Genomic DNA, 218,360 nt, shown 5'->3' on the forward strand with positions numbered 1-218,360 from the left:
ACGGGCCTGCCCGGACGGGTCGGGGCGGATCACCTCGGATCTCTTCTTCGCATACGCGGAGTCATCGGACTTCGGATCCAAAGTCGCGTCAAGCGCCTTCAACGCCGCACCCGCCGGACCGAAACCATCATCCCTGACGACAGCATTCCCTGTCTTTGACTTGACCCGCATGCTACGCCACTGGCCATCTACCGGGATGCCGGCCGCATCAAGCCCCGGCCCGTCCAACGAGTAACCGCGGCCCTTCCTCCCGGTATCCCCGGAGTGGGACGCGACGGGCTCCGACCCGTCCCTGCCATGCACCTGCTGGTTGACCATCAGCCCCCCAAACACCACGGCGAACATCACGACCACCAACACGATCCAGCCCCGGACCGGCAAGAGATCCATCCACCCTCCACGCCGGCCGGCCCTTCTACTCTTCGCCATGACCCGCCCCTGCCCCCGCCTCGGCGAGCCTCGCGATCGTGGACTTCCTGACCGCATCCAGGTCCCTTTTCGTCACCAGGGATCGGGCCGATTCAAGAGCCGCCTCGCACTCCTTCTCCCGTTCGGCCAGGGCACGTTGTGCCTCATCCACCGCCACCAGGGCAGTGATGTATGCGGTCATCGCATCGTCGCGCGCCTCCCGGTCGGCCTTCATGTCGGCCATCACGCCACGCAGTATGTCTCTTTTCTTCATGCTTCGGATCCTTTCGCAATGCACAAGGAAAGAGTCTCACGGATCCGCGCACAAGTAGGGGGACAGGAAGGCCTTGGAAACCCTCCCTGCCGTCCCCCTACTTTGCGGCCGAACCGGAACAGAATGGGACCTGCATCTAGCGCATCTAACCAACAAAAGGAGAACGCATGAACACCATCACCGCCGCCGGCATTACTCCGGACAATGGCATCGGAAAGCTGATCCACAGCCTCGTCTACATGCCCAACTGGCTCCAGGTCACCATCGTCCTCGGTGGCGCCGCCGTGGTCCTCCTCCTCTGGAGACTGGACACCAGGAACCGGATCGATCCCGAAACCGGGGAACCAGGAACGAACGGGACACTCCATATCATCTTCCGAATCCTGATTGTCGTTATCACCCTGATGGTCATTGCCACCCTGCTCGCAGTGCTTGCGGGCACCTTCCTGATCACCGTCAACCGGACCTTCTGAAGGAGGACGCGACATGCAACTCATCATCGCCGAGAAACGCAGCGTAGCACTGGCCATTGCCCAGGCACTCCCCGGCCCGACGACCAGGAGGGACGGGTACATCTCCGCCGGCGGCAAAATCATATCCTGGGCGCAAGGCCACCTGGTCGAACTGGACATGCCCGAACAGTACAAAGGCCGCCCCTGGGCGACAGGTGCATGGCGCATCGAGGACCTGCCCATCGACCCTGGTGATGACTGGCAATGGCATGTCGGCACAGGGAAAGGGGAGGGGCAACAGTACCGTGTCCTTGCCAACCTCGTGCGCAGGAAAGACACCGAACTGATCATCAACGCCTGCGATCCAGACCGGGAAGGCGAAGCCATCTTCCGTAGGATCATCCACAAGGCGGGATGCACGAAGCCCGCCAAACGCCTCTGGGTGGCATCGCTGGACGAGAAAGCCATCACCGGGGCGTTCACGCACATGCATGACGAAAGCTGCTACAACGGGCTCGCAGATGCGGCCGATGCAAGAGCCAAGGCTGACTGGCTGGTGGGCATGAACGCATCACGCGCCTACACGATCTTGTACGGCCGGAGGATGAGCGTCGGCCGCGTGCAGACTCCCACTCTCGCTCTGGTCGCCGACCGGGACCGGCAGATCCGCGACCATGTGGCCAAACCCTACTGGACCGTACAGGTGGACATGGGCACCTACACGCTCAACAGCGAGCGGCTGGATAGCAGGGACAAAGCACAAAACCTGCTAGCCTCCGCCGTGTCCGAAGGATTCGACATCGAGGACGTCGCCCGCACCAGGGAGAGGACGGCCCCGCCCCGACTCTACGACCTGACCGGCCTGCAGAAGGACATGAACAAGACCTCGGGGATGACGGCAGCCGCCACCCTCAAAGCGATGCAAGCCCTCTACGAGGCCCAGCTCGTCACCTATCCACGCACCGACAGCCAGTACATCACCCACGACGATCTGGACAGCTTGCGCAATCTGACGGCCACCGGAAGACTCGTCGAAGGGTTCGTCGACAAACGGCCCGAAACCACGGAACCCGAGCTCGTCGTAAACGACGGCATGGTGCAGGGGCACACAGCCATCCTGCCCACGACCAGACTCGACGCGGCCGCACTCGACCACCTAGACCAGGACCAGAAGCAGGTGGCCGTCAGGATCGTCCGGCGCATGTGGGAGGCCACTGGCGCCCCATACGTGCACGACCACACCGAGGTCAAAGCGCACGCCCGCACGCGGGAGGACATCATTTTCACCGCCACCACGGACACACCGGTCGAGCAGGGCTGGCACGCCATCGACCCCAGCTTGCACCACCGGAACAATAACGAAGGCCGGCAGGAGATCATCCCGGACAACCTGACGGCCGGCATCCACGCGGACACCCCATGGGATCCAAACAACAGCGTCGGCAAGGTCGCGGAGGGCAGGACATCCCCGCCCAAACGATTCACCGAGGCCACCCTCCTGGCAGCCATGGAACATGCCAGCAGATTCGTCGAAGAGGACCACCTCAAGCAGGCCCTCGATGACGACGAAACCCACTCCGGCGGCATAGGAACCCCCGCCACCAGGGCGACCATCATCGAGAAACTGGTCAGCTCAGGCTATATAACCCGGCACGGCAAAACCCTCGAAAGCACACCCGAGGGGCGAATACTCGTGGACGTCGTAGCCAAGGAACTCACCGACGTGAAGACCACGGCAGACTGGGAGGAGACGTTCACCCGCATCGAACGCAGCGAACAGAGCGAGGACGAGTTCATGCGACGGATTCGCACATACGTCGCCCGGATCCCGAACCAGGCTCGCGCCCACCTCGACACCCGCCATGTCAACAGGCACCCAGAATCGGAGACCTACGGCACTTGCCCGCGATGCGGGGCTCCCGTCATCCGGAGGGGCAAAACCTGGATCTGCTCCACCAACCAGCGCGAACGCCGCGCCGACGGCAGCTGGGTGCAGACCAGGGGATGCGGATGGCGGATGTTCACCCTGATAGCAGGCAAGACCCTCACCGACCGCCAGTGCCGCCGACTCTTGAACGGCAGACCCGTCAAAGTCTCAGGACTCAAAAGCAGGAAAGGAACCAAGTTCAGCGCCACCCTGCGCCTCGACAAGGACAGGGGAGTGGCCATGAGCTTTAAATGACCATGCAGGAAACACGCCCCACCGGGTGCAGGAACACCGCACCCTGGGGGCTTGAGAACAGCCCCTACGACCAACAGGAACAGCAATGAACAAGACCCGCACCATGACCATCCACATGCCAGCCGACATCCTTGACCGGACCAGGCGAAGCGCCGCCGCAAACGGCACGACCATGGCCGCATGGGTCCGTGGCCTGGTCGAAGCACAGCTCGGCATAGAACACATCAAGGACCAGGACGGCCGCCTCGCCGACGACGGCCACCCCATCGATACCGGCACCATGCCACGCCAGCCCATCAACTGGAGAGGGCAGGACAAAGCGACCCTGAAGGTCAGGCTCACCCCCGACCAGGGGCGGGCCGTCGACCTGCTGTGCGAACGCTTCGGCCTATCCCGCAGCGCCCTCGTCCGATCACTCGCGGAGGTCCAACCAGAACCATGAGAGTACAAAGGGTACAGAGGGTACAGAGAGCACAAAGAGCACAAAGGGTACAGAAACCAGAGCGGAGCAAGCTAGATGAATCGTATATACGATTCAAGCTTGACCCCACGTCCCGCCCTCCTACAGAGGGCGTGACTGTCTACCCGAGGGCCGAAGGCCAAACAAGCCGGCATAATACGCCGGCCGACCAGGGAAAAGCATCCGGAAAGGGGCGACGATGAGCCAGGGCAGGCACGGCCTGACCAGGAGCGGCGCCGTCCGGACACGCGCCAAGGCGGCCACCCCCAGGACCAGACTCCTGACGATCAGGGTCAACCAGGACGAGCTCGACGAACTCCACCGACAGTCGAAGACCAGCGGGCGCAGCATCGCCAGCATCCTCATGGGTGGCCGGCGAGACCTGGGGCCAGGCCGCCACCGCGAGGAGGGAAACGACGCCGAGGCGTTTGAGCTCGCACGCATCCGTATGGAGATCCACCGCATCGGCGTCAACGTCAACCAAGTAGCCCACCTAGTCAACGCCAGGCTCGAAGCCGACCCAGACCAGGTCGCCGACATGGCGGGCGCCACCAGGCGCATCAAAGAACTGCTCGCCAGGGTCGAAGCCTGGCCGCACAATCCAACACAAGCCGGCTGAGAACAGCCGATACGAAACACGGCCGGCATGAGAGAATCGAACCAGGACGGGAACGGAAGGAAGCACACCCATGAGCGGCCAAAAAACACTGAGCACCAAACAACTCGCCGGGCTGCTGTACTCGATGGGACGCACGTTCGACGGGCTCCAGTCGACCTTCATGGCCACCGAGGAGTTCCTGCGCACGGGCAACCCCAAGGTCGTCAACTCGAAAGCCGACTACAACCTCCTGCTCGATCTCCGGCAGGCCGCGGAGCACACCCTCCATTACGACTACGCACACCACCCGATCGACCTTGAGTACGTGAAGAGCATCAACGCGCAACTGACCAGGACCGCATCCATGGAACCCGGCAAGCTGCGCGACGAGCACACCCCCGTCATGGTCAACACTCCTCTGGGCAGGTACGAGCCCCCCACACCCGACCCGGAAGCCATCTCCACCCTGATCGACAACGCCACCAGGAGAGGGACTGGCGACGACCTGGACGGGGCCGTCCGCCTGTTCGCCGGCCTGGCCAAGATGCAGCCGTTCGGCGACGGCAACAAAAGGACCGCGCTCCTCGCTGCCAACGGCCTGCTGATCGCCGGCGGGAACAGTAACCCGCTCACCGTGCCCACCAGCGACAAGGACCGCACCTGGTTCAACCGGGAGCTGGCCGCCTACTACCTCAACAACGACCAGACCATCATCAGCCACCTGGCCTCATGGAACAGACAGCAGACCGGCCGCGAGGAGGATCACGCCGACACCCTGTTCCAGATTCCCGACCAGGCGCTCGGGAACCACCAGGGCGGCCCCACCCTGTAAGTCCCCCCACCTTCGGCCGGACCGTGCCGAGAATGGTGGGATGATACCGAACATCACCAGGGGCTCCGACCCGGCCGGCCTGCTCAGATACCTCTTCGGCCGGGGACGCTCAAACGAACACAGCGACCAGCACATGGTGTGCGCCAGCCCCGCCATCACCGACTGCTTCGACCTCGACGGGCGGCCGACGACCCCCTTCAGCCGGATCGCGTACGAGCTCGACAAGTGGTACCGCCGCCTGGCACAGGACGGGCAGTCCATGCCGCCAGACATGCGAGGCAGGAGGAACCCCGGCCGCAAAGCCGGCAAGAACCGCATCTGGCACTGCTCGCTGGCCATCAAGGCCGGCCAGGGGATCATGGACGATCAACAGTGGCGCCAACTCGTCGAAGACTACCTGACCAGGATGGGTATACTCGACGACAGCGGAAGCGACGTCAGATGGGTGGCCGTCAGACACGGCCTCAGCAAGAACGGCAACGACCACGTCCACATCGTCGTCGACCTGGCCACATCAACGGGCTGGATCAACCCCTTCCATGACCGCATCCTCGCCCAGGACTCCTGCAGGGCCATGGAACGGGACAGGCCCGAGCTCACCACGCTCCTGGACGACCCAACACGATCCATGACCACATGGGAGTACCGCCAATGGAGACGCTGGGCCACATGGAAAGCCGAACACGACTGGACCGGCGCCGAACCGTTCGACTCGCTCGACGGCAGGACCAGGACCGCCCTCATCAACCAGGTGGCCGTCGACACCATGCCCAGGCTCTCCCTGTCCCGCCTGGTCGAGGCATGCGCCAGGACCTCCCGCAGCGAGGACGAGTTCATACGCCGCGTCAGACGAGAGGGCCTCATGATCGACCCCAGGCTGCGCAAAGGCGTCGGCAAGGGCGGGTTCATGTCGCCGGACCAGGTTGTGGGCTACCGAATCACATGGCGGTCCAGCGACGGATGGAAGGAGACCATCAACGCCCACTCCATGGGCGACGACATGACCCTTAGGCAGCTCCGGCGCGGCTGGCACGGGTCCGGCTTGGCCGCAGTCAGGGAATGGCGCGCATCCATGGAACACAGGAGGCCCGCCATCGACGATGGACGGGAAAAGGATCTCACGGACATCTCGGCCATGGACGTCACCCGCATCCTCGACAGGGCGTTCAGGGTGGCCATGAACGTCAGGGACACCCAGGGCGACGGTCCCGAGTACGAGAAGGCCATGAGCGAAGGGCTCAAGGAGCTGGGCCTGCTGGAACGCGACTATGGCATAGAAAAGGCGCCCATGTCCTTCGGCACGGACGCCCTGGCCGATCCCCGGGAGGAGCCCGGGCTCACACGCTGACGTGCACCCCCCGCCTGCTTCTCGACCGCATGGGCGCCTCGACCGGTTCCGTCAGTCCCTGGGCCTGCGCCGCCCGTCTGGCGGCCGCAACCTCCTGGGCGGGGCTCAGCTCGCCGAACACGTCCCCGCCGGCCCTGACATGCACCGGACCGGAAAGGGTCGACGGGGACGGCTCGTTCCCCATCGCGCCATCTGCCGACACGGCATCGGCATGATCAGACGCCAACACCTGCCCGGCCGTGGACGGATCCCGGTCGTCAGGTGACCCCTGTGGACCATTGGAGGCCGAGGCCGCCGCCACAGGCTCCTCCCTGCCGGGTTCGCGGGCATCCGCAGCATCCACCCCGGCGGGTTCCTGGATGGCTGGCACGCCCCGGCGCAACTGGTCCACCCGCGCATGCGGATCCGAGACCGGGCTCGTGAGCACCGCCTGGGCGAGCCGGTCATTGTCGATCCCATCCCAGGATCCGGTCAGTGTGGTGCTCACGCTGAAGGACTGGCCGTGATGCTCGCGGATGAACCCCTCCGCCTCGGAAGGGTTCACGAAGCTGACGGGCTCGATAACGGCCCCAGCGCGCTGGAACGCCTCCATCGTCGCGTCTAGGCCTTCCGACGGGCCCGTGGCCGTGATGGACACATGGTTGGCCAGCCCGTCCGCGAACTCGCTCACGGGCTGCTCGATGCCCCTCTGGGACCATTGACGCTCGATGAACGTCTTCGCGTCCGCCTTGTCCTTGATGAACCGCACATCGTCCATCTGGTCGGCCACCATCCAGGCCCTGGCCAGGTCGGCCGGCGACAGGCGAGCCGCGTCCTGCTGCACCGACGGGTTGAGGACGGTCGCCCTGAGCACGGAATCGAACCCCCTGTTCAGGGTCGCATGGTTCGACGACTTCCACGCCGCAAGCTGCCTTCTGTCGAAATCAAGCTGACGCGCCCTGGCCATCCTCTCCGAGGTGCGCTCCCTGCGCAGCATGCGCAGATCGCTGTCGATCCTCGTCGACGTCTGCCGCAGGGACTGCGCCACCGCCTGCCATGACTGGACCATGACACGGTCCAACTCATCCTCCTCAGAAGCCATCGGGGCCTCCTTCCTCCGGAACATCCGGTTCCTGCAGGCCCTCCTTGGGGCCGGCGCTCAGCACATGGAGTGTCTCCTGCCGCCATCCGGACGCCGGATGGTCGCACGGCAGAGGTTCACCCTGGACGGTCGTGGACTGTTCCGCGTTCAGGGAGGCCACGATGCCCGAATCCTTGTTCAGGATCAGCGACAGAAGCTGGAATGTCTGGAAATACCAGCCCTCCATGGCCCCGGGCCTGGCCCTGGCCGTCTCGTACCCCCTCCAGATTGAATCCAGGGGGAAGACCAGGGCCGGATAGCGGTACCAGTCCCGCACCCACTCGATGGGCTTCGTAGCGTTCTGGTGGAACGGGAACACGTTGGCCAGAAACTTTTCCACAAACTCCTCCAGATTCGGATAGAACGTGGTCTCCTCGTCGACCGGTTGGCCAAGCATCCCCTCGTCTACGGGTTCCTCCGGCAACGAGTCGGCGTCCATTCCTCCCGTATCCGGAGCGGGCTCACTCCCAAGGGGCTCCCGCCCCCCGTCCATGCCGTCAGGGGGATCCCCCGCAGGGGAGGGGATGCCGTGCCGCTCCATCTGCGCGTCGAGCGACATCTCCAGGAAGCTGATGCCTGCTGCCGCATGGCGACGGTAGATATCAAGCACCTCCCGGTAGTCGAAGTTCTCCCCCTCCGGATCCGGCACGGCATCGACGGCCGGCGAGGTCAGGGGCGCGGCAACAGCACCCTCAGGACCTGGGGGGCCGGCGGTCGACGGCTCCCGGTCCGTGGGCTCCGGCAAGGGTGCCTTATCCTCGATCGCGGACGGATCGCGAGATCTGTACCGCCCCGAAAGCGGGCTGTCATGCGGCAGGGGCTTGAACTGACGTGGCGCTGGCATTGTCCGCGCTCCTTTCGTTTCGTGTCTTCGTTTTCTGCAGGGCCATCCACCTGGCATTCGTAGTCCATGGCCGGGTATCGACGATCTGGGAGCGGCACTGCGAAGCCTGGACCAGGGCACGGCCGACCGGCCATTCCGCCAGCCTCGACACCGTGAGTATGTCATCGGACTGGACGCTGCGCTGCACGCTTCTCTTGCCCCCCGCAGTGTCGCTCAGACTGCTCCTCAACAGTTCGTACCGGCCGATCTGATCGGACAGGTCCTTCAGGAACTTGGTGTCGCTGATGCCGCCCAAATACACCTTGACGTTCGCATTGTCATACAGGGACCTGAAGCTCGTCTCGCCGAACGCACCAGCACCCTGCGACGGGTTCTGCCAGATCGTCATGATCGGTATGCCGGCCGAACCGAAATACGAGTAGATGTCGCTGAGCTCCGGCCACCTGCAGATGTTGGCCGCCTCATCGAGCACGCAGCACAACGGCACCGGCAGGCGCCGGTTGTTGTCCTGGAACTCGCTCTGCGCACGGGTGAACGCCGAGAACGCCACCATAGCCGTCAGTGAGGCGGTCAGCGCCGTCGACGGCCGACCCTGCTGGCTGAGCAGGTAGAGGCTGTCCTCGCTGGTGGCGAAGTCGTACGCATCGAACCTCGGTCGGGTGTCCCCGGGAGGCGCATAGATCCAATCCAGGATCGCGGGGTCCGCCAGGAACGACACCATCCGGGCAAACGACCCATACACGCCTGACCTGGTCTCCGGGGTGAGGCCGATGACCCCGTTGATGCGGTCCGCCACCAAGCCCCAGCCAGCCTGCGAGAGGATGTCGGCCGGCGTGGAGTCACGCTCATTGGAGGCCCATTTGAACACATCAGCCACCGATCGCTCGCCCACGGCCGCAGCGAACAGGCAGTCGGCAAGCTGTTGGGTGGCCGAACCGGTAAAGTAGTCGTTGCCACCGTCCTCAGGCTGTCCGGATGCGTACCGCCAGCACGCCGCGATCCGCTGGGCATCCGACATGTCGGAGATGGACCCGATGATGTCCCACACCCAGGGAGCCTTCTTCAAGCCCGGATCGACGATGTGCTCCGGATCAAACACCCAGCACCGGCCCCTGGGGTGGTCATGCATGCGCACTGGCATCGTCACATCCACGATGTCGCCCTTGTTGGACGTGGCCAGCAGTGGACCAGGCGCGCTCAGGCACGCGGGTATCGCGTAGCACAGGGATTTACCCGTCCTGGGGCCGGCCAGTACGATGGCCATGTCCTCCCAGGACGTCGAGATCGGGTCATGGCTGACATGGTTGACGCCCAGGGGATACCCCGGCGCCATCCGCGACCCGTCATAGCCGCGCACCAGCCGTTCCGCCATCTGACGGGCATGCGGCAGGGAAACCTTCTCGACCGCCTGTCCGAAACCCATCGACTTCGCGTACGCGTCCACCCTCGTGGCCCCCTTGGCGACGACTCGGCCCCGGTCGCCGCCGGGGCCGAACCAGCGCATGGCCAGGCGGATCACCAGCATCAGGGCGGCCGAAAGAACCACCATGACGGCCAACGGCACCAGAACCGCCGCCCCCGCTTCCCACCGGCCGGTGGCCAGGTAGATGATGGCGCCCATAGTAAACTGGTGCCCATCGAACGTGCAGGCCAGGCCCGTCAGAGCCATCAGCACGGCGACCACGCCGAGCAGCGCAAGCTTGGCCTGGCTGGATGTATGAAGCGTCGCCGCAGGATCCTTGATCCGGTTCGTCTCAAGACGTTGTCTCATATGCACCTCCCGTGAAACCGGCTTAAAGCCGATAAAGGGCCCGGATGCCATGAAGGTCTCCGGGCCCACTCGATGCGCCGATGTCTCAGCGTACAAAACCAGCTTGCTGGCCAGCCTGCTGAGGGTTGAAACCGGTTTGCGCCTGAACCCCGTACCCGTCGTATGGATCCTGGTAGCCCTGGTCTGCGGTCTGATGCCGGGTTGCAGTGGCCGCCGCCGTCGAGGCGTACTGGTTCTGCGGGGTCCCGCCCTTCAGGGCTTGCGAGGTTACACGCATGGAATCGAGGCACACGGTGTCGCCTATTATGACGTTGCGCGCCCGGATCTTCCCATCGCGGGTGGTGAACGCCTCAGGCTCGCCCAGGCTGCCCGCCACGCACACCGGATCGCCCTTGTGGAAGTTGGAGGCGTTCACCAGTTCGGCGTCACGGCCGAAGAACTTCACGCTCACCTTCTCAGGGCCCTTGGGCGAATCGGCCCAGGACCCGTCCGGCTGCTGAACTCGGTGGTTCTGGTACACCTGTAGTTCGGCGAACGCCTTCTTTGCCGGCGAATCGGCCGTGGGCTCCCGGGCCGCCATGTATGTCGGGTCCGCTGCGAGATTGCCTCGCATGGTCTGCATCATTGCTGGCATATTGACTCCTTTTCTGGATGGATGCTACTTCTTTCGACTGCACTTTCTATTCAACCCAACAGGTGCGGGCAAGTAGGGGGACGGGCACAGTCCAGTCCGTCTCATCTGGCGAGCGTGCCGGCCCCGTATGACCACGGCAGCTCCATGCTCGAGCGCCCATACCCGGCGGAATCGGATCCGGAGGCGGGCCAGGTTTGCAGATCCTCTGCTGACGGGCCATACGCCGAAGGGTCTTCGTGTAAACGCTCGTTGATGGTCACGAACGGATCCACATCGGGGCTGCCTGATGTCCATCCCAGGCCGTCGCCGGGGAACTGGTGTTCGTCTGTGCCCGCGTCGTACTCGTAGACGACATGGTCGTCCGGCGCCAGGATGCTGTACGTCTGACGGTCCTCCGAGAGGCCGGCCGTCCAGCCTTCGGGCAGGCTGGCGCTCCATCTCGAAACCAGGGCAGCCGCTTCCCGGAGTCCGCTTTTTAGGCTGTCAAGGTTCTCGTTGATGTATTCATGGGCGGCGTCGAAGCAAACCCTGGGTCGCTCGCCATCCGGATCGGCCCGGAAGGCTGCGGATATCGTGGCTTGCTCGACGTACGGCTGCAGATCCTCCTTCAGATCCCCGCTCCTGTCATCAAACCCCTCTTCGGCCATGGTCAGCAGCGCCCGGCTGACGCAGTCTGCGCCCTTCGGGTCCTCGCGCATGAACCTGGCCAGAGCATGTGCCCTGTTTTCGTTTTCCTCCTGCATGATATTTCACTCCTTTGTTGGATAGTTCATCTATTCGTTCAGCTACTCATGCCATTTCTGGTTGGTGTCGTTGAACCCGGAGAGCTCCAGGTCGCACAGCCTCAGGTTGAAGGCGATCCCGGGCAGGCCGCCTATCTTGATGAGGAACTTGCCGCGTCCCTTCCTTGCGGCCTGCGACTGGTAAGACACGGGCGTGGTCCAATCGGAGAGCAGGTCCTCCTCGCGTTGGAAGATCTGAAGCCCTGATTCCTTGCGTAGATACTTGTCGACCTCCGAGCTGGTGAGGGCGCCCAGGATCTTTATGGCGCTGCGCTCCACGAAGCCACGCGCCTTGTTGTTCTGGTCCTCGGTGGCCATGGACAGCAGGTCGGCGAATGTGTGGGTGATCATGATCTGGCCGAACCCCCACTGACGGTTCAGCCTGGTCAGGAGGTCGAACTTGTCGACCATGAGCGGGCTGGAGCGCAGCGCCCGGTGCATCTCGTCCAGGACCATGACATGCACCCTCTTCGGCTCCAAGCCCGCTTCGGCCAGCAGGTCGGCCGCGTTCTTCGCGGCGAAGGCGCTAGACCAGGTGGTGGCAAGAACGGCGGCCACCACCGCGTCCTCAGCGCCGGCAAGGGAATGGATGTCGTAACAGACCGGCCGGGACACGTCGATCGAGTCGCTGGTCTGCTGGCAGAACATGCCCCCGAACTTGCCGTTCGGGTTGGCCAGGCCGTTGAGGGAGGCGATCAGGCTGTGCGTCTCCTTACGATAGATCTCATCATCCTCGGGATCCTCGAAGGTGGCTGCCGACCGCAGCTCGTTCTTCACCGAGCCGGGAGGGTTGGCTATCAGATCCCGCAGATCAGCGATGATCGGGGGCCGCTTGTCGTTCTTGGTCTTCTCGTACAGCACCTTCAGGGCCGTTGACAGCACGTTCGACTCCACGTCGCTGAGCGAACCCCCTGTCGACTGCCGCATGATGCCGATGATCACCTCGATGCCTGAGAGACGCCGGTTGTGGTAGTCCTCCATAAGGTCATCCCGCAGGGTGCCGTTCAGCAGCTTCAGCTTGGAATGCACGTCGCCAGGGTCAAGCAGATTCACCGACCCTTGGTGAGTGCCAAGGGAGATGACCTGGCCATTGAGCAGACGGATCAGCTCCGTGTACTCACCCTTCAGGTCCCCGGGGATGATCGCGCTGACTCCCATCGCCGACATGCCCCACACAAGCCGGCGGACCAGGGTGCTTTTGCCGATGGCGGGTAGGCCGAGCACGAACATGCTCGGCTGAGACACGATGCCGTCCCGGAACCAGGAGATGGGATCACAGCAGACGGCCGCGCCGTTCCCCCGAAGCTGTCCCAGCGGCACCCCCGACACGGGCAGCACCATGTCAGTCGAGAACGGCCAGAACCCTCCCGACACCTGACTGGACACCCCGAAGAACTCATCGACCTGCGGCAGTTTGCCCGCCCACCCTCCGTTGGGCCTGTAATATCCCCGGAAACCTGGCTTGGCGGGCTTCCTCGGCCTCACCGGCCGTGGGATGGCGTGGCCATCCTCCGGATCCATCTCGGACCGTCCCCGTCCGATCCATGGAAGAGTGAACCTCATGACCGTCCCTTTCCTCAGCCCAGACCGAATGCACTGTTGAACTTGTACAGGCTCATGTTGAAACCGAACGGCAGGCTGGCCGCAAATCCCGTGTCCTGGGCCGCGTAGCAGGGCCTCAGGTTGACGTTGGCCGCTCCCGCCGCTCCCTCGACCGCGCGGGTCGCCCGGTCGAGCCGCTCCTGCTCGTCGTCGCCGGCCTCGATCGTCGCCGTCACCAGCATCCCGAAGAACACCAGCACCGACCCCTGTACCGCCTCGAACGCCTGCCGGTCAGTTTTGACCACGTTCGACTCGTTGTCCACGGTCGAGATCTTGTCCTGGCCAGACCGCGCCCGCGCCTTCTTCCGATTGAGCTCGGTGAACTCCTGCGTATCCTTGGGCGGCAGCAAGTGGAAGATCACCGTGACCCTCTTGCGGTCGCAGGCATCCAGCGGCTTGAACAACCTGGCCATCGTGGTCGAAGTGATTGCGCTCCTGGGCGGGTCGCACATCTCCCAGGTGCGGGAAATGCCGGAATCATGCCTGTACCAGTCCCAGCCGGCCTCCGCTGTGGTCGGGCCGGCATCCTCCCAGCACAGCGAGCCCGACGGCCGGCCTTCCTCTGAGTCCTCCTGGGCGGTGCGCTCGACATCCTTCTGCGATGCAGGGTCCATGCACACCCTCGCCATGGCCACCACTTCGTCCATGGTCAGCGCATGTGCTTTCCCGCCGCCCGAGTTCGCTATCCTCTCTTCAAGCTCGGGGATGACCAGGGCGATCATGTACACCGCGTCCTCATCCTCGGCCGCACGGCCCTTCATGTCCTGGAACTTGAAGGACACCGTCAGGGTGACATCGCTGCGGGCCCCGCCGCTCGTGTAAATCGCCATGACCTGGGCCATGGCCCGTGACGCAAGATCGGGCGCATCCTTGACCAGGTGCCGTTTCAGGGTCCTGCGAAACCTGAGCCCCGAATCGGGGGACGTATCCACGGTGGCCGAAAGCTGGGTCACGCCCTGCTGGTTCGCCAGCCATTCCATCAAGGCCGCCCAAGAGGCCACATACCGGTCCTCCACATCGTCATCGATCAGTGCGGCGCCCTGGGAGCTGCAGGCCATCATCAGCGAGTACTCGCCCGTCCTGCCGTGCTTTAGCAATGCGAACGGGTAACCGTACCCGTCTCTGGCCTCGATGATGCTCACGCGCGACAGGATCCCCGGCAGGCTCGTCTCGCCGCCGCTAATCGGGGACAGCATGCCCGAACGGTACAGGTTGCGCCTGGAACGCACCTGGGCCCGGTACGTGTACTTTTCATCGGCCACCTCGGGTTTGGACCGGCCCTCGGCGTCCCGTCTTGAAAGGAAGAAGATCACCCCCAGGCCGACCACGGCGACCCCGAACGAGATGAACGGGTTGAAATTGGCGATAACGACGGCGGCGCCAAGGACGACAATGCCGGCCAACGTCAGCCCCATGCCTATTCCATGGAAACCCTGCTTGATCGGTGACAGGTAGTCTCCGTATGTGGTGTTCGATGCCATCAGAACTCCTTCCTGTTCCTGCGTGCCGAGGATCTACGAGCCCCGTCCGGTCCAGCCGATCCCGGACTGCCCGGGGAGGACGGGCCACCCGTGTCAACGGAACCCGGACCCGGATCAACACCGCCCTGGTGGCCGGACCCGTCCGGCCCCTGGTCGAACGACCCGTCCTGATCGGAACCATGCCCCGCTCCGTCCGGCCCCTTGTAATATGAGCCTCCTTTGCCTGATCCGTCCTGGTGCTGCCCGGCTTCGCCGCCACGGGTCCCGTCCGGACCTTTGCCCCCTCCACGTGTGCCTCCGGGCCCTTTGCCCCCGCTGTTCTCCTTCTTGCCCTGGGACGACCCGTGGGCCGGCGACTTCCCGCCCCTTGAACGGCCACGGCCGCCACCACGACGGCCCAACAGGCCCCCAAGGCCACGGAATGCCCCGCCGCCCATACTCGCCGCGCCGCCGGCGGCCCAGGATGCCATGCCGGCGAAGAGACCACCGCCGCCCATGCTCATCCCCTGAGCGGCAGGGACGATCCAGCGCACAAGCAATGGGAGCATCGCTATCACCCCGATCTGCAGGAACACCGTGATCGTCGCGCTGTCATCCCCCAGGCCGGCAGTGACCATGATGGCCGATCCGGTTGCCATGAACAAAGCCGCCGCAGGCTTGTACGCCAGGAAGGTGGCCAGCCATCCCAGGACCTTCTTGAACGAACTATCGCCGGCCTGGGTGAACGACATGACCGAGAACACTCCCGCCAGGGCCACAAGCACGGGCAGCATGCCGGCACGCAGGTACGTGAACACCTTCATGACCATGCCCATGATCCAGATGAGCAGCACCAGTGCCACGGCGAGGAAACCGTCAAGGCTGAAGAACTGCGACGCATTCAGCGCGTTATGGTTCCAGGCATCGTTCATCATGCTCGACGAGGCCTTCATCAGGCTCGCCGTCCACGAGTCTATGGTGTCCTGGAACACCGTGATCCCGCCCGCCAGCAGGATGTTGCAGGCAAGCCCCTGCATGAAGGCCTTGCCGATTTTGATATAACCCTTTCCGGAGCCGGTCACTGCCGCCGTGATGCCGGACGCCATGACACCGACCACAGCCGCGATGATGATGATCGGGTCCAGTTGTGCCCGGATCCAGTCTGACAGGTAATAGGTGGTGTCACTCCCGGGCGTCCAGGATGGCTCATGCAGGCTGCCGTCGCTCCCGTTCGGCATGAAGAACACAGCGGTGATGGCGCCGGCCGAGGAGGCAGTGAAGGCCCCCAGGAAGATCCATGTCAGCTTATCCATGATCTGAGAATCCTGGTCAGCCCGGTTCGCCTGCTGGGCGAGCCGCACGCCCACGCACATGAGCGAGATGACCGCCACGATCGTGCAGACTCCCAGCAGGATGTTCAGATAGGGTCTTGCCGCGCTGCCCCATTTGTTGTAGTCGACGTGGGTGTTCTTCTTCAGCGTCTCTACGCTGTTGGGGCTCGCCTTCAGAGTGTTCCTGCTGGTGGTCAGCCAGGCGAAGTTCTCCTTGGACTGTTTTTCGTACTCGCTCCACAGTGTTTTCTCCAGCCAGGAGAGCTCTCGTTGCTTCACGCACGAGTTGTCCTGCAGTTTCCAGGTACCCTCCGAAGGCGAGGTCGACTGGCTCGTATGGGAAAGCGCCTGGCATTGCATGACCGGGTTGTCCTTCAGCTCGTCGATGGCGCCTGCCCGATCCAGGGGGATCTTCTGGGGAGGCGCCGCCGGGGAGGCGGTATTGGGGATGAGCTTCCCTTCGTTCATCATCCACTTGATCTGATCCTCCCGGATCAGGCTCCCAAGTCCGTGCGAGGGGATGCGCATGGTGTCGGTCACCTGGGTGTCCGATACGGTCTCGTCCCCGAACTTCAGCTCATTCGAGAAGTCCCCGAAATCCGGTGCGCTGCAACCCGCGATCAAGGGCGTCAACAGCACGCCCAACAGGATCACGGCCTGCAGGCGGAACCGGCCGGCCCGCCCACCACGCCGAAGAACGGACACTGCCGCAGCGACCCTCCGGTCCATGCGATCACCCAAACCCATCTTGACCCTCGTCAGTAGCGAATACGAACCTTGTCGATAATCAGCAAGTGGAGCTGATGTCCATGCCGAGCGCGCTCATCATGGAACCCGCAAAAGCAATGATGAAGACGGCCACGGCCCATCCGTACAGGCTATTGGTGGTCTGGTCTCTGTCGGGCATGCCGTCCCCCTGCTGTTTCATAAAGCTCCGGCCGATGCCCCACATGGCGATCAGTCCCAGAAGCAGCGCGATCGCCTTCACCCATCCCAGGACCTTCGTCATCGGGTCGGCGAACCCGGGCGGCAGGCAGGCCTTGAAATCGGTCAGGAACCCGTCGGCCAGGAACATGTTCGCTCCCAGGCGAGCCGCCCCGGGCATCGAGGAAAGGGCCATAGCGCCTTCCTGCTGAAGATGGATGGCCGCCATGCCCAGCGATGTCGCTGCTGATGTGATGCTCATTGTTGTTCTCCTTCACTTATCTGTTGACTGGTTGGGTTGGTTTGCTGAGGAAGGCAATGCCATCGCCGTCAGGGACGACAAGGCCTTGGACATGTGTAAGTAGGCGCGCGGGAACTTCTCTGGCACCCCGTCGATATCCGTATCCGGGATGAAAGGCAGGGGGAACGACCGCCGCCGCTCCACGACCGAGCAGACGAGACGACGCGACCTGACCAGCACCCTCGGGGTCCTGCGCCGACACGCTGTCACCGCCAAGCCCATCAGCGCCGAGGCTCCGAACCTGCCCTCCCGCCACTCCCTGACCAACGCCTGCAGGGACTCCAGGCCGGGCGACGTGCACATTGAGCACAGGACGATCCTCGACGGGTTTTCGGGATCCACACTGACAGGCAGGGCACGGCCGGCGTCCGCATACTGGTCCGGCGAGGAAGCGTATATCGTCGAACACCCGGCCCCTCCATGTGCGGCGACCAGCCATATGCGATCAGTGGCCGGCGCTTCGAAAGCCGGCAGGAGAGCCGAGGAAGGCTCGGATGTGGGCAAGGCGGCCATTTCATCCATGATGATCCTCACAATCCTGAAATATGCCCGGGCAGGCCGGTATCCGGGCCGGTGGGGGCCGGGACCGACCACCCGTTGCCCCTGGGTGGGTTCTGAGGCTGCGGTACGGGCTGACGCTGCGGCTGTGGTCTTACTGGCGTCTGCGGAGCCGGGACGACCGGCACGCCGGCATTGGGGACAGGGGTCTCCTGGACGGACTGGGAAGCGGCCGCCTCGGCGTTCTGTCGATTCTTGGCATCCATACTCGCCCGGACGGCGTCACTGGCCGCCTGTAAGGCTGTGGTTGCTTCCTTGATCCGGGCCGTATCCGTTGATTTCAGGAGACGCCCGGCACGATCGACGGCCTGCTGCAGGGCGACCCTGGTCGCGTTGTTTGCCACCTGGCCTTCTGAATCCGTGTACAGTCTGCCAGCGGTTGCATGACAGTCCTTCAGGCCGGTTTGCGCGTCGGTCAACCGTTTCTCCTTCCGTGAGGCCTTTACCGCCTTGGCGGCCTTTTCCACCCTTGCTGAAGCCTCGGTAATGTGCCTGGAGGCGCCATCAGCGCGGGCCGCCTCCGATTCCAGAGTCTGCCTGGAATGGGAAGAGGCCCGGCAGGAGACCGGCGGAATGGCCTTCTCCGCGTTCTTCATGGCTGCATTCAGCTCATCGATCGTCTTCGGATCAGCCACGGAGGATGTACTCATGTCCAGGGACTTCACTGATGACATCGCCCTCTGCAGCCGTCGACGGGACGACCTGACCTCCAGCTCGGCGGAATCGCAGGCTGAACGGGCCGAAGCGAACGCATGGGCCGCCCACCACTTCGAGCCCCCGAATCCAGCCAGACACACCAGCAGTACGCAAGCGGCCACGGCCGCGCGTCTGATCAGACCAGCATCCGGACGTCGGACGGAAGAGGGCGCCGGATGCTCCGCTAGTGTCACCTGGGCAGGAGGAAGGACCGGATCGCCCACCGGCTGCACGGACGCGGTCTCCATGGGGATCAGCGGAGCTGCCGAGAAGTCCCATTCCGGACGTTCCGCAGTGGTCGGCCGTGTCTGACTGGCGGCCGGGAGTGACGGAACCGCCGTGGCGTCCTCCCGGACGGCCACGGCCGCCGCCTGGCTCGAGGCATGACCGTCCGAACCCTCCCACCATTGCTGGGAGGGAATCAGCAGCGGTCGTACCCGGTTCATCAGCGCAGACGCCGACCGTTGTCGTCGTTGGGGACAGTCGTTGGATCACTGATGATTCCGGTCCCGTCGCTTTCGGAGTAGTGCTTGTGCCGATCGGGCGTATCCGCCAGAATCGGCGTCAGATGCGCCTCCCGGTTCTCCTTGGCTGCTTCCATCCAGGCGGGGTGCTTGTCATACAAGCAGATGCTCGACATGCGCGTGCCGATGCCGCACAGGCGATCGGCGTTGATTGCGTTCGCCGCATAACCGTTGGTGACCGAAAGGTCGTCGCCCTGCGCCCAGGACACGAAAGCCGCCACCTCGAAAGGCCCGGCCGCGAAATCCGGAGGAAGCAGATAACCCATCGACTCCATAAACACCGGGATGTCCTGCTTGTAGGCGCTCAATGCGTCCTGTGGATCATATGAGGTGTCATTCCAGCATGTCTCGTTCAGCTTCTCGAACAGTGGGATGACCTCTGGGCTGTCATCACTCGTGACGAGCTGGGCCAGACGGCCTGAATCATCCCGAAACATGTCGGGCTCCAGAAAATAGCAGATGATCGAATCCCTCAGCCGGTTATCCAGACTCATCATGCCCAAATCAGCCGCCATCGACAGATCCATCTGATCGGCGCCGTCGATCGGCCACGGGGCCGTCTTCAGCTGCTGAAGGCGGTCGTAGATCCTTTTAGCCGCTTCTACACGGGCCTGTGAAAGGCTCTCGTTGCGCCAGGTGTCGGCGAACTCGCTGACCCGGGCCGCAAAAACGTCGCTAGCCATCCTGAAATACTCCAATCGACATAAGAAAGAAGAATGATGACGACAGACCGGAAGAAAGGGTATTTAGCCAATCTGCCGCCATCTTGGAAAGCCGTGGCCGGTTCAAGGAATAGGACCGGACACGGCCGGATCCATCATTACCGATCCTTTGCAGGACCGGAGTATTGACGATGCAGCCGGCGGCGGGAAGGCAGCCCGCCCGCCACTGCATCCGGATCATCCCCGACAAGGGATGACTGCCCCGCCGGACCGAGAAAACAGAGGCAACCAGAAAAGGCAGAAGGCAGCCTAAGAAATCCGGAGGGGAAGCATTGCAAGGAAGGGGGCGCACCCCTTTGCATGGGTGCGGCTCGTAGACCGTCAGCGGGGCTGCTCGTCACGCGGGTCGTCAGGCTCCGGCGCTCCGGCCTGGGCCATGACCTGCTCGCTGAACGCCAGGGCAGCCTCATGGTTCTCCACATGCCGGCGGCGCATCCACCGCCCGCCCTGGAAGGACACGAAGCCGCCCAGGAGCAGCAGCCCGGCAGCCAGGAGCGCCACGGCGACCTGGGAGCCGGTCACAGGCAGGGCCGGAGGCTTCACGCCGTTCCAGTCGTCCGTGTTGGACTCCACCGTGGTGTCCCCGCACAGGGCCACCCCGTCGACCATGACCGCATCCTTGGGCGTCTCCCGGCCGGGCTTGGCGTCGGGATCCATGGGGTCGAAGGGCTTGTCGTCGCCGGGGACCACGCAGGGCGCCAGCGGCCGGCCGGTGACCTTGGCCCGGTTGGTGTGGTGCTCCGTGACGCCCTTGAGGGTGCCATGCACATCCACATGCTTGCCGGGCTTGAGCTGGTAGTCGGCCCAGCCGTCCGGATACTTCCAGTCCACGACCTGGCCGTCGCCGGCCACGGTCCTGTCCTCCAGCTTCAGGTCCCGGCCCAGGAACACGTAGCCCCGGCCCGTGTCCGGATCGATGCCCGAATCGTTGTAGATGCGAACCGTGATATCGGTGTCGCCGTCCACCGTCAGGGCCTCCTTGGGGTCGTTGCGGTCCCCCTGGGGCAGGCCGCTCCTGGTGTCGAACTTGACGATCCTCAGCCTGGGGGTCATGTCCGGGGTGCGGGTCCACACCACGTTCGAGGGGTTCACCTTGTCGTTGTAGTACTCGGTGAAACGGTTCTCGTGGCGCTTGGTGACGGCCAGACGCTTGCACTGGATGTAGGCGCGCCAGCCGGCCTCACGGTCGCCGGACGCGGACACCAGCGCCAGGTAGGCGGGCGTGGCCTGGATGGTCACCTTGCCCGACTGGTCCTGCTCCAGGGTGAACAGGTCCCCGCCGAACGGCGAGGAGTCCACGCCGGAGCCGGCGATCCGGTCGCCCTTGCCGGCCAGCACCTTCCCGTCCTTGTACAGGTCGCGGGTGGCGTACACGGCCCACTGGCCCGTGTACTGGTCGAACTTGGGGTCCAGCTGGTCCTCGATCAGCCACCGGTCGGCCTGGGCGTATGCCCGGTTGGCCGGCAGAATGCTGCTGTCAAGCTGGTAGAGGAAGAGCCGGTCCTTGTACACGCTCTTGCCGTTCGTGCTCTCCCCGTTGACCTTGACCACCACATCCTTGCTCGGGTTGAGCGGCTTGAGCGGGTTGGACACCTGGTTGGTGTCCTTGCGCAGGTCGTTGATGATCTGCGTGGCCTTGTTCTTCACCACATAGCCGTCCTTGACCTTGATCACCTTGTAGGGCAGCACCAGGTCATAGGTGCGGCCCAGCAGGCCCTGGTCGATGGCGGGCTCGCGCAGCGGGTTGTGGCCCTTGGCGGCGGCGTAGGCGGCCAGGTCGGCAGGCTGCGGGTCGCCCTTGAGGGTCTCCCCGGTCGCCGGCACCCTGGTGTCCACGGTCCTGGCGAACGCGTAGACCACGCCGTCCCTGACCTGGATGTTGAACGCCTTGGTGTAGTCCTTGCCGTCCGAACCCTGCACCTCGATCCGCGAGGGGTCGATGGACAGGTACTCGTCGTCGAAGTCGTCCACCAGGCCCAGCCGCCACACGGCGTACGCCTGGTTGGTCTGCCTGGCGTCCAGGGTGACCCGGTAGTAGCCGGTGTCGCCCAGCAGGAGGGTCTTCCCGTCGATGCTGACGCTCTGGTCCTTGGAGCTGACGTCCTTCTTGAGGGGGTTGAAGTCCGGCGGGGTGTTGAACACCTCATTGCTGGGGGTCAGGCTGTTGTTCAGGGTCAGCATCCACTGGTTGTTGACCTTGTGCCCGGCAGGGGCCTTCCCGTCGACGGTGCCCTCGAACCGCAGCTGGATGCGCGGGTTCCTGCCTGCCCTCCACTGGCCGATAAGCGCCTGGTCGGTGAAGACGACCTGCACCAGGTGATGCCCGTCGTCCCACTTCGTGCTGTACCGGCTCTTGGGGATCACCCGGCCCGTGTTCAGATCCATCAGCTCCAGGGTCTGCTTGTCCACGTTCAGCCACTGGTCGTAGGTGTCGGTGATGATCACCCGCTCGCCCTGGTAGGCCAGCAGGTCAGGCAGCTTGGGCTGGGTGGTCAGCTGGTATTCGACCTTCTGGCCGGGGTAGACGACCTTGCCGTCCACGCTGTCCTGGTCGCCTCCCTGGCTGGCCTCGGACACCACGTCCTTCTTGACCGGCGGCACGTAGCCGCAGATCTTCGGCTGGTTGGAGGCCACGGTCTGCCCGTTGACCTGCTCGGAGCCCTTGTTCGTGAACTGGGGGGCGGAGCCGTCCGGGCTGCAGAAGGTCAGCTCGTCGCCGGGCTTCCTGTTGTGGTCCTTGCGCGCCTGGGCGGCGCCCTTCCCGTTGGCGAAGTTCACCGTGAACGGCACCAGCATGGTCACCTGCAGGCCCTGGCCCATGTTCTTGAGCTTGGCCAGGTAGGCGGGCTTGGCCTTGGCCACGGCCCGGCTGCCCGAAACCGTGATCTCGAACTGGTCGGTCACATCCTTGCCCTTGGCGGCGATGTCGGCGACGCTGGTCTGCCGGTAATGCCCGTCCGCGCCTGGCGCGGCCTGGGCCTCGTACACGCGGATCCGGTCCCTGCCGTCCTGGTCCACCAGATACTCGGCAGCCGACCAGTCGTCCGTCAAAGCGAACGAATTCGGCGCATCGATCAGATGCGGGTCCACAGTGCCGTTGACCACGCCGGCCACCTTGTCCCCGTCCAGGAACACATGCTCGTCGGCGCCGGTCGAATTCGTGCGTGACGGATCCACCACCGCCTGCCACTTGCCGGCCGTCTTGTCCCACAGCACCCAGGACTTGTCCGGGTTCGGCCTCCAGGTCGGGAACTCATGATCCGGGGTCTTCTGGTCCGCCTCCTTCGAGGAGCCCTTCCAATACACCGAGCCCGTATCCTTGATCAGGCTCGTATCCGGATTATGCGGAATCACATCCAGCTCATACTGCCAGTTGTGATTGCTGGGGATATCCCCGCCCTTCCACGTCGCCGTGGCCACATTCCCCGCCGGCGTGCCACCGTTCGGAGTATTGAAATTGAAGGATCCGCTGATGTCCTGGCCGGTGCTGGTGTCCACGACCTTCTGATGGTCGATCACATACCCCTGGCCCTTCGGATCGAACGTATCACGGAAGACGAACTGCTTGCCGCCAACGCCGGTGCCCGAACCGATGATCGTGTGATTGCCCATCGAATCAGCGCTCGTCCCCGGCTGCACCGTCTTGGACGGCGGAGCCGGCGGCACCTCAGCAGGCTTCGGCTCATACTGATTCAAAGCAATAACCACAATACTGGTCGAATCACGAGTGTACTGATCAACAAGCACATCAATCGATACACCGGGCTGATCGGCGAAGAAATCTCCGGTTTTATAGCTTGCCCCATGGTTGCTGTATGTATGCCCAACCACAGTGTCCGCCCAGGCATTCATCCAGTCGTCCTTGGTGTGGTGGACTTCGCCGCTGAATGACTTGTTGGGTCCGGTCATGACGCCAACGCCGGTCACTCGGCATTGGGCCTGGCCGTACTGGTCGGGGTGCGCCTCGTTGAAGCGGTCCACGCAGTTGCCGTTGGCCTCGTTCAAGGCCTTCTGCGCATGGCCCACGCCTTCGGGCTGCATGGACACCCCCATGGCCGAGAAAGCACGATAGATGCTGTTGAAATCGGTCGAGGAGCCGTACGCGCCGTCATTGGCGTCCTTATAGGTCCAGCTCACCTGGGAGGCCACGGCTCCGCCGCCGCCACCGTCCGAACTGCCGGCGCCGCCGCCGGCAAACGCCGGCTCGATGCCGATCATCAGCGTGGCCCCGGCGGCTGCCACGGCCACCGCCCTGGCGGGCCATCCGGATCCCAGACGCAGGAGCCGTCCGGCCCAGCGTCCGATCTTTCCTGGTGTCATCATTGATGTTTCCCTTCCGGTACTATGAAGGGGACGGCCTCATGACCGCCCACAAGTAACGCCAGCGGGATAGGAGACCTACCAAGCAACCGGTCCCGCTGGCAAATTCTTCAATTTTCTAATCAGTCAGCCGATGCCACAAGATCCATCCGGATTGCAGCCATTGCCTCCTGTGGTATTTCCTTTAAGCCTGTCACGCCAATTAGACCCTCCACCTTGGGGTGCGGTCTGAGTCGGAACCCCACCGCCGGCATTGCCTCCGCCGTTACCGCCACCCTGGTTGTATGAGGGCCGGTAGGTAGGCCTGTACCCACCGCCACCCCCATAAGAGGGAGCCGCCTGCTGTTGCGCTGCGTACTGCTGCTGGGCCTGCTGGACCGCCTGCGCTGCGGCCTGCTGGTCGGCCTGGCTCTTGGCCTGCACGGAGGCGTTCACCTGGTCGATGGCCGCCTGCAGGGCGTGCGCCGCATCCTGGTAAGCCTTCGCCTTATTGGACTTGACCTGGCCGGCCTGGCCGATGGCCTTCTGCAGGCCGTCACGGGTGGCGTTGTCGGCCACCTTCCCGTCCGAATCGGTCAGCAGCCTGGATGCCTCGCCCTTCTTCCCGTCCAAAGCCGCCTTCGCATCATCCAGGGCCCTCGCATCCCGGGAAGCCAAAACCGCCTTAGCCGCCTTCGCCACAACAGCGAATCTGCCGTCGATCCGCCGGGCCTTGCCGGTCTCCGCATTCAGATCAGCAGTGGACATGGAGACCTTGCACTGCACAGTCTGCCGTTTGAGGCCCTCAGCGTCCTTCACGCTGCGAGCCATGGCCAGCACGGTCTTCGCATCCTTGACCTGGTCCGCCTTGATGCCGGCCGCCTCGCGGTATTGCGCCATACGGTCCGAGCTGGTCTTCGCCTGCACGGCCTTCGCCGCCTGGGTGCAGGAGTCCAGCGCCGCATCATGCCGGCGGGACTCAAACACGCGCCAGCCCACAAGGCCAGCCACAGCCACGACAACCACCACGACAGCGGCAATCACCGGAACCAGCCACTTCGTGCGGGATTTGTAGTTGCCGTCTGTCGGGTCATGCGGCTCGAATGCGGGAGGCTCCTGCTCAAACACCTCTGGGTCGTCCACTTCCTCGACGCCAGGCTCCTTATTCTCGTTCATAACGCCCTTTCTTCTGCTCATTTGAGTATCACATGTTTCGTCCACAAGGTGGGGGGACAAGCCGTGTATTAATTTCCGCTGCTCTTCGAGTGCTCCTGGATCCATAGGCTGAGCAACTCGGACAGCTTCATGTTTTTCTCCAGGGCCATGATCTTCATGGCCTTGTGCTCCTCTTCGGTCAACTGATATGTGTACCCGTGTTTTTCAGGTCCTGCCTTGACGTTCCGTACCGTAGACGTGAGTTCCTTGGTTTTATGGCCCTCGTGGATTTTCATGCGCTCCTCCTAGGCTGCAGGGGCCGTGAGACCCTTTAACGTTTTCCAGTTTTAATGTTTACCAATTTTAACATTTTCCAGTTTTAACGTTTTTCAGTTACTGTCCTATGGATTCCCGACCAATGAGGTGCTCCATTCCGTCCTCTCCATTCAGGCTTGGATCTGTCGACGGTTGTCGAGCTCGTCTAGCCCCAGGGCAACCTTCTCCGCAGCCTTTCCGCCCTCCCTTATGGCCACTCTCGATATTGGTCTGAATCACAATTGCTGCCCGGTTTTCCGGTTTAAACGGTTTCCGGTTTAAACGGTTTCCAGTCTTTAGAACGCTTCGACCAGTTCCGTTGCGGCTTCCTGGTAGCCACTCATAGTTGGCAGAACATTCGTGCCGGAGGCGCGTAGCGTCGCCTGCAGGTTGGGGATGATAGTGCTGAAACCCATCAGGTCGGCGGCCTTGAGCTTGTCCACGGCGGCCTTCAGGGCGATGGTACCGGGACGGGCCAAGGTCATGAGCACCGTCAGGGGACGGTCGATGCATTTGGCCATCTCGATGAGGTGATCGGTGTCATGGCGTCCGGGGGAGGTGACGAGAATGACCAGATCGGCCGCGTCAATGCCTGCCTGCACGATCTGCATCTGCTCCGGCGGGGTGTCGATAAGCACCCAGGTGTCCGGATCGCTTTTCGCATCGACGTTGCGCATGTTGGCGGGCGTCACCACGAAGGGGAGGGGAGTGCCTGCCCTGCTGGCCGTCTGCGCCCATTCGGTGGCGTCCCCGGACGGGTCCAGGTCCCTCACCTCCACCCTCAGGCCCCTTTTACACAGAGCCAGGCCAGTCATGATAGTGGAGGTGGTCTTGGCCACCCCGCCCTTGTTGTTGGCGAATGTGATCGTCGGCATGATATTCCCTTTCTTCCTTATTGAAGTCCGTCTCAGTCCTCGAAGAGCCCAGGCTGCGACATGCTGCCCTGGCCGTCCCGGCCGGTCTCGCGGTGTCTGTGGAGTGCCCTCTTGCGGCTGGCCATCTTCCTGCTCGTCTCGATCGCGTCAGGGTGAGCCTGGAGCCATTGCATGAAGTTCGACATGAGGGTGCGCCGCTCCTCGTCCGTGAGTAGCCACCTGCTGCGTCCGGCTGTGACCTCGATGCCCTGGCTTTGGGCGAGGTGTGCAACGTAGCGGCGTTCCGTGTCGTTCAGTCCCCCCATGATGCCTACATTCTTCATGCGTTGCACGACCGCCAGGGCCAGGCACTTGTCCTTCAGCGGGCATACCCCGCACAGGGCGCGTGCGGCGGCGTGGAGCCGCCTGTCCCTCGACGCCGACCTGGTGTCGTCGATGCCCCACATGTAGTCCACAAGCGGGGATTGGACCATCGAGCAGGGCGCCGCCTTTGGCCGGCTCCATTCGACCGTCTGCCCGGCTGCTTTGTCGTCGGTCATCAGCCCTGCCTCCTTTCGATGCCGTGGGTCTCTTGGTTGCGGGGATCCTGGCCGCACACCGGGCAGGATCCCGGATCCATGGGCCGGCCCGACATGGAGTCGAACGCTGCGAAATGGTCGCGGATACGCTCTATCCCCTGATCCCCATACACCGGGCGCTTCCTCCCGTCGGCCACGCTCGTGACCATGTGGGGACCATCGGTGGAGCCGGACCGTACCCGTTTGAGCGCGGACGTCCCCTTCGGGTCGCCCTGCATCTGCCGTAGGATGGCCGGCCAGTTCTTCTCCAGTGAGCGAGCTCCGGTCAACACGGTCCGCCAGAACCCGTCCTGTCTGGAACGGAACCCGTCGCTGGCGGGGGCCGTGCACCACTTGACGACCGCGAGCACCGAGTCGACCCCATGCTCCCGGACCAGCCGCGTCGCGGCTTTCGTGTCGCTGGGTCTTGGATTGATCTGGAGTCCCAGGGACATGCGCAGGGCGTCGGTCACACGGGTGGCGTCCCGTTCCACGTCCGGTTCTGGATCCTTCCGGGGGACTCCCTCGTCAGAGGGAGAGGGAGATGGTTTAAGTATTACTGGTTTGTCTGTCACCGGTGACAGGTCAGAATCTGCATGGGTGACAGGTCTGACTTCGGGCGCTGTCTTTTGACCTTTCAAAATGACAGGTCTGGAATCGGCTTCATTTCGGGGTTTTCTCTGACCTGTCATTTTGACAGGTCTAACCTCCAAGAGGCACTCTTCTGCCTCTTCGACCTGCTCAGCCGGCACACCCATATTCAGGTCCCAGACCACCGGACGGAACTGCGGCGGGATGACCTTGCCGTGTGCGTTCCTCATAGCCATGGACTGGTCGCCCCTGGAGATGATGCCCCGGCCCTCCAGCCACGCCAACTGCCGGCGCACCGTCGAATCGGAGATATGCAACTCATCCACCAGGGTCCTTACGCTCGGCCATGTATTACGCCCGTCGACTCCCGCCCTGTCGGCCAGGCTGACCAGGATCAGCCGGGCCGTGGTATTGCCGCCGACCGGAGCCTTCCTCAACGCCCAGGAAGTAGCCTGCCAGCTCATCTGCCATCCTCTCCGTCCGCCACCTGGCCGTCCGTGAGGCTGTGCTGAAGATATCGGCGTAGGTCGGCAATGTCGTACAGGGGAAGCCTCGCCTCCAGGGAAAGGCTGAAATCCATGCTCCCGTCCGAGGGGGCCGAGGCCAGATGCGACAATTCGGTCCTGGTCAGGTCACGGCAGTAGTCAAGGATCCAGCCCGGAGTGGAACGGGAGGGGTGAACGACCCTAGAACGGATACGCGAGGATGTCCCCCCACCCGTATCCGAAAGGTGTGTACCATGAGTATCGCGCGCTGAGAAAAGCGTGGAATTGTTAGAATCGGGCATGTGAAATGCTCCTAATGTCAGGATGTACCCGGGGTCTTGGCAGATTGGCCGGATGCACCAGTGGTCATTTCATCAACGGCTTCCCGTCTATTACAGATAGGAAGCCGTTGCTTATACTGGTTGAAGGTTGTCTGATGTATCGCGGAAGCCGAGGACAAAATCCGCAGAGAGGCCGAAACGCTCGTTCAAGGTGCGAAGATCCTTCGGTTGCCAGCTCACAGTCCCATTCACCTTCTTGCTGACTGAGGAAGAAGAAAGATTCAGGATCCGGCCTAGCGCCCGGTAAGAAATATGCTGATCGGCCAGCCAGCACTTCATGACAGACGATGTTTCGTTCGTTTGTTGAATCATATTCTACAGAATAGCGTTTATTTTGATGAAGCGCAAATTATGCTCTATAATCGTTCAATAAACAACGGGATTGTCGAAGGGATTGATATGAGCGCTGCACAAGAGTCAACGCAAGAGGTATTTGACGCAAAACAGGTTGAAAACGTCATTTCATTTAACGTTAAAATCTTGCTCACCGCTAGAGGTAAGACACAAACCGACCTTGCGAGCTATCTCGGATTGCAGCGCTCGACAATTTCAGTGAAACTGAAAGGAAAGTCGGAATGGTCTGTCCCTGATCTTGTCAATACGGCCAACTACCTCGGAACCACTCCAACAGCTCTTTTAGATGACTCTATGATGAAGACAATGAGCAGAATGGGTACACTTCAAGGTTCGCACAATCAAGGTGGAATCACGGAACCGCGTTATTTCCTTATGCCTGAGCCATCAGGGTGCCCCGGATGCGATTCGAACGCACGACACCTTCTTTAGGAGAGAAGTGCTCTATCCCCTGAGCTACCGGGGCAACGGAAACTACTGTACCACGAAGTGCGACTCGGGCAGGTCGCTGATGTGCAGGCTAGGACCGTGTGCCTCCTGGAGAACATTAGCCTTTTATCCCTGCCCGCCATACGGTCATGGTTTACAATTGCTCAACGGTCAAGCTGACTGTGTATCCCTTGGGAGGAGACCATGGCGAAATTCAGACAGTCCTTCCTGGTGAAGCATGTCTTTGGGTGGACGGCCAGACTGCTGGCGTTGGTCGGCTTGCTGGCCCTAGCGGCGCGTGCCTGCCCGGCATGGCTGTCAGCGATACCCTACCTGCCTGATCTGGCTGCTCTGACGCCTTGGTTCATCCTTTTGGGCCTACTGGCTCTGGTCCTGGCTCTGATGGCTTCGCGATGGTTTACGGCTTTGGTGCTTATCGCCGCCTTGGCCCTGAATGTTTACTGGCAGTATCCTTTCTACCAGCAAGGATCCGAGCTCAATGGGCAAGCTGATCAGCTCATGGCCCTTGAGCATCCCGATCGGTATGACAATGTGGCCCGGGTCATGACGCTGAACGTCTACAAGGGTCAGGCCGATGCTGATCAGATAGTTAAGACCGTCAGCGACAACCGGGTCGAGGTGCTGGCTCTGCAGGAGGTCAGCGAGGATTTTGTGGACCGTCTGCACAAGGCCGGCATCGACCGCTATCTGCCCCACGAGCAGCTTTCCACATCTTCGAAGGAATACGCCAATGGTCTTTGGACGGCTGCGCCAATGCAGTCACCCTCAAAGGACGACGTGGGTTCCCGCTCTTCCATGATGCCGGCGGCCAGCATCGACTTCGGCAGGGGCAGGACCAGTGTCAGATTCGTCTCGGTCCATACCACCTCGCCGCAACCGGGCAGTTGGAATGCCTGGCGACGCAGCGTGTCCGACCTGGGAAAACTGCGGAAGCACGAGCACACGCGGTACGTGCTTTTGGGGGACTTCAACGCCACCTATGATCATGCAGTTTTCCGAGACATGCTGGGGGAGCGGTTCAGTGATGGAGCACGTCAGGCCGGGCATGGCATGAGCATGACCTGGCCAGCCAACCGAGCTCCATTGCCCAGGTTGGTGGCCATCGATCATGTGGTGGTGGATCGGGACATCAGGGCCAATCGGCTGCAGGTCGTACCTATCGCGGGTTCGGATCATGCGGCCCTGCTGGCCACGGTGATGGTGGAGTAGTGGATTTTCAGGCATCCAAGTTGGACTGGGTGCCAGCCTGGGCCCCGGCGCTGGCCTGCTCCTGCTGAGCAGCATCAAGTTTGGCCCGCACTTGGCCCAGCAGCTCCTGGGCCCGCTTGGCCAGAGCCTCGCCGATCTCCCACTGACGCATTGAGGCATCCAGATCCAGGCCGCCGGCCTCCAGCGCCTGAACCGCTTGGATCAGCTGGTCCCGGGCCTGCTCATAGGGCAGTTTGGCGATGGTTTCGCGTTCCTTCTGGCTCAGGGCCGAGGCCAATACCGGCTGTTCCTTGCACTGCTCCTCATCGGTGTCGCTCATTTATGCTCCTCTTCTTATATAGCGCGTTATCAAATTCCTGATGATTATATGTGGCTGACTACGTGGGATCGGTCACTGCCCGCTGACGACCCTGGTCTCGATCCTGCCCTCTTTGACGGTCAAGGTCAGATCCTGATCGGCCTGAACCTGCTGTGGGCTGACGACCACCTTCCCGTCCAGAGTCTGCACGACTGCGTATCCGCGGTCCAGCGTGGACTGGGGAGAGAGGGCGGTCAGCGAGGACTGGAGCTTCTCCACGGTCAGGGAGGCGTCGTCCACGATCCGTCGCAGGGCGATGTCCAGGCGGACCAGCGACTCGTCAACCAGCCGCTGGGGCTTGTCCAGCATGGTCTGCGGCTTGGTCAGGCTGGGGCGGTTGGCGTATCCCTCAATCAGCCGTGTCTCGCCCTCGACCATATTTTGGATGCGCGCGTTTATGCGCATCCTGGCCTCTTGGATGATCCCCTCCTGCTCGACCAGGTCGGGCACCACCCGCTTGGCGGCGTCAGTGGGGGTGGAGGCACGCAGATCTGCGGCCAGGTCAATCAAGGTCCAGTCGTCCTCGTGGCCGATGGCCGAGACGATGGGAGTGACGCAGGCTGCCGTGGCGCGGACCACGGACTCGTCCGAGAAGCCCAGCAGATCCTCGAAGCTGCCGCCGCCCCTGGCCACGATGATCACATCCACAGCCGGATCAGCATCCAGCTTCTGGATGGCTTCGACCACTTCGGGCGGGCACTGGGGGCCCTGGACGTGGGCGTGTACCACGGAGAATTCGATGGTGGGCCAACGCAGGCGGGCGTTGGTGATCACATCCCCCTCGGCTCTGGCCTTGGGCGCGCAGATCAGGCCGATGCGCCGGGGGAATTCGGGCAGGGGAACCTTGTTTTCCGCATCGAAGAGGCCCTCGCCCTTGAGCTTGCGCCTGAGCTGGTCAATCTGCTCTTTCAGGTCACCGGTGCCTACGCGCTTGATCCTGTCGGCCATAAAGCTCAGACGGGTCTGTTTGATCCACAGGTCAGGCCGCCCATGCACTACCACCCGGTCGCCCTGACGAAATTCCCTGGCCTGGGTGGCGAAGGCCCGGAAGCCCATGACGTTGATGGAGATGTCCTCGAAGTTGTCACGCAGGGTCAGATATGCCGAGCCGCTACGGCGGGTGTTGATCTCCACGATCTGACCCTCTACCCAGGCTCCGGGCCAGCGGGCCACGGCATCGTGGTACTTCTGGCTGAGCACGCTGACCGGCCAGGGATCCTCCTCGGTGGTGTCACGTGCCAGGCGGGGCAGCTGATCCAATGGTTTGGGAGCCAGTCCTGACGGTGCTGGGCCAGCCGGCGCACCCATCGACCCGCGCATGTTCGAACCCATGTATGCTCGCACCTGATACCTCCTGACCATCGGTTCCGCCAGTCTGACCAACCTATCTGGCAACGGCCTGTACAGGATGGTATGCGAGCTGGTCGGTGAAGGAAACGTTCTCTCAGGGTCTCTCAATACGGGGACAATTCCCTATTCCCTGTAAGTCCTTCGCAGGCCTACTGACGACTGCTCCTGAGCCGATTTCGCCAAGGGCACAGCGGCTTTTCTTCCATTTGCGGGCAGGCTGTCATTGAGGCGAAAGCGTGGAGGACAAGGGTTGCAACCAACGCCTTGATGCACCTGTCCCAGTCTGTGGCTTGCCTGCATCGGTGGCGGTTCTGCTGGCGGCTGTGTCAAAGGAGACAGTCTTGATTCCCTGATATTGCAAAAGTTATTCACGCTCTGGCGGTAGCATAAATAGGGTAAGCCGGATATGATGTGGTGTCTGCTTTTTGGACCCATCATGCGGCGGTCTCACGGATTGAGGTTGTTTCATGTCTGATGGCGTCGACATAGCGGGTCGATATAAGGGCACAGGACCGCGGGATCTCCTGCGTGTGGGTTTGGACATCGGTTCCACCACAGTCAAGGCCGTGGTCCTTGGCGCAGGTGACAGGCTGGATCAGGCGCTGTTCAGCGACTATCGCCGCCATCATGCCAATGTGCGGCAGTGTGTGGCCGAGCTGGTCACCGACATCAAGCTTTCCCTGTCACGGGTTGGTCTGGCAGGCAATCCCATCAGCCTGGTGATCACCGGTTCGGGCGGGCTGGAACTGGCCAGCCAGCTGCAGGCCGAGTTCGCCCAGGAGGTCATTGCCGAGACCGAGGCCATCAACGCCACCTACCCCGAGGGGGACGTGATCATCGAGCTGGGCGGCGAGGATGCCAAGATCACCTATCTGAAGCCCACGCCGGAGCAGCGGATGAACGGGTCCTGCGCAGGCGGGACCGGAGCCTTCATCGATCAGATGGCCACCCTGCTCAACACCGATGCTTCAGGCCTGAACGATATGGCCGCCAAGTACAAGACCATTTATCCTATCGCCTCGCGCTGCGGGGTCTTTGCCAAGTCCGACCTCCAGCCCCTGATCAACGACGGAGCCGCCAAGGAGGATCTGGCTGCATCCATATTCAATGCCGTGGCCACACAGACTATTTCTGGACTGGCCTGCGGACGTCCCATTCGTGGCAACGTGATCTTTTTGGGCGGGCCCCTCTTCTTCATGAGCGAGCTCAGGGAAGCCTTCAAGCGGATCCTTCAGGACAGGGTCAGCCGTTACATCATCCCTGAGAACGCGCACCTCTATGTGGCCTACGGCGCTGCCATCATGGCTGGCCGCCGCGAGCAGGACGACCAGGACAGCGCTGCGCAGGTCAAGACCGACTATTCGCCAGAGACCGATGTGAACGACCCCTTCGGCCCGGCCTGGGGGCTGGATCAGGCGGAGGTCGACAAGGCACGGTCCGAGAAGGCCTCGAACCTGGACAAGATGGCTCTGCAGGATGCCATGCAGGACGGCCGCACCACCACCTTGGTGGACGGTGAGCATAAGGCTCCCGCGACCGAAACCGCCAAGGATGCCAGCCACAATCAAGACATGAACTTTGACCTGACTTCCTTGGATGGCGTCCTCTCCGCCCTGAAGGGCCTGGAGAACATGCCCTCCACGGCCAGAACGATCCGCCCGCTCTTCCTGAACGAGGAGGAGCGCAGTGAGTTCAACGACCGGCATGGGGCCCAGGTCATCCCCACCGGAGACCTGTCAGGAGCCAAGGGGCCGCACTTCCTGGGCATCGATGCGGGCAGCACCACCATCAAGGCCGTGCTGATCAACGACGACAAGACCATCGTCTGGTCCACCTACGGGGTGCATAAGGACAGCCCGCTGATCGCCGCCGCCAACATCGTCAAGGAGGTCAGGAAGTCCCTGCCGGAGGGGGCCTACATCGCCCGTGCCTGCGCTACCGGCTATGGTGAGGGCCTGGTCAAGGCCGGCCTGCATGTCGACGAGGGCGTGGTCGAGACCATGGCCCACTACAGGGCAGCCGAGGAGATCAGCCCCGGGGTCACCTCGGTCATCGACATCGGCGGGCAGGACATGAAGTACATCGCCGTCAACGACGGGGTCATCGATTCCATCTGCGTCAACGAGGCCTGCTCGGCCGGCTGCGGGTCCTTCCTGCAGACCTTCGCCCAGTCCATGGGCATCAGCATCCAAGAGTTCACCAAGCAGGCGTTGGCTTCCGAAGCCCCGACCGATCTGGGTTCACGCTGCACGGTCTTCATGAACTCCTCGGTCAAGCAGGCTCAGAAGGAGGGCGCCTCCCCGGAGGATATCGCCGCCGGGCTCTGCTACTCGGTGGTCAGGAACGCCCTCTACAAGGTCATCAAGCTGCGCGATGCCAATGCCCTGGGGCCTGTGGTCGTGGTCCAGGGAGGCACCTTCCTCAACGATGCCGTCCTGCGGGCCTTTGAGCTCCTGACCGGTCGCAAGGTGACCAGGCCCAACATTGCCGGTCTGATGGGAGCCTACGGCGCCGCGCTGACGGCCCGCATGCACTGCCCGCAGAATGAAGAGGTCGAGGATCTGACCGCTGTCGGCTCTCACATGGCCGACGGGGTGAAGTCCGTGGGCAGCACGCCCACCACCCCCAATAAGGCTCCGACTTCTACCAAGCCAAAGTCGTCACCGGCCGCCGTCAACAAGATTGCCTCCAAGAACGACCAGGGGTTCAAGGCGACCTTGCCTGACCTGAAGGTGCAGGACGGCCATGTGGTCAGCTCCATTCTGGCAGGGGACGATCTGGACAACCTCTCCATGACCACCACCCACGATGTCTGCAAGCTCTGCCAGAACCACTGCAAGCTGACCATCACCGAATTCGAGGACGGCGGCCGCTACGTGACCGGGAATCGCTGCGAGCGTGGCGGCGATAAGAACAGGAAGCGCTCCGACAGGCCCAACCTCTACGACTTCAAGTACAAGCGGGCCTTCGCCTACCGCCGTCTGACCCCGGACAAGGCCACCAGAGGCGACATCGGCATTCCTCGCGTGCTCAACATGTACGAGGACTACCCCTTCTGGTTCACCCTGCTGACCTCCCTGGGCTTCCGGGTCATGATCTCCGGGCGGTCCAACCATGAGCTCTTCGAGAGCGGGATGGAGTCCATCGCCTCCGAGAACATCTGCTACCCGGCCAAGCTGGTCCACGGGCACATCCACTCCCTGGTCGACAAGGGCATCAAGACCATCTTCTATCCCTGCGTCACCTATGAGCAGGAGCTGGTTCCCGATACGGACAACCATTACAACTGCCCCATCGTGGCCAACTACCCGGTGGTGATCGAGGCCAATATGGCCGAGCTCAAGGAGAACGGCGTCCGTTTCATGCGGCCCTACTTCAACCTGTCCAACAGGGAGAAGATGGTCGAGCGGATCGTCAAGGTCTTCGACTGGGCCAAGGTGAGCGAGGAAGAGGCCAGGACGGCCGTCCAGGAGGCCTACCGTGAGGATGCCCGCTTCAAGGAGGACGTCCGCCAGGAGGGGCTCCGTGCCCTGGCCTACATGCAGGAGTATGGAGTCAAGGGCGTGGTTCTGTCGGGCCGTCCCTACCATGTGGATCCCGAGGTCAACCACGGCATTCCCGAGACCATCTGCTCCCTGGGCATGGCCGTGCTCTCCGAGGACTCCATATGCGAGCTGGACGTGCATAAACTGCCCAAGCTGAGCGACTACATCATCCCGGCGGCGGGGGAGCGGGCCCTGGCCTCCAACAACCCCACGGCCGCCAAGTTCCGCAAGACCGTGCCGAGCTTCGGCGACGACCATCAGAAGATGCCTTTGAGGGTGACCGACCAGTGGGCCTACCATTCCAGGCTCTATTCCGCAGCCAGGTTCGTCTCCGAGTATCCCGACCTGCAGCTGGTTCAGCTGGTCAGTTTTGGGTGCGGCGTGGATGCCATCACCACTGACCAGGTCCAGGAGATTCTGGCTGACAAGGGCGATGTCTACACGCAGCTGAAGATCGACGAGGTCTCCAATCTGGGTGCAGCCAAGATCCGTCTGCGCTCGCTGAAGGCTGCCATGGATGAACGCCATCAGCGGGATATTGCCCAGGAGGAAGCCCCGGCCAAGGATCAGGCGCCTGCCAAGGTCGCGGTCAAGGATGCTGACCCATTGCCTGACCTGGTTCAGGCGGGGGATTCATCCGATTCTCAGGAACCTCAAGGGCTTACCGGACATATCGAAGCAGTGGATGCGAATGCGTCCGACCATCCGAAATCCGATGGGTTCCGGTCCACCAACGCGCAGAAGATCAGCCTATCCCAGCGCAAGGCCGACATTGTGGCTCTGGCACGGTTCGTGGCTCTGCACGACAAGAGTGATCAGGGTCTGATAGGTCTTCACCCTATGGGCATCCGGCCCATTCGGGAGACCATGGCCTCCCGGCAGAAGGAGCAGGAAACTGACAGTAAGTCGGCAGACACTCCCGCCGAGCAGGGCAAAGACGTCCAGGCTGGCGGGGCCGCCGCCAAACCGACCCTGTCCAAGTACGCCACTGAGCATCGCTTCACCAAGGAGATGGGGCACAAATTTACAGTGGTCGCGCCGCAGATGTCGCCTGTGCACTTCTCCCTCTTGGAGGCGGTCTTCTCCAGTGCCGACTACCACTTTGAGCTTCTGAAGCATGCCACGGCCGAAGACATCAACACCGGGGTCAAGTACGTCAACAACGATGCCTGCTTCCCGGCCATCATCGTGGTGGGGCAGCTGGTCAACGCCTTCCTGTCCGGCAGGTTCGACCCGCACAAGTGCGCGGTCATCGTCACCCAGACCGGCGGCATGTGCAGGGCCACCAACTACTATGGCCTTCTGCGCAAGGCCCTGGCTGATGCGGGCTACGGCTACGTGCCGATCATCACGCTGAGCGTGCAGGGGTTCAAGGCCAATCCGGGCCTTCAGGTAACCCCTGCCCTGCTGCACCGCGCGGTCAAGGCCTTCTACCTGGGCGATGCCATGATCGAGTGCCTGCTCAGGGTCCGCCCCTACGAGCAGGAGCCCGGCTCGGCCAACAGGCTCTACAAGCTTTGGGACACGATCTGCAAGGAGACCATCGAACACCACGGGTACTCCAAGACCGCCAAGAAGGTCTACGGTCATGGATATCTGCCTTACCGCACGCTGATGAAGCGGATGATCCGGGCCTTTGACCAGCTGCCCCTGCGCAATATCCCCCGCAAGCCTCGAGTGGGCGTAGTCGGAGAGATCCTGGTCAAGTACCATCCTGATGCCAACAACCACGTGGTCGACCTGATCGAGAGCCAGGGCTGCGAGGCTGTGCTCCCCGGTGTCTGCGACTTCATGGTCAACGGCATCTCCAATGCTGAATGGAACGAGGAGATGCTGGGCACAGGCGGACCAGTAGGCGTCAAGAAGATCGTCCTCAAGGCGGCGGATGCCTACCGTGCCCCCATGATCGCCGGCTTCAAGGCCTCCCATGGGAAGTTCGACATTCCCGCTCATATCACCGACCTGAGGGAGAAGGCCGCATCGGTCACCTCCCTGGGCGTTCAGGCCGGAGAGGGTTGGCTCCTGACCGGCGAGATCATCGAGCTGATCCAGTCCGGCGCCCCCAACATCGTCTGTGCGCAGCCCTTCGCCTGCCTGCCCAACCATGTGACAGGACGCGGCATGTTCGGCAAGATCCGTAGGACCTACCCTGAGGCCAACATCGTCTCCATCGACTACGATCCTGGCGCCTCGGAGGCCAACCAGCTCAACAGGATCAAGCTGATGATCGCCGCCGCCAAGAAGCCGGGCGGCCAGCAAAAGCTCAGCCAGGACCACAGGGCCAACGTCGAACCCCAGGCATCTGGATCGACCGGTCGGGATGCTGGGCAGGCAGCAGCACCCGTCCAGGACGAGGAGAAGGTTCTGGAGAGCCTGTAGCCGCCAGGCCGAGGCCGGTTCCGGGGCTAACCCGCCGGCCTTGGAGCTGCTGAACCACGAAGATCAAGGAAAGAGGGGCTTCCCATGACCAGCCGCGAGGAGATCAAGGCTCTGCTGGACACCGACCAGATCTACATTGCCGATACACCCGAAATGAAGCAGGTCCAGGACGCCCAGCAGGATCTGGTCTTCGAGTTCAACGCCTGCCGTCCCAGCCAGGCGGAGAAAAAGCGGGACCTCTGCAAAGAGATGTTCGGTTCATTCGGCGAAGGCAGCTGGATTGAGGGGCCAGTGCGGGCCAATTGGGCCTGCAACACCTACTGGGGGAGCAAATGTTACGCCAACTTCAACCTGGTTCTGGTCGACGACGGACGCATTGACATAGGCGATCACACCATGTTCGGACCCAACGTCACCATCGTCACCACGGGGCACGCCATTCGCCCCGATATACGCGTATATGGAACGCCCCAGTTCTCGGTTCCGGTCAGCATAGGCAGGAATGTGTGGATCGGAGCAGGCGCCATCGTCATGCCGGGAGTGACCATCGGCGACAACACGGTCATCGGGGCAGGGTCCCTGGTCACCAAGGACATCCCCTCTGATGTGGTCGCCTACGGCCACCCCTGCAAGGCCGTCCGTCCCATCAACGACCACGATTATGAATACTTCTGGAGGGATCGGCGGTATCAGGTGCCTTATGATGCCAGGCCTTTCAGGATGGATCAGGAAGGCTGATTGGTTGCTGCTTCCTTGGATGTCCCTGTCGGCTGGTGTCCGGCAACTGCGGTTTGGCCACTGCAATGCCTGTGCTGATCAGCAATATCCATCCCAGAGTGGTGAGGGAAAAATCAGCGCTTTGAACCGGTCCCATTCCTGGATGTAGTCGATTTTCGGCTCACGCAGCAGCCGCATCTGTATGCCGTCCATGACTTCCAGACTCATCCTCACCTTGTCCTGCATGTCTGTCGCCCACGCAATGCCATCAGGAAGCAGCCAGGGGAATTCAGAATAGCGCTTCCAGACCTCTGCCGGCCTGCGGATGAAATAATCATGCAAGGGGTGGCTGGCCGAAATGGCCTCTGTCTCTAGGACCGTATACAGCTGTGTGAGTTCGGGCTGGTCGGCATTGTGGGCGACCAAATAGTCAAAATAGGCCGGAAGATGCGGATGTTCGGGGTCGGACCCGGGAAGGCCGGTCTGCAGGAATTCCTCTGGCGTGCCATCGGCATCATAGATATCCGTGACCAAGAGGGAGAGCAGGCCTTCCTTGCTGCCCACATAATGGAGGACGCCCGGTTGCGACATCCCTACCATGTCAGCGACGTCTTTGAGCGATATGCCGTTGTACCCATGTTGGCTGATGAGGCGGGCAGCGGCCTGTGTGATTTCCGCGCGTCTCACCTCTGGTGATTTTCTGGTACGGCTCGTCATTTCCTGGTATTGCGGCTCCTTTTCACAGCTCTTGGATGCCTGGATCCTCCCGGTGGTTTGATACTTATGGTACATGGGGGCGTATCGGCAACAGCAAAAGGGGTATGGCTCGCCTAAAGCAGGGTTCCGACTCGTCTGGGAAGAGCAAAAGAAGTCGTGGCGCTCGCGGCCCTGGATGGAGCCGATGACTTGACAGAACCGTTGAATACCTGTTAGGTATATCATTATCTAACGATTAGTAGATATGGCTTTTCCGCCATTGGAAGTGTCAGAGAAGACTAGTTGAAAGATATCGGCACCATGAGCGACTCGACAACCTTGGCATTGGATGATTCGGCACTGCTGCAGGCGCATAAGGCCGTCTCGGAGCCGTCAACCGATCTGGAATGGACTGGCAAAGAAAGCCAGGGCTTCCTAGCAAACCTGGAGCTGCGATCTTTCAGCACCTTCGCCCTGTGAATTGAGTCCTGCGAGTCAAGATTGGAGTTCATCATGTCAGACAAGGCAGTCCGAACCAAGGACCACTCAGCTTCGTCAGGCGGCACGTGTCTGCCGGACAGGCTCATCTTCGGATGCGCCTACTACGACGAATATATGCCCTATGAGCGGGTGGACAAGGACATGTCCATGATGAAGTCCGCCGGCATCACCACCATTCGTATCGCCGAATCCACCTGGAGCACCCTGGAGCCCCAGCCTGGCGTATTCGACTTCAGCCATGTGGATCGGGTGCTGGAAGCGGCTGGACGTTTCGGCATCCAGGTCATCGTGGGCACGCCCACCTATGCGGTCCCCTCCTGGCTGGTCGCCATGCACCCGGATGTTCTGGCGGACACCCCCAAGGGCCATAACCGATATGGCGCCCGCCAGATCATGGACATTGTCAACCCCTCCTACCGGTACTATGGCGAGCGCGTCATCCGCAGGCTGATGAGCCATGTGGCCGACAACCCCCAGGTGATCGGCTACCAGGTCGACAACGAGACCAAGTACTACGACTGCGTATCGCCTGACATGCAGCGGCTCTTCGTCAAGGATCTGCGGCGGCGTTTTGACGATGATCTGGACCGTCTCAATGCGGCCTTCGGCCTGGACTACTGGTCCAACAGGATCGACTCCTGGGAGGACTTTCCCGACCTGACCGGGACCATCAATGCATCCCTGGGGTCGGCCTTCGACCGCTTCCGCCGAAGCCAGGTCAGCCGCTATCTGGCCTGGCAGGCTGACATCGTGCGCGAATATGCCTGCGAGGACCAGTTCGTCACCCACAACTTCGATTTCGATTGGGGTCCGGGCTGGTCATACGGCGTCCAGCCGGCTGTCGATCACTTCGAGGCGGCCGAGTGCCTGGATGTGGCCGGGGTGGACATCTACCATCCCACCGAGGATGACCTGACCGGCAAGGAGATCGCCTTCGGCGGGGACATGACCCGCAGCCTGAAAGGTGGCACCAACTACCTGGTCCTGGAAACCGAGGCCCAGGGGCAGAACGGATGGCTGCCCTACCCGGGCCAGCTGCGGCTGCAGGCATACAGCCATCTGGCCTCGGGGGCTGACGGGGTCATGTACTGGCATTGGCATTCCATCCACAACTCCTTCGAGACCTACTGGAAGGGTCTGCTTTCGCACGACATGGAGCCCAACCCCACCTATGAGGAGGCCGGCCGGTTCGGCAGGCAGGTAGCGCAGAAGGGTGTGGGGGAGCGCCTGATCAACCTCCGAAAGCGCAACAGGGTCGCCATCATGGTGGGCAACGACTCCCTGACCGCCCTGGACTGGTTCTCCCTGGAGACCGGCTTCCCCCGTGAGCAGGGGCAGATCTCCTACAACGATGTGGTCAGACGGGTCTACGATGCCCTCTTCGAGCTCAACATCGAGTGCGATTTCATCAGCGAGGAGGCTGACCAGTCCCAGCTGGGCCGCTATGCCATGGTCGTGGTCCCTGCCCTCTACAGCAGCAATGAGGATACGCTGAAGGCCCTGGCCGACTACGTCCATCAGGGAGGTCACCTGGTGGCCACGCTGCGCTCCTTTGTGGCGGACGAGAACCTCAAGGTCTGGCATGACAAGGCTCCGCACCTGTTGACCGACGTGTTCGGCATCGACTACAACCAGTTCACCCGTCCCGGCAAGGGGCTCACCCTGGATCTACATGGGTCCGACCAGGCCGGACCGACCTGCCAGGGGCTGATTGAGTTGCTGAATTCGCGAACCGGAACCCAGGTCCTAGCCTCCTATGACCACCCGGTCTGGGGGCGATATGCAGCTGTGACCCGTCATGATTACGGCCACGGCAGTGCGGAGTGGATCGGCACCCTGCCCTCGGCCCAGGGCATGCGGCAGCTGCTTTCGGATGCGGCGGATGCGGCTGGCTTGAGCGGTCCTGCCCGGGATCTGGCTGGCCTGGTCACCGTGCGTGAGGGCATCAACGCCCTGGGGGAGCAGGTCGCCTACCTGCTCAATTATTCGTCCAAGGAGGTCAAGCTGGACGCGCCCTACGGGGGGCATCTGCTGGTGGCTGACGGGCAGGCTGATCCAGGGGCTCATGTGGACCAGGGACAGTCCATGACCATCGGACCCTGGGACCTGGCAATCATCGTCCGGTAGACCGTCTCCAGCCTGATCGGCTTCAGACTGACCGGATATGAAGAAAGGAAGGTGCCCAGATGGCATCAAGAAAGTTGACGGAGGACCTGCCCTACCGCAATCCCGACCTAAGCGTGGATGAGCGAGTGGCCGACCTGGTGGGCCGGATGACCCGTGAGGAGAAGGTGGGCCAGATGATGCAGCTTGATGCCCGCTCGGGAGTGGACAAGGAGGTGGTGGATCAGCACGCCGGGTCACTGTTGCATGTCTCTCCGCAGAACATGATCAAGGCTGACAAGGCCGTTCATCGCACCCGTCTGGGCATTCCTCTGCTGATCGGCGATGACTGCATCCACGGCCATTCCTTCTTCCGCGGGGCCACCATTTTTCCCGAGCAGTTGGGCATGGCGGCTTCCTTCGACCCTGAACTGGTTCAGCGGATGGGGCGGGCCACAGCCCAGGAGGTCGCCACAACAGGCGTCCACTGGACCTTCTCCCCGGTGCTCTGCATCGCCAGGGACACCCGCTGGGGCCGGGTGGATGAGACCTTCGGCGAGGACTCCTTCCTGATCGGCGAGATGGCCTCGGCCATGGTGCGCGGCTACCAGGGCGGATCGGCCATGACCGGGACCTTGCCCAAGGATGCTGTGCTGGCCACGGCCAAGCACTTCGCTGGCTATTCCGAGACCCAGGGCGGGCGCGATGCCTCCGAGGCGGACCTTTCGCACCGCAAGCTGCTGTCCTGGTTCCTGCCGCCCTTCGAGCGCCTGGCCAAGGAGGGCGTGGCCACCTTCATGCTGGGCTACGAGTCCATCGACGGGGTCCCGGTCACCATCAACAACTGGCTGCTCAACGAGGTGCTTCGAGGGGAGTGGGGCTACCAGGGCACCCTGATCACCGACTGGGACAACGTGGGTCGGATGGTCTGGGAGCAGAAGGTGCAGCCCGACTACGCCAGGGCCGCTGCAGCCGCCGTCAAGGCCGGCAATGACCTGATCATGACCACGCCCGGCTTCTACCAGGGAGCCTTGGATGCACTGGATGCCGGGCTTCTGCACGAGGAGGACCTTGACCGGGCGGTCAAGCACATCCTGGCCCTGAAATTCCGCATGGGGCTCTTCGAGGATCCGCGTCTGCCCGACCCCGAGGCCCAGAAGGCGGTCATCAACTCACCGGAGCACCAGGAGCTCAACCTCCAGGTGGCCCAGGAGTCGGCAGTCCTTTTGAAGAATGACGGCATCCTGCCCCTGTTCGGCGGGGTGGATGCCGATGGCCGTCCTGGCGATGATTCAGCCCACAGCATCGCCCTGGTGGGTCCACTGATCGACGATGCCCAGAACCAGCTGGGGGACTGGGCCGGCGGCTCGGGCCAGTGCGACTGGATCAAGGATCAGCCGCGGGAGATGATCTCGACAGTGGCCGACGGTCTGCGCCAGGAGCTGCCTGCAAACTGGCGGCTCAACTGCGAACAGGGCGTCGACGTGCTCCGTCTGGTCGACGACCCTGCGGGTCCGCTCTTCCCCGATGGCCAGCCCAGGCCCAAGGTGGCGGCCCCGGCCAGGATCGATCAGGACCGCTTCGACAGGGCCGTAGACCTGGCCAGGCAAAGCGACCTGGTGGTGGCCGTGGTCGGCGACGTGGTCCAGCTGGTGGGCGAGGGCCGTTCGACTGCCACCTTGGAGCTCTATGGTCCTCAGCGCGACTTGCTGGATGCCCTGGCGCAGACGGGCAAGCCCATGGTCATCGTGCTCATGTCCTCCAAGCCGCTGATCCTGCCCCCGTCCGCACAGTCGGCCAGGGCGCTGATCTGGCAGCCCGACCCGGGCATGCAGGGCGGCCGTGCCCTGGCCAGGATTCTCACCGGCAAGGTTGAGCCCACAGGCAGGCTGCCCATCACTTTCCCCAGGCATGCCGGCCAGCTGCCGGTCTACTACAACCAGATCCGAGGCCAGCATGGTGACCGCTATGCCGACCTGACCCAAGAGCCGGCCTTCGCCTTCGGCCAGGGGATGGGCTACACCACCTTTGCCTACGGAAAGCCCCAGATCGATGGACCGGATGCCGTCGGCCCTGAAGACAGGGTCAGGGTGACTGTGGACCTGACCAACACCGGCCAGCGCCCAGGCACCGAGGTGGTGCAGGCCTACATCAGCGACCTGGTGACCTCCGTCAGCTGGGCCGACCGCGAGCTCAAGGCCTTCCAAAGGATTCAGCTGGATCCAGGGCAGACCCGGAAGGTGATTTTTGATCTACCGGTGTCTGAGTGGGCCCTGGTTGATGCCGACTGCAACCGCAGGGTCGAGCCCGGTCAGTTCCAGGTGCTGGTGGGATCCTCCTCGCGCAGGGAAGACCTGCAGGCCGTGACGGTGACCGTGGGCTGAGCCTGAAATCGACCGGGTTGCGGTTGCTTTAGGTTGTGGTTGTTCTGGATTGCCGCCGGTCGACTGACCGATACCTTGTTGTGGAACTCCTCGCGTGTTGGTTGCCCATGGCCCTCGGCCGCTCTTACCATGACAGCATGAGGAAAAGCGTAGGCGCTGGGTATGCGCACCTGTTGACGGTCCCAAATCCTCGGCATGTGGCCAGCCTGGTCGACTACTTCACACGCGGATCCAAACCACGGTCCCAGTGGCGGTTCGGTATTGAGATCGAGCATCTGCCGGTGCGCAATGATGGTTCCGATGCCCCGGTTCCCTATGAGGGAGAGCAGGGCATCGAGGCCCTGCTGTCTGCCTTGGAGCCCTGCTATGACGGCGATGCAGAATACCGGGAGGATGGTCACCTGGTCGGGCTGAGCAGGCCGGGTTGCGTGGTCTCCCTGGAGCCCGGGAGCCAGGTGGAGTGCTCCCTAGGTGTGGTACGTGACAGCCGAGAATTCGAGGATCTCTACCGTCGCTTCCGTGCCGAGGTCGACCCCATCGCCGAGCGACTGGGGTTCCGTCTGGTTGAGTACGGGTACCGTCCGGCTGGGTCCTATGCGGATGTGGGCGTCAATCCCAAGGAACGTTATGCGGTCATGAACACCTACCTGGGTCGCATCGGCCAGTGCGGGCCCATGATGATGCGCAGCACCGCCTCCACCCAGATCAGCATCGACTACCAGGACGAGGATGATGCCATCGCCAAGATCCGTCTGGGCACGGCCATCGGGCCTATTGTGGCCTACTTCTTCCGCAATACTCCGATCTTTGAGGGGAAGCCCAACCGCATGCCCCTGCGACGCCAGCGGATCTGGGATTGGCTCGACACCCAGCGCACAGGCCTGATTCCGGGGCTGTTCGAGGACGGCTTCGGCTGGGAGGACTACGCCGTGGATATGCTCTCCACCCCGCTCATGGTGGCGGATGTCTCCCACACCCCTGAGGTGGACGGGCCGCAGGGTCGGCAGTTCTTCATTGCCTGGCATGAGAACGCCGGGGAGATCTATCCTGACCGCCGGCTCAACGATGCCGAGATAGCGCATATCCTCACCACGCACTTCAACGACGTCCGTTTGAAGAATTACATCGAGCTCAGGCACTGGGATTCCCTGCCCATGAAACGTGCCAGCCGACTTCTGGAGATCGTCGGCGGTATCTTCTACGACTCGGATCGATTCGCCGGACTTGTCGGGCTTTTGGACGGGGTGAGCGAGGAGGACGTGCTCCAGGCCAAGGCCGACCTGCAGGCCCACGGCGGGCAGGCCAGCCCTTATGGGCACTCTCTGGACTTCTGGCGGCAGGCGCTAGGTGCCGAGAACACTCTGGATGATCTGCCGGGCGATCCGCGCCATCCTGAACGCTTCCAGTCCTGACGACTGTTTCGTTATGCGAACGGGCGGGTCAGGTTTCCTGAGGATGGTATAATCTGGTCACCAATGGGCCTTGATCCGTTATCAGCGGGGAGCCCTCGGAAGAACGGGCTCGCTTGCGGCGATCCTCAGTAGAACCGACGGGCGGGCCCGCATAGCCCAGTTCAAGCGGTCCGGCGCAGGTCATTGGCCGGGCAAGCGAGGTGGTACCGCGGTGGGCCCCATAGGTCCCTCGTCCTCGACATGGCGACATGAACGACCAGCGAGGAGCGTGAACGGTGAATCAGACCACTGATACCTCAGATGCGACAAAACGGGATGGCGCAGTCTATCCCAAGGCGGTGGTGGACCCGGCTCTGGCCAAGGTGAAGCCCAATCCCTCCTTCCCCCATATGGAGGAGTCCGTTCTGGACTACTGGGACCATGACGACACCTTCAACAAGTCAGTGGATCGTCGCCCTTCCGGCGATCATGCCGACAATGAGTTCGTCTTCTTCGATGGCCCGCCCTTCGCCAACGGCCTGCCCCACTATGGACACCTGCTGACCGGCTACGTCAAGGATGTCATTCCCCGCTACCAGACCATGAAGGGCCACAAGGTCAAGAGGGTCTTCGGCTGGGACACCCACGGTCTGCCTGCCGAGCTGGAGGCGCAGCGTGAGCTCGGCATCGACAGCGTGGATCAGATCGAGCAGATGGGCATCGAGAAGTTCAACGACGCCTGCCGCGCTTCAGTGCTCAAGTACACCAGCGAGTGGAAGGACTACGTCCACCGTCAGGCCCGCTGGGTGGACTTCGACCACGGATACAAGACCCTTGATGTCTCCTACATGGAGTCGGTCATGTGGGCCTTCAAGACCCTCTACGAGAAGGGCCTGGCCTATGAGGGCTACCGGGTGCTGCCCTACTGCTGGAAGGATCAGACCCCGCTGTCCAACCATGAGCTGCGCATGGATGCCGATGTCTACCAGGACCGCCAGGACACCACCGTCTCCGTGGCCGTCAAGCTCAGGGACGAGGACGCCTATGCCGTCTTCTGGACCACCACCCCCTGGACCGTCCCCACCAATCTGGCCATCGTGGTCGGAACTGATATCGAGTACTCGGAGGTCAGTCCGGTCTCCGGGTCCTTCGCGGGCAAGCGCTTCTACATCGCTACGGCCCGTCTGGGCGATTACGCCAAGCAGCTGGGGGAGGACTACCAGGTGGTCCGCACCCTCAAAGGGTCAGAGATGGAGGGCTGGCGGTACTGGCCGGTCTTCCCCTACTTCGCCGGAGAGCAGGCTGAATCCGAGGGCGGCACCCCCGGCCCCAATGCCTATACCATCTACACGGCCGATTACGTCGACACCGTGGAGGGCACCGGCCTGGTCCACCAGGCTCCCTATGGCGAGGACGATATGAACACCCTGAACGCCAAGGGGATCCGCAGCGTGGACGTGCTCGATGCAGGCGCGGTCTTCACCGAGCAGTGCCCCGACTACCAGGGCCTGCAGGCCTTCGAGGCCAACATGCCCATCGTCCGCAACCTGCGCGCAGGCGACGGCCCCCTGGCACAGATCCCAGCCGAGCACCGGGCCCTCCTCTTCCAAGAGAAGAGCTACGTCCACTCCTACCCGCACTGCTGGCGTTGCGGCACCCCGCTGATCTACAAGCCGGTCTCCAGCTGGTTCGTCTCCGTGACCAAGATCAAGGACCGCCTCCTGGAACTCAACCAGCAGATCAACTGGATCCCCGGAAACGTCAAGGACGGCCAGTTTGGCAAGTGGCTGGCCAATGCCCGTGACTGGTCCATCTCCCGCAACAGGTTCTGGGGCTCGCCCATTCCGGTCTGGGTCTCGGACGATCCCAAGTATCCTCGGGTGGACGTCTACGGGTCCTTGGATGAGCTCAAGAAGGACTTCGGCCGCTACCCGACCGATGACAAGGGGCAGATCAACATGCATCGGCCCTGGATCGACCAGCTGACCAGGCCCAACCCTGACGACCCCACCGGCAAATCCACCATGCACAGGATCACCGATGTGCTGGACTGCTGGTTCGAGTCGGGCTCCATGCCCTTCGCCCAGTTCCACTACCCCTTCGAGAACAAGCAGTACTTCGAGGACAGGGATCCCTGTGATTTTGTGGTCGAGTACATCGGCCAGACCCGCGGCTGGTTCTACACCATGCACATCATGTCCACGGCCCTCTTCGACCGCCCGGCCTTCAAGAACGTGATCTGCCATGGCATCGTCCTGGGCTCCGACGGCCAGAAGATGAGCAAGCACCTGCGCAACTACCCGGATGTGAACGAGGTCTTCGACAAGTACGGATCCGACGCCATGCGCTGGTTCCTGATGAGCTCGTCCATCCTGCGCGGCGGCAACCTGGTCGTCACCGCCGATGGCATCCGCGACACGGTCCGCCAGGTCATGCTGCCGGTCTGGAGCTCCTACTACTTCTACACGCTCTATGCCAACGCGGCTAACAAGGGCGCCGGCTACCAGGCCCAGGCGCTGACGCCGGAGCGTGTGGCCGACCTGCCGGAGATGGACCGCTTCCTGCTGGCACGCACCCGTCGGCTGATCCAATCGGTGCAGAAGGCCCTGGACGACTTCGCCATCTCGGAGGCCTGCGATGCGGTGACCGACTTCATCGATGTGCTGACCAACTGGTACATCCGCAACAACCGCGACCGCTTCTGGGGCGAGGACCACCAGGCCTTCGACACCCTCTACACGGTTCTGGAGGCCTTCGCCCGCCTTCTGGCCCCCCTGGCGCCCATGGAAGCCGAGCAGATCTGGCGGGGCCTGACCGGTGGCGAGTCTGTCCATCTGGCCGACTGGCCCTTCCTGGCCGACGAGGCCACCGGGCAGGAGACCGAACTGGGACAGGTCCTGCGTGACGATCCTGCCCTGGTAGCCGCCATGGAGAAGGTCCGCGAGGTGGTTTCGGCCACCCTGGCCCTGCGCAAGGCCGAGCAGATTCGCGTACGCCAGCCCCTGTCCCTGCTGACCGTGGTGGTTCGTGACCCCGACGCGGCCCGCTCCTACGTGGACGTGCTCAAGTCCGAGCTCAACATCAAGGACGTGGAGTTCTGCACCCTGGACCAGGCCGGCCGGCATGGTCTGCGGATCATCCACGATCTCAAGGTCAATGCCCGTGCGGCCGGACCCCGGCTGGGCAAGCAGGTCCAGTTCGTCATCAAGGCTTCCAAGCAGGGCGACTGGTCCGAGCAGGACGGCCACGTGGTCGTCACCACCCCCGACGGAGCGGTGGCCCTGGAACCCGGCGAATACGAGCTGGACAACCGGATCGAGCAGGAGGATGGCTCCCAGGCCGACCGGTCGGCCTCCGCGGCCCTGCCCACCGGCGGCTTCGTCATTCTCGACACCCAGCTGGACGACGATCTCCTGGCGGAGGGCTATGCCAGGGATCTGATCCGCCAGGTTCAGGATGCTCGGAAGACCGCTGGCCTGGACATCGCTGACCGGATTCGGCTGACCCTGACCCTCCCCAAGGAGGATGCCTCCAAGGCTCAGCAGTTCAGCGACCTGATCGCCCGAGAGACCCTGGCCACCAGTCTGACCGTCAATGCTGGCGATCTGGACCAGCCGCAGGTCGACCTGGTCAAAGCCTGATCATAATTGCATAAAAAGGGCTTCCATCTGATAGGAGATGGAAGCCCTTTTTCAATACGACCTGCCTGGCTAGGTGCTCGTCTGCGCCACGCTTGGCCGTGCGGCTGGCAATATTGCGATGGAGCGCCGGCTGCTGATCAGCCCTTGACCTTGTCGCTGACCTGATCCAGGGTCTGCATATCCTGGTCGCTCAGTTCCAGATGGGCAGCGGCCAGAAGGGCCGGCAGCTGCTCGGGGGTGCGTGCAGAGGCGATGGGGGCTGCGATCCCAGGCCTATGGTTGAGCCAGGCCAGGGCTACGGTGGCCAGCTCGACCCCGTGGGCCTTGGCGATGCCGTCCATGGCAGCGACCACGTCCAGTCCCTCCTGGGTGAAGAAGTCCTTGACCATGCCCTCGCGCTTTTTGCCCTTGAGGTCGTCCATGGTCCGGTACTTGCCCGTCAGGAAGCCCGAAGCCAGCGAGAAGTAAGGGAAGACCGCCAAATCCTCGTCCTTGGCGACCTGCATAAGGCCATTCTCATAGTCCTTGCGGTAGACCAGGTTGTATTGGGGCTCCAGGGCCACCGGCAGGGTCAGGCCCTCCTTGCGTGCAATGCTGAACCATTCACGGATCCGGTCCGGCGTGTAGTTGGACACTCCGATGGCCCGGACCTTGCCCTCCTTGACCAGCTTGTCGAAGGCTGCCGCAGTCTCCTCCAAGGGGGTGGAGCTGTCGTCGAAGTGGGCGTAGTAGAGGTCGATCACATCCAGACCCAGCCTGAGCAGGGAGGCGTCGGCGGCGGCCTCGATGTTCTTGGCTGAAAGACCGGAGTACTGGGGGTGCTGGCTGACCTTGGTAGCCACCAGGACCTTGTTGCGGTTGCCGTTCTTGGCCAGCCAGCGGCCTAGGACGATCTCGGACTCGCCGCCGGAGTGGCCTGGGGCCCAGGCCGAGTAGACGTCGGCTGTATCGATCAGGTTGCCCCCGGCTTGCGTGTAGGCATCCAGGACCTGGTCAGACACAGATTCGTCGCTGGTCCATCCGAAGGTGTTGCCGCCCAGGACCAGGGGGAAGATTTCGGCGTCGATGCCGCGTAGTTTTGCCATATTCATCCTTTCGGGTTGAAGACTTGTTAAACCGAGTCTATTACGGCTTATGCGCCCGAACCGATTATTCAGACGAGTCCATCATGTATGGTGATGAGAGGATAGGCCGGAATGGTGCGGTTCTCAGGTCCGGCCCCAAGGGTTTTAAGCTCGAAGGAGAACACTCATGCATCTGGGCATAGCCATTGTGATCGCCGTGCTGGTCCTGGCGCTGATCATCTTCCTTCTGGGGATTTTCGTGGTGCCCCAGCAGCAGGCGGACGTCATTGAGCGCTTCGGCAAGTACCACCGGGTGGCGCTGGCAGGCATCCACGCCAAGATCCCCCTGGTGGACCGGATAGCCGCCAAGACCAATCTGCGGGTCAACCAGCTGAACGTCAAGCTGGAGACCAAGACCAAGGACAACGTCTTCGTCACCGTGGAGGTCTCCACCCAGTTCCGGGTGGAGGCGGCCAACGTGTCTACGGCCTACTACGAGCTGGTCGACCCGGCGGGCCAGCTGCGCTCCTATATGGAGGACGCCCTCAGGTCGGCCATTCCCGCCCTGAGCCTGGACGACGCCTTCGCCCGCAAGGACGACATCGCCTCCGACGTGCAGCAGACCGTGGGCCAGGAGATGCAGCGCTTCGGGTTCTCGGTCATCAAGACCCTGGTCACGGCTATCGACCCCTCCGCCCAGGTCAAGCAGGCCATGGACTCCATCAACGCGGCTCAGCGTGAGAAGGAGGCCACCAGGGAGCGTGCCGAGGCCCGTCGGATCGAGATCGAGACCCAGGCCAGGGCCGATGCCGAGAAGACCAGGATGCAGGGCGAGGGCCAGGCCAACTACCGACGGGAGATCGCCAACGGCATTGTGGACCAGATCAACAGTCTGAGGGCCGTGGGCATGGATATCGATGCGGTCAACAATGTGGTGCTCTTCAACCAATATCTGGATGTGATGCGCTCGCTGGCCGAGTCCGACAATGCCAAGACCCTGGTTCTGCCTGCGGCGACCCCCGGTGGTTACAACGAGCTCTTCAACCAGATGACCGCAGCGCTGATGACCGCCCAGAGCACCCAGGGCAGTGCGGATCCCCGCCACGGCCGCAGGAGTGCGGGCGCAGAGGGCGGGGCCGGGACGCCGGCTCTGTAAGGCCGTGTCCTAATAAGCAATTTCCGCATGGCAGGTCCTGCGGGGTCGGGTTTCAGCTTTTCAGGAAGTCGGCTATGGCCTCGGCGGCCCGATAGCCCTTGTCGTACATGGCGTTGAGTCCCTTGAGCGACTTGCTCAGCGTGGTCAGTCCGCACAGGCTGTCAGGGGCCAGGATGAGCACCCGACCCTCCTTTTCGGCCTGCTTGGCCAGGGCCACCTCGTCGTTGTAGGTGCGGTAGCGCTCCATCAGGCGCTCGCCGGCCGCCGGATACGTCCTGGCCAGGATCCGGGCCGGCAGGACATCCTTCTTCTGTTCGCGCAGAATATCCCTCTGGCGGGTCAGGACCAGGACGATGCGCTCGTAGCCCTCGTCCATGGCCTTGCGGACCGGGACCGGGTCGGCGATGCCGCCGTCCAGATAGGGCACCCCATCGATCATGTAGGGCTTGTTGGCCACCGGCACGGTGGATGAGGCCTTGAGGATGTCATAGTTGTCCTGGGCCAGGTCGGACTTGTCAAAGTAGACGGTGGATCCGTCAGTGGCCTTGCAGGCGACTACGGTGAACAGGGCCGGATTGGCCTTCAGAGCCTGGTAATCCAGTGGGCATTCCCCGTCATGGGCCGACAGTTTGCCATAGACGTAGTCCAGGTCGACGAAGGTGTGCTTGGTCAGGAAGTTGCTCACGCTCGCGTACTCCTTGCGGGAGGAGTAGACGGTGTAGAAGCGGTAGCAGCGTCTGAGCTGGCCCGACAGGAATGAGGCCAGATTGGCGCTGCCGGCCGAGACCCCGTAGCAGTGATCGAAGGTGATGCCCTGCTCCATGCAGCGGTCGAAGACGCCGGCGCCGAAGATGGACCGGTAGCCGCCGCCTACGTCGATGACGGCTGTTCTTTTGCGTGCCATGGCACCTCGTTTCCTGACAGATATCCGAGCTTGATGACAGCTTATGCGTGAACGTTGGACAAGCCGTTCAGGGGCGGCAGGAGGCCAGCAGCCGCTTGGACAGATCCAGCATGGCCGGTGAGGGATCGGAGTTGGCGATCTCTACTCTGCCGGTGCCGGGGCCCGGGTTGAGAGCATCGGCCTGGGCCAGCAGATCCTTGAGGTGGCGGGCCGTCCCAGGGTTGCCGTCGATCAGCGCCAGGCCTGGCGGGCAGATGCGGGCGATGGACTGGCGGAAGAAGACGAAGTGGGTGCAGCCCAGGACCAGGGCATCCAGGGTCTGCAGGTCATAGGGATCCAAATAACGGTGCAGGGTGGCATCGACCAGGGCCTGGTCATTCAGCCTGTCAGACTCCACAATGGTCACCAGGTCTGGGCAGGGCTGGGTCAGGATGGTGTGCCTGCCGGAGAACCGTGCCATCAGGCGTGAGAACTTGGCCTCCTTCAAGGTCAGCGAGGTGGCCGTGACCAGTACCCGCTGGGGTCGGCCTCCGCCACGTGTGCAAGCCAGCTTCAGGGCCGGCTCCATGCCGATGACCGGGACCGGGTAGCGTCGGCGCATTTCATCCACGCAGACGCTGGTGGCGGTGTTGCAGGCGATGACCATGGCCTTGACGCCCTGGTCCATGAACCGGTCGCCAATGACCTGGCAGCGCTGGGTGATCTGATCCGGCTTCTTGATGCCGTAGGGGGCGTAGGCGGAATCGCCGAAGTAAAGCAGGTTTTCTTGAGGAAGGAGGTTGCGGATGGCTGCGGTGACGCTCAGACCGCCGAGTCCGGAGTCGAAGATCCCGATCGGTGCATCTGATGTCATCTGATCCGCTCCTTTCGCAGCCGAAGAACCACCCTAGCCTGTCGCCGAAGGGCCGTACGCTACAAGCATGAGTATTCCCCGGACTGTTTACAAAATGCAAGCCACCGGCAACGATTTCGTGGTCTACGCCGATCCCCGGGGGGATCTGGAGCCTACGGCCGACCAGGTGCGCTGGCTGTGCGACCGTCATTTCGGGGTCGGAGCCGACGGGGTCATCCGGCTGACCCACCCGGCCGATGTCAGCGACCTGAACCAGGAGCAGGTGGATGCCTGCGACCGTTTCGGCTGCCAGTGGTTCATGGACTACCGCAATGCGGACGGTTCCTTGGCTCAGATGTGCGGCAACGGGACCCGGGCCATCACCCTCTTCGCCCAGAAGCAGGGGTTGACGCCGACTATGGAAGGCGCCTCCTTCCTGCTGGGGACCCGGGCCGGGGTCAAGCGGATCGTCTCGCGCAGTCCGATGAAGTGCGACGGCGATCATGTGTTCAAGGTCAAGGTCGGGGCCTGGCGGATGGGGCCGGTGGGGCAACAGCTGGTCGACGGCGGAGCCCTGGGAGGCTCGGCTCCTGGCACCATGGTGGATATGGGCAATCCTCATGCAGTCGTCCTGACTGCAGTTGCTGCCGAATTGGAGGCCGGTGGACTGCCCGGGACCGTGATCGAACTGCTGGCTAGGACCGACCTGCCCGATCCGGGCGATCTGGACCTGTCGGCCCCGCCGCGGGTCAGGCCCGGGCTGGCTGAGGGGCAGAATGTGGAATTCCTGCGTCTGGATGCCCTGGGTGCCGACAATGGCAGCGGTCGGGCCACCATGAGGGTCTATGAGCGTGGGGTGGGCGAGACCCTGTCCTGCGGTACCGGTCTGTGCGCCAGCGGCGTGCTCTTGCGAGCCCTGACCGGGGTCGACCATTGGACCATCCAGGTGGGCGGGGGCCGTCTGAAGGTGGATGTGGATTCTCAGGATGTGTGGCTGACTGGACCGGCCAGAATGGTCGCCCGTCTGACCCTGGAGCATGTGCCAGACTGCTGATCAGCCGAAGAGGGCGGATCCTTCCACAGCCAGGACGATAGTGGCCAGGGCGACCAGCCAGACCAGGTCGACCATCAGGTCGAAGTGCCGCTGATAGTAGGTCAGCAGCCATCCCGACCTCTTGCGCGGCAGACCCTGCTGGATGACCGTGGCGTGGCTGAAGGCCATGAACTGCAGGCTGGTGGCGAAGGTCATGACCAGGCACCAGGGGCAGAGGGCGTGGATGACGAAGAGCGACTGGGCGAACAGCCAGAGCGCATAGGCCAGGGCGGCAAGCGAGGCCAGCCAGGTCCCTGCCGCCAGCAGCGCAGGCATTTTGATTCGGCACAGACCCACTACGGCCAGCGTCAGGAAGACAGCCTCAGCGACCAGCCCCAGAAAGGCATTGGGGATCGGCAGTGTGCCCAGGCGGATCAGCTCGGCTTGGGGGGACTGGGCCACGGCTGAGCAGGAGACCACCGAGTTGATGTCACAGCTGAGCTGGCCCTGGGGGTGACGCGCCAGTTGCAGGGTTTCCGCTGACAGGACCAGGCTGGCGTAGAGCGCCGCAAACGAGGTCAGGGCGGCGATCAGATAGCTGGAAGGGGCTGACGAGGTCGGTTCGCTCATGGGGTCCATCACCTCAATGGTCGGGAGGGTTCTCTGAGACGGGAACGCGTTCACGAGTTTAGGATGGAGGCATGACGCATGAGGATACTGTCACGGTCTCCGGCTGGGACCTGCACTGCCACACCGTGTTCTCCGACGGCACCGTGACGCCCCGGGGGATGGTCGAGCAGGCGCAGCAGCTGGGACTTGAGGGTCTGGCCATCACCGACCATGACACCAATGCGGGCTGGGATGAGGCCCGTCAGGCGGCCCAGGACCTGGGAATGCCGCTGCTGCCAGGCACCGAAATCACCGCCCAGGATGGCCATGTCTCGGTTCACATGCTGGCCTACCTCTATGATCCTGAGGATCCGGTCATCGCCGGGCTCTTCGCCAAGACCAGGGAGGCCAGGCTGACCAGAACCAGGACCATGGTCGAGCGGATCTCTCGGGATTACCCGATCACCTGGCAGGATGTGCTGGATCAGGTCAAGGAGGGGTCGAGGACCACGGTGGGCCGCCCGCATATCGCCGATGCATTGGTCAAGGCCGGTGTCTATGCCGACCGCAGCCAGGCCTTCGCCGGGGTCTGCTCCTCCGGAAGCGCCTACTACCTGCCAACGCCCTCGCCGACCACCCACCAGGTGCTGGCAGCCGTCAACCATGCAGGCGGCGTCCTGGTCGTAGCCCACCCCGGTGCAGTCAGTCGCAATCCCGTCCTGCTCTCCGACCAGCAAATAGCCGCTCTGGCCAGGGAGGGACTGGGAGGCCTGGAGGTCTGGCATCGGGACAATCCGCCCGAGCAGCGCCGACGGCTGCTGGCCCTGGCACAGCGCTGGGGGCTGCTGGTGACCGGAGGATCGGACTGGCACGGGCAAGGCAAGCCCAATCGCATGGGGGAGAACAGCACCAGTGACGATGTGGTGGCCCGAATCGTGGACAGGGCCCGGGGGAGCCGTCCGGTGGCCTGGAAGGGTTAGCGGATACGAATCGGGGGCGGTCGGACCACAAGGACCCGGCCGCCCCCGTCAGGCGATCACAGCCTCAGTCGGAGGAGCCTCCCAGGACACCGAAGCCGACCGGATGGGTGGTGTCCGAACCGACCACTGCGTAGCCCAGGGACTCCTTAGGAACAATGATGTGCCGGCCCTTGTCGTCCACCAGATCGATGGGCCCGCCCTCGTTCAGGGCCTGGGCGATGTGGGCAGCCACCTCGTCCGCCTTGGCATTGGTGCTGAAGTTGACCGTCCGGGCCACATTTTTGATGCCGAATTCGATATCCATTGCTACCTCCAAGGTTGTTTTCCGTCGCCCAGACCTGCCGGCCCACGGTTCTTCCGGTCTCATTATTCGCTGGCCCGGGTGATTACGCTCTAAGCGTCTCCCTGATGCTCCTCCGGGGAAGAGCCGCTTTCCGGCGGTGATGCCGATGCCTGTCCGTCTGCGGTGAGCGTGGGGGTCTGCTCGGGCAGGGGCTTTCTGGGAATGACGACGGTCTCAGCCTGATCGCTGGCGAGGGTTTGTGCTGACGAGGCATCATGCGGCTGGGAAGCGGTCTCTCCTGCCTCAGTCGAGGACTGGCTGTCTACGGACGCGTCGCTCGTTGCAGCTTTTGGATTCGCCTCGCCATCCGTATCGTCGTCGCTAGTGGCTGGACTGCCGATGCCGCGGAAGTGATCACTCAGGCCTGATTCCTCTTCTTGGGCAACAGGAGCAACAGCTGGTGGCTTGGGTTGATTGTCGCTGCCAAGGTTTGTGCTCTGGGCCTGTCTGATGGGCTTATTCCTGGCTTCGGAATGGTCCATGGCGGTCTGGGTCTGAGCCAGGTCAGCCATTTCTGCCTTGCTGATGGCGATGGTGGCCGAGCTCTCATCCGAGGGTTCAAAGGAGGGTTCCTTAGGTGAGGTTGCCGTATCTGCCGCGGCAAGGCCCTGTTCTGATGCCGGATTCTCGGCATTGTCATCGCCGAGCAGGGTGCCCACGGTAATGGTGGAGGGTGCCCCAGTGGGTGACGAACCGGAAGTCTGCTGCTGACGACGGGCGCGCTGGTTCTGCTCGTGGTCGCCCAACTGCTGGGCCAGACGCTCCACCTGGGCCTTGAATTGGATGATCCGTTCGTTGTCGGCATGATCCAGGGCGGTGATGAAGTCGCCCACCTGCTCCATCTGCAGCCAGAGATTGGCTCGGAGCATGATCAGGTCGTCCAGCCGAGCCCCCATCATCCTGCCATAGGCTGCAATGACTGCGTTGCGGCGGGATCCGTCCAGCTTGGCGAAGATCCAGGCCAGGTCACGGGCAGGATCGTTGACCTGCATGTCCTGCCAACCGTAGACCCCGCTGAGCCCGGAGCCTGCATAGAGCAGGTCGCCGTCGGAAAAGCCTCCGTGCACGGTGCATGTTTCAAAGGACCAGAGTCCGTCGGTCGCCACGATGGATGCCCAGGAATCGGTGATTTCCTTGGGCACGTGGCCGTCCATGCGCAGCCGCTTGATCCATCCCCGCAGTTGGGCCGCGATCTGGGCAGTGGAGAAGGCTGGGTATCCGTGGGTGTTCAGAAAATCAGGGCGCACCCGGTGGATGGCGCCAATGGCTGTGCCTGCGGCGGTGCATTCGTTCAAGGTCAGCAGATGGAGGGGACGGATTCGGCCTGGGCAGTGGGTCATGACGGCAACAGCTGTGGTGCCGGTCGGACTATCGGCCTTCTCGCCGGGCTGGTAGGCCAGGATGTGCTCGACCCTGAAGCCCATGGCCGCCATCTCCTTGGCATCGGCCAGAGCCTGAGCCGCCTTGACCCGAGCGGCCAACCGGCGCTTGCCGGCTTCCGAGCTGGTGGCCCAGACGTCGTAGACGTTGCCGGTCGCGTCCTGGACCACCGCACAGTCCACGCCCTGTGCACGGTCAAGGCTGCTGAGCTGGTCGCAGTCCCGCGCGCCGGTCATGGGCACCTCGGGCATGGCGGCCGACGCCAGGGCGGCCAGGGTCAGCTTCGTTCGTTCACTCACATTCTCAAGGATAATACAAGGACTGTTGTGAATACGGTTGTCCACTCGACCACAGGGGCACGCCGCAGCGGGTTCCGGTACTGGCCTTTGACACAATGGGGGTGTGCATGAGGATGAGGAACGATTGCTGCAGGGCCTGGATCCTGCCCAGCGGCAGGCGGCCACTGTGCTTGACGGGCCTGTGCGGATCGTCGCAGGGGCCGGAGCTGGCAAGACCAGGACCATCACCCGACGGATGGCCTATGCCTGCGCCAGTGGAAGCTGGGAGCCCTCCAGAACCTTGGCAGTGACTTTTTCGGTCCGTGCCGCAGCCGAGATGCGTGATCGTCTGAGCAAGCTTGGCGTGTCGGCCTCCCTGCAGGCGGCGACCTTTCACTCGGCGGCCCTGCGCCAGCTCAGGCGGGTCTGGCCCCAGGTCAGCGAGACCTATCTTCCGGATCTGATCGAGGATGTGGCTCCTCTGGTGTCCTCCGCCTGCCAGCGGGTATGCGGTGAGGAGGCCGACCCGGGCCAGGTCAGGGACCTGACTGCGGAGATCAACTGGGCCAAGGTGGGGCTGATCGCCCCTCAAGACTATGTTCGGGTCTGCGCGGCCAGTCACCGTCTGCCGCCGGCTGGTCTGGAGGCTGAGCGGATGGCCGACCTGTACACGGTCTTCGAGAGCTCCAAGGCCGCCCATAATCAGATGGACTTTAACGATATTCTTCTGCTGGTTTGCCACATTTTGGAAGAGGGCGGCCGGGCTGCTGCTGACATTCGAGACCGCATCGGCTGGCTGACCGTGGACGAGTACCAGGATGTCTCGCCCCTGCAGCATCGGTTGCTCAAGCTCTGGCTCGACGGCAGGCAGAACCTGTGCGTGGTGGGGGACCCGGCCCAGACCATTTACTCCTTTGCGGGGGCCACCTCCTACTACCTGCTGAACTTCCCCCAGGAATTCCCGGGAATCAAGGCCGATCTGGACCTGACCACCGACTACCGGTCCACGGGAAGAGTGGTTCACTACGCTAATGGCATTCTGGCTCGCTCGCCGGTGCGTGACGACTACCTGAAGCTGGCATCAGCCCGCCAGGAGGGCAGCAGGGTCGCGATGACCCGTTACGAGGACGATGGTGAAGAGGCTGGGGCAGTGGCCTCCCGTATATCCTCCATGATCCGGAAGGGGGCCCGCCCCGGCCAGTTTGCAATCCTGACCCGGATCAACGCCCAGCAGACCCTGATCTGCCGTGCCCTGCACGAATGCGGGATCGGCTACCGGGTGCGCACGGAGTCGGGCTGGCAGAACCAGTCGGTCGATCTGAGCAAACATGAGGTGCTGGAGCAGCTGGAGAGCGGCATGGGCCAGGGGAGGGTCACGGTCTCCACCATTCATGCTGCCAAGGGGCTGGAGTTCGCCCATGTCTTCATCGTGGGCTGTGCCGAGGGGCTGATTCCCTTTGGCTCACCGCCCGAGGGGGATGCTCTGGAGGAGGAACGCCGCCTTATGTATGTAGGGGTGACCCGAGCAGAGGACACCCTGCATCTTTCCTATGCGGAGCACAAGGACGGCAGCGCCTTTGCCCGGCGCGCTCCCAGCCGGTTCATTCACCGCTGAGCGCTATCGATTCGGCCCCTCGGAACGCGGGGAGAGGGAGTGCGATTCAAGCTTGGTTGCCGTCCGAATCGCCCTTGTCTGAGTTGTTCTGGTCCGGGTGACCGCTGTCGGGGTCCTTGGGATCGGTGCCGGCGCTTTTCTGATTGCCGGGGGCTTCGTGGTCTGAATGCTCCTGGTCATTTGAAGCGTCGGAATCGGAAGCGTCGGAGTCTGCAGGGGTGGCCAGATCGGCAGAGGAATCCTTGTCTTCGGCATTCAGCAGTTTGTCCAGCTCGGCATCCCAGTCCACCGAGGTGGCGGAAGTGGAGGCCTTCTGCTCGGATTGCCCATCTGCAGAGGTGGATGCTCCGCCCTGGCCGCCTTCGTCCTTGACAGGCAGGGAAGGCAGCAGGTCAGGATGGGACCAGTGGCCGTCACGGCCCTGGACTCCCTCCTCGGCGGTGATGCGCTCCCAGAGGTCGGCGGCCTCGCGCAGCCGCTTGGGGTGAAGATGCAGGCCCAGCAGGGACTCGAAGGTCTGCTCGGCCGGCCCTCCCACGGCGCGCTCGCGTCGGGTCATCTCCCGCAGCTGCTCCAGGTGGGGCAGGTGGGCCATGCCGGCATTCCAGACCACGCAATCCACCCAGCCGTCCACCAGGGCCAGCAGGTCGCCCAGGCTGTGCAGGGCCTCCTTCTGCTCAGGGGTGTCCTCGATGCCGACATTGCTGAGGTTGATGGCGCCGGCGATGGATTCGGGATTGATCTGGTCGGCGTCGCGCAGCTGATCCTCCACCGCGTCCAGGTCGATGGAGACCCCCCGGGCGTACTTGCCGATCAGGGCCTCGAAGCGCGGCATCAGCCAGGGGACGGCGGCGTAGAGCCGGGCGTGGGCGGCCTCCTTGAGGGCCATGTAACGGGTGACCTCGTCCAGATCCAGTTCCAATGATTTGGCGTAGGCCTTGATGTTCTGCGGTATGAGGGCTCCGGCGGGGTTCTTCAGCAACGGGATGCCCTGGTCGAATCCTCCGCGGACCTCCTTGGCCAGCTCGCCGGCGGCCTGCCCCAGCTGCATGGCGAATGAGGTGTTCCCCAGCAGTCTCATCAGCGTGGTCGGATCCTTGAGATTGTCGGGCAGGGGGATGGGCACAGGTCCGGCGAACATCCCCGAAATCTCGCCCTGGTCGAAACCTTGGAAGCGCTGGTTGATGACGGAGGTCAGGGCCTCGCTGACCGCCTGGGCCACAGGCGAGGCGAACTGGACCCAGGCGTCTATGCTGCCCTCGATCCATCCGGCACGGGTCAAGGCTTCGGTCTGGCCTGGGGCGGGGTCGAAGGAGCAGACGGTGTCCAGCCAGAGGTTGGCCTCGCTCATGACCCGGGCCACCCGGTCGCTGTCCTCGGCTGTGACGGCGGTATCGGACTGGTCGGCCCTGGTGCGTCCCAGGGCGATGTTCTTAGCCAGCACAAGGTTGATGGGCCCCCGGTCGGCCTGGGCCTGCATGTCAGCCGGCGTGTTCAGCCCTCCGGCCGTAAAAGCCTGAATCAGAGCCTGAACCTCGGCGGGTTTGGGCAGCTGATCAGCTCCCTGGGCCGCCATCTGCGAGCGGATGGACTCAGGCAGCTGTGAGAACTGACTCCAGGCCAGCTCGCCCTGCACCGGGCCGAAGCACTCGATGAGCCATTGGTGGATTGCATTCTCGTCCATTGCTTTGATTCCAGTCCTCGCCATGGCAGGCCGTCCGCCATCGAGGTCGACGTCTGCCGGGATTATCGTCTTCATCAACCATAATATTGGAGCTATGACACTTCCGCACGGGAAATCGGATCACTGCGCCACAGGCGCACCCGAAAGGCAAATCGGGACGCTTGGCGGGCCCACCCGCAAAATGCTGGTCGGCGGTCTTCTGATCATTCTGGCCCTCCTGGTGCTTTTCCTCCCCTCGCCCTATACCATCGAGACGCCCGGACCCACCCAGGATGTGCTGGGAAGTTCAAAAGGCTCACCGGTCATCAAGGTCAAGGGCGGCCAGGTCCACCATGACAAGGGCCGTCTGCTGATGACCACGGTCAATGCCCGCGGAATCCCCGGTTATCCGGCCTCCAATCTGGATGCCCTGGTGGGCTGGGCCGACCCCAACGCCACGGTGCTTCCCCAGGAGGCCGTGGTGCCTCCCGGGCAGAGTGTGGAGGAGTACAAGCGCCAGGAGCAGGGTGATATGCACGGCTCCCAGAAGGCTGCCTCGGCCCAGGCTCTGGCCTTCCTCAAGGCCCGGGGATATGACGTCTCAGGCCTGCAGTTCAGCATGAGGGTGGCCGACATCGGCGGTCCCTCGGCCGGGCTTATGTACACCCTGGGGGCCATCGACAAGATCACTCCGGAGCAGGAGACCGGCGGCCTGACCATCGCAGGTACCGGCACTATGGACCAGAAGGGACGGGTCGGTGCCATCGGCGGCATCCAGCTGAAGATGCTGGGCGCCAGGCGGGACGGCGCCACCTGGTTCCTGGCCCCGGCGGCTAATTGCCCACAGGTGGCGGGCCATGTGCCACAGGGACTGCGCGACGTGCGGGTATCCACCTTGGACGAGGCCTACAAGGCCCTGGTGGCCATCGGCCATGGCCAGGGGGAGGGGCTGCCCCGCTGCACAGCCGCCGAGGGCAGATAAGACAAGGCCGGTCCAATTGGTGAATTCCGGCAGTCTTGTTATGCTGAAGCCGTGGCTGAGACTACAACCTATACAGCGGAAGAGTTCGGTTTCCATCCCGGCGATATCGTTCAGGAATGGATGTGGGACGACGATGTCGACGACGGGATCCGGACCAGGATCGAGGATCTGACCGGTGAAGAGCTGGTGGACGAGGACTATGACGCAGCCGTGGATGGGGTCATCATCTGGTGGCGGGACGGCGATGCCGAGGACGATTTGGCAGATACCATCATGGATGCCTCGGCCATGGTCAACAAGGGTGCGCCGTTCTGGGTGCTGACTCCTAAACCCGGCAGACTTGGGGCGTCGGCTCCAGGGGTCGTCTCCAATGCGGCCAAGACCGCGGGCATGAACGCCCTGATGCCCACCACCGCCAGCAAGGATTGGAACGCCACCCAGCTGCGGGCTTTCGGCAAGGGCAAGTAAGTTTTTCTGGCTGCAGAAGCGCCAATGAACGAGGTGGTGGACATCAGGATCAACCGATGCCCGCCACCTCGCTGTCTTTCATAAAGGATTCCCCGGAGGAATCCGTCTGCCCAGCGGCCTTTACTGCACGCTCTTCTCAGCAATGGCGGAATCCGCCGTCGTGGCCTTGTTCTGATATTCGGCCAGCAGGGTGCGCGAGCGGATGTCGCAGAGGTTGGCCACCAGGGCCATGATCAAGATGACGAGGCCCACCAGGAAGATCCAATGCAGGCCGTCGAAGACGATGGTGCGGGCCGGGCCCAGCAGACGTGATGGAATGCTCTCTGCCGTGGCCGGGTTGATCATGCTGTTCATCATGTCCTCGGTCAGTCCCTTATGCTGAGGCACCTCGCGGGCGATGACCGTGTTCATGACGATGCCGAAGATGGAGACCATCAGGGTCTGCCCCAGGGAGCGAGCCAGGGTGTTGAAGCTGGTCGAGGCGCCCACATCGCCTGAGGGCACCACGCTCTGGGCGGTGATGGTCGAGGTGGTGATGGTCAGGCCGAAGCCGAAGCCGACCACGGCCGAGATGACCAGGAAGACCCAGTAGGCGGTGGCTTGGGGGACGGCTATGTAGCAGATGCAGGCCGTCAGGATGAAGGCCAGGCCGATGTTGGTGGCCCGGTGCGGCGGGTGGTGCATGGTCAGCGGTCCGGCCACGTAGGCGCCCAAGAGCCAGAGAATGGAGGAGGGGGTGACCACAAAGCCGCCCAGGGAGGGGTTCATTCCCAAAACAGACTGCATCCAGATGGGCATGTAGGTGTCGAAGCCCATCAGGAATCCGGCCACCAGGAGCATGCAGATGTTTTGGATGACAAAGGTTCTGATGCGGAAGAGCCGCAGAGGCAGGATGGGGTCCTCCTGGCGGCCCTCCACATGAAGCAGCAGGGCAAAGGTGACCACGGTGGCTGCAGCCAGGATCAGGGTAATTCGCGTATCGCCCGCCGATCCCAGGCTCTGCAGGCAGAGCATCAGGCAGATCAGGCAGACGCTGAGCAGCCCGATGCCGATGTAGTCGACGCGGGTTTCACGCGCCTTGATATGCTCGCTCAGGAAAATCTGGATCATGATGATGACCAGCAGGCCGATGGGCACGTTGATGGCGAAGACCCAGTGCCAGCTTATCTGCTGGACGATGAAGCCTCCCAGCAGGGGGGCGATGATGGAGGCGATGCCCCAGGCCGAGCCGTTCAGGCCGATCATGCCCGCCCGCTTGTCCAGGGGATAGATGTCGGCCAGGACCGTGTAGGTCAGCGGCTGGATGGCGCCGGCTCCCAGGCCCTGCAGAAAACGGGCGCCGATCAGCTGGGGCATGGACTGGGAGAGGGCGCACAGGGTGGATCCGATCACGAAGACCAGCAGTCCGATGGTCAGCAGCGGCTTGCGGCCGAAGCGGTCCGAAAGCTTGCCGTAGATGGGCGTGGTGACCGCTGTCATGAGCAGATAGATGGAGTAGACCCAGTTCATGATGGACAGCCCATGCAGGTCCCCGATGATGGTGGGCATGGCGGTGGAGACGATGGTCCCCTCGATGGCCGTCATGAAGGTGGCGATGAAGACCGCCACCGTCACCAGGGTGCGGTTGGTCTTTCTGCCGCTGCCTGTATCGACTGTCTGTGACAATCCGAACCCCCTTTTATACGGTGTATATGGTGTGTTTCTCTTCTTTTTGCGGACAAGGCCCGCGAATTCCTAGTGGATTATAGCCGCACCGTGCGGCCTTGTCACCGTGTATTCTGCTAAGGTAGTGTGCTGGTCCCGTGGCTCAGTTGGTTAGAGCGCCACCTTTACACGGTGGATGTCCCCGGTTCGAGTCCGGGCGGGACCACAGGGGTTTTTGGGGGGCGTGCCCGAAGTCGCGTCTTAGCGCTCACGTAGAATCGATGCACGACGATCGTTGGCAAGAAAGGTCAGGAGGTCGATGCCTGATGTCAGCTAAGCCTGATGCCCGTGGAACCGAGGCGACCATCGCGCGCTCGGGCAAGCGCAAGTGGGGGTATGACACCAAGCAGGTGGACGCCTTCCTGGAGCGGGCGCACTCGCTCTATGAGAGCCAGGATCCTGATCTGACCCAGGAGGAGATAGCCAACGCCTCCTTTGACCTGTGCAAGAACGGCTACATCATCACCCAGGTGGATGCAGCCCTCTCCCGACTGGAGAGGGTGATTTCCGACAGGCAGACCAGCTTGGAGATAGCCCGGGTGGGCGTGGATGGTTGGACGACCAGAATGGTCAGTCTGCAATCGGAGCTGACCACTCATGCCGGCAGGCCCTCAGGCAGCGTCTTCAAGCGCGGGGATCCCGGCATGCCCTCATACGACTGCAAGCAGGTGGAGCGGCTGATCGAGCAGGTCCTCAACAAGACTTCTGACCAGCTCAACCTGCAGGAGGGGCGGAAGACGGACTCGGGCAAGTCGAAGAACACCGACATCACGGCTGACCGCGTCTCCAACGTCATCTTCACCCAGCGGCGGGGGCCCAAGGGTTATGACGAGCGCCAGGTGGACTTCTTCCTGGCCAAGGCCGTCGAGCTTCTGGAGCAGCTGGAGTCCTTCGCCAGGGTCAGCGAGAGGGCCAAGAGAGCAAGCGCGAGTTCAACGGCGCCTGCCGCTGTTCCTGCGCAACCGCAGCTTCCTGTGCAGGATTCCTCAGCCTCGGGCGTTCAGCCGCTGATCGGACAGAGTCAGGAACCCGCTTGGAGCATCCCCAATGCTTCCCCTGTTGCGGAGGACCAAAGCACTCAGGACGATTTCGCTCAACTGCATCAGGCGGAACGGGCTATCTTCGATGCTCCCGCTGCCAGCACGCAGACGGTGCCGACGGCCCAGCCCAACAGCTCCCTGGGTGCCCTGGCTTCAGCGGTCAACCAGCGACTGGCTCAGGACGGCGCTGGAGCGGCTGTGGATACCGGTGTTGATACACCTTCAACAGCTTCAGCCCGGTCTGCATCCTCAGTCGACGTCGGCGGCGGAGCGGCCGTTGCTCCTGCAAGTCCGGCTGTCTCCGGTCGGCCTGAATCGGTTATGCCCACCTCTGCGCCAACCAGCTATACTCCTGCAGTCTCCGCTGCAGGCTCGGCTGCACCCGCGCCGGCTGTGCAATCCGTGCCTTTCAACCCGACGGCCTCTCCTTCGCCTTCCCCCGCACCGCAGGCTCCTGAGCCGACGGTATTCCAGCCGACCCCCTCGACACCTGCCGCATCCGCCCCCGCCACAAGACCGGAATCAACGGTGTCCCCCTCGAACGAGGCTGACGCCGAAGACTCTTCTGTGCCAGGATCCACCTCAGTTATCTCTTCGCCTTTCGTCGACGGACCTCTGGGCGCAGGCGGGCCCTTGGGCAGCTACGAGGAGCCGGCACCAGCAGCACCTGAGACCCAGGAGCGTCCTTGGGCCGAAACAGCCGAAAGCAGCACGGATACGCCCGACTGGGCCAAGCCTCGGTACTCACAAAACACGCAGGGGAACAAGCAGGACCAGGATCCGGATTCCTACCTGAACTCCCTGCTCAACCAGGATCTGCCCAAGATGGATCTGGACATCCCTGATATTTCATTCCCGGCCTTCGGCGACGAGGGGGAGCAGGATAAAGGCGGTCGATGAGTCAGTTGGCAGTGATGAGTGAAGGCGTGCAGACCGGTTTGCCGGTCGAGCGTGAACGTACCCTGGCGGATTGGTCGCCCAGGGACGATGCCGACCAATCTCGCAGTCTGGTTATCCTGGGATCCACAGGATCCATCGGTACCCAGGCCTTGGATCTGATCAGTCGTCATAGGGATCGGTTCCAGGTGACTGGATTGGCCGCTGGTGGTGCGCATGTTGAGCTCCTGGCCCGTCAAGCCCGTGATTTTGGCGTGACCCGTCTGGCTCTGGCCGACAGGGCACAGGTTCCGGCCCTGCAGCAGGCGCTCAAGGCCTTGGGATTGGCTGGTATCCAAGTAGAAGCAGGCATGGAGGCGGTCCAGGCTCTGGCCGGCTCCGGAAGTGATCTGGTCCTCAACGGCATCACCGGATCAGTCGGTCTGCGCCCGTCCATTGCGGCCCTGCAGGCCGGATCCCAGCTGGCTCTGGCCAACAAGGAGTCCGTGGTGGCCGGCGGCCATCTGCTCTTTGATGCCGAGATACGGCCGGGTCAGATCAACCCGGTCGACTCCGAGCATTCAGCCATCTGGCAGTCTCTGCGTTCGGGGCAGCATGGAGAGGTGGCCCGTCTGGTGGTCACCGCATCGGGAGGTCCTTTCCGGGGCTGGAGCCGCCAAGCCATGCGCGAGGTCACCCCTGAGCAGGCCCTGAATCATCCGACCTGGTCCATGGGTCCGGTGGTCACCATCAACTCATCCACTATGGTCAACAAGGGGCTGGAGGTCATCGAGGCCAGCCGGCTCTTCCGGATCGAGCCCGAGCGGATCACCGTAGTGGTTCACCCCCAGTCCGTGGTCCACTCCATGGTCCAGTTCCAGGACGGGGCCACCATAAGCCAGGCTTCCCCTCCGGATATGCGTCTGCCCATCGCCCTGGGCCTGTCGGCGCCCGTCCGTCTCGACCATGTGGCTGCGGCCTGCGACTGGTCCAAGTCCAATACCTGGACTTTCGAGCCCCTGGATGATGAGGCCTTCCCGGCGGTCAACCTGGCCAGGCGGGCCCTGGGCAGCTGCGAGCCCATGACCGCGGTCTTCAATGCCGCCAACGAGCAGGCGGTCAGGGCCTTCCTGGATCACCGGCTGCCCTACCTGGGCATCGTCGAAACCATCCGTTCGGTCATGGATGCCATGGAAACGCATCTTCCGGGAACATTCACATCCGTGGAGGTAATGGAGCAAGTCGAGCATGAGGCACGCCAAAGGGCTGATGCTTTGATAGACATGACAGCGTGAGTAGCATTCCCAAGACCGAACAGTCAACATCCTCCCAGGGGTTCCGCAAGACAGGCGAGCAGGCCATCAGCCAGACTCCGCTGCATCCTCGTCGCCGCTCCCGTCGGATCATGGTGGGGCCTGTGCCGGTCGGCGGGGGAGCCCCCATATCGGTGCAGTCCATGACCAACACGGTCACCGCTGACATCAATGCCACCCTGCAGCAGATCGCCGAGCTGGCCGCCGCCGGCTGCGACATCGTACGGGTGGCTGTGCCCAGCCAGGACGATGCCGACGCGCTTCCCATCATTGCCAAGAAGTCGCCCATCCCGGTCATCGCCGACATTCACTTCCAGAGCAAGTACGTCTTCCAGGCCATCGATGCGGGCTGCGCAGCCGTCAGAGTCAACCCGGGCAACATCCGCAAGTTTGACCAGGTCGGCCCCGAGATCTGCAAGGCCGCCACCGATGCAGGCATCTCCCTGCGCATCGGGGTCAATGCCGGCAGCCTTGACAAGGACATTTACGCCCGCTACGGCGGCCCTACTCCTGAGGCCCTGGTCGCCTCGGCTTTGAAAGAGGCCCACATGTTCGAGGACGTGGGCTTCCATGACTTCAAGATCTCCGTCAAGCACCACGATCCCGTCACCACGGTCCAGACCTACAGGCTTCTGGCCTCCAAGGGCGACTGGCCCCTGCACCTGGGCGTGACCGAGGCCGGGCCCTCCTGGCAGGGGACCATCAAGTCCTGTCTGGCCTTCGGCGCGCTTCTGGCCGAGGGCATCGGCGACACCATTCGCGTTTCCCTGTCCGCACCGCCTGTGGAAGAGGTCAAGGTGGGCTGCAAGATCCTGGAGTACCTGGGGCTGCGCCAGCGCCACTTCGACATCATCTCCTGCCCCTCCTGCGGCAGGGCCCAGGTGGACGTGATCGAGCTGGCCAAGGAGGTCACCGAGGGGCTCAAGGACATCACCGCCCCCATCCGGGTGGCCGTCATGGGCTGCATCGTCAACGGACCTGGCGAGGCCAGGGAGGCCGATCTAGGGGTGGCTTCTGGCAACGGCAAGGGCCAGATCATCATCAAGGGCAAGGTGGTGCAGACCGTGCCCGAGGATCAGATTGTCCCCACGCTGCTGGAACGGGCCAAGGAAATCGCCGCCCAGATGGATGCCAAGGCGGCGGCCCAGGGTGAAACCCTGCCGGAGGCAGGGCCCATGGTGGTCCCGGTCACCGGCCGCGCCAGCTGAGGGCGTAAGCGCCATCCCCGCCACCGGCTACAATGGCCGACGTGTCCCAAGAGGTTGAGCGTTCCCTCCCTGCAAGCGGGTGGAGCAGGGTCAGGCGGCTCATGACCAGCCTGCCCGTCTTCATCATTCTCATGGGTCTGCTGGCCTCGGTCTCCCACCTGACCGCCGTCCCCTGGAAATACGAACCAGTGGATCAGAATTTTCCCACGCTGACTCCGGACACCGCGGTCACCTTCGACTGGCCTGCCGGGGTTGACAGGGATGTCGTGGGGCAGTACCAGGTCGAATCCCGTCACCAGGAACTGAGCGTGGAACGGCCAGCCACTGGCGAGCACCAACGCATCCGAATACTGATCCGCGCCCCCAAGGAGGCTTCAGGACATCGGCCAGCCGTAGTCTTCATGCACGGCGCCGGTTACGGCACCTGCGACAACTCCTTCGGGGATGTGGCCCGAACCCTGGCCTCTGCCGGTTTCGTCACCGCCGTGCTGGACAAGCCGGTCTGGTCCACCAATGATGCCGACCGGGACTATCCCGCCTCGGCCAAGGCCTACGAGCGGGTTGCCAATCTGCTGCGCGACCGGGCTGATGTGGATGCATCCAAGGTAGGCATCTATGCCACCAGCGAGAGCACTTGGATCGCCGCCATGCTGCTGACCATGGACCATCGGATCGCCTTCCAGATCCTGTTGAGCCCCATGGTCTATTCGCCCCGGCACGCGATGGGCTTCTTCGTAGCCCAGGATTTCGCCATTGCCGGAGCCAACCAGGGCTACCAGTCGGTGGTCCGTCGGCTCTTCAGCACCGATGCCTCCCTCTTGGGCCTGAATAATCTGGACATCGACCCCACCGACCGCAGCACCTATGCCATTCCCACCCTGCTGGCCTACGGGGCCAAGGATGTCATGACCGCCCAGGTGGAGGGGGTGCAACGCGTGCTCGCCCAGGCCCACGCCTCGGGCAACGAGAACGTCACTGTGCGTTCCTACCCGGTCTCCAACCATGTGCTGCGTTTGGGAGATGAGGCCCGGACCGGCACGCCCCTGGCCGACCACTACCAGCAGGACATGGTCGACTGGGCGGTGGGTCAGGTCCATGGCCTGCATCAGACCAGCCCCAGCGTGGGTGGGGCCACCATCCACCAGTCCATCGCCGTGCCTACTGACCTGCGGGGGCGACGCTCGCTGACCATCTATATGCTGGTCCTGCACCTGCTGACCCTGGTGCTTTTGCTGGCGGCCTTGATTATGGCTTTGGCGGCCGGTCTGATGAAATTATTCCGTCTGCGCCGGCGCAAGGACCCGGTCCTGGGCTTCAGCCATGGCTTCGGCGGCACCTTGGTCACCATCACCGGCACCACCCTGGCTACCCTGGTCCTTTTCGGAGCTGGTCTGGGCCAGGTCATCATGGCCGTGGTACGCCTGGGCTGGGGCGGCGTGCCCGACCAGGCTGGGGTCAGCTACTGGAGCTGGCCGGTCATCCAGGTGGTCTGCGCCCTGGTCATCTGGGCCTGGTCGCGCACCTTCGCCCGTATGGTCGAGGTAGCCTCACTCAGGGGATTGGACCGGCTGCCCGACCAGGTGCGCACAAGCAAGGCCGGCGGCCCCAGTCTGCGCCAGCAGATGCGGAGCATGGATCCCAGGCCGGTTCTGGCCTCCACCCGTTTTGGCGTCGCGCTCTTCATCGTCACCACCCTGGCCATGTTCGGGGTCCTGTTGATCTTCGCTTTCTGGGGCCTGTTCATCTACCAATGAAAGGACGGGGCCGTCGTGGCTATCTATCGTGACGAGGGCCTGGTCCTCAGAACGGTCAAACTGGGCGAGGCAGACCGGATCGTCACCATTCTGACCAGGGGACACGGCAAGGTCAGGGCCGTGGCCAAGGGGGTGCGACGGACCAAGTCCCGCTTCGGCGCGCGGCTGGAGCCATTCATGCGTGACGACCTGCTCATCTCCCGTGGCCGCAACCTGGACATCGTCTCCCAGGCCGTCTGCATAGCCGCCTATGCGGATGCCATATGCGCCGACTATGACCTCTACGCCAACGGGGGCGTCATGCTTGAGACCGCCGACAAGCTGGTGGTGGGCGAGCACGAGCCGGCCCCTGAGCAATACCGTCTGCTGGCCTCCGCCCTGGCCAGTCTGGCTGGTCACCGGCATGGACCCCGTGACATCGGCGCCTCCTACCTGCTGCGGTCCCTGGCGCTGGCTGGCTGGAGGCCCCGGCTGGATTCCTGCATCGTCTGCGGCCGGACCGACCAGCTGACCCACTTTTCGGTGCCTGGCGGCGGGGTGGTCTGCAGCCGGGACAGGCCTACCGACGCCGTGGCAGTGGATTCCGCCACCCTGGCCCGCTTCCGGGCGCTGAGCAGCGGGGACTGGTCCAAGCTGGACGGCAAGGACTCCACCCCCCTCTGCGACGGTCTTGTTGAGAAATGGGGCGAATATTACCTGGAGCGGCCCATCAGGTCTCTGCGGCTATTAGATTCTTGAAGCATGAGCTTTGACCCCGTCGACTACACTTCTCTGGATGTGCCTGCAGCCCCCTTCTCCGACCCCGCGCGTATCCCGCAGTTCCCCAAGGGCTCAGTCCCGCGGCACCTGGGTGTGATCATGGATGGGAATGGCCGCTGGGCCAAGCAGAGGGGCATGGAGCGCACCCAGGGTCACCGGGCTGCCGAGCCGGTGGTCTTCGACACCATAGCCGGGGCCATTGAGGCCGGGGTCCGCTACCTGAGCCTGTACACCTTCTCCACTGAGAATTGGAAGCGCTCGCCGGCCGAGGTCCGCTTTCTGATGGGCTTCTCCCGGGACATCATCCACCGCCGGGTGGCCCAGATGGACGACTGGGGAGTGCGCGTGCGCTGGGCGGGTCGTCGGCCCAGGCTCTGGAAGTCGGTCATCGACGAGCTGGAGGCGGCCATGGAGCGCACCCGCCACAACACCAGGATCGATGTGATCTTCTGCATCAACTACGGAGGCAGGGCTGAGCTGGCCGATGCAGCCACAGACATCGCCCGAGAAGTCGCGGCTGGGCGAATCAAGGGCTCCAAGGTGACTGAAAAGATGATCGCCCAGCACCTCTACAACCCCGACATTCCGGATTGCGACCTGGTCATGCGCACCTCTGGGGAGCAGCGCACCTCCAATTTTCTGCCCTGGCAGGCGGCCTATGCGGAGCTGGATTTCGTCCCTGAGCTCTTCCCGGACTGCGGGCGTGAGGTGCTCTGGCGGGCCATCGACGATTACATCCACCGGGACAGGCGCTTTGGCGGCGTGGAGAATGCCTGAGAAGACAGAACCTCCAATTTTGTGAGGTTACCCATAGTCGTCCAAATTTACACGTCTGAACACCCTCGTAACGCCCATGAAAGGTAGTCTGTGACTTATCACAGCGGAGCAGGCCATGTGTCCGCCGTGGAAATCAGCGCAGCAAACGAAACGAAGGAGTCGACAGGCGTGGACGACAAGCAACGCATCATGCAGATCATCGAGGACAAGTCACAGGAGTTCATCGAGGCAGCCGATCATATTTGGGACACCCCCGAGACCAGGTTTGCCGTCAAGGAGTCGGTCCAGCAGCATTATAAGGTGCTGGAGCAGGAGGGCTTCGAGATCGAGAAGGGCGTGGGCCATATGGACTACGCCTACGTGGCGACCTGGGGTTCGGGCCGTCCGGTGATCGGCATCACCGGCGAATACGATGCCCTGGGAGGGCTCAGCCAGGTGGCCGACCTGGGCGAGCACAAGCCCTTGGTCGAAGGCGGCAACGGGCAAGGCTGCGGCCACAACATCCTGGGCATGGCCGCCGTCGCGGCAGGCGTGGGCATCAAGACCTTCATGCAGGAGAAGGGCCTCAAGGGGACCATCAAGGTCTTCGGCTGCCCGGCTGAGGAGTCGGGTTACGGCAAGGCCTTCATGGCCAGGGACGGGGTCTTCGACGGGCTGGATCTGGCCCTGTCCTGGCATCCCTCGGATGTGACCCAGGCCTGGGGGTCCTCCAGCCTGGCGGTCCTGCAGGCCTACTTCGACTTCACCGGTGTGCCGGCCCACGCGGCTGCGGCTCCCGAGCTAGGCCGGAGCGCCCTGGATGCCGCGGAGCTGATGAATGTGGGCGTGCAGTTCCTGCGCGAGCACATGATCGACGAGGCCCGCGTGCACTACGCCTTCATCGACGCAGGCGGCGAGTCGGCCAACGTGGTGCAGTCCCATGCCCGGCTCTACTACTTCGTGCGCGCCCCCAGGATGGACCAGGCTCAGGATCTGTTCAAGCGTGTGGAGAAGATCGCCCAGGGTGCGGCCCTGATGACCGAGACCCAGGTCAGGGAGGAGTTCGACGCGGCCTGCTACAACTTCATTCCCAACCATCCGCTGACCGAGGCCATAGACAGGAACCTGGACGTCGTCGGCCCCCTGCCCCTGGACCAGCAGGAGCTGGACTACGAGCGCCGCTACACCGATACGGTCCCCGAGGCCGGCAAGCAGAGGGTGCTCAGCCGCACCAAGGAGGCCTTCCCTGATCTGACGGATGAGGAAGTCAGGAGGATGGCCGAGTCCACCATGGCCCTGAAGAAGTATCCGCTGGCCTTCACCGATACCGCATCGGGGTCCACCGACGTCGGCGATGTCAGCTGGCAGACGCCCACCGCCCAGTTCAGCGGCGGCTTCGAGCCCCAGGGAACCTCGGCCCACTCCTGGCAGTGGGCGGCCAACGGCAAGTCCTCGGTGGCCCACAAGGGTCTGCTCGCCGCGGGCAAGACCCTGGCTCTGACCGCCTATGATGCGTTTACCGACCCGGATCTGGTCAAGGCCGCCAAGGAGGACTTTGACAAGACCTTCGCCGGCCAGGAGTACAAGGTCGTCATCCCTGACGATGTGATGCCCCACTGACCCACTGTTCGGCTGCCGCCGGATCTGGTGATCTTCTGCGAATCACTTCGCCCGGCGGCGGCCGTTTTCGACTGAAGGACGACAGACCAATGGCAATCAAGCAATCCTCAAAAACGGCGAGCGGAACGCTGATCTTCTCCCTGATGGCCGGTTACTCGATCGTGTACATGGACAAGAACATGATCTCGACCGCCATCATCCCCATCTCCGAGCAGTTCCACCTGGACTCGGGGCAGACAGGCATCATCATGTCGGCCTTCTTCCTGGGCTACTCGCTCATGCAGATACCCAGCGGCTGGCTGGCCGACCGGCTTGGGGCCAAGCGTGTGCTGATGGCCTCCATGATCATCATCGGTCTGTTCAGCTACTTGTTCGGCCTGGCCAATGGTCTGGCCTTCTTCATCATCGTCCGGTTCTTCGCTGGCATGGGCCACGGCGGCTACCCGCCCTCCTGCTCCAAGTCGATCGCGGAGAACTTCCCCCAGGAGCGGCGTACCTTCGTCCAGTCGCTGATCCTGTCGACCTCGGGCATCGGCGGCATCCTGGCCTTCGTCCTGGGCGCCAACCTGGTCGCCATCAACTGGCATCTGGCCTACGCTGTGCTGGGCACCCTCTACCTGCTGGCCTTTGTCTGCATCCTGATCTTCGTGCCCTCCAAGCCCCGCCAGCCCGAGGCTGACCAGAAGCCCGGAGCCAAGGGGGCAGGGTTCCTCGAGGTTCTGAAGAACAGGAACGTGCTGGTCCTCTTCGTGGCCATGCTGCTGCTGAACATCCTCCTGTACGGCAATATCTCCTGGATGCCCACCTTCATCAAAAACACCTTTGGCCTTACGATTGGCCAGGCCGGCATCCTGCTGGCGGTCAACGCGGTCTTCACGACCATCGCCACCATCTACGCCGGTCAGTTGCTCTCGAAGCTCTTCCTGGGCAGGGAGAAGCTGGCCATCCTGGGCGCCGGGGTGATCAGCGCCGTCCTGGTCGTATGCTTCGTCTTCTCGCGCAACATCTGGCTCTCCCTCCTGCTGCTGATCCTGGTATCCTGCGTCTCCGTGGTGGCCTTCACCGGCATCTTCACATGGCCCCACAAGATCATGGACCCGCACATCATCGGCTCCGCCATCGGCATCATCAACACCGGCGGCACCCTGGGTGGATTCCTGGCCCCCATGATCATCGGCTACCTGGTCAAGGCGGCTGGCGGTTCCTTCGTCGGAGCCTTCCTCTTCATGGGTGCGGCGGCCATTGCCTCCGGGCTGATGGCTCTGCTGGTCAAGGTCGGCAAGTAAAGCCGAAGTCGGATCGGCCGCACCAATGGCTTCCGGTCCCGCAGATCAAAGGCCTGAGACCGAGTCATGACTGGCGGTCTCCGGCAAGGAGTCAGTGCCAAAGGACCGGTACTTCCTCTAGGATTTCCGATTCATCGGTTCTGACCATGGATGCTTGAAGGCGATGCTTGCAAAACAAAAAGGCCCGCCCCCTGAGTAATTCAGGGGGCGGGCCTTTCCTGTGCCGACTAGGACAGTCGGATCAGCGATCCGGCTCTTCCCAGATGGTGTTCAATCTGGCAATGGAGAGGAAGTCGATCAGGGCCTTGCCCTCGCCGGACTCGGCGATCAGGCGGATGCCGCGCGGTCCTTCAGCGGGGAAGGAGTAGGAGGACATGATCTCCAGCCCGTCGTTGACGACAACCTCGATCGAGCCCCGGTCCACGATGATGCGCAGTTTGAGTTTGCCCGAGGACTTGTCGACGGGTGCTGTCCGGTAACCCCGATCCCCGTAGGTGTTGCAGTGGCGGTCCAGCACCACGCGGCCCAGCTGGTCGTCATAGCAGACCAGCGTATGATCGCCTGACTGGGTCCGGTGAATCTCCAGACCGATGCGCTCGGCCTGGGACTTGGCCAGGTCGATTTCCATAGTGATGTCGGCGGTCTGCGCGTCGTCCACCAGATCCTGGCTGCCGTTGACCTCCAGTTCGATGGGACCGAAATCCTTCTGGTCCTGGTCCAGGTTGGAGAACTCGCGTATGGGCAGGCAGCGCAGATGATCACCGGCCAGGGTGACCTCGCGGGGCACGGTGAACTGGCCACACCAGCCATCCTCCTGCATGGGGATGGGTTCGGTGAAGGGGCTCATCCATCCGAAGACCAGCCGGCGGCCGTCAGGGGCCTGGAAGGTCTGCGGGGCATAGAAGTTATGGCCGTCATCCCAGAGGTGGAACTCAGTCTCCTGCTGGAAGTCGCCGCCGGGCTGCCAGCTGCCGATCACGTAGCCGGCGTTGTTGTGGTTGCGGGATTCGAATCCATGAGGTTTCAGGCCCATGGCCGAGTAGCAGATCACCCACTTGTCCTCCAGGGGGAACATGTCGGGGCATTCCAGCATGAAGACCTCGGGGTCGGGGTGCCGGTAGATCACCCGGTCGAAGGTCCAGTGCTCCATGTCATTGGAGGTATACATCCAGATTTCGCCTCGATGGGCTGGGGTGCTGACTCCGAAGACCATGTACCAGAGCTCGCCCATCTTCCACACCTTGGGATCGCGGAAGTGCAGGATCTTGTCGTCGGGGCAGGGGACCACAACACCTTTCTTTTCAAAGTGGATCCCGTCTGAGGAGACGGCCATGCACTGCTCCTGGAGGTTGCCTTCATCTTCGTTGACCCCGTTGCGCCAGCGGTGACCGGTGTAGTAGATGGTCAGGCGGCCGTCGTCGCCCACCACGGCCGATCCGGAGAAGACCCCGTCCTTCTCGACCTCCAGGGTGGGCGCCATGGCCAGGGGCTCGCGCCGCCAGGTGACCAGATCGGCGCTGGATACGTGCCCCCAGTGCATGTTTCCCCACTCGCTCCCATAGGGGTTGAGCTGGAAGTAGGCATGGTAGCGGCCCTTGTAATAGCTCAGGCCGTTGGGGTCGTTGATCCATCCGGCCTTGGAGGCGATGTGGCACAGGGGATACCAGCGGTCATTGCGGGTGGCGAAGAGCCGGTCGATGCTCTTCTGGGCCTTGTCCAGCTGAGCGCTCATGTCGGCGTTTTCCTTGGTTGCTGGCTGGTTCATCATTGAATCCTTTCGGGTTGGATGGGTGCTGATGATGGTTGACGTGGGGCTCAGCCCTGGGTTACGGCGGACTTCTGCGAATCCCTGATGAAGGGATCGCCGTCAACCTGCTGGTCGTCGCGCTTGAGCACGAAGATGCCGTAGATCAGGGCCGCGAGCACCACCAGGGAGATGGTGTAGAAGGTGACCTGGTCGCCGGCCCGGTCGTGGAGGATGCCCAGCGGGGTAGACAGGACCACCTGGCCGACCTGGGAGGCGATCTGGAAGCCCACCATGTAGAGGGTGGCGGACAGCTTGGGGTTGAAGTGCAGGGTGAAGTAGCGGAAGGCCGGCAGGCTGAAGAGCGGGACCTCAATGGAGTGGAAGAGCTTGACGATGGAGACCATGACCGGATCGTGGAAGAAGCCGCACAGGCCGATCCTGGCGAACATGACCGTAGCGCCCAGCAAGAGGGCGTTGCGGACACCTATCTTGCGCATGATGACAGGTACGACGCCCATCATGGCCGACTCCAGGAAGACCTGGAAGGAGTTGAGGATGCCGTAGACCTGGTTGCCCAGCTGCGGCGTGGCGAAGAGGTTGGCGTAGTAAGTGGGGAACATCTGCTGATCGAAGACCGTGTAGAAGGTGTTGGTGAAGATCATGAAGATGATCAGCAGCCAGAGGGCCGGCATACCCAGTACGTGTAGCATATCGCTGAGTGAGGGCTGGGACTTCTCACCGTCAGGGGTCGATTCGCGGCGGATTTCGTCACGCTGCTCGTCCGGGATCCAGAAGGCGTAGACCAGCAGCATGCACAGGCCGAAGGCGGACCCCAGCCAGAAGTTGATCATGGGGTTGATGTTGAAGACGAAGCCGGCGATCAGGGCCACGATGGCATAGCCGAAGGAGCCCCAGGCCCGGGACTGTCCATACTCGAAGCCGAACTTGCGGGAGTAGCGCTCGGTGATGGCCTCGATCAGAGAGCAGCCGGACATGAAGCCGGCAGAGAGGACCACGGCGCCCAGCATGGCGCCCAGCATGATGTTGGAGCGCATGAGCGGAGCATAAATGAATTGGACGAAGGGCCCCACCAGGGCTGCGATGGCAGCGATGAAGATGGCCAGACGGCGCTTGACGCCCAGTTCGTCCTGGATGACCCCGTAGACGAACATAATGATCAGGGTTGCCACGGAATTGATGGAGTAGATGTTGCCCACTTGGGTGTTGGTCATACCAAGTCCCGTTACCAGCCATCGCTGGTAGAAGGACCACCAGACTCCCCAGGCGCAGAAGAAGAAGAATATTCCGGTAGAGGATTCCAAATATGATGGGTTCCTCCACGCCGATAATTTGGCGGCCATGCTGCCCCTCTTTCCTTGTTGTGCACCGCTTCTCCGCAGTGCCTCCAGGTCCGATGCACTTCCTATGTGCAGAGTGGATCCTTGTAGGTATAGTAGGTCGTCAATCGATTTACGTCAAACGATTGACTATTGGTGTGCGTTCCTACGATCACGATGAGCGATTGGCAGGGGATGCTGGCTGATTGGCTATCGGCTATTGGTGATTGGAACCAATCCAGCCAGAATTGGACCTTGGTTCACCATCTTGCGACAGCAAAGGGGGAAGGGTGATTCTGGCTTAGCGACTGGTTGAGGCCGGGGCCGAGGCGGCATCGAGGCGGGTGGAGCCCTTGCGGATCAGGGCGCAATGGATGCGCACCCCGCCAGCCTGATCGAGCGGCGGCAGGACGGCACGGGTTTCAGGCAGAGGCAGGGCAACGCGACGGGGATTGATTTGCGCCAGCAGCCGCCGCACCGCCCAGAAGCCCATCTCGTAGTGGGGCAGTTCGACCGTGGTCAGGGGAGGCGCTGTGGTCTCGGCTACGACCTGATGGTTGTCCACGCCTACCAGATTAAGGTCCTTGCCGATGATCAGATGGCGCGCAGCGGCGGCTTGGTAGAGGTAGAAGGAACGCGAATCATTGAAGCAGAAAACCCCATCGGGATGTTGGTCATCCATCAGGTCGTTTGCCTGATCCATGGCGTCCTGGTTGAACCCGACCAGTCGGGTCAAGGCCTGACTTGTGGGCAAGCCGGCTTCCTTGAGAGCTGTGTGATATCCGCGCATTCTGTCTTCTTGCGCCGGCAGATCCTGTGTGGTGCCCAGGTAGGCTACCCGATGGCAACCTGATTCGATCAGGTGGCGGGTGGCATCGTAGCCGATCAGAAATTCGTCAGGGGCGATGCTGGGACAGCGGTTGACCCGCTCCGAAGCGTTGACGACCACAGCAGGGCAGGAACGCAGAGCCTGTGGCAGGTCAACATCCTGGTCGTACATCTTGGCGAAGAGGAATCCGTCCACCCCATAACGCTTCAGGGCCTGGATCTGCTCGGCCTCCCGAACGCCCCCATCGGTGGAGACAGTGAGAAGCACATAGCCGCGCTCGGCTGCCGCATCCTGCGCGCCCCGAATAATGGCGCCAGCGTAGGGCGTAGTGGCCACCTCTTCGCTGATGAAACCCAGCATGCCGGTCTTGCTGGTGCGCAGCGACCGAGCCATGGGATTGGGCCGATAGCCCAGTGTTTTGGCTGTGCTGCGTACCTTTCGGGCGGTCTCCGACTTGACTCTGCCCTTGTCGGGGGTGGTGAGCACCAGTGAGACTGTGGAGACGGACACGCCTGTGCGTTCGGCGATCTGCTTCATCGTGATCATGGGCACACCTTAACTTGCTCAGGCGATTTCAGCCCGGCTGATCGTCAGTGACAGGGAGCTTTCAGCGGCTTTCCCCGCCCAGGATCCGGTCGATCCGCTCCACCTTCTCGTGGATCTGGTCCCGCTTGCCGGGACGGATGTCCAGCCTGAGGCTGACGCCTGTCCTGTATCCCTGCTCGGCCAGGACCCGTGTGGCCTCTTCCACAACCTCCATGACCCGGTGCAGATCTCCCTCAACGACCGTGCTCATGGCGTTGGTCTGGTTGGGCAGTCCCGAATCCCTGATGACCTTGATGACCTGGGCCACATAGGTGGACAGCTCCTCACCCTGACCAGAGGGTGCAATGGTGATCTCGGCTACGGTGTTCAGGTAAGATGGATCGTTCATGTCGGGCATATCGGGAACCTTCCTTATCGACTGGCGTTCATATGCAGGATGCCCGGTGTCCCCAGCGGTCACCTGCGCGGCCTCTAGTGCCTGCCTTGATGGTAGGCCTCTGCGCTGACAGCAGGTCACCCGCCGAAGGTATGCTGGAGGCCAGTCATCAGGTCGTATGTCCCCAGGAGGGGCTCCCGAGCAGAAGGTGTGATCAGTGGCAGTATCGAAACTGGATGAGGTCATCTCCCTGGCCAAGCGCCGAGGATTCGTCTTTCCCGCAGGGGAGATATACGGCGGGACGCGCTCGGCCTGGGACTATGGCCCCTTGGGCGTGGCCCTCAAGGACAACATCAAGCGTGAGTGGTGGAGGACCATGGTGGTCACCCGCGACGACGTGGTCGGCGTGGATACCTCGGTCATCCTGCCCACGGCGGTCTGGGAGGCCTCGGGTCACGTGTCCGTCTTCAACGACCCCCTGATCGAGTGCCTGAACTGCCACAAGCGGCACCGGGCCGACACTCTGGAGGAGGCCTACGTCGAGAAGCACGGCCATGATCCGGAAAACGGCCTCAAGGACATCCCCTGCCCGGACTGCGGCACCAAGGGCCAGTGGACCGAGCCGCGCGACTTCAACATGATGCTGCAGACCCACCTGGGACCTGTCCAGGACGAGAAGAGCCTGCACTACCTGCGTCCCGAGACCGCCCAGGGCATCTTCGTGGACTTCAAGTCCGTCATGGCCTCCTCCCGCTCCAAGCCTCCCTTCGGCATCGCCAACATGGGCAAGAGCTTCCGCAACGAGATCACACCCGGCAATTTCATCTTCCGCACCCGCGAGTTCGAGCAAATGGAGATGGAGTTCTTCGTCCATCCCGGCACCGACGAGCAGTGGCATCAGTACTGGATCGATGCCAGGACCCGCTGGTACGTGGACCTGGGCGTCAAGCCCGAGAACCTGCGCCACTATGAGCACCCCAAGGAGAAGCTGGCCCACTATTCCAAGCGGACCGTGGACATCGAGTACCGGTTCGGCTTCCAGGGCTCCGAGTGGGGCGAGCTGGAGGGCGTGGCCAACCGCACCGACTACGACCTCAAGGCCCATGCCGAGCACTCGGGCGAGGATCTGAGCTACTTCGACCAGGCCAGCGGGGAACGCTACATCCCCTACGTGATCGAGCCCGCTGCCGGCCTGACGCGCTCGCTGATGGCCTTCCTGGTGGATGCCTATGACGTGGACGAGGCCCCCAACACCAAGGGCGGGGTCGACCGGCGCACCGTGCTGCGCCTGGATCCGAGGCTGGCCCCGGTCAAAGCAGCCGTCCTGCCCCTGTCCAAGAAGCCTGATCTGCAGCGGATCGCCCATGACCTGGCTGCCGACCTGCGCCAGAACGAGTGGATGGTGGACTACGACGAGTCCGGCGCCATCGGCCGTCGCTACCGTCGTCAGGACGAGATCGGTACACCCCTGTGCATCACCGTGGACTTCGACACCTTGGACGACAAGGCGGTCACCATCCGCAACCGAGACTCCATGCAGCAGGATCGGGTGGCCCTGGACCAGGTGGAGGACTATGTGCGCCGGGTCGTCGGCGAGCGGCGGGTGCGCTACCCCATGGGGCCGTCTGACCTGACCGGAGCGCGTGCCGCTGACGGCTACACGGACTTGGCCAGCGAGCCGGGCACGGACGAGAGCGAACCCATCAAGGTGGCCGAGGCCGGTGGCCGGTACTGAGACTGATCGCCCGACCCCGAAGGCTGCCCCTGTGCAGCTGGGCCCGATAACCGTGCCTGTGCCGGTCATGCTTTCGCCCATGGCGGGCGTGACCAACTGGCCCTTCCGCCTGCTCTGTCGCGAGTATGGACCCGACGGACTGTATGTGGGGGAGATGGTGACGGCCCGGGCCCTGGTGGCGCGCAACCCCAAGGCCTTCCGGCTCTGTCGCTTCGCCCCGCAGGAGAAGGTGCGCTCCCTGCAGCTGTACGGGGTGGACCCGCAGATCATGGAACAGGCCACCCGGATGGTGGTTGATGCGGGCTGGGCCGATCATATCGACATGAACTTCGGCTGCCCGGTTCCCAAGGTCACCAGACACGGCGGCGGGTCCGCCCTGCCCTGGAAGACCGACCTCTTCGCTGAACTGGTCCATCGGGTGGTCGCCGTCTGCTCGCCTGCCGGGATCCCCGTCACCGCAAAGATCCGTGTGGGCATCGATCACCAGCACGAGACCTTCCTGGAGGCGGCGCACATCGCCCAGGAGGAGGGATGCGCCGCCGTGACCCTGCACGCCAGAACCACGGCTGAGTACTATGGCGGCCATGCTGACTGGGACCGGATCGCTCAGCTGGTCCAGGCCGTTGATATCCCCGTCTTCGGCAACGGCGACATCTGGACCGCCGAGGATGCCCTGGACATGTTCGCCCAGACCGGCTGCGCAGGCGTGGCCATCGGCCGGGGCTGCCAGGGCCGTCCCTGGCTCTTTGCCGACATAGCGGCGGCCCTGGCTGGCTCCCCGGAACGGCAGGAGCCCACCCTGGGCCAGGTGGGGGCCATCATGGCCCGCCATGCCCGGCTTCTGGCCGAGTTCTACGACGGCGACGAGCGCATGGCCGTCCACGACATGCGCAAGCACGTGGCCTGGTATTTGAAGGGTTTCGCGGTTGGAGGCCAGGTGCGCCGCGACTTCATGGCCTGCGAGAGCCTGGAGGAGCTGGACCGCTGCATCGCCGATCTGGATCAGGACATGCCCTATCCACGAGCCGTGGCCGGCAAGCCCCGTGGCCGGGTCCGCTATGCCAAGAAGGTCCGTCTTCCCTATGGCTGGCTGGATTCGCGGACCACCACCCATCAGGAGCGCGAGACGCTCTTCGGCAACGACCCCATGGATGCCTCCTACTGAAGCCGGAAATATTCCTGTCGCCAACCTGCGCATCCGGGTCTAGAATCAGGGTTTAGAATACGGACAGAACGGCGTGGAGGTTCTCTCGGAAGGCCAGGGCGGTTGGCTCTGTCCTCCCGGACCCTAGGCCCACGGCCGTCAGGGAGGGTCGGAACGCCTGTGGGCAAATGCGTGTTGGCGTATACGACCTGCGCTAGAGTTGAGCGTAACGTGAGTGACGGGAGCATACTGTGAGCGAGATTGCCCAGAATGACAATTTCAACGACAAGACCAACATCAAGGTCGTTGGTGTTGGTGGAGCCGGTGGCAATGCTGTCAATCGCATGATCGCCGAGGGTCTGCAGAATGTCGAGTTTGTTGCCATCAATACCGATGCCAAGGATCTCCTGCGCTCAGAAGCCGATGTAAAGATCTCCCTTTCCGATGCCAACAGCCGCGGCCTGGGGGCCGGAGCCGATCCAGAGAAGGGCGCCAAGGCTGCCCAGGACCATCAGTCCGACATTGAAGAGGTTCTCAAGGGCGCCGACATGGTCTTCGTCACTGCAGGGGAGGGCGGCGGCACAGGCACTGGCGCCAGCCCCTTGGTTGCGCGTGCAGCCCGTCAGCAAGGCGCGCTGACCATCGCCGTAGTCACCCGGCCGTTCACCTTTGAGGGACCCAGGCGCTCCGCTTCCGCCGAATCGGGCATCGAGAACCTGCGCAAGGAGGTCGATGCCCTTATCGTTATCCCCAATGATCGGCTTCTGGACCTCTCGGATCGCACAGTCTCGGTCATGGATGCCTTCAAGACCGCCGACACGGCCCTGCTGGCCGGTGTTCAGGGCATCACTGACCTGATCACCATGAACTCCTACATTCACGTGGACTTCTCCGATGTCACCGCCATCTTGAAGGATGCAGGCACCGCCCTCTTCGGCATCGGCGCAGCCAGGGGCGAGGATCGAGCCACCCAGGCCGCCGAGATCGCCATCTCCTCCCCGCTCCTGGAGGAGAGCATCGAGGGTGCCCACGGGGCCCTGATCAACGTGGCCGGCCCCACCGACCTGAGCATGCAGGAGGCATCTGCCGCCGCCCAGCTGGTTCAGGATGCCATCCATCCCGAGGCGCAGATCATCTGGGGCCTGGCCTTGGACGACGCCTACGGGGACGAGGTGCGGGTCACGGTCATCGCCGCCGGATTCGATCCCACACCAAAGAAGGACGAGACCCCGGCCCCTGCAGTGGACACGACCTCCACGCCGGCAGCAGCCGCCCCGGTCCAGCAGCCCCAGCAGCCGCTGACGACCCCTTCCGCCCAGGCGGAGTCAGATGAGACTTCCGAACACGATGTGGTGCCCCCCGCCTCCGGCGACGACGGCACCTCCGACCCGGGATATCTGGATATCCCTGACTTTCTGCGGTAATCAGGCGAAGGAGCAGGTATGGCAGGATTGATGAAGAACGCAATGTCCTTTTTCGGCATGTCGGACGTCGTAGACGACGATGACGACGACCTGGCCGACGATGACGAGGCCCGCGATGGCTTCGACACCGATCACTCTGTGACTCCCATGGCTCCGCAATCCACGACCAGCAGCCAGGAGGCCGAGTCCACGCCCTTCCAGAGCCGAATCAACCGCATCACCACCATCCATCCCAAGTCCTATGAGGATGCCCAGATGGTCGGCAGGGCCCTGCGGGACGGAGTGCCGGTGGTCCTCAACCTGACTGGCGTGTCCGAGTCGGTGGCCTACAGGATCGTCGACTTCTCGGCAGGCGTGGTCTTCGGGGTACGCGGGTCCATCGAGCGGGTCACTCCCAGGGTCTTTCTGCTCAGTCCTGCGCAGGTCAACATCAAGGTGGAGGAGCCCGAGTCAGGCTCTTCGGCCAAGGGGCTTTTCGCCCAGTGAGCGATGCCCTGGCAGCCGTGTCTGCAGGAGCCTAAAGACGCATGCTTCTTCTTTTTATTCGATATCTGATAGACATCTGCAATGAGACCTACCTGCTGATCCTCTTCGTGCGGATGATTCTGGACTGGGTCCTGGTTCTGTCGCCTCGCTGGTACCCTCGTGGCTTCGTGGCCTCGCTCATTCGGGTCATCTATGCCTTGACTGAGCCGCCCCTGCGCTGGCTGCGCCGGTACATTCCGCCTCTGCCCATGGGCAGGATCCAGCTTGACGTCTCCTTCATGGTGCTCTACGCGGCCCTGATCATCATCCAGGTGCTGTTGGGGTAAGAGCAAGACCGTGGATACGGCAGACTCCGTGCTAGCATGCAGTAAGAGAACACAATCGGGCTGGTTGGCCTGAAGCGAGGTGGAGAAACATATGGCTCTATTGACGCCTAATGACATAAGGGAGCATACCTTCCAGACAGTGCGGTTTAAGGAAGGCTACGACGTCGACGAGGTCGACGACTTCCTGGATCAGGTCACCGATACGGTTGAAGCTCTGGGTAAGCAGGCCATGCAAGGCAACGCCGCTTCCACCCAGTCCCTGGGTACCGATGTGGCCTCGCTGAACTCGAAGATTTCCGACCTGACGGCTCAGGTCGAATCCCTGCAGAAGGAGAACCGGGATCTGAAGCAGGCCCAGGGGTCCGCCGCCCAACAGCCTGCCGTGGATGCCCAGACCAAGCGACTGCTGGCCGAGTCCCAGAGCCAGGTCAAGACCCTGGCCTCCCAGAACGACCAGCTCAAGCGTCAGGTCGAGCAGCTCAACTCCCAAATCGACCAGCTTACCGCCCAGGCCGCCGCGGGCAACAACACCCAGGCGCTGACCAACCAGCTGACGGCCATGCAAAAGGAGCGCGACCAGGCCCGCCAGCAGGTCCAGGCTCTGACCAACCAGCTCAATGCCTCCCAGCAGGGCATGGCCACGGCCCGCCAGCAGGTCACCCAGGCCCAGAAGGCTTCTCAGGAGCAGCAACAGCGCACCGAACAGCTGAACAAGGAGCTGGAGGAGTCCCGCAAGCGCGAGGAGCAGCTGCGTCAGCAGGTCTCCAAGGCCGAGCCCTCCACCGAAACGGGCAGCCTGCAGCGGATCGCGGGCGCTGGCGCCGAGGCCAGCAGCGAACCCGAGAGGGCCACCGCCATGCTCACCCTGGCCATGCAACTGCACGATCAGTACGTCGACAAAGGCAAGGCCAACGCCTCCCAGCTGGTGGCCGAGGGCCACGCCCAGCACGACGACATCGTCAAGAAGGCGGAGGACTACTCCAAGAGGACCCGCGCCGAAGTGGACGAGTATTCCAAGCGCGTGCACTCCGAGGCCGATGGCTACTCACAGCGCGTACGCTCCCAGGCTGACGAGTACTCGGTCAAGACCCGTTCCGATGCCGACGCCTATTCCAAGCGCCAGCACACCCAGGCCGACGAGTACGAGACCCAGGTGCAGACCCGTGCCCAGGAGTACGACAAGAACACCCGCGACAGCGCCGACCGCTATGCCGCCGATGTCAAGAACAAGCTCATGGATCAGTCCAAGGTTCTGGAGGAGAACATCCAGGGTCTCAAGCAGTTCGAGGCGGGCTACCGCAGCAAGCTGACCGAGTTCCTCAACCAGCTCATCAACCAGATCTCGGACACCAGCAATTACCAGTCCATGGAAAAGAAGTCCGAACAGGCCCACTGATTCCATCCGGTAATGACCAAGAACACATACAAGAGACGGCTGCGCGGGCGCGTGGCCGTCTTCGTCGCTCTGGCGGCAGTGGCCATAGCGTTGGATCAGGTGACCAAGGCCTTGGCCTTGGCTCGGCTGGGCAAGGGGGTCAGTGTGGCACTGCCGGGTCCTCTCCATGGTCTGCGACTGGTGCGCAACCCTGGGGCTTCTCTTGGATTGGGATCCGGGAGTACCTGGGTCATATCCCTGATTGCTCTGGCCGCCTGCCTGCTCATCATTGTTCTGGCCCTGCGGACCACCTCCATGGCCTGGACCCTGGCCCTCTCCCTGGCCTTCTCAGGGGCGGCAGGCAATCTGATCGACCGGGTGGCCTATGCATCAGGCTTTCTTGACGGTGCCGTGGTCGACTTTCTGGACTACGGATGGTCGGTGGGCAATGTGGCCGACATCTATCTGACTCTGGCCGGTGTTGCCGTGGTGGCGTTCATTGCCTGCAATGTGCAGTTCAGCGACAGATCCCAACCCAAAGAACATGGGGGAGCAGCCAAGTGACCCGGCTTCTTCCCACGCCGGATGCCCTGGTGGGTCGGCGCCTGGATATGGCCCTGTCCAAGATGCTGGGCCTGTCCAGGGCCAAGGCCAGCGATCTGGTGGCCCAGGGCCATGTGCGGATCATGGGCCGTCGGGTGAACAAGGCCACCACCCTGATGAGCGGCGATCTGATAGAGCTGGACGAACCCGAGCCGGCCACACAGGTGGAGCCGGTGGCTGAGGACATGCCCGTGGTCTACGAGGACGAGGACGTGGTCGTCGTTGACAAGCCGGTTGGGGTGGCGGCACATCCCTCCATAGGCTGGACCGGACCAACTGTTCTGGGCAGCCTCCTGCAGCGGGGCACCCACATCACCTCCATGGGGGCCCAGGGCCGTCAGGGCATCGTCTCCCGCCTGGACGCAGGCACCAGCGGCCTTATGCTGGTCTGCAAGTCCGACCTGGCCTACAAGGAGATGCGCCGGCAGTTCGCTCGGCATGAGGTGGTCAAGATCTACCACGCCCTGGTCCAGGGCAATCTTTCCCAGGACAAGGCCACCATCGAGGCTCCCATCGGCCGGGCCCGGGTCTCGGACTTCCGCTTCACCGTCACCCCCGCAGGCAAGGAGGCCATCACCCACTGGGACGTACTGGAGCGCTTCGGCTCGGCCACCCTGGTCAGCGTCAATCTGGAGACCGGGCGCACCCACCAGATACGCGTGCACTTCTCCTCCATAGGACACCCCCTGGTGGGCGACCACATGTATGGGGCCAACCCCGACCTGGCGGACAGGCTGGGCCTGAAGCGGCAGTGGCTGCACGCCATGCGCTTGGAATTCCGCCATCCCCGCACCAAGATCTGGACCAAGGTGGTCTCCTCCTATCCGGCTGATCTGCGCCGCGCCCTGCAGATCGAACGCCAGAGCGCCACTGGTATACGCAGCTAGCGGACTCCAGCGATTCGGCCAGGGTCCTGGGTAAGTTGGAGATATGTCCTCAACCCGGTCAGACTTCGTTCACCTTCACACCCATACCCACTATTCCACCCTAGACGGGGCCAGCAGGATCCCCGACCTGGTTGCCGAGGTGGGGCGGCTGGGGCAGCCGGCCGTGGCCATCACCGACCACGGCAACATGCACGGGGCCTACGAGCTCTGGCGGACGGCCGTGGATGCCGACATCAAGCCCATCATCGGCATCGAGGCCTACGTGACCCCTGAGACTGCCCGCCAGGACAAGAGCCGGGTCCACTGGGGAACCGACGAGCAGCGTTCCGACGATGTCTCCGGCGGCGGCTTCATCACCCACATGACCCTCTGGGCCAGCGACGACACGGGTCTGGTCAACCTGATCAAGGCCTCCTCGATGGCCAATTTGGAGGGTCTGGTCGGCAAGTGGCCCCGCATGGACAAGGATCTGCTGTCCACCTACCACCAGGGGGTCATCGCCACCACCGGCTGCCCCTCGGGCATCGTCCAGACCAGGCTGAGGCTGGGCCAGTTCGACGAGGCCCTGCGGGCGGCGGGGGAGTTCCAGGACATCTTCGGCAAGGAGAACTACTACGTGGAGCTGATGGACCACGGGCTGGAGATCGAGCATCGCGTGACCAAGGAACTGCTGGAGATCGCCCGTCGTCTGGATGCACCCCTGGTGGCCACCAACGACTCGCACTATGTGCGCAAGGAGGATGCCTCGGCCCAGGATGCCCTGCTCTGCATCAACTCGGGATCCCGGCTGACCGATCCAGGCCGTTTCAAGTTCGACGGCACCGGCTACTACATCCGCTCGGCCCAGGAGATGCGGGAGATCTTCAAGGAGTTCCCCGAAGCCTGCGACAACACCCTGGAGATCGCGGAACGCTGCAACGTCATGTTCGACGATCACGAGGACGGGGCCTTCATGCCCCGCTTCGACTGCCCGGAGGGCTGGGACGAGACCTCCCTCTTCCTGAAGAAGGTGGACGAGGGGTTGAAGAACCGCTACCCGGACGGGGTGCCCGAGGAGGTCTCCCACCAGGCCGACTACGAGTGCGGGGTCATCTGCCAGATGCAGTTCACCGGATACTTCCTGGTGGTGGCCGATTACATCAACTGGGCCAAGCAGCATGGCATCATGGTGGGGCCGGGCCGTGGATCGGCGGCAGGATCCATGGTGGCCTACGCCATGGGCATCACCGAGCTGGATCCGCTCAAGCACGGGCTGATCTTCGAGCGCTTCCTCAACCCCGAGCGCGTCTCCCTGCCCGATATCGACGTGGACTTCGACCCCGAGGGGCGCATGAAGGTCCTGGACTACGTGGGCCGCAAGTACGGCTCCGACAAGGTGGCCCAGTGCGTGACCTACGGCACCATCAAGACCAAGCAGGCCCTGAAGGACTCAGCCAGGATCATGGACTACGAGTACTCGGTGGGCGACCAGGTCACCAAGGCCCTGCCGCCCACGGTCAACGGCAAGGACATGAGCCTCAAGGAGATCTTCGACCCCCAGTCCAAGCGCTACCCGGAGGCCAAGGAGTTCCGCGATCTGTACGAGTCCAACCCGGATGTCAAGCGGATCACCGAGGAGGCCAAGGGCATCGAGGGCATCATCCGCCAGACCGGTGTGCACGCCTGCGCCACCATCATGGCCTCCAACCCCATCACCAATACCTCGCCGCTGATGGAGCGCACCGACGGCACGGTGACCACCACCTTCGAGTACCACACCTGCGAGACCCTGGGGCTGGTCAAGATGGACTTCCTGGGGCTGTCCAACCTGACGGTCATCAGGGACACGGTCGCCAACATCAAGCGCAATGGCAAGGAGCCCATCAGCATCGAGAAGGTCCCCCTGGACGACAAGGAGACCTATCAGCTGCTCTCCCGGGGCGACACCCTGGGCGTCTTCCAGCTCGATGGCGACGGGATGCGATCCCTGCTGCGCATGCTCAAGCCCGACAACTTCAACGACATCTCCGCCCTGATCGCCCTCTACCGGCCAGGGCCCATGGATATGAACTCGCACATCAACTATGCCAAGCGCAAGAACGGGCTGCAGAAGATCGAGCCCATTCATCCGGAGGTGGCCAAGCCCCTGGCGGGCGTGCTTGACGAGACCTACGGTCTGATCGTCTACCAGGAGCAGGTCCAGTCCGCAGCCCGGATTCTGGCCGGTTACTCCCTGGGCCGAGCCGACGTGCTCCGAAGGGCCATGGGCAAGAAAAAGCCCGATGTCCTGGCCAAGGAGCAGGTGCCCTTCTTCCAGGGCATGAAAGAGCACGGCTACTCCCGGGAGGCCGCCCAAGCGGTCTGGGACGTCCTGGTGCCCTTCTCCGGCTACGCCTTCAACAAGGCGCACTCCGCGGCCTACGCCCTGATCGCATACTGGACCGCCTACCTGAAGACCCACTATCCGGTGGAGTTCATGGCCGCTCTGCTGCAGAACGAGAAGACCAACAAGGACAAGACCGCCCTCTACCTGGGTGAGGCCAGAAGGATGGGCATCCGCATCCTGGCGCCTGACATCAACGAGTCCGTGGCCGAGTACTCCGCTGTCGGCGACGTGGTCCGCTTCGGCCTGGGAGCCATACGCAATGTGGGCGACAAGGTGGTGGCGGACATCATCAAGGAACGCCAGGGGCCCCGCGGCAAATATGTCAACTTTATGGACTTCGTCAAGCGGGTGCCCATGGAGGTGCTCAACAAGCGAACCGTGGAATCCCTGATCAAGGGCGGCGCCTTCGACGGCATCGACCCCAACAGAAGAGCACTCTTCCAGATCCATGACGAGGCCGTCGACCAGGTCATGCCCATCAAGCGCAAGCAGGCCGAGGGCCAGTTCGATCTCTTCGCCGACCCCGATGACGATCTGCCCCAGCAGGATGCCTTGGGCGACGCCCAGGTGACCGTGCCTGACATCGACGAGTGGGACAAGTCCACCAAACTCAACTTCGAGCGGCAGATGCTGGGTCTGTACGTGTCCGACCATCCCTTGAGCGGCATGACTTCGGTTCTGGCTGGCATGCGTGACATGTCCATCGCCCAGCTGCTCAACCGGTCCAAGGGCATGGACGGCAAGGCGGTGACCCTGGCTGGGCTGGTCACGGCTGTTGACCGACGGGTCTCCAAGAAGGGCAATCCTTGGGCCATCGTCACCATCGAGGATCTGGAAAGCTCCATCCAGTGCATGTTCTTTGGCAAGATTTACGACGCCCACTCCGACGACCTGGTCCTGGACTCGGTCATCCGGGTGAAGGGTGTGGTCGAGCTGCGGGACGAGGCCACCAACATCCGCGTCACCGATATGGAGGTGCCCGTCCTGGAGTCGGCGGACGAGCGGCCTCTGACCATCACCCTGCCCAGGCAGGCCCTGGATCGGGGGCACATGGAGCGGCTGGCCCGGATACTCAAGTCCCACCCCGGCTACTGCCAGGTTCGTCTGGCGGTCACCGACGACCGGGGCAACGTCCGCCTGCTGACCTTTGGCGACGGATTCCGCACCAGGCACGACACCTCCATGATGGCCGAGATCAAGTCGGTCTTCGGACCCTCCTGCCTGCCGTCGGCCTAGGATGCGCCCGGAACCGTCTCACCATATGGGACGGCGGTGAGTCGCTGGCTTTGGCGACACAAAAGTTCACTACCATCAAAGTATGTCAAAGCTCATGATGAGAACCATGGATCTGCGCGGGAAAACCATGTCCCGCGCCCAACTCCTCGCCGCCATGCCCCGAGCCGATATGGGTACCCGGGAGGCCAGCGCCCAGGTGCGGCCCATACTGGACCAGGTGCGCGAGCATGGGGCTGCGGCCCTGCGCGACCTGGAGGAGAGGTTCGACCATGTGCGTCCCCATGATCTGAGGGTTCCGGCATCGGCCATGCAGGAGGCCTTGGATGGGCTGGATCCCAAGGTCAGGGCGGCAATCGAGGAGTCCGTTAGCCGCATCCGCAAGGTGTGCACCACCCAGGTGCCCAAGCCCATGGCCACCGACCTGGCACCCGGCGCCCGGGTTAGCGAGCGGTGGATCCCGGTTCAACGGGTGGGTCTGTACGTGCCTGGAGGTAAGGCCCTGTACCCCTCATCGGTCATCATGAACGCGGTCCCCGCCCAGATTGCCGGTGTCGATTCCCTGGCTGTGGCCACTCCGCCCGCCTCTGACGATCCCCGCGGTCTGCCAGCGGCCATCATCCTGGCCACCTGCGCCATCCTGGGGGTGGACGAGGTCTATGCCGTGGGCGGCGCCCAGGCCGTGGCCATGTTCGCATATGGGGCCAAGGGGTCCGAGCCCCAGGACGGGGAGATTCTCTGCGATCCGGTTGACAAGATCACCGGCCCGGGCAACATCTTCGTGGCGACAGCCAAGCAGATGGTCTCCGGCATGGTGGGCATCGACGCCGTGGCCGGCCCCACGGAAATCGCTATTCTGGCTGACGGGCAGGCCAACCCCGACTGGGTTGCGGCAGACCTGATCGGCCAGGCCGAGCATGACGAGCTGGCCGGCTCGGTGCTGATCACCGACAGCCAGGATCTGGCCCAGGGTGTTCAGGAGGCTCTGGGGCGCAGGGTGCCTCGGACCGAGCATGCCGACCGGGTGCGCACCTCTCTGGGCGGCAACCAGTCGGGAATCATCCTGACCGACGGGATCGACCAGTCCATCGACGTGGCCAATGCCTATGCAGCCGAGCATCTGGAGGTTCAGACGGCCGATCCTGATGCCGTCATCGACCGGATTCGAAACGCGGGCGCCATCTTCCGCGGTCCATACTCTCCTGTTCCCCTGGGCGACTACATGTCCGGGTCCAACCACGTCCTGCCCACCGGCGGAACCGCCCGGTTCGACGTGGCCCTGGGCGTCCACACCTTCATGAAGCCTGTCGAAGTCATCGAATATGACGAGGAGGGGCTCAAGCCCATCGCGGCCAAGATCAACGATTTCGCGGTAGCCGAGGATCTGCCCGCCCACGGCGAGTGCATCCTGAGCCGGTTCCTGGACGACCCCTATGACAAGGCCGACCTTGAAGCCAACGAAGAGAAGGCCGGTCTGCGGTGAGTGCCATACCAGCCGATCTGCCCCTGCGCACGGACCTGGTAGGGGAGGAGCCCTACGGCGCCCCCCAGCTGGATGTCCCGGTCTGCCTGAACGTCAACGAGAACCCTTACCCCCTGGACCAGGAGGTGGTCGAGGCCATCTGCCAGCGTGTGCGCCAGGTGGCCCCCGGCCTCAATCGCTATCCGGACAGGGAGCATGAGGACCTGCGGCGGGCCCTGGCGGCCTATCTGAAGAGGGAATCAGGGACCTCGCTCCAGCCCGAGCAGATCTGGGCGGCCAACGGGTCCAACGAGATCATGCTCCAGCTCTTCCAGGCCTTCGGCGGACCGGGCAGGACCGCCTTGGGCTGCGATCCGACCTACTCCATGTATCCCGAGTACGCCAGGGACACCTTCACTGACTGGGAACTGGCCCACCGGCTGCCTGATTTCAGCCTGGACATGGATACGACCATCGAACGCATCAAGGCTTTGAGGCCAGCCATGGTGCTGGTGACCAGCCCCAACAATCCCACGGGGACGCCTCTGCCCATGGATCAGCTGACCAGGCTTCTTGAGGCCTGCTCCAAGGTTCCTGTAGCAGGCGCGGATCAGTCCGCCCGACCCATCGTGGTCGTGGACGAGGCCTATATCGAGTTCCGCGACCCGGGCACGCCCTCGGCGGTCAGCCTGATCGGGCAGTACGACCATCTGGCAGTCAGCCGGACCATGTCCAAGGCCTTCGCCTTCGCTGGCGCCAGGGTGGGCTATTTGGCCGCATCCCAGGGAATAGTCGACGCGGTCCGCATCGTCCGAATGCCCTACCACCTGAGTGCCCTGACCCAGGCTGCGGCCCTGGCTGCCCTGGAGCACACGGATCTCCAGCTGGCCCGGGTGGATCAGCTTCGCCAGACCCGTCGGCGGACCGCCCAGTGGCTGGCCGGACAGAAGTTCCATGGCCGGCCCTTGACGGTGGTGCCCTCGGCGTCCAACTTCATCCTCTTCGGCATCTTCCCCGACCGGGACGCCGTCTTCGAAGCCATGAAGGATGAAGGCGTGCTGATCCGGGCCGTGGGTCCCCAGGGCTACCTGAGGGTCTGCATGGGCACGGACGCGGAGATGGATCGATTCCGTCAAACCCTGGTCCATGTTCTCAAGCGGTTCTAGGAGGATGCAGACCAGCCGAACGGCTATGCTGGTGGTCTAGACGCCGTGCAGAAGACACAGTGCGAACTGGAGAGCGCGGCAGAAAGCGGAGGAGCAGCTATGGCAGGCAGAACAGCCACCATCACCCGCCAGACCAGTGAATCCAAGGTGAGCCTGAGTCTGGACCTGGATGGCACCGGAGTGACCGATATCGACACCTCGGTTCCCTTTTATGACCATATGATGACGGCCCTGGGCAGGCATTCCCTGATCGACCTGACCATCAAGGCCAGCGGGGACACCCAGATCGACGTCCATCACACCGTCGAGGACGTGGCCATCGTCTTTGGCGAGGCCCTGGCCCAGGCCCTGGGCGACAAGCGGGGCATCAAGCGCTTCGCCGACGCCACCGTTCCCCTGGACGAGGCCCTGGCACGAGCCGTGGTCGACATTTCCGGCAGGCCCTATGCGGTCTGCACCGGCGAGCCTGAGGGGTTCGAGTATGCCATGATCGGCGGGCACTTCACCGGCTCCCTGGTCAGGCACGTCATGGAGTCCATCGCCCTGCATGCCGGCATCTGCCTGCACCTGACCCTCTTGTCGGGCAGGGATCCGCACCACATCGCCGAGGCTGAGTTCAAGGCCTTGGCTAGGGCTCTGCGCTTCGCCGTGGAGCCTGATCCCAGGGTGAAGGGGATCCCCAGCACCAAGGGGTCGCTATGAGTGCTGATGAACACGACAACAATGACAGCGAGGATCAGGGCTTGCCGGATTCCGTCCACCATCTGAGCGAGGAGGAGGTCGAGCGGGCCCTGGCCAGCTTTGAGGCCGAGTTCAATGAAGGCCAGAATCAGGCGGATCAGTCTGTTGGCCATACCGAATCAGGCGTGGCTGACGAGGCCGGTTTGGATTCCGGGCCCGCTGACGAATCGTCGGTGGAGCCGGATGAGGCTGATGGCGTTGCTGCCGATTTCGATCAAGAGCTGGAAGGCCTGATCGGCAATCGGGCCAAGGCCGCCGTCATGGTGACCCGTCTGGCTTCGGCAGAGCTTTTGGCGGCCTTCTGCCAGATATCCGATATCTCAGCTTGGTGCATCCAGGCCCGTGAGGGTGCCGTGGCCGTCCTGAGAAACCTGGACGGGGACGGACCCGAGGCGGCCATCCGCGATCTGACCACGGTCGTATCCGGGCTCAGCGCCATCCTGGCGGTCAACCGGGCCGACAAACTCGAAGTGACCCTCTGGATCAGCGGGCAGTCGGGGCAGACGCTCGCGCCGCCCATCCTCTTTGCCGCCACCGCCGACTTCGTGGAGGACCTGATGATCGGGACCACCACGGTGGACAGGCTGCGCCAGGATGGGGCCGCCATCTTCGACTCGGGGGAGTACAACCGCGAGAAGGCCATGGGCATCATCGCCTCGCACACCAGGTTCGGAGCCGGCGGATCGACTCGCCAGGGCCGCGTCGAGTAAACGTTCAGGCAAAAGACCTGCTAGGAGGAACATGACCAGGATACAGGTGTTTGACTATGGGTTCGGCAATGTCAGATCCATGGTGCATGCCCTCTCCCAGCTGGGGGTCGATGCGCAAATCAGCGCCGACCCGGACCTGGCCATGAAGGCCGACGGCCTGGTCATCCCCGGCGTGGGGGCCTACGGGGCCTGCATGGCAGGGTTGCGCGCCGTCGGCGGTGACCGCATCATCCTGGATCGCCTGGCCCAAGGGCTGCCGGTCCTGGGGGTCTGCATAGGCCTTCAGATCATGTTCCAGTTCGGGGACGAGGACGGCCGCAGCGAGCCCGGCCTGGGCCTGATCCCCGGTCGGGTGACCAGGCTGGACGCTGACGTGGTGCCCCATATGGGTTGGGACCATGTCCAGGCGCCTCAGGGAACACGACTGTTGGCAGGGGTCCAGGACCAGCGCTTCTACTTCGTCCACTCCTATGCCGCCATGGCGGTGCAGGGGGATGAACGGGCCGGCGTGGCGCAGCCCGATCTGTCCCTACGAGTATCGGCGTTGAATGAACACAGCGACAGTCAGCCAGGGTCAACAGAGGGCGCATTGTTCGGCGAACCGCTGGTTACCTGGGCCACCTATGGGCGCAGCAGATTCGTGGCCGCCTATGAATGCGGTCCCTTGAGCGCCACCCAGTTCCATCCTGAAAAGTCCGGTCAGGCCGGGGCGCGGCTGCTGACCAATTGGGTGCGGACCCTTCCCGGGGCTTCCGGGATCCCCTCCGAGAAAGGTGAATGAGATGCTGACGCTCCTACCCGCTGTCGATGTCCGCGACGGAAAGGCGGTCCGCCTCAGGCAAGGGGTCTCCGGCTCCGAGAAGGTCTACGGCGAGCCTGCCGATGCAGCCAAGGCCTGGGTCGACCAGGGTGCCCAGTGGCTCCACCTGGTGGATCTGGATGCGGCCTTCGGCACAGGAGACAACCGTGACAAGCTGGCCGCCCTGGTCAACCAGCTGGGGGATCGCGTCAAGGTGGAGTTGAGCGGCGGCATCCGTGACGATGCCAGCCTGGAGGCCGCCCTGGATGCAGGTGCCACCCGTGTCAACATCGGCACGGCGGCCCTGGAGGACCCGGAGTGGACCAGCCAGGTCCTGGCTCGCTACGGACAGAAAGTGTGCGTGGGTCTGGACGTGCGCGGACACACCCTGGCCGCCCGGGGCTGGACCAGACAGGGCGGGGACCTTTTCGAGGCCATGGAGCGGCTGGACCGGGACGGGTGCAGCCGGTACGTGGTCACCGACGTGACCCGCGACGGGATGATGACCGGCCCCAACCTGCATCTGCTGGGACAGGTGGCTGACCGGACCCCGGCCAAGGTGACGGCATCGGGCGGCATATCCAGCCTGGATGACCTGAGCCACATCCTGGGTCTGGTGGATCGGGGCGTGGACAGCGCCATTCTGGGCAAGTCCCTCTATGAGGGGGCCTTCACCCTGGGGCAGGCACTGGACCTGGTCTCAAAGCATTGTTAACGCTATAAGCAAGTCTGCGAAATATAGGAATGGGAGCATAAGCTCTATGGATAAGCAAGAGGAGTTCGCGCTGCGCACTGTCGAGGAGCGCGATGTCCGGTTCATTCGCCTCTGGTTCACCGACGTCTTGGGAACCCTGAAGTCGGTGGCCATAGCGCCCACCGAGCTGGAGGTGGCCTTCGAGGAGGGGCTGGGCTTTGACGGCTCGGCCATCGAGGGCATGACCAGGGTCTCCGAGGACGACATGATCGTCAAGCCCGACCCGTCCACCTTCCAGATCCTTCCCTGGAGGGGAGGGCCGCAGGGCACAGCCCGGATCTTCTGCGACGTGCTCACCCCGGACGGCGAGCCCAGCAGCGGGGATCCCCGGCACGTGCTCAAGCGGGCCCTGGCCAAGGCCAAGGAGAAGGGATTCATCTTCTACACCCATCCGGAGATTGAATTCTACCTGTTCGAGAATCAGGAGGACTGGTCCCAGAACCCGACCCCCATCGACGAGGGCGGATACTTCGACCATGTGCCCCGCAGCCCGGGGATGGACTTCCGCCGGGCCTGCGTCAACATGCTGGAGCAGATGGGCATCTCGGTGGAGTACTCCCACCACGAGGCCGGGCCGGGGCAGAACGAAATCGACCTGCGCTATGCCGACGCCCTGACCACCTCCGACAACATCATGACCTTCCGGACCGTGGTCAAGGAGATCTCCCTGGAGCGGGGGATCTACGCCAGCTTCATGCCCAAGCCCTTCACCGACCAGCCTGGATCGGGCATGCACACCCATCTGAGCCTGTTCGAGGGGGACACCAACGCCTTCTACGAGGTAGGCCAGGAGTTCAACATGTCCCAGACGGCCCGGCAGTTCGCCGCCGGCATCCTGGCCCACGCGGCCGAGATCTGCGCGGTGACCGACCAGTATGTCAACTCCTACAAGCGTCTCTGGGGCGGGGCCGAGGCGCCCAGCTACGTCTGCTGGGGGCACAACAACCGGTCCGCCCTCCTGCGCATACCCCAGTACAAGCCCGGCAAGGGCAACTCGGCCAGGATGGAGTTCCGCGGGCTGGATCCGGGGGCCAACCCCTATCTGGCCTATTCGGTGCTGCTGGCTGCCGGCCTGGACGGGATCGAGCAGAAGATGACCCTGTGCGAGCCCACCAGCGATGATGTCTGGGAGCTGACCGACGCCGAGCGGCAGGCCATGGGCATCGAGCCCCTGCCTGACAGTCTGGACGCGGCGCTCAAGGTCATGGAGAAGTCGGACTTCGTGGCCCAGGTGCTTGGCGAGCAGACCTTTGAGTACTTCCTGCGCAACAAGCGTCGGGAGTGGGCCGGATACAGCCGGCAGGTCACCCCCTACGAGCTGGCCTACTACCTGCCCAGGCTTTGAAACCGGGGCTCACTGGTCCGATCGGCCGAACCAGTTGTTGTAGATGATGACGAAGTTGCGGTTGCCGTAGCTCGAGCAGCGGTCGCCTTCGCCGTCGCCTGCCTGCAACGCTGCCTCGTTGGGCTGGTAGGGCGTATAGATGTAGAGCAGGGCGGTGGCGTCGTTCTCGATGTAGACCTTGCCGCTGCCGCAGGAGGCATCGGGGCTGAAGCGCACATCGTTCAGGGCCTTGGTCTGGTAGGCATACTGGTCCCGATGGGCCTGGTAGTAGCGGAATCGGTGGGCGGCCCCGTAGACCTGATTGAAGAATCCGGCATAGCGGGTGTCGCAGTCTGCATCGTCTGGGCAGGAAAGGCCCATGGCCGACTTGAGCTGGACCTGTGTGGGGGATTGGTTGGTGGCCACCAGATGCTGCTCCTTTTGCAGCATGGTCAGAAGGACCTTCTGGCTGATTCCACAGGAGCGGGCGGCACCGTCGATGATCTGAGCCGCGCTCTGCCTCTTGCCGCCCTTGTAGGCATCACACAGACCGTCACCGGGACGGTCGGGGACATCCATCTGCAGGCTGCGCAGGCAGGTGGATCCGCTGCATGAGGCCTCGTGTTTGTTTAAAAAGTCCTGGACATCGTCGGCGTTCATATCGACGGTGTCATGGAAGCGGTGATCGGTGATGATTTTGCCTGGATTGAAAACGTACTCCTGGGACAGCTCCTCCTGGTGGCGGATGACGCGGCCGACCATCAGCCGGTAGGAGACGAAGCGGACGGCCAGGATGCACAGGGCGACCACCAGGACTATGGCCATCAGGGCGGCCCCAAGGGTCTGCGCGCGGCGGAGGGTCATCCGTCCGCGTTTGGTGCTGCCCCTGCGTGATCGTCCCGATGGTTTCGTGCTCATGGCTTTCCTTCCAGCACCTTCCTGATCCGTTGCAGGCTGACAGGGATGGCCGTCCCCAGCTCCTGGGCCCAGATGGAGACAAAGTACTCCTCCATCATCCAACGTCCCCTTCGCGCACGGTCCATGGCCTGGTCTCGTCCGGGACCGGCGGGCAGGGCCTGGGCCGCCTTGGCCGCCTGGTCCACCAGATCCTGGGCGGTCTGCGCCTGCCATGCCCATCGTACGTCACGGTCCTTGTCCCTGCGGGCCTTGTTCAGGCGCATCAGGTCCGCCTTCAGATATGTGCGCAGGCGGGGAAGGGCATAGGGCGGGTCGGCGCCGATGAAGCCCTTGGCCACCAATCCGCCGGCGTGCTGGCGGATCCACTGCAGGACCGAGAGCAGGGGAAGATCGGCGGGGCCAGACACGGCCTTGTCCACCTGGGCCGAGGTCTCCAGAATGGCGACCACATCCTTGGCTAACTGGTAGACGGTGTCCTCGTAGACCTGGCTGACGCCGGCCACAGCCTCCTGCAGGGACCGGTCGTCGGTGATGGCCTCGGTGTGGGGGATCAGGCGCTTGACAGCAGCCATCTGCAGGTCCTCGGCAAGGGCGGAGGTGTCCGGGTAGGGGGCCGAGGCCAGCATCAGGGCCTCCCGGCTCAGCCAGCGCGAGGAGATCCTTTGGGCAGGCAGGTGGAGCTTGCCCAGGGCGGCCTGCCAGAGCAGCTCCTCTCGCGGTTTGGTGGTGGCACCGGACTGGTGAAGCAGGTCGGCGCTCTTGACCACCTGGCCCTGTCGGGCGGCCTTGCTGGCCTGGGAGTCAACCCGGGACCGGGCCGACTGCCGGGCCTGTCCGGCCAGGTCGCGCTGCAGGTCGGTCAGGGACTTGGACCGGCCCAGGACCTTGGGATGGCCGTGGCGCCGTTTCTCCTCCACCTGGAAGGTGGGCCGCAGGTAGTCGGGCAGTCGTTCCAGCCTGTCCTGGGTGAAGACCTCCGGGTGCAGCTGGGCTCCGACCGTGTCTATGGCCGCGGCGGTGAAGGCCTGCTCGAAGTCCGGCCAGCCCTCGGCGGGGATGGCTTCTGCACCGTTTTCGTTCCCGGACGCAGACTGCTGGTCAGCCGATCCGTAGGTGGCCTGCTCTGCCGGGTCAGGATCGGCGCCGGGCAGCAGGGGATAGTGGCCGTCTATCCAGGCGCGGATGGTCCGGGCGGCGTCAGGGGCGGGTACGAACTGGACCCGCAGGGCCTTGGGCAGGGACTTGATGGTGGCTGTGATCAGATCGTCCAGGAGGCCGGGCACGGTCCAGCTGAACTGTCCGGGCGTCAGCTTGTTCAGGCAGTGCAGGGGGATGTGGACCGTGATGCCGTCGTCCGGCTCTCCCGGCTGATAGCGGTAGGTCAGGGGCAGATCCATGGGCCGGCCGTCGGTGCCCAGGGTGTGCCAGTGGTCGGGGTAGTCTCCGGGTCGGTAGGAGGCGGACTGGTCGTTCAGGCGCTCCACCTTGTCAGGGTCGAAGTCCAGCAGGTGGGGGTCCGCATCGTGGTGCCGCCGCCACCAAGAGCCCAGTGCGGCCAGGGAAGTGGCCTCCTGGGGGATGCGCTCCTGGTAGAAGTCGTAGAGGTCCTCCTCGGTGACGGCGCCGGTCGCCTGGCGGGTTCTGCTGGTCCGCTCACCGGCCTCGCTGAGCACCTGCCGGTTGGCCTGGATGAAGCCGTCATGCGGGAAGCGCTCGCGCACGTCGCCCTGGACCAGGCCCTGGCGTATCAGCATGTCCCGGGCCTGGCCGGGGTTGATCCGTGCCCACTGGACGGTCCTGTCGCGCACGATGGGCAGACCGTAGAGCAGGACCTTGGAAGTTGCGACCGCGGCACCACGGGAAGCCGACCAGTGGGGTTCGGCGTAGGTGGTCCTGGTCAGGGACTTGGCAAGGGGTTCGGCCCAGGCCGGATCGATGGCCGCGCAGCAGCGAGCCCAGAGCCGGGAGGTCTCCACCAGCTCGGCGGCCATGATCCAGGGCGGATTGGCCTTGGAGAGCGCAGATCCGGGGAAGATGGCGAAATGCGTGCCGCGCGCCCCCTGGTAGTCGTTCTTGGCCTGCCGGCGCGCCCGTTTCATGGCCTTGGCCCGGGCCGCGCCATGCAGGCCGGCGAAATCGGAGGCCTTGGGCTCGTGGATCACCTGCATGCCCAGGCTGGAGAGCAGGCCGGCCAGCATGGAACGATGGATGCCCTGGTCGTCCCAGGAGCAGATCAGGGCGTGTGCCGCCTGCTGCCCCATAGGCAGGGCCAGCAGAGCCTGGTCCGGACCCTTGACGGGGACGGGGGAGCCTACCTTCATGTGCAGGCCCCGGCACATCTGGGCCAGCTGCCGGTAGAGGTCATGCCACTGCCGCATGCGCAGGAAGGCCATGTACTCCTGCTTGCAGGCCTTGCGCAGGGCCCCGTTGGATGGCTCCTTGTCCTGCGGGAAGAAGCGGTTCCAGATGTTCAGGGCGGTCAGGAAGTCGCTGGAGGGGTCCTCGTAGCGGGCATGGATCCTGTCGGCCTCCTCGCGCTTCTCCTCCGGGCGCTCGCGAGGGTCCTGCAGGGAGAGGAAGGCCACGACCACCAGAACGGCGGCCAGGGTGTCCGGGGTGGCGTCCTGGCCGGCCTGCAGGATCATTCTGCCCAGACGGATGTCGATGGGGATCCTGGCCAGCCGTCGTCCCAGATTGGTCAGCCGGATGAGGCCCTGCCGGCGGGAGATGGCCTGCAGCTCGGTCAGCTCCCGCAGACCGTCGCTGACCGCACGGGTGTCGGGCGGATCGATGAAGCCGAAGTCGGTGACGTCCTCGGCCGTATGGGCCACGCCCACCGAGAGCATGTGCAGGATGACCGAGCCCAGGGAGGTGCGCAGGATCTCCGGGTCGGTGAACTTGGGACGGGCGTCATAGTCATCCTTGGCATACAGACGGATGGCGATGCCGTCGGCCACGCGCCCGCAGCGACCCGCCCGCTGATCGGCTGAAGCCTGGGAGATAGGTTCGATGGGCAGGCGCTGGACCTTGGCCGACTTGGAGTAGCGGCTGATCCTGGCCAGTCCCGGATCCACCACATAGCGAATGCCCGGCACCGTCAGGGAGGTTTCGGCCACGTTGGTGGCGATGACGATGCGCTGATGGCCGTGGCTTTCGAAGACCCGGTGCTGCTCCTTGGCCGACAGGCGGGCGAAGAGGGGGATGATCTCCAGGGCGTCCGGTCGGCGCATGTCGGAGGTCCGAGGGCCGAAGTGCCGTCGCAGAGCGGTCTCGTACTCGCGGATATCGCGTTCTCCGGCGGCGAAGACCAGGATGTCCCTGGGACCGTCCACGTGGGTGGAGTGGATGACCAGCTCGGCGCAGGCCCGGGCCACCGCCTGAGGCATGTCGGGCTCCTCCCTGTCCGGGCCTTCCTTCTCGGAGTCGAACCCGGGGACATGCCGCATCAGGGCAGGGGCCGACCCAGCAGGCTCGTAGAGGGTCTGGACCGGATAGGTGCGGCCGGAGACCTCCAGCACGGGCACCTGGGTGTGCAGGGCCTTGGCGAAGTGGTCGCGGAACTTGACCGAATCAATGGTGGCCGAGGTGATGATCAGCTTCAGATCGGGCCGCTTGGGCAGCAGGGCGGTCAGGTACCCCAGCAGAAAGTCGATGTTCAGGCTGCGCTCGTGGGCCTCGTCGATGATGATGGTGTCGTAGGCCCGCAGCTGCGGATCGCCCTGGATCTGCGCCAGGAGGATGCCGTCGGTGACCACTCGCAGACGGGTGCTTCGGCTGGACTTGTCGGTGAATCGCACCTGGTAGCCGATCTGATCGCCCAGCCTGGTGCCCGTCTCCGAGGCGATGCGCTCGGCCACGGTTCTGGCGGCGATCCTTCTGGGCTGGGTGTGCACAATCTGGCGGCCGTGGTCGCCGCGACCCATTTCCAGGAGGATCTTGGGGATCTGGGTGGTTTTGCCTGAGCCGGTCTGGCCCGAGACGATGACCACCTGGGAGGACTGCACGGCATGGACGATGTCCTCCTTGGCCGCGCTGATGGGCAGCTCGGCAGGATACTCGAACCTCATGCCCGGCCCACCTCGATGATCCGGTAGCCCTTGGACGAGGCATACTTATCCGCCGTCCATCCGGGGCCCAGGGCGTCAGCCAGCCATGGAATCAGGGAGTCGGCGCCCAGGTTGCGCTGAACCACCAGGTAGGCCAGGCCCTGGGGCTTCAGCCTGGGCAGGTAGGTCATCAGCAGGTCGTGCAGGGCCGCCTTGCCCACCCGGATGGGCGGATTGGACCAGATCAGGTCGAAGCGCAGATCGTCCGGCACCTGTTCCGGGGTCAGGGTATGCACCCTGTCAAGGTTCTGGGATCGGGCGTTGCGGGCGGTCAGATCCAGGGCTCGCAGGTTGGTGTCTACAGCGTAGACGTTGGCCTTGGGCGACTGTATGGCCATGTTCAGGGCGATGGGACCCCAGCCGCAGCCCAGGTCCAGAAAATCGCCCTCGGCCGGGGGTTGGGGGACGCGTTTGAGCAGGACCGAAGTGCCCAGGTCAAGCCTGCCTGAAGAGAAGACCCCGTGGGAGACCTCCACCTGGCAGGTGCGGCCGGCCAGCTCCACCTGGATGGTCCGCCGCTGGTCGGGGGAGGCTGGACGGGCTACGAAGTACTGTTCGCCTCCGTCCGTCCCGGTCCTGGAGGATTGCCCCCGGCTGCTGCCATGGTCCCTGTGCGTCATGTCCATCCTGTCCGTCTTTGAAATCTGCCCGTCCCTCGGGCATCCGCTGATGTCTGCTAAGAAGATGATAATAAAGACTGTGTCATGATTCCGCCTACACCGGATTCGTTCCCTAGTCCATAGATCAATGCAGAGGTGCCTTTGACCCAAGAAAAACCGACCCAAGAACATGGTTCAGCAGTTGTCGATGCCCACCAGGACCCGCTCGCCCACAAGTCCGAGGTGCTGACCGGCAGCGAGGGGCAGGTCGGGCAGGACCAGGATCAGGAGTGGCAGGAGCGCAGCCGGCGCAATGCCTTCCGCCATGTCGAGGGACTGGGCGAGCTCCAGGACGTGACCGAGGTGGAGTACCGCAAGGTCCGTCTGGAGCGGGTGGTCCTAGTCGGCGTCTGGTCGGGTTCGCGGACCACGGTCGGTCAGGCCGAGGAGTCCCTGCGCGAACTGGCCGCCCTGGCGCGGACGGCCGGGGCCGAGGTGCTTGACGGGCTGCTCCAGCAGCGGGTCAAGCCGGATCCGGCCACCTACCTGGGTTCGGGCAAGGCACGGGAGCTGGCGGATATCGTAACTGGGCTGGGCGCCGACACCATCATTACCGATGACGACCTTCATCCCTCCCAGCGACGTGCCCTTGAGGATGTCACCAAGGTCAAAGTGGTCGACAGGACAGCCTTGATTCTGGATATATTCGCCCAGCATGCCACCAGCCGCGAGGGCAAGGCCCAGGTGGAGCTGGCCCAATTGGAGTACATGCTGCCCAGGCTGCGCGGCTGGGGCGGATCCCTCTCCCGCCAGGCCGGCGGCCAGGCTGCAGGGCAGGCCGGCGGCATAGGCTCCCGCGGCCCGGGAGAGACCAAGATCGAGACCGACCGTCGGGTCATCAGACGACGGATTTCCCGGCTGAAGCGTCAGATCGCCCAGATGGCCCCCTCGCGCCAGGTCAAGCGTGGGTCGCGTCGGCGTTACCAGCTGCCGGCAGTGGCCGTGGTGGGGTATACCAACGCCGGCAAATCCTCGCTGACCAACCGGCTGACCGGCTCCGAGGAGTTGGTGGAGAACGCCCTCTTCGCCACGCTGGATACGGCCGTCAGGCGCACCAAGACGGCAGACGGCCGGCTCTACGTCTACGTGGACACGGTCGGGTTCGTACGCCGTCTGCCCACCCAGCTGGTCGAGGCCTTCAAATCCACCCTGGAGGAGGTGGGGCAGTCCGATCTGATTCTGCACGTCGTAGACGGCTCCCATCCCGATCCCTTCGGGCAGATCAGGGCTGTGGACGCCGTGCTGGCAGACATCCCCGGCGCTGAGTCCATTCCCCGCCTGCTGGTCTTCAACAAGGCTGATCTGATCGATCAGGATGCCCGGCAGCGTCTCGCCAACCTTGAGCCCGAGGCCTTCCTGGTCTCGGCCAGGCAGGGTCGGGGTCTGGAGCCCCTGCGCAGACGGGTGGAGGAGCTGCTGCCCGCCCCCGCTGTGCATGTCCAGGCTATCCTCCCGTACACCAGCGGCTCCCTGCTGGAGCAGGTGCGGCAGCTGGGACGGGTGGATTCGTTGGAATACCGGGCCGATGGGGTTGCGCTGAGCGCTGATGTGGATGACCGGCTGGCAGCTGCCGTGCTTGACCAGGCCATTGATCCGAAGCCCTTGCAGGCTTCAGCGGGTGACACGCCATCAGCCGGGCTGAGCTCATAAGAGCAGGTGCACGCCAGGTCATCTATGCTGGGTAGACTACGTATGTTGTCAGCGGCAAACCCGTTTCCCGGGTTCCGATAAGAGAGGTCCATAAAACTATGGCGGAATCATCAATCAAGCCAACCAAGCTAGCAATCGTGGGAGCCGGAGCCGTGGGGTCGACTCTGGCCTTTTCGGCGGCCCAGCGCGGTGTGGCTCGGGAGATCGTCCTTGAGGATATCAACGCCCAGCGTGTTGAGGCCGAGGTCCGCGACATGCAGCACGGATCCAGCTTCTACCCCACGGTCACCATCGATGGCTCGGACGATCCGCAGATCTGCGCCGACGCCGACATGGTGGTCATCACGGCCGGAGCCAGGCAGAAGCCGGGACAGACCCGGCTCGACCTGGCCGGCGCCACCATCAACATGATGAAGTCCATCATCCCTCAGATGGTCGAGGTGGCCCCCAACGCCATCTTCCTGCTGATTACCAACCCTGTCGACATCGTCACCAGAGTTTCCCTGGAGCTGTCCGGGCTGCCGGTCAACCAGATGTTCGGTTCGGGCACCAACCTGGACTCCGCCCGACTGCGCTACCTGATCGGCCAGCAGACCGGTGTCAACGTCAAGAACGTGCATGCCTACATCGCCGGCGAGCACGGCGACTCCGAGGTCCCGCTCTGGAGCTCGGCCACCATCGGCGGGGTGCCCATGTGCGACTGGATGGAGCTGCCTGGCCATGAGCCTTTGGACGCGGCCAAGCGCGAGGAGATCCACCAGGAGGTGAAGAACGCCGCCTACCAGATCATCGAGGGCAAGGGGGCGACCAACTTCGCCATCGCCATGTCCGGCGTGGACATCATCGAGTCCATCCTCAACGGCACCGACCGAATCCTGCCGGTCAGCTCTTTGCTGGAGGACTTCCACGGCATATCGGACGTGTGCATGTCGGTGCCCAGCGTGCTCAACCGTGACGGGGTCAACACCCACATCAACACTCCGCTGAGCGACGGCGAACTGGCCGCTCTGAAGCGCTCCGCCGAGACTCTCAAGGAGACTGCCAGCAAGTTCGGCTTCTGAGTATTTCACAGAAAACTCTTGCCTTGCAGCCGCTGGTGGCATACTTTGGTGTCTGACGAATCGGGGTATGCATGAGCGCTCATGAAGGTGGTATCCAGGGCGGCGGATCCGCCCATCGTCGACAGTTGCTGACGACCCTGGCTCTGACGGGCTCGGTCTTTGTAGCCGAGGTCGTCGGCGCCTTGGTCACCCGCAGCCTGGCTCTGTTGGTCGATGCCGGGCACATGATGACCGACATGGCTGTGCTGATCGCCTCCACGGTTACTGCTGTCTTGATGGAGCGCCGCCCAACGAACCGACGGACCTGGGGCTGGTCCCGTTTGGAGGTCATCACGGCGGCTGGCGGTGCTTTGGTTCTGCTGGCAGTGGGCATCTATGCCATCGTGGAGGCTGTCTTGCGGCTCTGGTCGCCCGGTCGGGATCAGGTCCATCAGCAGGGACTGCTGCTCTTCTTCGGACTTTTGGGTCTGGCTGCCAATGTGGGATCGATTCTGGTCTTGGCCTCCGGGCACAAGGACAATTTGAACATGCGTGCCGCTTTTCTCGAGGTGGTTAACGATGCATTGGGTTCGGTGGCGGTCCTGGTTTCAGCCGTGGTTATGATGATCACCGGCTGGGCCGGGTTCGATGCCGTGGCGGGAGCCCTGATCGCTCTGCTGATGATTCCCCGCGCGATCAAACTGCTGGCCAGCAGCGTCTCTGTGCTTCTCGAGGAGACTCCGGCGGACCTCGACATGGCCAAGGTCAGGAAGCACTTGGAGGGCGTGCCTGGCGTACTTGAGGTACATGACCTGCATGCCAACAGTGTTTCCACCGGTCTGCCGCAGCTGACGGCGCATGTGGTAGTGCGTCAGGGCACGACGGCTGTTGAGAGCGAACGCATTCTTACCAGCATGCAACGCTGCCTGCGCGATCATTTCCCTGTCTCGGTCGAACACACGACCTTTCAGATAGAACCCCAGGGCCACCGGGATAGCAGCGGCGAGCATTTGGACATGTAGTCTTCAGACCTTGCGCAGAACGGTAACTACCTTGCCCATGATGACGGCGTGGGTGCCGTCGATGGGGGAGTAGGCCGGGTTGTGGGGAATCAGCCAAACGTGGCCCTCCTCGCGGCGGAAGGTTTTTACCGTGGCTCCATCGTCAAGCAGGGCTGCAACGATATCTCCGTTCTCAGCTTCCTGCTGGCGGCGGACGACGACAAAGTCCCCGTCGCAGATGGCGGCATCGACCATGGAATCCCCATGGACCTCAAGCATGAAGAGCTCCCCGGATCCGGTCAGACGTTCGGGCAGACGCATGACATCGTCCACATGCTGCTCGGCCAGAATAGGCTGGCCGGCAGCAATTCTGCCGACCAGCGGCACGTCGCGCGACTGCATGATGGCCTCGTCGGCCTGTGTATCAGGGAAGGGCATGATCTTGGCGATTCCAGCAGTTGGCTCAGGCTGATCCTGGACCAGCTCTATGGCACGTCCCTTGTTGGCAGTCAGACGGATGTAGCCCAGATCCTGCAAGACCTGAAGCTGGTGCTTGACGGAAGAAGTGCTGCGCAGTCCTGCGTCTCTGCCGATCTCCCTGTAGGAGGGCAGGAATCCGCGCTCTGACAGGTGCCGCTTGATGGCTTCCAAGACCTTGGCCTGGCGATCGGTCAGTTTGGGTCTAGACTCCAGATTCGGACTCTTGGAGGTGGCTGCCTTTTCTTTCGTCGTGTCCTTGGCTGAGGTTGAGCCGGTTTCCTGAGATCCGGCGCTGTTGGCAAGAGTGGACTGGTTGAGGGAGCTCGTGGCCGTGGACCCGGTGAAGGGGATGGTACTCACGATGGGCTCCTTTCCTTGGAAACTGAACTCAGTCTAACCTGCCTGAAGTGAAAAATCAAACAAATGTTCGAATCAGTCTTGCCAAATAACCGTCGCGGTGCCAGAATGAGAACATCTGTTCGATAGAACAAATGTTCGAAAGAGGTGTGCCATGGTTGTCCGTACCTGTGCCGGTTCCCGCATGTCTGCGCCGACGAACCTGTTTTCGGTCTGCCTGGCCTATGTGCGTTCTGTGTTCTCGTCCGTCTTGGCTCGTCTTCGCAGAGTTGTCAATGCCTGTCTGCCTGATCAGGGGTTTGCGGGTGTCGTCGTGCGCAGAATCGCGGTTTTCCTGGCTGTCGGAGCTTTGACCCTGGTTGGGTTCGGATGGATGGCTCGTCCGGCCAGCTCCGCTCCAGGACCACAGGAAGTCGTCACCAGAACAGTTCGTCCGGGCGACAATGTCTGGTCCTATGCGGCCGCAATCACCCCGCAAGGCGAGGATGTCACCAAGAACGTAGACCGCATCATGCGGATCAACAATATGTCCTCACCCAACCTGCGCGTCGGGGACCGAATTCTGATTCCCAGCGACGAGTGAGGCATCGGCTTTAGATCCTGAAGATGCACGACGGGGCCTCAATGACCTGTCGTTTGGATGAAGGCAGTAGCTGAATTCGAGGAGTTTGTCCAGTGTTATACGCTGATAGGCCCGGTATACGTGGGTCTTGAGATTCTTTGGCGCTATGATATTGCATATGCACTGTCCTTTCTGCCAGAATCCCGATACCAAGGTTGTGGATACGCGAATCAGCGACGACGGCCATGCCATCAGACGCCGCCGTGAGTGTCCGCAATGCTCGCGTCGGTTCACCACGGTGGAGACCTCGATCCTCTTGGTCATGAAACGCTCGGGCAATGCCGAGCCCTTCAACCGCGACAAGGTCATTGCTGGCGTGAGGAAGGCCTGCCAAGGCAGGCCCATCGACGAGAATGACCTGAAACTCCTGGGCCAGCAGGTTGAAGAGGATCTGCGCTCACGCGGCCTGGCTCAGGTGGATTCGGAAGAGGTCGGCAGGGCCATCCTGAAGCCTCTCAGGGAGTTGGACGAAGTGGCCTATCTGCGCTTCGCCTCGGTCTACCGCAACTTCAGCAACCTGGAGGACTTCCAGCAGGCCATCGACACCTTGCGCGCCGAAGACCAGTCTGCCGAAGACCAGTCTGCAATTCAGCAGTCCTAGAATTGGCTATTCTGGCATCGGCCATTCTGACAGCAACAGGCCAGCAGCTTTCGTCAGTGTGCGACTGGGCTGGCTTGTGACGAGATCGGACTGTGTTTGGAAGCGAACGGGGGCGCCAGGCACGATGTAGGCCTGGCACCTAGGCACTTCATCCCAGGTCCAGCAGCCTGTGATCCCCGGAAGTCTGGGCGATGACCAGCTCCTGTGTCGGTCGCGTCATGGCCACATAGAGGTCAGCCGCCGCGCTCAGCCTGGAAGGGGCTTCATCCTGAATAGCTCCAGGCTCAACCAGAACCACGGCATCGAACTCCAGGCCCTTGGTGTGACCGGTGGTCGTGACCGTGATCTGGTGCTCCTGAGCCTTGTCCATATGCAGCCGTGAGATTACTTCGGCTTCCAGGGCGCCAGGAACGATAATGGCCAGGCGTCCGGTGCCGTCCTTGCCCAGATGACGTTTTGCCAGCTCGCTTACCAGGTCAGGCAGCTGGTCCAACAGGCTTGCTTGATCCTCTGCCCGCAGGCGGCTGACCGAGCCTTCCACCTCTCGCACGGCCTTGAGCGTTGAAACTTCAAGACCTTCGGAGGCTGCGAAGGAGGAGGCCAGGTTGGATACCTGACGAGGGTTGCGATAGTCGATGGTCAGCTGTCGCAGGTCCCAACCATCCGGTCCGAAAAGCGCATCCATGGTGGAGGCCCAGGACCGGGTGCCGCCCAGGGCTGCGGTCTGGGCCACGTCCCCGACGATGGTGAAGGATCGGGAGGGGCACCGCCGGATCAGCATCCTCCAGTCCATGGCCGTCAGTTCCTGGGCCTCGTCAACCACGATGTGCCCGTAGACCCATTCACGGTCGGCGGCCGCCTGGGTGGCTGCCTGGTTCTCGTCCTGACCGTTGATGGAATCCAACAGCATCTGGGAGGTCACGATCCCTGTGCCGATGCCATTCTGGGCCAAGGTGTCGCTGGCAAACCGCCGTTCCTCATCGCGACGGGCCTTTTCAGCCTGTTCGCGGTCCGCCTGGCGTGGGTCGGGGCCCAGCAGCTCCATGGCCTCGTCCAGGATGGGGATGTCGGATACGGTCAGTTCGGCGCCATCCTGGCGGGTCAGCAGATTAATCTGTTCAGGAGTCAGCCAGGGGGCGAACCGGCGTAGACGGTCCGGCCTGGACCAGAGGTCGTTGACCAGCCAGCGGGGGTTCATGGGCAGCCAGGCCAGGTTGAGAGTCCTCCGCACCTGGTCGTTCAGCCGCAGCAGGGAGGTGACCCGGGCGAGTTCCTCGGCTCCGGGCTGATAGTCCACCCCTTCGGCATAGCGGGCGGTCATGGCGTTCAGGGCCGAGCGCACAAAGGTGTTCCTGGCTTTGTTGTGGGGCTGGTGGCTGCGTCGGGCATCGATCAGGGCCTGTTCCAGGTCGACCGCCAGCATGGGGACGGCCACCCCATCCACCTTGACCGTGGGCAGGGAGGCAGGCACCCGCTCACGTGAGGCGACGGCGTTGGCTACAGCCTCGGCCATGCGGATGTCCCCCTTGAGCCGGGCCACGTGCGGGTCCTCCTGGCGGTCGGTGCTGATGCCGGGGATGAGGTCGCCCATGGTGCGGCTGAGCACTCCTGTCTCGCCCAGGGAGGGCAGAACCTGGTCGATGTAGTGCAGGAAGGCGTTGCTGGGCCCGACGATCAGCACGCCTGAACTCTCCAGTCGACGCCGGTGAGTGTAGAGCAGATAAGCCGCCCGGTGCAGAGCCACGGCCGTCTTGCCGGTGCCCGGTCCGCCCTGGACCACCAGCGGACGGGTCATGGGGGAGCGGATGATCCGGTCCTGTTCAGCCTGGATGGTGGCCACGATGTCGGTCATCTGCCCAGTGCGGCGGCTGGACAGGGATGCCATGAGCGCGCCCTCGCCGGCCAGGGTGCCGCCCTGGGCCGCCTTGTCCACTTCAGGGGCCGACAGGTCCAGAACCTCATCCTCGATGCCGGTGACCTGGCGGAAGTTGAGGGTGATGTGCCTACGCATGACGATGTCGCCGTGATCCGCCGGGGTGGCCTCGTAGAAGGGGCGTGCGGCCTCGGCACGCCAGTCGGTCAGGATTGGCTCGTGATTGCTGTCCAGCAGGCCCAGTCGCCCGATATATCGCCGGCCGCCCTGGGCTGTATCCAGTCGGCCGAAGACCAGCCGGTCCTCTACGGCCCGCAGCTGGGTGAGCCGGTCCTCATACATGTTGGCGAAGGAATCCCGCTCGGTACGCTGCGTGGGGGAACCGTGGGAGCCGGCGGCCCGAACCGCGTCCAGTCTGGTCCTGGCCTGTGCCCGCAGCTCGTCCAGACGGCCGTAGGCCCTGTCCACCGCCGTCTGCTCTTCATGCAGCTGTGAGGAATAGCTCGACATGTGTGTCCGTTCTGTGGAATGTTCAAAATCGGATGATCCAATATACCGCTCGACCTCTACATTTTTTCGGTCCATCTGACCCCTGGCCGCGCCCTCCTTGCCGGGTGGCGAAACGCCGAGGCAAACCCGTCGGTGAGGCGAATGGTTGGATTTGGGCCTGAAGTGGTGTCAAGGTGGTGAGCAATGGGGATAAGTGGGGTAAAGTGGGGAGCACTGCGTAGGGGACGCTACCCGATGGGGCCGTCCCATGGTTACCAAACTGGCATTGGAGGTGGGGCATGGCCGATACATACGACGCAGATGCCGCCTCGCCTTCCCTGCCGCCCATGCTTCTGGGCACCTACACCCCCAAGATGGATTCCAAGGGCCGCCTGGCTCTGCCCGCCAAGTTCCGCGCCCAGCTGGGTCAGGGCCTGGTCATGGCCCGTGGCCAGGAACGTTGCGTCAGCCTGCTGCCCACCGAGGAATTTCGACGGATGGCCGTGCGCATCCAGCACACCTCCATGGGCGACAAGTCGGCCAGGGACTACCTGCGCGTATTTCTCTCCGGCGCCGTCGACCAGGTCCCCGACAAGCAGGGCCGCATCCTGGTTCCGCCCATGCTGCGCTCATATGCACGGCTGACGGGCCCCGTCGTGGTCATCGGCGTGGGCACCCGTGCTGAGATCTGGGATCAGGATTCCTGGACTGCCTACCTGGAGAGCAAGGAGCAGGGCTACGCCGACATTGCCGATGATGTTCTTCCGGCGGTGGATTGCTGATGGAGGCCCTGATGTCAGATCGCAATCCTCCCGACCAGGAGGCCGTGGACAGCGGCAGGGTCCACCGTCCCGTACTGCTGGAACGCTGCCTTGCGCTGGCTCAACCCGCCTTGGAGAACCCGGGGGCCGTGGCTGTGGATTGCACGCTGGGCCTGGCTGGTCACGCCACCGCCTTCCTCAAGTCCTGCCCTGAGGCCCGTCTTATTGGTATAGATAGGGACAGCCAGGCCCTGGATCTGGCCACTGGCCGGATGCGCGACGAGGGTCTGGCCGACCGCTTCACGCCGGTTCACGCCCCCTTTGATCAGCTGGACCAGCAGCTTGATGCCCTGGGCCTGGGGCAAGTGGACCTGGTTTTCATGGATCTGGGATTGTCTTCTCTGCAGATCGACCAGCGCGACAGGGGATTCACCTACCGTCAGGATGCCCCGCTGGACATGCGCATGGATACCAGCCAGGAGCTGACGGCCGCGCAGGTCCTGGCCGAGTACGACCAGGCCCGGCTGGCTGACATCTTCTCCCGGTATGGGGAGGAACGCTATGCAGGACGCATCGCTCGGGCCATCGTCGAGGCCAGGCAGGAGCAGCCGCTGACCACATCGGCCCAGCTGGACCGTCTGGTCGACAGGGCAGTGCCGCGCGGTCACCGTCCGCCGGGCAATCCGGCCAAGAGGGTTTTCCAGGCCCTGCGCATCGAGGTCAACGGGGAGTTGGATCGTTTGAGGCGCACCCTGCCCCAGGCCATGCTGCGGCTGGCTCAGGGGGGCCGTCTGATTGTGGAGTCCTACCATTCTCTGGAAGACCGCATGGTCAAGCGCTTCATGGCGCCAGGGCTGCACGTGGACCTGCCGGCGGGCATGCCGGTGGTGCCCGATCAGGCCCGCCCCTATCTATCGGATCTGACTCATGGGGCCATTAAGGCCGACGCGGCCGAGCGGGAACGCAACCCAAGATCGGCTTCAGTGCGCCTGCGGGCCGTGGAGATGATCGGAGCCATCCCCGAGGAGCGTCGTCATCGGCTTCAGGCCGAGGCCCGTGGTGAGGGCTCGGATGGTCGTCATCGCCGCGTCGGCCATGGTTCGGAATCGAGGCGCCGGTCATGACCATGCCAGCACGTTCAGTCCGTTCCAAGGCGTCTGCGGACAAGGGCCATCCCCGCATTCAGGAGATGCCCACCAGGCCTGAGCTCAGTCTGATCAAGGGCACGGGCAAGCCAGGCAAGGACCGCCATCCCGAACGAGGCCCAGTGGCTGAGGGGGCCAGGCGTCTGATTGGCTGGACGCGCACCCGCGGCAACCCCCTGCTGCGGATCATGGCCTCCGTGGTTTTTCTGGCTGTCTGCATGTTCGGTTCCCTGATGCTGCGCACCCAGATGGTCCAGGACTCCTTCGAAGCTACCCAGATCCAGCATGAGATCAGCAATCTCAACCAGGACGTCCAGGATGACCAGAACAAGCTCGACCAGCTCCAGGCCTCCCTGCCGGACAGGGCCCAGCAGTTGGGCATGCAGCCTCAGCAGGGCCTGAACTCCATCGATCTGCAGGGCTACAAGCCCCCTCAGGATGCCCAGGGCAAGGCGGGGCATCCATGAGCGGCAAGGGAACCAAGCGCTCCTGGCACCTCTCCTTCTGCAAGCGTTCGCTGTCTGTGGGCCTGATCCTGGTCCTGGTGGCCGCCCTGGCCCTGGGCAAGCTGGCCTATATCCAGCTCTTCGACGGAAGGTCCATGGCCCAAGCCGCTGCGGCGGGCCGCACCGTGCCGCATACCATCAAGGCCCAGCGTGGCCGCATCCTGGACGTCAATGGCCGCGTGCTGGCCCAGAGCCTGGAGCGGTACAACATCATCGGTGACCCCGAAGCGGCCGCCTCCTTCATACCTGTCAACTGCACCAAGCGCACAGGCAGCGACTGCCACAGCATCAAAGGCCACCCGGTGGGCGCTGACGGTGCTGCCGGCGTGGCCCGCCTCCTGGCGCCGGCCCTGGGAATGAACGCCATGGAGCTGGGCGGCAAACTCAGCGTCCCCGGACGGTACGTGGTCTTGGCCAAGCGGGTGACTCCCGAGGTCAAGCGCTCCATCGACAAGCTGGGGCTGCAGGGGATCATCACGGCAGAGCTGAGCAGCGAACGCACCTATCCTCATGCGGATCTGATGGGAGCCCTGATCGGGGGCATCGACGACAGCGGCAAGGGCGTGGCCGGGATCGAGCAGATGGAGAATCGGCAGCTGACCGGCTCTGACGGCTACACGGTCTACCAGCAGGGGATGCTTGGCCAGGAGATCCCCGGAACCGTGACCCGTCAGCGCAATCCGGTCAACGGCAAGGATGTGACCCTGACCGTTGATCAGGACGTTCAGTGGTACGTCCGTCAGGCCCTCAAGTCGGGCTGCCAGCGCTTTCATGCCGACTGGGCCCTGGCCGTCGTCCAGGACACCCGCACCAACGAGATCCTGGCCCTGGCCGACACTGACGATTACCAGGCTGGCAGCGACCAGGCCAAGGTCAACTCCTCGCGGGCGGTGGCGGAGACCTTCGAGCCCGGCTCCATCGGCAAGACCATCTCTATCTCCGGCATGCTTCAGGAGCAGGTGCACTCCATGAGCGACCGCTTCACTGTGCCCGACCACATCACCGTGGACAACCAGCAGTACAAGGATGCCTTCGACCATCCAGCCGAGCACTGGACCCTTGCTGGCATTCTGCAGAACTCCTCCAACGTGGGCATGGTCATGGCCGGCGAACACTACCCGGATCAGAAGCGCTACGACTATCTGACCCGCTTTGGCATCGGCCAGGCCTCGTCCCTGGGCCTGCCGGGGGAGTCCAAGGGCCTGCTGACTTCGCCTCAGACCTGGGACCGACGCACGCGCAACACGGTATTGTTCGGCCAGGGCTACGCCACCAACGCCATCCAGCTGACCAACGTCATCGCCACCCTGGCCAATAAGGGGGTCCGGGCCGACCAGACCATCATCCGCGGCCAGGATGCCGTCAACGCCAACCGGGTGAGGGTAGTGGACGAGAAGGTGGCGGCTACGGTCATGAACGGCATGGAGTCGGTGGCTGAAAAGTACCAGAATACAGCCAAGGTGGATGGCTATCGGGTGGCCTCCAAGACCGGCACTGCCGAGGTGGCCGACAGCTCGGGCGGCCTGGGCGGCATCATCAGCGACTGGGTGGGCATCCTGCCTGCTGACGACCCCCATTATGTTGTCACCGTAGTCCTGAAGAATCCCCACAGCAGCGATGGCGTTTTCGGCAGCATCACCGCCGGCCCCATCTTCGCTCAGATCGGTGAATTCCTTATGCAGAAATACCAGGTCCCCACGTCTGGGCCCAGAACCGATGCTATCCCGGTAACATGGTGATACCGGCAGGCATCATGGCGTTCCCGGACGAAGGAGAGATTGCAGCATGAGTGCGCTGAGTGAATCAATCTCCCGACGGTTGACCCTGGGGCAGCTCAAAGGACGCTACGGGCTGACCCTGGTCCCCGATTTCGCTGAACCAGTTACGGTGACCTCACTGGTGGACGACCTGCCCTCAGTGCGGCCCGGCAGTCTGTATGTGCCAGCAGACCAGCAGGTGGACCAGGGCATGATCGAGGAGGCCGAGCGTCGAGGGGCCTACGCAGCCCTGCTGCCGACCTCGGCCCGTCAACAGGTGGGACGAGCCCGCATACCCCTGCTCTTCGGCACCATGCACGCCTGGCAGATGGGCCAGCTGCTGTCCAACGCCGCAGGGGACCCTTCGGGAGCCCTGGCCGTCTTCGCCCTGGTCGGTTCCCAGGTGCAGGAGCAGGTGGATCTCTTGGCCGACTTCCTGCACGTGCTGGGCAATCCCGTCGGCATTCTCAGCTCCAAGGGTTCGTACTCGCTGGACCGGCGACTGGACCTGGAATATCCCCTGAGCATGTTCGATGTGCAACGCAGTCTGTCCATCGCCCTGGAGGACGGGGCGGCCGCCGTGGTCATCTCCGTGGACGAACAGACCCTGGCCAGGGATGCCCTGCAGGCGGTGGATCTGGATGTAGTGGCCCTGGGCGCCCAGGAGGGCTCCACGCGCGATATGCGGCACGTACGACTGATCTCCAGGGCCCGCCGATATGGGTTCAGCCTGGGCGGGCACACCATCGTAGCCCGGCGCAACGAGGAATCCGACGGGCTGGCCCGGCAGTCCCTGCCCGCCGATGCACAGAGCGACGACCTGTCCCTGTGCATCGCCATGACCATGGCCGCCGGCGTCAAACGCAACAACATCAGGAGCGCCCTGCGCGTCTCCCGCGAAATGTCCTGAGAGGTGAGGATGAGTCAGTCTGTAGGGGCCGGGTCCATGCCCATGACCCTGGAAGAGGTCGTCGAATATGTGCACGGTCGGCTGGTTGAAGTCGGTCCTGGTCGTGAACCTGACCGGCGGTCCGAGCGCATGCGGGTGGTGACCGACTCCCGTCAGGCCAAGCCCGATGGACTCTTCGTAGCCATCAAGGGCGAGCACGTGGATGGCCATGACTATGTTCCCGGCTTGGGAGCCAAGGGCTGCCGGGCGGCTTTGGTCGACCATCTCGTTCCGGGCGCTGACCTGCCCCAGATTCTTGTGGACGATACGGTTGACGCCTTGGGGCTGCTGGCCCGGGCCAGCATAGACCGTCGGCGCGCAGCGTCAGAACCCTTTACGGTGATTGGCATCACCGGATCCGTCGGCAAGACCACCACCAAGGATCTGCTGTCCTCTCTGCTGGCACTCCTTGGTCCGGTGGTGGCCCCTGTCGGGTCTTTCAACAACGAGATCGGCCTTCCTCTGACAGCCTTGGAGGTGGGGCCTGACACCCGGTATCTGGTGGCCGAGATGGGTGCCAACCACCTGGGTGAGATCGCCCGGCTGACCACAATGGTTCCCCCGGACATGGCTCTGGTCCTCAAGGTGGGAGTGGCCCACCTGGGCGAATTCGGCTCCGTGGATCGCATCGCCCAGGCCAAGAGCGAGATCGTGCAAGGCCTGGTGCCGGGCGGGACCGCCGTGCTCAACGCAGACGATTCCCGGGTGGCTGCCATGGCTGATCTGGCCTCTGGGCCTGTTCTGCGGTTTGGCATGGCCGCTGAGGACGGCGGTCAGGACCGCAGCCTGGACGGCTCGGCTCGCTACCTTGACAGCGACAGCCTGGACAGGCCGGCCTTCGAGCTGCGTCTGCCTGGCCAGCAACCAGTGCGGTTGCGTCTGGGCATCCCGGGGCGGCACAATGTCATGAACGCCCTGGCTGCCGCCACGGTAGCCCACGCTCTGGGTCTGGACGCAGAACGCATCGCCGATGAGCTGGGTCGACAGCGGCAAATAAGCCCGCATCGGATGGCCCTGTCTTCGGTCCGGCTGCCGGATGCCTCCTTCACGCTGATCGATGATTCCTTCAACGCCAATCCCGACTCCGTGCGGGCTGGTCTGGACGCCCTGGCCGCCTGGAAGGGATGCGATGGCCCGGTCTATCGGATAGCTGTCCTGGGGGTCATGCTTGAGCTGGGCGGCCAAGGGGAGCGGCTGCACCAGGAGATCGGCGCCTACTGCCGTCGGTTGGGCATTGATGCATTGGTCGCGGTGGGCTGCCGGGATCAGCAGATGGACGGGTTGGTTCATGCCCTTGTCCGTGGCGCTGGCGGCCTATCTGGTCGGAGCGAGGAACAGCCTGGGGCCATGCGCGTCCTCTTCGCCCAGGATGCTGACCAGGCCGATCAGATGGTTCGCCGCCTATGCGTCAAGCATCCTGACCGGCAAAATCTTGTCCTGCTCAAGGGCTCGCACATGTCCGGCCTGTCCGGTCTGGCCGACCGGTGGCAGGGCTGAGCCATGAATCTGCTGGCATCCCCACAGCGGGGTAGAACGTTCAAGGACAGAATCCAAGAGTTGGAGTACACACTGTGATTGCCCTCATCATCGGAATCCTGGTCGCCCTGGTGGTGACGCTGGCAGGCACCCCCCTGCTGATACGGCTGGTCCACCGTCTGCACTACGGCCAGTACATCCGCCAGGATGGGCCCAAGTCTCACCTGGTCAAGCGCGGCACCCCGACCATGGGCGGGCTGATCATCAACCTGGCCATCCTGCTGGGTTGGGCAGCCTCGGCGCTCTACCGCTACCTGTCGCGGGGGGAATCCGTGTCCCTGTCGGCCATGCTGGTGCTGTTCGCCATGCTCTCCATGGGCTTCCTGGGCTTCATCGACGACTTCGCCAAGGTGCGCAAGAAGCAGAACCTAGGCCTGTCGGTCAGGGCCAAGTTCATCGGCCAGTTCATACTGGCCACCATCTACGCGGTGCTGGCTCTGAAGCTGCCCACCAAGAACGGCTACCCCAGCGCCCAGGCGGGCATCTCCTTCGTGGAGCAGCCCATCATCGACTTCAGAATGGCAGGCAGCGTCCTGTCCGTGGTGCTGTTCATCATCTGGGTCAATCTGCTGATGACGGCCTGGAGCAATGCGGTCAACCTGACTGACGGCCTTGACGGGCTGGCTTCAGGCTCCTCCATGATCGCCTTCGTGGGTTACACGGTCATCGCCTTCTGGGAAAGCTACCACTTGAAGGGCGGCAGCCATCCCGGCCATGCCTACGCGGTCTCCGACCCCCTGGACCTGGCCATCATCGCCTGCTGCGCGGCCGTGGCCTGCTTCGGCTTCCTCTGGTACAACACCAATCCGGCCTCCATCTTCATGGGAGACACTGGATCCTTGGCCCTGGGCGGGCTCTTCGCAGCCCTGTCCATCGCTACTCATACCGAGCTTCTGGCAGTCATCCTGGGCGGGCTCTTCGTGGGGGAGGCCGCCTCCGACGTCATCCAGGTGGGCTACTTCAAGCTCACCCACAAGCGGGTCTTCAAGATGGCGCCCATCCACCACCACTTCGAGCTGATGGGTTGGCAGGAGTCCAAGGTGGTTGTCCGGTTCTGGATGGTGGACCTGATCTTCGTCCTGCTGGCCCTGGTCTGCTTCTATGCAGACTGGGTGGTCCGCTCCGGGCTGCCCATCTGAGCGCGTCCATTCACGGTACCGGACTTCGGCAGCCGGTATCATGCCAAGCAGATGCCGGAGCTAGCGGAATGAGGTGTTCATGGATATGGACTTGAGCCAGAAGCGTGTACTGGTCGCCGGGCTGGGCATTTCCGGACGGAGCGTGGCCGCAGCCCTGCGAGGCCGGGCGGCCGGGGTGATCACTGTGGACCAGCGCGCCCCGCAGGCCGATCTTCATGACTTCGACCAGGTGGACTGGAGCCAGGTGGACCTGGTCATGGCCTCGCCCGTCTTCAATCCGCGCACCCCATTTATCCTTGAGGCGCAGCGTCGGGGCATCCCTGTGGTCAGCGAAGTGGAGATGGCCTGGATGTTGCGGGTGCCCGCAGCCCGGACCGGCCGGCCAGCCCCCTGGATCGGAATCACCGGCACCAATGGCAAGACATCGACCACCAGGATGGTCGCCGCCATGATGCAGGCCAGCGGGTTCACGGCCCCTGCGGTGGGCAACATCGGCAAGGCCGTCTCCACAGCCGTTCTGGACTCCGACAACGACATGCTCTGCGTAGAGCTGAGCTCCTTCCAGCTGCACTTCACTTTTTCGCCGACCCTGGAGTGCGCGGCCATCACCAATCTGGCCGACGACCACCTGGACTGGCACGGTGGCTTTGAGGCCTATGCGGCCGACAAGGCGCGCATCTACCGGGGCGTGCGCAAGGCCCTGGTCTACAACGCTGACGACTCCCGGGTCTCTGAACTGGCCAGGCAGGCGCAGCCAGCCCCAGGCTGCCGACGTGTGGGCTTCACCCTGGGTCGGCCCGAGCCTGGGCAGTTGGGCGTAGAGGATGGCTGGGTCATAGACCGCAGCAGATTGACCGGTCATGACTTTGAGGAGGGCGTCAGGCTGGTCCGGGTGGTCGACCTGACGGATCTGTGCGAGCCTGACGGCACGGTCTACCCCCATCTGCTGGCTGATGCCCTCTGCGCCCTGGCTCTGGTCCTGGGTGCTGGGGCCAAGGTCGACGCGGCCATCGAAGCCATGCGTGCTTTCACCCCTGGCGACCACAGGATCAGTACGGTGGCCACCCTGGGCCAGGGTTCGCAGGCCATCCGTTTTGTCGACGACTCCAAGGCCACCAACGCCCATGCCGCCGAGGCCTCCCTGGCCAGCTACCATGACGGCCAGGTGGTCTGGCTGGCCGGCGGGTTGGCCAAGGGCGCCCGCTTTGACGATCTGGTCCGGTCCCGCAGGTCCAAGCTGGCTGCAGCCGTGATCATCGGCCGGGATCAGCAGCCCATGGCCCAGGCCATCAAGGACCAGGCGCCCGATCTGCCGGTTACCCTGATCGACCCTGGTGCCGGCGATCAGGTTATGGCCCGGGCCGTCCGTGCAGCCGGCTCCTATGCAAAGCCCGGCCAGGTGGTTCTGCTGGCCCCCGCCTGCGCCTCCATGGATCAGTTCGCCTCCTATGCCGACCGGGGTGACCAGTTTGCCCAGCAGGCCGAACAGTGGGTCCACGAGCATGAAGCGCGACACTGATCCGCACAAGGCTCCCTCCCGCGGGGCTGGCGGCAAGGGGGACTACCGGGGCTGGCGGGCCATTCTCAACCCGCTCTGGTGCTACTACGGCTTTTTGGCCACGGTCGTCGCCACCACGGTTTTCGGCCTGATGATGGTCTTTTCCTCCTCGGCTGTGGATCTGGTGGCCCAGGGCAGCTCTCCCTGGAGCCAGGTTATTCGTCAGAGCATATACGCCGTGGTGGGGCTGTTGCTGGCCCTTTTGGCCGTGAGGATCAGCATCGACCGCTACCGGAGCTGGAGTACCGGGTTTCTGATTGTCAGCCAGGGTATTCAGCTGCTGACGCGTACTCCCCTGGGGCGGTCTGCCAACGGCAATGAGGGCTGGATCTCGGTGGGGGGCATCTCCATGCAGCCGGCCGAGCTGCTCAAACTGGCCCTGTGCCTGTGGCTGCCCCAGGCCCTGATCGAAGCCCAACGGCAGGCTGGCAAGGATTCCGACTTGAAGAGCCAGGCAAAGGCCTATGCCAGGCCGGCCGCCGGCTTTCTAGTCAGTTTCTTGCTGATCATGCTGGGCAAGGATCTGGGAACGGCCATGATCATCGTCATCATCGGCTTCGTGGCCTTCCTGGTCTCGGGCTTCCCCCTGCGCTGGCTGCTCAGCCTGGCAGTCCTGGGGATGGCGGCGGTCATCGGCTTCTCGGTCTATGGCAACAGCAACCGGACCCAGCGGATCATGGCCGCCTATGGCAAGTGCTCGGCGGATGACATTCAGGGTGTCTGCTACCAGTCCATCCACGGACTGTATGCCATGGCCTCGGGGGGCCTGACCGGGGTCGGGCTGGGCAACTCCAGGGAGAAGTGGAACTACCTGCCTGAGGCGCACAATGACTTCATCTTCGCTGTCATCGGCGAGGAGCTGGGCTTTGTAGGGGCGGCCATGCTTATTCTGGTCTTCGTGGTCATGGGCTGGTGCATGCTGAGGATCGCCCTGACCACCAGGAACCGGTATGCGGGCATGGTGCTGATCTGCCTGGATGTATGGCTGGTGGGTCAAGCCCTGGTCAACATCTGCGTGGTTCTGGGCCTGTTGCCGGTCATCGGCCTGCCACTGCCCTTCGTGTCGGCTGGAGGGACCGCCCTGATCTCCTGCCTGGCTTCGGCAGGGGTGGCCCTGCAGATGATTCGGACTCAGCCGGACGTGAAGGCGGCCACGGACGGGTCCTGAGATATGGCATGAATATGGCGGAAAGGAAGCGGATTCAGGGATGACGACAGCGACGAGGACCGAGAACGGGATGCCTGGGGACGACCAGGAGCATGCCGAAAAGGACGCTGGTCCCCATCTGGTGCTGGCCGGCGGGGGGACTGCAGGGCATGTCAACCCCCTGCTCAGCGTGGCTGCGGCCATTAGGGAGCGCTGCCCCCAGGCTGCTGTCAGCGTGATCGGCACCGCGGTCGGGCTGGAGCATGACCTGGTACCAGCCGCCGGCCTTCCCTTGGATTTGATTGAGAAGGTGCCCTTCCCCCGTCGCCCCGGCAAGGCCGCCCTGGGCTTTCCCCGGCGTTGGCGGCATGAGGTGCAGCGAGTCCGAGAATATCTGCAGGTTCGGTCGGCCGACCTGGTGGTCGGCTTTGGTGGCTATGCCTCGGCGCCGGCCTACAGGGCTGCGCGGAACCTGGGCCTGCCCATCGTCGTCCACGAGCAGAACGCCCGGGCAGGCATGGCCAACAAGCTGGGCGCTCACTGGGCTGATTTCGTAGGCACGGCTTATGAGGACACCGGTATCCGAGCCCGGGCCGGCGTGCCTGTGCGCCGCGTGGGTCTTCCCCTGCGGCCGGCCATCGCCCGACTGGCCAAGCGGATGGAGGCTGATCCCTCGGGCGCTCGCCGGGAGTCGGCACGGTCCCTGGGTCTGGATCCCGATAGGCCCATTCTGCTGGTCACCGGGGGATCCCTGGGTGCGCTCAACCTGAATAAGGCGGTGGCTGGCGCGGCCCGGCAACTATTGAATCGAACCCAGGTCATCCATCTGACGGGCCGTGGCAAGGCCGACCAGGTCAGAGACCAGGTGGCGGCTGATCTGGGCGATGCGGCCATCAACGATTTGGACCCGGCCGACCAGGGCCGGGGGGACTACCACATGGCCGAATACTTGGAGCGGATCGATCTGGCCTTCGCCTGCGCCGATCTGGTGGTCTGCAGGGCTGGTGCCGGCTCTGTCAGCGAGCTGGCCGCCCTGGGGGTGCCCGCCGTCTACGTGCCCCTGCCCATCGGCAACGGCGAGCAGCGATTCAACGCCCAGCCAGTCGTTCAGGCCGGGGGAGGGCTCATGGTCGATGATGCGGCGCTGGACGCCAAATGGGTGGCCCAGCACGTCCCTGCTCTTATGGCTGATAAGGATAGGCTGGCTGACATGCGCAGCCGGGCCTGGGGGTACGGGATTCGCGACGCCGCCCAGGTGATGGCTGAGCAGATCCTGACCATGGCCGACCAACACCTTGCCCGCAAGGACTCTGGGAGGGCCTAATCGGGCATAATGGAGGCAGGCGACGGGCGACCGTCCTGAACGGTCCTGAACTGTTGGAGGAGATGCAACTACTGTGCCCAAGCATGAATTGAATACTGTGCCCGGTCGGCAGGACGGCGGCGACCGGTCCCTGCCGGTTCTGGACCCCTGCCTGCCTGCCTTGGCCCAGGACGGAGTGCGCGACCCCAGGGATTTGGGGCCCACCCACTTCATCGGCATCGGCGGGGCCGGGATGAGCGTGCTGGCCGAGATGCTTCACCAGGAGGGGGCGCAGGTCTCGGGCTCCGACCGCGCCGAGGGGGACAAGACCCGCCGCCTGCGTCAGCTGGGAATCCCGGTCGCCATCGGCCAGGATGCCAGCAACGTGGCCGGGGCTCGCACGGTGGTCTGGTCCAGTGCCATCAAGCCTGACAATCCCGAGATTCTGGCAGCTCGCGAGGCCGGCGCCCGGCTGGTCCATCGCAGTGACATTCTGGCCCTGCTTATGGCCTCCAGAATTTCAGTCACCGTGGCTGGCGCCCATGGCAAGACCACAACCAGCGCGCTCTTGGCCCACCTGCTGACCAAGGGCGGCCAAGGGGATCTGGCCGATCCCAGCTACGCCATCGGGGGCAGCCTTCAGAGCGGCCAGGGGCCCATGGACGGGGGGCATGTGGGAGCCGGACGGGTCCTGGTGGCCGAGGCGGACGAGTCCGACGGCAGCTTTGGCAAGTACACTCCCGACATCGCCATCATCACCAACGTGGAGCCCGACCATCTGGACCACTACGGCACGGCTGACGCCTTCCACCAGGCCTTCGTGGAACATGCCCGGCATGCCCGCCGCTTCCTGGTGGTCTGCGGGGACGACCAGGGCGCCCTGGAGGTGCTGCGGCGGCTGCACGGGGACTGCCAGGCCAAGATCATCGTCTATGCTTCGGATCCCCAGCTGAATATGGGCTCCCTGCCCGGGGTCCTCGGCCTGGTTCGCATCGAGTCCGAGTCCGAAAGCAGCGGCAGCGGTCGTGAGCATTGCCGTTTGGCTCTCCCGGCGCAGGTGCTCCAGGCAGCAGGGTTGGATGCCGGCAAGCCGCTCGAATTGCAGGTGAACTTGGCGATTCCCGGCATTCACAATGCCCGCAATGCAGCCGCGGCAATCATCGCCGCCATCCTGTTGGGAATGGCCCCGGATACGGCCGCCGCTTCTGCCGCAGACTTCCGTGGGGCCTCTCGACGCTTCGAGGTCCGTGGAATCCAGCACGGGGTCACCGTAGTGGACGATTACGCCCATCATCCTACGGAGATCGCCGCCCTGCTGACAGCCGCCAGACGGCGTTATCCGGGGCGGACCATCAGGGTGCTCTTCCAGCCTCACCTGTATTCGCGAACGGCCATCTTCGCTGACCGGTTCGCAGATGCTTTGTCCCTGGCGGACGATGTGACCGTAACCGACATCTTCCCCGCCCGTGAGCTGGCCAGCGATTTTCCGGGCGTGGATGCCGGGACCATCCCTGCCGCCGCTCGCAAGGCATCGAACCATGAGTCCCAGGATTCCGGGAAGAGGTCGACCGGAGCTGTCTTCCGGGCCTGCCCGGACATGCATCAGGCAGCTCTGGATCTGGCCGAGCGGGCAGAGCCGGGGGATGTGATCCTGACCGTAGGCGCCGGCGATATCACAGCCATGGGACCGGTCATTCTTGACAGGCTGGCTGAACGGGACGAGCAGTGAAGACCGGCAAGGGTCGCAGCGCCTCCGGCGGAGCCTCTTCCAGAAGCAGGGCCGTTCGGGCTGCCAAGGCCGCACGGACAGCCCGGTCTGCGCGCACCACCAAGCCTTTGGGAGAGGAACCGCAGACCGGCAGAACCGCCAGATCGGGCAGGTCGGCCGCTTCCGATGCTGCGGGATTGGCAGGTCGCCGGTCCAAGGCTGAAAAGACAGGCGGCAGGGGCAGGCGTCTCAAGCGGTCCAAGCGTCTCAAGCGTCGTCCCAATCGTGCCAAGAATGCAGGCGGCTCCAGGACACGTAGCCCAAGGTCGGCCTCTTCATCCTCCCGCTCTCTAGTCAAAGCCAGCAGCGCCTCAGCCTCCAAGTCAGTGACATCCAAGTCTGTAGAATCTCGTTCGACGAGTTCGGCCGGCGGATTCGTCGATGCCCGGACCATACCGCCGGACCGACCCGTCTCAGGCAGGATTGGCACCGATCAGGAGGATCAGGGGCTGGGGATCTTCGTACGGCCCAAGGTTCTGGACTTTCAGGCCCGGGTGCGCGAGAAGAAGAAGGTCAGCCGCAGGCTGGTTCTGATCCGGACAGGTGTCGTCCTCCTGGTCATGGCTCTGATTGCAGGACTGTCATGGCTGCTTTTTCTCTCGCCGGTCTTCCGCCTGCAGACCGACAAGATCGATGTCAGCGGCGGCAATGCCTGGGTGTCCAACGATCGGGTGGCCTCAATCGTGGCTCATCAGGGGGATCGCTCGCTGCTGCTGATTTCCACTAATGGAGTCGAGCAGGAGATCAGCGGCATGGCCGGGGTGACCGATGCCAAGGTCCGCAAGAGTTTTCCGCACGGTCTGGAGGTGACCTTCGATGCCCAGGAGCCCACTGCGGTCTTCAAGGATGCGCAGGACAAACTGACGGCCGTAGACAGACAGGGGAGGGTGCTCAATACTGTGTCCAAGCCGGTGAAGGGAGTGCCGGTCATTCAGGTGTCCACCGTCAATCGTGCCCAGCAGGATCAGGCGGTCAGGCAGACCCTGCGGATACTGTCGACCATGCCCGAGGCCATGCGCCATTCGGTGACCAAGGTGACTGCGGAAACCCAGGACTCCATCACCACCGAGCTGGACCAGGGCAAACATGTCATCATTTGGGGTGACGGCTCCGACCTGAAGCTCAAGCAGGCCGTGGTCGACAAGATCATCAACGATCCGTCCAAGATCGGCGACAAGCATCAGCTTGATGTGTCGGCGCCCCTGCGACCCATCGTTAAATAGTCGCTGAAGGAGTAGCCGTCTTCATCAGCCTGTCGGTGTCCAGCAGGATGGTCACCGGTCCGTCGTTGACCAAATTCACTCGCATGTGGGCGCCGAATTGTCCGACGGCAACTGGCACACCGGTCGCGGCCAGTGCCTGGTTCAGATCCTGCCAGACGCTTTGAGCGTGTTGTGGTTCGCCCGCAGCCATGAAACTGGGTCGATTGCCGCGCCGCAGATCCGCGTAAAGAGTGAACTGGGAGATGGAGAGGATGGATCCGCCGCAGTCCAGGACCGACCGGTTCATCCGGCCTTCCTCGTCGGCGAAGATGCGCATCCGGGTCAGCTTGCGGACGGCATAGTTGACCTGGTCAGCTCCGTCGCCATCCTGGACGGCCACCAGCAGCAAGAGTCCCTTGCCAATGCTTTGGGGCTTAAAATCAGGATCTGGCTGCCCTTGCTCGTCGACCACATCGACCCGGGCATGGCTGACCCGCTGTATGACGATTCTCATGGTTCCAGTCTAAATACTTTAGGCGTTGTTGTAGTGTCGCAGGGAAAAGCTGGACCGGTACCTGGTTGGTGTCAGGTCGGAGAACCGTTTGAAGACTGGCATGAAAGACGCCCACTTCAATGTAGTCGTAGCAGGGCTGGTTCCTGTCAACGGTCCAGTCGATGGCTGTCCCTTCAACTCTTACGATGCCTAGCTTCAGGTCGAAGTCCGCGGTGCCTGTATTGCCAAGGAAATATGACGGGCTGCCTCTTCGACGCAACCCTGATCGGTGTGCACGGAGGATGTCATGAGGAATTACCTACTTACTCCGCTGATGGGCGGATTCTGGTCAGTCATGGTTTCCCTTGGATTGTCTCAGATTCGCTGGCGTTGTTTGGTTGTACAGACGTATCCGTCAACTGACTGCTGCGGTCATGATCCAGTCGGTCTGTAGATCCTCGCCCAAGGTGAAGGTGTGCTCCCCGGTCCGTTTGAAGCCCATGGCTTGGTAGAAACGTTGGGCGGGCTCATTGTGCTCCCATACACCCAGCCAGAATTTGCTCAGGCTCTGGTTTCTGGCACGTTTGAAGGCTCGATTGATCAACAGGGTGCCCAATCCCTGGCGTTTGAAATCCGATAGGACGTATAGCCGCTCGATCTCCATGGATGTGTCGCCGAACTGCCCTGTTTGGGCCTTCCCGGTGTTGAGCTGCATGTAGGCTGCGGGCGTGCCATCCACGCTGGCCAGAAGAAAAACGGATTCAGGTTCGGACAATTGTGACTTGACCAGTTCGGGGGAGAAGGAGTGCCGGAGGTAGTCTTCCATGTTCTCTTGGCTGTTGTCGGCGGCGAAGGTGTCGCGGAAAGTGGTAATGCCCAAGGAACGTATCAGTTCGGCATCATCTGATGTGCATTGCCGTTTTTGCGGTCATGATAGCGATTCCTTTTCCTCATTGATTCTGCTGCTTGGATATATCTGCTTTGATAGGCACTGCTTTCAGTTGATGATCTTGAGTCCGACTACGCAGGCGACCAGGCCGATGATGAGCAGAATGCGGGCGAGTGAAATAGGCTCCGAGCCCGTGGCCATGGCGTATAGGACAGTCAAGGCAGCTCCGATGCCGACCCAGACTGCGTAGGCCGTGCTGGTAGGGATGTTGCGCATGGCAAAGGCCAGACCCATCATGCTGAGAATCAGTCCCACAATAAAAACGATGTCAGGGACGATTTTGGTAAAACCTTGAGACTTGCCCAGGGCGGTGGCCCAGACCGATTCACAGATGCCAGCGAGTATAAGTATGATCCACGAGGACATGGCTCCCTTTCGGCAAGTCTTGTCGCTGTCCGGGTACTTGACCATCGTCCGGGAACCTGCATCAGGTTCTGCGCATCAGAGTAGCACGTGGGCGACTCTGATGGCGGACTAAGAAGGGGAGAGAGCGGTCGACGGTCCATTGCGAGAAGGAATCAGGGTTGATTCAGGGTCGTTTCAGGGGTTTGCCGGATGTTGTCTTTCGCGTCGGTGGGCTATTCATGTAATAGAGGAATGTAGTCGAGTGTACGCACGAGGACGTGGCAGGTGAATGAAACATGACTTGGGCCTTACGTGATTTGAAAGCCAATAATGGCATCTGGGCTGGCGTCTTTATCGTTCTTGTGGTTACTCAAACCCTGCTCTGTGCCATGAGCGTGAGCATGGGTGTCAACAGCTATTACCAGGGTTTGTCGGCCAAGACCAGGGATCCTGCCAAGAGCCTGGCTTCGGTCCTGAGTATGGTCTTTCTCACGGTCATTGTGCTCGGCTGTCTGGTGATCAAACAGACCCTGCAGGCATCGATTCGCCAACGTCGGCAGGGGCTTGCCCTTCTCTCACTGCTGGGAGCCACGCCTAGGCAGATCCTGCTGCTTACACTTTTGCAGGTGATGATTTTGGTTCTACCAGCCTCCCTCGTTGCTGTGGCTCTTTCACCTGCGCTGGCTGGAAGGATCCTCGATTGGTATTCCGCTGGAATGCGAATGCCGGTACATTTCGCTTTTACCTGGCACGGTTTTCCCAGGTCTGCCCTGACTGGTCTTGCAGTGGGATTGGCCACGGCGGTCTTGGCGACCAGCCGAACATTGCGGGATTTGGGGAAGATGACACCCGTCCGGTTGGTGCGCCGTGCTGAGGAGAGCGAATCGATTGACCGGCCCCGACATGGACGCGGTCTTGTATCCCTTTTCCTTGGATTGGCCTTGCTGCTATTGCCATTGCCTGTCTTTGCCTATCTTTCGCGCAGCGGCTCTGGGTCCTTAGAGCCTAAGCAGGTCCAAGCGGTCATAAGTGCCGTTGGAAGTGGACCGCTGTTTGCTATTCTCTTGCTGCTTATTGCCTTGGCACGTTCTGGTGGGCCAGTTATAAGCAGGGTCACTCAACTTTGGACTGCTCTGGTCCCCTCGTCATCTGCTGTCTGGCGGATAACGCGTTCACAGGCTGTGGCCAGGAGTCGAGATACGACATTCGGCTCAACAGTTATAGCTCTGACTGCCTGTATGTTTCTGGTTGGTGGTCTGTTGGCTGCCGGAGGCACCAGTACCATCGCCATGAACAAGGTACCGGGAATAGAGAACGTCACATCGGGGGGAACCCTGGAGTTGCTCTATGGTTTCTGGGCAGCGCTTCTTGTCGCCCTGGTCGGCGTGATTGCGGGGTTCGCCATCGCCGCTCGGGATCGTGACCTAGATTTGGCGCTCCTGTCAATTGCCGGCGCAAACCCGCGGCAGCTGACTGCTATATCCATATTGGACGGCACCATCGTGATGACTACGGGCATTATCATCGCAGCGGGCGGCACCGGACTGGTCGGACTGAGTACAGCTATGGTCTACTGGTCGCTTGTCCATAGTCTGTCCATGGTTTTTCCTCGGCAGTTCTTCCTTGTATGCGGGTTCCCGATCATCGTCGTCGGCTCGCTGGCGACCATGCTGACGGCGCGGCCTGCTTTGCGGCGCTCGCCCATAACCATTCTGCAAGGCGCCGTAGGCGAATGATTGACAATGAACTTTTACTCCTGGACCCGCGAGCGTAATTGAGCGGTCTTGCCAAGCATTGATCTCGGCCATGGCTGTGTGACATATTCATCAACCTGCAGTTCCTTGCTGTATTGACCAGCACTGGTCAATACAGAAAATACATGTTGGCTGCTCGAAGATGGGTATCGCCATTATGGCACGTTAATCTTGAGGAGATCCTACTGGCGATTAACTCTTTAACTGAGAAGTAGATAAACAGTTGGCGGTCAAATTTGTGTATTGAGTACAGTGATTCGTGTCAGTCGGAACAAGGCTCGATTACTCAGACTTTCACTTATGTCACAGTGTTTGGTCATGGCTGCCAGTGGTCATCAAAGTGAGAATCATTCGATTTTTATCGCGCTTGTACACCAGGAGCCAGTCTGCGTCGACATGCAGCTCCTCGTATTTGGACCAGCGTCCTTTCAGCTGGTGATTTCGGTATTTGCGTTTAAGCAGTGCTGAATTGTAGTCAGCCAAGTCGTCGAGCACTTGATCGAGCCTGCTTAAGTCGAAATGCTTCTTCTTGATTTTCTTGACATCACGCAGGAATTTTTGCGTATATGCAAACTCATACATGATGGATGATGTCTTTCATATCCTCTACATCACCCACGTGAGTGACCGGTGAAGCTTGAGCTTCCTCCATTTCCCTGTCAAAATTGGAAAGTTGGGAGCGAAATGGAAGTCCCCCTTCGCGCAAAGACTGAGAAAGAAACATATTTATTGCTGTGCCGAGATCAAGGCCTAGATCTTCGAAAAGCTGTGAGGCCCGACGCTTCATATCCTCACTGGTGCGAATTTGAATTCTCGCTGTCTCTTTCATTGTTTTCACTCGTTTCGATTGCTCTGTTGGTCTTTCTAGTTCCAGAATTATATCATTATTGCTCCGAATGGAGTTGTATTGGAGTTATTTTAACTCCGCGAGTGAAGAAACGAGCATGACTTGAGATTCATGAATAAGGTTTTTGACAATGTGACGCACTAAAAAATGCGGGGAGATGGATTCTTGAACCGTAAAGGCAGTATGAAAAGGGCCGGCCAAGTTGCCTCGGCCAGCCCTTGTTTTGTGGAGCTGCGGGGAATTGAACCCCGGTCCGGTGACCGCACCCTCAGTCTTCTACGTGCGTAGTCTGCTGGCCTTTGTGGCTATCTGTCTGCCCCCACCTGTGTCGCAGACAACTGGTGGCGGGCATAGCCGCAGTAAAAGTCCCCGAACCGCCCTGTGGCGCGGCAGTTCAGGCAAGTCTTCTTAATGACGCTCAGCATCCCCCCGAAGGCGAAGGGGAGTGAACGGAGCAGCTGCTCACTGGTTAATCCTGGCGCGAAGCTCAGGCAGCGAGAGCGAACTCAGTGCGGTTAGATTTAGCACTTGTTGTTTGCGGGAGGACATTAACGAGCGGACCCCCGCGTTCTCGGCACGCTTCCCTGCGACGAACAGGTCACCGTCGAAACCGATCAGCCCCAATCTTGAATTATCAAGCTCTGCCGGTGCCATTACGGACCAGCTTCGTCAGTATACAACAGATGGACGCTGCGGATATTCCCGCTTCTCCCTGGGCATTGACTTGCATTTTGGTCAAGCCACAGAGCCCAGTCGGCTGGTGGCGTAGTCGCTGAAGGCGTGCACCTCCTCCACGTCCTCGTGAAAGGCCTCGCGCTTCGTGTCGTTAAAGAGGTAGATATTGAAGCGGGGCATGTCATCACCGGCAAAGGGGATGAAGCGCAGACCATCGCCAGGGTGTACGCCAGCTGAGGTGATCAGGCTGCAGACCAGGCTGGATGTAGTCACCATTTTCAGTGTTTCCACGTCGGAGACCTCGATCAGGTGGCTGACAGGTTCAGACAGGTGAATCAGCCGTTCAGCGGCCTGGGCATGGACGAAATCGCGGTTGAGGGTGGCGAAGGGGACGTCCCCGGGAAGCATGGCCAGATCCTCGGGGTGCAGACTGGTCATTCCTGCCGTACCCAATCGTTCGACCATGGACTGGGTGCAGACCATGCCGAAAGGGTAGGAGGCCAGCTTGGTCGTTTCAACGCCATCCACGCTCAGCGATTCGTCCACGCTGGCAACAGCCCCATAGTCCACGCGGTGGGCCTCTATCTGGCCCAGGAGCTTTTGGGATCCTATGCTTTCTATGGTCGTGTTCTTGTCTGGTTCGGACTGCTTCTGCTGTTCTTGTCCGGAGCTCAGTAGCGATGAGATGATGGGCGGCAGGCCGATGGTGCGCCGTCGAATACCGGTCCGTGCAGCCAAAGCCTCGGGCAAGGAGTTGATCAGATCCAGGGCCTGGCCGATATGATCTACCACTGTTCTTCCTGCTTGGGTGAGCTGTGTGCCATCACCTGCTCCGAAGCGTTGCCTTTGGACCAGCCTGGTTCCTAGGCGCTTTTCCAGTCTTCTGATGGCCTGCGAGACCGCAGGCTGAGAGATGCCCGCCTCCAACGCGACATCGGTGAAACTGCCGTACCGGGCCAGCATGGTAAGCAGCTCGAGGTCGCGGACATTATCCATATAGGTCATGAGCCGCTTCCTTTGATTGTTGCTCAGATTATTATTGCTTATCCGTCAACTTTGGCGAAAGACTACTTATCATCAGACTATCATCGTCAGCCGGACTTAAGAAGATTGACCCTTGAGGATATTGACAGGGCCTGACTCATGATTGGGGTCCGGTCGCCGCGATCATAGGTGATGAACCGTGACGGTCGGACCCCAATCTCAACATCGCAAGAAGCGAAGGTGCCGGTTTCGCTCAGGCGTCGTAGTGCCACTGGGCCTTGGCCACGGCGGCGTCCACGTCCTCGATCGGTTCCCGGTTCAGGCCTTCTTGGACTGCCTGTGCAGCCACAGCAGTGGCGACCCTGCGCGAGATCTCCTTGAGGTCGGCCACCGGAGGCAGCACGGCGGTTCCTGGCTTGTCCACATCGATCATGTCGGAGATGGCATAGGCTGCGGCCAACAACATTCCCTTGGTGACCAGCCGTGCCTTGGCGACGATGGCCCCGAAGCAGATGCCGGGATACATGAGGGCGTTGTTGCCCTGTCCGATGGAATAGGTGACGCCCTGGTAGTCAACAGGCTTTGAGGGAGTGCCGGTGATGACGAAACCGCGGCCATGGGTCCAGGCGATCACGTCGGCGGCCTTGGCCTCGGCCAGTTCCGTGGGGTTGGAGATGGGGCAGAGCAGCGGCCGTTCCACATGCTTGGCCATGGCCTCCACAACGTTCTGGTCAAAGGCTCCAGGCTTGGTCGAGGTGCCGATGAGCACCGTGGGTTGGAAGGCGTCGACAACCTCTGCCAGCGAAGTCTTGTCGGTGACCGAAGCGAACTCATTTGGCTTGCGTGCATAACGGGTTTGGCCCTCGGTCAGATCATCCTGGCCCTGCTCGATCAGACCCTGACGGTCGAAGAGCAGGACCCTGCTGCGCGCGGTCTCGGTATCCATGCCTTGGCGGATGATCAGGTCGTCCACGATCTGGTCGGCGATGCCCACGCCGGCGGTCCCTGCGCCGAAGACCATGATCCTGGTGTCCTTGGGGTCGGTTCCGGCGATTTTTCTGGCGGCGATCAGTGCGGCCAGGACGGTCACGCCAGTGCCCTGGATGTCGTCATTCAGGGTCAGGATCCGATCCTGATAGCGCTTGAGGACGGGCGCGGCCTCGGGCCTGCCGAAGTCCTCCCAGTGGATCAGGGCCTCCGGATAGCGCTGGAGGACCTGTTGGACGAAGTCATCGATGAAGTCGTCGTAGCGCTGGCCTCTGACCCTGGCGAAGTGGTTGCCCACGTAGTCGGGATTGTCCAGCAGGGCTTGGCGGTTGGTGCCCACATCTACCATCACCGGCAGAACGCGCGAAGGGTCAATGCCGGCAGCAGCGGTGTAAACCGCCAGCTTGCCTGTCAGGATCTCAGCGCCCTGAGCGCCCCAGTCGCCGATGCCAAGAATGCCTTCTGCGTCGGTGCAGACCACCAGGTCAATGGGCCGATCACCGGCGTACTGGTCCAGGGCATCGCCGATCCCCTCAGGATGATCGATGGAGATGTAGGCCACATCGCTGCCCGAATAGAACTCGTCGTAGCGTTGGATGGACTGGGCCACGGTGGGGGCGTAGACGATGGGCATGTACTCGGTCAGGTGCTTGTCCATGCTCCTGTAGAAAAGCCGACGGTCGGTGCGGCAGATGCTCATCAGATAGAGCCGCTTGTCCAGATCGGTGGGCTGGGCCAGGAAGCGGCGGTAGACGATGCGCTCGCGCTGTTCGTCATCCTGTACGGCAGCAGGCAGCAGCCCGTCCAGTTTTAGCTCGCGCCGTTGCTCATAGTCGAATCCCAGTCCCCGGTTGGCATAGGAATCGTTGATGGTATCGAATCCTGTCATGGTCTCACTTGTCCTTCACGATCGGGGCCGGCCGCGTTGCCGGACCTCTGCAATCAGCCTAGAAAAGCCTTGGACACACCGGCAAATAAGCAGAATCTATATGCGCTTAAGCCACTTTTGCCGCTCTTTGACGGGCCTTGGAGGTCATGGACGGCCGCCAGGTATGGCGCTCCTTCATATAGGGAATGCTTATTTGTCTCCCCTGCCGCCTGCCGCATAGCATAAGTCCACATGAGCAAGCCGACGAAGAGGTCGGTGGTTTCCAGGCGGTCATACGCCGGATCATGAGCGAAGGAGCAATGATGGGTGAAACAGTACGAACACGTGAGGGCAGGGGAGACCCCCAGGCAGAGGCCAGCCAGCCTTTCAATACGAGCCAGCTGGTCAAGGCTCTGATCTGTGTAGCGGTAGGGTTGGTCATCTTCCTGATTCCGCCTCCCAAGGGGCTGACCGCCCAGGGCATGCACATGCTGGGAGTCTTCGTAGGCACCATCCTAGGGCTGATTCTGCAGCCTCTGCCCACCTCAGCAGTGGCCATCATCGGCATGACCGTGGGGATGCTGACCGGTGCCCTGGATCCCAAGAAGGCGGCTTTCAACGGACTGGGCAGCGCATCCATCTGGCTGATCGTGGCGGCCTTCTTCATCGCCCAGGGCTTTGTCTCTACCGGGCTGGGCCGCAGGATTGCCCTGGTCTTTCTGTCTCGATTAGGCAAGTCCAGCCTGGGCACAGCATACGGACTCTCGGCCGCCGACCTGGTCCTGGCTCCGGCCACCCCGTCAAACACGGCTCGTCTGGGCGGCATTCTATTCCCGATCATCACCTCCATCAGCGACGTGCAGGGTTCAAAGCCGGACACTGACGAGTCCCGGCGGCGCATCGGCGCCTACCTGGCGATCACGGCCAACAACGTCAACGCCATCACTTCGGCCATGTTCCTGACGGCTATGGCGGCCGGCCCGGTCGTAGGACAGCTGGCCCAGAAGTTCCATGTGGACATCGGATGGGGTACCTGGGCCCTGGCTGGTATTGTGCCCGGCCTGATCTGCCTGATCATCATCCCCGCCCTGATCTACCGCATCTTCCCGCCAACTCTGAAGAACGTTCCTCAGGCTCAGGAGGATGCCAAGGACGAGCTCAAGGGAATGGGTCCGCTGAGCATGCACGAGTGGATCATGACCGTGACCTTCCTGGTCATGCTGGTCCTCTGGGCGACCGGTTCGGTGATCCATATCAACTCCACCACCGTGGCCTTCCTGGGCGTGGCCGTGCTGTTGTGCACCAAGATCATCACCTGGCAGGATATGGTGGCTAACAAGTCCGCCTGGTCCACGTTGATCTTCTTCGGCGTCCTGGTAGGCATGGCGGAACCGCTGAACACCCTGGGTGTCACCACCTGGGCGGGGGAGATCATTGCCGGACTGGTCAAGGGCCTGCCCTGGGTGCTGGTTCTGGTCATTCTGACGGTCTTCTACTTCCTCATCCACTACATGTTCGCTTCCGAGCTGGCTCAGGTGGCGGCCATCTACACGCTCTTCGTCAGCGTGGCCGTGGCCGCCGGGGTCCCCGCCATGCCTGCAGCGCTGATGCTGGGATGCGCCAGCGGTCTGATTGGCGCCATGACCCATTACGCCTCCGGACCGGCGGCCTTGATTTACGGTGCCGGATACGTCAAGACCTCTGAGTTCCTGCGGATCGGCCTGATCTGCGGACTGGTGACCGTGGCCATCTTCCTGACCGTGGGTCTGGGCTGGTGGCGGCTCATCGGCATCTGGTAAATCCCGATTCCGTAGATATATGTTTGGTCCCGTCTAGTCGGCTATAGACAGCTCGACAGGGCGGGACCAAATCACGTTTAAAAGCGAGGGATCACTGACCCTGCTGGCCCAGATAGTCGGGGATATGCTCGGGATATTCGGGCCAGGCGCCCTGCTGGGTGCAGACGAAGGCGGCGGTGTTGACGGCAGCCCGGTGGGCCTGGGTCAGGGAGGCCCCCAGCAGACGGTTGATGGCGAAGGTGCCGGAGAAGGCATCGCCGGCCCCGACCGTGTCGGCTACGGTGATCTCAGGCGTGGGCAGGTGTGAGGACTGGCCGTCCGCCAGATAGATTGTGCTGTAGTCGCTGCCGGCGGTCAGCACGATGGTGTCCAGGTGCCACTGGTCCATGAACCAGCGGCAGAGCTCGTCGTCGGTGGCTCCGGGAACGTGGAACATGTCGCGCAGGGTGGCCAGCTCCTCGTCGTTGAGCTTGAAGACCGTGGCCATGTCCAGCAGCTCCTGGATCAGGTCCTTGCTGTAGAAGGTGCCACGCAGGTTGATGTCGAAGAAGCGCATGGCATGGCTCTTGGTGTGGCGCAGCACCTGCAGGCAGGTCTCACGCGACTTGCTGTTGCGCATGCTCAGCGTGCCATAGCAGACGGCATCGGCCTTGCTGGCCAGTCCGGCCAGGTCATCCGTGTACTCCAGATGATCCCAGGCCACATCGGGCTTGAAGACGTACTGGGGGATGCCCTCGGTCAGCTGAACCTCGACGGTGCTGGTGGGATGGTCGTTGTGCTGCAGCACGGCATCGACGCCAGCCTGGTGAACAGCCTCCTCAAGCTCCCGGCCCAGGTCGTCCCGTCCTACGGCGCTGATGGCATAGCCTTCCGCTCCGTTCTTGGCAGCATGGTAGCTGAAGTTGACCGGTGCACCACCGGCCCGCTTGCCTGTAGGCAGGACATCCCAGAGGATCTCGCCGATGCTGAGGACCATGGGTTTACTGGTCATGGTGTTCCTTTCCTGATGACGGGTGATGCGCCCGCCTTGTGCTTGTTGATTTCACAGCTGTACGGCCCATGCTGGCCGGGTGCTCCAAAAATTGGTTGGCCGCCACTGCCGCAGCGCCGGTCAGCGTGGCGTCGATTGGAAGGCGGGAAAGCAGGATTTGCGTGTGCTCGCGCAGGCCGGGCAGGGCGCGCTGGGAGACTATGGACCGAACCCGTTCCAGCAAGCGGTTTCCGGCAGCGGCCACCATGTCTCCGATGACAATCTGGGCGGGGTTGTAGGCGTTGACGATGGTCACGCAGCCATAGCCCACGTAGTCGGCTATCTGATCCACCAGAGTTTGGGCGGCCTGTTGACCAGAACGAGCCCGGTCGAACAGGCTCGCACATGCCTTGGCGTGGGTCATGGCCTCGACTCCGGGGAAGTGATTCCGCACATCCGGCTGACACATGCGGCGGTGGATGGCTACAGCCGAGCAGTAGCATTCCAGGCAGCCACGGTTGCCGCACTCGCAGGGCAGGCCGTTCAGATCGATGCTGACGTGGCCGATCTCGGTGGCCGCTCCCTGGCTTCCGTCCACCAGGGCGCCCCTGTCTATGACTCCCAGCCCTACGCCTTCGCCCACGAGGAAGTAGGCCATGCTGGATGCACTCACGCGGGGGTCGAACAGGCTCTGGGCCAGTGCCCCGGCCCGAGCGTCCTGCTCTATGAAGGTGGGTACGCGGAAGGCCTGACCGAATTCGTGGATAAAGTCCACGCTGCGCCAGCCGGGCATGCTGGTGACCAGGGCGATGCGTCCACTCTCGCGCAGATAAGGGCCCGGCACGGCCATGCCTACAGCCACGATGGCGGGGTTCGTCTCAAGTCGTCCTGCCACTCGGGTTCGGACATCGGCTACGGCACCTGGGATGTTGCCGGGGTCGACGGGGGGCAGCTCCTCCGAGTCCAGCAGGCGACCGCTGATGTCGAACAGCCCGATGCTGACCAGGCTGCGGGCGAACTTGACTCCGATGACCTGGTATCGGTCGGCGTTCAGGGCCAGGCCGATGGATCGACGGCCGCCCTCTGAGTCCATGCTGCCGGTCTCGCTGATCAGGCCCAGATCCATCAGGCGGGCCACCAGCTTGCCTACGGCTGCCGGTGTCAGATCGAGGTCCCGGGCCATTTGGGCTCGCGAACTGGTGCCTTGCTGGTGCAGGTACTGGACGATGCGTGACTGGTTGAGCTCGGAGATGGCCTTCGGCGTGCTGGCATAGGTGCTGCTGCGGCGCATATCGACCTCCTCCTTGAGTGGTACCATCACGCGATCTTCGCGAACTTTATTAACAGCGTTTATATATTAACACTGTTTAGTATCTGCTCGCAAACCTTTCCATCTGTTCAAAACTGTTTAAGTTGCCAAGGAGAGGATTGCCATCTGCAGCCGTCGAACTTGTCTGCTCAAGGGGCGGGGTTTCGGCTGGTAGCCAAGGTCGAACCATCCAGGCGGGAGTAGTCTGGTCTTCTATCCATCAATGTTGATTAGGTCGGCTATGCACTGGTGATCATGAACGCTGGCGGAGGAGTTGTATGCAGGCAACGGATTGGAACCAGGGTTGGCATTATCGACATTTGCATGAGTCAAAAGAACCCTGGAAGCCTGTTGAGCTACCCCACGATGCCATGCTGGCAGAACCCAGAAGGGCCGATGCCCCGAGCGAGGCTAACAGCGGATGGTTTGTAGGGCGCGATTACGAATACTGCAAGAAGTTACGTGCTGACGGTCTTAGGCAGCACGATTCGATGATTCTGGAGTTCGAGGGCGTTTACCAACACAGCGAGGTCTGGCTGGATGGCCGCCGCCTGAGCTTTCACCCTTATGGATACACGGGGTTCTTTGTCGACCTGAGTGGGAAAATCCGACCGGGGGAACCGGGCGTGGTCCGTGTTGTCGCCCGCAACGCTCAGCAGCCCAATTCGCGTTGGTATTCCGGAGCAGGCATCTACCGGCCCGTCACGCTCTGGAGTGCTGGCCCGCAGTATCTGTACCCGGACGGCATCAGAGTCTCTACGCTTGGGGTCAATCCCTGCGTCATCCGGGTCTCATTGCGGGCATCATCAGGCGGGACCGCGCAGGTTCGCATTATGCGCAACGACAAGGATGAAACGGGGCCCCTGGCAGATGTCGCAGTCCCCGTGGATACCGATGGCAGAGCCCAGGTCGATATCGACCTTCCTGGCGCCCAGCCATGGAGTCCGGAAAGCCCGACGCTATATGAATGCCAGGCGCTCTTCGTCTCCTCCTCGGGCTGCCATGACCAGGCTCAGGCGATATTCGGCATACGAACGGTGGCCTGGGGGGATCAGGGGCTGCTCATCAACGGTGTCCGCAGGATTCTCAAGGGTGCCTGCGTTCACCATGACAACGGGATCCTTGGCGCCTGCGCCTGGCCCGAGGCCGAGGAGCGGAAGGTGAAACTGCTGAAACGTAATGGCTACAACGCCATCCGCAGCGCCCACAACCCCTGTTCGAAAAGTCTTCTGGCGGCTTGCGACCGTCTGGGTATGCTGATCCTGGATGAATATGCCGACCAATGGTACATCCACAAGACCATCCACGACTATGCGCAATACCTCCCGAAATGGTGGCGCAGTGATCTGGCTGATATGGTTGCCAAGGATTTCAACCATCCCTCGGTCATCATGTACTCCATTGGCAACGAGGTCAGCGAAACCGCCCAGTCCAAGGGGGTGGAACTGACCAGGCGCATGGTCGACTTCCTCCACGGTCAGGATGCGAGTCGTCCGGTTACCTGCGGGGTCAACATCTTCTTCAACTTCCTGAGTTCGATTGGGCTCGGGGTGTATTCGAGCAAAAAAGAGGCCAAGCAGGCGGCGCACGATGGGCGAAAGAGCAGCGTGTCGCCTTCGATTATGCGCCATGGATCTGTAGGGAGCCGATTCTTCAATGAGATGGCCGGAATCATGGGAGCGGACTTTATGAAGAGAGGTGCCACCCTGCCATCCTGCGACCACCTGACCCGTGATGCCTTCGCACTTATGGACGTGGCCGGATACAACTATGGAATCAAACGATACCTTCAAGACCTCCGCAGATACCCCCATCGGCTCATCCTGGGGACGGAGACCTTCTGCAGCGATGCCGACGAGTTCATGCGTCTGGCCTCCCGTTGCCCGCGCCTGATCGGAGACTTCGTCTGGGCTGGTATGGATTATCTGGGCGAAGTCGGCGTGGGCGCTTGGGAGTATCGACAGGAAGCTCCACGGTTCAGTGGGCTGGGTTGGTTGACCGCTGGTTCCGGCCGTCTGGATCTGACAGGCAGGCCGCTGGGCGAGGCCTTGTACACACGGGTGGCGTTAGGAGGCGAGACAGGGCCCTATCTGGCTGTGCGGCCCGTCAATCACTCGGGGGAGAGGCATTCTCCCAGCGCCTGGAAGATGACTGATGCTCTTGACTCATGGTCTTGGGACGGCTGCGAGGGCAGGACCGCCCAGGTTGAGGTCTACGCCCGGGCTCATGAGGTCGTGCTGATGCTGAATGGCCGTTGCCTTGGCCGTTCGCGTTGGCGGGGTAGTACTCGCTTCCGTTTCTCCTGTCCTTATGAACACGGCCTGCTGGAGGCCTTGGCCTACGACAGCTCGGGCGGGCTGATTGGACGGAGTCGGTTGCGGTCAGCCGCGCCTCAGACCACGGTCAGGCTGGCAGCCGATCGGGACTCCGTCCGCCCGGGAGGGTTGTGCTTTGTGAGGGCAAGGTATACCGACCAGCAGGGCATTGACAAACCCACGGTATCGGGGGATTTGACTGCCCGCGTGCAGGGTGGCCGACTGCTGGCCTTTGGGTGTGCCGCCCCATACAATCCCGAAGGGTTTTTGACCGGGCACACGCGCACCTATTACGGCCAAGCCTTGGCAGTGGTGCAGGCGAATCGGTCAGCAGGTTCAGACGGTTCAGGCGGACCTATGCTGCTTGAGATCAGGGTCTCCGACGGTCGTCAGAGGGTTTCCCTGCGCATTCCTATCCGTGAGCAGGCAGGGTCGCCGTCTATATAATTCAACGAATTGACAAAATCGATCCAGCCCTCTACTCTTATTGTTCAGGAGGCAGGAACTGGTTTCCTCCCCTGTGAACGCTGTAAAGGCAAATGCATTAGGCAAAGGAGCATTATGGGTCTGTGGGACGTTGACAAGATCGAATACGTGGGTCGCCAGGGTGTCAAGGAGGGCCTGGGCTTCCGTTACTACGACAAGAACAAGGTGGTGGCCGGTAAGCCTATGAAGGACTGGCTGCGCTTCGCTGTGGCCTGGTGGCACACCTTCAACCAGGGCCTGGTGGATCCCTTTGGCGATCCCACTGCGCAGAGGCCCTACTACCGCTACACCGATCCCATGGATCAGGCGCTGGCCAAGGTGGACTACGCCTTCGAGCTCTTCACCAAGCTGGGGGTCGATTTCTTCTGCTTCCACGACCGTGACCTGGCTCCCGAGGGCGACACCCTGCGCGAGAGCGATGCCAATCTTGACAAGGTGGTTGACCGCATCGAGGCCGCCATGAAGGACACGGGCGTCAAGCTGCTTTGGAACACCTCGTCGCTCTTCACCAATCCTCGTTTCGAGGCCGGCGCCGGCACCTCGCCCTTCGCTGACATCTATGCGTATTCGGCTGGCCAGCTCAAGCACAGCCTGGAGATCGGCAAGCGACTCGGTGCCGAGAACTACGTCTTCTGGGGCGGCCGTGAAGGCTACGAATCCCTCTGGAACACCCGGATGAAGGAGGAGCAGGACCATATGGCCGCCCTCTTCCACATGTGCGTGGACTACGCCAAGGAGATCGGCTTCGACGCGCAGTTCCTGATCGAGCCCAAGCCCAAGGAGCCCACGCTCCACCAGTACGATTACGACGCGGCTACCACCATCAACTTCCTGCGCACCTACGACCTGCAGGATAACTTCAAGCTCAACATCGAGGGCAACCACGCCAACCTGGCCATGCACACCTATCAGCATGAGGTCCGCGTGGCCCGCGAGGCTGGATTCCTGGGATCCTTGGATGCCAACCAAGGCGACAAGCTGATCGGCTGGGACATGGACGAGTTCCCCTCGGACCTCTACGATGCCACCGCCGTCATGTGGGAGGTGCTGGCCAATGGGAGCATCGGGCCCCGTGGAGGCCTGAACTTCGACGCCAAGCCTCGTCGCTCCTCCTTCCTGCCTGAGGACCTCTTCAGGACCCACATCGTGGGCATGGACACCTACGCCGCCGGCCTGCTGGTCGCGGCCAAGATGCACGAGGACGGCTACATCGAGCAGCTGCAGCAGGAGCGCTACTCCTCCTTCGAATCCGGCATCGGTTCGACGGTGAAGGACGGCACGGCCACGCTGGCCTCCTTGGAGGAGTACAGCCTTGACAAGCCGCAGGCCGAACTGATCGCCGCCGACAAGTCCGACCATCTTGAGGTCGTCAAGGCCACCATCAACAACTACATCGTCGAGGCTCTGGCCCAGGCCTGAGCTTTAGACGGCTGTCGTCTCCTAGCTCCGCGAGCGAAAGCCCGCGGGGCTTTTTTATGCCCTGACCAGCGCAGACATGTTTGGCAGGCTAGACACGCCAGTATTGTCCGAGCGTATCGCCTGGATGCAAAGGGGTATAATTAAACTAAACCGCTTTAGTAGAGTTGCGAAGCGGACCTACGAGGAGGTTGTGAGGATGCAGCTGAAGATAGAACGCGTGCTTGACAAGTGCGACCGTGTCATGCGTCAACGCGTGCTACCGAAGATCGAGCGGCCTATGGGCCAGGTCCAAGTCCGCTCTTTCGTCATTTCTGGAGAACCGATACCATCATCGGAGTTCTTCGGGAAAGTACAGAGCAAGAACGTGGATTTCCAGCCTCTCTCCCTAGGGGATACTTGGGGCACAACCTGGGGGACCACCTGGATGGAGGTGACCGGCCGCGTTGATGCCGACTGGGCGACCAGGGCCCCGATCGAGCTGGTGGTCGACTTGGGCTGGCATCCCGATGCGCCCGGCGGTCATTTTGAAGCCCAGGCCTACAGGAGCGATGGATCGATCATCAAGGCGGTCAATCCCCGCAACCGGTGGATTCCGCTCGACGGCACCGACCTGGACGGGAATCCGACCCGTAACGAGGCTTCGGTCATCAACCCTGACGGAACCTTTACTATCTATCTGGAGGCGGCCTGCAATCCGCTCCTGCTCGGCACCCCCGCATTCGTGGAGACGCAGCTGGGGGAGGGAACGACCGGTCGTGCCGATGAGCCCAATGTCCTCAAGCAGATGGATGTCTGCCATTTTGACCATGAGGCATGGAACTACTACATGGATCTTGAGGTCACTGCCCAGCTGATCCGCGAGTGCGACCAGAGCCAGCCGCGGTACTGGCGTTTGGGCAAAGCCCTGCAGCGTTCGCTGAATATTTATGATGAGCGTGACCTGGCCACACTGGGACCGGCTCGACAGGCCTTGGCTGGTGTGCTTGCAGTGCCTGCGACCCCAAGTGCCCTGGATCATGCGGCAGTAGGGCATTCCCATATTGACTCCGCCTGGCTCTGGCCCAAGCGGGAGACCAGACGCAAGGTGGCGCGGACTGTTTCGAACATGCTTGCGCTGATGGAGCGTGATCCTCAATTCATCTACGCCATGAGCTCGCCCCAACAGTATGCATGGCTGGAGGAGGATCATCCCGATCTCTTCGCCCGCGTCAAGCAACGTATCCAAGAAGGCAGGTTCATCCCCGTCGGAGGGATGTGGGTGGAGTCTGACGGCATGCTTCCCTCGGGAGAGTCGTTGACCCGTCAGTTCACCTATGGCAAGCGGTATTACCGCGAGCATCTGGGGGTGGATACGACCGTGGTCTGGGAGCCGGACAGCTTCGGCTATACGGGCCAGTTCCCGCAGATTGCCCGCCGTGCAGGAATGACATCCTTCCTTTCGCAGAAGATCTCCTGGAATGATACGACCAAATTCCCGCATCATACCTTTGACTGGCAGGGCATCGACGGCACGGCCATCTTCACGCATTTCCCTCCCATGGATACCTATGCCTCCAGCATGACGGCCCGTGAGCTCAACCACTCCCAGGAGAACTACCAGGACAAGGACATCTCGACCAGGGCCTTGGTGCTGTTCGGCTATGGCGATGGCGGCGGCGGCACCACCAGGGAGATGCTGGGACGCTATGAGCGCCTGCATGACGTGGAGGGATCGGCCAAGGTGCGGTATCAGGCTCCTGCAGACTTCTTCCGCCAGTCCGAGGAAGAGATCCGCGCGGAGGCCGGTTCCGAAATGCCGGTCTGGAAGGGCGAGCTCTACCTGGAGCTGCACCGTAAGACCCTGACCTCCCAGCAGGATATGAAGCGGGGGTGCCGTCAAGAGGAGGCCATGCTGCGCACGGTCGAATACCTGTGCGCTTACGCTGGGCTAGTCGATGACTCATACGCCTACCCCCGTCAGGAGCTGGACCAAATCTGGCGCACGCTGCTGCTCAACCAGTTCCATGACATTCTTCCAGGGTCCGCCATCTCCTGGGTACACAGACTGGCCAGGGAGGACTACCGCAGGGACATCGCCCGTCTGGAGCAGATCGGCGATGAGGCTGCCCGCGTCATAGCTTCCGCCCAACCGCAGGCTCCCATGATATCCGATGCTCGGCTGGTGCCCATGGACGGCAGGGGCCAGAAGGCTTGGGAGGCTGTTGGACCAGTCCAGGCCCAGGAAGGCCCAGAGGGCATCCGGCCTGTCCAAGTCAGTCAAGAGGGCGACGGATTCGTCATGGATAATGGTCTTATCCATGCCGTCGTCGGCTCGGATGGCGAGGTCCATTCCATTCTTGACAGGACCTCTGGCAGGGATCTGGTCCCGCGAGGCTCCTCGGTGGGCGGATACGAGCTCTTCAAGGACGAGCCCTATATGTGGGATGCCTGGGATCTGGAGCGTGATGCCCTGTTGACCGCTTCTCCGGTCGACGACCCAGTCACCATGGAGGCCTTGGATTCCGGCGTGCGGGTATCGCGTCGGCATGGTGAAACCACTATCGTGACCACGATCGGGCTGACTCCCGGCGGCAGGCAGTTGGATTTCGTTGCTGACGTGGATTGGCATCAGGACGAGCAGCTGCTCAAGGTGGACATTCCCGTCGCTGTTCAGGCCAGGTACGCGCAATTCGAGTGCCAATACGGCTTCATCGATAGGCCAATCCAGAAGAACAACGCTGCTGAAGAGGCTCAGTTCGAGAGCTGCACGCACCGATTCGTCAGAATCAGCGACGACGACCTTGCCGTCGGCGTGGTCAACGCTTCGACATACGGCGGCGACACCACACCGATCCACTACGACGAGAAGGCCGGCAAAGAGGCAGGTACCTTGGTCAGACTGACCCTCCTTTCCGCTCCGGTCTTTCCCGATCCGCATACCGACAGGGGCAAGCACAGCTTTGCCTGGTCCATCGTCCCTGGGGACACCCAGGCTGACATTCTGCAAGCAGCCTATGCCCTCAACGCTCCGGTCTTCCACCATGGACTGCCTGCCGTTGAGCCGCTGGCTGGTGTCGAGGATATTCAGGGTACCACCGTCATCGACTGGATCAAGACGGCTGATGACGACAGCGGCGATGTGATTGTCAGGGTTTACAACCCGGATTCTTCGCCTTCCAAGGCCAGGCTGCACACAGGGTCCGTCCTGCAGGGGGCGACCGTGAAAGAGACCAACTCCCTGGAGGATGGTCCTGTGCCCGAGGGTGTGCGGCCAGGCCTGTGCTCCGAACAGGGGGCGCAAGCCGACGGGGCCTTCTTGGATCTGGTTCCCTTCCAATTCACCACCTTGAGACTCTCCAGGCGCTGAACCGCCTGGCCATGGGTGTCTGTCCGGCCGGTTCGTTCGTCTATTTGGGCCGACCGGAAGCTCCACAAAGAAGTGAGTAGTAAAAAAAGAAAGGAAGCTCCGATGAGAGCACTGAAGAAGGTAGTAGTACTGATCTGCGCGACTGCCATGGCGGGTTCCTTGGCGGCGTGCGGTGGAAGCAACAGCAGTTCAGGCGGATCGAAGGATGGCAAGCCGTCAGGCGAGATCTCCTTCCAGACTTGGAACCTGAAGAACGACAAGTACACGCCGTACTTCAAAAACCTGATTTCGGCCTACGAGAAGTCACATCCCGGCACCACCATCAAGTGGATCGATCAGCCCTCGGACAACTATGAGCAGAAGCTGTCCGCCGACGCTGCAGCCAATTCCCTGCCCGACATCATCGATGCCGGCCCCTCCCTGATGTACGGCCTGGCCAAGGCCGGGGCACTGATGAACATCAGCAAGGAAGCTCCCAAGGCTCAAAACAACTATTACAAGAATGCCTGGGACGCGGTGACTTTCAAGGGCAAGGACATCGAGGAGGGTGCTTACGGCTTCCCCTGGTATGTCAACGATGGACCGACCTATTACAACACCGAGCTCATGCAGAAGTGCGGGCTGGATCCCAATAAGCTGCCTGTGACCTGGGATGACTACTTCTCTCAGGCGGACACCATGGTCAAGAGCGGCTGCGGGGCCTACATGTCCACCATGCTGGGCGGTGCCGTCGATGACTATGCTTCGGCTGGCATTCCCATCATGAACAAGGACCACACCAAGTACATCTTCAATTCACCCAAGGCCGTCAAGCACCTGCAGCGCTTCGTCGACCTGTTCAACAAGAAGGGAATTCCGCCGGAGGCCCTGAGCGCGCAGTGGTCTCAGCAGGGCGAGTTCTTCCAGAAGGGCTCCATCGTGGCCATGGGCGGCAGCGCCTACTCGGCGGCGGACTTCAAGCAGAACTCTCCTGACCTCTACAAGCATCTGGCTGTGGGTACCAAGATCAGCGATGAGGGCAAGTCCGCCAGCCTGGCCTATGAGATGCTGGCTGTCAACGCCCAGACCAAGAACAAGACGCTCGCCCTCGACTTCGTCCAGTATGTGACCAATGCCAAGAACCAGCTGGCATTCGCCAAGAAGTCCAACACCTTCCCCTCCAGCAAGGGCGGTCTTGATGATCCCTACTATGCCAACATCGACACCAGTGATGTTCAGGGCAAGGCGCTGAAGGTCACTCTGAACTCCGTAAAGACCGGGTACTCAAGCCGTCCTGCCGAGTTCACCGATGCCAATGGCAAGGACTACCTGCAGCAGCAGGCCGCTCTGGCTCTGCAAGGCAAGCAGACCGCTAAGGAGTCCTTGGACAAGGCCGTCAAGTACGCCAACGAGAAGCTGCAGTGACTATGAGCCGCGTTGACTCTTCCGCCATCCGGCCGAAGGATTCTGCCCTCGGCCGGCACGGCGGGCCTCATGCCGGGGTTCAAGGCGGCAAGGGGACCCATTGGACCACGACCCTGGCCCCCTACCTGTTCGTCTTCCCGGCCTTTGCCATCGTCTTCATCTTCGTCATCGTCGCAGCGCTGAATACCTGCCGGCTGGCCTTTACCGATTCCACGTTGCTGCGACCGGGCAAGTTCATCGGCATCCAGAACTTCGTGGCGATCGTGCATGACGACTATTTCTGGACCGCGCTGCTCAACTCCACCCTGTACGTGGTCTGCGTGGTCCCCTTTATGGTGATTCTTCCTCTGATTCTGGCCAACCTGGTCAAGGGGAACTCCAGGATCATGGGGTTCTTCAGAACCTCCTTCTACACTCCCGTGGTCATGTCGGCCGTGGTGGTGGGGATGATCTGGACCAACCTGTTGGATCCCAAGGGGCTGGTCAACTCGGTTCTGGAGTCCTTGCACATCATCCACAGCCCGATCCCATTCCTCAGTGATCGCTGGCTGATACTCTTCACATCCATGTTCGTCACCATCTGGCTGGGCCTGGGATACTACATGGTCATCTATCTGACCGCCCTGGCCAACATTGACGCCTCCGTGTACGAGGCCGCCTCGCTGGATGGGGCAGGACCGGTAAGGCAATTCCTGTATGTCACCATTCCCGGCGTGAGATCCACCATCGTGCTGATCATGATGCTGTCCACCATCGCGGCCTTCCGCGTGTTCAACGAGATCTACGTGCTCACCAACGGCACGGCTGGTCCCGGCGGCGAAGACATCACCATGTCCATGCTCATCCAGAAGGAGGGCACGGGCATCCAGGCCAGAACAGGCTACGCCAGCGCGCTGTCGCTGATTGTCCTGGTTGTGGTCGGAGCCATGCTCATTCTGCAGCAGATCATCCAGAAGCGGGGGGAGGACTCATGAAAAACGGTCACTCCAAAGTCACAGTCGGCAAGGTCGTCCAGTACCTTGTGCTCATACTGGTCTTCATCCTGCTGGTGGGGCCCTTCGTCTGGGAGCTTTCGCTCTCCTTCAAGGGCAAGGGCGACAATGTCTATGCGGTTCCGCCCTATATCATCCCGAAGACGCCTACCTGGGATAATTACATATCCGTCTTCAGACAGGTTCCGGTCTTCCGGTACATGCTGAACACGGTGATTGTCGCCATTCTTTCCATAGGCGGCAACGTCATCTTCTCGACCATGGCCGGATATGCACTGGGCCGGCTCAAGTGGCGCGGGCGCAACCTGCTCTTCACGATTTTCATGGGCACCATGGTCATCCCCGTCGAGGGTGTGGTCATCTCCCAGTTCCTGATCGTCAGAAGCGTCGGTCTGCAGAACACCCTTTTGGCTGTTGCCCTGCCAGGCATGGTGGGCGCCGTCAACATTCTGCTCATGACCAATGCCTTCAAGAGCATCCCGGACGAGCTTGAGGAGGCGGCCGAGGTGGACGGCGCCAATCTTTGGCAGCGGTTCTACCGGATTTGCGTGCCTCAGGTCAAAGGCACCATGACCGTCGTCGGCATCTTCGCCTTCGTGGGCGCCTGGAATGACTTCCTCTGGCCCCTGATCGTCATCTCCGACGAGTCAAACTACACGCTCACACTGGGCATGAACCGACTCAAGGGTATGTTCATTTCGGATCCCAGATTGATAGCAGCGGGGGCCCTGGTCTCCCTGATACCGATCCTGGTCTTCTTCGCCTGCTTCCAACGCTACTTCTTCCGTGGTCTGGAACAGGGCGGCATCAAGGAATAGCATCATCATGAAATTTGGAGTCAATTACACCCCCTCCCACAACTGGTTCTATTTCTGGCTGCATCCGGATTGGGATGCTGTCGCCAAAGACCTTGACGACATTGCTTCCATTGGGTTGGATCATATCCGCATCTTCCCGCTGTGGACGCTGCTCCAGCCCAACAGAACCTGGATCAACGGCGCTGCCCTGGACGACCTGAGGCATATGGCCGCCTTGGCGGATGAACGAGGGTTGGATGTCTATTCGGATGTGATTCAAGGACACATGTCCAGTTTTGATTTCGTGCCGTCCTGGCTGGTCTCATGGCATGAAACCAATATGTTCACGGATCCGGACGCAATCCAGGCGCAGGCCCGTCTGGTCGCTTCGGTTTATGAAGCCTTGGCGGATCTGCCGCATTTCCGCGGTCTGACCATAGGGAACGAATGCAACCAGTTCACTGACCGTGTCCATCCGCGTCGAATGCCCTCAACCTCTAAGGAGGCAGAAGACTGGCTGCTGCAGCTGCTGACCCCATTGAAGGAGAGGGCAGCCCAGGAAGGCCGCGTGCTCCTGCATTCCGAAAATGATGCGATTTGGTATCAAGACGGCCACGCTTTTCTTCCGCGGTATGCGTCCAACATCGGAGACATGACCTGCATTCATTCCTGGGTTTTCAACGGAGCCGCTCAGGAGTGCGGCCCCTTGGCCGAGGAGAGCACGCGGCATGCCGAGTACCTGGTGGAGCTGTCGAAGGCCTTCGCCAGTCAGCCCCATCGGCAGGTTTGGCTGCAGGAGATCGGTGCCCCGCTCAATGTAATGGGCGCAGGGCAGTCTGCTGACTTTTGCAGATCTTCAGTGGAACATGCTCTCGATTGCAGCGATATGTTCAGCATCACCTGGTGGTGCTCGCATGACGTCGACCAGCAATTCGGCGATTTCCCTCCCTTTGAGCATCAGTTGGGTCTGTTTGACCAAGAGAAGCGCCTCAAGCCCATAGGCAGGGCCTTCGCCCAGGCGGCGAAGGATTACTCCAGCAAGGAGGATTCTCAGCCCAGGTCCACGGCTCTTGTCGTGGATGTGGATGAGCACGATGATCCCTTGCTCAGATCCGCCTGCGCACCCGGCGGGTCCATCTTCAACAGATGGATGGAACTCAGTCGTCAAGGTGCAAGGCCGGCCTTGGTCACATCCCTGCACGCGGCGGATAGCAGCTGGCTGCAGGACAGGGGCATCAGCGAGTGCATTCCCGTCAAACCTGTTGGCGGAAGCTCCTATAACGCCGTATCCGACCCCTCCCTCCTGCGAGAGAAGTCCTGACCGCGGATACCTAGCCGCCATATCAGGTTTAGCTTCCATCGGAGGCCAGAGTGCGAGCGATAACAAGGTCTTTGATTTCAAACCCGGCTGTCGGCAGCCGTATGTGTTGTCGAACACGGTTTTGTGCGGATGAGGGTCTAAGTTAGGGTTGAAGGCCGATATTCATATACGCCTAAAGCGTGTGGCAGGCAGTCTTGTTTGATGAGCCGGCCGAGCCGGATCACGGGCGTCGACGAGGATGGTTGATATGAGGTGGCGTATGGGCGGCGAGTCCGCTGGCGGAGAAACAGAAGCCAGAACGGACTCGTCTGTTCATAAGGAGATGGACGATGCCAGGGTCAATCTCAAGGACATAGCCAACGAACTGGGGATATCCCAGACAGCGGTCTCCTTCGCCATCAATGACAAGCCCGGAGTCTCCATCCAGACCAAGCGCAGGGTTCGCGAAGCGGCGGCCAGAATGGGTTGGAAACCTGCATATGCCGCCCAGGCCCTGGGCAGTTCCAAGACTATGACAGTGGGTTTCGCTCCGGCCAGGTCCATGGATGCCTTCCAGACCGAAGGATTCATGCTGCATTTCATGGCCGGCATCCACGCCTCCTTGAGCCGGTCGGGCTATGGCCTGCTCTTCCGCCCCTGCGCCACTCTGGATGAGGAGCTGGACACCTATCGGGACTGGGCCCGGCGCAAGCGGGTCGATGGGGTGGTGCTGGTGGATCTTCTCTCCGATGATCCCAGGCCTCGGCTCCTGCACAATCTGAGTCTGCCCGCAGTCCTGGCCGGAGGACCTGACTCAGATAACTACCTGCCTTCGCTGTCCATCGACGATTCCCGAACCATGACGACGATCATGGACCATCTGAGTTCGCGCGGGCATGCCCGGATCGCCTACTTGTCGGGGGATGAAAACCTGGACTACAGCCGCGCCCGTGTCTCTTCCTTCAAGGAGTTCGTCAGTCGTAAGAACCTGGGGGAGCCGAAAGTGGAGTTCACGGACTTCACGCCGGACAAGGCCGCCGCCCTCACTGTTCGTCTGTCATCGGGGAAAAATCCATATACGGCTTTTATCTACGAGAACGAGATCATGGCTGCGGCAAGTCTGCGAGCGATGCTGGAAAGCAGGACGGCATCCATGGCAGTGCAAGGGTCTGATGAGAAGACCGCTGCTCCTGCATTGGCCTGCATGGGCCTGCCAGCCATGGTCAGCTTCGAGGACAGCTTCATCTGCCAGAGCACCTATCCCTCCATCACGTCGGTCCATCGTGATGCCGGGCTCTACGGCACCAAGGTGGCCAACCTGCTTCTGAAGATCTTCCGGGGGGAGCATGTGGGGGGCAACCGCCGCATCCTGACCCCCAAGCTGGTCATCCGTGAGAGCACGGCGCGTCCGATGCGTTGATGCCTGTGACAACCGGCGGGAATTCTGTGCTATGGCCCCGGTATCATGGACGCATGTGAGCGTAAACAGTCACGCCTGTGAAACGTCTGCTGCCATGGCCACCGAGGAGGATGGAATAGTCATGTTCATACCGCGTTACTATGAGGATCCAGCCACGCTGCATGTGGGGACCGAGCCTAACCGTGCCTATTGCGTGCCAGCCGGCGCCCCCATGGACACGCGTGGCGATCTGCGCAGGCGCTCCGACCGGTACCTGGATCTGGATGGGGACTGGGATTTTCGCTATTACGCCAGCATCGACCAGCTGGATGCCGAGGTCCAGTCCGCCGTCGAGGCCGAGGATCCGGTTTTCTTCGAAGCCGACTACAGCCCTTCCAGGGATGCGGGCCGAGGGGCGTACCAGCCCATCCATGTACCAGGAGTCTGGCAGACCCAGGGCTATGACAGCCCCCAATACACCAACGTGCGCTACCCCTTCCCCTTCGATCCGCCCAGGGTGCCTGCCGACAATCCCTGCGGCATCTACCTGCGCGCCTTCGACTATGAGCCCGAACCCTCAGCGCCCCGGGCCCTGCTCAATTTCGAGGGGGTGGATTCCTGCTTCTATCTCTGGGTCAATGGGGATCTGATCGGCTACAGCCAGGTCTCTCATGCCACCAGCGAATTCGACGTGACCGACCACCTGCAGCGAGGCCACAACCAGCTGGCCGTCCTGGTGCTCAAGTGGTGCGATGGCAGCTATCTGGAGGACCAGGACAAGTTCCGCATGAGCGGCATCTTTCGCGATGTCTACATCCTGCGTCGCCCCAAGGCCCGTCTGCGCGACTGGTTCGTCCACACCAACCTTGATGAGGACATGAGCCATGCCAGTGTGACCCTGGATCTGGATCCGACCGGCGTATCGGGCCAGGACGATGCCGCTCTGGACGTCCAGGCTCTGCTGACCGACCCCGATGGTGTGGAAGTGGCCCGGGCCGAGCTGATGGGTTGCAAGGAGCCCGCGCAGTTTGTCATGGAGGTTGGCCATCCTCGCCTTTGGAATGCCGAAGATCCCCAACTCTACCGGCTGACCTTGTCGACCAGGGCCAGCTCAACCGGCTCCGGCGACTCGTATGAGGTCGTCACCGAGTACATCGGCCTGCGCACCATCAGCGTGGACGGCCAGGTGGTCAAGGTCAACGGCAGCCCCATCAAGATCCACGGGGTCAACCGCCATGACGGGGATCCGCGCACCGGCTTCGCCATCGACCAGAAGCAGATCATGCGCGACCTGACCCTGATGAAGGAGCACAACGTCAACGCCATCCGCACCTCCCATTACCCCAACAGCCCCCAGTATTACGCTCTCTACGACCAGCTGGGCTTCTACCTGATCGCCGAGGCCGACCTGGAGGCCCATGGCATCGAAGCCCTCTACCATGGTCCGGACTGGAAGGAGCCCGATTACTGGAACGGCCGCATCGCCGACGAGCCGCTCTTTACCAAGGCCATTGTCGACCGGGTCCAGCGCAGTCTGGAGCGGGACAAGAACCACCCCTCCATCCTGATCTGGTCCATGGGCAATGAAAGCGGCTACGGCTGCGGCATCGAGGCGGCTCTGGCCTGGACCAAGTCTCGGGATCCCTCCCGTCTTACCCATTACGAGTCGGCCATCCACGGCTCGCCCCGTAAGGACCTGGACTACAGCAATCTGGACATCACCTCGCGGATGTATCCCTCCATCAAGCAAATCGAGGATTACTTCAGGCCGAAGGGTCCTCACGGCATCAGCAGCCACGGGGATGACGGGGATGGGGGCCGGAAGCCTTACTTCCTCTGCGAATACTGCCATGCCATGGGGCTGGGCCCAGGGGATCTGGAGGACTACTTCCGGGTCATTCAGGCTCATCCGGGGCTCCTGGGCGGCTGCATATGGGAGTGGGCCGACCATGCCATCGACCAGGGCAGGGATCGCAAGGGCCGTCGGATCTATGCCTATGGGGGAGACCATGGCGAGTACCCCCATGATGCCAACTTCTGCATGGATGGCCTGGTCTATCCCGACCGGCGGCCCCACACTGGACTCAGGGAGTTCAAGAACGTCTTCCGTCCGGCCCGCCTGGTCGGCTACGATCCCCAGACCCGGCTGCTCACCCTGCATAACTATCTGGACTTCACCTACCTGGATGAATACCTGAGCCTGAAGTGGACCCTCCTGTGTGATGGAGAGCCGGTGGCCTCCGGGAAGCCTGAGCTCGAACGGGGGACCGGCCTGCACATCGCCCCCCATGCCGAGGGCACCGTGGGCCTGCCCGCCATGGATCCGCCCGAGCACGGCCGTCTGACCCTGCTGGTGGAGTACGCCCTGGCCAAGGCCGATCCCGTGCTTGCTCAGGGGCATCCTCTGGGCTTCGATCAGCTTGAAGCTGCGGATATGGGAATGCCCGAACGTCCCAATGGCGTGGCCAGGGTCATCAGCGCCGACCCCGGTAGTGGAGCCCGGGGCGCCCACCGGCCGGTGGTCGGGCAGACTGATGCCCGCTTCGATGTGGAGGGGGCCGACTGGCGCTACGTCTTCAACCGCCGCACCGGCATGGTGGAATCCATGAGCATCGACAACCGTTCCCTGCTGACTGCTCCTATGGAAGTCAACCTCTGGCGGGCACCCACCGACAACGATGCCGCCATCAAGGAGGAATGGCGCAAGGCCGAATACGACCGGGCTGGCACCAGAGCCCTCTCCTGCCAGCTGCAGACCGACGAGGATCGGGGATTGACCACAATCAAGATCGAACTGTCCCTGATAGCCCCCTTCATTCAGCCCATGGGCAGCATCAACGCCACCTGGACCCTGAGCGACCAGGGTGGACTGGACCTGAAGATGGAGCTGCATCGGGATCCCGAGTTCCCCTATCTGCCCAGGTTTGGACTGCGGCTCTTCCTGCCCAAGAGCCTGCAGCGGGTCACCTACTGCGGCTATGGGCCCTACGAGAGCTACCGGGACATGCACCGCGCCAGCCACTATGGCGTTTTCCATGACACCGTATCAGGCATGGTCGAGCACTACCTGCGGCCCCAGGAGAACGGCTCCCATTATGGCTGCGACTACGTCCTGGTGGAGGATGACCGCTCCCTGCTGCAGGCGGCGGGGGATGGGCCCATCAGCTTCAACTGCTCACCGTATACGCAGGAGGAGCTGACCGCCAAGGGGCACGACCATGAGCTGGAGGAATGCGGCTCAACCGTGCTCTGCCTGGACTATGCCACAAGCGGCATAGGCTCCAACAGCTGCGGACCTGAGCTGGATCCCGCCTATCGCCTGGATGAAACCGATCTGGTCTTCGGACTGCATCTGCGGGTCCGCTCCAAGTGACCCAGGCTGGCGGGGCCCCTCATCCCCGCCAGCGCAGGTACTGCTGGTAGACCTGCTCGCAGGGGGCTCCCGTCAGGGTGGTCTCGATGTCCACCGGCCAGGCGGGGGGCTCCTCTTCCCCAGTCAGAGTCCAGGCTGCCTGGCGGGCAGCACCGATGGCCACATACTCGTCCGGCCGGGGCAACTGCACATCCATGCCCAGAATCCCTGGTGCGTAGGCTCTGACCGCTGGGGACTTGGCGCCGCCGCCGACCAGAAGGATCTTGGAGACCGTGGTGCCCAGCCGTTTCAGCAGCTCCAGGCAGTCACGCTGGGAGCAGAGCAGGCCCTCCACGAATGCTCTGGCCAGGTTGGTGCGCGTGGTGTTGGCCAGGGTCAGTCCCTCCAGCCTGGCGTGGGCATCTGGACGGTTGGGGGTGCGCTCGCCGTCGAAGTAGGGGATCAGGGTGATGCCCTCGGCCCCTGGCGAGGACTTCTCTGCCAGTTTGGCCAGACCGTCATAATCGGTTCCCAGGGCGGCCAGGCCTGCGTCCAGGATGCGTGATGCATTGATGGTGCAGGCCAAGGGCAGCCAGTGGCCGGTGGCATCCGCGAATCCGGTTACCGAGGCGCTCATGTCATAGGCGGGGACCGGGCTGACCGCTGCAGCGACCCCCGAGGTTCCCAGGGAGATGGAGACGTCGCCCACCTGCATGGCCAGGCCCAGGGCCGTCATGGCGTTGTCGCCGCCGCCCGGTGCGATGATGCAGCCTCCGGGCACGTCCCTGCCGGCGATGCGGGGGTCGGCTTTGGCTCCGACCTGGTGGGGGCCAAGAACCTTAGGCAGGATCACCCGCTCGGCCATACCAGCGGGGAGGGCCATGGCCAGCAGGTCACGCCGGTAGCTGTCGGCGGCGGGGTCGTAGTAGCCGGTTCCGGAGGCATCAGAACGATCTGTGAAGAGATCCTCCAGCCCGGGTTCAGCCCCGAGGTCGGCTGCGGGGCCATGGCCGGCGATGACCCAGCTCAGCCAGTCGTGGGGGAGGCATATGGCCGCGATGGCCTTGGCCTTATCCGGCTCCATCCGGCTGACCCAGGCCACCTTGGTGATGGTCAGCGAGGCTACGGGGGAGGAACCCACAGCCCGTACCCAAGCTTGCTTGCCCTGCATGGCCAGGCCCTGGTCTGAGTCCGGGTCTTTGTTTGGCCCGTCGGTTTCGGACTTGGCGAGCCGGATGATGAGATCGTCGGCATCAGGAGCCGAACGCGTATCGTTCCAGAGCAAGGCATCCCTGATTACTCGCCCTTGGCGATCCAGCAATACCATGCCGTGCTGCTGGCCACCCACGCTGAGGGCCGATACATCATCCAATCCGCCCGCCTGGGCTGAAGCCTCCTGAAATGCCTTCCACCAGGCCATGGGATCGACGCTGGTGCCTGCCGGATGAGGAGCCTTGCCGAAGCGAACCAGCTGACCGGTCCGGGCTTCGGTCACCCTCACCTTGCAGGACTGGGTCGAAGTGTCCACTCCGGCCACCAGGATCTCATTCATGTCAGCCTCCTTGCTTGATCGCCTTTCAGCGAGGATCGCGTTTGTTCCGACCAATATCATTAATTCATCATACTAATGTGCCTTCACGAATTGCTAGATCCAGGATAATCTGCGGCAAAAACCTACGTAATTACTTGAAATAGTCAAATCAATAAACTTTGTGCTAGTATATGTGCCGGAAGAGATCCGGCATGCCGAGGGGGACAAGTCGGGGACAACCCTTCAACGAAGAAAGGAACCACCATGAACAATTGGAAACGAGCGGTTTGTGCACTGGCCGGGATTGTTATGCTCGCGTCCGTAGGTGCCTGCGGAGGCTCAAGAGGCGCGACTGCGGGGGGGGGGGTGTAAATGCTAAAAATCCCTCGGATGTGACCGTCGGTATCTCGATGCCGGAACAGCAGCTGGAACGCTGGCGTCTCGACGGCGATAACCTCAAAAAACAGCTTGAAGGCAAGGGCTACAAGGTTCTCCTGCAATTTGCTGACAATAAAACGGATCTGCAGGCTTCCCAGATTCAGAATATGGCTAATCAGGGAGCTAATTTCGTTGTCATCGCTTCCATTGACGGCACGGCTGTAGGGCCGGCCGCGGAGGCAGCCAAATCAAACGGCGCTACGGTGATCGCCTACGATCGACTGATCATGAACACCGATGCTTGTGACTACTACTCGACGTTCAACATCACCGAGGTGGGCAAACTCCAAGGGCAATACATAGTTAAGAAGCTCGGCCTGGATAGTGGCAAAAAAGGGCCGTTCAACATTGAGCTGATGACCGGCTCGCCAACAGACAACAATGCCAAATACTACTTCCAGGGATCCTGGTCGGTCCTCGAACCATATTTTAAAAACGGGTCATTGGTGTCCCCGTCTGGCCGAGTTCCCAAGAATCTCGAGGATTGGCAGAGCATCGGCATACAGAATTGGGATCGTCAAAACGCGCAGAGCGAGATGGAGAACCGCATCAATTCCTATTACAACAGCGGAAGACATCTTGATGCCGTTCTTGCCCCCAATGATGCAATTGCCATGGGGACTGTAAACGCTGTAGACGCAGCGGGCTGGAATTACTATCCGATCATCACCGGTCAGGATGCCGAAAAGGCCAATGTGGCCAACATCGTTGCGGGCAAGCAGACAATGACGGTCTACAAGGATACTCGTAAACTGGCTGATTCCACTGCTGCTCTGATCGAGAAACTGGTCAAGGGACAGAAGCCCAAGACCAACGACACATTCAACAACAACAATAAGGATGTGCCTTCGATCCTGCTGAAGCCCGTCTCCGTTGACAAGGACAACGTCAAGAAGGAACTGGTTGACAGCGGGTATATCTCCGCGGCAAACGCTGGACTGTGACGAAACGTCATCGGGCATTCGCCGAGGTTCATTGAGTGCGGATGCCCTTACATTCAGAAGGCACCAATGACATCATCTCAAAACACGATTTTGGAAATGCGGGACATTGTAAAGTCCTTCGGTCCGGTCACGGCATTGGACCATGTCAATATCAAGGTCCAACAGGGTCAGATCTTCTCCATCTGCGGCGAGAATGGGGCTGGTAAATCCACTCTCATGAACGTGCTGTCGGGAGTCTACCCGTATGGATCATACTCAGGAAGCATCATCTACAAGGGAAAACCCTGCAGGTTCTCTAGCATACGAGATTCGGAGCGCGAGGGAATCGTTATCATCCACCAGGAGCTGGCACTCGAGCCCTACATGACGATTGCTCAGAATATCTTTCTGGGCAATCCCATCACCAAGGGGATCTTCATCCAGGATGATCAGCAACGCCGAAAGGCTAAGGATGTCATGTCCCTGGTCGGTTTGGATGAGGATCCAGATACCCTGGTCTCCAACCTCGGTGTGGGCAAGCAACAACTGGTGGAGATCGCCAAAGCGCTCAGCAAGAACGTTCAATTGCTTATTTTGGACGAACCCACAGCAGCGCTCAACGATGAGGATTCTTTCCATCTGCTGGACTTGATTGACCGGCTTCGCAGGGAACGCGGCATAACGGCCATCATTATCTCTCATAAGCTCAACGAAATAGCGGCGTCAGCGGATGCCGTCCAGGTGATCAGGGACGGGAAAACCATCAGTGATTGCCGGGTCGACAAGGAGCATCCGCTGGACATGGATGCCTTGATCCGCGATATGGTCGGCAGGCCGATGACCAATCGTTATCCGGAGCACGAATCGCACATCGGCAAGGAGATGTTCCGTGTAGAGCATTGGAGCGTCCACCATCCACAGGATTCCAACCGTTTGGTGGCCAAGGATGTCAGCTTCAACCTGCGCGCTGGCGAAATAGTGGGTATGGCTGGGCTGATCGGTGCCGGAAGAACCGAAACCGCTATGAGCATCTTCGGTCACCAGTACGGCGTCGGAGCTAGCGGCGACATATATATGGAAGGCAGGAAAATTACCCTGCCCGACGTGCGCTCGGCCATTGACGCGGGTCTGGCTTACGCCACCGAAGATAGGAAAGAGTACGGCCTCAACCTGATCGCTTCCATTCGAGAGAACACCTCAATGGCTAACCTCGGACATCTGTCTCACCACGGTGTCTTGGATCTTGACCGTGAAAAACAGATTGCTGAGCAGTATCGGCGGGATTTCAGGACGAAAACCCCGAGCATAGAGATGCCGGCGAGCAGCCTGTCCGGAGGCAACCAGCAGAAGGTGGTGCTTTCCAAGTGGGTATCCACTGAGCCCAAAGTGCTCATACTGGACGAGCCGACCCGTGGCATTGATGTGGGTGCCAAATACGAGATATACGAGATCATCGACCGGCTGGCCGATGCCGGTTCGGCCATTCTGGTCATATCCTCCGAGTTGCCTGAGCTCTTGGGCATCTGTGACCGAATCTACACGATGAGTCAAGGAATCATTACGGCATGTCTGGACGCCCATGCCACCGATCAGGAGGAGCTGATGCGGTTCATGACGTCTGAAATCCCTTGCGGTGAGGAAGCGGTGTTCGCATGAGCGTCAAGGAAGGAAAAACAACAATGAAGCAGTCGGTCGCTGAAGCGTCCAATGACAGCGGAAATCCGCAGGTGGCCACTCTTAAGTCCACCTTGCTGGGCAATGCTCGACAATATGGAATCTATCTGGCACTGGTAGTGGTCATTGCCATCTTCGAGGTGCTGACTGGAGGGCGTCTGCTCTTCCCCAACAATTTCGTTGCTCTTTTCCAGCAAAATGCCTATGTGCTTGTTCTGGCCATCGGCATGCTTATGGTGATCATCGGTACACATATCGATCTGTCTGTGGGCTCTGTGGTCGCTTTCATTGGCGGCATGGGCGCTTTCATGATGAAGAACTGGGGCTTGAACTGGTTCCTGGCTATTGTGCTCATGCTGGCGCTCGGGCTGATTGTGGGTATCTGGCAGGGCTTCTGGGTAGCCTATGTTGGCGTACCAGCCTTTGTTACGACCCTTGGCGGAATGCTGGTTTTCCGCGGTCTGGCAACAGTGATCGCCGGTGAGTCCATTCCCCTTCGTTCGCGTGAGTTCCGTGCCATCTCCAAGGATTTCCTGCCGAACATTTTCGGGTTCTGGTTTGGTCTGGATGGGCTGACCTTGGTCGTTGGGGCAGTGGTCATACTTTTGGTTATCGTCATGCAGATCCGTCGCCGGTCTCATACTATCCGCGTCGGGCTGCAGGCTGAGCCGAAGAGCTGGATGATCATCAAGTGTGTGCTGGCCACCTTGGTCATTGGGTTCGTAACCTACCTGCTGGCTTCTTCTGGAAACCAGACTCAGGGTGGTATACCCATCGTCTTGGTCATTATCGCTGTGCTAGTGGGCATCTACTGGTTCGTTCTCAACAGGATGGTGCTAGGGCGCGATATCTATGCCGTCGGTGGCAATAGAAAGGCCGCCGTGCTTTCAGGCATCGATACACGCAAGGTCGATTTCAAGATATTCCTTAACATGGGGCTGCTTGCCGCCATCGCTGCAATCATCACTTTGTCCCGACTGGCTTCGGCTACGGCCCAGACCGGTATGGAGTTTGAAATGGACGCCATCGCCGCCTGCTTCATTGGTGGTGCGGCTGTGGCTGGTGGCGTAGGTACCATCCCCGGCGCCATGGTAGGTGCACTGATTATGGGTGTGCTCAACCAAGGACTGTCGATCATGGGTGCGGATGCCGCCATAGTGAAGATCATCAAGGGTCTGGTTGTGATTATCGCCGTGGCATATGATTTGATCAGCAAACGTCACAAGAAGTAATTGCTGACCTGGCTCGCCCCGCCCTCTGTTCGTTTCCTGCTTGGAAGAACAGAGGGCGGAGCCTTGTTTAAGGCTCGTCATTAAGTTTCCTTCCCAGCTTCTATCTACGTATTCGAGGGCGGAAGCTCCAGCTGAATTTGCGGATTTTGGCGGGTTCATGTGTGATACTGAAAGGTGGTTTCTGGCATGTAGGGTGGTTTTGCCGCCCGGATTTGGAGGGATGATTTCCGTGACTGCCCTGCGCTCTATCAATCAGGATGATCTGAGGAACCACAACCTCTCGGTCATTATCGACACCATTCTGCGGTCACCTACCTCGCTCAGTAGGGCGGATCTGGCCAAGGCCACAGGGCTGACCAAGGCTACCATGTCGCTCCTGGCAGGGCTTCTAATCAGGAATAGGGTGGTACGCGAGGAGGAACCTGAGGCTTCGCAGAGCAGCCATGGCCGACCCAGCACCCCGTTGTCCATCGCCCACGGACGCTGGGCTGGCCTGGGCCTGCAGATCAACACCGATGGCTACGGATGTCTGGCCATGGATCTGGATGGGACCCTGATCGATTCGGCCTGGGTCAAGGATGATATGCATGAGGCGGAACCCGATCGGGTCTTCGCTGAACTGGAGAAACTGACCAAGCCCATCGAACGCAAGCTGTCACGGCGGCACTACCGTACAGTGGGTTCGGGCCTGGCCCTGCCCGGCCTGGTCGGCGGCGACACCACCCTGCTCATGGCCCGCAACCTGGGATGGGAACGTCTGGATCTGCAGGAATTTCCCCTGGTTCGTCGGCTAGCTCCCAGAGTGGGCAACGAGGCGCGTCTGGCAGCCCTTGCTCAGATTCCCGGCTACGCTGCCCAGCGTCCTGCGGGCGGAGATGAGGGGCCACTTTCGCCCACCGACTCCTTTATTTACATTTCCACTGACATCGGTATCGGCGGGGCTGTGGTGCGTCGCGGGGCCGTCGAGACCGGAGACCATGGGTTCGCCGGTGAATTGGGGCATGCCTCGGTGGATCTGAACGGCCCAACCTGCCGTTGCGGCCGCCGTGGGTGCCTGGAGACCTATGCCGGGCGCAGGGCTCTGGTTGAGGCGGCTGACATCGCCACCGGAGCCGAGGCGGTCACACCCCAGGCCATGGAGGAACTCTACCAGCGCTGGCAGCATGGCGATGCCAAGGCCGTCGATGCCATCGACCGTGGGCTCGATGCCATGATCTCGGTCATCGCCTCAGCCATCAATATCGTCGACGTGGATACAGTCATCTTGGGGGGATTCTGGTCGCACTTCGGGGGAAATCTGGCCCAGCGTCTGCAGGATCGGCTCAATCAGCTGACCCTGGGCCGGGATGCCGTGGACATTCGCGTGCTCATCCCCAGCCAGGCCGACTATCCGGCCCTCAAGGGAGCAGCGTTGGTAGGCCTGCGCCGCTTCATCGATGATCCGCTGGATTTCTTCGAGGACTGACCCTTCGAGGGCTGATCCGTCCAAGGGCCCAATGGCAACCTGGGACTAGTCGGAATTAGCGGGAAGCTCCCTGCCGCCAACCTTGAAGAGGGCGTGGGCATCTCCGCCATGCAGGCGTTCCAGATAGGTTCGGGCTCGGGCCATGCGTTCCACAGTGGTCTGGGCCAGCGGAGAGGGGAGTTGATCGGGGTCGAACCAGCCGACTGACAGGCTCTCCTCGTCACCCACGAAGGGGTCGGTGTTGCCGCTGGGGTCAGGCCGACAGATGAACAGATGATCCATGTACATGGTCCGATCCCCATTGGCATAGGTGGTCACCTCTTGGGAGGATGTGACGGCCGCTAGGTCGGTGACGATCACATCCACCCCGGTCTCCTCCTTGACCTCGCGGACCACGGTGTCGGCCGGGTCCTCGCCCGGTTCGTTGATCCCGTAGACCAGGGCCCACTGTCCGGTGTCGGAGCGCCGACCCAGCAGAAGGCGGCCCTGGTCATCGCTGACGAAGGCCGTTACACCGTTCAGCCAGAGCAGGTCATGGCCTATGGACCGGCGCAGTCTGAGCACGAAGTCAGGGGTGGGCATACATCAGTCCCGGTCCGGGTCGGCCAGTGCGGCCCGCTGCGCCATCCAGGCCTCCACATCCTCTACGGTCTTGGGGATGCCTGCAGACAGCCACTGTGGTCCCTGCTCGGTCATGAGCACGTCGTCCTCCACGCGCACGCCGATGCCGCGGAACTCCGGAGGCACCAGCAGGTCGTTCTCCTTGAAGTAGAGTCCGGGCTCGATGGTGAAGATCATCCCGGGGGTGATGGGCGCGCCCTGGTAGGACTCGTACCTGGCCTCCGCGCAGTCGTGCACGTCCAGACCCAGGTGGTGGGCGCATCCGCAGGCGTGCCAGCGGCGGTGCTGCTGGCCCTGGGGGGAGAGGGACTCCTCCACGCTGACCTTGAGGATGCCCCACTCGTGCAAAGTTTCAGCCAGTACCCGCATGACGGCATGGTGGATGTCCGAGTAGGTGGCGCCGGGCTTGGCGGCTTCGAATCCGGCCTGCTGGGCCTTGAGCACGGTCTGGTAGATCCGCTTCTGCAGGGGGCTGAAGGTGCCGCCTACGGGGAAGGTGCGGGTGATGTCGGCCGTGTAGAGGCTGTTGACCTCCACGCCAGCGTCGATCAGGAGCAGGTCGCCCTGCTGGACTGTCCCGTCGTTGCGCATCCAGTGCAGGATGGGAGCGTGCTTGCCCGAGGCGATGATGGAGCCGTAGCCCACGTCGTTGCCCTTCTCGCGGGCGTTGGCGTTGAAGACGCCCTCCAGCATCCGCTCGGAGCGGGGCTTGCCTACCACCTGGGGCAGGTGGGTCAGGATCCGGTCGAACCCGTCCTTGGTGGCGGCGATGGCCTTGCGCATCTCGCTGACCTCGTAGTCGTCCTTGATCATGCGGGCCTCGGAGGTGAACTCCTCGAGCTTGTCGTCGGCCTCCTCATTGCGGTCAGGGCCGCCAATTCCGTTGGCCTTACGGGCGGCCTCCACCTGGCTCAGGACCTCCTGGTCGGCAGTGCGGATCACTCGCAGCTTGACCGCTCCCTGGTCCGGTCCCAGGTCCTTGGCGATGGCATCAGGGAAGGTGGCGATGTCCTTGGTGGGGATGCCGGTCATGATGGCCAGCTCCCGCAGCCCGGCCCGGGGGCCCACCCAGTACTCCCCATACTGTGAGGAACGGTAGTAGTCGCGAGTGGACTGATCGGCCCGGGGATGGACGAAGAGCTCAGGGGTATGCGTCAGGCCCTTGGCGGCCTCCGGGCTGTCGGGATCGACCGGGTCCAGGACCAGGATGGCTCCGGGTTCGTAGTCCTCGCCCAGGCCCGTGTAGTAGGCAAAGGTGGTGTCTGGGCGGAAGGCGTAGTCGTTGTCGTTGTTTCGGGTCTTGTAGGATCCGGCTGGGATGACCAGCCGCTCGCCGGGGAAACGCTGTCCCAGCTCACGCAGGCGGCGCTCCGTGTACTTGCTGGACTCCAGCGGCTCGATCTGAGGCTCCTGGGCCTGCCAGCCGGTGGTCATGAACTTCTGGAAGGCGGGGGAGTTGGGGCGCAGGGTGCGGTTGTTCACCCGGTCTTCCATGTTCTGCTCGTCCAGGTCCACGTTCTTGGGATCGGTGTCTCCTTGTAGATGCTCCTGTGCGGATGCGGTCACGTCCAGCCTCCTTGAAATTCCGGTTATGACTATGTTGGTTCCATGGTAGTGCGTTCGGCCGATGTGACAGTCGGCTGATCCGGCCCTCAATCGGGGTCGGTCGCGCATAGAATGGGCGGGAAGCATCCACAGCCAGCAGGAGGCGCAGGCAGAATATGTCATTCGAACACCCCAACAGCAAGGGTCGGAATATTCGCGATGTCGAGCGGGCCATCATGGCGCGTCCCACCGAGCATGACAGCCCCAACCTGGACCTGGACAGGATGGGGATGATGCTGGACCTGCTGGGCCACCCTGAGCACAGCTTCCGGGTCATCCACGTCACCGGGACCAATGGGAAGGGGTCCACGGCGCGGATGGCCGAGGCTCTGGTGCGGGCTTACGGTCTGCGCACCGGGCTCTACACCTCGCCCCACCTGGAGCGGATCAATGAGCGGATCGCCATCGACGGCCAGGAGCTCTCAGACGAGGACTTTGTGGATCTCTACCAGCAGATCGAGGATTTCATCGCCATGGTGGACGACCGCTTCGCCCAGCAGGGCAGGGCCCCGATGAGCTTTTTCGAGGTCCTGACCGCCATAGCCGTCTGGGCCTTCGCCGACGCCCCCGTGGATGTGGCCATCGTTGAGGTGGGGATGGGCGGCCGATGGGATGCCACCAACGTCCTCGATGGCGATGCTGCCATCATCGGTCCGGTGGACATGGACCACATGCAGTGGCTGGGGGATACGGTCGAGCAGATAGCAGGGGAGAAGGCCGGGATCATCAAGCCCAAGTCCACGGTCATCGTCGGGGCCCAGCCTCATGAGGAGGCCGTCATGCCCATCATCGAGCAGGCCGTGCGTGAGCAGGGCGCCCCCACCCTTTTAAGGGATGGCAACGAGCTGGAGGTGGTCTCCCGCATGCCCGCAGTGGGCGGCCAGGTGGCTACGCTGCGCACGCCGCAGGGGCTCTACAAGGATGTGCCCATCGATAAGTTCGGGGAGCACCAGGCCCACAACGCCCTGGCGGCCCTGGCAGCGGCTGAGACGGTCATCCCCGTCAACGGGGCACTGGACCAGGATCTGGTGGCCGAGGCCTTGAGCCAGGTGCGCATCCCCGGACGGATCGAGCAGGTGCGTACCTCGCCCACCATCATCATCGATGGCGGGCACAACCTGAACGCGGCCCAGTCCCTGCGCTCGGCCATCGAGGAGAACTACGACTTCAAGCAGCTGGTGGGTGTGATCTCCATGATGGCCGACAAGCAGGTGGAGGACTATCTGGGCCTGCTGGAGCCCGTGCTGGACAGCGTCGTGGTCACCGAGAACTCCTGGAAGGGCCGGGTCATGCCTGCCGAGGATCTGGAACGGGTCGCCGTGCGGGTCTTCGGGCCCGACAGGGTGGTCCGGCGCGACCGGATGCCCGATGCCATCCAGACCGCCGTCGACATGGTCGACAGCGAGGATCAGACCGGGGTGGGCTATGGCCGCGGCGTGCTGATCTGCGGCAGCTTCGTCACCGCCGGCGACGCCCGCACCCTGCTGGCCGAGCGTCCCAATCCCGATCTGGCCAAACCTAAGGCGGAGCGCGCCTGATGTATCTCAAGGAGCTGACCCTCAAGGGCTTCAAGTCCTTCGCCTCGGCCACCACCCTGCGCTTCGAGCCGGGCATCACCGCTGTGGTGGGCCCCAACGGATCAGGCAAATCCAACATCGTCGACGCCCTGGCCTGGGTCATGGGCGAGCAGGGGGCCAAGAGCCTGCGCGGCGGATCCATGGAGGACGTGATCTTCGCCGGCACCTCCTCAAGGCCACCCTTGGGCCGGGCTCAGGTCACCCTGACCATCGACAACACCGACCGGACCTTGGACATCGACTACACCGAGGTCACCATCAGCCGGACCATCTACCGCAACGGCGGGTCCGAGTATGCCATCAACGGATCCGACTGCCGCCTGCTGGACATCCAGGAGCTGCTCAGTGACACCGGGCTGGGCCAGCAGATGCATGTAATCGTCGGCCAGGGGCGGCTGGATGCCATCCTGCGGGCTGATCCGGCCGGCCATCGGGCCTTCATCGAGGAGGCGGCCGGCATCCTCAAGCACCGCAAGCGCAAGGAGCGGGCGCTTCACAAGCTGGCCAACACCGAGGCCAACCTGTCCCGTCTGGATGACCTGATCGGCGAGATTCATCGGCAGTTGGGGCCGCTGGGCCGCCAGGCCAAGGTCTCCCGCCGGGCCGACATGATCCAGGTCAGCCTGCGGGACGCCCAGGCACGCATCCATGCCGACGACGCCCTGACCTCGCAGAGGAAGCTGGAGGATCTGCGTTCGCGGATGTCCCAGACCCGGGGGCAGCTGGCCCGGGGGCAGGAGGATCTGACCAGGGTCAAGCTGCGCATCGAGCAGCTGGAGGGGCTGGACCGACAGTCCAGCCCGGCCCTGGAGGCGGTCAACCAGCAGTGGAACGACCTGACCAAGCTGGGTGAGCGGGCCGGGTCCCTGGCATCCTTGGCCAGGGAGCGCAGCCGTTCGCTGGAGGCCGGCATGGTGGCCGACCAGGGGCAGGATCCCGGGGTGCTCAGGCGGAGGGCCGACGAGCTCAAGGGCCAGGCCGACCAGGATGAGGGCCAGGTCGGAGCCGACCGGATCGCCCTCGATGGCTGTGTCCAGGCCCGTGCGGATCTGGAGCGGCGGTTGGCCGCCCACCGGCAGACCATGACCGAGCTGCGGCAGGCGGCCAGAAAGCGGCAGGCTCGGTTGGGCGATCTGGCCCAGCTGGTGGCCAAGGAGGAATCGGCCCTGGAACTTTCCAGACAACGTGAGCGTGACCTGTCCCGCCAGCAGGATCAGCTCAGAGAAGGCCTGGAGCGGGCCAGAAACCGGGTGCGGGATCTGGACAGCCAGGAGGAAGGTCCCGACCAGGACGGCAGACAAGCCCTGGACCAGGCAGGTCAGGTCAGGGACCAGGCCCGCAGCAGGCTCAACGACCTCCAGGAGCGCGAACGTCGAATCCAGTCCGATGCCATATCGGCCCAGGCCAAGGCCGATGCCCTGGCGGACACGCTGGACCATCGCGGCGCCGGCGAGGCCTTGTCCCAGGCGGGGGATCCGGCCCTGCTGGGTGTGCTGACCGACTTCGTCCGAGTGGAGGAGGGTTGGGAGGAGCCCCTGGCCCAGGCCCTGCACGACTATGCCTCGGCCCTGGTGGCCAAGGATGGCCAGACGGTTGACCAGACCCTGGAGCGGGCCCGTCGGGATCGCCTGGGACGCGCTGCGCTGATCTCGGCATCAGGCCCGCTCAAGGGGACAGCCATAAGCTCCGGCGATGGCCCCTGGCGGTCGGCCGCCGACCTGGTGGCCCTGCGCGAGCATCCTTCCGACTCCGACCGGGCCCAGGGTGTGCTGGCGGCTGTTCGCAGTCTGCTTGCCTCTACAGCCGCCGTCGATGACGCCGATCAGGCCCGCCGTGCCCTGGAGGACGGATGGCAGCAGGCGCTGACCCGCCAGGGCGACCTCTACGACCGGGTAGGTGCTGTGGGCGGATCAGCTCCGGCCACCAGCGACCTGGCGCTGACTGCACGCAGGGATAAGGCCCTGGCACAGGTGGAGGCCCTCCAGGATGAATCCCGGACGCTGCAACCGCAGATGGATGCGGCCCGTGCCGCCCTTGAGCAGGCCGAGCAGCAGCTGCAGGAGGCGCGCAACCAGTGCACCGAGGCCCGGGTTAAGGCCGAGCAGGCGGCTCGGGAGCTGGCGGCGGCCCGCAAGGAATCCGATCGAGCCCAGGCCGGGGTCAAGGATCTGGAGGACCGGCTGACCCAGGTGCGCGACCAGGTGCGCACCCACGAACTCAAACTGGAAGACCTGAAAGCCGGCCTGGCCCGTGCCCAGGAGGATGGGGGGACTGATCCTGATGACACGGAGGGCATGGAAGACCGGCAGCATGAATTGGAGACAGCCCTGGACCAGGCTCGCACCGCCGAGATGGAGGCCAAGCTGACCTGGACCGAGAGCGACCGGCGGCACGCCTCCCTGCTGCGGCAGATTGATCTGCTGCGGGATCAGGCCGACCAGGCCGAACGCCATCGTCAGCGGATAGGCGAGGAAAACCGTCGTCGCAAGGCCGGCATGGCCTCCCTGGGGCTGATCGCGCTCAGGGCCGACCTGCTGGCCCAGCTGATCAAGAAACGGATGGAGCATGCGGCCCGCCGCCGGGATCAGCTCAGGGCCAAGGCTTCGGCCCACGACAAGGAGCTGACCGATCTGCGGGCCAACAGGGATGCCCTGGAACCCAAGGTGGCCGGTCTGCGCCAGGATGAGCACGGTCTGGATCTGCAGCGGGAGCGTCTGGCCGGCGAGGACGGCCGTCTGCGCCAGCGCATCCAGGATGACCTGGGCATGGAGCCGGGGGAGCTGATCCGCGAATACGGCCCCGACTGTCCGGTGCCCGTCCTGGATGACGAGGGCAATCCTGTGCCTTTGGACCAGGAGGCGACGGAGGAAGACGGGGATTCATCAGCCTTCAAAACGGTGCCCTATAAGCGCGGGGAACAGGAGAAGCGGCTGGCCAAGGCCAAGCGGGACCTGGCTGCCCTGGGCAAGGTCAACCCACTGGCCACCGAGGAATACGAGGCCCTGGAGTCCCGCAACCGCTACCTGCACGAGCAGCGTCAGGATGTGATCGGGTCCCGGGACGATCTGATGGCCCTGGTCAAGGATCTTGATTCGACCATGGTCACGGTCTTCAAGGAGGCCTTCGACGACACCGCCCAGGCCTTCGAACGCATCTTCGCCACCCTCTTCCCCGGCGGGCGCGGGCGGCTGCGGCTGGAGGATCCGGATGACCTGCTGACCACAGGCGTTCTGGTCGAGGCCAGCCCGGCCGGCAAGAAGGTCCGCCGGCTCTCCCTGCTCTCGGGCGGGGAGCGGTCGCTGACGGCCCTGGCCCTGCTCCTGGCCATCTTCACGGCCCGGCCCAGCCCCTTCTATGTCATGGACGAGGTCGAGGCCGCCCTGGACGATGTGAACCTGACCAGGCTGCTCAAGGCCTTCGAACAGCTGCGGGAGCATGCCCAGCTGATCATCATCACCCACCAGCAGCGGACCATGGGCATCGCCGATGCCCTCTACGGGGTCACCATGCGGGGGGACGGGGTGACGGCCGTCATCTCCCAGCGGCTGACGGATCCGAAGGATCCGAATCGTTCCGGCCGCGAAGAGCCCGAGCCCGAGCAAGGGTGACCTCTGCCAGAACGGCCTGGGAGTCCACAATGGGCAGCTGCGGCATGGGGTAGGCCTCGTTGAGCACTGAGAGCTCGGTGCAGCCCAGCAGGACCGAGTCGCAGCGGTAGTCCTTCAGGAAGGCATCGAGAACGCCCAGGTAGCGGCCCCGGTCCAGTCGCCCTTCCTTGACATCGTCGTAGATCAGCGCACTGACCCGGTCCTGCAGGGCCTGGTCCGGGTCCACCAGCTGGTAGCCGGCGCTGTCGGCCGGGCCCTGGTAGATGGCGGCATGGCGGGACCCCTCGGTGCCCATGTACCCCATGCGCGGATGGGATTTCGCCGGATAGTGCCGATCAGCCCAGTCGATGGTGGCCTGGGGCATATCCAGGATGGGCACCGGAGTCAGGGCCTGGAGCCTGGGCAGAATCTGATGGGCGGTGTTGCAGGCCATGACCATGAAGGAGGCGCCCATGGCTGTGGCCTGGCGAACATCCTCGGCCAGATAGGGGAAGGGGTCATCCTTGCTGCGGCCCAGGATGAATTCGGTGCGGTCGGGCACGGTGGCGTGGTTGAAGACCACATAGTCCAGAAAGTCCTGGTCCCTGTGCGCCCCGGTCATCCGGTCCAGCACCCGCACGAAGCTTTCGGTGGCCAGTGTGCCCATGCCGCCCAGGACGACGAAGAAGTTCCTCATGCCAGTGTCCTCTTGTCACGGAAGTAGCGCCGGTAACGACGCCGATAGATGGAAAACATGTGTCGAATCAGCAGCCAGCGCTTGAAACTGCGGTCCTTGCCGTACTCCAGAGTGGTGCCCCAGTCCCCGCGACGAATCATGGACATGGCCTGTCGTTTGTCCTCGGATTCGGCGCAGTATTTGCGGAAGATGTCCTTGGGGATCTCCATCCAGAGGCGGTGCCCCCGGCCGAAGACGGTGCGTCCGTTGAAGGGGGTGTCCAGGACCAGGTCGTCCACGAAGCAGCGTGCCAGGTTGAAGCCGTTCAGGGTGACCACGTAGCTGCTGCGGCCCTGGCGCAGATTGATCTCGAAGAGCTTGTAGACGCCGTCGCGCGGATCGTACTTCATGTCGAAGTTGGCCACACCGCTGTAGCTGATGTCCTCAAGGAAGGCCTTGATCCGGTCGAATATGTCCTGGTTGTAGTCGGGCATAATGGCCGCGTAGTTGCCCACGGCCTCTGGGGTGGGGTCCTCCAGCAGCGGGTGTCCCAGGAACATCATGCGCACCCGGTGGTGGCGGTCCACATAGGCATTGAGCACCCTCATGTTGTCATCGCCCCCGGGCACGAAGTCCTGGATGACCATCTGCGAGGTGTACCCGGCCTGGTAGGACCTGCGGATCATGGTGTCCAGCTCCTCAGGGTTGCTGAAGATGAAGGCCTTCTTCCTCCCGGGGAAGTCGATGCCCAGCCACTCGTCGCTGTCGGCGGGCTTCATGGCCACCGGGTAGTCGAAGGGCAGGTTGCGGTGGCGACCCGCCTTCACATCGTCGGCATCCACCGAGACGGTCTGCGGATGGGGCAGGTCATAGCGGTCGCAGAGTTCGTAGAAGGAGGACTTGAGCGAGAGGGCGCGGTTGAGCTTGGCATCGATGGCGTTGAAGACGAACCGTTCGCGCAGGGGATCGCCGAACTCGTCCAGCAGGTTGGCGTAGGTGTCCCCGCAGGGCAGCAGGAGCAGGGTGGCTCCTGGGTGGTCCCGGTGATAGGCGTCGGCCCAGTCGTTCAAGGCCGGCACAAAGACCTTGGGATTGGCGAAATCCGGTACCAGGTGCACGTCGATGATCCTGCTGTACTTGGTGGGGGAGAGCTGCTGGTGGGCGAAGGCGGTGGAGACCAGTCCATAGGCCTCATGAAAGGCGCGCGCCATGCCGTAGGCGTTGATGTCGCTGCCCAGTATGACCGGTTGGAATTCTTGCATCTGTATGAAACCACCTACTATATGCTCGTGCGCCCCGCCCTGCCGCGGGGCATTTGGCTTTCCATCTTAGGGTCCTGTCAGGATCGTCATCCCTGGGCTGCGCCGGTGGCTCCCAGGTCGTAGCTTTCGGTGCCCAGCAGGCGCGCCACTACGTGGTCATCGCCCTCATAGGGCACGTGGCCGCTGTCCCTCTTGAACCAACGTTCCTCACCCTTGCCGATGACCAGCGTGACACGCAGACGGTCCCCTGGCCGGCCCGGATCTCCCAAGGCCTGCTGGATGGCCTGGACCCTGTCCGGCTCGATGCGGACATCCAGGTCTGGGTTGGTCACGAAGCCCAGCATCTGCCGGTCCACCTGGTCCGCGCTCTCCCCCTCCTCGTCGTCGGCGGTCAGGATCAGCCGGTCGACGCGGTCCTGGGCGGCGCTGACGATGCCCTCCCTGCGGTCGATGGCCTTGCCGCCAGCGGAACCGGAGACCAGGGTAATCAGGGGTTTGCGCTTTCCGTAGCGTTCGTCCACAAAATCCAGCAGGGCTGTGACCGAGGCCTTGTTGTGGGCGTAGTCGACGTAGACCACTCGGTTGTCGGCCTTGAAGCGTTCCATCCTGCCGGCGATCCTGACGCTCTCCATGGCCCGGACTGCGGCGGCATCGGGCTCCAGGCCCAGACGGGTCAGCATGGCCAAGGCAGCGGCCGCGTTCAGAGCGTTGAAATCCCCGTCCATGGACAGGCTGACCGGCCTCATGGTTCCGCCGGAGGGTCCTATCAGGTAGTCGTCGCCCTGGCCGGGAGCCTTGCGAACCAGGAAATCGGCCTGCCCGGTTCCATTGCCGAATGTAGTCACCGGAACGTTGGCGGCGCGGGCATCCTGACGGATCAGGTCGGCTCCGCGCGCATCGGCTCCCAGAACCAGCTGCCGGCTGTTGTAGGTTATGCGGCGCTTGCAGTAGAAGTAATCCTCGAAGCTGGGGTGTTCGATGGGGCTGATGTGGTCGGGGGAGATGTTCAGGAATGCCCCCAGGTCGAATGTCAGACCGTAGACACGGTCCACCTTGTAGGCCTGGGAGGAGACCTCCATGACCAGGTAGCGCATGCCGGCGTCTGCCGCCTGGCGCATCATCCGAAAGAGATCCAGCGATTCGGGTGTGGTGAGCTGGGACTCCTGGTAATGGCGACCGTCCAGGCAGTTGTCCACTGAGGAGAGCAGGGCCGCTCGACCTCCGGAGATCCTGGACAGCATGGCCTGCAGGAAGTAGGCGGTGGTGGTCTTGCCCTTGGTACCGGTGATTCCCACCAGTGTCAGCTGCTCCTGGGGATACCCGTAAAAAGCAGCGGCCAGCAGGCTCATGGACTTGCGCACGTCGTTGACGATGATCCCCGGGGCCTTGGTGTGGGCGGACAGATCCTGCTGGGCCACGTAGGCCTGTGGACCCTCGGGGTCGCAGGCATCCAGATATTCAGGCAGGAAGCGGCCCTTGCAGAAGAGCAGACTGCCGGGTCCAGCCTGGCGGGTGTCGTAGGTGATGTCGGTGAAGGGCTTGGATGACTGGGTTTCTTCTGGAGTATTCAAGGTCCACTGGTCGCCCTGGATCACCTCGCGCAGTTGATGATGTTTGCGCAGCAGCTCCAGAGTCGAAGCCATCGTCAGCGCCATGCCGGCTTCCCCCTTGTCTGTAGGTTCGTCACTTCAATGGTTCCCGTCCCGATTGGTGACCCCGATCGAGACCAGACACAAGTCTAAACCGCCTCTGGGCCAGGGCAGGGGGATCCGACGACCCCTTGACTGAATGGGCAAAAAGCAGGTAGCGGATCGGCCTGGGAGCTGGGCTTCAGAGCCAGGAGTCGGTGACTGGACGGCGCCCCTGGGAGATCAGGTGCTGGTTGAACTGTTCCCGCCACTTGGCCTGCGCCTGCCGCTGCCAGTCCATAAGGGAATCCATGGTGATTCGGGCCACCTGGGGGAAGAGGGTGGTCATGGGCTTGATCAGGTCCACGGCAGCCACCGTATCGGCCGTGGCATTGTGGAAGTTGCCATGGGGGATGACGCCGTAGTACTCGCTGGTCAGCCCCAGGGTGCGGCGGCCCGACCGGTGGGAGATCTCCCTGTCCAGGACCAGAGGGTCCACTACCAGCAGGTCCCCCTCGCTCAGCGGTTTGACTGACTGCGCGCACCAGTGGGCGATGTCCCCATCCAGCATCTGTACGTCAAAGGGCGCGTTGTAGGCCAGCAGGGGGATGCGCTTGTCCTGGGCGCGGGCGATGAGCACGGCCATCTGCTCGGTGGCCAGCTCAGGCTCCATGCCCTCGGTGGCCAGCTGCTCATCGGTGAACCCGTTGACCCTGCTGGCCCCCTTGCTGATATGTCGGTGCGGATTGACTATCCAAGTGGCTACGACGTCCCCTGAGTAGCCCTTGGTCGGGTCGCGCAGAACCAGGCTGGCCGAAACGATGCCGTCCTTGCCTGGCTTGGTGCCCGTGGTCTCGGTGTCGAACCCCAGAAGCCAGGAGTCCCCAAGGCGAGTCGACCCCTCCTGTTGCGGGGCGGACGCGAGCGCCTGCTCCATGCTTGTGTACTCGGTGTTTTCCATAAGCGTGATTTCTCCTTCGTCATTATGGTAACCGAGGACCGACCGGCCCGCGACCGGGTCGAAACCGCCACGGGCGAGGGGGGATGGCACAATAGGGGTTGTGGCAGATACCAGCGAACTCGAAAGCAGAAAACGTCAATTCGAGGCCCTGGCCATGCCTGCGGTGGATGTGCTCTACCGCCAGGCAATGCGCCTGACCAACAACCCGGAGGACGCCCAGGATCTGGTCCAGGACACTTTCGAGCGCGGATTCAAGGCTTTCGACCGCTTCCAGCCCGGCAGCAACTTCGAGGCCTGGATGACCACCATCGAACGCAATGCCTACTTCAACCAATACCATAAGGCCAAGCGGCGTCCGCAAAGGGCCAACGACTCGACGGGCGAGTACAACGACTGGGACATCTACTCGGCCTCGGAGCACGGGTCCGAGGGGCTCAAATCCGCCGAGCAGGAGTACATGGAGACCTTTGCCCCTGAGGAGATCATGGCAGCCCTGGACCGGCTCAGCCCGGAACGCCGACGGGTCTTCATCGATGCTGCCATCGATGGCAAGAGCTATCAGCAGGTGGCCGACGAGGAGGGCATCAAGATCGGCACGGTCATGAGCCGGCTGAACCGTGCGCGCTCGCAGTTGCGCCAGGAGCTGGAGCGCTATGCCCAGGAGCGCGGCTACCAGCAGGAGCGTGAGGCTGCAGGCAAGCCCTCAGCGGAACACCATGGCACTGGTGCTGCCGGGCCTAGTATAAAAAAAGAGATCAGCAACAAGGGGCATTGAGGGCCCCCGAAGATCGGGTATCAGGAAGCGGGCAGGAGCATGGACGGACGCGTGGAGATGAGTCACTACGCCTACGATGACGGCGGCTCTGTCAGGGTGACCCACACCAGCCTGCGCATCTACCGGGATGCCTCCTGCGTTGATCCCAGCGACTGTTTCGATCCGGAATCCTGCTGCGACGAGCGTGAGCGCATGGTCATCGAGGAGCTGCGCCGGTATCTGCGTCCCGAATGCGCACCGGACTGTCTGCTGGATCGGCTCAGGCACATGTTCGATCAGATGGATGAACTGGAGCAGGGAACCCCGGATCGCGCTACGGACAAGTAGATAAGGTCAAGCAGATCCAGCCTGTTTCTTGGCAGAGGATCGCTTCTGTCCGGCTATTCAGGCTATTGCACAGATCATGGTCATGCGAATGCAGCCATGGTTTTTCTTTATGCATATATGCAAAACCCCGGCACCGTTGGTGCCGGGGCAGACGATCAGGTGTTCGGCCTCTTGCCGTGGTTGGCGGCCTTCTTGCGGCGATCCCTGCGCTTGCGTCCGCGCATGCCCATGATTGGACTCCTTTGCTACTGATGATCCGATAAGCCTTGCCGATTATCGCACACCGGGGTGACCTTTGTCGACCGGACGGTCCGCTCAGAGCTGTTGTGCCCGGTATCCCACCTGGGTGGTGTAGACGGCGGCAGGCTGCAGAATGACCAGGTTCCGGCCTGTCCGGAAGGCATTGGCATAGGCGGTCATGGGCTCCACGGCAACGCCTGCCGGGCGCATGCCTGCGTCGAAGCCGGTCCCGGTGCAGACCTGCCAGGAGGTGATGGTCTCATCGCCCCAGAGCTGAATGCGGATGCCGTCCGGCCTGGTGAACCAGGCCGAGCAGGTGCCGTCGTCGTCCCGCTCCACATCGGTCCATGCGTCGTCGAAGGCCACATCCTCGCCCAGCACAAGGCCCTGGCGCAGATCGGTCCGTCCTTGGACGGGCTCGGTGCCGGTGGGCAGCAGCCTGTCCGGGTCGACCACTACGTGGGTGCGGCAGGGGATGGACAGGGTGCAGGGGGCGTTGTCCTTCTGGATCTGGTCACCGACGCCCTGCTTGCCGTTGGACAGCCAGGGGTGGATGCCGAAGGCCCAGGGCGCGGCCTCGTCGCCCAGGTTCAGGGCCCGGGTGGTCATGGTCAGCCCCTGGTCGTCCAGGGTGTAGGTGACGGTGACCACCACGTCGAAGGGGTATCCGGCCATGTCGGGCACCCGCCAGGAGAGGCTGACGGAGTCTTCGGCCAGAACCTGCAGGTGCCAGTAGGCGCGGTAGCCGTAGCCGTGGATGGCGGTGCGCCGGTCGTGCTCATCGATGGGCAGGGTGTAGGTGTGGCCCTGGAAGTCGTAGGTGCCGTCCTCGATCCGGTTGGGGAAGGGGACCAGCACGTTCCCGTTGCTGCAGGGTACGGTTCCATCCGGGTCGAATGAGGCCAGCAGGTCCTTTCCCTGGTATTTCAGGACGCGCAGGATGGCTCCCAGCTCGGTCACTACCGCCTCGTAGTCCCCATGACGGATGCTGTACTGCTGTCCTGTCCGGGGCACGGCCCCGCCCATCATCTCGTTCGTATGCATGCTCCCACTTCCATAGTGCCGTTGATGCTTGGTACGCCACCATCCTAGCGCCTTGGCGGTCTTGGCTTCTTGGTGAAAGAGTGGCGCATGGACTACCGGGAGCCGTTCTGGCTTTCTACCATGGTCTTGCAATGTCCGGGACCGTCCGGATGGACATCGATAAGGAGCGGCAGTGGCAGGATTTCGGACCACCGTGTGCGAACAGCCGACCCCGCAGGGGCATGGGCGGGTCATCCTGGCTGATCCGCGCGGATTCTGCGCGGGAGTGGACCGTGCCATCCAGACCGTGCAGACCATCCTGGATGCGGACAACCCCCACCAGGGGCTGCCGCCGGTCTATGTGCGCCGGCAAATAGTGCACAACCGGCATGTGGTCGAGGATCTAGCCCAGAGGGGGGCTGTCTTCGTGGACGAGCTGGATCAGATTCCTGACCAGGCCGTTCGTGCCGGGGTTCCTGTGGTCTTCTCGGCCCATGGCATCGCCCCCTCGGTCGTCAAGGAGGCCCAGCGGCGGGGAATGCGCGTGGTCGATGCCTCATGCCCCCTGGTCAGCAAGGTCCACCGGGAGGTCCAGCGCTTCGTTCGAGACGGCTACCGGATCATTTACATAGGCCACCGTGGGCACGACGAGGCTGTGGGTGTCATGGGGGAGGCCCCGGACCGGGTTCATCTGGTGGAGCATGAGGCCGATATTGAGACCTTGGATTTTGGACCCGACACGCCCTTGGTCATGCTGACCCAAACCACCCTGAGCCTGGATGAGACCGCCGACCTGGCTGCGGCCTTGCGTCGACGCTTCCCCTGGATAGAGGAGCCGCCAGGCTCAGACATCTGCTATGCCACCCAGAACAGGCAACAGGCGGTCAAGCTGGTGGCCGGTCAGGCGGACTGCATGATTGTGGTGGGGTCGGCCAACTCCTCCAATTCGGTGCGTCTGGTCGAGGTGGCCCGTCAGGCCCTGGATGAGCGCTTTCCCGGTCAGGGCGAGCAGAGGGCCCACCGGGTCGACGATGCGGGCGAGCTGGATCCCGCCTGGCTGCAGGGCATGGATTCGGTAGGGCTCACCTCGGGTGCTTCGGTTCCCGAAGACCTGGTTCAGGGGGTGCTGGAGACCCTGGCCTCCCGAGGGTTCACCCAGGTGACCCGGGCCCGGGCGGTTGACGAGCACATGCACTTCGTACTGCCTGCGGCCCTGCGCTCCGCACGGTCATCCAGGAAGCTTCCACAGCCGCAGGGCTGAGCTTCCAAGGCTAAGATCCCTCAGTCGGTGGCCAGCGGAGCGGTCTTGGCCTTGAGAACACGGATCAGATCCCGCGGGTCCAGACCCAGGCTGATCCCGCGCTTGCCGCCGGAGACCATGATGGTGTCGAATTCCAGGGCGCCCTGATCCAGTACTGTCAGGTGCTGGGTGCGCTGGCCGAAGGGTGAGATGCCGCCCAGGACATATCCGCTCTCCCGCTCGGCCTGGGCCTTGTCGGCCATGCGGGCCTTCTTGGCGCCCACGGCAGCCGCCAGATGTTTGAGGTTCAGGTGGCCGGTCACCGGAACAATGCCGATGACCCGTTCCTTGCCCGTGTCGGCCATCAGGGTCTTGTAGACCGTGCGCGGGTCCAGGCCCAGCTTTTTGGCGGCCTCGATGCCGTACCCCTGGTCCATGTGGTCGGCATTGTGTTGATACTCGTGGATGGTGAAGGGAACCCCCTGACGCTCCAGCTGGGCCATGGCCGGGGTCGCGGCATCCGAGTCCGCCCTCTTCTTCTTGCTCATGACTCCATGCTAAGGTACTGACCGTTTTGGTAGGCTGAGGGGTGTCTTTGGCGCCATTGCGCGGAAAGGGTGGTCCATGACCGCTGTCAATGCCTGGCTGCTCGATGCGGTGACGGGCGGCTGGGGGCTGGCCGTGCTTTTCCTGGCCGCCTTTTTGGATGCGCTGATCATTCCCATACCCACGGAGCTCATGGTCCTGGCCACGGCTTCGGCCTTCCGGGCCTCGGGACAACCTCTGCCTGTGCTGGTCTTTCTGGTGTGCGCCCTGGCCTTCGCAGGCGGCGACGCCTGCACCTATGGGCTGGGGAGGCTGGTCCCGCTGAATCGTCTGGCCGTCTTCCGTGGCGCCGCAGGCAAGGCTGTGACCTCATGGGCCCACCGGGCCCTGCTGCATGGAGGCGGCTTCTTCACGCTGGCCTCGCGCTTCGTGCCTTCGGGCCGGACCGTGGTCAATCTGACGGCCGGCGCGGCGCGGTATCCGCTGAACCGTTACCTGCCCCTGGCTGCCCTGGCCGGCCTGCTCTGGTCCATCTACATGTGGACCCTGGGGTATCTGGCCGCCTCATGGCTGGAAAACAATCCTCTGGCGGTCATGGCCTTCGGCTTTCTGGCGGGCATGGTCGTCGGCCTGGTCTGCGACCTGGCCATGCGGGCGCTCACACGGAAGCGCTGATGATAAGCAAGGGGCCCGCCCCCGTAGGGAACGGACCCCGAAATCGTTATGGCCGGAAGAACCGGCCGGATGCTCAGTCGCCCAGCTTGGCGAAGTAGAGCAGGGTGCGGATCATGTTGCTGGTGAAGCCGTACTCGTTGTCGTAGAAGGCAACGGTGCGGACCAGCTGGTCGTCGCCGTGGGTGTTGACATCGGTCTGGGTGGGATCGAAGACGCCGCCGTGGGTGTCGCCGATCACGTCGGAGGAGACGATGCCCTCGTCGTTGTAGCCGTAGTAGTCCTTGCCCTCGAAGGCCTTCTTGGCGGCGTCGTTGATCTCGTCGACGGTGACCTTCTTGTCCAGGACGCAGGTCAGCTCGGTGACGGAGCCGGAGGGAACGGCCACGCGCTGTGCATGGCCCTGAAGCTTGCCGTCAACGGAGGGAACGACCTTGCCGATGGCCTTGGCGGCACCGGTGGAGTGCTCGATGGTGTTGATGGCGGCGGCGCGGGTGTTGCGCGGCTTGTTGCCCTTGGGGCCGTCCAGCAGCATCTGGGAGCCGGTGTAGGCGTGGATGGTGGTCATGTAGCCGATGCGGATGCCGAAGTTGTCATCCAGCATCTTGACCATGGCGGCCAGGGAGCCGGTGGTGCAGGATCCGGCGGAGATGATCTTGTCGGAGGACTTCAGGGTCTCCTCATTGACGCCGTAGACCACGGTGGGCGTGGTGTCGTCCTTGGCGGGGGCGGAGATCAGAACCTTCTTGGCTCCGGCGTTCAGGTGGGCCTGGGACTTCTCGGCCGAGGTGTAGAAGCCGGTGCACTCCAGCACATAGTCCACGCCGTCGTTCTTGACCCAGGGGATGTTGTTGGCGTCCTTCTCGGCATAGACCGGGTACTCCTTGCCGTCCACCACGATGGCGGTGTCGGTGGAGGTGACGGAGACAGGGGTGCCGTCGTCGTGACGGAAGGTGCCCTGGGTGCTGTCGTACTTGAGCAGATAGGCCAGAATGGCCGGGGTGGTCAGATCGTTGATGGCGGCAACCTCGATGTTGGAGGCGTCGCCGCCACGGGCCTGGAGCTCAAAGATGCGCCGGAAGGCCAGACGACCGATACGTCCGAATCCGTTGATGCCAATCTTTACTGTCATTCAATTCTCCCTTGGAGATTGGCCGTATACAGCACAAAAAATACCGGACCGTATATGGCCGATTACTGATAACATCTCACAGTTTATAGAACCCCGTGTACTTATAGCAAGCGATAACGCGGGTTCTGCCAAGGAAAAAACGAACAAAAAAATTGGTAGGTTCTGTTGTCTGTTTGCGCAACAAAACGATCATGAATTGTGAGGATTTTCGTTCGTATCGGCCAGCCAATCCTCCCACTGCTGCTGACGGAATCCTACCAGGACATGCCGGCCATCCAGCAGGATGGGACGCTTGACCAGCATGCCGTCGGTGGACAGCAGCTGCAGAGCCTGTTCCGTGTCCATCTGCGGCAGCCGTTTGCTTAAGCCCTGGCTGCGATAGGCCTGGCCCGAGGTATTGAAGAATCGTCGGACGGGCAGGCCGCTCATGTCCAGCCAGGCGGTCAGTTCCTCCTGGGTGGGGCGGTCCTCCTTGATGTCGCGCTCGGTGAAGTCCACATTGTGGTCGCGCAGCCAGGTGCGGGCCTTGGCGCAGGTTGAGCAACGGCTGTAGCAGATGAAGAGCGGGTGCTGGGCTGTAGGTGATGCTGTCATAGTTTTTCCTTTCCAAAGTGGGGTTTCAAGTCAAAAAGGGGCTCAGGCCAGCCGCCGGGAGGGCCGTGTCTCCAGGGAGCCCAGGTCGGCCCTGGGCTCCAGGCTGGTGCTCCAGACCGGCTGAGGCGCCGAGGTGGGGTAGGTGACGAATACCGCTCCCTGTTTCAGACCTATGTGGGCCGGTCTGCCGGGCAGGAACTCGTTGCTGACGCCGGTCACCTCCTGGTTGGTCATGGTCATGCCATCCGTCTGGTATTTGAGGCCCTGCTCGACCACGCCCAGAGCCTGGTCGTCGGCGGCCAGGACGGAGACCATGGATCTGGGCGGGCAGTTCCAGGCGGGGAAGTCCAGGCTTCCAGGGCCAAGGGCCGTGACCAGCATCCCCTGACCCCAGAGTTCGGCCCGGCCCCCGCTGGCGGCGATCAGATGGATCAGGTTCAGATTGGCCAGCGTGTGGTCCATGCGTCCGCCCAGGCCACCATATATAAGGAACCGTCGGCAACCGTGCTGCCAACCCACCTTGACCGCGGCCAGCAGGTCTGTGTCGTCCTTTTCGGCAGGCAGGACGCGGCGGGGGATGTCCGTGCGCAGCTTCCGGCTGCCAGCGGGCAGGGAATCGAAGTCGCCCACGACCAGCTCGGGCTCGTCCCCGTGCTCCAGGGCCGGCTCCAGCCCTCCGTCCGCTGCGATGACCAGGGCCTGACCGCCGCGTGCCGTCTCTTCGCCAAAGTACTGTCCTGCGCCCCAGATCCTGCAGAGCGGTGCTTGGACAGTCTCGCCCGACTGACCGTCATCCTGCATAAGAGTCTTCTTTCTGCGCTCGTCCCTTGAAGGCGTCTCCATCATCCCAGACCAGCCAGACCGACCAGGAAGCTCAGCCACCCCTGCACCAAGGCCATGTAGGTCAGTGTGCCGCAGGCGATGCTGACCATCATGTTCCGCCAGCGCAGGTGGACCAGGGTCGTGACCAGCAGGGCCAGGGCCTCGTAGAGCCCGTGGTCTCCTCCGGCCAGGTTGGTGTGCCTCAACGAATAGACCACCAGCAGCCCCATGACGGCGGCGGGCAGCAGACGTCCCAGCCTGGTCACCAGGGCCGGCGGCCGACGCCCCTCCGGCCAGATGATGAAGGGCAGGAATCTGGTGGCCATGGTTCCCAGAACCACAATGCCTATGGTGATCAGTTGCTGCGCGGCGGTCATGAGGCCTCCCTTTGGCTGTGGAAGTCCAAGAGGATGAAGATGGCCAGGATGACCACCATGGACGGGATGATGAACCGCTCAGGTCCGAAGACCAGCAGGCAGGCCAAGGAGGCCAGCAGACCGATCATGGCAGGCAGGCGGGCCTCGGCCTGCCGCCACTGCTCAAGAAAGAGGACCAGGAACATGGCGGTCAGCACGAAATCCAGCCCCCTGGTGTCGAAGTTGGCCAGGTTGCCCAGCACGGCGCCCAGGGTGGCGCCGCCCACCCAGTAGATCTGGTCGAGCAGGGTGACGAAGAAGAGGTACCAGCCCTTGTCGGTCCCGGCCGGGTGAGGATCGGCGGACTCCAGGGCGAAGGTCTCATCGCACATGCCGAAGATCAGGTAGGGCTTCTTCCGGCCCGTCCCTCGAAAGACCGGCAGCATGGCCAGGCCGTAGAAGAGGTGGCGTGCATTGACCATCAGGGTCAGCATCAGCGCGCCCCAGGGGTTGAAGGTTGACATGAGCAGGTCAACGGTCACGAACTCCATGGACCCGGCATAGATCAGGGCGCTCATGGCCACCGGGTAGACCACCGGGAAGCCACGGCTGGTCATCAGAAAACCGTAGGAGATCCCCAGAACCAGGAAACCGGCCATGATGGGCAGGGTCCGTGGGAAGGCCGCAGCCAGGGAGCCCAGGATGGTTCCGGAGGACTCCGCGTCTTCGTCAGCGTCTTCCTGCACTCGCTGCATGAACCGCCTCCTGACTTCGTTTGGGTGACTTCGTTTGGGGAATGGTCAGCAATGATAATCCTCTCTCGCGCCGCGGGGATAGGCTGGTCGACAATGTGAGAAGGCTGTCAAGACGGGACGGGCGTGGAATAGGCGCTCTCCCGCTCCTGTTGAACCTAGCGATAGGCACCGGTATGCGAGGAGGAATCATGGACAAGAACAAGATTTCGACCAACAACCCGGCCACGGTCGTCCTGGCAGGGGGATGTTTCTGGGGCATTGAGCGGTTCTTCCAGGAGGTGGACGGGATCACCGACACCCAGGTGGGATACGCCCAGTCCACAGTGCCCAACCCCAGCTATGAGCAGGTCTGCAGCGGTGTCACCGACGCCGTGGAAAGCGTGCGGCTGACCTATGATCCCCAGAGCGTCAGTCTGCGGACCCTGACCCTGCTTCTGCTGGATCTGATCGACCCCTTCTCGGTGGATCGGCAGGGCAACGACCGGGGCAGGCAGTATCGCAGCGGCCTCTACTGGGATCCCGAGCATCGCGAGCAGGAGGAGCCCGTCTTCCGCCGCGCCCTGGATGAGCTGGAGCGCAGGACCGGCCGTCACCCCGCTGTGCAGGTGGAAGCCCTGATCAACTTTTATCCGGCGGAGGAGTCCCACCAGGACTATCTGCTCAAGAACCCCGGCGGATACTGCCACATCCCTCTGGAGGCCATCGCCAACGCCGCCTCCCGCCAGCGCTATATCGAGCGCATCTGGTCCCTGGACCCTGAAAGCTACGAGGTCACCCAGCACTCGGCCACCGAGAGGCCTTTCACCAACGCCTACGACGGGGAGTTCCGCCCGGGCATCTATGTGGACGTGGTCAGTGGACAGCCGCTCTTCTCCTCGGCGGACAAGTACGACTCGGGCTGCGGCTGGCCGGCATTCACCAAGCCCATCGATCCCGACCTGCTGGTCAACCGCAAGGACTACAAGCTGCTGGGCCGGCCCCGGATTGAGGTGCGGACGGCACAGACCGGCATCCATCTGGGACACGTCTTCGACGACGGCCCTGCCGACCGTGGCGGGCAGCGCTACTGCATGAACTCCGCCGCCCTGCGGTTCGTGCCGCGGGACCGGATGGAGGAGGAGGGCTACGGCGACTACCTGCCCTTGGTAGACCAAGTTAGCCGTTGACCGTTCTGCCTCCAGTGACACGCCGGAGCTTCTGACCCATGGGGTTCCGGCGCAGTCCACGTGTGAGGCCGGTCTGTTCCCTGTTGCCCTTTTAGGCTATTGTGGACTGCTGGTGGATTGATAAGGAGTCATGCCAATGTGCGGAATTGCTGGGTTCGTCAACGACACCTCTGCCGAGGAAAAAACGGCCGTGCTCAAGCGGATGACGGACATCATCGCCCACCGAGGCCCCGACAACGAGGGGCATTTCGTCGATGAGCGGGTGGCCCTGGGCTTTCGGCGCCTGAGCATCATCGACCTGCAGGGCGGCGACCAGCCCATCTTCAACGAGGACTCCTCCATGGCCATCACCATGAACGGGGAGATCTACAACTACCGTGAACTGCGCCGCCAGCTGATCGACCTGGGGCACACCTTCTCCACCGAGTCCGACACCGAGGTCATCCTGCACGGCTACGAGCAGTGGGGCCACCAGGTGGTCAACCGCCTGCGCGGCATGTTCGCCTTCGTCATCTGGGACCGCGGCCGCGGCGAACTCTTCGGGGCCCGGGACCACTTCGGCATCAAGCCCTTCTATTACGCCCGGATGGGCGGCACCTTCATGTACGCCTCGGAGATCAAGAGCCTCCTGCAGCATCCGGACTTCCACAAGGAGCTCAACACCCAGGCCCTGCGTCCCTACATGACCTTCCAGTACCCGGCGCTTCCGGAGACCTTCTTCAAGGGCGTATTCAAGCTTCCCGAGGGCCATTGGTTCACCTTCCGGGACGGGAAGATGGACATCCACCAGTATTATGACCCGGCCTTTGGGGAGAGCAAGCAGGATCTGAAGGACCTGGTCGACTCCATCGACCAGACCGTCCAGGATTCGGTCAAGGCGCACCAGGTGGCCGATGTGGAGGTGGGCTCCTTCCTCTCCTCCGGGGTGGACTCCAGCTATGTCGCAGCCTTGGCACGCCCCCGGCACACCTATTCGATCGGCTTCGGCAAGGGGACCTACAACGAGTCCGACCAGGCTGGCGAGCTGGCCTCCATACTCAAGCTCAACAACACCACCGAGTCCCTGGACGGCGACCAGGCTTTCAGCTATTTCCCGCAGATTCAGTGGTATATGGACGAACCTGACTCCAATCCCTCCTGCGTGCCGCTCTTCTTCCTTTCCGAGCTGGCCAGCCGGGACCTGCGCGTGGTCCTGAGCGGGGAGGGCGCCGACGAGCTCTTCGCAGGCTACGTAGATTACGGCGTGCATACGCGCTCGCGTATCATCAAGGATGTCACCCGCCTCCTGGGCCGTCTGCCCCGCAAGGCCCGGTATGCCATCGGACGCTGGGCCAAGGGCAAGCACTTCCACGGGGCCTGGCACCTCTATGCCAACCTGGCCCCTGCCGAGGAGAGCTTCATCGGCCAGGCCAAGGTCTTCGACGAGGACGAGGCCGGCAGACTGCTCAAACCGGCCTACCGCAAGGCTCCCCGTGTCTGTGAGATCACTGGGCGAATCTACGCCCGGCTCAAGGGGCGCAGCCTGTCCGAGCTCAAGAAGAAGCAGTACCTGGACATGCATCAGTGGATGCCCGGGGACATCCTGCTCAAGGCCGACAAGATGACCATGGCCCACTCCCTGGAGCTGCGGGTGCCTCTGCTGGACCGCAAGCTGATGGATGTGGCCGAGAAGGTGCCTACCAAATACCTGATCACTGATCAGAACACCAAGTTCGCCTTCCGCAAGGCTGCAGACCGCCATATTCCCCGGGAGTGGTCCGCCAGGGAGAAGTTGGGCTTCCCCGTGCCCATCCGGGACTGGCTGCATCAGGAGCGTTACTACCGGCTGGTCCGCAGCATGTTCGAGCAGGAATGGGTCTCCGAGTTCTTCGACCAGAAGGCCTTGCTGCGCATGCTGGACGACAACTACGCCAAGCGCAACGACGCCCGCCGCAAGATCTGGACCGTCTACTCCTTCCTGACCTGGTATGACGTCTACTTCATCCACGACGGAACCAAGCCGGAGCTGCTGGACCTTCAAGCCTAGTGGTCTGTCCTGAGGCCTGTGTTATACTGCTATTCGGCTTGAGAAATCAAGAAAGCGGATGATCCCACCTGGGAGCCTTCCATGGCTTCGGGTTCGACCTGCGCCGATGACGGTTGCCCGTCATTACGTACGGTGCAGGCATTGGCGGTTTCGTTGCCATACAGCGGCGACGGTCATGTTCGAAACCTATGGGTTCTTCGCCAGGCAGTGGATGTTGTGGTATTTGAGAAGGAGTCATCATTAGCGACGAACCAAGGATTAACGACGATATACGAGTGTCTCAGGTACGCCTGATCGGTCCCAACGGCGAGCAGGTGGGAATCATTGCGACCTCCGTCGCCCTCAACCTGGCCAAGGAGGCCAACCTTGACCTGGTCGAGGTTGCGCCCAAGGCCAAGCCTCCGGTCGCCAAGCTCATTGATTACGGCAAGTTCAAATACAACGAGAAGATCAAGGCTCGTGAGGCGCGCCGCAATCAGAGCATGTCGGAGATCAAGGAGATCCGCTTCAGATTGAAGATCGACGACCACGACTTCGAGGTCAAGGAGGGGCACGTGCGCCGCTTCCTGTCCGCCGGAGACAAGGTCAAGGTCACCATCATGCTGCGTGGGCGCGAGCAGTCCCGGCCCATCGGCGGCGTGGAGCTCCTGCGCAAGCTGGCTGACGACGTCGCGGATCTGGGCTCCATCGAGTTCGCCCCCAAGCAGGAGGGGCGCAACATCATCATGACCCTGTCGCCCAAGGGCAAGAAGGTCCACACCCAGTCCGAGCAGCGTCGGCGGGGCGGCCAGGCCCGTGCCGAGCGCAAGGCCCGTCAGGCGGCCCATCTGGCTGCCAAGGCCGACAACAATACTTCTCCCAAGCAGATGAAATCCAAGGAGGGCAGCAATGCCGAAGATGAAAAGTAACTCCGCCGCATCCAAGCGCGTCCGGACCACGGGTTCGGGCAAGCTCATGCACGCCGGGACCGGTATGCGCCACAATCTGGAGCACAAGTCGGCCAAGAAGCGTCGTCACCTGTCCACTGACGAGGTGCTCGCTCCGACCCAGTCCAAGAACATGAAGAGGATGCTGGCCCGCTGAGCGGGTGCTGTCGCGTCGAGTGAGATTTTAGAAAGCTGAGGAATATCTATGGCACGAGTCAAGCGGGCAGTCAACGCGCATAAGAAGCGTCGGGTCGTCCTGGAGCGGGCGTCAGGCTACCGTGGCCAGCGCTCCCGTCTCTACCGCAAGGCCAAGGAGCAGCTGCTTCATTCATATACATACAACTTCCGGGACCGCAAGGCCCGCAAGGGCGACTTCCGCAAGCTGTGGATCCAGCGCATCAACGCCGGATGCCGCGCCCAGGGAATCACCTACAACCGCTTTATCCAGGGGCTGCGCCTGGCCGGCATCGAGCTGGATCGCCGCGCCCTGGCCGACCTGGTCGTCAACGACATCGACACCTTCAACGCCATCGTGGCTGAGGCCAAGAAGGCCCTGCCTGCCGATGTGAACGCTCCGGTCGCTGCCTGATCAGCGGACCTGAACACCCTACTGCAAGAACCTCGCCTTTCGCGGGGTTCTTTGCATATTTGACCATTCCTCATGGGGACGGTAAGTTGATTGACGACAATGATGCCGGGAGCCGCCATGAACAGTGATCACAGCGCAGACGCATCGGCTGTCTCGCCAGCATCGGCAGGTCAGGCCAGTCAGTCACCGAGCAGCGGTACATCCAAAAGGGCCAGAATCAATCAGTCGCGCCCTATTTTGCGGTCTCGGATCTTTCTCTATGTGACGGAGTTCTTCTCGGGGATGGCCGTCATGGCCGCCGAGCTGGGGGCCTCCCGCCTGCTGGCTCCTTACTTCTCGTCCTCACAGATCGTATGGACCATCATCATCGGGACCATCATGATCGCCCTGGCCCTAGGGGCCGTCGTCGGCGGCCGCTGGGCCGACCGGAACCCTGACCCGGACAGGCTCTACCTGTGCATTATGGCCGCGGCGGTCTGGATCGCCCTGATCCCCCTGGTCGGCAAGTATCTGATCATCCTGATCTCGGGGCTGCTGATCGTGGCCGTCTCCACCAACTTCCTGGTCCTGGCGGCCTTCATCTCCTGCCTGATCATCTTTGTCCCGCCCCTCTTCCTCCTGGGGACCATCACCCCCGGCCTGGTCAAGAGCGCCACCGACTCCCTGGACGACAACGCTTCGGTGGTCGGCCGGCTCAGCGCCTGCAATACCGTAGGATCCATCCTGGGCACCTTCCTGCCCACCTTTGTGACCATCCCGGCCGTGGGGACCTTCGTCACCTTTCTGATCTTCTCCGGGATACTGCTCCTGGTGGCCTTGATCTACTTCCTTTCCTCCCATGCCCACCGCCTGGCCTGCCTTCTAGCCACGGTGGCCTTTGTGGTCTCGGCCGCCCTGTCGCCGATGACGGGGTTCGCCTTCTGGGAGAAGGGCCTGGCCTACGAGGGCGAGTCCATCTACAACTACCTGCAGGTCAAAACCCTGGCGGACAGAACCATCCTTTCCACCAACGTCCTCTTCGGCGTTCAGTCGGTCACCATGAAGCATCCCGGAATGACCGGCATGTACTACGACACGGCCCTGGCTGCGCCGCTCATGGCTGATCAGGCCCGCTCGGCCCTGATCCTGGGCATGGGGACCGGGACCTATGCCCGGCAGCTGAGGCGGTACTATCCCAGGATGGCCGTCCAGGGGGTGGAGATCGACCAGGCCATCAGCAACCTGGCCATCAAGTATTTTGATCAGCCCGCCGACATCCCGGTTTCCACCTATGACGGCCGGGCCTGGCTGGCGGCCAGTGGCCAGCGCTACGACCTGATCATGGTCGATGCCTATCAGGACATCACCATCCCCTTCCAGATGAGCTCCACCGAGTTCTTCACCCTGGTCAGGAATCACCTGAATCCTGGCGGGGTCATGGTGGTCAACATGAACATGATCGACGACGGTCAGGGGTCCATCAATGCGGCCCTGACCAACACCATCACCAGGGTCTTCGGATCCGATGCCATCCTGACGGCCGACGTGCCCCAGACCACCAACCGCGAGCTCTTTGCGCGCCGCCCCTCTTCCGGGAATTGCTCGGGATCAGGAGGGGATAGCCAGGGCAAGAAGGCGGCGATGGGGGACTACCCGGGTTCCGACCTGTTGGCGGAGGCTGCCGCCAGGGTCAGCCCTGATCCGGACCTGTCCGGGATGATGGCGCAGGTCAGCTCCCGTCTGGGTACGGTTGGGAATGCCAGGGGGAGGGTATTGACCGATGACAATGCGCCGGTGGAGCTGCTGGGCATGCATGCCATCGACCGAATCATCAGCAGGGAGGCCGGCCCCTACCGGCGGATTCTCCAGCAAAAAGGGATCCAGGGGCTGATCCAGGAGGTCTCTTGATCGGCCATCTTGATATCGGCCATCTCGATCCCAGGCGCGTTGGAAGCACGGGAAGAGGGGAGCTGAGCGCTAGAATATGGCCTAAAGACCAGCACTGATGAAGAGAACCGGAGGTTAAGCAGTAGTGGACGGTGATCATCAGGAGGGGCTGACTGCATTGCTGGATCAGTTCCTGGCCTACACCGGTCTGGAGCGGGGTCTTGCCCCCGCCACGGTCAAGGCTTATCGGTCCGATCTGACCATGTACATCAACTGGCTGTCAGGTCGTGGCATCACCAGCCTGGAGCAGATTCACACCGCCGATGTGGAGGGCTTTCTGGCCCATTTGGCCGACGAGAGCCCAGCCAGCCGCTCCCGAAGGATGGCCGCCGTCCATGAGTGGCACCGGTTCGCCCTCAAGCAGGGGGTGACCGACCAGGATGTCTCTCGTGCCGTCAAGGCTCCCAAGGGCACCTCGGCCCTGCCCGATGTGCTGGACGTGGACCAGGTGACCCGGCTGCTGGATGCAGCGGCCATGGGCGGGTCCAAGGATCCGGTGGTTTTGCGGGACAAGGCCCTGCTGGAGTTCATGTACGCCACCGGCTGCCGGGTCTCGGAGGCCGTCGGCACCGATCTGGAAGACATGGACCTTAACGAGCGGGTGGTCCGCCTGACCGGCAAGGGCGACAAGCAGCGTCTGGTGCCCATGGGCTCCTACGCCTGCCAGGCCATGCAGGCCTACCTGAATCTGGGGCGGTCCAGCCTGTGCGATCGGGCCACCAAGGGCAGGGAGCTGCGTGCCGTCTTCCTCAACAAGCGGGGCAGGCGGCTGACCAGGCAGACGGTCTGGCAGGTGGTCAGGGATGCCGGCCGCCGGGCAGGGCTGAACAGGCCCCTGCACCCACACACCCTGCGGCACTCCTTCGCCACTCATCTGCTGGAGGGAGGCGCCGATGTGCGTTCGGTCCAGGAGCTGCTGGGCCACGCCTCGGTGACCACGACGCAGATCTACACCCATGTCAGCCCCCAGGCCCTGATCGAGACCTACCAGACGGCCCATCCCCGCGCTCGCTGACCCGCCAACCCGCGAATGCGGCCGGAAACTTGATAGGGTAGAAGCATGCCTACGGATTTGTTAGGGCGCGAGTATGAGACGTTCGCTGCCCCGGAGCCTTTGAAACAGCACGGCCCGGCCCGTGTTCTCGCCATGTGCAACCAGAAGGGCGGCGTAGGCAAGACCACCTCATCCATCAACATCGCCGGGGCCCTGTGCCAGTATGGGCGCCGGGTGCTGATCGTGGACTTCGACCCCCAGGGCGCAGCCACCGTGGGCCTGGGCATCAACGCCAACAGCGTGGACAACACCATTTACACCGCCATGTTCGACACCTCCCTGGATGTTCACGAGGTGGTCCGGCATACCCGTTTCGACGGTCTGGACATCATCCCGGCCAACATCGATCTGTCGGCCGCCGAGATTCAGCTGGTCACTGAGGTCGGCCGGGAGCAGGCCCTGGCGGCCACCATCCGGCCCCTGCGGCAGGAGTATGACGCCATCATTATCGACTGCCAGCCTTCGCTCGGCCTGCTGACCGTCAACGCGCTGACTGCTGCGGACGGGGTCATCATTCCCGTGGCGGCCGAGTTCTTCGCCCTGCGCGGCGTGGCCCTGCTCATGCAATCCATAGAGAAGGTCCGCAGCCGCATCAACCCCGACCTGCAGATCTACGGGGTGCTGGTCACCATGTACACCAAGACCCTCCATTCGGACGAGGTGCTTCAGCGCATCTACGAGGCCTTCAAGGGCAAGGTGCTGCACTCCATCATCAGCCGGTCCATCAAGCTGCCCGATGCCACGGTGGCCGGCGAGCCCATCACCATGTTCGCCCCCGAGCACAAGACCGCCAAGGAGTATCGGGAGGTCGCCCGGGAGCTGATCGCCCGCGGCATCGTGGCGTGAGCGGATCAGCGGACGGCTTTGCCGTCGACCTGGATGTCTACCAGGGGCCATTCGACCTGCTGCTGGGCATGCTGGCCAACCGCAAGCTCTCACTGACGGAGGTCTCGCTGGCCGCCATCACCGGGGAGTTTCTGGACTATGTGCGCACCCTGGACTTCGGCCAGGGGCTGGACCAGGCCAGCGCCTTCCTGGACGTGGCCTCGGTTCTGGTTGAGGCCAAGAGCGCCGCCCTCCTGCCTGTGGAGGACGAGTCCATGCGCGACCAGGCCTCCATGGATGCCCTCAGGGAGCGTGATCTGCTCTTCGCCAGGCTCCTGCAGTACCGGGCCTTCAAGCAGGCAGGGCAGGACTTTCGAGCCAGGCTGGCCGCCAACTCGGGCCGCTACCCGCACCCAGGCCATCTGGAGCCCGAACTGGCCCATCTGCTGCCTGATCTGGTCTGGACCCTGAAGCCAGAGGATCTGGCCCTGCTCTGCGCCAACGCCCTGGTCAACGCTCCGGCCTCCCAGGTGCGTCTGGACCAGCTGCACGTGCCCCTGGTCGACCTGAACAAGGAGGCCGACAAGGTTCGCCAGGCCCTGCTGGCACAGCCTGGGCAGCCGGTGGTCTTCGCCGATCTGGTCGCCTCCTCCAAGGGCCGGGCGCAGGTGGTGGCCCGATTCCTGGCCGTGCTGATCTTCTTCAGGCAGGAACTGATCCAGTACCGTCAGGATGGCCCCTACCAGCCGCTCTACCTGCGCTGGGTTGGGCCGACACAGGAGCCGGAAACGGCCTTGATCAGTGAGGGGGACTTTGCATGAGCCAAACCTCGGCTCCCGATACCCGTCCCGAATACGTGGACTTTGACGTGCAGGACTTTCCCGGGGGGCTGGCCGCCTGCCTGGAGGCTATTCTGGTGGCCACGGACCGGCCGCTGACCGCAGAGGATTTCTCCCGGGTGCTGGCCGTGGATCCGGACCCGGTCAATGCCGCCCTGGAATCGCTGGCCGAGTCCTATGGCGACCGAGGATTCGAACTGCGTCGGACCGCCCGGGGCTGGCAGCTGACCAGCCGGGCCGCCTACCAGCCCGTGGTGGCGGCCTTCGTTAAGGACGGCCAGACAGCACGCCTCTCCCAGGCGGCCCTGGAGGCCCTGGCCATCGTGGCCTACCGCCAGCCCATGACCCGTGCCCAGGTGGGGCAGATCCGCGGGGTCAATTCGGACGGGGTCATCCGGGCCCTGCTGGTGCGCGGCCTGGTCCGCGAGGAGGGCCTGGACGAGCAGACCCACGCCGCGCTGCTGGTCACCACCGACCTCTTCCTTGAGCGGATGGGCCTGCAATCCTTGGAGGATCTGCCCTCCCTGGCCCCCTTCCTGCCCGACGAGGACTCGGCTCTGGCCCAGGCCCGCCAGGAGATGTCCGACCAGCTTCAGTCTCCGGATCCAGTCCAAGGTTCGCCCCAGGGCGAGGAGGAGTGAACGCCTGTCACATAAGGCGGTTACACTTGTCTCTGTTTGTCCAATTCCTGGATCATGCCAGCCGGCAGACAGGTCGGCGGAGGCATGGATAGCATTCACGAGAATGAGGTTTTGATGGCGGTACGCGGCGATATACGAAATGTGGCGATTGTGGCACACGTTGACCACGGCAAGACCACCCTGGTCAACGCCATGCTGCAGCAGTCGCACGTCTTCTCCGAGCGGGAGGAGGTGCCCGACCGGGTCATGGACTCCAACGACCTGGAGAAGGAGAAGGGCATCACCATCCTGGCCAAGAACACCGCCGTCAAGTACACAGGCCCACTGGCCGCCAAGCTGGGCCAGCCCGACGGCATCACCATCAACGTGGTGGACACCCCAGGCCACGCTGACTTCGGTGGCGAGGTGGAGCGCGGCATCTCCATGGTCGACGGCGTGGTCCTTCTGGTGGACGCCTCAGAGGGGCCCCTGCCCCAGACCCGCTTCGTCCTGCGCAAGGCCCTGGAGGCCAAGCTGCCCGTCATTCTGGTCATCAACAAGACCGACCGTCCCGATGCCCGCATCTCCGAGGTGGTCTCCGAGTCCACCGATCTGCTCCTGGGACTGGCCCAGGACGTGAGCGAGGAGGGAGTGGACCTGGATCTGGATTCCCTCCTGGACCTGCCGGTCATCTACTGCGCAGCCAAGGCCGGCAAGGCCTCCGTCAATCAGCCCGCCGACGGCGCCGTGCCCGACAACGACGATCTGGAGCCCCTCTTCGAGGCCATACTGACCAACATTCCCGCCCCTGAGTACGAGGAGGGCGCCCCGCTGCAGGCCCATGTGACCAACATCGACGCCTCCGACTACCTGGGCCGCCTGGGCCTGGTGCGCATCTACAACGGCACCCTGAGCAAGGGCCGCCAGTACGGCCTGTCGCGCGTGGACGGATCCATCGAGAACTTCAAGCTGACCGAGATCCTGCGCACCAAGGGCCTGCAGCGCTTCCCTGTGGAGGAGGCCGGCCCCGGCGACATCGTGGCTGTGGCCGGCGTGGAGGACATCATGATCGGCGAGACCATCGTCGACCAGGACGACCCCCGGCCCCTGCCGCTGATCCACGTGGACGACCCTGCCGTCTCCATGACCTTCGGCACCAACGATTCCCCCCTGGCCGGCACCGAGGGCAAGGACCACAAGCTGACCGCCCGCATGCTCAAGGATCGTCTGGACCGCGAGCTGATCGGCAATGTCTCCATCAAGGTGCTGCCCACCGACCGGCCTGACGCCTGGGAGGTTCAGGGCCGTGGCGAGCTGGCCCTGGCCATCCTGGCCGAGCAGATGCGCCGGGAGGGCTACGAGCTGACCGTGGGCCGCCCCCAGGTGGTCACCAAGACCGTGGACGGCAAGCTTCAGGAGCCCATGGAGTCCGACACCATCGACGTGCCCGAGGAGTACATGGGCGCGGTCACCCAGCTCATGGCCGACCGCAAGGGCCGCATGGAGACCATGACCAACCACGGCTCCGGCTGGGTCAGGATGCAGTTCACCGTGCCCTCCCGTGGCCTGCTGGGCTTCCGCACCGCCCTGCTGACCGCCACCCGCGGCACCGGCATCTCCGCTTCAATCTCCGCCGGCTACGCCCCCTGGGCGGGCGACATCAAGACCCGGCAGAACGGATCCATGGTCTCCGACCGCTCCGGCAAGGCCAGCCCCTACGCCATGCAGAAGCTCCAGGCCCGGGGCGAGTTCTTCGTCAAGCCCCAGTCGCCTGTCTACGAGGGGCAGATCGTGGGCATCAACAACAAGCCCGGCGACCTGGACATCAACATCACCCTGGAGAAGCACATGACCAACATGCGTTCCTCCACCGCCGACGTGCTGGAGACCCTGACCCCGCCCATCGACATGAGCCTGGAGGAGTCCCTGGACTTCGCCAACGATGACGAGTGCGTGGAGGTGACCCCCGAGTCCATCCGCGTGCGCAAGATCATCCTGGACAGGGATGCCTGGTACAAGTGGAACGCCCGTCAGCGCAGGGCCAACAAGAAGTAACCCTTCTCCCACAATCAGATTCAGTCCGACCCGGCCGCCCCACGGTGACCGGGTCGGACTAGTCTTGTACCCATGAAGTCTCAGGTTTCCAAATCCAAGGATCAGGCCCCCTCCCATTCGGCGGGTGAGTCCGGCAAGGCGAGTCTCTTCCGCTGCCTGCTGGGCCTGCCCATCGGTCTGGCGGTGGGCGTGCTGGGAACCCTGGTCCAGCGCTCCGGGGCCGCCCAGGGTCTGCCCTGGGGGATGGTCCTGGCCTATCTGCTGGTGGCCCTGGCCTCCTGGTGGGTCCGTTGCGACAGCGGCACCATGGGTCTGGCCCTGCATCTGGTGGCCTCGACGGTCACGGTCTGGCTGCTCTCCATGCGGGGGCCTGGCGGCGACGTGCTCATGCCCTACGCCGACTTCCCCACATTCTTTGCCAAGTACGCGGTCTTTCTCTGGATGGGCGGGCTGGTCCTGATCCAGACCCTGGCCATCTGTCTGCCGGCCTCCTGGTTTGCTGACGGTCCCCTGCGTCGTCAGGGGCGATCAGCATGAGCCAGGATCCGTCAGGAAAGCCGGCGACTGAACCCGACCGAATTCCCCTGCACTTCCTGGGTCCCGAGGGGACCTTCACCCATCAGGCCGCTCTTGAGGCAGCCAACCTCATGGAGACAAGGCTGGACTGCAAGGCTGACTTGCGCCCCTGCTCGGATGCGGCTGCCATCGTGGCCGCCGTGGAGGAGGGCCGAGGCTGGGGAGTGCTGGCCTGGGAGAACAACGTGGAGGGCCATGTGGTGCCCAACATGGATGCCCTGATCGACGCCCAGGCGGTAGCGGGCTTCGGCATGGTCCGCCTGCCCATCGTCTTCGACGCCTTCGTCCGGGCTGACCATGATCCCCTGCGCCAGGTCGCCGCCCATCCCCATGGACTGGCCCAGTGCAAGGGCTTCATCGCAGAGACCGGCCTCAATCCGGTGCCGGCCAATTCCAACGCTGCGGCCTGTCGTGACTTGGGCCCCGACCAGGTGGCTCTGGGGCCGCGCATATGCGGGAGCCTCTACGGACTGGAGACCTACCGGCGCGAGGTGCAGGACTATCAGGGGGCCCGTACCGACTTTCTTCTGCTGGCTCCCCGAGATCGGGCCGCCCGGCTGGCACGCCGCCTGGCGCCGGGCGGGGATTTCGAGTCCATCGTCACCTTCATTCCCCTGAACACCGGGCCGGGCGTGCTGGCCAACCTGCTGGACCGTCTGCGCGATGCGGGCCTGAACATGACCTCATTCATGTCCCGGCCCATCAAGGGGCACGACGGGACCTACAGCTTCGTGGCCAGCATCGACGCCGCACCTTGGCAGAAGGAGCTCCATCAGGTGCTGGCCGACCTGCTGGACAGGGGGGACTGGCTCAAGACCCTGGCGGTCCATCCGCGCACCCCGCATCCGGCGCCCCCCATCCGTGAATGGATGCTGCCCAGGGCGGGGGCCTTCCGGGGTGAGGACCCCGATACCGAGACGATCAGCAAGGAGTTGTTATGGTAGATGAATCCGCACCCTTTCCACACATGGACCTGTCAGGTCCCGAGCACATGCACCCCATGGCAGGCATGGCCGCCTCGCCGGTGCTGACCTCGGCCCACAAGATCGCCGTGGCAGGGCTGGGTCTGATCGGCGGATCGCTGGCCCGCCGGCTGGCCGCACGGGGCCGGTTCGTGATCGCATGGAACCACAATGACCGTCCCTATGAGCAGGCCCGCAGCCAGGGGATACACTGTGTGGACACCCTGGAAGAGCTGGCCAAGGGCAAGGCAGACGTGCTGGTGCTGGCTACCCCCTTGCGGTCCATGCCCGAGGTGCTCAAGGCCCTGGCTCCGGTGTTGACCCGGGGCACCACCCTGACCGACGTGGGCAGTGTCAAGGGGCCGGTCCGCCGTCAGGTCGAGCAGGCCGGTCTGGCTGATCGGTATGTAGGCGCCCATCCCATGGCGGGCAGCGAGGGCTCCGGTTACGAGGACTCGGACCCGGCCCTCTTGGATGATGCCCTCTGGGCTCTCTGCGTCGATGAACAAACGGATTACAGCCGATTCCTGACCGTGGCCGACATGGTCACCCAGGGTCTGGGCAACCGGCTGATCGCCCTGGACGATGCCACCCATGACCGGGCCGCTGCGCTGATCTCGCACATGCCCCATGTGGTGGCCACCGCCCTGGCCAACATGCTGACCGGGTCGCCTGACCGCCGTGTGGCCTCGGCCCTGGCGGCCGGATCCTGGCGTGACATGACCCGGGTGGCCCTGACCGATCCTGAGCGGACCCGGGCCATGGTGGAGGAGAACGCCGACCAGGTGGCCGACCTGCTGGATGCCCTGGCCGAGAATCTGCAGGGCATGGCCTCTCTCTTGCGGGACCAGGATGCGGCGGCCGATGAAAAGCGCCGGGGCTTCTTCCTCCAGGCCGATCCCTTCCGGCGCTACAAGGCTGCCCTGGCCGGCCAGGAGCCGATGCCCACCACCGACCTTGAATTGGATCCGCAGGAGGGCAACTGGCGGCAGGAGCTGCTGGATTCGGCCCTGCGCGGCGAGCAGGTCTCGGCCTTCCTGACCACCAGCCGTGCCCGGGTGCTGCACCCGCCGGTCATCGACTGAGATCAGGTGGGTCCGGGCGGGGCGAACGGCGTTCCGGGACCGGCTTCAGGGCCACCATGTCTTCTGCTTGCAGAGTCACTCGTTCTCCGGGACGCGACCCATTGGCCGCCGGGTCCCTGTCCAGGATCAGCCGATGTCCGTCCCAGTCGACCACATGGCCCACGTAGTCTCGGAACTTGGGCCTTCCATCCTCCGGGTCCGACCCCAGGGCGATCCTGACCACCAGCCGCGCTCCGGCCGGTATGGTTGCTGGCAAACGCATGGCCATCCACCTCCGGGGTCAGTATCGCCTGCGGCTGCGACGAGGGCGAAAGCGCCTAGACTGTATTGCACATGCTGCACAGCCAAGCGAAGGGAGTGCCCGCAGTGGACCAGGATCTGCAGGACTTCACCGACTATCTTTCCCGGGTGGCAGGCAAGAGTCCCAACACCGTGCGTTCCTACCGGGCCGACCTGTCGGGCTTTCTGCACCTGATGCATCTGCACGGCTTCGACGACCCCGCGCAGATCGACCTGGCCGCCATCAGGTCCTGGCTGGCCCATGAAGCCGCTACCCACGCCCGCTCGACCATGGCCCGGAAGACGGCTGCATTGAGATCCTTCTTCGGCTGGCTGAGCCGGCACGGCCGCATCAAGACCGACCCCACCCTGGCCCTGAGCAGCCCCAAGCAGTCCGAGCACCTTCCACGGGTCCTGACGCACGACCAGGCCCGCACCCTGATGGATACGGTCGACAAGGATCCGGTCGAGCCCCGGGAGGACCAGAAAGTCCAGGCGGCCCTGCAGGTCCGGGACGCGGCCATGCTGGAGCTGCTGTACGCCACGGGCATGCGTGTGGCCGAGCTCTGCGGGCTGGACCTGGATGACGTGAACCGGCACAGCCGCACCGTAAAGGTCTTGGGCAAGGGTTCCAAGGAGCGGGTCCTGCCCTATGGCCTGCCCGCCGATCGCGCCCTGGATCGCTGGCTGGGGGAGGGGCGGCCGGTCCTGGCGGGCTCAAGGGCCAAATCGGCCCGCAAGGCAGGCCAGGCCCTCTTCCTGGGTCAGCTTGGCGGCAGGGTTGGCCAACGGCAGGTCCGCAAGGTGGTCCATCAGGCGGCCGGTCAGGCCGGGGTGCCCGACATCGCCCCCCATGCCCTGCGGCACTCGGCCGCCACGCACATGCTGGATGGGGGAGCCGACCTGCGCGAGGTTCAGGAGATGCTGGGCCACTCCTCCCTGCGGACCACCCAGCGCTACACCCACGTCTCCATCGAGCAGCTGCGGGCCCGGTACAGGCAGGCTTTCCCCCGGGCCTGAGATCCGGTAAATGAGATACGACTTGTCTCGGGAAACATCCTGGTATCAGAATATGGCGTATTCTAGCTTGAACATCAGTCAAAGACTTTCGGGATCATAGGCGCAATGTTGGCAACCAGCTAAAGGGAGCAGCAGGAATGAAGAAGAGTTCACAGCTCACGGTGGCGTCAGCCGCCATCTGTGCCTTGGCGCTCTTGGCCGGCGGCTGCGGCAGTGGAGGCAGCAGCACCAATACCGAGGGTGCCGAGCAGTCGTCCAGCAGCCAGCCCAGCAGCAACGCCGTGGTGTCGGTCCGCGGGTGCGAGCCGGCCAACCCGCTCATTCCCAGCAGCACTGCGGAAAGCTGCGGCGGGCAGGTCGTGGATGCCATCAACTCCAAGCTGATCCGCTTCGACGACCAGGGCAAGGCCCACAACGATCTGGCCGCGGAGATCAAGGGCAACGACGACATGTCCCAGTACAAGGTCACCTTGGTTGACGGGCGCAAGTTCTCGGATGGCACCCCCATCACCGCCAAGTCCTTCACCAGGGCCTGGTCCTGGAGCGCCAATGTGTCCAACGGCCAGCTGAACGCCAGCTTTTTCTCTGACATCAAGGGCTTTGATGACCTGCAGAAGCAGGGCGTGCCTGCGGATGCCCAGTTCTCCGGATTGAAGGTCATCGATGACAAGACCTTCACCGTAGACCTCATTTCGCCCTCGTCCACCTTCCCCATTCAGGTGGGCTATACCTCTTTTGCGCCCCTGCCTGAGTCCTTCTACAAGGATCCCAAGGCCTACGGGGAGAATCCGGTCAGCTCGGGTCCTTACACGTTTGAGTCCTGGCAGCACAACGCCATGATCAAGCTTCGCAAGAACAACGACTACGGCGGGGAGGTCAAGGTCCAGAACGGCGGCATCGACTACAAGGTCTACACTGACCTGAATTCTGCCTATTCCGATGTGCAGGCGGGCAACCTGGATGTGATCGACAGGATTCCCACCTCCGCTGTCAAGACCTTCATGACCGACAGCATGGTGCAGAGTTATAACAAGCCTGGCTCCACCCTGCAGATGTTCACCATTCCTGCCACCATGGAGCATTTTGGCCAGGACCAGGAGGGCCGCCTGCGCCGCCTGGCCATCTCCATGGCCATTGACCGGAAGATGCTGATCGACAAGGTCCTGGGCGGTCTGGGCGTGCAGCCCACCGACTTCACCGCGCCGACCATCCCAGGCTATGCCAAGGATCTCAAGGGTTCGGACAGCCTCAAGTACAACGCTAGGAAGGCCAAGGAGTACTGGGCCAAGGCCGATGCCATCAGCAAGTGGCCAGCCGACAAGAGCTTCCAAATGCTGTACAGTTCGGATGGCGGCGCCAAGGACTTCTACGACGGCATGGCCAACTCCATCAAGAACACGCTGGGCATCAAGGCCGAGGCCACTCCTGTGCCCACCTTCAGCGAGTTCCGCGGCAACATCAAAAAGCGCCTCTACGCGGATGCGGCCTTCAGATCCTCCTGGTCACCCGACTACCCATCGCCTGAGAGCTATCTGATGAGCAACTTCGCCAGCTCGGCGGCCGACGGCAACGGATCCAACGATGGCGACTACAAGAACCCCAAGTTCGACGCCCTGTTGAAGCAGGCTGCCAAGGCCAAGGACACCGATGAAGCCAACAGGTTCTTCCAGCAGGCTGAGGAGATCCTTCTGCAGGACATGCCGGCGGTTCCGCTCTATTATGGAAACAACATCGGCGCGTCCGCCAAGAAGGTTCATGGGATGCGTCTGGGCTGGGATGGCTATCCGATCTTCTCGGAGCTGTCCAAGGACCAGTAATGATCGTGCCGGAAACGGCATAACCGCCGTCGATGACTGGCGGTTCGGGAAACCAACCAAAGGAAAGAGCAAGATATATGAAGAAGCAATCGGCCCTGACCATTGCGGGCGCCGGACTGTGCGTCATGGCGCTCACCCTGGGCGCCTGCGGCGGATCCGGCGGATCCGGCTCCTCTGCCCAGGGGAGCAACGGCGGCAGCTCGAACGCCGTCATCTCGGTCTTCAACCCTGAGCCGGCCAATCCGCTCATCCCCAGCATGACCAACGAGGTGGGGGGTGGCAACCCCATCGACGTCATGTTCTCCAAGCTGGTCCGCTTTGACGACAAGGGCAAGCCGGTCAACGAGATCGCCAAGCAGATCAAGGCCAACGAGGACAACACCCAGTACACCGTGACCATCAACGACGGCTGGAAGTTCTCGGATGGCACCCCGGTCACTGCACAGTCCTTCACCAAGGCCTGGTCCTGGGCGGCCGACATCGCCAACAAGCAGCTGGGCTCCAGCTTCTTCGCCAACATCAAGGGGTATGACGACCTGCAGAAGGAGGGCACCCCTGGCGATGCCCAGCTGTCCGGCCTCAAGGTCATCGACAACAAGACCTTCACCGTGGATCTGACCTCGCCTTCCTCCACCTTCCCCATCCAGGTGGGCTACACCGCGTTTGCGCCCCTGCCCGAGTCCTTCTACAAGGACACCAAGGCCTTCGGCGAGAAGCCGGTGACCGTGGGACCCTACAAGTTCCAGTCCTGGGAGCACAACAAGTCCATCAAGCTGGTCAAGGATCCCGCTTACAAGGGCGGCATCAAGGTCAAGAACGGCGGCGTCGAGTTCCGCTCCTACACCGATGCCACCGCAGCCTACCGCGACGTGCAGGCCGGCAACCTGGACGTGCTGGACACCCTGCCGGCCTCGGCTCGCAAGACCTTCCAGACCGATAACACGGTCCAGGCCATCAACGATCCGGGTTCGGTCATCCAGATGTTCACCATCCCCACCTACATGAAGCACTTCGGCCAGGATCAGGAGGGCAAGCTCCGTCGCCAGGCCATCTCCATGGCCATCGACCGGCCGACCATCATCAAGAAGGTGCTGTCCGGAACCGCCAAGGAGGTCCACGACTTCACCGCCCCCGTCATCCCCGGCTACTCAACCAGCATCAAGGGATCCGACGTGCTCAAGTACAACCCGTCCAAGGCCAAGGAGCTCTGGGCCGAGGCCAACAAGATCTCCCCCTGGGGCGAGGGCGACAGCTTCAAGATCGCCTACAACGCCGATGGCGCCCACAAGGAGATCTATGACGCCGTCACCAACTCCATCAAGAACGCCCTGGGCATCCAGGCTTCGGGCAACCCTCTGCCCACCTTCAGCGAGTTCCGCTCCAACGTGCAGAACCGCAAGTTCACCGACTCGGCCTTCCGCTCCGGTTGGCAGCCCGACTACCCCTCGCCCGAGAGCTACCTGTCCAGCAACTTCGCCAGCTCGGCAGCCAACGGCAACGGGTCCAACGACGGCGACTACAAGAACCCCGAGTTCGACGGCCTGATGGACAAGGCAGCCTCCGCCAAGAGCATCGACGAGGCCAACAAGATCTACCAGCAGTCCGAGGAGCTGCTCTTCCGCGATCTGCCTGCAGTTCCGCTCTACTACCAGAACTCCAACGGCGTGGCCGCCAAGAACATCCAAGGATTCTCCTTCACCTGGAAGGGCGTCCCTGCTTACTACAACATCAGCAAGTGAGGTGACGGGAGCCTGAATCCCGCACCTCAGAGCTGATATCGCCAGGGCCGGCACGGAAGGATCCACTCCGCGCCGGCCTTGGCGTCTTTGCACCCCTGTTGAGGTGTGCTGGTAGACTCAAACAAGAATTTTTGCGGCGGCCCCGATCCCCATGCCGATCCCGGTCGCGGATGACAAAGGAGAATAGCCGATGGGAAAATATCTTCTGCGACGTATTCTGCAGATGATCCCCGTCGTTCTCGGCACGACACTGCTGATATACGCGCTGGTCTTCGCGCTTCCCGGCGACCCTGTGGCCGCCATGTTCGGGGACAAGCCGGTCAATCAGGCCGTTGCCGCACAGATACGTTCGGAATACAATCTCGACAAGCCCTTCATCGTGCAGTACGTGCTCTTCCTGAAGAACGCGCTGACCCTGAACTTCGGCAACACCTTCGCCGGCCAGCCCGTGATCAGCGTGATCGGCAGGGCCTTCCCGGTGACCATCAAGCTGGCCCTGATGGCCTTCGTCTTCGAGGGCGTCTTCGGCGTGATCTTCGGCATCATCGGCGGCCTGACCAAGGGCAAGTGGTCGGACAACATCATCCTGGTCCTCTCCCTGCTGCTGATTTCGGTGCCTACCTTCGTCACCGGCTTCATCCTGCAGTACCTGTTCGGCGTCAAATGGCATCTGCTTCCGGCCACAGCAGGAGCCAATCCTGGCTTCATTGATCTGCTCATGCCAGCCATTGTGCTGGGGTCGGTGTCCATGGCCTCCATCATCCGTCTGACCAGGACGGAGATCACCTCCAACATCTCCGAGGACTACGTGCGCACGGCCCGGGCCAAGGGCATGAGCAATCGGTCCGTCATCGTGCGGCATGTGCTGCGCAACTCACTGATACCCGTGGTCACCTACCTGGGCGCCGACATCGGCGGACTCATGGGTGGGGCCATGATCACCGAGCGCATCTTCAACATCCAGGGTGTGGGCAACACCCTTTACCAGGCCATCCTGAGGGGCGAAGGCACCCTGGTGGTCTCCATCGTGACCATTCTGGTCCTGATCTTCGTCATCACCAGCCTCCTGGTCGACCTGCTCTACGCAGTGCTCGATCCGCGGATCCGGTATGCGTGAGGGAGAGGGACCGACTATGAGTGAAACGGCAATGAACGAGTCAAGCGAACAGAACGAAAGCCAGGCCCGCGTCTACTTTCCCGACCCCTTGCCGGGGCAGGAGCGGTTCGTGGCCCCCGTCGACGAGACGCCCCTGCGCGAGGTGGACTCGGTGGATGAGGACGTGCCGCCCACCAGCATGTGGGCCGACGCCTGGAAGACCCTGAGGCGCAACCCGCTCTTCATCATCTCCGCAATCCTGGCGATCGTGGTCATCCTGGTGGCCCTCTTCCCCAACCTCTTCGCCAGGCAGGACCCCATGGCCTGCAGCCTGTCCGACTCCTTGGAGCCCGGCCGGCCCGGGCACCCCTTCGGCTTCGACCTGCAGGGCTGCGACGTTTACAGCCGCGTCATCCACGGGGCCCGGACCTCGGTGTCCATCGGCATCATGACCACCATCCTGGTCACCGTCTTCGGCGGCCTCATCGGCGCCATCGCCGGTTTCTTCGGGGGATGGGTTGACGCAGTGCTCAGCCGCATCACCGACATCTTCTTCGCCATCCCCATGATCCTGGGCGCCATCGTGCTCCTGCAGATGTTCCGCACCTCCACCTCCCTGTGGAAGATCATCCTGACCCTGACCCTCTTCGGCTGGGTCAACATGGCCCGCATCACCCGCAGCGCCGTCCTGGAGGCCAAGAACCTGGAGTTCAACACCGCATCCACGGCCCTGGGCTCCACGCCCCTGCGCAACCTCTTCCGGCACATCATGCCCAACTCCCTGGCCCCGGTCATCGTCATGGCCACCATGTCGCTGGGCACCTACATCGTCTCTGAAGCCACGCTGAGCTTCCTGGGCATCGGCCTGCCCTCCACCGTGGTCTCCTGGGGCGGGGACATCTCGACGGCCCAGAACCTCCTGACCACCAACCCCTCGGTCCTCTTCTATCCCTCCGCAGCCCTGGCCATCACCGTGCTGGCCTTCATCATGATGGGCGACGCGGTCAAGGATGCATTGGATCCCAAGAGCAGAACGGCCTGAGTGGAGGAAGCATGACTGAAGCAGACAAGAACATGACCACCAATCAGGAGCAGCAGCCTCTGCTCGACGTGCGGGACCTGCAGGTGGACTTCACCGCCGATGGGCGTACCGTCCATGCGGTTCGCGACGCCTCCTTCAACGTCTACCCCGGCCAGTGGGTGGCCATCGTGGGGGAGTCCGGCTCGGGCAAGTCCACCTCGGCCATGGCTGTGCTGGGCCTTCTGCCCGGCACCGGCAAGGTGACCGGCGGCAGCATCCGGCTCAAGGGCCGCGAGCTGGTGGGCCTGGACCGCAAGGACTACGAAGCCCTGCGCGGCTCCCAGGTGGGCCTGGTCCCGCAGGACCCCATGAGCAACCTGAACCCGGTCTGGCGCATCGGCTCCCAGGTCAAGGAGGCGCTGACCGCCAACCACATGGACGTCTCCAGGGAGAAGCGCTCCCGGCTGGCCAAGGCCCTGGCCAGCGACGAAGAGGTGACGCTCAAGAAGTCCGACGATGAGCTCTTCATCTCTTCCAAGGACCTGCCCGGCCTGCTCCAGGCCGCCCGCCAGGCCCTGAGCGATGCCGGGGTCGCCGACGTGGACAAGACCATGGAGGCCCTGAAGGCCGAGTGGGATGTGGGCTCCGAGACCCGCTGGGGCGTGGCCAAGTCCCTGATCGACGCCGGTGTGGATGACGATGCGGCCTGGACGCTGGCCAAGGAGCATGTGACCGGTTCGGACATGGACGACCGCATCGCCGGGCTGCTGTCGGAGGCCGGGCTGCCCGAGGCCGCCACCAGGGCCCGGCAGTATCCGCATGAGTTCTCGGGCGGCATGCGCCAGCGCGCCCTGATCGCCATCGGCCTGGCCTCCCGGCCCGATCTGCTGATTGCGGACGAGCCCACCAGCGCCCTGGATGTGACCGTCCAGAAGCGCATTCTGGACCACCTGCGCAGCCTGACCGAATCCCTGGGCACCGCCGTGCTCTTCATCACCCACGACCTGGGTCTGGCAGCCGAGCGCGCCCAGCACATCGTGGTCATGTACCGGGGCCAGGTGGTGGAGTCCGGGCCCAGCCTGGAGGTCCTGCAGCACCCCCAGCACCCCTACACCAAGCGGCTGGTTCAGGCCGCGCCCTCGCTGGCCTCCCAGCGCATCATCTCCGCCAAGCAGCGCGGCCAGGATGCCGAAGACCTGCTGGAGCACCACGTCAAGGGCGAGAGCACTCTGGAGCGCAGCGAGCACATCATCACCGTGGAGCACCTGACCCGCGAGTTCAGGCTGCCCCGGCGCAAGGAGATGTTCAAGGCCGTGGACGACGTCTCCTTCTCGGTCAAGCGGGGGACCACCCTGGCCATCGTGGGGGAGTCGGGCTCCGGCAAGTCCACCGTGGCCAACATGGTCCTGCACCTGCTCAAGCCCACCTCGGGCCGGGTGACCTACGAGGGCCAGGACATCGCCGGATTCGGCAGCCACGAGCTCATGGAGTTCCGCCGGCACGTGCAGCCGGTCTTCCAGAACCCTTACGGCTCCCTGGACCCCATGTACTCCATCTACCGCTCCATCGAGGAGCCCCTGCGCATCCACAAGATCGGCAACGCCAAGTCCCGGCAGAAGCGGGTCAAGGAGCTGCTGGACATGGTGGAGATGCCCGAGTCGGTCATGGGGCGCTACCCCAACGAGCTTTCCGGCGGACAGCGTCAGCGCATCGCCATCGCCCGGGCCATGGCCTTGAATCCGGATGTGATCATCTGCGACGAGGCCGTCTCCGCCCTGGACGTGCTGGTCCAGGACCAGGTGCTGCGGCTGCTCAACGACCTGCAGGCCGAGCAGGGGCTCAGCTACCTGTTCATCACCCACGATCTGGCCGTGGTCAGGCAGATCGCGGACGAGGTGGTGGTCATGCAGCACGGCCGGCTGGTGGAGCACGCCACCACGGACGAGGTCTTCGACCACCCCCAGCGCCAGTACACCAAGGATCTGCTGGACGCCATCCCCGGCGGCAAGCTGCGCCTGGGTCTTGACTAGTCATCCTTTGCACAGACTCACAAGGAAATGAGGCATCATGGGATTGTTCGGTTTCGGCAGGAAACACGCCAAGAAGCAGGCTGAGGAGGCCGTCGAGGAGTCCAAGGACGTTGAAAAGTCCACGGAAAAATCCGACCAGACCTCTCAGGCGGACCGCGATGAGACGGCTGCGGAGCAGGACGAAGCCGAGCAGAGCGGGAAGGGCCCCTGGGACAGCTTGGATTCCGATGCCCCTGACACCGACGAGTACCTGGACATCGGCGCCCTGATGCTGCCCTTCCTTAAGGGCAGCGAGCTGAGGCTCAAGGCCAACTCGCAGACCGGCGACGTGCTGGGGGCCACCATCACCTACGGGTCCTCCAGTCTGGAGCTGGAGCCCTTTGCGGCCCCCAAGTCCCTGGGCCTCTGGGACGAGGTCCGGGCCGACCTGCTCAAGGCCAACCCCTCCTGCAAGGAGGTGGACGGCGTCTTCGGCAAGGAGCTGACCCTGCCCGTCAAGGTCAAGGGCAAGAACCTGCTGACCCGTGTGGTGGGCGTCGACGGACCCCGCTGGATGCTGCGAGGCATCTTCTCAGGCCCGGCAGCCAAGGGCGGCAAGGAGAAGGATGTGCTCGACGGCTACCTGGCCGACCTGGTGGTGGTCCGTGGCGATGAGCCCCTGGCCCCCCGTGACCTGGTTCCCATGCATGCGCCCATCACCCCCAACCAGCGCCGCGGAGAAGCCGAAGACCCGGAGTCCAAGGACGATGAGAGCGCGCAGATCCCCGACAGGCCAGAGGGCCCCTTCGACTCGGACCAGCAGACCGAGGTGAAGACCACCCTGTCGCGCGGACCCATGTTCTCGGAGATCCGCTAAGGCTGTGAAGCAGAAGCACTCCGGGCTGGCAGCACTGGCCGACGACGACTTCTCCGTCATGGAGGCCATCGGCGGATGGCGGGGGATCGTCGAGTCCCTGCTGCCGGGGCTGGTATTTCTGGTTTTCTTCCTGGCCACCGGCCGTCTGGGGCTGACCGTGGCGGTTTCGGCGGCCCTGGCCGTTGTGCAGCTCCTGATTCGCCTGGTCCAGCGGCAGTCCTTTCTGGGTGCGCTGACCGGTCTGCTCTCGGTGGGCATCTGCCTGGTGGCCGCATGGCTGACCCGGGATGCCCGCAATTATTATCTGCCAGGATTTTTGACCAACGGATTCTGGATCATCGTTCTCGGGGCCTCGCTGCTGGCCCGGGTGCCCGGCATCGGCCTGCTGGTGGAGTACCTGCGCCGGCCTGTGGTCTCCGGGTGGAGGCAGTGGCTGGACTCCTGGCGCAGTGAACCGGACCTGGTCCGGGCCTACACCCAGGCCACCCTGGTCTGGATCGCCGTCTTCGCGCTGCGCCTGCTGGTTCAGGTGCCGCTCTACCTGGCCGGTTCCGTTGGGTTTCTGGGCGCTGCACGCCTGATTCTGGGCCTGCCCCTGTTTGCCCTGGGCATCTGGATCAGCTGGCTGCTGATCGGCGGGCCCTACCATCGTCGCCAAGCTGACCAGGTTCAGGCCGACCAGGAGGTTCATGCCGATCATGACTGAGACCAGGGTTCGTCTGCGCATCGAACGCTATGCCGACCAGGGCCGTTGCGTAAGCCACCTGGAGGACGGCCGGGTGGTCTTCGTCCGCTTCGCCCTGCCCGGGGAGCTGGTGGAGGTCCTCTTGGACGAGCCTCACGGCCGGGCCGGCAGATTCGCCACGGGCGAGGTCACCCGGGTGCTCGAGGCCAGTCCTGATCGCCGCCAACCCGTCTGGCCCCTGGCTGGACCCTTGGCCTGGGGCGGCGGCCTTGGCGGGGCCGATCTGATACATGTCAGCCTGCCCGGTCAGCTAGCTTGGAAGGCCGATCTGATCGGTCAGCAGATGGCCCGTCTGGGCGGGGTGGACGTCCAGGTGCCGGTGGCCCGGGTACCGGGCGATGAGGAGCTGGGCGGCCTGCACTGGAGGACCCGAATCGAGCTGGTGGCCGACGATCAGGGCCGCCCCTCCATGCGTCGGCGGGGATCGCATGACCGCCTGCCGATTCAGACCATGCCCCTGGCCACCCAGGAGCTGCTGGATCAGGCTGACGAACTGGGCATCTGGGAGGGCGGCCTGCCCGCCGCTGCCCGCATACGCCTGGCCGTGCCCCAGCCGCGCGACGGGGGACCGGTCGGCGACAACTACGCCCTGCTGGTGGATGGCCGCCTGAGCAAGGGGAGCCGCCTGCTGACAGAGCGGCTGGAGGCCGGAGCAGGACCTGAATACCAGGTCCGGGCCGACGGATTCTGGCAGGTCCACCGGCAGGCACCGGTCGTGCTGACCAAGGCGGTCCTGGACCAGGCCAGGCAGGCCCTGGACGGGGTGGCCGAGCCGGTCGTCTGGGATCTCTACTGCGGATCAGGGCTCTTCACCCTGCCCCTGGCCGCTCTGGCCGACGGACGGGCCCGGCTCCTGGCCGTGGAGGGGTCCGCAGGAGCCATTGCCAGTGCGAAACACAACGTGAAGCGGGCCGGCCTGGACCGGGTGGCCCTGCGTCGGGGGGACGTGGCCAAGGTCCTGGCTGGGGGTGCGCCCAAGGGGCTGGGCCATCCCGACCTGATCCTGCTGGATCCGCCCAGGGCCGGCGCCAAGGCTCAGGTCTGCCGGCTGCTGGCCGCCAGCGGGGCTGGGACCATCATCTATGTGGCCTGCGACCCGACCAGCCTGGCCAGGGATACGGCCACCCTGATTTCCCTGGGCTACAGCCCCAAGCACCTCGAGGCCTTTGACATCTACCCGATGACCCACCACGTGGAGACCGTGGCGGTCTTCACCCGCACGGTGGGAAGGCGGCGCTGACATGAGCCGCGCCGGGCAAGTCTTGGCAGCGGTCAGGCGGCTGGCGGGCCTGCTGCTGGCGGTCGCTCTGCTGGCAGGCCTGCCCATGCTGACCGGCTGCGCCCCCAAGGACAGGGCCGTGGGCGACTCCTGGCATGAGGGCACCGTGCCCCACGACGGCGTGGATCGCTCCGATACGCTCGTGGCTTTGATCGGCTGCCCGCAGGAGGGCGTCAAGGACCCGGATTCCGGTCTGGACAGCCGCATCCTGGCATCCTTGAAGGCGGAGCGGATGAAGGGCTATTTTTCCTCAGCGCAGTCCACCAGCGATCAGCAGGATGGCGTGCAGGATGCCGTCAACCGCGGGGTCAGCCTGATTCTGATCCGCCGGCCCGGAGCCGGCGACTGGACCCCAGCCCTCAAGGCAGCCCGGAAGGCGGGCATCCCTGTGGTAGAGTTCGCTCAAAGCGCCAAGGCTTGGACCCCTGACCCGGGTAGGCTCTACTATGCGGCTACGGTCCACCCGGTCGATCCTGCCGGGAATCCACACGCGCCCTTGCTGGCCGATGCCCTGCAGACCATTGTGGACGACGGACCGCATGCCAGGATCATGGCCGTGCGCCTGAGCGCCGACCGGGAGGGGGCCGAGGATGAGCACAGGCAATGAGCAAGTGCAGACAGCGGGCACAGGCTTTCCGGACACCGACCGTCCGGGGCTGAGCTCCCGGGAGGTGGAGCGGCTGAAGGCCCAGGGGCTGGTCAACGTCTCCCAGGACCAAACCTCCCGCAGCCTGGGCCAGATCATCCGCGACAACGTCTTCACCCTCTTCAACGGGATCATCCTGACCGCCATGGTGGTGGTCCTGCTGACCGGGCAGTGGAAGGACGCGGTCTTCGGCCTGATCATCATCATCAACACCGGCATCGGCGTGGCCACCGAGCTCAAGGCCAAGCACACCCTGGACGGGCTGTCCATCCTGGTGGCCTCCGACTATACGGTGCGAAGGGATGGGCGCAACCTGACCGTGCCCCACGATGCCATCGTCAAGGGGGACCTGCTCTGGATCCGCTCCGGGGACCAGGTGCCCGCAGACGCGCAGATCATCGACACCTACGGCCTGGAGCTGGACGAGTCCATGCTGACCGGCGAATCGCGCACGGTCAAGCACAAGCCGGGGGACCAGGTCTACTCGGGCTCCACGGCCGTCTCGGGCATGGCCCTGGCCCAGGTGACCGCCGTGGGCGCCGACTCCTACGCCGCCACGCTGACGGCCAAGGCCAAGGTCTACAAGAAGGTCCACTCCGACCTGAACGAGGGCATCAACACCATCCTCAAGGTCATGACCATAGTGGTCATTCCCCTCTGCCTGCTGCTCATCTTCACCCAGATGCGGACCGTGGGCGGCTTCCAGACGGCCCTGGCCACCGGAGCCTGGCGGCAGGCCGTGGTGTCCGCCGTGGCCGGGGTCGTGGGCATGATCCCCGAGGGGCTGGTCCTGCTGACCTCCCTGAACTTCGCCCTGGCCGCCATCCGCCTGGCCCGCCACCAGACCCTGGTCCAGCAGATGGAATCCGTGGAGACCCTGGCCCGGGTGGATGCCCTGAATCTGGACAAGACCGGCACCATCACCGACGGGGGCATCGTCTATGACGACCTGCACCCGCTGGTCGAGGATCTGCCGGCCCGGCAGCTGCGGCAGGCCCTGGTGGACGTCTGCGCGGAGGAGAGCCCCAACGCCACCGGACGGGCCATCCTCAAGGGGATGGAAGACCTGCACCCGGGCAGGGCCGTCAGCCGCCTGCCCTTCTCTTCGGCCCGCAAGTGGAGCGCCGTGGCCGACCAGTCCGGCAGAATCTGGTACTTCGGCGCCCCGGAGGTGCTCCTGGCATCCCAGGCGGGCAGCTGGCCCCAGGTGGACCGGCAGGTGGCCGACCTGGCCGACCGCGGCTACCGGGTGCTGATGCTGGCCGCCCCCGACGGGTACCCGGGCACCGACCAGCCTGACTACTTCACCAGCAGCCCCGACCTGCCCGGGAACCTGAAGCCCCTGGCCCTGATCACCTGCTCGGAGCACATCCGCGACGACGCTGCCGAAACCCTGGCCTGGTTCCGCCAGCAGGGCGTGCGTTGCCGGGTCATCTCGGGCGACAACCCGGCCACGGTGGCGGCCATCGCCAACAAGGTGGGCCTGACCGGCGACCGGGCCCCCAGGGCCATGGATGCCCGCCAGCTGCCCGAGGACACCGCAGCCCTGGCCGATGTCCTGGAGGATGTGGACGTGCTGGGCCGGGTCCTGCCCGACCAGAAGAAGGCCATCGTCCAGGCCCTGCACCTGAAGGGCCACACGGTGGCCATGACCGGCGACGGGGTCAACGACTCCCTGGCTCTGAAGGAGGCTGACCTGGGCATCGCCATGGGCAATGCGGCGGCCGCCACCAAGGCCGTGGCCCAGCTGGTCCTGGTGGATTCGCGCTTCTCCCACCTGCCCGACGTAGTGGCCCGTGGCCGGCAGGTCATGGCCAACATGGAGCGTGTGGCCGGCCTCTTCCTGGTCAAAACCGTCTACTCGGCCCTGATCTCCCTGGGCGTGGTTCTGACCGGCATCCCCTTCCCCTACCTGCCCCGGCACATCACCTACATCGGCGCCCTGACCATCGGCACACCGGCCTTCTTCCTGGCGCTGGCCCCCAACACCAGGCGCTACCGGCCCGGCTTCCTCAAGCGTGTGGTCACCTTCGCCCTGCCCTCGGGCATCGCCACGGCCTTGATTGTGCTGGCGGCGGCCTGGAGCCTGCCCGGCCTGCTGGGACTGGACCTGGCCCGGCCCGGCGACCTGGGGCGCTGGCGTTCGGTCTGCGCCATCGTCCTCTTCTGCATGGGCGTGCTGGTCCTGACCCAGGTGGCCCGGCCCCTGCGCTCCTGGAGGGGCCTGCTGGTCCTCTTCTTCGCCGCAGCCGGGGTGATCGGGGCCCTGATCCCCGTTGTGGCGCGGTTCTTCGCCATCAGCCTGCCCACCGGTCCGGCCCTGGCCGCCACCGTGGCCTTCGCCCTGGTGGGAGCCCTGCTCATGGTCCTGGCCGTCCTGGGCTATCCGGCATGCGCACGTTACATCCGTCAGGTAACACATGGGCGCTAAGAATGAACCTCACAAGCACAGATAAGCGTCACTGACGGCCTGGGGTCCTCCCGCCGCCGGTCCACATGGGCGCAAGGGCAGTGCCTGAGCGTCCAAGGAAGGGGTGGTGCATGTCAGAATCCGCACAAGATGCCGGTCGTTCCAAGCTCAAGGTGGGCTCCGAGGAGTTCGAATACTACCGGATCAGCGACCTTCCGGGCATCGACCACCTGCCCTACAGCCTGCGCATCCTGGCCGAGAATCTGTTGCGGCACCAGAACGGGACCACGGTGACCCGGGACCAGCTGGATCAGCTGCTGAACTGGGACCCCAAGGCCCAGCCCGACAGGGAGATCCAGTACAGTCCCGCCCGGGTGCTCATGCAGGACTTCACCGGCGTGCCCTGCATGGTCGACCTGGCCACCATGCGCGATGCCGTCAAGGCCCTGGGCGACGACCCCTCCCTGGTCAACCCGCTCATCCCCGCGCAGATGGTCATCGACCACTCCGTCCAGGTGGACAGCTCGGGCGTGCCCGGCGCCCTGGAACACAACATGGACATGGAATACCGGCGCAACAGCGAGCGCTACCGCTTCCTGCGCTGGAGCCAGCAGGCCTTCCAGAACTTCCGCGTGGTGCCCCCGGGCACCGGCATCATCCACCAGGTCAACCTGGAGTACCTGGCCCAGGTGGTCATGCGCAGGGACAGGACCAAGGGGGAGGGGCCGGCCCTGGTCTACCCGGACTCCTGCGTGGGCACCGACTCCCACACCACCATGGTCAACGGCCTGGGCGTGCTGGGCTGGGGCGTGGGCGGCATCGAGGCCGAGGCGGCCATGCTGGGCCAGCCCATCTCCATGCTGGTGCCCCAGGTCCTGGGCTTCAAGCTGACCGGATCCATCCCCGAGGGGGTCACCGCCACCGACGTGGTGCTGACCGTGACCCAGATGCTGCGCGAGGTGGGCGTGGTGGGCCGGTTCGTGGAGTTCCACGGCAAGGGCCTGGCCCAGGTCCCCCTGGCCAACCGGGCCACCCTGGGCAATATGAGCCCCGAGTTCGGCTCCACCTGCGCCATCTTCCCCATCGACCGAATCACCCTGGACTACCTGCGCCTGACCGGCCGCAGCGACGAGCATGTGCGCCTGGTGGAGGCCTATGCCAAGGCCAACGGGCTGTGGATGGACCCGGAGGATGCCGACTGCCCCGAACCCGAGTATTCCCAGGTGCTGGAGCTGGACCTGTCCACGGTGCGGCCGTCCATCGCCGGCCCCCGCCGGCCCCAGGACCGCATCCTGCTGGACCAGGCCCAGAAGACCTTCCATCGGGACTTGAAGGATTACAGCGACCAGGACAAGGACAGCGACGGCGAGGCTGTGCCCGTCAAGAAGGCCGACGGCAGCGAGTTCAGCCTGCGGGACGGGGATGTGGTCATCGCGGCTATCACCTCATGCACCAACACCTCCAACCCCTCGGTCATGGTGGCCGCCGGTCTGCTGGCCCGCCAGGCGCGCGCCCGGGGCCTCAAGCCCAAGCCCTGGGTCAAGACCTCGCTGGCTCCCGGCTCCCAGGTGGTGACGGACTATCTGAACCGGACCGGCCTGAGCAAGGACCTGGACGCCCTGGGCTTCGAGCTGGTCGGCTACGGCTGCACCACCTGCATCGGCAACTCCGGCCCCCTGGACCCGGCCATCCACCAGGCCATCGCCGACCACGACCTGACGGTGACGGCCGTGCTCTCGGGCAACAGGAACTTCGAGGGCCGCATCAGCCCGGATGTGAAGATGAACTATCTGGCTTCGCCGCCCCTGGTGGTGGCCTACGCCCTGGCCGGCACCATGGACTTCGACCCTTGGCACGACCCACTGGGCCAGGACAGCCAGGGCAAGCCGGTCATGCTGGCGGACATCTGGCCCTCCCAGGAGGCCATCGAGTCAGTGGTGGGCACCGCGCTGGACCGGGACATGTACCTGCGCGACTATGCGGACGTCTTCGGCGGGGATGATCGCTGGCGGAAGCTGGAGGTGCCGGAGGGCGAGCTCTTCCACTGGGATCAGGATTCCACCTACATCCGCCGCCAGACCTTCTTCGATGGCATGAAGGCCCAGCCCGACCCCCTGGAGGACATACACGGGGCCCGGGTGCTGGCCCTGCTGGGGGATTCGGTCACCACCGACCACATCTCGCCCGCAGGGGCCATCAAGGCCGACGCGCCGGCCGGCCGCTACCTGCAGGAGCACGGCATAGCCCCCAGGGACTTCAACTCCTACGGCTCCCGGCGCGGCAACCATGAGGTCATGGTCCGGGGCACCTTCGGCAACATCCGCCTGCGCAACCAGCTGCTGGCCTCGGCGGGGCTGGATGTACGTCCGGGAGGGTTCACCTACGACTTCCTGAACGGCCAGGAGACGACCATCTTCGAGGCGGCGCAGGACTATGCCAGGCAGGGCACGCCCCTGGTAATACTGGCAGGCAGCGAGTACGGCACAGGCTCCTCCAGGGACTGGGCGGCCAAGGGCACAAGGATGCTGGGTGTGCGGGCCGTCATAGCCAGATCCTTTGAGCGCATCCACCGCAGCAACCTGATCGGCATGGGCGTGCTGCCGCTGGAGTTCCCAGCGGGTCAGTCGGCCCAGAGCCTGGGGTTGGACGGCCAGGAGACCTACGACCTGGTTGGCGTCGATGAGCTCAACAGCTCCCTGCCTGAGCAGGTCCAGGTGCGGGCCCAGCGGCCCGACGGCAGCAGGGTGGAGTTCGCGGCCAAGGTGCGCATCGACACCCCTGGCGAGGCCGAGTACTACCGCAACGGCGGCATCCTGCAGTACGTACTGCGTGGGCTGCTGTCCAGGGCCGGCCAGGAGGCCTGAAGATACAAAAAATCCCCGTCCCAATGCCAGGGGCGGGGATTTTCTTTTTGTCAGTTGCGGTCGCCGACCAGATTCAGGATGTAGAGGAAGAGGTTGACGAAGTCCAGGTAGAGGTTGAGGGCGCAGAGGATGGAGACCCGCTTGATGGCCTCCGGCCCCTGGCTGCGGTAGGTGGCGAAGATGGCCCTGGTCTGCTGGGCGTCATACATGGTCAGTCCGGCGAAGAGGATGATGCCGATGGCCGAGACCACGCGCAGGGCCGTGTTGGAGGGGGCCACGAAGAGCATGACCACCTCGACCAGAATCAGCATGAGCAGGCCGGCCATGAAGATGGACCCCATGCCCAGCATGTTGCGCCGTGTGGTCAGCGCCAGCATGCTGAGGACGAAGAAGAAGCCTGCGGTGATCACCAGGGTCAGCATGATGGAGGGCAGGGAGTAGGTCATGAAGATGGTGCTCAGGGTGAAGCCCATCAGGGCCGCATAGAGGTAGAACATGACCCGGGCGGTGGAGGTGCGCATGCGCATGACCCGGAAGCTCAGAATCATGGCGAAGGCCACCTGGACCACGGCCATGCCGATCCACCCCAGGGTGCCCGTGGCCTGCATGAAGGCCAGGAGCAGTCCGGTCCGGGCGGTCAGATAGGCCGTCAGGGCGGTGACCAGCAGGCCGACGGCCATCTCCGCATAGGCGCGGGACATGGAGACCCGTTCCGCCTTTTCAAAGCTGTATGCTGCGTTGGTGTCGATGGGCGAGCCCATGCCGTAGGGCTCACCACCCTGCATGGTCGGCATCGGCTGCTGTGTGTACTGACCGTATGGGGCCTGCGGCCGCGGATTCCCGTTGAAAGCCATCTGCTCCTCCTTGTCTTCCCGCCTATGGCGGATGGTCGTCTTATTCAAGTCTACATGGCCGATTTGGCGGTATAAAGGGTGTTTGCTCTGGCTGGAATCAGGTGGGGGTGGCCGCCCTGGCGGGGTGGTTGCATGCCCGTATCCCGCCGTGGCGGTTGCCCCCTCTCCTGATGTGCCGTCCAGACTTTGCAGGCTGGGCGGAGTGTGGTGGGGGCGCGGGAGGAAAGTGTCAGCTCTCTTGGGGATGAGCCTTGATTGGCACGTTTCCTCCCTGCTCCCCCTTGATGGGCCGGGGGCGGGGGGATTGATACGCCGCCCGGCCGCTCTTACTCGTGCGAAGCGTGAACCAGTCGGCGTGTTTCCTTCCGGTGGCGGCGGGAGGCGAGGACCCCGCCCATGCCGGTCATGCCCGCGGCCAGGGCGAGCAGGATGCCCTGCCCGCCTGCCTTGGGGAGCACGCCTGCTGGCAGGTACGTGTACTTCAAGGAGGTGTCGGGCGTTTGGGGTGCGCCGCCCAGCGTGTAGTCCACGCTGACGGTGACCGTGCCCGGCTGGTGTGCGGGCGTGAGCACGGTCACGCTGCTGCCATCGCCGCGCGTCAGGTTCGTGCCGGCATTGCTGTCGAATCTGACGCCGGTGATCACCAGCTGCAGGTTGAACACCACCGGCACAGGAATATTCGAGTCCTTGGTGGTGTCGTTGCCGAGCTGGCCATTGCCGTTGGCACCCCAGGTGTAGGCGTTTCCGTCACTGCCCAGGGCCAGCGAATAATATTCTCCGGCGCTGAGCTGTACGGCCTTTAGCCCCTTGCTCGTATCGGTGGGGTTGGCGGGGTTGCGCACGCGTACAGGAACGGACGAATCTCTGGTGGTGGTGTTGCCGAGCTGGCCATAGTTGTTCCATCCCCATGCGTAGGTGTATCCGTCGCTGCCCAGGGCCAGTGAATGATTGAATCCGGCGATAATCTGTGCGGCTTGCAGTCCTTTGCTCGTATCGTTGGTCTTGGCGGGGTTGCGCACGCGCACAGGAACAGTCGAATTGCTGTAGCTCTTGTTGCCGAGCTGGCCATAGTTGTTGTATCCCCATGCGTAGGCATACCCGTCGCTGCCCATGGCCAGCGAATGATCGCCTCCGCCGTTGACCTGTACGTAGGTAAAATCCGCAGGTGCGTTTGTAGGTTTCCTCACTTTGACTGGCGTAGTCCTGTCGGTTTTCGTCCCGTCGCCGAGCTGGCCATCGCTGTTCAATCCCCATGCGTAGGCGTTCCCGGCGCTGCTTAGAGCCAGCGAATGCTGCCATCCGGCGCTGACTTGCACGTAGGTGAGGCCTGTAGGTTTCCCTACTTTGACCGGCGTAGTCCTTTGAGTGGTTGTCCCGTCGCCGAGCTTGCCATAGGTGTTGCTTCCCCATGCGTAGGCGTTGCCGTCGCTGCCCAGGGCTAGCGAATGATCGTCTCCTGCGCTGATCTGTACGTAGGTGAGGCCTGTAGGTTTCCCTACTTTGACCGGCGTAGTCCTTTGAGTGG

176 protein-coding genes, 2 tRNA genes, 1 other RNA gene, 1 pseudogene and 1 riboswitch (1 of these 181 only partly in view) are annotated in these 218,360 nt (G+C 63.0%); of the genes and pseudogenes, 110 read left to right on the plus strand and 70 right to left on the minus strand.

What is annotated here, in order from left to right; genetic code table 11:
- Both QRX40_RS05235 and QRX40_RS05240 read right to left on the minus strand, forming a co-directional pair.
- On the minus strand, positions 1-390 hold the 5' portion of the coding sequence (locus tag QRX40_RS05235) for a hypothetical protein (RefSeq protein ID WP_313836794.1). The gene continues 498 nt to the left of window position 1, outside the view; 390 of the gene's 888 nt are visible here — the first part of the coding sequence; it begins with the start codon at positions 388-390; its stop codon lies off the left edge, out of view.
- Between the two features lie 25 nt (positions 391-415).
- Positions 416-682: a hypothetical protein gene (locus QRX40_RS05240; RefSeq protein WP_313836796.1), complete on the minus strand. Its 267-nt coding sequence runs from the start codon at positions 680-682 to the stop codon at positions 416-418.
- Positions 683-849: 167 nt separating this feature from the next.
- Here QRX40_RS05240 and QRX40_RS05245 point away from each other — a divergent pair, with 167 nt between their 5' ends.
- The 6 genes from QRX40_RS05245 to QRX40_RS05270 all read left to right on the plus strand — a co-directional run bounded on the left by QRX40_RS05245 (position 850) and on the right by QRX40_RS05270 (position 6,554).
- Complete coding sequence (locus QRX40_RS05245; RefSeq protein WP_313836797.1) at positions 850-1,155, plus strand: hypothetical protein; 306 nt, start codon at positions 850-852, stop codon at positions 1,153-1,155.
- A 13-nt stretch (positions 1,156-1,168) separates the two neighbouring features.
- The gene (locus QRX40_RS05250) at positions 1,169-3,316 is read left to right on the plus strand and encodes a DNA topoisomerase (RefSeq protein WP_313836799.1); all 2,148 of its coding nucleotides are present in this window, start codon (positions 1,169-1,171) and stop codon (positions 3,314-3,316) included.
- 85 nt (positions 3,317-3,401) lie between these two features.
- On the plus strand, positions 3,402-3,758 hold the full coding sequence (locus tag QRX40_RS05255) for a hypothetical protein (RefSeq protein WP_313836801.1): 357 nt from the start codon (positions 3,402-3,404) through the stop codon (positions 3,756-3,758).
- A gap of 217 nt (positions 3,759-3,975) precedes the next feature.
- On the plus strand, positions 3,976-4,395 hold the full coding sequence (gene mobC / locus QRX40_RS05260; protein WP_313836803.1) for a plasmid mobilization relaxosome protein MobC: 420 nt from the start codon (positions 3,976-3,978) through the stop codon (positions 4,393-4,395).
- Between the two features lie 70 nt (positions 4,396-4,465).
- Positions 4,466-5,206: a Fic family protein gene (locus tag QRX40_RS05265; RefSeq protein WP_313836805.1), complete on the plus strand. Its 741-nt coding sequence runs from the start codon at positions 4,466-4,468 to the stop codon at positions 5,204-5,206.
- A gap of 40 nt (positions 5,207-5,246) precedes the next feature.
- The gene (locus tag QRX40_RS05270) at positions 5,247-6,554 is read left to right on the plus strand and encodes a relaxase/mobilization nuclease domain-containing protein (protein WP_313836807.1); all 1,308 of its coding nucleotides are present in this window, start codon (positions 5,247-5,249) and stop codon (positions 6,552-6,554) included.
- Here QRX40_RS05270 and QRX40_RS05275 read toward each other — a convergent pair.
- From QRX40_RS05275 to QRX40_RS05365, 19 genes are all read right to left on the minus strand, one after another.
- Complete coding sequence (locus tag QRX40_RS05275; RefSeq protein WP_313836809.1) at positions 6,544-7,635, minus strand: hypothetical protein; 1,092 nt, start codon at positions 7,633-7,635, stop codon at positions 6,544-6,546. The genes QRX40_RS05270 and QRX40_RS05275 overlap by 11 nt on opposite strands.
- Positions 7,625-8,518 (minus strand): DUF4913 domain-containing protein, encoded by an 894-nt coding sequence (locus QRX40_RS05280; RefSeq protein WP_313836811.1) that lies wholly within the window; start codon positions 8,516-8,518, stop codon positions 7,625-7,627. The genes QRX40_RS05275 and QRX40_RS05280 overlap by 11 nt, the downstream gene beginning before the upstream one ends.
- Positions 8,481-10,289, minus strand: coding sequence for a TraM recognition domain-containing protein (locus QRX40_RS05285; protein WP_313836813.1), 1,809 nt, complete (start codon positions 10,287-10,289; stop codon positions 8,481-8,483). Before QRX40_RS05285 ends, QRX40_RS05280 begins: the two co-directional genes overlap by 38 nt.
- An 85-nt stretch (positions 10,290-10,374) precedes the next feature.
- Positions 10,375-10,923 (minus strand): hypothetical protein, encoded by a 549-nt coding sequence (locus tag QRX40_RS05290; protein ID WP_313836815.1) that lies wholly within the window; start codon positions 10,921-10,923, stop codon positions 10,375-10,377.
- A 101-nt stretch (positions 10,924-11,024) separates the two neighbouring features.
- Positions 11,025-11,666, minus strand: a complete 642-nt coding sequence (locus tag QRX40_RS05295; protein WP_313836817.1) for a hypothetical protein — start codon at positions 11,664-11,666, stop codon at positions 11,025-11,027.
- A gap of 42 nt (positions 11,667-11,708) precedes the next feature.
- Positions 11,709-13,226, minus strand: a complete 1,518-nt coding sequence (locus tag QRX40_RS05300) for an ATPase (RefSeq protein WP_396184417.1) — start codon at positions 13,224-13,226, stop codon at positions 11,709-11,711.
- Positions 13,227-13,282: 56 nt separating this feature from the next.
- Entirely contained in the window at positions 13,283-14,788 is a 1,506-nt protein-coding gene (locus QRX40_RS05305) for an SCO6880 family protein (RefSeq protein ID WP_313836820.1), read from the minus strand.
- Positions 14,788-16,845, minus strand: a complete 2,058-nt coding sequence (locus QRX40_RS05310) for a hypothetical protein (RefSeq protein ID WP_313836822.1) — start codon at positions 16,843-16,845, stop codon at positions 14,788-14,790. The genes QRX40_RS05305 and QRX40_RS05310 overlap by 1 nt, the downstream gene beginning before the upstream one ends.
- Positions 16,846-16,885: 40 nt before the next feature.
- Positions 16,886-17,284, minus strand: a complete 399-nt coding sequence (locus QRX40_RS05315; RefSeq protein ID WP_313836823.1) for a hypothetical protein — start codon at positions 17,282-17,284, stop codon at positions 16,886-16,888.
- A 12-nt stretch (positions 17,285-17,296) separates the two neighbouring features.
- Positions 17,297-17,845, minus strand: a complete 549-nt coding sequence (locus QRX40_RS05320) for a hypothetical protein (protein ID WP_313836824.1) — start codon at positions 17,843-17,845, stop codon at positions 17,297-17,299.
- 8 nt (positions 17,846-17,853) lie between these two features.
- Positions 17,854-19,023, minus strand: coding sequence for a hypothetical protein (locus tag QRX40_RS05325; protein WP_313836825.1), 1,170 nt, complete (start codon positions 19,021-19,023; stop codon positions 17,854-17,856).
- Positions 19,023-19,784 carry a hypothetical protein gene (locus QRX40_RS05330; RefSeq protein WP_313836826.1) on the minus strand — a complete coding sequence of 254 codons (762 nt, stop codon included), beginning with the start codon at positions 19,782-19,784 and terminating at the stop codon, positions 19,023-19,025. The genes QRX40_RS05325 and QRX40_RS05330 overlap by 1 nt, the downstream gene beginning before the upstream one ends.
- Before the next feature lie 360 nt (positions 19,785-20,144).
- The gene (locus tag QRX40_RS05335) at positions 20,145-24,146 is read right to left on the minus strand and encodes an LPXTG cell wall anchor domain-containing protein (protein ID WP_313836827.1); all 4,002 of its coding nucleotides are present in this window, start codon (positions 24,144-24,146) and stop codon (positions 20,145-20,147) included.
- A gap of 123 nt (positions 24,147-24,269) precedes the next feature.
- Positions 24,270-25,298 (minus strand): hypothetical protein, encoded by a 1,029-nt coding sequence (locus QRX40_RS05340; protein ID WP_313836828.1) that lies wholly within the window; start codon positions 25,296-25,298, stop codon positions 24,270-24,272.
- A gap of 68 nt (positions 25,299-25,366) precedes the next feature.
- Complete coding sequence (locus tag QRX40_RS05345; protein ID WP_313836829.1) at positions 25,367-25,573, minus strand: hypothetical protein; 207 nt, start codon at positions 25,571-25,573, stop codon at positions 25,367-25,369.
- A 315-nt stretch (positions 25,574-25,888) separates the two neighbouring features.
- Complete coding sequence (locus QRX40_RS05350; protein ID WP_313836830.1) at positions 25,889-26,467, minus strand: ParA family protein; 579 nt, start codon at positions 26,465-26,467, stop codon at positions 25,889-25,891.
- Between the two features lie 32 nt (positions 26,468-26,499).
- A complete protein-coding gene (locus QRX40_RS05355; RefSeq protein WP_313836832.1) occupies positions 26,500-26,940 on the minus strand; it encodes a WhiB family transcriptional regulator in 441 nt (146 codons plus the stop codon).
- 65 nt (positions 26,941-27,005) lie between these two features.
- Positions 27,006-28,079 carry a helix-turn-helix domain-containing protein gene (locus QRX40_RS05360; protein ID WP_313836833.1) on the minus strand — a complete coding sequence of 358 codons (1,074 nt, stop codon included), beginning with the start codon at positions 28,077-28,079 and terminating at the stop codon, positions 27,006-27,008.
- 434 nt (positions 28,080-28,513) lie between these two features.
- Complete coding sequence (locus QRX40_RS05365; RefSeq protein ID WP_313836834.1) at positions 28,514-28,753, minus strand: helix-turn-helix domain-containing protein; 240 nt, start codon at positions 28,751-28,753, stop codon at positions 28,514-28,516.
- An 87-nt stretch (positions 28,754-28,840) separates the two neighbouring features.
- Between QRX40_RS05365 and QRX40_RS08765 the strand changes: the two genes are divergently transcribed.
- The gene (locus QRX40_RS08765) at positions 28,841-29,227 is read left to right on the plus strand and encodes a helix-turn-helix domain-containing protein (RefSeq protein WP_396184419.1); all 387 of its coding nucleotides are present in this window, start codon (positions 28,841-28,843) and stop codon (positions 29,225-29,227) included.
- Here QRX40_RS08765 and QRX40_RS05370 read toward each other — a convergent pair.
- Positions 29,189-29,261: transfer RNA gene (locus QRX40_RS05370), tRNA-Arg, on the minus strand. The genes QRX40_RS08765 and QRX40_RS05370 overlap by 39 nt on opposite strands.
- A gap of 167 nt (positions 29,262-29,428) precedes the next feature.
- On the opposite strand from QRX40_RS05370, the gene QRX40_RS05375 reads away from it, so the two are divergent.
- Positions 29,429-30,454 carry an endonuclease/exonuclease/phosphatase family protein gene (locus tag QRX40_RS05375; protein WP_313836836.1) on the plus strand — a complete coding sequence of 342 codons (1,026 nt, stop codon included), beginning with the start codon at positions 29,429-29,431 and terminating at the stop codon, positions 30,452-30,454.
- A gap of 7 nt (positions 30,455-30,461) precedes the next feature.
- On the opposite strand, the gene QRX40_RS05380 is transcribed toward QRX40_RS05375, so the two are convergent.
- On the minus strand, positions 30,462-30,773 hold the full coding sequence (locus QRX40_RS05380) for an exodeoxyribonuclease VII small subunit (RefSeq protein WP_313836838.1): 312 nt from the start codon (positions 30,771-30,773) through the stop codon (positions 30,462-30,464).
- 72 nt (positions 30,774-30,845) lie between these two features.
- The gene (xseA, locus tag QRX40_RS05385; RefSeq protein ID WP_313837025.1) at positions 30,846-32,120 is read right to left on the minus strand and encodes an exodeoxyribonuclease VII large subunit; all 1,275 of its coding nucleotides are present in this window, start codon (positions 32,118-32,120) and stop codon (positions 30,846-30,848) included.
- Positions 32,121-32,629: 509 nt separating this feature from the next.
- Here xseA and QRX40_RS05390 point away from each other — a divergent pair.
- Positions 32,630-38,086: an acyl-CoA dehydratase activase-related protein gene (locus QRX40_RS05390; RefSeq protein ID WP_313836840.1), complete on the plus strand. Its 5,457-nt coding sequence runs from the start codon at positions 32,630-32,632 to the stop codon at positions 38,084-38,086.
- An 84-nt stretch (positions 38,087-38,170) separates the two neighbouring features.
- Positions 38,171-38,824, plus strand: a complete 654-nt coding sequence (locus QRX40_RS05395; protein WP_313836841.1) for a sugar O-acetyltransferase — start codon at positions 38,171-38,173, stop codon at positions 38,822-38,824.
- A gap of 78 nt (positions 38,825-38,902) precedes the next feature.
- Here the strand turns inward: QRX40_RS05395 and QRX40_RS05400 are convergent, their stop codons facing one another.
- Positions 38,903-39,520 carry a TetR/AcrR family transcriptional regulator gene (locus QRX40_RS05400; protein ID WP_313836843.1) on the minus strand — a complete coding sequence of 206 codons (618 nt, stop codon included), beginning with the start codon at positions 39,518-39,520 and terminating at the stop codon, positions 38,903-38,905.
- 300 nt (positions 39,521-39,820) lie between these two features.
- On the opposite strand from QRX40_RS05400, the gene QRX40_RS05405 reads away from it, so the two are divergent.
- From QRX40_RS05405 to ileS, 5 genes are all read left to right on the plus strand, one after another.
- Entirely contained in the window at positions 39,821-39,979 is a 159-nt protein-coding gene (locus QRX40_RS05405) for a hypothetical protein (RefSeq protein ID WP_313836844.1), read from the plus strand.
- A 33-nt stretch (positions 39,980-40,012) separates the two neighbouring features.
- A complete protein-coding gene (locus QRX40_RS05410; RefSeq protein WP_313836845.1) occupies positions 40,013-42,127 on the plus strand; it encodes a beta-galactosidase in 2,115 nt (704 codons plus the stop codon).
- Positions 42,128-42,186: 59 nt separating this feature from the next.
- Complete coding sequence (locus QRX40_RS05415) at positions 42,187-44,487, plus strand: glycoside hydrolase family 3 N-terminal domain-containing protein (RefSeq protein ID WP_313836846.1); 2,301 nt, start codon at positions 42,187-42,189, stop codon at positions 44,485-44,487.
- Between the two features lie 137 nt (positions 44,488-44,624).
- Positions 44,625-45,899 carry a glutamate-cysteine ligase family protein gene (locus tag QRX40_RS05420; RefSeq protein WP_313836847.1) on the plus strand — a complete coding sequence of 425 codons (1,275 nt, stop codon included), beginning with the start codon at positions 44,625-44,627 and terminating at the stop codon, positions 45,897-45,899.
- Positions 45,900-46,174: 275 nt separating this feature from the next.
- A complete protein-coding gene (gene ileS / locus QRX40_RS05425) occupies positions 46,175-49,519 on the plus strand; it encodes a mupirocin-resistant isoleucine--tRNA ligase (protein ID WP_313836849.1) in 3,345 nt (1,114 codons plus the stop codon).
- Between the two features lie 137 nt (positions 49,520-49,656).
- On the opposite strand, the gene QRX40_RS05430 is transcribed toward ileS, so the two are convergent.
- Complete coding sequence (locus QRX40_RS05430) at positions 49,657-50,604, minus strand: aldo/keto reductase (RefSeq protein WP_313836850.1); 948 nt, start codon at positions 50,602-50,604, stop codon at positions 49,657-49,659.
- 166 nt (positions 50,605-50,770) lie between these two features.
- On the opposite strand from QRX40_RS05430, the gene QRX40_RS05435 reads away from it, so the two are divergent.
- The gene (locus QRX40_RS05435) at positions 50,771-51,739 is read left to right on the plus strand and encodes an SPFH domain-containing protein (RefSeq protein WP_045924053.1); all 969 of its coding nucleotides are present in this window, start codon (positions 50,771-50,773) and stop codon (positions 51,737-51,739) included.
- Between the two features lie 52 nt (positions 51,740-51,791).
- Here the strand turns inward: QRX40_RS05435 and QRX40_RS05440 are convergent, their stop codons facing one another.
- Positions 51,792-52,643: a patatin family protein gene (locus tag QRX40_RS05440; protein ID WP_045924054.1), complete on the minus strand. Its 852-nt coding sequence runs from the start codon at positions 52,641-52,643 to the stop codon at positions 51,792-51,794.
- 67 nt (positions 52,644-52,710) lie between these two features.
- A complete protein-coding gene (murI, locus tag QRX40_RS05445; protein ID WP_313836852.1) occupies positions 52,711-53,496 on the minus strand; it encodes a glutamate racemase in 786 nt (261 codons plus the stop codon).
- Positions 53,497-53,563: 67 nt separating this feature from the next.
- On the opposite strand from murI, the gene dapF reads away from it, so the two are divergent.
- Complete coding sequence (dapF, locus tag QRX40_RS05450) at positions 53,564-54,529, plus strand: diaminopimelate epimerase (RefSeq protein ID WP_313836854.1); 966 nt, start codon at positions 53,564-53,566, stop codon at positions 54,527-54,529.
- On the opposite strand, the gene QRX40_RS05455 is transcribed toward dapF, so the two are convergent.
- The gene (locus QRX40_RS05455) at positions 54,530-55,138 is read right to left on the minus strand and encodes a vitamin K epoxide reductase family protein (protein WP_052692751.1); all 609 of its coding nucleotides are present in this window, start codon (positions 55,136-55,138) and stop codon (positions 54,530-54,532) included.
- 71 nt (positions 55,139-55,209) lie between these two features.
- On the opposite strand from QRX40_RS05455, the gene QRX40_RS05460 reads away from it, so the two are divergent.
- Entirely contained in the window at positions 55,210-56,097 is an 888-nt protein-coding gene (locus QRX40_RS05460; RefSeq protein WP_313836856.1) for a PHP domain-containing protein, read from the plus strand.
- 64 nt (positions 56,098-56,161) lie between these two features.
- Here QRX40_RS05460 and QRX40_RS05465 read toward each other — a convergent pair whose 3' ends face one another.
- Both QRX40_RS05465 and QRX40_RS05470 read right to left on the minus strand, forming a co-directional pair.
- Positions 56,162-56,401: a DUF3107 domain-containing protein gene (locus QRX40_RS05465; protein WP_024627268.1), complete on the minus strand. Its 240-nt coding sequence runs from the start codon at positions 56,399-56,401 to the stop codon at positions 56,162-56,164.
- An 89-nt stretch (positions 56,402-56,490) separates the two neighbouring features.
- On the minus strand, positions 56,491-58,119 hold the full coding sequence (locus QRX40_RS05470) for a phosphotransferase (protein ID WP_313836859.1): 1,629 nt from the start codon (positions 58,117-58,119) through the stop codon (positions 56,491-56,493).
- 103 nt (positions 58,120-58,222) lie between these two features.
- On the opposite strand from QRX40_RS05470, the gene QRX40_RS05475 reads away from it, so the two are divergent.
- A complete protein-coding gene (locus QRX40_RS05475; protein ID WP_313836861.1) occupies positions 58,223-59,713 on the plus strand; it encodes an ATP-dependent helicase in 1,491 nt (496 codons plus the stop codon).
- A gap of 46 nt (positions 59,714-59,759) precedes the next feature.
- Here QRX40_RS05475 and QRX40_RS05480 read toward each other — a convergent pair whose 3' ends face one another.
- Positions 59,760-61,397: a zinc-dependent metalloprotease gene (locus QRX40_RS05480; protein ID WP_313836862.1), complete on the minus strand. Its 1,638-nt coding sequence runs from the start codon at positions 61,395-61,397 to the stop codon at positions 59,760-59,762.
- Between the two features lie 94 nt (positions 61,398-61,491).
- On the opposite strand from QRX40_RS05480, the gene QRX40_RS05485 reads away from it, so the two are divergent.
- Positions 61,492-62,358, plus strand: coding sequence for a S16 family serine protease (locus tag QRX40_RS05485; RefSeq protein WP_313836863.1), 867 nt, complete (start codon positions 61,492-61,494; stop codon positions 62,356-62,358).
- A 51-nt stretch (positions 62,359-62,409) separates the two neighbouring features.
- On the plus strand, positions 62,410-62,826 hold the full coding sequence (locus QRX40_RS05490; RefSeq protein WP_313836864.1) for a DUF3052 domain-containing protein: 417 nt from the start codon (positions 62,410-62,412) through the stop codon (positions 62,824-62,826).
- Between the two features lie 120 nt (positions 62,827-62,946).
- Here QRX40_RS05490 and QRX40_RS05495 read toward each other — a convergent pair whose 3' ends face one another.
- On the minus strand, positions 62,947-64,491 hold the full coding sequence (locus QRX40_RS05495; protein ID WP_313836866.1) for an MDR family MFS transporter: 1,545 nt from the start codon (positions 64,489-64,491) through the stop codon (positions 62,947-62,949).
- Between the two features lie 131 nt (positions 64,492-64,622).
- On the opposite strand from QRX40_RS05495, the gene QRX40_RS05500 reads away from it, so the two are divergent.
- The 9 genes from QRX40_RS05500 to QRX40_RS05540 all read left to right on the plus strand — a co-directional run bounded on the left by QRX40_RS05500 (position 64,623) and on the right by QRX40_RS05540 (position 75,142).
- Positions 64,623-64,696 (plus strand) — tRNA-Val (locus QRX40_RS05500).
- Between the two features lie 100 nt (positions 64,697-64,796).
- Positions 64,797-66,470 carry a DivIVA domain-containing protein gene (locus QRX40_RS05505; RefSeq protein WP_313836867.1) on the plus strand — a complete coding sequence of 558 codons (1,674 nt, stop codon included), beginning with the start codon at positions 64,797-64,799 and terminating at the stop codon, positions 66,468-66,470.
- On the plus strand, positions 66,467-67,741 hold the full coding sequence (gene dxr, locus QRX40_RS05510) for a 1-deoxy-D-xylulose-5-phosphate reductoisomerase (RefSeq protein ID WP_313836869.1): 1,275 nt from the start codon (positions 66,467-66,469) through the stop codon (positions 67,739-67,741). The genes QRX40_RS05505 and dxr overlap by 4 nt, the downstream gene beginning before the upstream one ends.
- Positions 67,738-68,967, plus strand: coding sequence for a flavodoxin-dependent (E)-4-hydroxy-3-methylbut-2-enyl-diphosphate synthase (ispG, locus tag QRX40_RS05515; RefSeq protein WP_180335377.1), 1,230 nt, complete (start codon positions 67,738-67,740; stop codon positions 68,965-68,967). The genes dxr and ispG overlap by 4 nt, the downstream gene beginning before the upstream one ends.
- Before the next feature lie 101 nt (positions 68,968-69,068).
- The gene (locus QRX40_RS05520) at positions 69,069-70,721 is read left to right on the plus strand and encodes an alpha/beta hydrolase (protein ID WP_313836873.1); all 1,653 of its coding nucleotides are present in this window, start codon (positions 69,069-69,071) and stop codon (positions 70,719-70,721) included.
- Positions 70,722-70,736: 15 nt separating this feature from the next.
- The gene (gene recO, locus QRX40_RS05525) at positions 70,737-71,459 is read left to right on the plus strand and encodes a DNA repair protein RecO (RefSeq protein WP_045924065.1); all 723 of its coding nucleotides are present in this window, start codon (positions 70,737-70,739) and stop codon (positions 71,457-71,459) included.
- 3 nt (positions 71,460-71,462) lie between these two features.
- The gene (locus QRX40_RS05530) at positions 71,463-72,257 is read left to right on the plus strand and encodes an isoprenyl transferase (RefSeq protein WP_313836876.1); all 795 of its coding nucleotides are present in this window, start codon (positions 71,463-71,465) and stop codon (positions 72,255-72,257) included.
- Between the two features lie 168 nt (positions 72,258-72,425).
- On the plus strand, positions 72,426-73,856 hold the full coding sequence (locus QRX40_RS05535; protein WP_313836878.1) for an amidohydrolase: 1,431 nt from the start codon (positions 72,426-72,428) through the stop codon (positions 73,854-73,856).
- Between the two features lie 89 nt (positions 73,857-73,945).
- Positions 73,946-75,142, plus strand: coding sequence for an MFS transporter (locus QRX40_RS05540; RefSeq protein ID WP_313836879.1), 1,197 nt, complete (start codon positions 73,946-73,948; stop codon positions 75,140-75,142).
- A 241-nt stretch (positions 75,143-75,383) separates the two neighbouring features.
- Here QRX40_RS05540 and QRX40_RS05545 read toward each other — a convergent pair whose 3' ends face one another.
- From QRX40_RS05545 to QRX40_RS05560, 4 genes are all read right to left on the minus strand, one after another.
- Entirely contained in the window at positions 75,384-76,907 is a 1,524-nt protein-coding gene (locus QRX40_RS05545) for a sucrose-6-phosphate hydrolase (protein ID WP_313836881.1), read from the minus strand.
- A gap of 50 nt (positions 76,908-76,957) precedes the next feature.
- Positions 76,958-78,250, minus strand: a complete 1,293-nt coding sequence (locus QRX40_RS05550; protein WP_313836883.1) for an MFS transporter — start codon at positions 78,248-78,250, stop codon at positions 76,958-76,960.
- 277 nt (positions 78,251-78,527) lie between these two features.
- Positions 78,528-79,601 carry a LacI family DNA-binding transcriptional regulator gene (locus tag QRX40_RS05555; RefSeq protein ID WP_313836884.1) on the minus strand — a complete coding sequence of 358 codons (1,074 nt, stop codon included), beginning with the start codon at positions 79,599-79,601 and terminating at the stop codon, positions 78,528-78,530.
- Positions 79,602-79,662: 61 nt separating this feature from the next.
- Positions 79,663-79,998, minus strand: a complete 336-nt coding sequence (locus QRX40_RS05560) for an MTH1187 family thiamine-binding protein (protein ID WP_313836886.1) — start codon at positions 79,996-79,998, stop codon at positions 79,663-79,665.
- Positions 79,999-80,194: 196 nt separating this feature from the next.
- On the opposite strand from QRX40_RS05560, the gene QRX40_RS05565 reads away from it, so the two are divergent.
- The 16 genes from QRX40_RS05565 (at position 80,195) to glnA (ending at position 98,532) form a co-directional block, all read left to right on the plus strand.
- Entirely contained in the window at positions 80,195-81,712 is a 1,518-nt protein-coding gene (locus QRX40_RS05565; protein ID WP_101432105.1) for a glycine--tRNA ligase, read from the plus strand.
- Complete coding sequence (gene dusB, locus QRX40_RS05570) at positions 81,699-82,877, plus strand: tRNA dihydrouridine synthase DusB (protein WP_396184380.1); 1,179 nt, start codon at positions 81,699-81,701, stop codon at positions 82,875-82,877. The genes QRX40_RS05565 and dusB overlap by 14 nt, the downstream gene beginning before the upstream one ends.
- Before the next feature lie 230 nt (positions 82,878-83,107).
- Positions 83,108-84,280 (plus strand): cell division protein FtsZ, encoded by a 1,173-nt coding sequence (gene ftsZ / locus QRX40_RS05575; protein WP_313836890.1) that lies wholly within the window; start codon positions 83,108-83,110, stop codon positions 84,278-84,280.
- A gap of 18 nt (positions 84,281-84,298) precedes the next feature.
- On the plus strand, positions 84,299-84,766 hold the full coding sequence (locus QRX40_RS05580; RefSeq protein ID WP_313836892.1) for a cell division protein SepF: 468 nt from the start codon (positions 84,299-84,301) through the stop codon (positions 84,764-84,766).
- A gap of 41 nt (positions 84,767-84,807) precedes the next feature.
- Positions 84,808-85,092, plus strand: a complete 285-nt coding sequence (locus tag QRX40_RS05585) for a YggT family protein (RefSeq protein ID WP_313836893.1) — start codon at positions 84,808-84,810, stop codon at positions 85,090-85,092.
- 91 nt (positions 85,093-85,183) lie between these two features.
- Complete coding sequence (locus QRX40_RS05590; RefSeq protein ID WP_101432110.1) at positions 85,184-86,488, plus strand: DivIVA domain-containing protein; 1,305 nt, start codon at positions 85,184-85,186, stop codon at positions 86,486-86,488.
- 12 nt (positions 86,489-86,500) lie between these two features.
- Positions 86,501-87,031, plus strand: a complete 531-nt coding sequence (locus tag QRX40_RS05595; RefSeq protein WP_313836894.1) for a signal peptidase II — start codon at positions 86,501-86,503, stop codon at positions 87,029-87,031.
- Positions 87,028-87,957: an RluA family pseudouridine synthase gene (locus QRX40_RS05600; protein ID WP_045924078.1), complete on the plus strand. Its 930-nt coding sequence runs from the start codon at positions 87,028-87,030 to the stop codon at positions 87,955-87,957. Before QRX40_RS05595 ends, QRX40_RS05600 begins: the two co-directional genes overlap by 4 nt.
- A 43-nt stretch (positions 87,958-88,000) precedes the next feature.
- On the plus strand, positions 88,001-91,558 hold the full coding sequence (dnaE, locus tag QRX40_RS05605) for a DNA polymerase III subunit alpha (protein WP_313836895.1): 3,558 nt from the start codon (positions 88,001-88,003) through the stop codon (positions 91,556-91,558).
- Positions 91,559-91,640: 82 nt separating this feature from the next.
- A complete protein-coding gene (gene hisD / locus QRX40_RS05610) occupies positions 91,641-93,038 on the plus strand; it encodes a histidinol dehydrogenase (RefSeq protein ID WP_306221889.1) in 1,398 nt (465 codons plus the stop codon).
- Positions 93,035-94,183, plus strand: a complete 1,149-nt coding sequence (locus QRX40_RS05615; protein ID WP_313836897.1) for a histidinol-phosphate transaminase — start codon at positions 93,035-93,037, stop codon at positions 94,181-94,183. Before hisD ends, QRX40_RS05615 begins: the two co-directional genes overlap by 4 nt.
- A gap of 99 nt (positions 94,184-94,282) precedes the next feature.
- Positions 94,283-94,885: an imidazoleglycerol-phosphate dehydratase HisB gene (gene hisB, locus QRX40_RS05620; protein WP_024627238.1), complete on the plus strand. Its 603-nt coding sequence runs from the start codon at positions 94,283-94,285 to the stop codon at positions 94,883-94,885.
- On the plus strand, positions 94,882-95,634 hold the full coding sequence (locus QRX40_RS05625; RefSeq protein WP_313836900.1) for a hypothetical protein: 753 nt from the start codon (positions 94,882-94,884) through the stop codon (positions 95,632-95,634). The genes hisB and QRX40_RS05625 overlap by 4 nt, the downstream gene beginning before the upstream one ends.
- Positions 95,635-95,665: 31 nt before the next feature.
- Complete coding sequence (gene hisH, locus QRX40_RS05630) at positions 95,666-96,415, plus strand: imidazole glycerol phosphate synthase subunit HisH (protein WP_313836902.1); 750 nt, start codon at positions 95,666-95,668, stop codon at positions 96,413-96,415.
- A gap of 1 nt (position 96,416) precedes the next feature.
- Positions 96,417-97,148, plus strand: a complete 732-nt coding sequence (gene priA, locus QRX40_RS05635) for a bifunctional 1-(5-phosphoribosyl)-5-((5-phosphoribosylamino)methylideneamino)imidazole-4-carboxamide isomerase/phosphoribosylanthranilate isomerase PriA (RefSeq protein ID WP_313836904.1) — start codon at positions 96,417-96,419, stop codon at positions 97,146-97,148.
- A 46-nt stretch (positions 97,149-97,194) separates the two neighbouring features.
- Positions 97,195-98,532: a type I glutamate--ammonia ligase gene (gene glnA, locus QRX40_RS05640; RefSeq protein WP_313836905.1), complete on the plus strand. Its 1,338-nt coding sequence runs from the start codon at positions 97,195-97,197 to the stop codon at positions 98,530-98,532.
- Between the two features lie 9 nt (positions 98,533-98,541).
- Here glnA and QRX40_RS05645 read toward each other — a convergent pair whose 3' ends face one another.
- From QRX40_RS05645 to QRX40_RS05655, 3 genes are read right to left on the minus strand one after another with little or no spacing between them, the layout of a single operon-like run.
- The gene (locus QRX40_RS05645) at positions 98,542-99,429 is read right to left on the minus strand and encodes a hemagglutinin (protein WP_156147901.1); all 888 of its coding nucleotides are present in this window, start codon (positions 99,427-99,429) and stop codon (positions 98,542-98,544) included.
- Entirely contained in the window at positions 99,426-103,496 is a 4,071-nt protein-coding gene (gene hrpA / locus QRX40_RS05650) for an ATP-dependent RNA helicase HrpA (RefSeq protein WP_313836907.1), read from the minus strand. The genes QRX40_RS05645 and hrpA overlap by 4 nt, the downstream gene beginning before the upstream one ends.
- Positions 103,493-104,155 (minus strand): methyltransferase, encoded by a 663-nt coding sequence (locus QRX40_RS05655; RefSeq protein WP_313836908.1) that lies wholly within the window; start codon positions 104,153-104,155, stop codon positions 103,493-103,495. The genes hrpA and QRX40_RS05655 overlap by 4 nt, the downstream gene beginning before the upstream one ends.
- Positions 104,156-104,377: 222 nt before the next feature.
- Between QRX40_RS05655 and hflX the strand changes: the two genes are divergently transcribed.
- The 3 genes from hflX to QRX40_RS05670 all read left to right on the plus strand — a co-directional run bounded on the left by hflX (position 104,378) and on the right by QRX40_RS05670 (position 107,906).
- Positions 104,378-105,844: a GTPase HflX gene (gene hflX, locus QRX40_RS05660; RefSeq protein WP_313837027.1), complete on the plus strand. Its 1,467-nt coding sequence runs from the start codon at positions 104,378-104,380 to the stop codon at positions 105,842-105,844.
- A 98-nt stretch (positions 105,845-105,942) separates the two neighbouring features.
- Positions 105,943-106,905 (plus strand): L-lactate dehydrogenase, encoded by a 963-nt coding sequence (locus tag QRX40_RS05665; RefSeq protein WP_024627229.1) that lies wholly within the window; start codon positions 105,943-105,945, stop codon positions 106,903-106,905.
- A 71-nt stretch (positions 106,906-106,976) separates the two neighbouring features.
- Positions 106,977-107,906 (plus strand): cation diffusion facilitator family transporter, encoded by a 930-nt coding sequence (locus tag QRX40_RS05670; protein ID WP_144085482.1) that lies wholly within the window; start codon positions 106,977-106,979, stop codon positions 107,904-107,906.
- Positions 107,907-107,909: 3 nt separating this feature from the next.
- Here the strand turns inward: QRX40_RS05670 and lexA are convergent, their stop codons facing one another.
- Entirely contained in the window at positions 107,910-108,578 is a 669-nt protein-coding gene (lexA, locus tag QRX40_RS05675; protein WP_045924302.1) for a transcriptional repressor LexA, read from the minus strand.
- Positions 108,579-108,876: 298 nt separating this feature from the next.
- On the opposite strand from lexA, the gene QRX40_RS05680 reads away from it, so the two are divergent.
- Entirely contained in the window at positions 108,877-109,305 is a 429-nt protein-coding gene (locus tag QRX40_RS05680; protein ID WP_313836912.1) for a LysM peptidoglycan-binding domain-containing protein, read from the plus strand.
- 157 nt (positions 109,306-109,462) lie between these two features.
- On the plus strand, positions 109,463-109,945 hold the full coding sequence (nrdR, locus tag QRX40_RS05685) for a transcriptional regulator NrdR (protein ID WP_313836914.1): 483 nt from the start codon (positions 109,463-109,465) through the stop codon (positions 109,943-109,945).
- 148 nt (positions 109,946-110,093) lie between these two features.
- Here the strand turns inward: nrdR and QRX40_RS05690 are convergent, their stop codons facing one another.
- On the minus strand, positions 110,094-112,328 hold the full coding sequence (locus tag QRX40_RS05690) for a UvrD-helicase domain-containing protein (RefSeq protein ID WP_313836915.1): 2,235 nt from the start codon (positions 112,326-112,328) through the stop codon (positions 110,094-110,096).
- Positions 112,329-112,606: 278 nt separating this feature from the next.
- On the opposite strand from QRX40_RS05690, the gene mraZ reads away from it, so the two are divergent.
- The 12 genes from mraZ (at position 112,607) to QRX40_RS05750 (ending at position 127,099) form a co-directional block, all read left to right on the plus strand.
- Positions 112,607-113,089: a division/cell wall cluster transcriptional repressor MraZ gene (mraZ, locus tag QRX40_RS05695; protein WP_306221903.1), complete on the plus strand. Its 483-nt coding sequence runs from the start codon at positions 112,607-112,609 to the stop codon at positions 113,087-113,089.
- A gap of 11 nt (positions 113,090-113,100) precedes the next feature.
- The gene (gene rsmH / locus QRX40_RS05700; protein ID WP_313836918.1) at positions 113,101-114,192 is read left to right on the plus strand and encodes a 16S rRNA (cytosine(1402)-N(4))-methyltransferase RsmH; all 1,092 of its coding nucleotides are present in this window, start codon (positions 113,101-113,103) and stop codon (positions 114,190-114,192) included.
- Positions 114,189-114,680: a hypothetical protein gene (locus tag QRX40_RS05705; RefSeq protein WP_313836919.1), complete on the plus strand. Its 492-nt coding sequence runs from the start codon at positions 114,189-114,191 to the stop codon at positions 114,678-114,680. The genes rsmH and QRX40_RS05705 overlap by 4 nt, the downstream gene beginning before the upstream one ends.
- Positions 114,677-116,458 carry a penicillin-binding protein 2 gene (locus tag QRX40_RS05710; protein WP_313836921.1) on the plus strand — a complete coding sequence of 594 codons (1,782 nt, stop codon included), beginning with the start codon at positions 114,677-114,679 and terminating at the stop codon, positions 116,456-116,458. Before QRX40_RS05705 ends, QRX40_RS05710 begins: the two co-directional genes overlap by 4 nt.
- Positions 116,459-116,504: 46 nt before the next feature.
- The gene (locus tag QRX40_RS05715) at positions 116,505-117,386 is read left to right on the plus strand and encodes a UDP-N-acetylmuramyl peptide synthase (RefSeq protein WP_306221908.1); all 882 of its coding nucleotides are present in this window, start codon (positions 116,505-116,507) and stop codon (positions 117,384-117,386) included.
- A gap of 9 nt (positions 117,387-117,395) precedes the next feature.
- Positions 117,396-118,922, plus strand: coding sequence for a UDP-N-acetylmuramoyl-tripeptide--D-alanyl-D-alanine ligase (gene murF, locus QRX40_RS05720; RefSeq protein ID WP_313836924.1), 1,527 nt, complete (start codon positions 117,396-117,398; stop codon positions 118,920-118,922).
- 74 nt (positions 118,923-118,996) lie between these two features.
- Complete coding sequence (mraY, locus tag QRX40_RS05725) at positions 118,997-120,100, plus strand: phospho-N-acetylmuramoyl-pentapeptide-transferase (protein ID WP_045924096.1); 1,104 nt, start codon at positions 118,997-118,999, stop codon at positions 120,098-120,100.
- Positions 120,101-120,179: 79 nt separating this feature from the next.
- Positions 120,180-121,619: a UDP-N-acetylmuramoyl-L-alanine--D-glutamate ligase gene (gene murD, locus QRX40_RS05730; RefSeq protein WP_313836926.1), complete on the plus strand. Its 1,440-nt coding sequence runs from the start codon at positions 120,180-120,182 to the stop codon at positions 121,617-121,619.
- A complete protein-coding gene (locus QRX40_RS05735; RefSeq protein WP_313836927.1) occupies positions 121,603-122,826 on the plus strand; it encodes a putative peptidoglycan glycosyltransferase FtsW in 1,224 nt (407 codons plus the stop codon). Before murD ends, QRX40_RS05735 begins: the two co-directional genes overlap by 17 nt.
- A gap of 70 nt (positions 122,827-122,896) precedes the next feature.
- Positions 122,897-124,129 carry a UDP-N-acetylglucosamine--N-acetylmuramyl-(pentapeptide) pyrophosphoryl-undecaprenol N-acetylglucosamine transferase gene (locus QRX40_RS05740; RefSeq protein ID WP_313837030.1) on the plus strand — a complete coding sequence of 411 codons (1,233 nt, stop codon included), beginning with the start codon at positions 122,897-122,899 and terminating at the stop codon, positions 124,127-124,129.
- Positions 124,130-124,259: 130 nt separating this feature from the next.
- Positions 124,260-125,837, plus strand: a complete 1,578-nt coding sequence (gene murC, locus QRX40_RS05745; protein ID WP_396184422.1) for a UDP-N-acetylmuramate--L-alanine ligase — start codon at positions 124,260-124,262, stop codon at positions 125,835-125,837.
- Positions 125,834-127,099: an FtsQ-type POTRA domain-containing protein gene (locus QRX40_RS05750; protein WP_313836929.1), complete on the plus strand. Its 1,266-nt coding sequence runs from the start codon at positions 125,834-125,836 to the stop codon at positions 127,097-127,099. The genes murC and QRX40_RS05750 overlap by 4 nt, the downstream gene beginning before the upstream one ends.
- Here QRX40_RS05750 and dtd read toward each other — a convergent pair.
- From dtd to QRX40_RS05765, 3 genes are all read right to left on the minus strand, one after another.
- Positions 127,092-127,592, minus strand: coding sequence for a D-aminoacyl-tRNA deacylase (gene dtd / locus QRX40_RS05755; RefSeq protein WP_313836931.1), 501 nt, complete (start codon positions 127,590-127,592; stop codon positions 127,092-127,094). The two genes, QRX40_RS05750 and dtd, sit on opposite strands and share 8 nt — an antisense overlap.
- 394 nt (positions 127,593-127,986) lie before the next feature.
- On the minus strand, positions 127,987-128,451 hold the full coding sequence (locus QRX40_RS05760; protein ID WP_313836933.1) for a GNAT family N-acetyltransferase: 465 nt from the start codon (positions 128,449-128,451) through the stop codon (positions 127,987-127,989).
- Between the two features lie 117 nt (positions 128,452-128,568).
- Positions 128,569-128,886 carry a multidrug efflux SMR transporter gene (locus QRX40_RS05765; RefSeq protein WP_313836935.1) on the minus strand — a complete coding sequence of 106 codons (318 nt, stop codon included), beginning with the start codon at positions 128,884-128,886 and terminating at the stop codon, positions 128,569-128,571.
- Between the two features lie 8 nt (positions 128,887-128,894).
- A riboswitch (guanidine-III (ykkC-III) riboswitch) is annotated at positions 128,895-128,958 on the minus strand.
- A 203-nt stretch (positions 128,959-129,161) separates the two neighbouring features.
- Here QRX40_RS05765 and QRX40_RS05770 point away from each other — a divergent pair.
- Entirely contained in the window at positions 129,162-130,601 is a 1,440-nt protein-coding gene (locus QRX40_RS05770) for an FtsX-like permease family protein (RefSeq protein WP_313836936.1), read from the plus strand.
- Positions 130,602-130,922: 321 nt separating this feature from the next.
- Here the strand turns inward: QRX40_RS05770 and QRX40_RS05775 are convergent, their stop codons facing one another.
- The 5 genes from QRX40_RS05775 to QRX40_RS05795 all read right to left on the minus strand — a co-directional run bounded on the left by QRX40_RS05775 (position 130,923) and on the right by QRX40_RS05795 (position 135,001).
- Positions 130,923-131,201, minus strand: coding sequence for a type II toxin-antitoxin system YafQ family toxin (locus QRX40_RS05775; protein ID WP_045924101.1), 279 nt, complete (start codon positions 131,199-131,201; stop codon positions 130,923-130,925).
- A complete protein-coding gene (locus tag QRX40_RS05780; RefSeq protein ID WP_101432134.1) occupies positions 131,194-131,448 on the minus strand; it encodes a type II toxin-antitoxin system RelB/DinJ family antitoxin in 255 nt (84 codons plus the stop codon). The genes QRX40_RS05775 and QRX40_RS05780 overlap by 8 nt, the downstream gene beginning before the upstream one ends.
- A gap of 241 nt (positions 131,449-131,689) precedes the next feature.
- Positions 131,690-132,088, minus strand: a transfer-messenger RNA (tmRNA) gene (gene ssrA / locus QRX40_RS05785).
- Positions 132,089-132,201: 113 nt separating this feature from the next.
- Positions 132,202-133,146, minus strand: coding sequence for a LysR family transcriptional regulator (locus QRX40_RS05790; RefSeq protein WP_313836939.1), 945 nt, complete (start codon positions 133,144-133,146; stop codon positions 132,202-132,204).
- A 232-nt stretch (positions 133,147-133,378) separates the two neighbouring features.
- Positions 133,379-135,001, minus strand: coding sequence for an NAD-dependent malic enzyme (locus tag QRX40_RS05795; protein WP_313836942.1), 1,623 nt, complete (start codon positions 134,999-135,001; stop codon positions 133,379-133,381).
- Between the two features lie 302 nt (positions 135,002-135,303).
- On the opposite strand from QRX40_RS05795, the gene QRX40_RS05800 reads away from it, so the two are divergent.
- Positions 135,304-136,779, plus strand: a complete 1,476-nt coding sequence (locus tag QRX40_RS05800; RefSeq protein ID WP_144085499.1) for a DASS family sodium-coupled anion symporter — start codon at positions 135,304-135,306, stop codon at positions 136,777-136,779.
- 91 nt (positions 136,780-136,870) lie between these two features.
- Here QRX40_RS05800 and QRX40_RS05805 read toward each other — a convergent pair whose 3' ends face one another.
- Both QRX40_RS05805 and QRX40_RS05810 read right to left on the minus strand, forming a co-directional pair.
- On the minus strand, positions 136,871-137,770 hold the full coding sequence (locus tag QRX40_RS05805) for a carbohydrate kinase (RefSeq protein ID WP_144085500.1): 900 nt from the start codon (positions 137,768-137,770) through the stop codon (positions 136,871-136,873).
- The gene (locus tag QRX40_RS05810) at positions 137,760-139,040 is read right to left on the minus strand and encodes an ROK family transcriptional regulator (RefSeq protein WP_313836945.1); all 1,281 of its coding nucleotides are present in this window, start codon (positions 139,038-139,040) and stop codon (positions 137,760-137,762) included. The genes QRX40_RS05805 and QRX40_RS05810 overlap by 11 nt, the downstream gene beginning before the upstream one ends.
- A 296-nt stretch (positions 139,041-139,336) precedes the next feature.
- On the opposite strand from QRX40_RS05810, the gene QRX40_RS05815 reads away from it, so the two are divergent.
- The 9 genes from QRX40_RS05815 (at position 139,337) to QRX40_RS05855 (ending at position 155,889) form a co-directional block, all read left to right on the plus strand.
- Positions 139,337-141,820, plus strand: a complete 2,484-nt coding sequence (locus QRX40_RS05815) for a glycoside hydrolase family 2 TIM barrel-domain containing protein (RefSeq protein ID WP_313836946.1) — start codon at positions 139,337-139,339, stop codon at positions 141,818-141,820.
- Between the two features lie 114 nt (positions 141,821-141,934).
- Complete coding sequence (gene xylA, locus QRX40_RS05820; protein ID WP_306221928.1) at positions 141,935-143,278, plus strand: xylose isomerase; 1,344 nt, start codon at positions 141,935-141,937, stop codon at positions 143,276-143,278.
- Between the two features lie 196 nt (positions 143,279-143,474).
- Positions 143,475-146,624 (plus strand): glycoside hydrolase family 38 C-terminal domain-containing protein, encoded by a 3,150-nt coding sequence (locus QRX40_RS05825; protein WP_313836947.1) that lies wholly within the window; start codon positions 143,475-143,477, stop codon positions 146,622-146,624.
- 102 nt (positions 146,625-146,726) lie between these two features.
- On the plus strand, positions 146,727-148,028 hold the full coding sequence (locus QRX40_RS05830) for an extracellular solute-binding protein (RefSeq protein WP_313836948.1): 1,302 nt from the start codon (positions 146,727-146,729) through the stop codon (positions 148,026-148,028).
- A gap of 2 nt (positions 148,029-148,030) precedes the next feature.
- On the plus strand, positions 148,031-149,002 hold the full coding sequence (locus tag QRX40_RS05835; RefSeq protein ID WP_313836950.1) for a sugar ABC transporter permease: 972 nt from the start codon (positions 148,031-148,033) through the stop codon (positions 149,000-149,002).
- On the plus strand, positions 148,999-149,838 hold the full coding sequence (locus tag QRX40_RS05840) for a carbohydrate ABC transporter permease (protein WP_313836952.1): 840 nt from the start codon (positions 148,999-149,001) through the stop codon (positions 149,836-149,838). Before QRX40_RS05835 ends, QRX40_RS05840 begins: the two co-directional genes overlap by 4 nt.
- A 7-nt stretch (positions 149,839-149,845) precedes the next feature.
- The gene (locus QRX40_RS05845) at positions 149,846-151,138 is read left to right on the plus strand and encodes a glycosyl hydrolase (protein WP_313836954.1); all 1,293 of its coding nucleotides are present in this window, start codon (positions 149,846-149,848) and stop codon (positions 151,136-151,138) included.
- A gap of 322 nt (positions 151,139-151,460) precedes the next feature.
- Positions 151,461-152,537 carry a LacI family DNA-binding transcriptional regulator gene (locus tag QRX40_RS05850; RefSeq protein ID WP_313837033.1) on the plus strand — a complete coding sequence of 359 codons (1,077 nt, stop codon included), beginning with the start codon at positions 151,461-151,463 and terminating at the stop codon, positions 152,535-152,537.
- 55 nt (positions 152,538-152,592) lie between these two features.
- Positions 152,593-155,889, plus strand: a complete 3,297-nt coding sequence (locus QRX40_RS05855; RefSeq protein ID WP_396184396.1) for a glycoside hydrolase family 2 TIM barrel-domain containing protein — start codon at positions 152,593-152,595, stop codon at positions 155,887-155,889.
- Between the two features lie 19 nt (positions 155,890-155,908).
- Here QRX40_RS05855 and QRX40_RS05860 read toward each other — a convergent pair whose 3' ends face one another.
- Positions 155,909-157,420 (minus strand): FGGY family carbohydrate kinase, encoded by a 1,512-nt coding sequence (locus tag QRX40_RS05860; protein WP_313836955.1) that lies wholly within the window; start codon positions 157,418-157,420, stop codon positions 155,909-155,911.
- 243 nt (positions 157,421-157,663) lie between these two features.
- Here QRX40_RS05860 and QRX40_RS05865 point away from each other — a divergent pair.
- From QRX40_RS05865 to QRX40_RS05880, 4 genes and pseudogenes are all read left to right on the plus strand, one after another.
- A pseudogene (locus QRX40_RS05865) lies at positions 157,664-158,781 on the plus strand (substrate-binding domain-containing protein).
- A gap of 66 nt (positions 158,782-158,847) precedes the next feature.
- Positions 158,848-160,416 (plus strand): ATP-binding cassette domain-containing protein, encoded by a 1,569-nt coding sequence (locus QRX40_RS05870; RefSeq protein ID WP_313836957.1) that lies wholly within the window; start codon positions 158,848-158,850, stop codon positions 160,414-160,416.
- Between the two features lie 23 nt (positions 160,417-160,439).
- Positions 160,440-161,666, plus strand: coding sequence for a multiple monosaccharide ABC transporter permease (gene mmsB, locus QRX40_RS05875; RefSeq protein WP_313837036.1), 1,227 nt, complete (start codon positions 160,440-160,442; stop codon positions 161,664-161,666).
- 229 nt (positions 161,667-161,895) lie between these two features.
- Entirely contained in the window at positions 161,896-163,131 is a 1,236-nt protein-coding gene (locus QRX40_RS05880; RefSeq protein WP_313837037.1) for an ROK family protein, read from the plus strand.
- A gap of 45 nt (positions 163,132-163,176) precedes the next feature.
- On the opposite strand, the gene QRX40_RS05885 is transcribed toward QRX40_RS05880, so the two are convergent.
- Positions 163,177-163,713, minus strand: coding sequence for an NUDIX domain-containing protein (locus tag QRX40_RS05885; RefSeq protein WP_313836959.1), 537 nt, complete (start codon positions 163,711-163,713; stop codon positions 163,177-163,179).
- Between the two features lie 3 nt (positions 163,714-163,716).
- The gene (locus tag QRX40_RS05890; RefSeq protein WP_313837039.1) at positions 163,717-165,267 is read right to left on the minus strand and encodes an aminopeptidase P family protein; all 1,551 of its coding nucleotides are present in this window, start codon (positions 165,265-165,267) and stop codon (positions 163,717-163,719) included.
- 206 nt (positions 165,268-165,473) lie between these two features.
- Here QRX40_RS05890 and QRX40_RS05895 point away from each other — a divergent pair, with 206 nt between their 5' ends.
- A complete protein-coding gene (locus QRX40_RS05895; protein ID WP_313836961.1) occupies positions 165,474-166,895 on the plus strand; it encodes a folylpolyglutamate synthase/dihydrofolate synthase family protein in 1,422 nt (473 codons plus the stop codon).
- Positions 166,895-170,542 carry a chromosome segregation protein SMC gene (smc, locus tag QRX40_RS05900; RefSeq protein ID WP_313836963.1) on the plus strand — a complete coding sequence of 1,216 codons (3,648 nt, stop codon included), beginning with the start codon at positions 166,895-166,897 and terminating at the stop codon, positions 170,540-170,542. Before QRX40_RS05895 ends, smc begins: the two co-directional genes overlap by 1 nt.
- On the opposite strand, the gene QRX40_RS05905 is transcribed toward smc, so the two are convergent.
- From QRX40_RS05905 to QRX40_RS05920, 4 genes are all read right to left on the minus strand, one after another.
- Positions 170,466-171,218, minus strand: a complete 753-nt coding sequence (locus QRX40_RS05905) for an amino acid racemase (protein ID WP_313836965.1) — start codon at positions 171,216-171,218, stop codon at positions 170,466-170,468. The two genes, smc and QRX40_RS05905, sit on opposite strands and share 77 nt — an antisense overlap.
- Complete coding sequence (locus QRX40_RS05910; protein WP_045924123.1) at positions 171,215-172,459, minus strand: carboxylate--amine ligase; 1,245 nt, start codon at positions 172,457-172,459, stop codon at positions 171,215-171,217. The genes QRX40_RS05905 and QRX40_RS05910 overlap by 4 nt, the downstream gene beginning before the upstream one ends.
- Before the next feature lie 86 nt (positions 172,460-172,545).
- Positions 172,546-174,114, minus strand: coding sequence for a Mur ligase family protein (locus tag QRX40_RS05915; RefSeq protein ID WP_313836968.1), 1,569 nt, complete (start codon positions 174,112-174,114; stop codon positions 172,546-172,548).
- A 175-nt stretch (positions 174,115-174,289) separates the two neighbouring features.
- Entirely contained in the window at positions 174,290-175,048 is a 759-nt protein-coding gene (locus tag QRX40_RS05920; protein WP_313836970.1) for an exonuclease domain-containing protein, read from the minus strand.
- Between the two features lie 154 nt (positions 175,049-175,202).
- On the opposite strand from QRX40_RS05920, the gene QRX40_RS05925 reads away from it, so the two are divergent.
- Both QRX40_RS05925 and QRX40_RS05930 read left to right on the plus strand, forming a co-directional pair.
- Positions 175,203-175,823: a sigma-70 family RNA polymerase sigma factor gene (locus QRX40_RS05925; RefSeq protein WP_313837041.1), complete on the plus strand. Its 621-nt coding sequence runs from the start codon at positions 175,203-175,205 to the stop codon at positions 175,821-175,823.
- A 39-nt stretch (positions 175,824-175,862) separates the two neighbouring features.
- Positions 175,863-176,150, plus strand: coding sequence for a hypothetical protein (locus QRX40_RS05930; RefSeq protein WP_313836971.1), 288 nt, complete (start codon positions 175,863-175,865; stop codon positions 176,148-176,150).
- A 155-nt stretch (positions 176,151-176,305) separates the two neighbouring features.
- On the opposite strand, the gene QRX40_RS08770 is transcribed toward QRX40_RS05930, so the two are convergent.
- Positions 176,306-176,380 (minus strand): 50S ribosomal protein bL37, encoded by a 75-nt coding sequence (locus QRX40_RS08770; RefSeq protein WP_099327425.1) that lies wholly within the window; start codon positions 176,378-176,380, stop codon positions 176,306-176,308.
- An 85-nt stretch (positions 176,381-176,465) separates the two neighbouring features.
- Positions 176,466-177,434 (minus strand): aldose 1-epimerase family protein, encoded by a 969-nt coding sequence (locus QRX40_RS05935; RefSeq protein WP_156147905.1) that lies wholly within the window; start codon positions 177,432-177,434, stop codon positions 176,466-176,468.
- Between the two features lie 172 nt (positions 177,435-177,606).
- Between QRX40_RS05935 and QRX40_RS05940 the strand changes: the two genes are divergently transcribed.
- Positions 177,607-178,674, plus strand: coding sequence for a 4-hydroxy-3-methylbut-2-enyl diphosphate reductase (locus tag QRX40_RS05940; RefSeq protein WP_313836974.1), 1,068 nt, complete (start codon positions 177,607-177,609; stop codon positions 178,672-178,674).
- A gap of 20 nt (positions 178,675-178,694) precedes the next feature.
- Here QRX40_RS05940 and ybaK read toward each other — a convergent pair whose 3' ends face one another.
- Positions 178,695-179,201 carry a Cys-tRNA(Pro) deacylase gene (ybaK, locus tag QRX40_RS05945; protein WP_101432160.1) on the minus strand — a complete coding sequence of 169 codons (507 nt, stop codon included), beginning with the start codon at positions 179,199-179,201 and terminating at the stop codon, positions 178,695-178,697.
- 76 nt (positions 179,202-179,277) lie between these two features.
- Here ybaK and QRX40_RS05950 point away from each other — a divergent pair, with 76 nt between their 5' ends.
- Entirely contained in the window at positions 179,278-179,874 is a 597-nt protein-coding gene (locus tag QRX40_RS05950) for a VTT domain-containing protein (RefSeq protein ID WP_313836977.1), read from the plus strand.
- Between the two features lie 73 nt (positions 179,875-179,947).
- On the opposite strand, the gene gap is transcribed toward QRX40_RS05950, so the two are convergent.
- The 5 genes from gap to QRX40_RS05975 all read right to left on the minus strand — a co-directional run bounded on the left by gap (position 179,948) and on the right by QRX40_RS05975 (position 183,530).
- Positions 179,948-181,003 carry a type I glyceraldehyde-3-phosphate dehydrogenase gene (gene gap / locus QRX40_RS05955; RefSeq protein WP_313836979.1) on the minus strand — a complete coding sequence of 352 codons (1,056 nt, stop codon included), beginning with the start codon at positions 181,001-181,003 and terminating at the stop codon, positions 179,948-179,950.
- A 189-nt stretch (positions 181,004-181,192) separates the two neighbouring features.
- Positions 181,193-181,597 carry an arsenate reductase family protein gene (locus tag QRX40_RS05960; RefSeq protein WP_045924129.1) on the minus strand — a complete coding sequence of 135 codons (405 nt, stop codon included), beginning with the start codon at positions 181,595-181,597 and terminating at the stop codon, positions 181,193-181,195.
- Between the two features lie 42 nt (positions 181,598-181,639).
- On the minus strand, positions 181,640-182,398 hold the full coding sequence (locus QRX40_RS05965) for a thiamine diphosphokinase (protein WP_313836982.1): 759 nt from the start codon (positions 182,396-182,398) through the stop codon (positions 181,640-181,642).
- A gap of 41 nt (positions 182,399-182,439) precedes the next feature.
- Positions 182,440-182,796 (minus strand): AzlD domain-containing protein, encoded by a 357-nt coding sequence (locus tag QRX40_RS05970; protein WP_313836984.1) that lies wholly within the window; start codon positions 182,794-182,796, stop codon positions 182,440-182,442.
- Positions 182,793-183,530 (minus strand): AzlC family ABC transporter permease, encoded by a 738-nt coding sequence (locus tag QRX40_RS05975; protein WP_313836986.1) that lies wholly within the window; start codon positions 183,528-183,530, stop codon positions 182,793-182,795. Before QRX40_RS05975 ends, QRX40_RS05970 begins: the two co-directional genes overlap by 4 nt.
- Before the next feature lie 188 nt (positions 183,531-183,718).
- On the opposite strand from QRX40_RS05975, the gene msrB reads away from it, so the two are divergent.
- From msrB to QRX40_RS06045, 14 genes are all read left to right on the plus strand, one after another.
- Entirely contained in the window at positions 183,719-184,696 is a 978-nt protein-coding gene (gene msrB / locus QRX40_RS05980; RefSeq protein WP_313836988.1) for a peptide-methionine (R)-S-oxide reductase MsrB, read from the plus strand.
- 136 nt (positions 184,697-184,832) lie between these two features.
- On the plus strand, positions 184,833-186,722 hold the full coding sequence (asnB, locus tag QRX40_RS05985; RefSeq protein ID WP_313836990.1) for an asparagine synthase (glutamine-hydrolyzing): 1,890 nt from the start codon (positions 184,833-184,835) through the stop codon (positions 186,720-186,722).
- Positions 186,723-186,958: 236 nt separating this feature from the next.
- Positions 186,959-187,630 (plus strand): translation initiation factor IF-3, encoded by a 672-nt coding sequence (gene infC / locus QRX40_RS05990; protein WP_029676114.1) that lies wholly within the window; start codon positions 186,959-186,961, stop codon positions 187,628-187,630.
- Positions 187,611-187,805: a 50S ribosomal protein L35 gene (gene rpmI / locus QRX40_RS05995; RefSeq protein WP_015021617.1), complete on the plus strand. Its 195-nt coding sequence runs from the start codon at positions 187,611-187,613 to the stop codon at positions 187,803-187,805. The genes infC and rpmI overlap by 20 nt, the downstream gene beginning before the upstream one ends.
- Before the next feature lie 48 nt (positions 187,806-187,853).
- Positions 187,854-188,237, plus strand: coding sequence for a 50S ribosomal protein L20 (gene rplT, locus QRX40_RS06000; protein WP_015021618.1), 384 nt, complete (start codon positions 187,854-187,856; stop codon positions 188,235-188,237).
- A 261-nt stretch (positions 188,238-188,498) separates the two neighbouring features.
- Positions 188,499-190,124 (plus strand): fused MFS/spermidine synthase, encoded by a 1,626-nt coding sequence (locus QRX40_RS06005; RefSeq protein WP_313836998.1) that lies wholly within the window; start codon positions 188,499-188,501, stop codon positions 190,122-190,124.
- 124 nt (positions 190,125-190,248) lie between these two features.
- Positions 190,249-191,178 (plus strand): site-specific tyrosine recombinase XerD, encoded by a 930-nt coding sequence (gene xerD, locus QRX40_RS06010; protein WP_313836999.1) that lies wholly within the window; start codon positions 190,249-190,251, stop codon positions 191,176-191,178.
- 45 nt (positions 191,179-191,223) lie between these two features.
- Positions 191,224-192,063 (plus strand): ParA family protein, encoded by an 840-nt coding sequence (locus QRX40_RS06015; RefSeq protein WP_101432174.1) that lies wholly within the window; start codon positions 191,224-191,226, stop codon positions 192,061-192,063.
- Positions 192,060-192,863: a segregation/condensation protein A gene (locus tag QRX40_RS06020; RefSeq protein ID WP_313837002.1), complete on the plus strand. Its 804-nt coding sequence runs from the start codon at positions 192,060-192,062 to the stop codon at positions 192,861-192,863. The genes QRX40_RS06015 and QRX40_RS06020 overlap by 4 nt, the downstream gene beginning before the upstream one ends.
- Complete coding sequence (scpB, locus tag QRX40_RS06025; RefSeq protein WP_313837003.1) at positions 192,860-193,522, plus strand: SMC-Scp complex subunit ScpB; 663 nt, start codon at positions 192,860-192,862, stop codon at positions 193,520-193,522. Before QRX40_RS06020 ends, scpB begins: the two co-directional genes overlap by 4 nt.
- 114 nt (positions 193,523-193,636) lie before the next feature.
- The gene (gene typA / locus QRX40_RS06030) at positions 193,637-195,556 is read left to right on the plus strand and encodes a translational GTPase TypA (protein WP_313837004.1); all 1,920 of its coding nucleotides are present in this window, start codon (positions 193,637-193,639) and stop codon (positions 195,554-195,556) included.
- A 72-nt stretch (positions 195,557-195,628) separates the two neighbouring features.
- Positions 195,629-196,093, plus strand: coding sequence for an alcohol dehydrogenase (locus tag QRX40_RS06035; protein ID WP_313837005.1), 465 nt, complete (start codon positions 195,629-195,631; stop codon positions 196,091-196,093).
- A complete protein-coding gene (locus tag QRX40_RS06040; RefSeq protein WP_313837006.1) occupies positions 196,090-197,076 on the plus strand; it encodes a prephenate dehydratase domain-containing protein in 987 nt (328 codons plus the stop codon). The genes QRX40_RS06035 and QRX40_RS06040 overlap by 4 nt, the downstream gene beginning before the upstream one ends.
- Positions 197,077-197,141: 65 nt before the next feature.
- On the plus strand, positions 197,142-198,179 hold the full coding sequence (locus QRX40_RS06045; protein ID WP_313837043.1) for a prephenate dehydrogenase/arogenate dehydrogenase family protein: 1,038 nt from the start codon (positions 197,142-197,144) through the stop codon (positions 198,177-198,179).
- On the opposite strand, the gene QRX40_RS06050 is transcribed toward QRX40_RS06045, so the two are convergent.
- Positions 198,169-198,441: a DUF6725 family protein gene (locus QRX40_RS06050; RefSeq protein WP_313837007.1), complete on the minus strand. Its 273-nt coding sequence runs from the start codon at positions 198,439-198,441 to the stop codon at positions 198,169-198,171. The genes QRX40_RS06045 and QRX40_RS06050 overlap by 11 nt on opposite strands.
- Positions 198,442-198,512: 71 nt before the next feature.
- Between QRX40_RS06050 and QRX40_RS06055 the strand changes: the two genes are divergently transcribed.
- From QRX40_RS06055 to acnA, 12 genes are all read left to right on the plus strand, one after another.
- Positions 198,513-199,478, plus strand: coding sequence for a tyrosine recombinase XerC (locus QRX40_RS06055; protein ID WP_396184407.1), 966 nt, complete (start codon positions 198,513-198,515; stop codon positions 199,476-199,478).
- Between the two features lie 137 nt (positions 199,479-199,615).
- Positions 199,616-201,295, plus strand: coding sequence for an ABC transporter substrate-binding protein (locus tag QRX40_RS06060; RefSeq protein WP_313837011.1), 1,680 nt, complete (start codon positions 199,616-199,618; stop codon positions 201,293-201,295).
- Between the two features lie 77 nt (positions 201,296-201,372).
- Complete coding sequence (locus QRX40_RS06065) at positions 201,373-203,034, plus strand: ABC transporter substrate-binding protein (protein ID WP_198200717.1); 1,662 nt, start codon at positions 201,373-201,375, stop codon at positions 203,032-203,034.
- Positions 203,035-203,224: 190 nt separating this feature from the next.
- On the plus strand, positions 203,225-204,151 hold the full coding sequence (locus tag QRX40_RS06070) for an ABC transporter permease (protein ID WP_024627150.1): 927 nt from the start codon (positions 203,225-203,227) through the stop codon (positions 204,149-204,151).
- A 31-nt stretch (positions 204,152-204,182) separates the two neighbouring features.
- Positions 204,183-205,172: an ABC transporter permease gene (locus tag QRX40_RS06075; protein ID WP_306222234.1), complete on the plus strand. Its 990-nt coding sequence runs from the start codon at positions 204,183-204,185 to the stop codon at positions 205,170-205,172.
- An 11-nt stretch (positions 205,173-205,183) separates the two neighbouring features.
- Positions 205,184-207,181 (plus strand): ABC transporter ATP-binding protein, encoded by a 1,998-nt coding sequence (locus QRX40_RS06080; protein ID WP_313837014.1) that lies wholly within the window; start codon positions 205,184-205,186, stop codon positions 207,179-207,181.
- A gap of 37 nt (positions 207,182-207,218) precedes the next feature.
- A complete protein-coding gene (locus QRX40_RS06085; protein ID WP_313837016.1) occupies positions 207,219-208,037 on the plus strand; it encodes a DUF3710 domain-containing protein in 819 nt (272 codons plus the stop codon).
- A 58-nt stretch (positions 208,038-208,095) separates the two neighbouring features.
- On the plus strand, positions 208,096-208,743 hold the full coding sequence (locus QRX40_RS06090) for a DUF3159 domain-containing protein (protein WP_396184426.1): 648 nt from the start codon (positions 208,096-208,098) through the stop codon (positions 208,741-208,743).
- Positions 208,736-210,022 carry an RsmD family RNA methyltransferase gene (locus QRX40_RS06095; RefSeq protein WP_313837046.1) on the plus strand — a complete coding sequence of 429 codons (1,287 nt, stop codon included), beginning with the start codon at positions 208,736-208,738 and terminating at the stop codon, positions 210,020-210,022. The genes QRX40_RS06090 and QRX40_RS06095 overlap by 8 nt, the downstream gene beginning before the upstream one ends.
- A gap of 1 nt (position 210,023) precedes the next feature.
- Positions 210,024-210,668, plus strand: a complete 645-nt coding sequence (locus tag QRX40_RS06100; RefSeq protein WP_313837020.1) for a substrate-binding domain-containing protein — start codon at positions 210,024-210,026, stop codon at positions 210,666-210,668.
- Entirely contained in the window at positions 210,652-213,138 is a 2,487-nt protein-coding gene (locus tag QRX40_RS06105; protein WP_313837021.1) for an HAD-IC family P-type ATPase, read from the plus strand. Before QRX40_RS06100 ends, QRX40_RS06105 begins: the two co-directional genes overlap by 17 nt.
- A 110-nt stretch (positions 213,139-213,248) precedes the next feature.
- Positions 213,249-215,981 carry an aconitate hydratase AcnA gene (gene acnA / locus QRX40_RS06110; protein ID WP_313837022.1) on the plus strand — a complete coding sequence of 911 codons (2,733 nt, stop codon included), beginning with the start codon at positions 213,249-213,251 and terminating at the stop codon, positions 215,979-215,981.
- Positions 215,982-216,031: 50 nt separating this feature from the next.
- On the opposite strand, the gene QRX40_RS06115 is transcribed toward acnA, so the two are convergent.
- A complete protein-coding gene (locus tag QRX40_RS06115; protein ID WP_144085540.1) occupies positions 216,032-216,835 on the minus strand; it encodes a Bax inhibitor-1/YccA family protein in 804 nt (267 codons plus the stop codon).
- Positions 216,836-217,161: 326 nt separating this feature from the next.
- A partial coding sequence (locus QRX40_RS06120; RefSeq protein ID WP_396184413.1) for an RCC1 domain-containing protein occupies positions 217,162-218,360 on the minus strand: 1,199 nt, incomplete at its 5' end.

Origin of the sequence: Bifidobacterium sp. H6bp9 (assembly GCF_032193695.1) — a bacterium.
GTDB lineage: Bacteria > Actinomycetota > Actinomycetes > Actinomycetales > Bifidobacteriaceae > Bombiscardovia > Bombiscardovia kimbladii.

Bases quoted from the DNA above. Each gene is read 5' to 3' on its own strand.
- hisB (WP_024627238.1), top strand. From the start codon at position 94,283: ATGGCAGGCAGAACAGCCACCATCACCCGCCAGACCAGTGAATCCAAG.
- QRX40_RS05415 (WP_313836846.1), top strand. From the start codon at position 42,187: ATGGCATCAAGAAAGTTGACGGAGGACCTGCCCTACCGCAATCCCGAC.
- QRX40_RS05825 (WP_313836947.1), top strand. From the start codon at position 143,475: ATGCAGCTGAAGATAGAACGCGTGCTTGACAAGTGCGACCGTGTCATG.
- QRX40_RS05375 (WP_313836836.1), top strand. From the start codon at position 29,429: ATGGCGAAATTCAGACAGTCCTTCCTGGTGAAGCATGTCTTTGGGTGG.
- dtd (WP_313836931.1), bottom strand. From the start codon at position 127,592: ATGAGAATCGTCATACAGCGGGTCAGCCATGCCCGGGTCGATGTGGTC.
- QRX40_RS05305 (WP_313836820.1), bottom strand. From the start codon at position 14,788: ATGGCATCGAACACCACATACGGAGACTACCTGTCACCGATCAAGCAG.
- QRX40_RS05265 (WP_313836805.1), top strand. From the start codon at position 4,466: ATGAGCGGCCAAAAAACACTGAGCACCAAACAACTCGCCGGGCTGCTG.
- QRX40_RS05795 (WP_313836942.1), bottom strand. From the start codon at position 135,001: ATGACAGGATTCGATACCATCAACGATTCCTATGCCAACCGGGGACTG.
- smc (WP_313836963.1), top strand. From the start codon at position 166,895: ATGTATCTCAAGGAGCTGACCCTCAAGGGCTTCAAGTCCTTCGCCTCG.
- QRX40_RS06040 (WP_313837006.1), top strand. From the start codon at position 196,090: ATGAGCCAGGATCCGTCAGGAAAGCCGGCGACTGAACCCGACCGAATT.
- gap (WP_313836979.1), bottom strand. From the start codon at position 181,003: ATGACAGTAAAGATTGGCATCAACGGATTCGGACGTATCGGTCGTCTG.
- QRX40_RS05790 (WP_313836939.1), bottom strand. From the start codon at position 133,146: ATGACCTATATGGATAATGTCCGCGACCTCGAGCTGCTTACCATGCTG.
- QRX40_RS06035 (WP_313837005.1), top strand. From the start codon at position 195,629: ATGAAGTCTCAGGTTTCCAAATCCAAGGATCAGGCCCCCTCCCATTCG.
- QRX40_RS06095 (WP_313837046.1), top strand. From the start codon at position 208,736: ATGACTGAGACCAGGGTTCGTCTGCGCATCGAACGCTATGCCGACCAG.
- scpB (WP_313837003.1), top strand. From the start codon at position 192,860: ATGAGCCAAACCTCGGCTCCCGATACCCGTCCCGAATACGTGGACTTT.
- murI (WP_313836852.1), bottom strand. From the start codon at position 53,496: ATGACATCAGATGCACCGATCGGGATCTTCGACTCCGGACTCGGCGGT.
- QRX40_RS05365 (WP_313836834.1), bottom strand. From the start codon at position 28,753: ATGATTCAACAAACGAACGAAACATCGTCTGTCATGAAGTGCTGGCTG.
- QRX40_RS05465 (WP_024627268.1), bottom strand. From the start codon at position 56,401: ATGGATATCGAATTCGGCATCAAAAATGTGGCCCGGACGGTCAACTTC.
- QRX40_RS05670 (WP_144085482.1), top strand. From the start codon at position 106,977: ATGAGCGCTCATGAAGGTGGTATCCAGGGCGGCGGATCCGCCCATCGT.
- priA (WP_313836904.1), top strand. From the start codon at position 96,417: ATGCTGACGCTCCTACCCGCTGTCGATGTCCGCGACGGAAAGGCGGTC.
- QRX40_RS06055 (WP_396184407.1), top strand. From the start codon at position 198,513: ATGCTGCACAGCCAAGCGAAGGGAGTGCCCGCAGTGGACCAGGATCTG.
- QRX40_RS06090 (WP_396184426.1), top strand. From the start codon at position 208,096: ATGGAGGCCATCGGCGGATGGCGGGGGATCGTCGAGTCCCTGCTGCCG.
- QRX40_RS05590 (WP_101432110.1), top strand. From the start codon at position 85,184: ATGGCTCTATTGACGCCTAATGACATAAGGGAGCATACCTTCCAGACA.
- QRX40_RS05845 (WP_313836954.1), top strand. From the start codon at position 149,846: ATGAAATTTGGAGTCAATTACACCCCCTCCCACAACTGGTTCTATTTC.
- dnaE (WP_313836895.1), top strand. From the start codon at position 88,001: ATGTCCTCAACCCGGTCAGACTTCGTTCACCTTCACACCCATACCCAC.
- mraZ (WP_306221903.1), top strand. From the start codon at position 112,607: ATGGCCGATACATACGACGCAGATGCCGCCTCGCCTTCCCTGCCGCCC.
- QRX40_RS05340 (WP_313836828.1), bottom strand. From the start codon at position 25,298: ATGAACGAGAATAAGGAGCCTGGCGTCGAGGAAGTGGACGACCCAGAG.
- QRX40_RS05960 (WP_045924129.1), bottom strand. From the start codon at position 181,597: ATGACAGCATCACCTACAGCCCAGCACCCGCTCTTCATCTGCTACAGC.
- typA (WP_313837004.1), top strand. From the start codon at position 193,637: ATGGCGGTACGCGGCGATATACGAAATGTGGCGATTGTGGCACACGTT.
- QRX40_RS05555 (WP_313836884.1), bottom strand. From the start codon at position 79,601: ATGATCACGATGAAGCAGATCGCCGAACGCACAGGCGTGTCCGTCTCC.
- QRX40_RS05715 (WP_306221908.1), top strand. From the start codon at position 116,505: ATGAGTGCGCTGAGTGAATCAATCTCCCGACGGTTGACCCTGGGGCAG.
- QRX40_RS05975 (WP_313836986.1), bottom strand. From the start codon at position 183,530: ATGCAGCGAGTGCAGGAAGACGCTGACGAAGACGCGGAGTCCTCCGGA.
- QRX40_RS05765 (WP_313836935.1), bottom strand. From the start codon at position 128,886: ATGTCCTCGTGGATCATACTTATACTCGCTGGCATCTGTGAATCGGTC.
- QRX40_RS08765 (WP_396184419.1), top strand. From the start codon at position 28,841: ATGAGCGCTGCACAAGAGTCAACGCAAGAGGTATTTGACGCAAAACAG.
- hisH (WP_313836902.1), top strand. From the start codon at position 95,666: ATGACCAGGATACAGGTGTTTGACTATGGGTTCGGCAATGTCAGATCC.
- QRX40_RS05345 (WP_313836829.1), bottom strand. From the start codon at position 25,573: ATGAAAATCCACGAGGGCCATAAAACCAAGGAACTCACGTCTACGGTA.
- QRX40_RS05240 (WP_313836796.1), bottom strand. From the start codon at position 682: ATGAAGAAAAGAGACATACTGCGTGGCGTGATGGCCGACATGAAGGCC.
- QRX40_RS05275 (WP_313836809.1), bottom strand. From the start codon at position 7,635: ATGGCTTCTGAGGAGGATGAGTTGGACCGTGTCATGGTCCAGTCATGG.
- asnB (WP_313836990.1), top strand. From the start codon at position 184,833: ATGTGCGGAATTGCTGGGTTCGTCAACGACACCTCTGCCGAGGAAAAA.
- QRX40_RS06085 (WP_313837016.1), top strand. From the start codon at position 207,219: ATGGGATTGTTCGGTTTCGGCAGGAAACACGCCAAGAAGCAGGCTGAG.
- QRX40_RS05770 (WP_313836936.1), top strand. From the start codon at position 129,162: ATGACTTGGGCCTTACGTGATTTGAAAGCCAATAATGGCATCTGGGCT.
- QRX40_RS05320 (WP_313836824.1), bottom strand. From the start codon at position 17,845: ATGGATGAAATGGCCGCCTTGCCCACATCCGAGCCTTCCTCGGCTCTC.
- QRX40_RS05545 (WP_313836881.1), bottom strand. From the start codon at position 76,907: ATGAACCAGCCAGCAACCAAGGAAAACGCCGACATGAGCGCTCAGCTG.
- QRX40_RS05580 (WP_313836892.1), top strand. From the start codon at position 84,299: ATGGCAGGATTGATGAAGAACGCAATGTCCTTTTTCGGCATGTCGGAC.
- QRX40_RS05690 (WP_313836915.1), bottom strand. From the start codon at position 112,328: ATGTCGAGCTATTCCTCACAGCTGCATGAAGAGCAGACGGCGGTGGAC.
- QRX40_RS05280 (WP_313836811.1), bottom strand. From the start codon at position 8,518: ATGCCAGCGCCACGTCAGTTCAAGCCCCTGCCGCATGACAGCCCGCTT.
- QRX40_RS05245 (WP_313836797.1), top strand. From the start codon at position 850: ATGAACACCATCACCGCCGCCGGCATTACTCCGGACAATGGCATCGGA.
- QRX40_RS05970 (WP_313836984.1), bottom strand. From the start codon at position 182,796: ATGACCGCCGCGCAGCAACTGATCACCATAGGCATTGTGGTTCTGGGA.
- QRX40_RS05505 (WP_313836867.1), top strand. From the start codon at position 64,797: ATGTCAGCTAAGCCTGATGCCCGTGGAACCGAGGCGACCATCGCGCGC.
- QRX40_RS05295 (WP_313836817.1), bottom strand. From the start codon at position 11,666: ATGCAGGAGGAAAACGAAAACAGGGCACATGCTCTGGCCAGGTTCATG.
- QRX40_RS05680 (WP_313836912.1), top strand. From the start codon at position 108,877: ATGGTTGTCCGTACCTGTGCCGGTTCCCGCATGTCTGCGCCGACGAAC.
- nrdR (WP_313836914.1), top strand. From the start codon at position 109,463: ATGCACTGTCCTTTCTGCCAGAATCCCGATACCAAGGTTGTGGATACG.
- QRX40_RS06045 (WP_313837043.1), top strand. From the start codon at position 197,142: ATGGCCGCCTCGCCGGTGCTGACCTCGGCCCACAAGATCGCCGTGGCA.
- QRX40_RS05430 (WP_313836850.1), bottom strand. From the start codon at position 50,604: ATGGCAAAACTACGCGGCATCGACGCCGAAATCTTCCCCCTGGTCCTG.
- QRX40_RS06015 (WP_101432174.1), top strand. From the start codon at position 191,224: ATGCCTACGGATTTGTTAGGGCGCGAGTATGAGACGTTCGCTGCCCCG.
- QRX40_RS05485 (WP_313836863.1), top strand. From the start codon at position 61,492: ATGACACTTCCGCACGGGAAATCGGATCACTGCGCCACAGGCGCACCC.
- murD (WP_313836926.1), top strand. From the start codon at position 120,180: ATGGATATGGACTTGAGCCAGAAGCGTGTACTGGTCGCCGGGCTGGGC.
- QRX40_RS06060 (WP_313837011.1), top strand. From the start codon at position 199,616: ATGAAGAAGAGTTCACAGCTCACGGTGGCGTCAGCCGCCATCTGTGCC.
- QRX40_RS05480 (WP_313836862.1), bottom strand. From the start codon at position 61,397: ATGGACGAGAATGCAATCCACCAATGGCTCATCGAGTGCTTCGGCCCG.
- QRX40_RS05285 (WP_313836813.1), bottom strand. From the start codon at position 10,289: ATGAGACAACGTCTTGAGACGAACCGGATCAAGGATCCTGCGGCGACG.
- QRX40_RS05705 (WP_313836919.1), top strand. From the start codon at position 114,189: ATGACCATGCCAGCACGTTCAGTCCGTTCCAAGGCGTCTGCGGACAAG.
- QRX40_RS05440 (WP_045924054.1), bottom strand. From the start codon at position 52,643: ATGGCACGCAAAAGAACAGCCGTCATCGACGTAGGCGGCGGCTACCGG.
- QRX40_RS06080 (WP_313837014.1), top strand. From the start codon at position 205,184: ATGACTGAAGCAGACAAGAACATGACCACCAATCAGGAGCAGCAGCCT.
- QRX40_RS05710 (WP_313836921.1), top strand. From the start codon at position 114,677: ATGAGCGGCAAGGGAACCAAGCGCTCCTGGCACCTCTCCTTCTGCAAG.
- QRX40_RS05665 (WP_024627229.1), top strand. From the start codon at position 105,943: ATGGCGGAATCATCAATCAAGCCAACCAAGCTAGCAATCGTGGGAGCC.
- QRX40_RS05920 (WP_313836970.1), bottom strand. From the start codon at position 175,048: ATGGAAAACACCGAGTACACAAGCATGGAGCAGGCGCTCGCGTCCGCC.
- dapF (WP_313836854.1), top strand. From the start codon at position 53,564: ATGAGTATTCCCCGGACTGTTTACAAAATGCAAGCCACCGGCAACGAT.
- QRX40_RS05815 (WP_313836946.1), top strand. From the start codon at position 139,337: ATGCAGGCAACGGATTGGAACCAGGGTTGGCATTATCGACATTTGCAT.
- QRX40_RS05360 (WP_313836833.1), bottom strand. From the start codon at position 28,079: ATGAGCTGGCAGGCTACTTCCTGGGCGTTGAGGAAGGCTCCGGTCGGC.
- QRX40_RS05625 (WP_313836900.1), top strand. From the start codon at position 94,882: ATGAGTGCTGATGAACACGACAACAATGACAGCGAGGATCAGGGCTTG.
- QRX40_RS05355 (WP_313836832.1), bottom strand. From the start codon at position 26,940: ATGGTCCAATCCCCGCTTGTGGACTACATGTGGGGCATCGACGACACC.
- hrpA (WP_313836907.1), bottom strand. From the start codon at position 103,496: ATGAGGTTCGAGTATCCTGCCGAGCTGCCCATCAGCGCGGCCAAGGAG.
- rpmI (WP_015021617.1), top strand. From the start codon at position 187,611: ATGCCGAAGATGAAAAGTAACTCCGCCGCATCCAAGCGCGTCCGGACC.
- QRX40_RS05530 (WP_313836876.1), top strand. From the start codon at position 71,463: ATGAGCTTTGACCCCGTCGACTACACTTCTCTGGATGTGCCTGCAGCC.
- QRX40_RS05585 (WP_313836893.1), top strand. From the start codon at position 84,808: ATGCTTCTTCTTTTTATTCGATATCTGATAGACATCTGCAATGAGACC.
- QRX40_RS05915 (WP_313836968.1), bottom strand. From the start codon at position 174,114: ATGGCGCTGACGATGGCTTCGACTCTGGAGCTGCTGCGCAAACATCAT.
- QRX40_RS05460 (WP_313836856.1), top strand. From the start codon at position 55,210: ATGACGCATGAGGATACTGTCACGGTCTCCGGCTGGGACCTGCACTGC.
- ybaK (WP_101432160.1), bottom strand. From the start codon at position 179,201: ATGAGCAAGAAGAAGAGGGCGGACTCGGATGCCGCGACCCCGGCCATG.
- murF (WP_313836924.1), top strand. From the start codon at position 117,396: ATGAGTCAGTCTGTAGGGGCCGGGTCCATGCCCATGACCCTGGAAGAG.
- QRX40_RS05325 (WP_313836825.1), bottom strand. From the start codon at position 19,023: ATGAACCGGGTACGACCGCTGCTGATTCCCTCCCAGCAATGGTGGGAG.
- QRX40_RS05925 (WP_313837041.1), top strand. From the start codon at position 175,203: ATGCCTGCGGTGGATGTGCTCTACCGCCAGGCAATGCGCCTGACCAAC.
- QRX40_RS05910 (WP_045924123.1), bottom strand. From the start codon at position 172,459: ATGCAAGAATTCCAACCGGTCATACTGGGCAGCGACATCAACGCCTAC.
- QRX40_RS05810 (WP_313836945.1), bottom strand. From the start codon at position 139,040: ATGCGCCGCAGCAGCACCTATGCCAGCACGCCGAAGGCCATCTCCGAG.
- QRX40_RS05435 (WP_045924053.1), top strand. From the start codon at position 50,771: ATGCATCTGGGCATAGCCATTGTGATCGCCGTGCTGGTCCTGGCGCTG.
- QRX40_RS05950 (WP_313836977.1), top strand. From the start codon at position 179,278: ATGACCGCTGTCAATGCCTGGCTGCTCGATGCGGTGACGGGCGGCTGG.
- QRX40_RS05560 (WP_313836886.1), bottom strand. From the start codon at position 79,998: ATGCCCGACATGAACGATCCATCTTACCTGAACACCGTAGCCGAGATC.
- QRX40_RS05310 (WP_313836822.1), bottom strand. From the start codon at position 16,845: ATGGGTTTGGGTGATCGCATGGACCGGAGGGTCGCTGCGGCAGTGTCC.
- QRX40_RS05350 (WP_313836830.1), bottom strand. From the start codon at position 26,467: ATGCCGACGATCACATTCGCCAACAACAAGGGCGGGGTGGCCAAGACC.
- msrB (WP_313836988.1), top strand. From the start codon at position 183,719: ATGGACAAGAACAAGATTTCGACCAACAACCCGGCCACGGTCGTCCTG.
- QRX40_RS05405 (WP_313836844.1), top strand. From the start codon at position 39,821: ATGAGCGACTCGACAACCTTGGCATTGGATGATTCGGCACTGCTGCAG.
- QRX40_RS05835 (WP_313836950.1), top strand. From the start codon at position 148,031: ATGAGCCGCGTTGACTCTTCCGCCATCCGGCCGAAGGATTCTGCCCTC.
- rsmH (WP_313836918.1), top strand. From the start codon at position 113,101: ATGTCAGATCGCAATCCTCCCGACCAGGAGGCCGTGGACAGCGGCAGG.
- QRX40_RS05455 (WP_052692751.1), bottom strand. From the start codon at position 55,138: ATGAGCGAACCGACCTCGTCAGCCCCTTCCAGCTATCTGATCGCCGCC.
- QRX40_RS05735 (WP_313836927.1), top strand. From the start codon at position 121,603: ATGAAGCGCGACACTGATCCGCACAAGGCTCCCTCCCGCGGGGCTGGC.
- QRX40_RS06065 (WP_198200717.1), top strand. From the start codon at position 201,373: ATGAAGAAGCAATCGGCCCTGACCATTGCGGGCGCCGGACTGTGCGTC.
- QRX40_RS06100 (WP_313837020.1), top strand. From the start codon at position 210,024: ATGAGCCGCGCCGGGCAAGTCTTGGCAGCGGTCAGGCGGCTGGCGGGC.
- QRX40_RS05800 (WP_144085499.1), top strand. From the start codon at position 135,304: ATGGGTGAAACAGTACGAACACGTGAGGGCAGGGGAGACCCCCAGGCA.
- QRX40_RS05550 (WP_313836883.1), bottom strand. From the start codon at position 78,250: ATGGCCGCCAAATTATCGGCGTGGAGGAACCCATCATATTTGGAATCC.
- QRX40_RS06105 (WP_313837021.1), top strand. From the start codon at position 210,652: ATGAGCACAGGCAATGAGCAAGTGCAGACAGCGGGCACAGGCTTTCCG.
- rplT (WP_015021618.1), top strand. From the start codon at position 187,854: ATGGCACGAGTCAAGCGGGCAGTCAACGCGCATAAGAAGCGTCGGGTC.
- QRX40_RS05250 (WP_313836799.1), top strand. From the start codon at position 1,169: ATGCAACTCATCATCGCCGAGAAACGCAGCGTAGCACTGGCCATTGCC.
- QRX40_RS05400 (WP_313836843.1), bottom strand. From the start codon at position 39,520: ATGACGAGCCGTACCAGAAAATCACCAGAGGTGAGACGCGCGGAAATC.
- mmsB (WP_313837036.1), top strand. From the start codon at position 160,440: ATGAAGCAGTCGGTCGCTGAAGCGTCCAATGACAGCGGAAATCCGCAG.
- QRX40_RS05655 (WP_313836908.1), bottom strand. From the start codon at position 104,155: ATGACGCACAGGGACCATGGCAGCAGCCGGGGGCAATCCTCCAGGACC.
- QRX40_RS05270 (WP_313836807.1), top strand. From the start codon at position 5,247: ATGATACCGAACATCACCAGGGGCTCCGACCCGGCCGGCCTGCTCAGA.
- QRX40_RS05335 (WP_313836827.1), bottom strand. From the start codon at position 24,146: ATGATGACACCAGGAAAGATCGGACGCTGGGCCGGACGGCTCCTGCGT.
- xylA (WP_306221928.1), top strand. From the start codon at position 141,935: ATGGGTCTGTGGGACGTTGACAAGATCGAATACGTGGGTCGCCAGGGT.
- QRX40_RS05290 (WP_313836815.1), bottom strand. From the start codon at position 10,923: ATGCCAGCAATGATGCAGACCATGCGAGGCAATCTCGCAGCGGACCCG.
- QRX40_RS05380 (WP_313836838.1), bottom strand. From the start codon at position 30,773: ATGAGCGACACCGATGAGGAGCAGTGCAAGGAACAGCCGGTATTGGCC.
- QRX40_RS05935 (WP_156147905.1), bottom strand. From the start codon at position 177,434: ATGCATACGAACGAGATGATGGGCGGGGCCGTGCCCCGGACAGGACAG.
- QRX40_RS05930 (WP_313836971.1), top strand. From the start codon at position 175,863: ATGGACGGACGCGTGGAGATGAGTCACTACGCCTACGATGACGGCGGC.
- QRX40_RS06070 (WP_024627150.1), top strand. From the start codon at position 203,225: ATGGGAAAATATCTTCTGCGACGTATTCTGCAGATGATCCCCGTCGTT.
- QRX40_RS05860 (WP_313836955.1), bottom strand. From the start codon at position 157,420: ATGAATGAGATCCTGGTGGCCGGAGTGGACACTTCGACCCAGTCCTGC.
- QRX40_RS05830 (WP_313836948.1), top strand. From the start codon at position 146,727: ATGAGAGCACTGAAGAAGGTAGTAGTACTGATCTGCGCGACTGCCATG.
- QRX40_RS05885 (WP_313836959.1), bottom strand. From the start codon at position 163,713: ATGCCCACCCCTGACTTCGTGCTCAGACTGCGCCGGTCCATAGGCCAT.
- QRX40_RS05420 (WP_313836847.1), top strand. From the start codon at position 44,625: ATGAGGAAAAGCGTAGGCGCTGGGTATGCGCACCTGTTGACGGTCCCA.
- QRX40_RS05330 (WP_313836826.1), bottom strand. From the start codon at position 19,784: ATGGCTAGCGACGTTTTTGCGGCCCGGGTCAGCGAGTTCGCCGACACC.
- glnA (WP_313836905.1), top strand. From the start codon at position 97,195: ATGGATAAGCAAGAGGAGTTCGCGCTGCGCACTGTCGAGGAGCGCGAT.
- QRX40_RS05540 (WP_313836879.1), top strand. From the start codon at position 73,946: ATGGCAATCAAGCAATCCTCAAAAACGGCGAGCGGAACGCTGATCTTC.
- QRX40_RS05315 (WP_313836823.1), bottom strand. From the start codon at position 17,284: ATGAGCATCACATCAGCAGCGACATCGCTGGGCATGGCGGCCATCCAT.
- QRX40_RS06050 (WP_313837007.1), bottom strand. From the start codon at position 198,441: ATGCGTTTGCCAGCAACCATACCGGCCGGAGCGCGGCTGGTGGTCAGG.
- QRX40_RS05520 (WP_313836873.1), top strand. From the start codon at position 69,069: ATGACCAGCCTGCCCGTCTTCATCATTCTCATGGGTCTGCTGGCCTCG.
- mobC (WP_313836803.1), top strand. From the start codon at position 3,976: ATGAGCCAGGGCAGGCACGGCCTGACCAGGAGCGGCGCCGTCCGGACA.
- QRX40_RS05595 (WP_313836894.1), top strand. From the start codon at position 86,501: ATGACCAAGAACACATACAAGAGACGGCTGCGCGGGCGCGTGGCCGTC.
- QRX40_RS05740 (WP_313837030.1), top strand. From the start codon at position 122,897: ATGCCTGGGGACGACCAGGAGCATGCCGAAAAGGACGCTGGTCCCCAT.
- QRX40_RS06115 (WP_144085540.1), bottom strand. From the start codon at position 216,835: ATGGCTTTCAACGGGAATCCGCGGCCGCAGGCCCCATACGGTCAGTAC.
- QRX40_RS05775 (WP_045924101.1), bottom strand. From the start codon at position 131,201: ATGTATGAGTTTGCATATACGCAAAAATTCCTGCGTGATGTCAAGAAA.
- acnA (WP_313837022.1), top strand. From the start codon at position 213,249: ATGTCAGAATCCGCACAAGATGCCGGTCGTTCCAAGCTCAAGGTGGGC.
- QRX40_RS05300 (WP_396184417.1), bottom strand. From the start codon at position 13,226: ATGGATCCGGAGGATGGCCACGCCATCCCACGGCCGGTGAGGCCGAGG.
- QRX40_RS05895 (WP_313836961.1), top strand. From the start codon at position 165,474: ATGTCATTCGAACACCCCAACAGCAAGGGTCGGAATATTCGCGATGTC.
- hisD (WP_306221889.1), top strand. From the start codon at position 91,641: ATGTCAAAGCTCATGATGAGAACCATGGATCTGCGCGGGAAAACCATG.
- QRX40_RS05840 (WP_313836952.1), top strand. From the start codon at position 148,999: ATGAAAAACGGTCACTCCAAAGTCACAGTCGGCAAGGTCGTCCAGTAC.
- QRX40_RS06075 (WP_306222234.1), top strand. From the start codon at position 204,183: ATGAACGAGTCAAGCGAACAGAACGAAAGCCAGGCCCGCGTCTACTTT.
- dxr (WP_313836869.1), top strand. From the start codon at position 66,467: ATGAGTCAGTTGGCAGTGATGAGTGAAGGCGTGCAGACCGGTTTGCCG.
- QRX40_RS05780 (WP_101432134.1), bottom strand. From the start codon at position 131,448: ATGAAAGAGACAGCGAGAATTCAAATTCGCACCAGTGAGGATATGAAG.
- QRX40_RS05905 (WP_313836965.1), bottom strand. From the start codon at position 171,218: ATGAGGAACTTCTTCGTCGTCCTGGGCGGCATGGGCACACTGGCCACC.
- QRX40_RS05255 (WP_313836801.1), top strand. From the start codon at position 3,402: ATGAACAAGACCCGCACCATGACCATCCACATGCCAGCCGACATCCTT.
- QRX40_RS05965 (WP_313836982.1), bottom strand. From the start codon at position 182,398: ATGCAGGATGACGGTCAGTCGGGCGAGACTGTCCAAGCACCGCTCTGC.
- QRX40_RS05410 (WP_313836845.1), top strand. From the start codon at position 40,013: ATGTCAGACAAGGCAGTCCGAACCAAGGACCACTCAGCTTCGTCAGGC.
- QRX40_RS05805 (WP_144085500.1), bottom strand. From the start codon at position 137,770: ATGACCAGTAAACCCATGGTCCTCAGCATCGGCGAGATCCTCTGGGAT.
- xseA (WP_313837025.1), bottom strand. From the start codon at position 32,120: ATGGGTGCGCCGGCTGGCCCAGCACCGTCAGGACTGGCTCCCAAACCA.
- QRX40_RS05390 (WP_313836840.1), top strand. From the start codon at position 32,630: ATGTCTGATGGCGTCGACATAGCGGGTCGATATAAGGGCACAGGACCG.
- QRX40_RS05870 (WP_313836957.1), top strand. From the start codon at position 158,848: ATGACATCATCTCAAAACACGATTTTGGAAATGCGGGACATTGTAAAG.
- QRX40_RS05645 (WP_156147901.1), bottom strand. From the start codon at position 99,429: ATGAGCACGAAACCATCGGGACGATCACGCAGGGGCAGCACCAAACGC.
- QRX40_RS05395 (WP_313836841.1), top strand. From the start codon at position 38,171: ATGACCAGCCGCGAGGAGATCAAGGCTCTGCTGGACACCGACCAGATC.
- QRX40_RS05850 (WP_313837033.1), top strand. From the start codon at position 151,461: ATGGACGATGCCAGGGTCAATCTCAAGGACATAGCCAACGAACTGGGG.